General features: G+C 39.1%; 219 protein-coding genes, 4 tRNA genes, 3 rRNA genes, 1 pseudogene and 2 CRISPR repeat arrays (2 of these 229 running past the window's edge). Of the genes and pseudogenes, 61 read left to right on the forward strand and 166 right to left on the reverse strand.

The window, feature by feature from the left end:
- The 14 genes from JG734_RS06220 to pheS form a co-directional block, all read right to left on the reverse strand.
- Window positions 1-436 carry the 5' portion of a DJ-1 family glyoxalase III gene (locus tag JG734_RS06220; protein ID WP_201332435.1) on the reverse strand. It extends 122 nt beyond the left edge of the window, so only the first 436 of its 558 coding nucleotides appear in the window; it begins with the start codon at window positions 434-436; the stop codon falls past the left edge of the window.
- A 30-nt stretch (window positions 437-466) separates the two neighbouring features.
- Window positions 467-1399, reverse strand: coding sequence for an OmpA family protein (locus tag JG734_RS06225; protein ID WP_201332436.1), 933 nt, complete (start codon window positions 1397-1399; stop codon window positions 467-469).
- A gap of 800 nt (window positions 1400-2199) precedes the next feature.
- Entirely contained in the window at window positions 2200-2766 is a 567-nt protein-coding gene (gene efp, locus JG734_RS06230) for an elongation factor P (RefSeq protein ID WP_201332437.1), read from the reverse strand.
- Window positions 2767-2793: 27 nt separating this feature from the next.
- The gene (locus tag JG734_RS06235; protein ID WP_236586816.1) at window positions 2794-2994 is read right to left on the reverse strand and encodes a DUF2905 domain-containing protein; all 201 of its coding nucleotides are present in this window, start codon (window positions 2992-2994) and stop codon (window positions 2794-2796) included.
- Complete coding sequence (locus JG734_RS09490; RefSeq protein WP_201332438.1) at window positions 2994-4697, reverse strand: efflux RND transporter permease subunit; 1704 nt, start codon at window positions 4695-4697, stop codon at window positions 2994-2996. Before JG734_RS09490 ends, JG734_RS06235 begins: the two co-directional genes overlap by 1 nt.
- The gene (locus tag JG734_RS09495; protein ID WP_255531379.1) at window positions 4694-6337 is read right to left on the reverse strand and encodes an efflux RND transporter permease subunit; all 1644 of its coding nucleotides are present in this window, start codon (window positions 6335-6337) and stop codon (window positions 4694-4696) included. Before JG734_RS09495 ends, JG734_RS09490 begins: the two co-directional genes overlap by 4 nt.
- Before the next feature lie 9 nt (window positions 6338-6346).
- The gene (locus JG734_RS06250) at window positions 6347-7138 is read right to left on the reverse strand and encodes an efflux RND transporter periplasmic adaptor subunit (RefSeq protein WP_201332439.1); all 792 of its coding nucleotides are present in this window, start codon (window positions 7136-7138) and stop codon (window positions 6347-6349) included.
- Window positions 7139-8551 carry a TolC family protein gene (locus JG734_RS06255; RefSeq protein WP_201332440.1) on the reverse strand — a complete coding sequence of 471 codons (1413 nt, stop codon included), beginning with the start codon at window positions 8549-8551 and terminating at the stop codon, window positions 7139-7141.
- 95 nt (window positions 8552-8646) lie between these two features.
- On the reverse strand, window positions 8647-10236 hold the full coding sequence (gene serA / locus JG734_RS06260) for a phosphoglycerate dehydrogenase (RefSeq protein ID WP_201332441.1): 1590 nt from the start codon (window positions 10234-10236) through the stop codon (window positions 8647-8649).
- An 8-nt stretch (window positions 10237-10244) separates the two neighbouring features.
- On the reverse strand, window positions 10245-11912 hold the full coding sequence (locus JG734_RS06265) for a 30S ribosomal protein S1 (RefSeq protein ID WP_201332442.1): 1668 nt from the start codon (window positions 11910-11912) through the stop codon (window positions 10245-10247).
- Window positions 11913-11945: 33 nt separating this feature from the next.
- On the reverse strand, window positions 11946-12779 hold the full coding sequence (locus JG734_RS06270; RefSeq protein WP_201332443.1) for a 4-hydroxy-3-methylbut-2-enyl diphosphate reductase: 834 nt from the start codon (window positions 12777-12779) through the stop codon (window positions 11946-11948).
- Window positions 12769-14073: a 3-phosphoshikimate 1-carboxyvinyltransferase gene (gene aroA / locus JG734_RS06275; protein ID WP_201332444.1), complete on the reverse strand. Its 1305-nt coding sequence runs from the start codon at window positions 14071-14073 to the stop codon at window positions 12769-12771. Before aroA ends, JG734_RS06270 begins: the two co-directional genes overlap by 11 nt.
- A complete protein-coding gene (gene pheT, locus JG734_RS06280) occupies window positions 14070-16391 on the reverse strand; it encodes a phenylalanine--tRNA ligase subunit beta (protein ID WP_201332445.1) in 2322 nt (773 codons plus the stop codon). The genes aroA and pheT overlap by 4 nt, the downstream gene beginning before the upstream one ends.
- A complete protein-coding gene (gene pheS / locus JG734_RS06285; protein ID WP_236586817.1) occupies window positions 16388-17380 on the reverse strand; it encodes a phenylalanine--tRNA ligase subunit alpha in 993 nt (330 codons plus the stop codon). Before pheS ends, pheT begins: the two co-directional genes overlap by 4 nt.
- A gap of 76 nt (window positions 17381-17456) precedes the next feature.
- Here pheS and JG734_RS06290 point away from each other — a divergent pair, with 76 nt between their 5' ends.
- Window positions 17457-17816, forward strand: a complete 360-nt coding sequence (locus JG734_RS06290; protein ID WP_201332446.1) for a histidine triad nucleotide-binding protein — start codon at window positions 17457-17459, stop codon at window positions 17814-17816.
- A 7-nt stretch (window positions 17817-17823) separates the two neighbouring features.
- Here JG734_RS06290 and argH read toward each other — a convergent pair whose 3' ends face one another.
- The 13 genes from argH to mqnE all read right to left on the reverse strand — a co-directional run bounded on the left by argH (window position 17824) and on the right by mqnE (window position 32359).
- Window positions 17824-19206 (reverse strand): argininosuccinate lyase, encoded by a 1383-nt coding sequence (argH, locus tag JG734_RS06295; RefSeq protein ID WP_201332447.1) that lies wholly within the window; start codon window positions 19204-19206, stop codon window positions 17824-17826.
- A gap of 122 nt (window positions 19207-19328) precedes the next feature.
- A 5S ribosomal RNA gene (gene rrf, locus JG734_RS06300) occupies window positions 19329-19444 on the reverse strand.
- 138 nt (window positions 19445-19582) lie between these two features.
- Window positions 19583-22489: ribosomal RNA gene (locus tag JG734_RS06305) — 23S ribosomal RNA — on the reverse strand.
- Between the two features lie 352 nt (window positions 22490-22841).
- Window positions 22842-22917, reverse strand: a tRNA-Ala gene (locus JG734_RS06310).
- Window positions 22918-23010: 93 nt separating this feature from the next.
- Window positions 23011-23087, reverse strand: a tRNA-Ile gene (locus JG734_RS06315).
- A 173-nt stretch (window positions 23088-23260) separates the two neighbouring features.
- Window positions 23261-24803: ribosomal RNA gene (locus JG734_RS06320) — 16S ribosomal RNA — on the reverse strand.
- The 16S, 23S and 5S rRNA genes sit together here with 2 tRNA genes alongside, the layout of an rRNA operon.
- A gap of 369 nt (window positions 24804-25172) precedes the next feature.
- Window positions 25173-25781, reverse strand: a complete 609-nt coding sequence (locus tag JG734_RS06325) for a prepilin-type N-terminal cleavage/methylation domain-containing protein (protein ID WP_201332448.1) — start codon at window positions 25779-25781, stop codon at window positions 25173-25175.
- A 44-nt stretch (window positions 25782-25825) separates the two neighbouring features.
- Window positions 25826-27670, reverse strand: coding sequence for a citrate/2-methylcitrate synthase (locus JG734_RS06330; RefSeq protein WP_201332449.1), 1845 nt, complete (start codon window positions 27668-27670; stop codon window positions 25826-25828).
- Window positions 27671-27681: 11 nt separating this feature from the next.
- The gene (locus JG734_RS06335; protein WP_201332450.1) at window positions 27682-29013 is read right to left on the reverse strand and encodes an ATP citrate lyase citrate-binding domain-containing protein; all 1332 of its coding nucleotides are present in this window, start codon (window positions 29011-29013) and stop codon (window positions 27682-27684) included.
- Window positions 29014-29132: 119 nt separating this feature from the next.
- Window positions 29133-30299, reverse strand: a complete 1167-nt coding sequence (locus JG734_RS06340; protein WP_201332451.1) for a glycosyltransferase family 39 protein — start codon at window positions 30297-30299, stop codon at window positions 29133-29135.
- Entirely contained in the window at window positions 30296-30865 is a 570-nt protein-coding gene (locus JG734_RS06345) for an aminodeoxychorismate/anthranilate synthase component II (RefSeq protein WP_201332452.1), read from the reverse strand. Before JG734_RS06345 ends, JG734_RS06340 begins: the two co-directional genes overlap by 4 nt.
- Complete coding sequence (locus tag JG734_RS06350; RefSeq protein ID WP_201332453.1) at window positions 30849-31298, reverse strand: phosphoribosyltransferase; 450 nt, start codon at window positions 31296-31298, stop codon at window positions 30849-30851. The genes JG734_RS06345 and JG734_RS06350 overlap by 17 nt, the downstream gene beginning before the upstream one ends.
- A complete protein-coding gene (gene mqnE, locus JG734_RS06355; protein WP_201332454.1) occupies window positions 31298-32359 on the reverse strand; it encodes an aminofutalosine synthase MqnE in 1062 nt (353 codons plus the stop codon). Before mqnE ends, JG734_RS06350 begins: the two co-directional genes overlap by 1 nt.
- 47 nt (window positions 32360-32406) lie before the next feature.
- On the opposite strand from mqnE, the gene JG734_RS06360 reads away from it, so the two are divergent.
- From JG734_RS06360 to flgL, 5 genes are read left to right on the forward strand one after another with little or no spacing between them, the layout of a single operon-like run.
- Entirely contained in the window at window positions 32407-34926 is a 2520-nt protein-coding gene (locus JG734_RS06360; protein WP_201332455.1) for an HD domain-containing protein, read from the forward strand.
- Window positions 34926-36725 carry a glutamine--fructose-6-phosphate transaminase (isomerizing) gene (gene glmS / locus JG734_RS06365; RefSeq protein WP_201332456.1) on the forward strand — a complete coding sequence of 600 codons (1800 nt, stop codon included), beginning with the start codon at window positions 34926-34928 and terminating at the stop codon, window positions 36723-36725. The genes JG734_RS06360 and glmS overlap by 1 nt, the downstream gene beginning before the upstream one ends.
- Before the next feature lies 1 nt (window position 36726).
- A complete protein-coding gene (locus JG734_RS06370; protein WP_201332457.1) occupies window positions 36727-37083 on the forward strand; it encodes a hypothetical protein in 357 nt (118 codons plus the stop codon).
- A 2-nt stretch (window positions 37084-37085) separates the two neighbouring features.
- On the forward strand, window positions 37086-38477 hold the full coding sequence (gene flgK / locus JG734_RS06375) for a flagellar hook-associated protein FlgK (protein WP_201332458.1): 1392 nt from the start codon (window positions 37086-37088) through the stop codon (window positions 38475-38477).
- 51 nt (window positions 38478-38528) lie between these two features.
- Window positions 38529-39428, forward strand: coding sequence for a flagellar hook-associated protein FlgL (gene flgL, locus JG734_RS06380; RefSeq protein WP_201332459.1), 900 nt, complete (start codon window positions 38529-38531; stop codon window positions 39426-39428).
- Here the strand turns inward: flgL and JG734_RS06385 are convergent.
- The 7 genes from JG734_RS06385 to JG734_RS06415 all read right to left on the reverse strand — a co-directional run bounded on the left by JG734_RS06385 (window position 39425) and on the right by JG734_RS06415 (window position 46007).
- Window positions 39425-39634 carry a hypothetical protein gene (locus JG734_RS06385; protein ID WP_201332460.1) on the reverse strand — a complete coding sequence of 70 codons (210 nt, stop codon included), beginning with the start codon at window positions 39632-39634 and terminating at the stop codon, window positions 39425-39427. The genes flgL and JG734_RS06385 overlap by 4 nt on opposite strands.
- A gap of 17 nt (window positions 39635-39651) precedes the next feature.
- Window positions 39652-40017, reverse strand: a complete 366-nt coding sequence (gene fliS, locus JG734_RS06390) for a flagellar export chaperone FliS (RefSeq protein WP_201332461.1) — start codon at window positions 40015-40017, stop codon at window positions 39652-39654.
- A 9-nt stretch (window positions 40018-40026) separates the two neighbouring features.
- The gene (fliD, locus tag JG734_RS06395) at window positions 40027-41334 is read right to left on the reverse strand and encodes a flagellar filament capping protein FliD (RefSeq protein ID WP_201332462.1); all 1308 of its coding nucleotides are present in this window, start codon (window positions 41332-41334) and stop codon (window positions 40027-40029) included.
- A gap of 2 nt (window positions 41335-41336) precedes the next feature.
- On the reverse strand, window positions 41337-41699 hold the full coding sequence (locus JG734_RS06400) for a flagellar protein FlaG (RefSeq protein WP_201332463.1): 363 nt from the start codon (window positions 41697-41699) through the stop codon (window positions 41337-41339).
- 65 nt (window positions 41700-41764) lie between these two features.
- Window positions 41765-42619, reverse strand: a complete 855-nt coding sequence (locus tag JG734_RS06405; protein ID WP_201332464.1) for a flagellin — start codon at window positions 42617-42619, stop codon at window positions 41765-41767.
- A gap of 47 nt (window positions 42620-42666) precedes the next feature.
- The gene (locus JG734_RS06410; RefSeq protein ID WP_201332465.1) at window positions 42667-44127 is read right to left on the reverse strand and encodes a glycosyltransferase family 2 protein; all 1461 of its coding nucleotides are present in this window, start codon (window positions 44125-44127) and stop codon (window positions 42667-42669) included.
- Complete coding sequence (locus JG734_RS06415; RefSeq protein ID WP_201332466.1) at window positions 44124-46007, reverse strand: glycosyltransferase; 1884 nt, start codon at window positions 46005-46007, stop codon at window positions 44124-44126. The genes JG734_RS06410 and JG734_RS06415 overlap by 4 nt, the downstream gene beginning before the upstream one ends.
- 63 nt (window positions 46008-46070) lie before the next feature.
- Here JG734_RS06415 and JG734_RS06420 point away from each other — a divergent pair, with 63 nt between their 5' ends.
- Genes JG734_RS06420 through JG734_RS06440 form a run of 5 tightly spaced genes read left to right on the forward strand, consistent with a single transcriptional unit; the run spans window position 46071 to window position 50585 of the window.
- On the forward strand, window positions 46071-47270 hold the full coding sequence (locus JG734_RS06420; RefSeq protein WP_201332467.1) for a hypothetical protein: 1200 nt from the start codon (window positions 46071-46073) through the stop codon (window positions 47268-47270).
- An 8-nt stretch (window positions 47271-47278) separates the two neighbouring features.
- Complete coding sequence (locus tag JG734_RS06425; RefSeq protein WP_201332468.1) at window positions 47279-48316, forward strand: flagellar brake protein; 1038 nt, start codon at window positions 47279-47281, stop codon at window positions 48314-48316.
- Complete coding sequence (locus JG734_RS06430; RefSeq protein WP_201332469.1) at window positions 48313-48738, forward strand: hypothetical protein; 426 nt, start codon at window positions 48313-48315, stop codon at window positions 48736-48738. The genes JG734_RS06425 and JG734_RS06430 overlap by 4 nt, the downstream gene beginning before the upstream one ends.
- Window positions 48695-49144 carry a MotE family protein gene (locus tag JG734_RS06435; protein ID WP_201332470.1) on the forward strand — a complete coding sequence of 150 codons (450 nt, stop codon included), beginning with the start codon at window positions 48695-48697 and terminating at the stop codon, window positions 49142-49144. The genes JG734_RS06430 and JG734_RS06435 overlap by 44 nt, the downstream gene beginning before the upstream one ends.
- On the forward strand, window positions 49131-50585 hold the full coding sequence (locus JG734_RS06440; protein WP_201332471.1) for a GGDEF domain-containing protein: 1455 nt from the start codon (window positions 49131-49133) through the stop codon (window positions 50583-50585). The genes JG734_RS06435 and JG734_RS06440 overlap by 14 nt, the downstream gene beginning before the upstream one ends.
- Here the strand turns inward: JG734_RS06440 and flhB are convergent.
- From flhB to fliG, 30 genes are all read right to left on the reverse strand, one after another.
- Window positions 50574-51629: a flagellar biosynthesis protein FlhB gene (flhB, locus tag JG734_RS06445; protein ID WP_201332472.1), complete on the reverse strand. Its 1056-nt coding sequence runs from the start codon at window positions 51627-51629 to the stop codon at window positions 50574-50576. The two genes, JG734_RS06440 and flhB, sit on opposite strands and share 12 nt — an antisense overlap.
- Before the next feature lies 1 nt (window position 51630).
- Entirely contained in the window at window positions 51631-52407 is a 777-nt protein-coding gene (locus tag JG734_RS06450) for a flagellar biosynthetic protein FliR (RefSeq protein ID WP_201332473.1), read from the reverse strand.
- Window positions 52404-52673, reverse strand: a complete 270-nt coding sequence (gene fliQ / locus JG734_RS06455; RefSeq protein WP_201332474.1) for a flagellar biosynthesis protein FliQ — start codon at window positions 52671-52673, stop codon at window positions 52404-52406. The genes JG734_RS06450 and fliQ overlap by 4 nt, the downstream gene beginning before the upstream one ends.
- A complete protein-coding gene (gene fliP / locus JG734_RS06460) occupies window positions 52670-53386 on the reverse strand; it encodes a flagellar type III secretion system pore protein FliP (protein WP_201332475.1) in 717 nt (238 codons plus the stop codon). Before fliP ends, fliQ begins: the two co-directional genes overlap by 4 nt.
- Complete coding sequence (locus JG734_RS06465) at window positions 53379-53633, reverse strand: flagellar biosynthetic protein FliO (protein WP_201332476.1); 255 nt, start codon at window positions 53631-53633, stop codon at window positions 53379-53381. Before JG734_RS06465 ends, fliP begins: the two co-directional genes overlap by 8 nt.
- Window positions 53623-53874: a FliM/FliN family flagellar motor switch protein gene (locus JG734_RS06470; protein ID WP_236586819.1), complete on the reverse strand. Its 252-nt coding sequence runs from the start codon at window positions 53872-53874 to the stop codon at window positions 53623-53625. Before JG734_RS06470 ends, JG734_RS06465 begins: the two co-directional genes overlap by 11 nt.
- A 2-nt stretch (window positions 53875-53876) precedes the next feature.
- Window positions 53877-54389: a flagellar basal body-associated protein FliL gene (gene fliL / locus JG734_RS06475; protein WP_201332477.1), complete on the reverse strand. Its 513-nt coding sequence runs from the start codon at window positions 54387-54389 to the stop codon at window positions 53877-53879.
- 17 nt (window positions 54390-54406) lie between these two features.
- Window positions 54407-55642: a flagellar hook protein FlgE gene (locus JG734_RS06480; protein WP_201332478.1), complete on the reverse strand. Its 1236-nt coding sequence runs from the start codon at window positions 55640-55642 to the stop codon at window positions 54407-54409.
- Window positions 55643-55644: 2 nt separating this feature from the next.
- Window positions 55645-56295: a flagellar hook assembly protein FlgD gene (locus JG734_RS06485; RefSeq protein WP_201332479.1), complete on the reverse strand. Its 651-nt coding sequence runs from the start codon at window positions 56293-56295 to the stop codon at window positions 55645-55647.
- Between the two features lie 81 nt (window positions 56296-56376).
- The gene (locus tag JG734_RS06490; protein ID WP_201332480.1) at window positions 56377-57675 is read right to left on the reverse strand and encodes a FliI/YscN family ATPase; all 1299 of its coding nucleotides are present in this window, start codon (window positions 57673-57675) and stop codon (window positions 56377-56379) included.
- A complete protein-coding gene (locus JG734_RS06495) occupies window positions 57641-58312 on the reverse strand; it encodes a hypothetical protein (protein ID WP_201332481.1) in 672 nt (223 codons plus the stop codon). Before JG734_RS06495 ends, JG734_RS06490 begins: the two co-directional genes overlap by 35 nt.
- A complete protein-coding gene (fliF, locus tag JG734_RS06500) occupies window positions 58309-59940 on the reverse strand; it encodes a flagellar basal-body MS-ring/collar protein FliF (protein ID WP_201332482.1) in 1632 nt (543 codons plus the stop codon). Before fliF ends, JG734_RS06495 begins: the two co-directional genes overlap by 4 nt.
- A gap of 9 nt (window positions 59941-59949) precedes the next feature.
- Window positions 59950-60237 (reverse strand): flagellar hook-basal body complex protein FliE, encoded by a 288-nt coding sequence (fliE, locus tag JG734_RS06505; protein ID WP_201332483.1) that lies wholly within the window; start codon window positions 60235-60237, stop codon window positions 59950-59952.
- 3 nt (window positions 60238-60240) lie between these two features.
- Entirely contained in the window at window positions 60241-60648 is a 408-nt protein-coding gene (gene flgC / locus JG734_RS06510) for a flagellar basal body rod protein FlgC (RefSeq protein ID WP_201332484.1), read from the reverse strand.
- Between the two features lie 2 nt (window positions 60649-60650).
- Complete coding sequence (flgB, locus tag JG734_RS06515; RefSeq protein ID WP_201332485.1) at window positions 60651-61016, reverse strand: flagellar basal body rod protein FlgB; 366 nt, start codon at window positions 61014-61016, stop codon at window positions 60651-60653.
- Window positions 61016-62920, reverse strand: a complete 1905-nt coding sequence (locus JG734_RS06520; RefSeq protein WP_201332486.1) for a tetratricopeptide repeat protein — start codon at window positions 62918-62920, stop codon at window positions 61016-61018. The genes flgB and JG734_RS06520 overlap by 1 nt, the downstream gene beginning before the upstream one ends.
- On the reverse strand, window positions 62907-64613 hold the full coding sequence (locus JG734_RS06525) for a hypothetical protein (RefSeq protein ID WP_201332487.1): 1707 nt from the start codon (window positions 64611-64613) through the stop codon (window positions 62907-62909). Before JG734_RS06525 ends, JG734_RS06520 begins: the two co-directional genes overlap by 14 nt.
- Window positions 64610-65278: a sigma-70 family RNA polymerase sigma factor gene (locus JG734_RS06530; RefSeq protein ID WP_236586820.1), complete on the reverse strand. Its 669-nt coding sequence runs from the start codon at window positions 65276-65278 to the stop codon at window positions 64610-64612. The genes JG734_RS06525 and JG734_RS06530 overlap by 4 nt, the downstream gene beginning before the upstream one ends.
- Window positions 65242-66087 carry a MinD/ParA family protein gene (locus JG734_RS06535; RefSeq protein WP_201332488.1) on the reverse strand — a complete coding sequence of 282 codons (846 nt, stop codon included), beginning with the start codon at window positions 66085-66087 and terminating at the stop codon, window positions 65242-65244. Before JG734_RS06535 ends, JG734_RS06530 begins: the two co-directional genes overlap by 37 nt.
- Window positions 66084-67259 carry a flagellar biosynthesis protein FlhF gene (locus JG734_RS06540; protein WP_201332489.1) on the reverse strand — a complete coding sequence of 392 codons (1176 nt, stop codon included), beginning with the start codon at window positions 67257-67259 and terminating at the stop codon, window positions 66084-66086. Before JG734_RS06540 ends, JG734_RS06535 begins: the two co-directional genes overlap by 4 nt.
- Entirely contained in the window at window positions 67246-69333 is a 2088-nt protein-coding gene (gene flhA / locus JG734_RS06545; RefSeq protein WP_201332490.1) for a flagellar biosynthesis protein FlhA, read from the reverse strand. The genes JG734_RS06540 and flhA overlap by 14 nt, the downstream gene beginning before the upstream one ends.
- Window positions 69330-69611 carry a rod-binding protein gene (locus tag JG734_RS06550; protein WP_201332491.1) on the reverse strand — a complete coding sequence of 94 codons (282 nt, stop codon included), beginning with the start codon at window positions 69609-69611 and terminating at the stop codon, window positions 69330-69332. The genes flhA and JG734_RS06550 overlap by 4 nt, the downstream gene beginning before the upstream one ends.
- A 9-nt stretch (window positions 69612-69620) precedes the next feature.
- Complete coding sequence (locus tag JG734_RS06555) at window positions 69621-70712, reverse strand: flagellar basal body P-ring protein FlgI (RefSeq protein ID WP_201333938.1); 1092 nt, start codon at window positions 70710-70712, stop codon at window positions 69621-69623.
- A gap of 5 nt (window positions 70713-70717) precedes the next feature.
- Entirely contained in the window at window positions 70718-71392 is a 675-nt protein-coding gene (locus JG734_RS06560) for a flagellar basal body L-ring protein FlgH (protein ID WP_236586821.1), read from the reverse strand.
- Complete coding sequence (gene flgA, locus JG734_RS06565) at window positions 71350-72225, reverse strand: flagellar basal body P-ring formation chaperone FlgA (protein ID WP_201332492.1); 876 nt, start codon at window positions 72223-72225, stop codon at window positions 71350-71352. Before flgA ends, JG734_RS06560 begins: the two co-directional genes overlap by 43 nt.
- Window positions 72226-72238: 13 nt before the next feature.
- On the reverse strand, window positions 72239-73039 hold the full coding sequence (flgG, locus tag JG734_RS06570; protein WP_201332493.1) for a flagellar basal-body rod protein FlgG: 801 nt from the start codon (window positions 73037-73039) through the stop codon (window positions 72239-72241).
- A 9-nt stretch (window positions 73040-73048) separates the two neighbouring features.
- Complete coding sequence (locus tag JG734_RS06575) at window positions 73049-73765, reverse strand: flagellar hook-basal body protein (protein ID WP_201332494.1); 717 nt, start codon at window positions 73763-73765, stop codon at window positions 73049-73051.
- An 8-nt stretch (window positions 73766-73773) separates the two neighbouring features.
- Window positions 73774-74250, reverse strand: coding sequence for a flagellar motor switch protein FliN (gene fliN, locus JG734_RS06580; RefSeq protein WP_236586822.1), 477 nt, complete (start codon window positions 74248-74250; stop codon window positions 73774-73776).
- Window positions 74243-75208 carry a flagellar motor switch protein FliM gene (locus tag JG734_RS06585; protein WP_201332495.1) on the reverse strand — a complete coding sequence of 322 codons (966 nt, stop codon included), beginning with the start codon at window positions 75206-75208 and terminating at the stop codon, window positions 74243-74245. The genes fliN and JG734_RS06585 overlap by 8 nt, the downstream gene beginning before the upstream one ends.
- Window positions 75209-75309: 101 nt before the next feature.
- Window positions 75310-76332, reverse strand: coding sequence for a flagellar motor switch protein FliG (gene fliG, locus JG734_RS06590; RefSeq protein ID WP_201332496.1), 1023 nt, complete (start codon window positions 76330-76332; stop codon window positions 75310-75312).
- 101 nt (window positions 76333-76433) lie between these two features.
- Between fliG and JG734_RS06595 the strand changes: the two genes are divergently transcribed.
- The 8 genes and pseudogenes from JG734_RS06595 (at window position 76434) to JG734_RS06625 (ending at window position 83494) form a co-directional block, all read left to right on the forward strand.
- Window positions 76434-76778, forward strand: coding sequence for a hypothetical protein (locus JG734_RS06595; protein ID WP_201332497.1), 345 nt, complete (start codon window positions 76434-76436; stop codon window positions 76776-76778).
- A 3-nt stretch (window positions 76779-76781) separates the two neighbouring features.
- Window positions 76782-78836 (forward strand): chemotaxis protein CheA, encoded by a 2055-nt coding sequence (locus JG734_RS06600; RefSeq protein WP_201332498.1) that lies wholly within the window; start codon window positions 76782-76784, stop codon window positions 78834-78836.
- The gene (locus tag JG734_RS06605) at window positions 78833-79342 is read left to right on the forward strand and encodes a chemotaxis protein CheW (protein ID WP_201332499.1); all 510 of its coding nucleotides are present in this window, start codon (window positions 78833-78835) and stop codon (window positions 79340-79342) included. The genes JG734_RS06600 and JG734_RS06605 overlap by 4 nt, the downstream gene beginning before the upstream one ends.
- Window positions 79343-79351: 9 nt before the next feature.
- Window positions 79352-80311, forward strand: coding sequence for a chemotaxis protein (locus JG734_RS06610; RefSeq protein WP_201332500.1), 960 nt, complete (start codon window positions 79352-79354; stop codon window positions 80309-80311).
- Window positions 80312-80323: 12 nt separating this feature from the next.
- Window positions 80324-80722 (forward strand): chemotaxis response regulator CheY, encoded by a 399-nt coding sequence (locus tag JG734_RS06615; protein WP_201332501.1) that lies wholly within the window; start codon window positions 80324-80326, stop codon window positions 80720-80722.
- A 261-nt stretch (window positions 80723-80983) separates the two neighbouring features.
- Window positions 80984-81493 (forward strand): annotated as a pseudogene (locus tag JG734_RS09535) (methyl-accepting chemotaxis protein); the annotation flags it as partial.
- 129 nt (window positions 81494-81622) lie between these two features.
- Window positions 81623-82039, forward strand: coding sequence for a CZB domain-containing protein (locus JG734_RS09540; RefSeq protein WP_370583636.1), 417 nt, complete (start codon window positions 81623-81625; stop codon window positions 82037-82039).
- Window positions 82040-82048: 9 nt separating this feature from the next.
- Window positions 82049-83494 (forward strand): PAS domain-containing methyl-accepting chemotaxis protein, encoded by a 1446-nt coding sequence (locus JG734_RS06625; RefSeq protein WP_201332503.1) that lies wholly within the window; start codon window positions 82049-82051, stop codon window positions 83492-83494.
- On the opposite strand, the gene JG734_RS06630 is transcribed toward JG734_RS06625, so the two are convergent.
- The 3 genes from JG734_RS06630 to thiC form a co-directional block, all read right to left on the reverse strand.
- Window positions 83487-84296 (reverse strand): ParA family protein, encoded by an 810-nt coding sequence (locus JG734_RS06630; protein WP_201332504.1) that lies wholly within the window; start codon window positions 84294-84296, stop codon window positions 83487-83489. The genes JG734_RS06625 and JG734_RS06630 overlap by 8 nt on opposite strands.
- Before the next feature lie 57 nt (window positions 84297-84353).
- A complete protein-coding gene (locus tag JG734_RS06635) occupies window positions 84354-85520 on the reverse strand; it encodes an Mrp/NBP35 family ATP-binding protein (RefSeq protein WP_201332505.1) in 1167 nt (388 codons plus the stop codon).
- Window positions 85521-85625: 105 nt separating this feature from the next.
- On the reverse strand, window positions 85626-86960 hold the full coding sequence (gene thiC, locus JG734_RS06640) for a phosphomethylpyrimidine synthase ThiC (protein WP_201332506.1): 1335 nt from the start codon (window positions 86958-86960) through the stop codon (window positions 85626-85628).
- Between the two features lie 117 nt (window positions 86961-87077).
- Here thiC and JG734_RS06645 point away from each other — a divergent pair, with 117 nt between their 5' ends.
- From JG734_RS06645 to JG734_RS06665, 5 genes are read left to right on the forward strand one after another with little or no spacing between them, the layout of a single operon-like run.
- Entirely contained in the window at window positions 87078-88199 is a 1122-nt protein-coding gene (locus tag JG734_RS06645) for a bifunctional 2-C-methyl-D-erythritol 4-phosphate cytidylyltransferase/2-C-methyl-D-erythritol 2,4-cyclodiphosphate synthase (protein ID WP_201332507.1), read from the forward strand.
- The gene (locus JG734_RS06650; RefSeq protein ID WP_201332508.1) at window positions 88196-89086 is read left to right on the forward strand and encodes a response regulator; all 891 of its coding nucleotides are present in this window, start codon (window positions 88196-88198) and stop codon (window positions 89084-89086) included. The genes JG734_RS06645 and JG734_RS06650 overlap by 4 nt, the downstream gene beginning before the upstream one ends.
- Entirely contained in the window at window positions 89064-90251 is a 1188-nt protein-coding gene (locus tag JG734_RS06655; protein WP_201332509.1) for a sulfate adenylyltransferase, read from the forward strand. The genes JG734_RS06650 and JG734_RS06655 overlap by 23 nt, the downstream gene beginning before the upstream one ends.
- A gap of 8 nt (window positions 90252-90259) precedes the next feature.
- Entirely contained in the window at window positions 90260-90718 is a 459-nt protein-coding gene (locus JG734_RS06660; RefSeq protein ID WP_201332510.1) for a phosphatidylglycerophosphatase A, read from the forward strand.
- Window positions 90719-90738: 20 nt separating this feature from the next.
- Complete coding sequence (locus JG734_RS06665) at window positions 90739-91356, forward strand: hypothetical protein (protein WP_201332511.1); 618 nt, start codon at window positions 90739-90741, stop codon at window positions 91354-91356.
- A 9-nt stretch (window positions 91357-91365) separates the two neighbouring features.
- On the opposite strand, the gene JG734_RS06670 is transcribed toward JG734_RS06665, so the two are convergent.
- From JG734_RS06670 to JG734_RS06685, 4 genes are read right to left on the reverse strand one after another with little or no spacing between them, the layout of a single operon-like run.
- On the reverse strand, window positions 91366-91830 hold the full coding sequence (locus tag JG734_RS06670) for a hypothetical protein (RefSeq protein ID WP_201332512.1): 465 nt from the start codon (window positions 91828-91830) through the stop codon (window positions 91366-91368).
- 3 nt (window positions 91831-91833) lie between these two features.
- Window positions 91834-92193, reverse strand: a complete 360-nt coding sequence (locus tag JG734_RS06675) for a hypothetical protein (RefSeq protein ID WP_201332513.1) — start codon at window positions 92191-92193, stop codon at window positions 91834-91836.
- Entirely contained in the window at window positions 92190-93254 is a 1065-nt protein-coding gene (locus JG734_RS06680) for a 4Fe-4S dicluster domain-containing protein (RefSeq protein WP_201332514.1), read from the reverse strand. The genes JG734_RS06675 and JG734_RS06680 overlap by 4 nt, the downstream gene beginning before the upstream one ends.
- A complete protein-coding gene (locus tag JG734_RS06685) occupies window positions 93251-93859 on the reverse strand; it encodes a molecular chaperone (protein ID WP_236586823.1) in 609 nt (202 codons plus the stop codon). Before JG734_RS06685 ends, JG734_RS06680 begins: the two co-directional genes overlap by 4 nt.
- 134 nt (window positions 93860-93993) lie before the next feature.
- On the opposite strand from JG734_RS06685, the gene JG734_RS06690 reads away from it, so the two are divergent.
- On the forward strand, window positions 93994-94359 hold the full coding sequence (locus JG734_RS06690) for a c-type cytochrome (protein ID WP_201332515.1): 366 nt from the start codon (window positions 93994-93996) through the stop codon (window positions 94357-94359).
- 28 nt (window positions 94360-94387) lie between these two features.
- On the opposite strand, the gene JG734_RS06695 is transcribed toward JG734_RS06690, so the two are convergent.
- The 4 genes from JG734_RS06695 to JG734_RS06710 all read right to left on the reverse strand — a co-directional run bounded on the left by JG734_RS06695 (window position 94388) and on the right by JG734_RS06710 (window position 100265).
- Window positions 94388-97684, reverse strand: a complete 3297-nt coding sequence (locus JG734_RS06695; protein ID WP_201332516.1) for a molybdopterin-dependent oxidoreductase — start codon at window positions 97682-97684, stop codon at window positions 94388-94390.
- A gap of 10 nt (window positions 97685-97694) precedes the next feature.
- Window positions 97695-98618, reverse strand: coding sequence for an NrfD/PsrC family molybdoenzyme membrane anchor subunit (gene nrfD, locus JG734_RS06700; RefSeq protein ID WP_201332517.1), 924 nt, complete (start codon window positions 98616-98618; stop codon window positions 97695-97697).
- Complete coding sequence (locus JG734_RS06705) at window positions 98618-99262, reverse strand: 4Fe-4S dicluster domain-containing protein (protein ID WP_201332518.1); 645 nt, start codon at window positions 99260-99262, stop codon at window positions 98618-98620. The genes nrfD and JG734_RS06705 overlap by 1 nt, the downstream gene beginning before the upstream one ends.
- Before the next feature lie 256 nt (window positions 99263-99518).
- Window positions 99519-100265, reverse strand: coding sequence for a hypothetical protein (locus JG734_RS06710; protein WP_201332519.1), 747 nt, complete (start codon window positions 100263-100265; stop codon window positions 99519-99521).
- Between the two features lie 88 nt (window positions 100266-100353).
- Between JG734_RS06710 and JG734_RS06715 the strand changes: the two genes are divergently transcribed.
- Window positions 100354-100668: a DUF3817 domain-containing protein gene (locus JG734_RS06715; protein ID WP_201332520.1), complete on the forward strand. Its 315-nt coding sequence runs from the start codon at window positions 100354-100356 to the stop codon at window positions 100666-100668.
- On the opposite strand, the gene JG734_RS06720 is transcribed toward JG734_RS06715, so the two are convergent.
- Genes JG734_RS06720 through JG734_RS06745 form a run of 6 tightly spaced genes read right to left on the reverse strand, consistent with a single transcriptional unit; the run spans window position 100649 to window position 106758 of the window.
- Entirely contained in the window at window positions 100649-101881 is a 1233-nt protein-coding gene (locus tag JG734_RS06720; protein WP_236586824.1) for a spore photoproduct lyase family protein, read from the reverse strand. The genes JG734_RS06715 and JG734_RS06720 overlap by 20 nt on opposite strands.
- Complete coding sequence (gene hisD / locus JG734_RS06725; protein ID WP_201332521.1) at window positions 101882-103174, reverse strand: histidinol dehydrogenase; 1293 nt, start codon at window positions 103172-103174, stop codon at window positions 101882-101884.
- A complete protein-coding gene (locus tag JG734_RS06730) occupies window positions 103171-104079 on the reverse strand; it encodes a 1-aminocyclopropane-1-carboxylate deaminase/D-cysteine desulfhydrase (RefSeq protein ID WP_201332522.1) in 909 nt (302 codons plus the stop codon). Before JG734_RS06730 ends, hisD begins: the two co-directional genes overlap by 4 nt.
- A gap of 17 nt (window positions 104080-104096) precedes the next feature.
- Window positions 104097-105173 carry a class II fructose-bisphosphate aldolase gene (gene fbaA, locus JG734_RS06735; protein ID WP_201332523.1) on the reverse strand — a complete coding sequence of 359 codons (1077 nt, stop codon included), beginning with the start codon at window positions 105171-105173 and terminating at the stop codon, window positions 104097-104099.
- A 17-nt stretch (window positions 105174-105190) separates the two neighbouring features.
- Window positions 105191-106009 (reverse strand): peptidyl-prolyl cis-trans isomerase, encoded by an 819-nt coding sequence (locus JG734_RS06740; RefSeq protein ID WP_201332524.1) that lies wholly within the window; start codon window positions 106007-106009, stop codon window positions 105191-105193.
- Between the two features lie 35 nt (window positions 106010-106044).
- Window positions 106045-106758, reverse strand: coding sequence for a YebC/PmpR family DNA-binding transcriptional regulator (locus JG734_RS06745; protein ID WP_201332525.1), 714 nt, complete (start codon window positions 106756-106758; stop codon window positions 106045-106047).
- Between the two features lie 55 nt (window positions 106759-106813).
- Between JG734_RS06745 and nth the strand changes: the two genes are divergently transcribed.
- Window positions 106814-107464 carry an endonuclease III gene (gene nth, locus JG734_RS06750; RefSeq protein WP_201332526.1) on the forward strand — a complete coding sequence of 217 codons (651 nt, stop codon included), beginning with the start codon at window positions 106814-106816 and terminating at the stop codon, window positions 107462-107464.
- Here nth and JG734_RS06755 read toward each other — a convergent pair.
- The 7 genes from JG734_RS06755 to JG734_RS06785 are packed head-to-tail and all read right to left on the reverse strand — an operon-like array spanning window position 107451 to window position 113142.
- Complete coding sequence (locus JG734_RS06755; protein ID WP_201332527.1) at window positions 107451-107852, reverse strand: hypothetical protein; 402 nt, start codon at window positions 107850-107852, stop codon at window positions 107451-107453. The genes nth and JG734_RS06755 overlap by 14 nt on opposite strands.
- Window positions 107849-109084 (reverse strand): M20/M25/M40 family metallo-hydrolase, encoded by a 1236-nt coding sequence (locus JG734_RS06760; protein WP_201332528.1) that lies wholly within the window; start codon window positions 109082-109084, stop codon window positions 107849-107851. Before JG734_RS06760 ends, JG734_RS06755 begins: the two co-directional genes overlap by 4 nt.
- Window positions 109084-109566, reverse strand: coding sequence for a host attachment protein (locus JG734_RS06765; protein WP_201332529.1), 483 nt, complete (start codon window positions 109564-109566; stop codon window positions 109084-109086). Before JG734_RS06765 ends, JG734_RS06760 begins: the two co-directional genes overlap by 1 nt.
- Window positions 109567-109589: 23 nt before the next feature.
- Window positions 109590-110153 carry a hypothetical protein gene (locus JG734_RS06770; protein WP_201332530.1) on the reverse strand — a complete coding sequence of 188 codons (564 nt, stop codon included), beginning with the start codon at window positions 110151-110153 and terminating at the stop codon, window positions 109590-109592.
- On the reverse strand, window positions 110150-112006 hold the full coding sequence (locus JG734_RS06775; RefSeq protein WP_201332531.1) for a TonB-dependent siderophore receptor: 1857 nt from the start codon (window positions 112004-112006) through the stop codon (window positions 110150-110152). Before JG734_RS06775 ends, JG734_RS06770 begins: the two co-directional genes overlap by 4 nt.
- A 36-nt stretch (window positions 112007-112042) precedes the next feature.
- A complete protein-coding gene (locus tag JG734_RS06780; protein WP_201332532.1) occupies window positions 112043-112534 on the reverse strand; it encodes a cob(I)yrinic acid a,c-diamide adenosyltransferase in 492 nt (163 codons plus the stop codon).
- Window positions 112531-113142: a hypothetical protein gene (locus tag JG734_RS06785; RefSeq protein WP_201332533.1), complete on the reverse strand. Its 612-nt coding sequence runs from the start codon at window positions 113140-113142 to the stop codon at window positions 112531-112533. The genes JG734_RS06780 and JG734_RS06785 overlap by 4 nt, the downstream gene beginning before the upstream one ends.
- A 57-nt stretch (window positions 113143-113199) precedes the next feature.
- On the opposite strand from JG734_RS06785, the gene JG734_RS06790 reads away from it, so the two are divergent.
- Window positions 113200-113889 carry a YaaA family protein gene (locus JG734_RS06790; protein ID WP_201332534.1) on the forward strand — a complete coding sequence of 230 codons (690 nt, stop codon included), beginning with the start codon at window positions 113200-113202 and terminating at the stop codon, window positions 113887-113889.
- Window positions 113890-114051, forward strand: coding sequence for a hypothetical protein (locus tag JG734_RS06795; protein ID WP_201332535.1), 162 nt, complete (start codon window positions 113890-113892; stop codon window positions 114049-114051).
- On the opposite strand, the gene JG734_RS06800 is transcribed toward JG734_RS06795, so the two are convergent.
- From JG734_RS06800 to metH, 3 genes are all read right to left on the reverse strand, one after another.
- Complete coding sequence (locus tag JG734_RS06800; RefSeq protein ID WP_201332536.1) at window positions 114017-114940, reverse strand: A/G-specific adenine glycosylase; 924 nt, start codon at window positions 114938-114940, stop codon at window positions 114017-114019. The genes JG734_RS06795 and JG734_RS06800 overlap by 35 nt on opposite strands.
- A gap of 13 nt (window positions 114941-114953) precedes the next feature.
- A complete protein-coding gene (locus JG734_RS06805) occupies window positions 114954-117065 on the reverse strand; it encodes a serpin family protein (protein ID WP_201332537.1) in 2112 nt (703 codons plus the stop codon).
- 91 nt (window positions 117066-117156) lie between these two features.
- Window positions 117157-120603: a methionine synthase gene (gene metH / locus JG734_RS06810; RefSeq protein WP_201332538.1), complete on the reverse strand. Its 3447-nt coding sequence runs from the start codon at window positions 120601-120603 to the stop codon at window positions 117157-117159.
- Window positions 120604-120660: 57 nt separating this feature from the next.
- On the opposite strand from metH, the gene JG734_RS06815 reads away from it, so the two are divergent.
- On the forward strand, window positions 120661-121116 hold the full coding sequence (locus JG734_RS06815) for a hypothetical protein (RefSeq protein WP_201332539.1): 456 nt from the start codon (window positions 120661-120663) through the stop codon (window positions 121114-121116).
- Here JG734_RS06815 and JG734_RS06820 read toward each other — a convergent pair.
- Genes JG734_RS06820 through JG734_RS06865 form a run of 10 tightly spaced genes read right to left on the reverse strand, consistent with a single transcriptional unit; the run spans window position 121109 to window position 132539 of the window.
- Window positions 121109-121549, reverse strand: a complete 441-nt coding sequence (locus JG734_RS06820; protein WP_201332540.1) for a Sua5/YciO/YrdC/YwlC family protein — start codon at window positions 121547-121549, stop codon at window positions 121109-121111. The genes JG734_RS06815 and JG734_RS06820 overlap by 8 nt on opposite strands.
- On the reverse strand, window positions 121549-124803 hold the full coding sequence (gene carB / locus JG734_RS06825; RefSeq protein ID WP_201332541.1) for a carbamoyl-phosphate synthase large subunit: 3255 nt from the start codon (window positions 124801-124803) through the stop codon (window positions 121549-121551). Before carB ends, JG734_RS06820 begins: the two co-directional genes overlap by 1 nt.
- Window positions 124804-124847: 44 nt before the next feature.
- Window positions 124848-125600 (reverse strand): rod shape-determining protein MreC, encoded by a 753-nt coding sequence (gene mreC / locus JG734_RS06830; protein WP_201332542.1) that lies wholly within the window; start codon window positions 125598-125600, stop codon window positions 124848-124850.
- Window positions 125593-126627, reverse strand: coding sequence for a rod shape-determining protein (locus tag JG734_RS06835; RefSeq protein ID WP_201332543.1), 1035 nt, complete (start codon window positions 126625-126627; stop codon window positions 125593-125595). Before JG734_RS06835 ends, mreC begins: the two co-directional genes overlap by 8 nt.
- Before the next feature lie 9 nt (window positions 126628-126636).
- A complete protein-coding gene (gene clpX, locus JG734_RS06840; RefSeq protein WP_201332544.1) occupies window positions 126637-127872 on the reverse strand; it encodes an ATP-dependent Clp protease ATP-binding subunit ClpX in 1236 nt (411 codons plus the stop codon).
- Window positions 127872-128642, reverse strand: coding sequence for an acyl-ACP--UDP-N-acetylglucosamine O-acyltransferase (gene lpxA / locus JG734_RS06845; protein WP_201332545.1), 771 nt, complete (start codon window positions 128640-128642; stop codon window positions 127872-127874). The genes clpX and lpxA overlap by 1 nt, the downstream gene beginning before the upstream one ends.
- A complete protein-coding gene (gene fabZ / locus JG734_RS06850; RefSeq protein WP_201332546.1) occupies window positions 128642-129088 on the reverse strand; it encodes a 3-hydroxyacyl-ACP dehydratase FabZ in 447 nt (148 codons plus the stop codon). Before fabZ ends, lpxA begins: the two co-directional genes overlap by 1 nt.
- Window positions 129081-130160, reverse strand: a complete 1080-nt coding sequence (locus JG734_RS06855) for an epoxyqueuosine reductase QueH (RefSeq protein WP_201332547.1) — start codon at window positions 130158-130160, stop codon at window positions 129081-129083. The genes fabZ and JG734_RS06855 overlap by 8 nt, the downstream gene beginning before the upstream one ends.
- Entirely contained in the window at window positions 130160-132028 is a 1869-nt protein-coding gene (locus tag JG734_RS06860) for an NAD(+) synthase (RefSeq protein WP_201332548.1), read from the reverse strand. Before JG734_RS06860 ends, JG734_RS06855 begins: the two co-directional genes overlap by 1 nt.
- A gap of 1 nt (window position 132029) precedes the next feature.
- Window positions 132030-132539: a peptidylprolyl isomerase gene (locus tag JG734_RS06865; protein ID WP_201332549.1), complete on the reverse strand. Its 510-nt coding sequence runs from the start codon at window positions 132537-132539 to the stop codon at window positions 132030-132032.
- 101 nt (window positions 132540-132640) lie between these two features.
- Here JG734_RS06865 and JG734_RS06870 point away from each other — a divergent pair, with 101 nt between their 5' ends.
- The 3 genes from JG734_RS06870 to JG734_RS06880 are packed head-to-tail and all read left to right on the forward strand — an operon-like array spanning window position 132641 to window position 136274.
- On the forward strand, window positions 132641-133882 hold the full coding sequence (locus JG734_RS06870; RefSeq protein WP_201332550.1) for an OmpP1/FadL family transporter: 1242 nt from the start codon (window positions 132641-132643) through the stop codon (window positions 133880-133882).
- A gap of 2 nt (window positions 133883-133884) precedes the next feature.
- Window positions 133885-135429, forward strand: a complete 1545-nt coding sequence (locus tag JG734_RS06875) for a fatty acid--CoA ligase (protein ID WP_201332551.1) — start codon at window positions 133885-133887, stop codon at window positions 135427-135429.
- Window positions 135426-136274, forward strand: a complete 849-nt coding sequence (locus JG734_RS06880) for a ketopantoate reductase family protein (protein ID WP_201332552.1) — start codon at window positions 135426-135428, stop codon at window positions 136272-136274. The genes JG734_RS06875 and JG734_RS06880 overlap by 4 nt, the downstream gene beginning before the upstream one ends.
- On the opposite strand, the gene JG734_RS06885 is transcribed toward JG734_RS06880, so the two are convergent.
- The 23 genes from JG734_RS06885 to JG734_RS06995 all read right to left on the reverse strand — a co-directional run bounded on the left by JG734_RS06885 (window position 136238) and on the right by JG734_RS06995 (window position 154037).
- Window positions 136238-137443 carry an EAL and HDOD domain-containing protein gene (locus JG734_RS06885; protein WP_201332553.1) on the reverse strand — a complete coding sequence of 402 codons (1206 nt, stop codon included), beginning with the start codon at window positions 137441-137443 and terminating at the stop codon, window positions 136238-136240. The two genes, JG734_RS06880 and JG734_RS06885, sit on opposite strands and share 37 nt — an antisense overlap.
- On the reverse strand, window positions 137443-139386 hold the full coding sequence (locus JG734_RS06890; protein WP_201332554.1) for a M3 family metallopeptidase: 1944 nt from the start codon (window positions 139384-139386) through the stop codon (window positions 137443-137445). Before JG734_RS06890 ends, JG734_RS06885 begins: the two co-directional genes overlap by 1 nt.
- Window positions 139387-139513: 127 nt before the next feature.
- Window positions 139514-140146: a hypothetical protein gene (locus tag JG734_RS06895; RefSeq protein WP_201332555.1), complete on the reverse strand. Its 633-nt coding sequence runs from the start codon at window positions 140144-140146 to the stop codon at window positions 139514-139516.
- 227 nt (window positions 140147-140373) lie between these two features.
- On the reverse strand, window positions 140374-140691 hold the full coding sequence (locus JG734_RS06900; RefSeq protein WP_201332556.1) for a type II toxin-antitoxin system PemK/MazF family toxin: 318 nt from the start codon (window positions 140689-140691) through the stop codon (window positions 140374-140376).
- A 200-nt stretch (window positions 140692-140891) separates the two neighbouring features.
- Window positions 140892-141452: direct repeats of the CRISPR family, unit length 36 nt; unit sequence GTCTCAATCCCCTTAAAATCGGGTCATGGTTGTAAT.
- Between the two features lie 171 nt (window positions 141453-141623).
- Window positions 141624-141896, reverse strand: coding sequence for a CRISPR-associated endonuclease Cas2 (gene cas2 / locus JG734_RS06905; RefSeq protein WP_201332557.1), 273 nt, complete (start codon window positions 141894-141896; stop codon window positions 141624-141626).
- Window positions 141897-142085: 189 nt separating this feature from the next.
- Window positions 142086-142982: a CRISPR-associated endonuclease Cas1 gene (gene cas1, locus JG734_RS06910; protein ID WP_201332558.1), complete on the reverse strand. Its 897-nt coding sequence runs from the start codon at window positions 142980-142982 to the stop codon at window positions 142086-142088.
- Entirely contained in the window at window positions 142979-143254 is a 276-nt protein-coding gene (gene cas2, locus JG734_RS06915; RefSeq protein WP_201332559.1) for a CRISPR-associated endonuclease Cas2, read from the reverse strand. The genes cas1 (JG734_RS06910) and cas2 (JG734_RS06915) overlap by 4 nt, the downstream gene beginning before the upstream one ends.
- A complete protein-coding gene (locus tag JG734_RS06920) occupies window positions 143244-143627 on the reverse strand; it encodes a hypothetical protein (protein WP_201332560.1) in 384 nt (127 codons plus the stop codon). Before JG734_RS06920 ends, cas2 (JG734_RS06915) begins: the two co-directional genes overlap by 11 nt.
- A gap of 42 nt (window positions 143628-143669) precedes the next feature.
- Entirely contained in the window at window positions 143670-144593 is a 924-nt protein-coding gene (locus JG734_RS06925; protein ID WP_201332561.1) for a WYL domain-containing protein, read from the reverse strand.
- 80 nt (window positions 144594-144673) lie between these two features.
- Complete coding sequence (locus JG734_RS06930) at window positions 144674-145099, reverse strand: hypothetical protein (RefSeq protein WP_201332562.1); 426 nt, start codon at window positions 145097-145099, stop codon at window positions 144674-144676.
- Window positions 145096-145476 carry a CRISPR-associated protein Csx20 gene (gene csx20, locus JG734_RS06935; RefSeq protein ID WP_201332563.1) on the reverse strand — a complete coding sequence of 127 codons (381 nt, stop codon included), beginning with the start codon at window positions 145474-145476 and terminating at the stop codon, window positions 145096-145098. The genes JG734_RS06930 and csx20 overlap by 4 nt, the downstream gene beginning before the upstream one ends.
- Window positions 145473-146696, reverse strand: coding sequence for a TIGR02221 family CRISPR-associated protein (gene csx2 / locus JG734_RS06940; protein WP_201332564.1), 1224 nt, complete (start codon window positions 146694-146696; stop codon window positions 145473-145475). The genes csx20 and csx2 overlap by 4 nt, the downstream gene beginning before the upstream one ends.
- Before the next feature lie 110 nt (window positions 146697-146806).
- The gene (locus JG734_RS06945) at window positions 146807-147175 is read right to left on the reverse strand and encodes a PIN domain-containing protein (RefSeq protein ID WP_201332565.1); all 369 of its coding nucleotides are present in this window, start codon (window positions 147173-147175) and stop codon (window positions 146807-146809) included.
- Entirely contained in the window at window positions 147172-147453 is a 282-nt protein-coding gene (locus JG734_RS06950) for a hypothetical protein (protein WP_201332566.1), read from the reverse strand. Before JG734_RS06950 ends, JG734_RS06945 begins: the two co-directional genes overlap by 4 nt.
- 419 nt (window positions 147454-147872) lie before the next feature.
- Entirely contained in the window at window positions 147873-149006 is a 1134-nt protein-coding gene (gene csm5 / locus JG734_RS06955; protein WP_201332567.1) for a type III-A CRISPR-associated RAMP protein Csm5, read from the reverse strand.
- Entirely contained in the window at window positions 148993-149871 is an 879-nt protein-coding gene (locus JG734_RS06960; RefSeq protein WP_201332568.1) for a hypothetical protein, read from the reverse strand. Before JG734_RS06960 ends, csm5 begins: the two co-directional genes overlap by 14 nt.
- A 2-nt stretch (window positions 149872-149873) precedes the next feature.
- Window positions 149874-150524 (reverse strand): type III-A CRISPR-associated RAMP protein Csm3, encoded by a 651-nt coding sequence (gene csm3, locus JG734_RS06965; protein WP_201332569.1) that lies wholly within the window; start codon window positions 150522-150524, stop codon window positions 149874-149876.
- 1 nt (window position 150525) lies between these two features.
- On the reverse strand, window positions 150526-150864 hold the full coding sequence (csm2, locus tag JG734_RS06970; RefSeq protein WP_201332570.1) for a type III-A CRISPR-associated protein Csm2: 339 nt from the start codon (window positions 150862-150864) through the stop codon (window positions 150526-150528).
- Window positions 150865-150866: 2 nt separating this feature from the next.
- Window positions 150867-151868 (reverse strand): hypothetical protein, encoded by a 1002-nt coding sequence (locus tag JG734_RS06975; RefSeq protein WP_201332571.1) that lies wholly within the window; start codon window positions 151866-151868, stop codon window positions 150867-150869.
- A gap of 103 nt (window positions 151869-151971) precedes the next feature.
- Window positions 151972-152730 carry a hypothetical protein gene (locus tag JG734_RS06980; protein ID WP_370583637.1) on the reverse strand — a complete coding sequence of 253 codons (759 nt, stop codon included), beginning with the start codon at window positions 152728-152730 and terminating at the stop codon, window positions 151972-151974.
- Window positions 152727-153233 carry an HD domain-containing protein gene (locus tag JG734_RS06985; RefSeq protein WP_201332573.1) on the reverse strand — a complete coding sequence of 169 codons (507 nt, stop codon included), beginning with the start codon at window positions 153231-153233 and terminating at the stop codon, window positions 152727-152729. The genes JG734_RS06980 and JG734_RS06985 overlap by 4 nt, the downstream gene beginning before the upstream one ends.
- Window positions 153230-153520 (reverse strand): CRISPR system precrRNA processing endoribonuclease RAMP protein Cas6, encoded by a 291-nt coding sequence (cas6, locus tag JG734_RS06990; protein ID WP_370583638.1) that lies wholly within the window; start codon window positions 153518-153520, stop codon window positions 153230-153232. Before cas6 ends, JG734_RS06985 begins: the two co-directional genes overlap by 4 nt.
- A gap of 1 nt (window position 153521) precedes the next feature.
- Complete coding sequence (locus tag JG734_RS06995) at window positions 153522-154037, reverse strand: hypothetical protein (protein ID WP_201332575.1); 516 nt, start codon at window positions 154035-154037, stop codon at window positions 153522-153524.
- 65 nt (window positions 154038-154102) lie between these two features.
- On the opposite strand from JG734_RS06995, the gene cas2 (JG734_RS07000) reads away from it, so the two are divergent.
- The 3 genes from cas2 (JG734_RS07000) (at window position 154103) to JG734_RS07010 (ending at window position 158239) form a co-directional block, all read left to right on the forward strand.
- Window positions 154103-154375, forward strand: coding sequence for a CRISPR-associated endonuclease Cas2 (gene cas2 / locus JG734_RS07000; RefSeq protein WP_255531381.1), 273 nt, complete (start codon window positions 154103-154105; stop codon window positions 154373-154375).
- On the forward strand, window positions 154356-156491 hold the full coding sequence (gene cas1, locus JG734_RS07005) for a CRISPR-associated endonuclease Cas1 (RefSeq protein WP_201332577.1): 2136 nt from the start codon (window positions 154356-154358) through the stop codon (window positions 156489-156491). The genes cas2 (JG734_RS07000) and cas1 (JG734_RS07005) overlap by 20 nt, the downstream gene beginning before the upstream one ends.
- A 1499-nt stretch (window positions 156492-157990) precedes the next feature.
- On the forward strand, window positions 157991-158239 hold the full coding sequence (locus JG734_RS07010; protein WP_201332578.1) for a hypothetical protein: 249 nt from the start codon (window positions 157991-157993) through the stop codon (window positions 158237-158239).
- A gap of 258 nt (window positions 158240-158497) precedes the next feature.
- Here the strand turns inward: JG734_RS07010 and JG734_RS07015 are convergent, their stop codons facing one another.
- From JG734_RS07015 to ovoA, 4 genes are read right to left on the reverse strand one after another with little or no spacing between them, the layout of a single operon-like run.
- Window positions 158498-159067, reverse strand: coding sequence for a hypothetical protein (locus JG734_RS07015; protein ID WP_201332579.1), 570 nt, complete (start codon window positions 159065-159067; stop codon window positions 158498-158500).
- On the reverse strand, window positions 159057-159422 hold the full coding sequence (locus JG734_RS07020; protein WP_236586826.1) for an HIT family protein: 366 nt from the start codon (window positions 159420-159422) through the stop codon (window positions 159057-159059). The genes JG734_RS07015 and JG734_RS07020 overlap by 11 nt, the downstream gene beginning before the upstream one ends.
- Window positions 159419-160507, reverse strand: coding sequence for a MalY/PatB family protein (locus JG734_RS07025; RefSeq protein WP_201332580.1), 1089 nt, complete (start codon window positions 160505-160507; stop codon window positions 159419-159421). Before JG734_RS07025 ends, JG734_RS07020 begins: the two co-directional genes overlap by 4 nt.
- Window positions 160492-162519, reverse strand: coding sequence for a 5-histidylcysteine sulfoxide synthase (gene ovoA, locus JG734_RS07030; RefSeq protein ID WP_201332581.1), 2028 nt, complete (start codon window positions 162517-162519; stop codon window positions 160492-160494). The genes JG734_RS07025 and ovoA overlap by 16 nt, the downstream gene beginning before the upstream one ends.
- Before the next feature lie 90 nt (window positions 162520-162609).
- On the opposite strand from ovoA, the gene JG734_RS07035 reads away from it, so the two are divergent.
- Together JG734_RS07035 and acs are read left to right on the forward strand one after the other, a co-directional pair.
- A complete protein-coding gene (locus JG734_RS07035; protein ID WP_201332582.1) occupies window positions 162610-163023 on the forward strand; it encodes a thioredoxin family protein in 414 nt (137 codons plus the stop codon).
- 141 nt (window positions 163024-163164) lie between these two features.
- Complete coding sequence (acs, locus tag JG734_RS07040; RefSeq protein WP_370583639.1) at window positions 163165-165054, forward strand: acetate--CoA ligase; 1890 nt, start codon at window positions 163165-163167, stop codon at window positions 165052-165054.
- A gap of 13 nt (window positions 165055-165067) precedes the next feature.
- Here acs and JG734_RS07045 read toward each other — a convergent pair whose 3' ends face one another.
- The 3 genes from JG734_RS07045 to JG734_RS07055 are packed head-to-tail and all read right to left on the reverse strand — an operon-like array spanning window position 165068 to window position 168511.
- Window positions 165068-165334 carry a hypothetical protein gene (locus JG734_RS07045; RefSeq protein ID WP_201332584.1) on the reverse strand — a complete coding sequence of 89 codons (267 nt, stop codon included), beginning with the start codon at window positions 165332-165334 and terminating at the stop codon, window positions 165068-165070.
- Window positions 165335-165592: a tetratricopeptide repeat protein gene (locus tag JG734_RS07050; protein ID WP_201332585.1), complete on the reverse strand. Its 258-nt coding sequence runs from the start codon at window positions 165590-165592 to the stop codon at window positions 165335-165337. It abuts the gene before it with no gap.
- Window positions 165593-168511 (reverse strand): HNH endonuclease, encoded by a 2919-nt coding sequence (locus JG734_RS07055; RefSeq protein WP_201332586.1) that lies wholly within the window; start codon window positions 168509-168511, stop codon window positions 165593-165595.
- A gap of 42 nt (window positions 168512-168553) precedes the next feature.
- Here JG734_RS07055 and pyrF point away from each other — a divergent pair, with 42 nt between their 5' ends.
- The 4 genes from pyrF to JG734_RS07075 all read left to right on the forward strand — a co-directional run bounded on the left by pyrF (window position 168554) and on the right by JG734_RS07075 (window position 171703).
- The gene (gene pyrF / locus JG734_RS07060; protein WP_201332587.1) at window positions 168554-169237 is read left to right on the forward strand and encodes an orotidine-5'-phosphate decarboxylase; all 684 of its coding nucleotides are present in this window, start codon (window positions 168554-168556) and stop codon (window positions 169235-169237) included.
- A gap of 27 nt (window positions 169238-169264) precedes the next feature.
- Window positions 169265-169356 (forward strand) — tRNA-Ser (locus JG734_RS07065).
- An 84-nt stretch (window positions 169357-169440) separates the two neighbouring features.
- Complete coding sequence (locus JG734_RS07070; RefSeq protein ID WP_201332588.1) at window positions 169441-170871, forward strand: hypothetical protein; 1431 nt, start codon at window positions 169441-169443, stop codon at window positions 170869-170871.
- A complete protein-coding gene (locus JG734_RS07075) occupies window positions 170864-171703 on the forward strand; it encodes a hypothetical protein (protein WP_201332589.1) in 840 nt (279 codons plus the stop codon). Before JG734_RS07070 ends, JG734_RS07075 begins: the two co-directional genes overlap by 8 nt.
- Here JG734_RS07075 and JG734_RS07080 read toward each other — a convergent pair whose 3' ends face one another.
- Together JG734_RS07080 and JG734_RS07085 are read right to left on the reverse strand one after the other, a co-directional pair.
- Window positions 171704-173059: a multiheme c-type cytochrome gene (locus JG734_RS07080; protein WP_201332590.1), complete on the reverse strand. Its 1356-nt coding sequence runs from the start codon at window positions 173057-173059 to the stop codon at window positions 171704-171706.
- A gap of 209 nt (window positions 173060-173268) precedes the next feature.
- A complete protein-coding gene (locus JG734_RS07085) occupies window positions 173269-174081 on the reverse strand; it encodes a Sir2 family NAD-dependent protein deacetylase (protein ID WP_201332591.1) in 813 nt (270 codons plus the stop codon).
- 38 nt (window positions 174082-174119) lie between these two features.
- Between JG734_RS07085 and JG734_RS07090 the strand changes: the two genes are divergently transcribed.
- Window positions 174120-174263 carry a hypothetical protein gene (locus JG734_RS07090; RefSeq protein WP_201332592.1) on the forward strand — a complete coding sequence of 48 codons (144 nt, stop codon included), beginning with the start codon at window positions 174120-174122 and terminating at the stop codon, window positions 174261-174263.
- On the opposite strand, the gene pstB is transcribed toward JG734_RS07090, so the two are convergent.
- The 5 genes from pstB to pstS all read right to left on the reverse strand — a co-directional run bounded on the left by pstB (window position 174244) and on the right by pstS (window position 179123).
- The gene (gene pstB, locus JG734_RS07095; RefSeq protein WP_201332593.1) at window positions 174244-175029 is read right to left on the reverse strand and encodes a phosphate ABC transporter ATP-binding protein PstB; all 786 of its coding nucleotides are present in this window, start codon (window positions 175027-175029) and stop codon (window positions 174244-174246) included. The two genes, JG734_RS07090 and pstB, sit on opposite strands and share 20 nt — an antisense overlap.
- Window positions 175030-175857, reverse strand: a complete 828-nt coding sequence (gene pstA, locus JG734_RS07100) for a phosphate ABC transporter permease PstA (RefSeq protein WP_201332594.1) — start codon at window positions 175855-175857, stop codon at window positions 175030-175032. It abuts the gene before it with no gap.
- Window positions 175854-176714, reverse strand: coding sequence for a phosphate ABC transporter permease subunit PstC (gene pstC, locus JG734_RS07105; protein WP_201332595.1), 861 nt, complete (start codon window positions 176712-176714; stop codon window positions 175854-175856). Before pstC ends, pstA begins: the two co-directional genes overlap by 4 nt.
- Window positions 176715-176861: 147 nt before the next feature.
- Window positions 176862-178037 (reverse strand): hypothetical protein, encoded by a 1176-nt coding sequence (locus JG734_RS07110; protein WP_201332596.1) that lies wholly within the window; start codon window positions 178035-178037, stop codon window positions 176862-176864.
- A gap of 69 nt (window positions 178038-178106) precedes the next feature.
- A complete protein-coding gene (gene pstS / locus JG734_RS07115) occupies window positions 178107-179123 on the reverse strand; it encodes a phosphate ABC transporter substrate-binding protein PstS (RefSeq protein ID WP_201332597.1) in 1017 nt (338 codons plus the stop codon).
- Window positions 179124-179258: 135 nt separating this feature from the next.
- Here pstS and JG734_RS07120 point away from each other — a divergent pair, with 135 nt between their 5' ends.
- Window positions 179259-179924, forward strand: a complete 666-nt coding sequence (locus tag JG734_RS07120) for a PhoU domain-containing protein (protein WP_201332598.1) — start codon at window positions 179259-179261, stop codon at window positions 179922-179924.
- 3 nt (window positions 179925-179927) lie between these two features.
- Here the strand turns inward: JG734_RS07120 and JG734_RS07125 are convergent.
- A tRNA-Met gene (locus tag JG734_RS07125) sits at window positions 179928-180004 on the reverse strand.
- Between the two features lie 69 nt (window positions 180005-180073).
- Here JG734_RS07125 and JG734_RS07130 point away from each other — a divergent pair.
- Window positions 180074-181924 carry a 7TM diverse intracellular signaling domain-containing protein gene (locus JG734_RS07130; protein WP_201332599.1) on the forward strand — a complete coding sequence of 617 codons (1851 nt, stop codon included), beginning with the start codon at window positions 180074-180076 and terminating at the stop codon, window positions 181922-181924.
- 43 nt (window positions 181925-181967) lie between these two features.
- Here the strand turns inward: JG734_RS07130 and JG734_RS07135 are convergent, their stop codons facing one another.
- Both JG734_RS07135 and JG734_RS07140 read right to left on the reverse strand, forming a co-directional pair.
- Window positions 181968-182621, reverse strand: a complete 654-nt coding sequence (locus tag JG734_RS07135) for a response regulator transcription factor (RefSeq protein ID WP_201332600.1) — start codon at window positions 182619-182621, stop codon at window positions 181968-181970.
- A gap of 1 nt (window position 182622) precedes the next feature.
- On the reverse strand, window positions 182623-184116 hold the full coding sequence (locus JG734_RS07140) for a hypothetical protein (protein ID WP_201332601.1): 1494 nt from the start codon (window positions 184114-184116) through the stop codon (window positions 182623-182625).
- Between the two features lie 208 nt (window positions 184117-184324).
- On the opposite strand from JG734_RS07140, the gene groES reads away from it, so the two are divergent.
- The gene (gene groES / locus JG734_RS07145; RefSeq protein ID WP_201332602.1) at window positions 184325-184594 is read left to right on the forward strand and encodes a co-chaperone GroES; all 270 of its coding nucleotides are present in this window, start codon (window positions 184325-184327) and stop codon (window positions 184592-184594) included.
- A 14-nt stretch (window positions 184595-184608) separates the two neighbouring features.
- Window positions 184609-186249, forward strand: coding sequence for a chaperonin GroEL (gene groL, locus JG734_RS07150; protein WP_201332603.1), 1641 nt, complete (start codon window positions 184609-184611; stop codon window positions 186247-186249).
- Window positions 186250-186258: 9 nt separating this feature from the next.
- Here groL and JG734_RS07155 read toward each other — a convergent pair whose 3' ends face one another.
- The 19 genes from JG734_RS07155 to JG734_RS07245 are packed head-to-tail and all read right to left on the reverse strand — an operon-like array spanning window position 186259 to window position 203870.
- A complete protein-coding gene (locus JG734_RS07155; protein WP_201332604.1) occupies window positions 186259-187242 on the reverse strand; it encodes a glycerophosphodiester phosphodiesterase in 984 nt (327 codons plus the stop codon).
- On the reverse strand, window positions 187235-187756 hold the full coding sequence (locus tag JG734_RS07160; RefSeq protein ID WP_201332605.1) for a YtfJ family protein: 522 nt from the start codon (window positions 187754-187756) through the stop codon (window positions 187235-187237). Before JG734_RS07160 ends, JG734_RS07155 begins: the two co-directional genes overlap by 8 nt.
- 9 nt (window positions 187757-187765) lie before the next feature.
- The gene (locus tag JG734_RS07165) at window positions 187766-188521 is read right to left on the reverse strand and encodes an energy transducer TonB (protein WP_201332606.1); all 756 of its coding nucleotides are present in this window, start codon (window positions 188519-188521) and stop codon (window positions 187766-187768) included.
- Window positions 188518-188892, reverse strand: coding sequence for a biopolymer transporter ExbD (locus tag JG734_RS07170; protein WP_201332607.1), 375 nt, complete (start codon window positions 188890-188892; stop codon window positions 188518-188520). Before JG734_RS07170 ends, JG734_RS07165 begins: the two co-directional genes overlap by 4 nt.
- On the reverse strand, window positions 188882-189307 hold the full coding sequence (exbB, locus tag JG734_RS07175; protein ID WP_201332608.1) for a TonB-system energizer ExbB: 426 nt from the start codon (window positions 189305-189307) through the stop codon (window positions 188882-188884). The genes JG734_RS07170 and exbB overlap by 11 nt, the downstream gene beginning before the upstream one ends.
- Entirely contained in the window at window positions 189304-190119 is an 816-nt protein-coding gene (locus tag JG734_RS07180; RefSeq protein WP_201332609.1) for a HAMP domain-containing sensor histidine kinase, read from the reverse strand. Before JG734_RS07180 ends, exbB begins: the two co-directional genes overlap by 4 nt.
- Complete coding sequence (locus JG734_RS07185) at window positions 190109-190756, reverse strand: response regulator transcription factor (protein WP_201332610.1); 648 nt, start codon at window positions 190754-190756, stop codon at window positions 190109-190111. The genes JG734_RS07180 and JG734_RS07185 overlap by 11 nt, the downstream gene beginning before the upstream one ends.
- Window positions 190749-191750: a dihydroorotase gene (gene pyrC / locus JG734_RS07190; RefSeq protein ID WP_201332611.1), complete on the reverse strand. Its 1002-nt coding sequence runs from the start codon at window positions 191748-191750 to the stop codon at window positions 190749-190751. The genes JG734_RS07185 and pyrC overlap by 8 nt, the downstream gene beginning before the upstream one ends.
- A complete protein-coding gene (locus JG734_RS07195) occupies window positions 191722-193116 on the reverse strand; it encodes a phosphomannomutase/phosphoglucomutase (RefSeq protein WP_201332612.1) in 1395 nt (464 codons plus the stop codon). The genes pyrC and JG734_RS07195 overlap by 29 nt, the downstream gene beginning before the upstream one ends.
- A gap of 19 nt (window positions 193117-193135) precedes the next feature.
- Window positions 193136-193528 carry a hypothetical protein gene (locus JG734_RS07200; RefSeq protein ID WP_201332613.1) on the reverse strand — a complete coding sequence of 131 codons (393 nt, stop codon included), beginning with the start codon at window positions 193526-193528 and terminating at the stop codon, window positions 193136-193138.
- Window positions 193529-193537: 9 nt separating this feature from the next.
- Window positions 193538-194992 carry a TrkH family potassium uptake protein gene (locus JG734_RS07205; protein WP_201332614.1) on the reverse strand — a complete coding sequence of 485 codons (1455 nt, stop codon included), beginning with the start codon at window positions 194990-194992 and terminating at the stop codon, window positions 193538-193540.
- The gene (locus tag JG734_RS07210) at window positions 194974-196293 is read right to left on the reverse strand and encodes an NAD-binding protein (protein WP_201332615.1); all 1320 of its coding nucleotides are present in this window, start codon (window positions 196291-196293) and stop codon (window positions 194974-194976) included. Before JG734_RS07210 ends, JG734_RS07205 begins: the two co-directional genes overlap by 19 nt.
- Window positions 196294-196329: 36 nt before the next feature.
- Entirely contained in the window at window positions 196330-197412 is a 1083-nt protein-coding gene (locus JG734_RS07215) for an ABC transporter permease (protein WP_201332616.1), read from the reverse strand.
- Window positions 197409-198524, reverse strand: coding sequence for an ABC transporter permease (locus tag JG734_RS07220; RefSeq protein ID WP_201332617.1), 1116 nt, complete (start codon window positions 198522-198524; stop codon window positions 197409-197411). Before JG734_RS07220 ends, JG734_RS07215 begins: the two co-directional genes overlap by 4 nt.
- Entirely contained in the window at window positions 198521-200140 is a 1620-nt protein-coding gene (locus tag JG734_RS07225; protein ID WP_201332618.1) for an ATP-binding cassette domain-containing protein, read from the reverse strand. The genes JG734_RS07220 and JG734_RS07225 overlap by 4 nt, the downstream gene beginning before the upstream one ends.
- On the reverse strand, window positions 200121-201275 hold the full coding sequence (locus JG734_RS07230) for an MFS transporter (RefSeq protein ID WP_236586827.1): 1155 nt from the start codon (window positions 201273-201275) through the stop codon (window positions 200121-200123). Before JG734_RS07230 ends, JG734_RS07225 begins: the two co-directional genes overlap by 20 nt.
- Entirely contained in the window at window positions 201275-202432 is a 1158-nt protein-coding gene (locus tag JG734_RS07235) for an HlyD family secretion protein (RefSeq protein ID WP_201332619.1), read from the reverse strand. Before JG734_RS07235 ends, JG734_RS07230 begins: the two co-directional genes overlap by 1 nt.
- Entirely contained in the window at window positions 202429-203289 is an 861-nt protein-coding gene (locus tag JG734_RS07240) for a patatin-like phospholipase family protein (protein ID WP_201332620.1), read from the reverse strand. Before JG734_RS07240 ends, JG734_RS07235 begins: the two co-directional genes overlap by 4 nt.
- Complete coding sequence (locus JG734_RS07245; protein ID WP_201332621.1) at window positions 203286-203870, reverse strand: TetR/AcrR family transcriptional regulator; 585 nt, start codon at window positions 203868-203870, stop codon at window positions 203286-203288. Before JG734_RS07245 ends, JG734_RS07240 begins: the two co-directional genes overlap by 4 nt.
- A 91-nt stretch (window positions 203871-203961) precedes the next feature.
- Here JG734_RS07245 and JG734_RS07250 point away from each other — a divergent pair, with 91 nt between their 5' ends.
- From JG734_RS07250 to JG734_RS07260, 3 genes are read left to right on the forward strand one after another with little or no spacing between them, the layout of a single operon-like run.
- Window positions 203962-205077 (forward strand): HlyD family secretion protein, encoded by a 1116-nt coding sequence (locus JG734_RS07250; protein WP_201332622.1) that lies wholly within the window; start codon window positions 203962-203964, stop codon window positions 205075-205077.
- 1 nt (window position 205078) lies between these two features.
- Window positions 205079-206635, forward strand: a complete 1557-nt coding sequence (locus tag JG734_RS07255) for a DHA2 family efflux MFS transporter permease subunit (protein ID WP_236586828.1) — start codon at window positions 205079-205081, stop codon at window positions 206633-206635.
- Window positions 206632-207924 (forward strand): TolC family protein, encoded by a 1293-nt coding sequence (locus tag JG734_RS07260; RefSeq protein ID WP_201332623.1) that lies wholly within the window; start codon window positions 206632-206634, stop codon window positions 207922-207924. The genes JG734_RS07255 and JG734_RS07260 overlap by 4 nt, the downstream gene beginning before the upstream one ends.
- Before the next feature lie 19 nt (window positions 207925-207943).
- On the opposite strand, the gene JG734_RS07265 is transcribed toward JG734_RS07260, so the two are convergent.
- Window positions 207944-209170: an ammonium transporter gene (locus JG734_RS07265; RefSeq protein WP_201332624.1), complete on the reverse strand. Its 1227-nt coding sequence runs from the start codon at window positions 209168-209170 to the stop codon at window positions 207944-207946.
- Window positions 209171-209194: 24 nt separating this feature from the next.
- Entirely contained in the window at window positions 209195-209533 is a 339-nt protein-coding gene (locus tag JG734_RS07270; protein WP_201332625.1) for a P-II family nitrogen regulator, read from the reverse strand.
- Between the two features lie 193 nt (window positions 209534-209726).
- Between JG734_RS07270 and JG734_RS07275 the strand changes: the two genes are divergently transcribed.
- The 5 genes from JG734_RS07275 to JG734_RS07295 are packed head-to-tail and all read left to right on the forward strand — an operon-like array spanning window position 209727 to window position 218421.
- A complete protein-coding gene (locus JG734_RS07275; protein WP_201332626.1) occupies window positions 209727-211004 on the forward strand; it encodes a nitrate/nitrite transporter in 1278 nt (425 codons plus the stop codon).
- Window positions 211005-212612 (forward strand): bifunctional protein-serine/threonine kinase/phosphatase, encoded by a 1608-nt coding sequence (locus tag JG734_RS07280; protein WP_201332627.1) that lies wholly within the window; start codon window positions 211005-211007, stop codon window positions 212610-212612.
- A gap of 59 nt (window positions 212613-212671) precedes the next feature.
- Window positions 212672-214231 (forward strand): DmsC/YnfH family molybdoenzyme membrane anchor subunit, encoded by a 1560-nt coding sequence (locus tag JG734_RS07285; protein ID WP_201332628.1) that lies wholly within the window; start codon window positions 212672-212674, stop codon window positions 214229-214231.
- 9 nt (window positions 214232-214240) lie between these two features.
- Window positions 214241-216517 (forward strand): molybdopterin oxidoreductase family protein, encoded by a 2277-nt coding sequence (locus JG734_RS07290; protein WP_201332629.1) that lies wholly within the window; start codon window positions 214241-214243, stop codon window positions 216515-216517.
- Window positions 216514-218421 (forward strand): ferredoxin--nitrite reductase, encoded by a 1908-nt coding sequence (locus tag JG734_RS07295; protein ID WP_201332630.1) that lies wholly within the window; start codon window positions 216514-216516, stop codon window positions 218419-218421. The genes JG734_RS07290 and JG734_RS07295 overlap by 4 nt, the downstream gene beginning before the upstream one ends.
- Here the strand turns inward: JG734_RS07295 and JG734_RS07300 are convergent.
- Window positions 218411-218635 (reverse strand): hypothetical protein, encoded by a 225-nt coding sequence (locus JG734_RS07300; RefSeq protein WP_201332631.1) that lies wholly within the window; start codon window positions 218633-218635, stop codon window positions 218411-218413. The genes JG734_RS07295 and JG734_RS07300 overlap by 11 nt on opposite strands.
- Before the next feature lie 60 nt (window positions 218636-218695).
- Between JG734_RS07300 and gyrA the strand changes: the two genes are divergently transcribed.
- The 5 genes from gyrA to JG734_RS07325 are packed head-to-tail and all read left to right on the forward strand — an operon-like array spanning window position 218696 to window position 224643.
- The gene (gene gyrA / locus JG734_RS07305) at window positions 218696-221158 is read left to right on the forward strand and encodes a DNA topoisomerase (ATP-hydrolyzing) subunit A (RefSeq protein ID WP_201332632.1); all 2463 of its coding nucleotides are present in this window, start codon (window positions 218696-218698) and stop codon (window positions 221156-221158) included.
- Window positions 221145-222173, forward strand: a complete 1029-nt coding sequence (locus tag JG734_RS07310) for an aspartate-semialdehyde dehydrogenase (protein ID WP_201332633.1) — start codon at window positions 221145-221147, stop codon at window positions 222171-222173. Before gyrA ends, JG734_RS07310 begins: the two co-directional genes overlap by 14 nt.
- On the forward strand, window positions 222170-222688 hold the full coding sequence (locus JG734_RS07315) for a YqhA family protein (RefSeq protein WP_201332634.1): 519 nt from the start codon (window positions 222170-222172) through the stop codon (window positions 222686-222688). Before JG734_RS07310 ends, JG734_RS07315 begins: the two co-directional genes overlap by 4 nt.
- Window positions 222689-222697: 9 nt before the next feature.
- Complete coding sequence (hemE, locus tag JG734_RS07320) at window positions 222698-223720, forward strand: uroporphyrinogen decarboxylase (protein ID WP_201332635.1); 1023 nt, start codon at window positions 222698-222700, stop codon at window positions 223718-223720.
- Window positions 223717-224643 (forward strand): radical SAM protein, encoded by a 927-nt coding sequence (locus JG734_RS07325; RefSeq protein WP_201332636.1) that lies wholly within the window; start codon window positions 223717-223719, stop codon window positions 224641-224643. The genes hemE and JG734_RS07325 overlap by 4 nt, the downstream gene beginning before the upstream one ends.
- Window positions 224644-224676: 33 nt before the next feature.
- Window positions 224677-225505: a CRISPR direct-repeat array (repeat unit 36 nt; unit sequence ATTGTAACAGGGTTGGGTTTAGAGGGGTCTTAAAAC).
- A gap of 160 nt (window positions 225506-225665) precedes the next feature.
- On the opposite strand, the gene cas2 (JG734_RS07330) is transcribed toward JG734_RS07325, so the two are convergent.
- From cas2 (JG734_RS07330) to cas9, 3 genes are read right to left on the reverse strand one after another with little or no spacing between them, the layout of a single operon-like run.
- Window positions 225666-225998, reverse strand: a complete 333-nt coding sequence (cas2, locus tag JG734_RS07330; protein WP_201332637.1) for a CRISPR-associated endonuclease Cas2 — start codon at window positions 225996-225998, stop codon at window positions 225666-225668.
- On the reverse strand, window positions 225985-226899 hold the full coding sequence (cas1, locus tag JG734_RS07335) for a type II CRISPR-associated endonuclease Cas1 (RefSeq protein ID WP_201332638.1): 915 nt from the start codon (window positions 226897-226899) through the stop codon (window positions 225985-225987). Before cas1 (JG734_RS07335) ends, cas2 (JG734_RS07330) begins: the two co-directional genes overlap by 14 nt.
- Complete coding sequence (gene cas9 / locus JG734_RS07340; protein ID WP_201332639.1) at window positions 226868-230257, reverse strand: type II CRISPR RNA-guided endonuclease Cas9; 3390 nt, start codon at window positions 230255-230257, stop codon at window positions 226868-226870. The genes cas1 (JG734_RS07335) and cas9 overlap by 32 nt, the downstream gene beginning before the upstream one ends.
- Window positions 230258-230469: 212 nt before the next feature.
- Here cas9 and rho point away from each other — a divergent pair, with 212 nt between their 5' ends.
- Window positions 230470-230686, forward strand: partial view of a transcription termination factor Rho gene (rho, locus tag JG734_RS07345; protein WP_201332640.1) — the start only. It continues 1136 nt past the right edge of the window; the window shows 217 of its 1353 coding nt (coding positions 1-217); its start codon is at window positions 230470-230472; its stop codon lies beyond the right edge, outside the window.

The following is a 230686-nucleotide window of genomic DNA, read 5'->3' on the forward strand; positions in this document are numbered from 1 at the left end:
TCCCATCTATAACTACTTTTTGATCTGGAACATAACCTTTTTTACCAGTTTTTTCTTCAAACCCAGGATAGTTGGTATGTTTTTTACCTTCTAAGACACCAGCCTCTTTCAAAGCCCATGGAGCTGCACAGATTGCTCCAACAAGCTTCCCTTTCTCATTCATTCTCTTAATATACTCTTGCACTAGCTCACTCTTTGCTAAATGCTCAGCACCAGGAAGTCCTCCTGGTAATACCATGAGATCAAAATCTTCAGGATCTACATCTTTGAGCAGGTCATGGACTAAGATTTTTAGACCAGTATTTGCTCCTTCCACCTCATTATCAAAGAGTCCAGCCACTACTACTTTATTGCCAGCGCGACTCAATACATCGATGATCGCCATCGCTTCTATCTCTTCAAAACCATCGGCCAATGGAACGAGAACATTTGCCATAGTTACCTCCTTTTTTAATTTTTGGTCATTTTATTGCTTGACTAATTCTACCCTTCTATTTTTAGCTCGTCCTATTTCTGTCTGATTCGTAGCAACAGGACATAAAGGCCCAACACCATAAGATCGTATTCTTGTTGGGTCTATGTGATATCGGCTAATCAATCTATCTCGTACAGCATCAGCTCTTTTTTGAGACAACTTCATATTATAAGCAAATTTTCCTTGATTGTCTGTATGACCAACAATATAAACCTTTGTTTTTGGATTTTCTTGTAAGAATTTTGCTATCTCTTTGAGAGTTGGCTCTGATTCTGGCTTGATAATGGCTTTGTCAAAATCAAAATATATGCCATAAATTGGAATATGTCCTTGCGCTTGGAGTTTATTGGCTATTGCTTTTGCAGTGACAAGTCCACGCTGCATAGCTCTTTTTTCTACAACTCCAATAGCTACGCCACCTTGTCTGCCCTCATAGCCTTCACCCACATATACCATGATATGTGCTGTCTTATCATTGTTGACTGCTCCAATATAGAAATGATCACTTTCTCTCTCAGAAAGATCCATGAGATCTGGATATCCACTATCAAATCTAGCCTTATCTTTAACAAAAGAGCGCACACCCTTTGTTTGCAAGTTTGCAGTGATTGTATAGCCTCCATTCTGGAGTGCCTCAAGATAGTTCATATATATTTCAAATGCACTTCTCTTTTTTGGAGTACGATATTTTATACGTGTCACTTTCCCCACAATTGGCTCTATCTGACACTTTTTTATATCGTGCAGGAGTTTTGAAGTAGGACAGTGAAGCACTTGTAGCTGATCGAATTCTTTTTGCTCATAGTATGTCATCTTAGAGCCTGGGAAACGTGAAATAAGTGGATGGTCTTTGCCAGGTTCTTTTGCTTGAAGGGGTACAACTGCCAAAAACCCAATCAAGAAAGATAAAAGTATCCTTTGCATACTTACTCCTTGCTACTTTTTTATATTATATAAAAAATTTAATAATAAAAATAGAAAAGAAGAAATTATTTATATTTTAGATTTGCAAAGATGGTCGTCCTGCTCTTCTATCTTCCACTCTCCATCAAGTGCCTTTATAAGGATTGTGCACGACTAAACCCAGTTACCAAATTGAGGTATCCTATATCTTCAATTTTTCGAATCTTTGCTTCGTGGATATTTCTTGTGGCGCTATTGTTCCTCATGATGATGAAGAGGCGTTTTGATAAAGATATATAAAAATGTTCAATATGCCAAAAAGCGGCTCTCAATGCCCTAAAAAAGAGGCATTCAATGACAATAGAAAAAAGTTTCGATACTTTATTGCAATACACAAAAATATACTAGATTCTCAAATGACTTATTGATTAAACTACACCCTCAATTCCAAAAGATCTCTCATTATTGCTCTGCATAGCTTCTTTGTATTAAATCCACACTGAATCATCTCTTCAATATGTTCCCTCTCATTATAAAAAATAGTATATGCCTCTTTTGGTGAGAGCGAAAACTTCATGAACAAACAATCCACTAAACATAGATTATTGCATTTGCCTCTTCAATGAAAATTCCAGATTTGCAGCTTAAATACTCAGAAATTTGCACGACCAATTTCTCTGTCACATCTCCTTCATATTTACTACGCAAATAATATGACAATTTTGGGTTACATTTAAGCTACTGATTGGCTACAAAAAGATTTCAAATGAAGATCTAAAATGGGAGTAGAAAATGGGGAAAAATAACCCAGGAGGATTGGGTTATTTTACTTTTTCGAGGTATTTCCCTTCAACTGTATCAACCTTGATAACATCACCTGTAAGAATATGAAAAGGTACTTGTACGACTGCACCAGTTTCTAGCGTTGCAGGTTTGCGTCCACCTGTAGCAGTATCACCTTTGAATGCCGGTGCTGTTTCGGTCACTTCAAGCTCCACAACTGGAGGAATCTCTACTGAAATCGCTTTGCCATTGTGAAAGAGAATTTTGACATTCATACCATCTTTGAGATATTTGATATTATCATCACCCACTTGATCATGGGTAAGAGTTATCTGATCATAAGTTGTAGTATCCATGAAGTGCATGTTTTCGCCATCATCATAGAGATACTGCATCTCTTTTTCTTCAAGATCGGGCTTTTCAGCCTTATCTCCCGCATGGAAGGTCTTCTCAAGCACTCTTCCATCGATAAGAGATTTGATTTTTGTACGTACATATGCTGCACCTTTACCAGGTTTGACATGCTGATACTCCACAATTCTATACGGTACTCCGCCAAGTTCAATACGTAGCCCCTTTTTGAGGTCATTCATGCTATAAGACATTGTAGCTCCTAGAAAGTTTTTGCAATTTTATCGAAAAAATCTTGAAAAGATGTATAAAAGAAGTGAAAAGAGAATGCTCAAAACGATAGAGGTAGTGATAGGAAAGTAGAATGTGAAGTTCTCTTTTTTAATATAGATATCGCCAGGCAAACGCCCGACGTATGAGATAAAAAGACCAATGACAATAAGAGCAATCCCCATAAATACAAGGATTTTACCAAACTCCACTACTTAAACTCCTCTTCGCTTCTTGTCTTTTCATCTGTAAAGTCCATAGCTTTAGCATTATCCATAAGCACTGGAATAAATATGAGTGAAACAATTACAGCCGCGACAGTACCACCAATAAGTGCAACACCAAGTCCTCCAAATATCGGATCACTTGCAAGGAGTGCTGAGCCAAGAATAATTGCTATAGCTGTCAACATAATAGGACGCGCCCTGGTTGCTGTTGCTATAGCGATTGCACGTCTCTTTGGTATATGTTTTTCTACCATTAAAGCTTTGGCAAAATCAATGAGGAGGATAGAGTTTCTCGAACTGATACCCATCAAAGCGATAAAACCAATGAGCGATGTGGCTGTGAGGAAAAATGTATCTGCTGTCACAAGATCTGCTACCCAGTGTCCCACAATCACACCGATAATTGAGAGGAAACTTCCTGCCATAACAATGTTTGAGAGGGTATAGCTCTTGTAATAGACAACAATGAGAAGATAGATAAGGATCAAAGCCGCAATGAATGCCAAACCAAGATCTCTGAAGGTATCAAGCGTTACCTTCATCTCTCCATCCCATTTCAGATCTATCTTCTCTCCAGTCTTCTTGTCAATAAAGCGCAAATTGAAAAGATAGTCTGTCTTCTGAATCTCATAATCTTTTTTAAACTCCTCCATCATCTTTTCACGCGCATCAAGGAGTGGATAGACTTGTGAGACGAGGTCAGTTTCTGCTATGACATTTGTATAGCGCTTGAGATTTTTATGCATGATAGTTGGCTCGTTTGTCGCCTCTTCAATATCGACCACTTCAATGAGAGGCACCATCATCCCTTTTTGATTCATGAGTTCAAATGAAGCGAGTTTATTCTTGACTGCTTCTAAAGTCTTATCATCAAACCTTCTTGATTCATCACTGAGGCGCAAAAAGAGATCGATCTGGGATGGATAGTTTTCACTGTTTTTCACACCTACTGCCATACCCTCAAAAGCTAGATACAAGATCTTTTGCACCTGCTCTACAGCAAGTCCACTCTTTTGGATTTTATCAATGTTTGGCTTGAGATGGTATTTTTTGTAGATATCATCCTCCATGATATCCACATCTACAAGACCTGGAGTCTTTTTGAAAATCTCTGCTACTTTTTGCGCAAATGCACGTCTTGTCTTCTCATTCGGTGTATATATCTCTGCAACTATTGAAGCGAGTGTAGGAGGTCCAGCAGGCTGCTCGATGAATTTGATAGAAGTGTTTTTCACGAGTGGTTCACACTTCTTTTGTACAACCGGGCGTAGTCGGTGCACCATATTGTAACTGCGCTCATCTCTTTCATGCTTATCAGTGAGGTTCACTACAATCTCAGCAACATTTTCACTATTTTTAAATGCACTCCCCTTCACTAATCCTGCATAGTCAAGTGGTGCACCCATACCAAGATAGCTCTCTATATCAGTGACCTCTTTTTCCTTTTTGAGAACATCTACAACACACTCATTGACCATTTTTGTCTGCTCAATAGAGCTTCCTGTAGGAAGATCTATATAAACACTGAAGGTATTAGCACTCTTTCCTGGCAGCATTTTCACCCAAACAATTTTAGTAGGGATCATCATAATACTTGCTGCCAAGGAGGCAAGAACTAGAACAATTACCAAAATTTTCTTGGATCTATTTTCTAGTATCGCATATATCCACTTCTCAAACTTTTTCACTGTTTACCTCCCTCTCTATCACATTCTGGGGGGATTTTCTCATCTTTTTGGAAATGGTGATGGTGATGATGCATATGCGGTTTTTTGAGCATTTTTTTGGCTAGATATGGTGTGAAAATATAAGCGATCACGAGTGAAGCAAGAAGGGCTACTGGGACATTAAGAGGGATCGGCTTCATAAATTCACCCATCATACCACCAACAAAGAGCATAGGTATCATTGTCATGATGATTGCCACAGTTGCTACGTTAGTCGGTGCACCTATCTCATCTGTTGCTTCGACCAAAATCGTATCCATATCTTTATAGACTGCATCGTGCTCATGGAGATGTCTATGGATATTTTCAATAACAATAATTGCAGCATCCACCAAGAGACCCAATGAGAGCAAAAATGCAAAAAGAGTAATACGGTTGATTGTCTGTCCGCTCAAATATGCTATAAAGAGGGTAACAGACAAAATTGCTGGCACAGTAAATGTTACGATAAGCGCCTCTTTCCATCCAAGGAAAAAGACAAGCATCACTGCAATGATAGCGATAGTGATGAGCAAGTGATCAACAAGCTCATTGACTGCATCATTTGCCCTCTTTCCATAATCGCGTGTGAGCACGAAACCGATGTGGTGCTTTTGCAAATACGGCTTAAGCTCATTTATAAGAGCCTGCACGTCATGAGCAACAAACACAGCATTGGTGCCCTTGAGTTTTGAGACTTCTAAAGTATATTGAGGCTTTGTATGAAGATCCTTTGTCCACACCAAAGCTTTATGAAAATTTTGCACATCGATACCATCTTCAACTTTTGCAATATCTTTGACATAGATAGGTGAGCCCATATAGTTGGCTACCATGATATTTTTCACATCTTCTACACTCTCTATAGCATTTGGAACACCAAAGATGACAATCTTTTTATCTTTTGTTCTGTTTTTAACTTCTGGCACCTCTTTTGCCACTGAACCGATCGCTTGCATAATCTGACCTAGTGAAAGATGGTAACCGCTCAGTTTTTCTAGGTCAACAAAAATATTGAACTGACGTTTATGTGCGCCTTTGAGCTGAGTTTTTGAGACATTTTTGATACGATTGACGCGATATTGAATATCTTTTATGATCTTGAAAAACTTCGCATCACTTATCGTATCATCTTTTTTGTAAAAAGCGTATGTAAGGATCGGAATATCTATATCGATATCAAAAGGTTTAACTAGTGGTTGCATAGCATTTTTGGGAAGAAGATTCATATTTTGCATCACTTTGTCATAGAGCTTGAGGTTGGAGATCTCCCTATTTTGTCCGATGTAATATTGGACATTCACAACTCCTACATTATGCTTTGCAATACCATATATATACTCAACCCCACTAATCTCCCTGATCTTTTCTTCAAGAGGTTTAACAATGACATTTTCTATCTCTTTTGGAGTTGCTCCTGGCATAGGAACGATCACTGTTCCCCCACTAATTGCAATTTGTGGATCCTCTTCACGTGGCATGATCTCAAGTGAGAGATATCCCACAGCCAAAATGAAGATAGCCAAAAGGGCTGTCAAAGGGTTATGCAAAAAAATAAGGGCGAGTTTTCCTGCAATATCTTTAGGCTTATAATTACATCGAATCTCTTGCTCTTTACTCATTGCCCTTCCTTATTTGAATGTAAGCTTCGCATACATTCCAGGAATGATACGTACATTTTTATCTTTTTTGAAAGCAACTTTTACTTTGAATTTGTGTGTCATAGGATTTGCAGCTGGGATAATTGCTACCAATTTTCCTTCGCCCTCATACCCTACTGATGGGATATAGATAGTCACTTTTTGCCCTAATTTAATGTTTTTGAGATTATCTTCAGCAATCTCTGCTACAACTTTAAGATCATCTAAAGATGTAATCACCATACCAGGAAAGCCAGGAATTGTAAGCTGTCCTACTTTGACGTTATTTTGAATAATCACTCCATCATTCGGAGCTTTGATTTTAAGATATTCATACTGATGCAAAACTTCAGCAAGTTTCGTTTTTGCTTGGCGTAGCTGCTTTTTAGCTATCTCATACATATTTTTTGAGTTATTGTACATCAATTGCATCTTTTCAAGCTCAAACTTTGATACCATCCCTTTTTTGAAGAGTCTTTGATGGCGTTCATAGTTCGTTTTGGCAAAGATGTACATATTGTAATTCATTGCTACTGCAAGTCTTGCTTGAGAAATCATAAGCTCTACTTGCGATTTGGCAAGGTCTATCTCTTTTGAATCAATAATATAGAGTACCTGCCCCTTTTTTACCCAGTCTCCCTCATGGGCTAAAACCTTTTTGACAAATCCCATATAGCGAGTACCAAGCATCTTTGTATCATCGCTATATACTGTTCCTGAGAGGCTAAATCCCGCAGCAAAACTCGAAATTGCTAGCAATACAAATATTACCAATCTCTTCATCTACTCTCCTTTATCCATCAAGCTCTCAAGCTCGAATACCTTTTCGTTTCTTTGTGTTTTAGTCTGCAAGAGCTTCAATAGTGCTTGAATCTCCTCAGAATGTTTGATGAGTACATCGCTAATTTTCACAAGTCCCTCTTTATATTTTGCTTGATACATTACATAGATCTTTTTAGCAAGCTCAAACTGCTTCGACTGTGCTTTTATATCATAATCTTTACTTTTAATTTGTGTAAGAAGCTGCTTGATTTTTAAAGCAATTCCTCTCTTTGCCATATTGACTTTTTCGACTGTTTGCATATACTGGATTTTTGCTTTTTGCAAACTTGCCTTATCTTTCCCACCACTAAAGAGATTCCATTTGAGTTGGGCACCAAAAGTGTATGCATCTTTATCAAAAAACTCATTGAATGGTTTGTTATCAGCACTTCCGTACTCCACAAAAGCACCAATTACTGGATAGAATCCACTACGATTGAGTTTGACATTTTGCTTAGTTATCTTTTGCCCAATTTGTGCCCGCTTAAAATCGATAGTATTAAAGACAGCCTTTTGCATATCGATTTTTGGCATTGGAGCTCTCTCTTTGGTATGTTTGATAGAAGCGATATTTTCATTGAGCAAGAAACTGAGGTATTGATATGCTAAATCACGATTGAGCTTTGCTTGATTGAGCATACTGAGCACTTCTGCGCGTTTTGCTTCCACCTCAAGTACATCTGTATCTTTGGCATACCCCTCAGCTTTGAAGTTTTTGATGATATTTTCAAGTTCGTCCATATGATGTTTGAGAATCTGAAGATTTTTGATGTAGTTTTCTACGAGTGTAATATCGTAGAAGGTCTTTTTGGTCTGATAAACCATTTCGTTATAGACCTTTTGAGCTTCAAGATGTTTGAGACGCTCCATATTTTTACTAATTTTGCCATACATTGAGAGCTTAAAACCTGTAAAGAGTGGCACTTGGTATTGAAGTTTTGTCTGGTAGTGGTTTCTCGCTTTTGGGTAGTTGAGTTTTTTTGGCTGGATTTGTAAAATCGAGCCCATATTTTGTGTAAACCCTTGCGGAAGCTGTCCTGGATGTGCATTCATTGCCTCTAGCACCTGCCCCATTGGAGCCAAAAATTCATCAAATCCAAAATCAGCGAAAGATGCTTCACGTGATTGGAGTTTAAAACCAAAGACATTACCAGCATCATTACTGCGCAATGCATTAAAGATAAGATTTAAAGATCCGTAGTTGTAACTCTTGGCTAATTTTGTATCAAAATGCGCCATTCGTTCCTGAAGTTTGGCTATTTTGATTTGAGAATTGTTCTTTTTAAGAAGATCAAGTGCTTGATCGAGTGAAAGTTTGTCGATAGCTGCCAAACTGTATACTGCAAAAAAAGTAAGGAGCAAAAGTCTCTTCATGGAGCCTCCAAGGTTCTGAAAAATTTATAGAGTTGATTATATTAATTTATAACTTAGTGGCTAATTAAGAATATAAGCAGGTTAAAAAAACCTGCTTAGAGAATAGCGTAAGATACAGAGAGGCAAGCTTTGAGATCTGCAAGCTCTTTGAGTACATCCTTGTTCACATCATCATCAACAATAATCACCGCTAAAGCGTGACCATGATCATCGCGTCCAAGACGAAAATCTGCAATATTGATATTGTGTTTAGCTAAGATCATACCAACTTCACCAATGACCCCTGGAACATCAGTGTTTTTGAAAAGTATCATCTTACCTTTTGGCTCAACATCCAAAGCAAAATTATTAATATCGACTATTCTTTGCACACTCTCTTCAAAAATAGTCCCACTAATTTCAATAATATCTCTATCTGTTGTGAGTTTGACTGTTACTTTATTTTTATATCCACTTGATTCTGGGCTCTTTTTGCTCAAGATCTCAATACCGCGCTCTTTTGCAACAAATTCGGCATTGACATAGTTGATCGATTCTCCCAACGACTCTTTGAGCACACCAACAACTGTAAAAGTGATAAGAGATTTAAGATAATCTCCAATTTCACCTTCAGCTATTACTTTAATAGTTTTATATGCACCTTTGTTCACTTGTGCAGCCAAGAAGCCCATCTTTTGCGCAAGCTCAAGATATGGCTTGACAAAAGGTGGCATCTCATCCTCTTTGATTGGAAGGTTGAGTGCATTTGGATAGCTGATACCCCGTGCAGCCTCAAGAGCCTCGGTAGCAGCACCGATTGCAATTTTTTCTTGTGACTCTTCAGTATTTGCGCCAAGGTGTGGAGTAACTGTTACGTTATCTAGTTCTAGAAGTTTATTGTCAGTTGCTGGTTCTTTGGCAAAAACATCAATTCCTGCAAATTTTATTTTACCGCTTTTGAGACCTTCATAGAGAGCATCTTCATTATAGAGCCCTCCTCTTGCACAGTTGATGAGCACCACACCATCTTTCATCTTCGCGATCTCTTCACGATCTATCATATTGATAGTCTCTTTATTTTTTGGCGTGTGTATTGTGATGATATCGCACTTGAGAATCTCATCAAAATCTGTTGTATATTTGACACCGAGATTTGTAGCTTTTTCTGGTGGGATATATGGATCGTATGTTACTACATCCATCTCAAATGCAAGTGCTCTTTTTCCTACACGGCTTCCGATATTCCCAAAACCGATAATTCCAAGTTTTTTGCCTTTGAGCTCATTACCGATCCACGCCTCTCTTTTCCAGATTCTCTCAAGCTTGAGTTGATTGTGTGCATAGGGAAAGGCGCGCATACAAGCAAGCATATGAGCGAAAGTGAGCTCCACAGCTGCAATTGTATTAGCAGTTGGTACATTCATCACTATAATACCTCTTCTGCTGCACTCCTCCATATCCACATTATCTACGCCAACTCCAGCGCGAACAATTGCTTTGAGCTTCTTAGCATGCTCAAGCAGCTCTTTGTCAACAGGTGTTGAGCTGCGTGTAATAATCACATCAGCATCTGCTATTTTTTCAAAAAGTGGCTCGCCTTTTGGAACATCTGCAGCATTAACATACTCGATATCATTCTCTTTTGAGAGCATCTCTTCTGCTTTTTTATGCAGATGGTCACAAACTACTATCTTCTTCTTTTCCATAGCCAACCTTACTTTTCGAGTTTATCTTTGATAATATCACCCAATGTAGTCTTATCTTCTTGATTGATTTCACTGAGTGCCTCTTTCTCTTTCATTCTTTGGAGTTTTCTAATTGACATGCGTAGCTTATTGTTTTTTGTATCAATAAATGAGATTACGCCTTCTAGCTCATTGCCTTTTTGAAGCTCCTCTTTTTTGATTGGTGGAAGATCTTCATTGCGAATGAGGGCATCCACATTTTCATCAAGTGAAACAAAAACACCAAAATCTTTGATATCCTTGACTGTTCCTTTAACAATATCTCCAACTTTATGCTCTTTAGCAAACTTTTCCAAAGGACTTTCTAGAAGGGATTTGCGATTGAGTGAGATCTTCTCATTTTCTCTATCGATATGAGCGATTTTGACTTCGACTCTATCACCTACTTGGAGATGATCTTTTGCTTTTTGGCCCTTCTCCCAGCTAAAATCCTGGTTGTGTAGAAGCCCTTCCACATTACCGATGCGTACAAATGCACCAAAATCTGTCAAAGATGTTACTTCACCCTCAACAACATCACCCTCTTTATAGTTTTTCAAAAACTCTTCAAAAGGTTTTGGAAGGAGCGATTTGAGAGATACACGAAGCTTTCTCTTCTCTGGATCTATTTCGATAACCTCAACATCAAGTTGCTGTCCCTCTTGTACATACTCTTTTGGATGTTTTGGTCTTTTATCCCATGTCATTTCACTAATGTGCAAAAGACCCTCGATATCATTGCCCAAGTCTACAAAAGCTCCATATGGCTCGATATTGCTTATTGTTACGTTGATAACATCACCAGGATCAAGCTCACCTTTGATCTCTTCCCATGGATCTGGCTGTGTTGCTTTGATAGAAAGTGAGAGACGATTTTTTTCTTGATCAAAATCTATCGCCTTGACGTTGACTTTGTCACCTTCTTGGAAATATTTCGCTGGATTGACAGGACCTTTATAGCTGATCTCATTGTAATGTACAAGACCTTCTACGTGAGGAGCTACCTCTACAAACATACCGTAGTTTGTAATTTTTTTGACAGTTCCCTCGACAATTTGACCTTCATTCATGAGTGTTTCAATAATCTGTCTGCGTTTTTGTGCAACTTCTTGAATGAGTTTTTTACGTGAAATTACGATAGAGTCATCGTTTTCACCAACTTTCAAAACTTTTGCAGAGAGTCTTTTGCCAGTTTGTGCGGGTGTTTTAAAGTAGCTTTGAGAGTTTGGTAAGAAAAACTGCACTCCCTCTTCATTCTCAACAATATATCCACCCTTATTCTTCCCTACTACAACACCCTCAATAATCATCTCATCAAGATTTTCTCTATTCTTTTCGATAAACTCTTTGACTTTCTGTTTAGAAATTGCTTTTTTGTGAGAAATTATAGGTCGCTCATTGCGATAGCCACTTATAAGCACCTTAATTGTATCACCCACATTATATTTGAGATTACCCTCAAGATCTTTTATCTCATTGATATTGAGAATTCCCTCTTGCTTCTGTCCTACATCAACGAGTACACGCTCGTCATCTTGTATCTCTACTATTACACCATCAACTACTCTTGATGCGCTCTGTTTGCTCTCATGCTCCTCTAGCATCTTTGCAAAGTCTTCGTTGCTATTTTCGAAACCCATTTCTACCTCTTTTTCCATTATTGTCTGATTCCTTCGGATATAATTGCGTAATTATACTCCAATTTTCTTTATCTTTTCTATAACTTGCTCTATGATCCAATCTGGTGTGGAAGCACCTGCAGTAATACCACACACCTTTTTACCTCTAAACCAAGACGGATCAAGCTCTTCTTCGTTTTCAATGAGATAACTATCTGGGCAATTCTCTTTGCAAATATTATAGAGCTGCTTTGTATTTGATGAGTTTTTGCCACCGATAATTATCATCACATCAGCCTCGCAACTGAGCTCTCTTGCAGCATCTTGATTTTCAAATGTAGCGTTGCAGATCGTATTAAAAACCCGTACCTCTTTTTTGTGTTCCATCAAGAAGTTGACAATTTTTTGATACTCTTCAAATTTGCGTGTAGTCTGTGCTACAGTTGCAACGCGCTCTTTAAGTTTTGGAAGGTGTTGTCGTAGCTCTTCCACACCGAGCACCACGACTGGATCTTTGGCATAGCTCATAACACCTTTGATTTCAGGATGATTAATATCACCAAAGATTACTACACTATACCCCTCATTGCTCATCTGCTCTACGATCTCTTGAGGTTTTGTCACAAATGGACAGGTAGCATCTACAACCTCTACGTGCTTTTGCTTGAGCGTTTGCAGCATATCTTTTGGAATACCGTGAGTTCGTACGATAACTCTGCCATTCTCTTCAATCTCATCAATCTCTTCTACGAGTCCCACATTAAAACTCTTTTTGAGTCTCTCAATCTCATTTTTATTATGAATAAGTGGTCCAAAGGTCACACTATTGGGACTCTCTTCAGCGATTTTTATTGCTCTCTTAACTCCAAAGCAAAATCCATAATTTCTTGCTAATCTAATCTCCAATGTGCACCTCTGTTATTTTTTCTAAGATTTTCGTAAAATTTGGAAAAGATGTAGCAATGCAGTCAATATCGAGTATCTCCATATCAGCTAGCAATCCTGCAATGGCAAAACTCATAGCTATTCTATGGTCACCAAAACTCTCTATCGTAGCACTTTGAAGTTTACCACCCACAATGGCATATCCATCCTCATACTCCTCTACTTCGATGCCACATCTTTGAAGATTGAGCACAACACTTTTTATCCTATCACTCTCTTTTACCCGCAACTCTTTTGCATTTTTGACTACACTTCTCCCCTCAGCCACTGCCATTGCGATGCTTAGAGCCGGCAACTCATCAATAAGCCAAGCAATATGTTCACTCACTTCTACTGCTTGTAGCTTGCTAGCCTCTACAACTATATCACCTATTGGCTCATAGCGATTCTCTTTTTCTATGTACGTAATTTTTGCTCCCATACGCTCTAAAACCTTGAATGCTTCAATACGCGTAGGATTGAGAGTCACATCTGCCAATACCACCTTGCTTCCTGGTACAATTGCAGCTGCAACAGCGAAGAAAAAAGCACTTGATGGATCAGCAGGTATTGTAATTTCAAGTGGCTTAAGAGGAGAATCCATAGGCTCAATGTAGACTCTATATGAAGATCCCTCACTCTTTGTTTGTAAAGCCGCTCCCATACCGCGGAGCATTCTCTCAGTGTGGTCGCGACTCAGCTCTGGCTCACTATATTCACACTCACCTTGAGCACGCAACGCCGCCAAGATCATCGCACTCTTTACTTGAGCTGAAGCGATTTTACTCTCATAGTAAAAAGATTCAAGCTTTTTATTGCCACGAATTGCAAGGGGTGCTTTACTGCCATTTTCGCGTCCATCAATTTTTGCACCAATTTCACGCAGTGGCACTGCCACTCGAGCCATAGGACGATTGCGCAAATACTTATCACCTGTGAGAACAAAAAAGCCATCAATACCAGCCAAAAGACCGCAAAAGAGTCGCATCGCAGTTCCGCTATTGCCACAATCTAACACGTTATCTGGCTCAGTGATATTTTGTGCAGGAGTAATGACAAGAGTATCGCTCTTCTTTTTTATAGTAGCTCCAAGTGCTTGTACAATTCTTAAAGTATTGAGTGTGTCTTCAGCTTGCAAATAGTTTCTCACCACACTTGGTTTGTCACTGAGTAGTGAAAACATCGCTGCTCTGTGTGAGATAGATTTATCAGGGGCTACCTCATCTATGACAATATCAAATGGTTTATCTATGGCTTTGACTACGAGCTTTTTCATCGCAAACTTGCACCTACCTCTTTTTGTAAAATCTCTAAAATATAATCCATAATAGCTTTTATCTCATCTTCACTGAGTGTCTTTTGGTCTGATTGCACTGCAAAACGCACTGTTAGGCTCTTTTTGTTCCCTAAATCTTTGCTTGTATACTCATCTACTGGATAGAAGCGCTTGATCTCTTTTGGCAAACGTCCTACAAGTGAATCTCGAATCTTTTGAAAATCTGTATCTTTATCTATAAGTATACTTAAATCTCGCAATGCAAGCTGATAGACTGAATATTCATTTGCTTGCGGATAGAGGAGATCTAATGCATCAAAATTGAGTTCAGCTATAAAAGTTTCTGGAAGTTCTAGCTCTTTTTGCAATTGTGTGTGAAGTTTATAGACTCTTCCTACAATTTTTTCTTTGAAAATCACTTTTGCACTCTGGTAGGGATGCATCAAGGCATTTGTTGCCTCCATGCGCTCAAGCGTAAAGTCACCCAAAATTTTTCCAAGATCTTTTGTGATATCTTCAAAAGTAACAGCAGAAGGTTTCCCTCTGTTAAAGAGAGCATCATTTTCTCTCAGTCCGCTATAAATCAGTGTAAAATATGTCGATTCGTTGCGATTACTATCAAAGACAGCACCTATCTCAAAAAGTTTTATACTACGGTATCCATTTTTAAGATTTGTGCTTACCTGCTCTAACATATTTGGCACGAGGGATGTACGCAATGTATCCATCTCTTGCGTGATAGGATTGAGGAGGTCTTCCTCTTTTGCAATCACTGGAAGATGAAATTTTTCCAAAGTCTCTTTTTTTGTGAAAAGATAACTCACAGTCTCAAAATACCCGCAAGCAACTGCTCTTTCTCGTAGCTCTTTAGCGCTTCTATGCTTATAGTAGGCCTCATTAATACGATTTTTCTCTTCAAAACAGAGTGGTTTTGCTTCGATTTTATCAATGCCATAGATTCTTACAATCTCTTCTGCAATATCTTGGAGATTAAAGATATCGTGTCTATAGACTGGAGGTTTTACGACCATAGAATCCTCTGTAAAATGGTCTATAGAAAAACCGAGGCGTTTTAAGATTTCCACAATGCTATTTTTATCGATTGCTACACCAATGAGTTTTGTTAGATCATCAAAATCTACTTTGATTGCAGGTCTCTCTATATCTTTTGTAATTTCATGCTTTCCTGAATAGATCGTAGCACTATACTCTTCATTGAGTATCTTTTTAGCATAATCTATACCGATTTGGAGCCTTGGATCACTCCCACGGCTGCTTCTGTAATAAACCCAGTCACTCTTCATCGGATACGAGTGCATAATCTTTGCAATTCTTTGAGGGTCTATGTAACTTGCTTCTAAAATAAAAATCTCTTCATCATAGAATGGTTTAGAGCTATCAAACTGTATCACACCTACTACACTTGCTTCTTCTTTACCCCAAACAGAATCGTACTCACCATCTTTTTTGAGTTTTATTTGTGCATTATTTTCTTCAAAGAAGCGATAGCTATATATTCTAGTAATAATTCCTGTAGAATGTGTAATATAGAAAGCTAGTGTCTCTGCCGCATTTGCAAAATTTTCACCAGCTATAGCAACTCTTAGACGCACTGCAAGAGGATTTGCAAAATCTTTTTTCTCAAATGCTTTATATATAAGGTTTGATTCTATATTTTTTTCAATGTCGAGATTGAGGATGCGTCCAATACCAACTTTTACACCCTCTTGTTCGCTAATCTTTTGTTCCTTAATATTTTTACCAAAAGCTACACCAAATTCTCTAGCTATTCCTAAAATGCTCAGACAATCACCTCTATTAGCAGTGAGTTCTATATCGATTATCTCATCTTGAAAGAATGGGAATTCACGCAGCTCTCTGCCAATTGCTAGTTCACCGATACTGCTATCAAGTATCATTATCCCGTCTTCAAGTTTTGGAAGTCCTAGCTCAGTTGAAGAGCATATCATTCCAAAACTCTCCACCCCTCGAAGCTTTGCAGGTTTTATCTTAAAATTACCCGGGAGCTGGGCACCAATTTTTGCAACCGCTACATACTCTGCATCTACTACATTCTTTGCACCACAGACAATCTGGAGCTTTTCACTACCTACATCCACTATACAAACATTAAGCTTATCAGCTTTGGGATGCTTCTGGCATGAAATAATTTTCCCGACTACTACATTTTTGGGGATATCAATCTTTTTGACTTCAGCAACTTCAAGACCGATGCTGTTAAGTGTTTCTATGAGCTTTTGTGTTGGAATATCACTAATATCTATCCACTCTTGCAACCAATTTCTCGTAACTATCATTTAAACTGCTCCAATAGTCTAAGATCCCCTTCAAAAAGACTTCGCAAATCTCCTATACGATACAAAAGCATTGCAAAACGCTCAACCCCCAACCCAAAAGCATATCCACTCACATTTTCGTATCCCACTGCTTCAAAGACATTTGGATCAACCATACCACACCCAAGTACCTCTAACCATCCAGTATGTGAACAGACTCTACACCCCTCACCTTGACAGAATATACAGCTGATATCTACTTCAGCGCTTGGCTCAGTAAATGGGAAAAAACTTGGTCGAAATCGTACCTTTACATCGCCAAACATATAGTGCAAAAAATCTTGGAGAATGAATTTGAGATTTGCAAAGCTCACTTTTCCAGCTTCATCGACTACAAGCCCCTCTACTTGATGAAACATAGGAGTATGAGTTAAATCAAAATCCCTTCTAAATACTGCTCCAGGACTTATCATGCGAATAGGTGGCTTTTGCTTTTGCATTGTACGGATTTGCACAGGAGAGGTATGAGTTCGTAGCAAAGTACCATCGGCAAAGTAAAAGGTATCTTGCATGTCCCGTGCTGGATGATGCTTTGGCAGATTGAGCGCTTCAAAATTATAAAAATCCTCTTCAATTAATGGTCCAGTCTCAATTGCATAATTAAGAGACAAAAAATATTCAATGATCTGATCGAGTGTTTGCTTTACTGGATGCAGCGCACCCTTGGAAGCTCTATAACCATAGAGACTCACATCGATCTTCTCATTTTTGAGCTGCTCTTCTATGGCTTGCGCTAAAAGCTCATCTTTTCGTGCCTGCAGGAGACCTTGCAGTCTATTTTTAGCAACATTGAGCTCTTTTGCAACTTTTGGTTTCTCTTCGTTTGGTAGATTCTTGAGTTTTTCAAATTCAGCAGCAAAATAGCCCTTCTTTCCAAAGAGCTCAATTCGTACTTTTTCAAGCTCATCGAGTGATGAGACATTTTGAATCTTTTCTTCCCAATTTTGCAATGGGCACCCCATAATAGTAATTTTTGGTTGTATCATAATATAATAATAATTATAAAAACATAAGGGAGGTAAACTGATGTGTATATTTTGTAAAATCGTAGCTGGTGAGATTCCCTCAAACAAGGTACATGAAAATGATGAGTTTTTAGCTTTTCACGATATCAATCCAAAAGCACCGATTCACATTCTTATCATTCCAAAGCAGCATATTGAAAATTTCCAAAGCTGCCCAGGCGAAGTCATGGCTAACATGACTCCATTTATTCAAGAGGTAGCTAAAAAACTCGATCTTGATAAAACCGGTTATCGCCTCATTACCAATAATGGAGAAGATGGAGGACAAGAGGTAATGCATCTGCATTTTCATATGCTAGGAGGTGCAAAACTCTCATGGCCATACCAAGCTATCGAAAAGGTTGCAAAGAAGTATATGTAAAGCCTCTCTAGGCTTTACGTAAAAAATCCTCAAAATAGGCTATCTGCTTTTGCACCTGCTCTTTTGAAGTAGCTCCATAGGAGTTGCGAGCATTCATAGAATTAACAAGATCCAAATACGCTACAATATCCTCTGCAATCCTCTCATCGATAGTTTTAAGCTCCTCAAATGAAAGATCAGAGATATCTTTACCCATCTGCTCAGCAAGGGCTACAGCTTTTCCTGTTATAAAATGGGCTTCGCGAAAAGGCACTCCCACTCTTTCTACAAGATAGTCTGCTAGATCAGTTGCTGTCAAGTGTCCTGTCTTTGCAGCTTTGAGCATGTTTTCTTTATTTATTTGCATCGTTTTGAGAACCTCATTGAGAATAATGAGAGAAATCTTTGCATGTTTGACACTATCAAAGACACCCTCTTTATCCTCTTGCATATCTTTATTGTATGCTAGTGGCAAACCTTTCATAACAGTCAAAAGACTCACGAGATTACCGTAAGCTCTACCTGTCTTTCCTCGTAATAATTCAGGAACATCAGGGTTTTTCTTCTGTGGCATTATTGAGCTGCCAGTCGCATATTCATCACTTATAGTAATAAATTTAAACTCATAGCTACTCCACAATATCAGCTCTTCTGCGAGTCTTGAAATGTGCATCATCATAGTAGCAATATTAAACAATATCTCTAAAGCAAAATCTCTATCGCTTACCGTATCAAGACAGTTAATAGTCGGTGCATCGAATCCCAACTCTTTGGCAGTAAATTCCCTATCGATATTATGTGGTGTTCCAGCAAGTGCAGCACAACCCAATGGTGAATAGTTATTGCGCTTATATGAACTGTGAAATCTTTCAATATCACGTTTAAACATAGACGCATATGCAAGCATATGATACGCAAAACTTATTGGCTGCGCATGCTGTAAATGTGTCATTCCTGGAAGTAAAATGCTATCAGTTTTTTTCGCAATATCTACAAAAGTAGCTATAAGTTCTTTAAGAAGAGTTATAAACTCTTGGTTTTGTTTTTGTACGTAGAGTCTGAAATCAAGTGCAACTTGATCGTTACGACTGCGTGCAGTGTGGAGCTTCTTTCCTGCATCTCCTATAATTTGCGTGAGCCTCTTTTCAATTGCCATATGAATATCTTCATCAGCAATATCCCAGACAAAATCACCAGATTCTATCTCTTCTTTTATTTTATTGAGTCCTTTTATTATCTCTTCTTTTTCCTCTTCGCTCAAAATTCCTTGTTTTGCAAGCATTTTTGCATGTGCAATTGAGCCTTGAATGTCTTGTTCATAGAGCTCTTTATCAAAAGGAAGGCTTGCATTAAATTTATCGAGGAGTTTACTTGCACTCTTTTCAAAACGACCTGACCAAAGTTTTGCCATTATTTACCTTTTTTACTTGCAATTGTAGCATAGAGATAGGAGAGTTGTATATTTTTGCGGTTATTTTGATTTTATTAATAGATGGGTATCTAGGAGGAATATATAGATTATAAAAACCCTTGGCCTGGCGCCGACCTACTTTTCCACACCCGAGGGGTGCAGTATCATCAGCGATGCGGAGCTTAGCTTCTAGGTTCGAAATGGAGCTAGGCGTTTCCTCCGCTCTATAGGCACCAGGACAAGAGAAGTAAATCTTTTTTTAAAGACTTACTTCTCTTGTCTCTTCCTCTTACTTTTAAAGACCACCAACTCATTGTTCATAGATAAAGCGAGTAGCTCAGTAAGGCGGCGGTGCGTCTTTTTTTTGATTAATTAATCTTGTAAGCCAATCGGACTATTAGTACTGGTCAGCTAAACGCATTGCTGCGCTTACACACCCAGCCTATCAAGGTGGTAGTCTTCCACCGTCCTTCAGGGAAGGCTCATCTTGGAGTCGGCTTCCCGCTTAGATGCCTTCAGCGGTTATCCGTTCCGTGCATAGCTACCCGGCGATGCCCCTGGCGGGACAACCGGTACACCAGTGGCACGTCCAACCCGGTCCTCTCGTACTAGGGTCAGCTCTCCTCAGCCTTCCTACGCCCACGGAAGATAGGGACCGAACTGTCTCACGACGTTCTGAACCCAGCTCGCGTACCGCTTTAAATGGCGAACAGCCATACCCTTGGGACCTGCTCCAGCCCCAGGATGCGATGAGCCGACATCGAGGTGCCAAACCTCCCCGTCGATGTGAGCTCTTGGGGGAGATCAGCCTGTTATCCCCGGGGTACCTTTTATCCTTTGAGCGATGGCCCTTCCACTCAGAACCACCGGATCACTAAGACCGACTTTCGTCTCTGCTCGAGTTGTCTCTCTCACAGTCAGGCTGGCTTATGCCTTTATACTCTCCAAGCGATTTCCAACCGCTTTGAGCCAACCTTTGTAAGCCTCCGTTACTCTTTAGGAGGCGACCGCCCCAGTCAAACTACCCGCCAGGCATTGTCCTCCTGGTGGTTAACACCAGCGAGTTAGCCATCAGAATGAGGAAGGGTGGTATCTCAAGGACGGCTCCACCCGAGCTGGCGCCCGGGCTTCGCAGCCTCCCACCTATCCTGCACATCCTCATCCCGATGGCAGTACCAAGCTGTAGTAAAGGTCCACGGGGTCTTTCCGTCTTTCCGCGGGTAGGAGGAATTTTCACCTCCACTACAATTTCACCGGATCCCTGGTCGAGACAGCCCCCATCTCGTTACGCCATTCATGCAGGTCGGTATTTAACCGACAAGGAATTTCGCTACCTTAGGACCGTTATAGTTACGGCCGCCGTTTACCGGGGCTTCGGTTCACGCCTTCGCCCTTACGGGCTAAGCGATCCCCTTAACCTTCCGGCACCGGGCAGGCGTCACACCATATACATCCTCTTACGAGTTAGCATAGTGCTGTGTTTTTGGTAAACAGTCGGATGGAGCGCTTCGCTGCGACCCGCCTCGGCTCCGGCCGCGAGGGCCTTCACCTACTACGGGCACACCTTATACCGAAGATACGGTGCCAGTTTGCAGAGTTCCTTGACCAGGGTTCTTCCGCGCGCCTTAGAATACTCATCTCACCCACCTGTGTCGGTTTACGGTACGGGCTACTTACTACTCAAACGGCTTAGAAGCTTTTCTCGGCTCGACGGCATCACCGGTTCCCCCGCCGCCCCGAAGGGCTTTGGGGGCCTGTCGGGTCTCGGCCTCGCGCTGGGCGGATTTGCCTACCCAGCAGCCTACACCCTTCGAGCCCGTATTCCATCACGGACCCCGGCTAGCCCTAAGCGTCCCTCCATCGCCTTGTAGTAAGTAGGTATCGGAATATTAACCGATTTCCCATCGCCTACCCCTCTCGGACTCGGCTTAGGACCCGACTAACCCTACGTTGACGAGCATCGCGTAGGAAACCTTGGGTTTTCGGCGAAGTGGATTCTCACCACTTTTATCGCTACTCATGCCTGCATGCTCACTTCCAGCCGCTCCACTGCTCCTTACCGGTACAGCTTCAACGCCGACTGGAACGCTCTGCTACCGCGCATACTCCAGTATGCACCTGCGACTTCGGTGTGTGACTTAGCCCCGTTATATTTTCCGCGCAGGGCCGCTAGACCAGTGAGCTGTTACGCTTTCTTTAAAGGATGGCTGCTTCTAAGCCAACCTCCTGGTTGTCTATGCAGCCCCACATCGTTTTCCACTTAGTCACAACTTGGGGACCTTAGTCGGCAGTCTGGGTTGTTCCCCTCTCGACATAGGATTTTATCACCCTACGCCTGACTCCCAGGATACCACACGAGGTATTCGGAGTTTGACAGGGTTTGGTACCCCTGTGTGGGGCCCTAGCCCTATCAGTGCTCTACCCCCTCGTGCTACTTCCTGAGGCTATACCTAAATATATTTCGCAGAGAACCAGCTATCACCGAGTTTGTTTGGCCTTTCACCCCTATCCACAGCTCATCCAAGGAGTTTTCAACCTCCACTGGTTCGGCCCTCCATGGGGTCTTACCCCCACTTCAGCCTGGCCATGGATAGATCACCCGGCTTCGGGTCTGCAGCCAGTGACTTATTCGCCCTCTTCAGACTCGCTTTCGCTACGGCTTCGCGTGCGCTTAACCTCGCCACTGACCACAACTCGCAGGCTCATTATGCAAAAGGCAGTCCGTCACCCTGTTCCGAAGAACATAGGGCTCCGAATGATTGTAGGCATACGGTTTCAGGTTCTATTTCACTCCCCTCACTGGGGTTCTTTTCACCTTTCCCTCACGGTACTTGTGCACTATCGGTGTGATGGTAGTATTTAGCCTTGGAGGGTGGTCCCCCCATCTTCAGTCAGGATAACACGTGTCCCGACCTACTCGCTAGGCCTCTGCCTAGTCCCACCTATACCATTTCGCCTACAGGACTATCACCCTCTATGGTGTGCCTTTCCAGACACTTCGGCTATAGTATAGGCTACACAGAGGCGGGCTACTCCCCGTTCGCTCGCCGCTACTAGGGGAATCTCGGTTGATTTCTTCTCCTCCGGGTACTGAGATGTTTCACTTCCCCGGGTTCGCCCCGGCTTACGCCGGTGACTGGCATCTCTGCCAGCCGGGTTGCCCCATTCGGAAATCCCCGGATCAACGCTTCTTGGCAGCTCCCCGAGGCTTTTCGCAGCCTAGCACGTCCTTCATCGCCTCCATCACCCTAGGCATCCACCGTACGCCCTTTGTAGCTTACACCTACTTCTAAAGCGCACCGCCGCCTTACTCAACTACTCTTGAGTAAGACAGCCTTACTTGTGCTTTATCTATGAACAATGAGTTGTCAAATATCCCTTAGACCTAAAGTCTAAAATAAACCCTAAATCCCTTTAGAGCTTATTTTAAACTTCGTCCTGGTGGAGTCTACCGAGGACCCTTCCGGTGACCTCCCACTGGCGTATACTATGCACTCGCTTCGCTCGCGCATATACGCATCGCCGTGCGGAGCTACAAACGACAAGCAGTTGTCGTTTGCTTTACGCTCCTCCCGTGCAAGGCACGCAGTCGGCAATGTAATCTCTCTTACACTCCCAACTACGTGCTTTTATCCTGGTGGAGTCTACCGGGATCGAACCGGTGACCTCCTGCGTGCAAGGCAGGCGCTCTCCCAGCTGAGCTAAGACCCCATTTCCTGGTTGAGTAGTGAATTGTGCAAACTCTTTTGCGTAGCGTACCTTGTAGTACGTGAGCGAAAGAGTTTGTGCAAGACTCTCTCAATATGGTGGGCCTGAGAGGACTTGAACCTCTGACCTCACCCTTATCAGGGGTGCGCTCTAACCACCTGAGCTACAGGCCCATTATTAAAGCTCGCCCCTGATAAGGGCTCCTTAGCTCTTCTTCTCCACCTTCTCTTTCAAAGAACACCCGATCTCTCACAACTAGACAGAAATGAAGAGTCCCCTCAAGCCAATGAGTGTGAGTCTCATCGGCTTCCATCCAAAGAATTGAATCTTTGGATCATCACTCTAGAAAGGAGGTGATCCAACCGCAGGTTCTCCTACGGTTACCTTGTTACGACTTCACCCCAGTCGCTGAGCCCACCGTCGACGAGGGTCCTCCCTTACGGGTCGGTCCCCCGGCTTCGGGTGAGCTCAACTCCCATGGTGTGACGGGCGGTGAGTACAAGACCCGGGAACGTATTCACCGCGGCATGGCTGATCCGCGATTACTAGCGATTCCGACTTCATGCAGTCGAGTTGCAGACTGCAATCCGAACTGGGACGCGCTTTAGAGATTTGCTCCACCTCGCGGTATCGCCTCTCTCTGTACGCGCCATTGTAGCACGTGTGTCGCCCTGGGCATAAGGGCCATGATGACTTGACGTCATCCTCACCTTCCTCCCGGTTACCCGGGCAGTCTCCTTAGAGTGCCCACCCTAAGTGCTGGCAACTAAGGACGAGGGTTGCGCTCGTTGCGGGACTTAACCCAACATCTCACGACACGAGCTGACGACAGCCGTGCAGCACCTGTCACCGAGCTCCTCCAAAAGGAGGCACCCCTCCATCTCTGGAGGGTTCTCGGGATGTCAAGCCCAGGTAAGGTTCTTCGCGTATCTTCGAATTAAACCACATGCTCCACCGCTTGTGCGGGTCCCCGTCTATTCCTTTGAGTTTTAGCCTTGCGGCCGTACTCCCCAGGCGGGATGCTTAATGCGTTAGCTGCATCACTGCAGTGACTAGCACCACAACGACTAGCATCCATCGTTTAGGGCGTGGACTACCAGGGTATCTAATCCTGTTTGCTCCCCACGCTTTCGCGCCTCAGCGTCAGTACCGTTCCAGCAGATCGCCTTCGCAATGGGTATTCCTGGTGATCTCTACGGATTTTACCCCTACACCACCAATTCCATCTGCCTCTCCCGGACTCTAGCCTAGCAGTTTTGGACGCAGTTCCACGGTTGAGCCGTGGGCTTTCACATCCAACTTACTAAGCCGCCTACGCGCCCTTTACGCCCAGTGATTCCGAGTAACGCTTGCACCCTCCGTATTACCGCGGCTGCTGGCACGGAGTTAGCCGGTGCTTATTCGCAGGGTACCGTCATTATCTTCCCCTGCAAAAGGAGTTTACACCCCGAAGGGCGTCATCCTCCACGCGGCGTTGCTGCGTCAGGGTTGCCCCCATTGCGCAATATTCCCCACTGCTGCCTCCCGTAGGAGTCTGGACCGTGTCTCAGTTCCAGTGTGGCTGATCATCCTCTCAGACCAGCTACCCGTCATCGCCTTGGTAGGCCGTTACCCCACCAACTAGCTGATAGGCCGCAGCCCCATCCCATAGCGCTACATAACGCTTTCCACAACCTGACTTGTGCCAGGAAGGAGTATAGGGTATTAGCAGCCCTTTCGGGCTGTTATCCCCCGCTATGGGGCAGGTTAGCTACGTGTTACTCACCCGTGCGCCGCTTAGCTGACACTCAATTCACCCCGAAGGGATCATTGAGCCGTTCTCGCTCGACTTGCATGTGTTAGGCACGCCGCCAGCGTTCACTCTGAGCCAGGATCAAACTCTCCATAAAAATACTTTTATGAAGTTTTAAAATCCTATTTAAAACTCAAAGGACTCTTCATTCTGTCTAGTTGTCAAAGATCAAATTCCCTAAAGAACTCTCTCGCCCATCTTCCACTCAAGATGAGCCATTTGAACTCTTTTTTCGAGGACTGAAATTATGCCAAATTCATCACTCTTTGTCAAGAGCTCCTCTTGCCCTCTTCTTTTTTTAAAGGCGAGAATTCTATCTCATTTCTCTTTACTTGTCAAGAGGTCTTTTAGTAGATCTCTTTTTAACTCTCATTCCCTAAAAAGATCGCAAAGCCCAAACAGCCTCTCTCCCAAATGAGGATCGTGATTATGCCAAAGTTTGGATGCGTTGTCAAGGGTAGAAAAATCATCCGTTAAAAGAGGAGATATATGTAAATCCAGTCTCTTTTGCAATGGTTACTGTGAAGTTTCCATCATTCGATTGAAATGTAATATTGCAATCACTTTTTAGAATGTCATATTTATTAGAACCAAATGTAGATTTGTAAGGTCTACCTATTTCATCAAAAGCGATATGGCGATTGTTGCTCCAGCAATCACCTGTTGCTGTAATATTATAGATCCCATACTCCTTAGTAAGCAATAGTGCCGGCACTTCTGCTTGAGAACAATCGGATCTACTATAAAGATGTTTTTTCGTAAGAGGATCGAGCGGTGTTTCTGATTTATCAATATTATTTTGATAATTTCTGTTTGATCCTATTAGATAGCACCACTCCCCTGCACTATTATTATGGAAGCGAATAAGCCAGCGTGATTTATACCAATAGTTTACTCTTGGATCAAATCTATCATCAATCATAGCAAGGTGTTGCGTATAGCGTATATGATCGACTATTTGATTAGCAGCAGTAAGGAGCTTGTTTGTTTGGAGTCGTGGTAAAATAACAGCAGCTAAGATTCCTATAACTACTATAACAATGGTAACTTCTAAAAGCGTAAAAGATTTTTTCATTTTATTTCCTATGGCTCTCGGCAAAAGCCGATAAAGCCATAAGATTATTTAATCTCTTCAGCTTTTTGTACGTCATATAAGATATCATCAAATGGATGACGATACATCGGCATGCCAAGACGTTTTTCATCAAGAATATGGCCAATAAATCCAATTGTTCGGCCAAGGATAAAGAATGAGTTGAGTGTACCACTCTCAATAAATTCATCAATCTCTTCTTCAGTGTATCCCAATGCTCTCCACATATCTACCATCAAAATACCGATAGTTCCGTCAACATTGAGAATGAGGTTCTCTTTTTTGCTCGTTGTTAGTTTTTCAACTTCTAGAGCATAATCGAGCAATGACGTACTAGGGAAATGCTCTGCTGCAAATTTTTTGAGTCCCTCAACGCGCTTATCTGGATTACGCACAGATTTGATTCTGTGACCAATACCTGGAATTGGAATGCCCTGTTTTTTCATATAGTTAACAAATTCACTCGGGCTCATATTATTATCGTATGCATATTTGAAGTATTTAGCAGCACCATCAATAGCACCACCAAATCTTGGACCAATTGTCAAAAGACCTGTTACAAGACTCTCTACGACTGATTTTCCAGCTCTTGCAGTTACTTTAGCATTGTGTGCACCACTTACCGCTGGACCATGGTCAGCCACTGTTTTGATAACTGTCTCTATAAAATCAACCGCCCAGCGTGGATAGACCTTTTTGAACCAGAGAAGGCTTACAACATCACCGATAGTTTTACCAGTATCAGGTGTAGCTACACTACTAATTGGGTATCCTGCATATGTAGCCTCTTCGCCTCTATCATCACTGATTGTACAAACAAAGTTTTTCGGTCTTCTCACCTTTCCTTCACGAAGTGCTTTAGCATAATCTTCTGGCATAGGTGGAACTTCTGGCTCTTCAATATCTTTTATAATACCTTTTCCTTTGAGCTCTTCATATACACCTTTGATTACATGTGGAAGGTCATTAAAGCTATCTGGTACGTGGATACCGGCTTCTCTCATTGCCTGATTTTTAGCAACTGCTGTCTCTTCATCTGCATTTGCACTCGCACCTGCGTGACCAAACTGAACGCCGCTACTGAAGTGTTGCGCAATAGTTCCGATACACCATCCAATCACAGGTTTAGTAATTTGACCACTCTTTACTGCTTCAATAACTTTATACTCTTCACGTCCACCAACTTCACCAAGCAGTAGCATATATTTTACATTTGGATCTTTTTCCATGCGTAGGAGGTGATCGATGAATACTGACCCAACAAATCTATCACCACCAATAGCTACACCATCGGCAATACCGTCAGCATTAAGTGCAATGATATTCGAAAGCTCATTGAAAAGTCCACCACTTCTTGTCACCAAGCCACAACTTCCTGGTCTATGGAGTTTACTTTTTACAATATTCTCAATTGTTCCACCGATATTTGCAACTTTGAATGCTCCTGGAGTGATTGCTCCAACAGTTGCTGGACCAATAACCAATACGCCCTTTTCACGAGCCGTTTTATTCATAATTCGTGCAAGGCGCTCAGGAATCCCCTCTGCAGTTATCATAATCGTTTTGAACTGTGGGAAGCGCAAAGCATCCATAGTCACATCATAAGCTGTTCTAAATGATGCGAAGTTCAAGAGAACATCTGCATTTGGATGTGCTACAGCTGCCTCTTCAGTGCTTCTGTAGATTGGAATCATTACTTCATCGGTACCAAAAAAGAACTTGTCAAATTTGTTTGAGCTAGTTGGTGCAACGATTGCTGCTACAGAAGGCTTCTCTCTTTTGATGATATAATCATAATCAAGCATTCTTTGAATAGCACTGCGGTTGTTGTTCCAAAATATTGCCTGTGTATCTCTAGTAAATAGTCCCATTCAATTTCTCCTTATGCTTTTGCTTTATCTTCTTCAAGTGCCATACGAACAATATCAGTGATATGCGTTTCTGGTCCAAATACTTTGATTGGAAGTCCGAGTCTCTCAGCCGCTTCTTTAATATCTTTGAGGCCTTTTTCGTAGTTTGGTCCACCACGTCTCACATAAATTCTTACACCAACATCTTTCATTTTATCTGCATACTTTTCAAAAGCTTGGATAATACCTGTAAATGTCTTTGCAACATCAGTAAAGTTTGCAATTGCACCACCAATGATAAGTATTTTATCTCTTCCTTGAGGATCTTTCTGGCGAGTCATGAGATCAAGGACTGTCTCAGTGTAAAATCTTGTCTCATCTGTAGTTGGTCCACCAGAATATTCACCATAATTTGCCAACTCTGCAACTCCACCCGCAAGATCAGCGATTGTATCAGCATAGACAACTGAAGCGCCACCACCTGCTACCAGTGTCCAGATGCGGCCTTCTGGATTGAGAACTGTAAGTTTGAGTGATGCACCACTCTTTGCATCTGCTTCAGCGATAGCTTTCTCTTCAGGACTCTTTTCTGGCATTCCAAAAGGTGTAGGGAATTCAATATCTCCCCATTTTTCTCTCATCAAAAATCCTGCAGTATCATCAAGTCTTGCAACAAGGTCAAGGAGATATACATTGTCACCAACAATTACTACCGGGTTGATTTCTAGGTAAGCAAAATTGAGATCTCTAAAAAATTTATAAAAATTGACTGCAAAATTTGCATATGTCTCTTTTTTGTCTTCAGGAATATCTGATGGGATATTCTCTTTAATAATCTTTTCAATCTCTTCATCACTTGCATCGATAGGGATTTTAACTTCAACTACCTTATCCCAATTCTCTTCAACTTCCATACCACCATGTGCACTCATGTACAGAACATCATAGTTCTCATCAAGGGTAGTAGCAGCGATATAGTACTCTTCATCTTCAGTATGTGGCGTAAAAGGCTCTACAATAAAATGAGTCAAGTAACCTTTTTGACCGCTAAGAAGTGTAGTCTCTTGGCTTCTCTTTTCATCGATCCATTTTGCAGCATCTTCTAAAGTAACATCGCCTGGTTTGTTTACTTTAAAAAGAACAAGGTTGTTCTTCCCTCTTTTACCAAAAAGCATATCAGGTTTTGCAACCAATGGTTTGTCTTTGAGCCACTCATTTCCAGGCTCCTCAGCCTTTTTCTTGAGTTCTTCTCCGCTAGTTACCAACACAGATTCAAAAGGGTACTTGAGAGGAGCAAAGTATTTATCCCAGTTTTGGGCAAATAGTTTTTTGCCGTCATATTCACGTATCGCTCTTTGAGCCATTGAATCTCCTTCTAATAATTTGTGCTATTCTATCATGGAATGTGCTGAAGATATAAGGAAAGGTAAGGTGATTTTTCTATTTTAATTTTTAATGTTTAATTTTGTTACATCTTATGATTTTAGCTACTATTTTTATTACTTTTAGTAACATATACTTCTCCAAGATTTATGTCATGAAAATAAATAGTTAATCTATTGCCTCTTTGTTTGTTAAGGAGATTTTCTTTGCAGTATTTAATCCCATAAAAGCGTAACTCCCTTTGTAAGCTTGCTTTTTTGGTATCGATGCATTTTATGCCTTCACTTTTTAAGCTTTTTGCAAGGGCTCTGGCAAAGTAATTTTCATACAAAAAGTGTTTACGGACAGGCAAATAAGCAAAGAGATATTCATTAAAGATCAAAGCTATATCGTTGATGAGAAGTGCACCAACTACAATAACAATAGCTATGAGGAGATTTCTTCTATATTTTGGAAGTCTCACGCGCAGTGTCTGCAAAAAGAGTCTTACCATCAAAATTGTGCCTAAAACTGCATAAGGCGCAAAATCCTCCAAAGAGACCTTTTGGCGAAAAGAGAGAAAAAGTGCTATCAAAAAAGATGTACCGCTAATAAACCAGACGATATCTTTTTGCTCCTTGATTAATATCCGATAAATCACATAGAAAAAATATAAAAAAAGAAGTGGCGAAAAGATTGCACTAAAGAGCGCAAAGGTATCGAAAAAGTAGTTTTGCGGTTTACCTCTAAAATCAAATCCATAGAGCAAGTACGAAAGAGTGGCAAATGCAAAATAGGCATATGAGAAGTTTCTATTTTTTTTATATAAATAGTAAAACCCCACAGCAATAAATAGAATCAAAAAACTTTTATGCAAAAAGAGAAGAAAAAATGCAAAACCGAGAGCCCAGAACTCGTTTTTGAAAAAAAGAAGCAAATAGATAAGTATAAAAAAGAGAATAAAAGGCGCATAGGAGATGACTACTCCAGCAGTTAGTACTGCTGGAAGCAAAGAAAAAAGAACCGTAGCAAACAGCGCATCTTTTTCGTTTTGAAGATATTTTTTGCTAATTAAAAAAAAGAGATAGATATTTGCTAGCATCAAAATAGTTGATGGTAAACGGACAGCTATGAGATTGCTTCCAAATAGCTGATAAAAAAAGCGGTATATATAGTGGATCCAGTGGTGTGATTCAAAAAGTATCTTTGTCTCTTCGCTCCCAATTCCTAAGCGAGAAGCATTAAAAAAAAGTACAAGAGCGTAGAAAAAGAGATAGAGATAGATCATAATTGTAAAAAATTATCTAATATTTCATATCCGTATTCGCTCATTATCGATTCAGGGTGAAACTGGACTCCATAGATTGGCTTTCCCTCCACTTCAAGAGCCATAATCTCTTTGTCATCTTTACTTCGTGCAGTCGGCTTGATTGTTGCTGGGAGGTTTTGCGGATTGACCACAAGAGAATGGTAGCGAGTTGCACGAAATTCTGCAGGTAGCTTATCGAATATTTTTGTATCTTGTAAAACTTCTATCTGCGAAGTTTTACCATGCATCATATTTTTTGCTTGAATAATCTCTCCACCAAAAGCCTGGGCAATTGTTTGATGTCCAAGACATATGCCTAGAATTGGCTTTCTATCAGCAAATTTTCTCACTACATCCAGACTCACTCCAGCCTCATTTGGAGTCGCAGGGCCTGGAGAAATGATGATCTTTTCAGGGTTGAGTTTTTCAATTGCAGCAACACTCAGTTCATCATTGCGAATTACCTTGAGATTGGCTCCAAGTTCGAGGCAATACTGCACAATGTTATACGTAAAGCTATCATAGTTATCAATCATGAGTATCATGTAGATCCCTTGCCCAAAAAAAGTCTATCCATTCATCAGCATATTGTACAAAAAAATCTGGTCTATACCTTGCACTCGGTTTATAAAAGAGTGCAGCGCTTTTGTAGATGATGTCTGGAAACTTGCTCTTTAGTTCATCCATTACTTGCTGCAGTGTATCACCACTATCGACAATCTCATCAACGACTAACACCCTCTTGTGACAAGAGAGATCTGGAGTGTTTGCAAGAGTCACACATGCAAGCTTCTTTTGACCCTCATACCCTATTGCATTGATAGTATAGACTGCGCGAATATCAAAATATTCACCTAAAAAATGTCCAAGTGTCAATCCACCTCTACTTATTGCCACAATTGCATCAAAATCCTCATCGATTCTTTTTATAAGACTTTTTACATCTTGCAAAAACTCATCATAGCTGTAATAGCGCATTACCAAACTTTGATCTCATTATAGAGACTATCACGCTCTACTGGGATAAACCCACTATCTTTAATGAATGCAACAAACTCTTCAAGCGGTACACCATTACGGCTTGGCGCACCGGCAGCACTCTGAATTGCTTCTCGCTCTATTGTTCCATCTAAATCGTCTGCACCAAACTCTTGCGCAACGAGAGCGAGATTGAGAGTAGAAGTAGCCCAGTAGGCCTTGATGTGAGGAATGTTGTCAAGCAAAATTCTCGCAATTGCAATGGTTTTGAGATACTCTTGACCTGTGACAAAGTTTTGAACATTGAGATAATTATTCTCTTTTTGATAGATGAGCGGAATGAAGCAGTTAAACCCTCCTGTCTCATCTTGGAGATTACGAAGTCGAAGCATATGATCTATACGATGCTCTCTTTTCTCTACATGACCAAAAAGCATTGTAGCATTGCTTTTACGCCCTCTTTCGTGCCAGAGTCGGTGGATCCGCAGCCACTCCTGGCTTGAGACTTTTCCTTTGCATATATAGTCTCTCACCTCTTCATCAAAGATCTCCGCCCCACCCCCTGGCATACTATCCACACCATTTTCTATCATTTTATCGATTATCTCTTCAAATTTAAGACCATACTCTTTAGCTAGGAAATTCACCTCTGCAGCTGTGAGAGCTTTGATATGGATATGGGGAAACTGCTCTTTGATTTTGCGAAATATTCCCATATACCACACAATCCCTGCCTGGTCATTGTGAGCTGAGACGATATGCACCTCTTTGATACCGCGTTTGCTTGCATCTTCTACAATTGCTAGAATCTCATCATGGCTCATTGTATAAGGATTTGGATTTTTGCGATTTGCACTAAAAGCACAGAATTTGCAGATATCTTTGCAGATATTTGTAGGATTTATGTGGCGGTTGATATTGAAAAAGCTCTTATTCCCATAGAGCTCTTTACGTCTTTTGTCTGCATATTTTGCAAGAGTAAAGAGATCTAAATCATAGAGTCTCACTCCGTCTTCAAAATCAAGCCTCTTGCCAGATTCGAGTTTATCAAGTAGATCCATATTCCCCTCACCTTAATTTTGTATAATTATACAAAAAAAGGAGATGCTTGGATATCAAGCTCCAAATAGAAGAACTCCTCGATACAGGCGCAAGCGATCACGAAATATCAAAAAGAGTCAAATCTACTATACAAGATTATTTTCATCACCTCGAAGAAGTCTTTGATCAAACACAAGGCAAAGATTTTTTGGTCAAACATACTAAATATATTGATAGTCTCATACAGATCATTTTTCGTGTAGCTATTCGCAAACTCTTTGGTATCTATGCTCCACTTTCTAACACTATTCCGATTACATTGGTAGCTCTTGGAAGTTATGGACGTGAACAGCTTGCACCCTATTCAGACATAGACTTGATGATAGTCTATGAGGATGTCAAAGGATTTAATACTAAGGAAATTATAGAAAAGGTTCTCTATATTATCTGGGATACCGGCCTTAAGCTTGGCCATAGGGTCCATAAGATTGGTGAACTCCAAGAGGTAGCTAACAGCGACAATACGATCAAAACTGCCCTCATAGAGTCGCGCTATATAGTGGGAAGTAAATATTTGTGGTTTAAGATCGAAAGTGAACTTGGCAAGATCCGCCACACAAACCAAAAGGAGTTCATCTTCCAAAAGATGCAAGAGGCAGAAAATAGGCGCAAAAAATATCCACTCAATATGCAGCCATATATCAAAGAGGGAGTTGGAGGTCTTAGAGATAGTAATCTTTTATATTGGATAGCAAATGTGCTCTATGGCGTACGCTCACTTAAAGATTTGCAAGGAAAGCTTTTTAGTGAAGAGGAGTACAAAGAGTATAGAGTGGCTTTGGAATGGCTCTTTCGCTTACGCTCTGCTTTGCATTTGGTAGCGAAGAAAAAAGAGGATAGGCTTCTTTTTGAGTATATTCCTGAACTTGTGCAAAAACTTGATGTCAAGGGTGCGACTTCACAAAAGAAACAGCAAAATCTCATGACTAAAACATTTCAAGCGATGCATACTATAGACCAATTTTCTCAAATTTTTACGAAAAAAATGGTAGGAAAATTCCTCTTTAATCCTCAAAATTTTACACTTTTAAAAAATAGAAGAGTAGCTGATGGGGTGTATCTTTGTGATGAGAAGTTCTATGCTTCATTTCAGTGCCGCTCTCACCCTCTCAAAAAGCTCCTAGAAGTTGTGATAAACAACGCATTTAATGCATCTGATCCTAGCTTTGTCTACTATAGTTCAAAGAGCAAAAGTTCCAAAATTCTTTCGCAATCAAATGCGAAGCTTGTAAAAAAACTCTTTTATAAAGAGAAGCTCTATCCTGCTCTCAAACTTCTTCACCAAAGCAAACTCTTGCCTGTCGTCGTGCCGCCAATGAAAAAAGTCATGCATATGCCACAATTTGATGGCTACCATCAGTTTCCTGTGGATCTACACTCCATTGCCTGTGTTGAAGCGCTTGAAAATATCAAAGATCCTTTTTTGCAAGAGCTCTACCAGACTTTAAGCAGTGATGAGAAGGCTATGCTCAAACTCATCACACTCTTGCATGATAGCGGCAAGGGTAGGAGACAAAGACACCACGAAGTAGGAGCAAAACTGCTCAAATCCTATGCGCAAAAACTTGGATTTGCTCAAGAGTTAATAGAAACAGGAGCGATCCTTATCAAGCATCATACAGATATGACAGAGACCGCTTACAATAAAGATATCCATAGCGAAAAGGTGGTTCTCTCTTTTGTAGCGCCTCTGAAAACAAAAAAGCGCCTCGATATGCTCTATCTGCTCACATATGCAGATGTTAACGGTGTAGGAAAAAATGTTTATAGCTCGTACAACGCAAAACTCCTACGCGACCTCTATAATCTCAGCTTAGAGGCTTTAGCAAATGAAAAAATCCTTGATGAAGTGAGCAGAAGACTACGCAAAGAAAATACCCTCAAGCGACACAAAGATTTCCAAGCTCTTCCAAAACTTTTGCAGCGCAAAATTCTCTCCATCGAATCAAATCTCTTTTTTATCCGCCATACGAGTAGCGAAATTATCGACATTGCAAAAAGAGCATATGAGACACAAAAATACTCCTATCATATCTGGAATGATGAGTATCTCAAGATTGAGATAATTCGTCAAGTTCCAATAAACCTTGGATATCTTCTTGGGAAACTCTCCTATCTCGATGTTGCATCCATGGAGGTATTTAAGCTCTTTGATGAACGCAAATATTTTCGTATCGAATTTTTAGAAACAGATGAACAAAATATCGATTATATTCGTCAAGTAATTGAAAACTCCTTTGATATGAGCAAAAAAATAAAGCTATCAAAGCCGATAATAGACCAAAGTGGCATAAAAATCGAGTGTAACCACTCTAAAACTTACGCCATGATGAGCCTAGAAGCCCCCAACCAAAAGGGACTTTTGGCATATGTCTCAAAAATTTTTGATGAGTTTGGTATCGATATTGCTACTGCAAAAATCAATACCATTCGCAATAAAGCGAAAGATCTTTTTTTGATAGAGAAAAATGGAAAGTTTTGTTCTAAAAAAGAAGAGATTTTGGAAAAGTTAGTAGGAGTGAACTAGTGTGCGGAATTGTTGGGTATGTAGGAAGTAATGATATTAAAAACTTTTTACTTGAAGGTCTCAAAGAGCTTGAGTATAGAGGCTACGATAGTGCCGGGATGGCGATTTTGCAAGATGATAGTCTCAAAATCTGCAAAGCGGTAGGAAAACTAGAAAATCTGCAGAAGAAGTGCCAAGATATAAAAGTAGATGGTTTTGGTGTAGGAATAGCACACACAAGATGGGCAACTCATGGTAAACCCACTGAACTCAACGCCCACCCCCATTTTGGCGAATTTAGCTACGTAGTGCATAACGGAATTATAGAAAACTACAAAGAGCTCAAAGAGAGCCTCGATGCAAAGTTTGTAAGCCAAACAGATACTGAAGTGATCGTGCATCTTTTTGAAAAGAACATCGAAGAGCTCAAAGACCCTCTCAAAGCTTTTAAAGCTACAATCGATGCCCTCAAAGGTGCATACGCAATTTTACTCATTACAAAAGCTGCGCCAGACAAGATCTTTTTTGCCAAAGAGGGCTCACCCCTTATAGTAGGAAGAAATGGGGATGAGATCTACTTTGCTTCAAGCGATGCTCCACTCATTGGATATGCAAAAGAGGTGCACTACCTTGAAGATGGAGAGTGGGGAGTAGTACAAAGAGGCGAGGTGCAGCTCTTTTCGCACGATCAAAAAATCGAACCAGAATTTAAGCCTCTTACAATCAATAAAGAGCTAGCACAAAAAGGTGGCTATCGCTTCTTTATGGAAAAAGAGATATATGAGCAAAGTGATGTGATCACTGAGACGATGATGGGTCGCATCACTGAAAATGGTGTTGATTTTGAAGAGATTGACGAAGAGTATCTCAAAGGAATCACCTCTATAAAAATCTGCGCATGTGGAACCAGCTACCATGCAGGACTGAGTGGGGCTTATTTGATTGAAAAACTTGCAAGAGTTCCGGTCACATGTGAAATTGCAAGCGAGTTTCGCTATAAAGACCCCGTACTTCATAAAGATACCCTCTTTATCGTCATTAGCCAAAGTGGTGAGACAGCTGATACGCTTGAAGCTCTCAAGATGGCTAAGAATGCTGGGCTTAAAACTTTGGCAATATGCAATGTAGATAACTCTTCAATCGTACGCCTAGCAGATCGCACTATTCTAACTCGGGCTGGTATCGAAAAAGGTGTAGCAAGCACTAAAGCCTTCACGACACAAGTGATGGTGCTGTGGATGTTTGCTCTATACCTAGCACAAAGTGCAAAAACGCTCGATGAGTCACAACACAAAAAAGAACTAGAAGCGATCATGCATACTCCTCATGCACTCAAAGTAGATGAGAATATGCATGAACGACTCAAGAGACTTTCAAAGCGCTATCTCCATGGACATGGATTTTTCTTTATAGGCAGAGACATATTCTTCCCACTTGCCCTTGAGGGTGCGCTTAAGCTCAAAGAGATCAGCTATCTCCATGCTGAAGGATATCCAGCTGGAGAGATGAAGCATGGACCTATAGCCCTAGCCGATCCTGAGCTCTTTACCATAGCTCTCATGCCAAAAAATCTTCTCTACGACAAAATCAAAAGCAACGTAGAAGAGCTCAGTGCAAGAGATTCGACAATATGTGCTATTAGTTCTTTGGAGTTTGATCTGGCTGATGATTTTGTTCGCATCCATGAGTGGGACCACTTCATGCTTGAGTATTACGAGATGGCAGTTGTATTGCAGCTACTAGCAATGGAGATAGCTATTAGGCTTGGTAATGACGTAGATATGCCAAGGAACCTGGCAAAATCAGTAACGGTGGAGTAATATGAACGCGCAAGAGCTTTTGAATCAGTTTATCGTAGAGTTGAAAAAAGAGAATAGGCTTCTCATCGAAAGTGTTAAGGAAAAAGATGCTTCGAGCAGACTCATGGAAATAGTCCAGCGCAAAGAAGAGCTCTTGCGCCAAATACTCTCACTTGAAAAAGAGGAGGTAGAACCATACCAAGAGGAGCTACAGCTCATTGACGAACTTACAGAGCGCAATAAGAGTCTCGCAGTCAATAATATAGAATTTATCAATGACATCTTTGATGCCATTTATGCAGCCAACTCCCCCACAAAATATACAAAAGATGGTAATATAACTACATCCAAAGAGGGTTTTTTCAATAAGAAGGTGTAGTCATGTCTCTTTTTAACCTACTTAATATCAACAGCCAGTCTCTCAACAGCTTTCAAAAAGGCATAGATCTTGTCAATAAAAATATAAATAATGTTAATAACAAAGACTACTCCAAAGAGAGAGCTGTTTTTATCGAACTTGCAAACTATGGTGTCTCACTTGCTGAAGCGTACCGTATCTTTGATCAGCGCTACTTTGATCGCTACATACATGAAAACCAAAAGTATTCTTTTTACAATGAGGTTGCTTCATCTTTAGGCACTATTGAATCGATTTTTAATGATGTTCAAGGAAGTGGTTTTGCTGAAGAGTTTAACAAATACTACCTTGCAATCAATGATATTATCAACGAACCAGATAATATCCCTGCGCGCAATGCATTTATAGAGAGAGCAAAGGTTTTGATATCAAAATTTCAAAACAGCTACGAATCGCTCGAAAATGAAAAAGACAACCTCCATCTTGCTATGCAAAGTGAAGCTGATACCATCAACAACCTTACCCAAAATCTTGCACTCATTAATAAAAAAATAGCGGGTCAACCAAAAAATCTCATCCCAGAGCAAGAAAAGCTCAACTCACTGCTCAATGAGCGTGATAAACTCATCAAAGAACTCAGCAAACATATCGATGTAAAGGTGCGCTACAATCCAAATCAGACAGCTGATATCTTCAGCGCCAAAGGGCATGCTCTCGTTCTGCATGATAATAGCTATAAACTCAGCATCGATACTACCAACTCAAAAGACCTAGGATATGATCTCAAAACATTTTCAGCCAAAATCTCTATCAATGGACAAGAGTTGACTGGCGATTTCGCTAAGGGTAGACTCAGTGCAAAACTGCAAGTAGAAAAAAGAATTGATGATACTATTACCAAACTCAACAAGCTCTTACACACTTTCGCTACAGAAAATAACAACGTTAATAAAAATGGATATGATCTTGTTGGAAATCAAGGCAAGGATATCTTTGCTTCTTCAGATACTACACAGCAGATAAACCTTGCTAATATCATAGTAGCCATCCAAAACCCTGAAGAGATTGCAGCTGCAAAAGATGCAGGCGACCTCCCAAATGATAATAGTAATATAAAAGATCTCTATGCACTCAAAGACAAACCAATAACCGAACTTGACAATAAAACATTCTATAACTATTATATAAAGATGGTGAGTGATATTGCGAATGAGAAAAATCGCAATGAAGGTCTTGCGCAGGACACTGAGCAACTTGTCAATGCCTTGGATGATAAGTTACAAGAGATTGGTGGAGTCAATCTTGATGAGGAGCTAGTCAATCTTACGCAGTTGCAGCGATCATACCAAGCAGCAGCACGAGTAATCAGTGTAACTGACAAGCTATTAGAAACTGTTATGAATATAATTCGCTAAAATAAATCTGAAACTAACCGATAATAACAAAAACTCTAAAAGAAGGGTATTATGAGAGTAAGTAATAATCAGATTTATCATACATTCTTGAAGTATGATAAAACAAGACAAGCCAATATTGCCCGCTATACTAATCAGATAGCATCTGGCAAGCGCATTCTCAACCCATCTGATGATATCGTAGCTGTCGCAAAATCGCTCAAAGTCAAAGAGACTGCGAACGAAATTGATGGATATTTGCGCAATATCACTACAGTAGAAAATCATCAGATTGCAGCACAGACTTCTCTAACCAACATCTATGATGCAGCGCAGGATGCAAGAGCAGAAATAGTGCGTCTCCTCAATCATGGAGTCCTGGATCAAGAGGATGCAGAGATTGTCGATGATTATCTCCAAGGGCTCAAAAACTATATCATTGACCAAGCAAATACGAAAATTGGAGATACCTATCTCTTTTCTGGTACCAAGAGTGACATAAGGCCCTTTAATCTAGATGGAACATATAATGGTAATGAAACGACACAAACTGTTCCTGTGTCCAAAGGGTATGAAGTAGACAGCACATTCAATGGCAAAGAGGCTCTTGGTGTTGACACACAATCAGGCAAGATAAAAGTAGTGGAGATAATAGACCGTATTCATGACAAAATTCAAGCAGGTACGCTTACTGGTATCGATGACTCATGGCTTGAAGAGTTTGATCAAGGAATGGAAGAGATATCCAAGCATCACTCATTCATCGGTAGTCAACAAAAAAATGTTGAAGACTTCAAACTTCAACATGAAATGTATAAAACTGTGTATAATGATATGATCGCAAAATTTGAAGATGCAGATGTAGCTGAAGCAGTTGCCAAACTTGAACAATCAAAAGTGGCATACGAAGCATCTATGGCAGTCTTCTCACAAAATAAAGATCTCTCTTTACTTAAATACTTCGCAGCTTAAAATCTATACTTTTTGAGGCTCTCTTGTTGCTGGAGAGCCTCAGCTTTTTTCTTTTTCTCTTTTTCAATACAATCGATAATATAGTCAATTTGCTGTAGTATCTTTGGAAGTTTTTGTGTATCTAGAGAGGTAAAGTCAATACTATTTAATTGTTGGAGTTGTTTTTGTGCTTCATCGAGATTGTCATTTTGCAGAGCAATTTGCAAAAGATCGAGGATCTGCTCTATACTTTTGATTGTATCCCCTCCCAGCCTTCTTTGAGATTTGACAAAATCTCTATGAGGTCATCTATAAGTTGTGCATCATTCTTTGTGTGCACTTCAAAGAGACTTCTATCGATAAAATCATACAGTGCATGTAAATTTGTTGCAATTTCGCCACCATTTTTAAAATCAAGCGAACTATCAAGGGCTCTGATAATATCGCTTACTTTTGTAATGTTGCCGATTTTAGATTTGATATCACCATTTTTTATATCCTCTTTTGCTGCTTTCAAGCATACTATTGCTTTCTCGTAGAGCAAAATCACCTGTTGCAATGGTGAAGCAGTCTGCACACTGTTTTTCATATATGCATCAAGAGGGTTCATCTATATCCTTTACTGTTTAGTATCTTTTGGCAAAATTGCACTGAGTCTTGAGCGCACATCATTCATCTGTGCAAGAAGTGAATCAAGATTAATAAACTGTTTTTTTAGTATTTCGCTCTCTTTATCAATTCTTTTGATGATTTGCTCGATACTATCTTCATATTTTTGTATTTTTCTTTGATAGTTTTTCTCTTTTTGCTTGATTGTTCCTTGAGGATCAAAGAGGAAGTCAAGATATGGCTCAAGAGCTATTTTTACTTCATCTATTGTATTTTTCAATGCATCTTTATCGTTTTTTAGAAGGGATGCAAACTCATTGCTACGCAAAGATATGTGCCCATTGGTATGATCTACATCAATGAGTCCTTTTTCCATAAAGGGAGTGAGCTTATTAAAAATTGTTGCATGTATTGAATGCAAAGAATAATCACCACTCAACTCCCCATCTTTTCCACTCTTTTCTTTGATGTAATCCACCAATGAATTATATGCACTAAAGAGATCTTCAATAGCTTGCTTTGGAGCCTCACTATCTTGCTCTATAGCTATTTGAACAGGATCACTGCTCTCTTTTTTGACAGTGATATCTATCCCATCAATAACATTAGAAAAGGTATTTGTTTGTGATGTAACCTGCTGACCATAAATATCGATCACAGCATTTTGGGCGGTTTGTACATGAGAAGCATTATAGCTGCTACCAAGTTGCAGTTGATCGAGAAGATCACCAGTATCACTAAAGTTTATCTGATTGCTCTCTCCAGTGTTAGTTGAAGAGATAATAAGCTTATAACTGCTTCCATTGTAAAAAACAGAAGCATTAGCTTCGTTTGTAGCTTGATTGATTTTGCTTGCAATACTATCAAGAGTATCAGTTGCGGTATAGTCAACAGCAATGTCTTGACCATTGATGCTGAGTGTCAAAGTACCATCTTGCGTAGCTACTGCATCTGTGCGATTGGTCTTGCCAGCTTGCGATAGCCAGATATCATTTGAAGCAAGTTGTGAAACAGTAAAGGAGAGCTTTGTAGGATTTACTTTGCTCTCATTTGTGATACTTACCCCTGCTACATCTTCATTGCTCACATTTACTGTTTTTTGATCAACAATTGATCCATCTTTGATTGCATCAAACTTTTTCTTGAAATCTTCGAGCATATTTGCAAAAGTCTTGAAAGCAGATTCTGCCTTCTTGACTTTTTCCTCTTTTTGCTGGATTACATCGACTTGCTGGAATTTAAGTTGTTGATATTTTTGAAGAATTTGCTGGTAGTCAAACTGTCCACTTAGATTGCTAAGATAGATCTCTCCAGCCATCGCTAAGCCTTCTTCTCAAACAAGAGCCCAGTTATCTCATCGATATACTTAGCAATTTTGAGGACAGATTCTGGTGGTAGCTGACGAATTACTTCTTTTGATTCATTATCTACTATCTTGACCACCTGTATTCCTGTGTCTTTATCTATCTCAACGCGGAGCGAAGAATTGAATAGCTGCATTTTTTGATTGAATTTTTCTATCGTTTTTTTAATTATATCATTTTGTGTTTGAGGATTAAGCTTTTGAAAGAATTCTTCATCACTAAGAGTTTTTTGCTCTTGTGGAGTAAACTCTTTTTGTGCACTGTTGGCTGTGTGCATATCAAGTGCAGCCTGCATAGAACTAATAGCTTTGACGTCCATCATACTCTCCTCGATTCCTTAGCTAAACCCTCTAGCTTAGCTAAGAAATCGATAAGGGATATCCCTTATCGAAGAAGTTGCAAGACAAGTTGAGATTGCTGATTTGCTTGTGCAAGCATAGCGGTACCAGACTGCATAAGAATGTTGTTTTTCGTAAACTCTGCCATCTCTTTAGCAAAGTCTACATTTCTAATGCGTCCCTCTGCATCACTAGTATTAACGCGTGCAGTTTCGTTGTTTGAGATAATCTTTTCAAGCTCAATTTGTGCAGAACCAAAATTTGCAGCTTGATTATCTATTGCTTTGATGAGATTATCAACTGTTTCTATCGATGTATTTGCATTATCTGTGGTAGTTACATCTATTTTATATCCTGTTTTTCCTACTGTCACTGTTGAAGGGCTTGATCCATCAGCACCCGCTTTAGCTGTTGCGGTAGCAGAGGTAATAGTGAGATGTTGATCTTTTCTACCACCATAGTGAATTGTAAACGTATTTGGCGAACTACCAAAAATATTTGTACCATTAAACTCTGTATCAGAAAAGATTTTTCCAATTGCATCTACAAGCTTGTTAATATCTTGCTGCAATGCTTCCCTACTATCACTGTCAGTCGTATTTGCCGCTTGGATCGTTTTTGATTTTACATCATTGAGAATATTATAGACCTCAGTCAAGCTTCCTTGTGCAATCTGTGCAATACTCACTCCATCTTGCGCATTTCTTGTACCTTGATCAAGTGATACAGCGTAAGTTTTGAGCTGATCAGCAATGAAGAGTCCAGCTGCATCATCAGCAGCACGATTGATTCTATGACCTGTTGCAAGTCTTTCAAGATTTTTGTTAACCTGCGCTTCAGTCTTGAGCAAATTCGCATGTGTGAAGTCAGACTGGAAGTTGTAGTTGATTTTGAGTGCCATTTTCTGCCTCCTGATTTTTTTTACACTTCTAGTATCGGAGGCAAAAATTATTTTTTTAGTAAATGACGGATTTTTTCTGACTCTTTTTGATAACCTCCTTCATCTATTGCAACAAGTAGATTTTGTAATCCTGCGCTATTTTTGCACATTTGTACAACATCCATAAAATATCTTATAGCTTCTGAATAGTTTTGCTCATGTATTGCAACTACACCCAATATTTCTTTTGCCTTGCAAGAATGTGGATTGCTATGCAACAAATTCATTGCCATTTTTTTAGCTTTCTCCCACTCTTTTTTTTCTAGATAAATATGTAATTTTTTTATTAAAAATATTTCATTGTGAAATATCTTTATTAACTTATCCAGAAATTTTTCATACTTTTCATTTTTATATTTTTCATAAAGAGACAAAAGAAGCAATCCAAAAAAGAGTGTCTTCTCTTTTTTCCATTTTTGCCAAATTACAGGTATATCCTCATCTGTAAAAAGTTCAAAACAACGATTTTGTGACATTTGGTAAAAATCATTGATTTTATCAATTATAGCGGTGTTTTTCTGGATATGTAAAGTGCCAAGAACTTTAGCAGCTTTTAAAAAATATTTTTTGGCCAATTCTTTTTTCTTTGTTTTATACAACAGCTGAATATAGATAACAATTAAATCAGGTATTTTTTCAAAATAATCTTGAGAATTTTGAAGGAGTTCTAAAGCTTGTTGAAATTTACCACTTTGCATATAAATAAGCGTAATATAATAGAGTCCATAGATTTTCATAAACTCAAGTGAATCCTCCGTAACTTCATCTTTCATAACCAAAAACTTTGCAATAAATTTTTGAGCCTCTTTTGATAAAGAGGGATCAAAATGGGTCAATATTGCATAGGATTGCAAAATATAAAAAAGTCTATCAAATCGCTTATTTTTATCTTTTATTGTTACTATATCATGTAACAGTAGTTCCAAATTTCTCAATGCTTTTTGCTTTTGTACATTCTCATCTTGGTATCCAAAATGATTTACATAAACTGGTAATAAAAGCGACATTTTTGTATTAAGCTGTTCATGAATTTTTCCAGTCCAAAAAATCTCTGATACATTACGATGGATAAAAGCTTGGGTAGAGACAGCCTTCACTACACCATCAAATCCAAAATTTTTAATATGAACTCCTACAACTTTAATCTCTTCTTTATTCTTACTTCTCTCCCAATGGAGTAAAAATTTCTGAAACTTCTCAAACTCTTTGTCTTCGAGCTCGAAGTCCGCATCAAAGTGCCATATCCACTCGCCTTCACATTTACTTATCGCATAATTTCTTGCATCCGCAAAACCGTTCCACTCCTTTTCATACACCTTGCAACCATACTCTTTGGCTATCTCTATACTTCGATCCGTTGATCCGGTATCGACAACTATAATCTCATCAAATTTTCCTTGCAAGCTTTTTAAAAGCCTTGGAAGATTCTCCTCCTCGTTTTTCATAATTAGTGCGGCTGATATTTTCATGACCAGTACTTTTGTATAAATTCATTTTTATTCCCTTCATAGCTATTTGCTATGGTTTGTATTCTCCTCTCTATCGCCTTGGTATCGATACCAAATCTCTTGGCAATTTCTTGGCTTTCAGATTTCAAAGGATTTAAAAGATATGCAGCTCTTGCATAATTTTTTGCTTGCTGGAGATCTTCACTCTTTAGAGCCAACACATAATAAAAAAGCCAAAAATTCTCAAATCCTCTCAATGATACATCATCTATAGTTTCTCGCATAAGAAGTTTTTTGATTTTTTGATATCTTTTAAGCATTTTTTTTAGCTTTTCATTCTCTTTCACATATTCCATTGCGTATGTGGCGATAGCTATGTTGTCACACTGCAAAGCTTGAAAAAATTTCTCTCTTGCAATATCCTCAGATTGGGGAATATGCTCAAATCCATAGTAAAGTGCATTGAGTCCATCAAAATATATTAAAAGACTAGAAGATAGCTTTTGTTTCATCTTCTTTATATCATCAAGATGATAATAGATCTCCTCAAACCCATAGCGATCCAAATTTATCCTCATAGCCAAAGATTCATAACTTCTATCAGCCTTGTGGATCTCTGTTACTCCGGAATTGGTCGCCTCATCGACTCTATACCATACTACAATCTCTTCAAGGTGTTTGAACAGAGCACTCTTCGCTGTTCGTATCCAAAACTCAAAATCCTGGGCTCGATCAAATCTCTCGTCATATCCATCATATTTTTTATATAGCGTTTTTTTTACCATCGATCCTGGATTTGGGATGGCAGATCCTAGGCTCGAAAACAATCTTTGAAGCAACGTAGCTGAATTTTGATAATAATCGTGAGGCTTTAGCAAATGATTTTCTTCACCAAACATTTGAAGATTACCATAAATAATATCAGGCATGGGCTCTACATCATTCAACAAATCGACATATCTTTGCAATATATTTGGCATCAATCTATCATCATCATCAAGCCATAAAATATACTCCCCTCTGGCTTCTTCTATACATTTATTGCGTGTATAGGGTCTTCCTCTATTTTTCTCATTAGCAAAAAAGCGGATTTTTGGACTATGAAATTCCTCAACTATCTCTTGGGTATTTTCTTCCGATCCATCATCCACTACGACAATTTCATACTGTTCATAATTTTGATCCAACACACTTTGCAGTGCTTCACGCAAAAGCTTTTTTCTATTGTATGTCGCAATTGCTATCGTAATCAATGGCTCGTAACTGTTTTTTTTGAAGTAGAGCTTTGCCGTACCCTTTTGTGTCTCGTAATACTCACTTCGTAAATTGTAATCATCACGCAACCATTTTTGAACGATTTTTCGCTCTTCTTCTCTACTGGCGTCATCAAGTAAAATAAGTGTTTTATCACCCATAAACTTGCGCAGCAGTGGAAGAGCCGGATAGCGAGCCAAGGGCTGCGTATCCATTGGGGGACCATCTACTAGTAAAATATCTATAGAAGTATCAATGTGTAGTTGTGAGATATCGTACCACAGCCACTCATCCTCGTCTATCACATAGTATTTCAAAGGAGCGTAAAGAGGCACGACAATATCCAAAAGATTATGCAGTTTGAGTTCGTTTTTCGTTTTTTTTAAATAGTCATAGCTGTGATCGAGTGAGATAATCTTCGAATGGGGAGAATATTTTTTCAGCAGATATGCCATCAAAACGGTAGAGACCCCACTACCACATTCGACTATCAATAACTCTTCATTAGTTTGGATTTTTTTTAATATTTCACGGTATACAATTTTCATAAAATCAGCACTAGCCGCCCATCCACCCAATCGATTGAGTGGGTAGTGAAGATCGATAAATGCTAAGATCTGTTCAAAATCCTCTAGCTGATGCTCCATAATAAAACCTTTATTAATCAAAATCATTTAATTTTAGCTAAAATAAAAACAAAAAGGCTTAATATGACTTTTGATATATGTATAATTAATAAAAACAGTAACAACTCAGATAAAACAATTAAATCTCTTGAAGAAAATAGCGAGTATATCTCACAAATAATAGTTTCAGGTTCAAGTAACAATGAAAATATAAAATCTCTCCAAATAACTTCCAATAATGAAGCCGATCATCGCAATGCTTGTTTAGAAACTGCACAAAGTGAATATATCCTATGGCTAAGTCCCAATATAGAGCTTGAAGATGAGACATTAGAGGAATTTACTGATATTTTAGAAGATGTGGAAGATGTAGACTTTATATATCCCAATGAAGTCTTTATCGACAAAGTTGATGAGCATATAAAAAATTATGAAGATTGGTATGGCAAAGAAGAGCTTCTCCTTCAAAGCCTCTCACTAGAAAATCATCTTCCAAACTGGGCGGTACTCACTAAAAAAAGCACGCTAGAAAAACTTGGAGGATTTGACCCAAGATACAATGATTACTCTTTTTATGCACTCATTTATAAAAATCTCAAAAATCTTACTCTCAAACTCTCTGATCTAAGCTTCGTGAACCATTATATGCATGAATCTTTTATTGATACCTCATATCGCAGTAGACTCGTGCAAGATATTTTGGATCAATACTCTTTGCAAGAGATTTTCCCAAAACTCAATTGGGATAATGAGCCTCTTGCACTCACAACTGCCAATACACTCATAGGTGATACATTGGCAAAATATTACGACTATTTCAACGCTGCATCATTCTATCGCAATGCAATGCTAAGTTTCCACAATCAAGAGACACTCAAAAAACTCATAGATGCTTATATACAGATGGGGCTTTTTGATGAAGCAAGAAAACTTCTTGAGACGCAAGATGTTGTGCAAGAGCTGCAAGAAGAGCTTATAAACCGTATTGATCAGACTGAAAAACTTGTACAAAATATTGAAAAGGCAGTCCAAGAAGGAGAGGCTGCACAGATCTTGACGCTAGCAAATGATATAATATCTTATTATAAGGGTGCACCTATTTATAATGTACTAGGTGTTATCCATACTCTCAAAGGTGATCTAGAAAATGCCTATAATTATTTCTATAAAGCTGCAACGATTAATCCTCTTGACCAAGATATTTTGGCAAATCTTGCCGAAATAGCTAAAAAAATAGGTAAAGAGGAAGAAGTTATAGGACTTTATGAAAGACTCACAAAATAAGGATAGAGATGCAAGAAAATCTCAGCCGTTTCGATACACTTAAACTTGCTACGCAATACTGGCATGGAGATGAGACTACAACAAAACTCATCGTCGTGCTTTTTATTTTGGCTCTTATAATCTTTTTCATAGCTGGCTTTTATATGCAAAAACGCATGCGGGAGCGTAACCTCAAGCGCTACTTCGTGACATTTGCCAAAGAAAAAGAGCTCACAGATGAAGAGATAAAGATTTTGTGGGATTATTCACATAAAATGGAGCGAGACCCTATTTTGGTGCTTGAATTTAAAGCGCCTTTTGAAAAAGTTATCGATATCTATATCAAAGAAAATCCGAATGCAGATGAAAACATCATAAAAGATATGCGCCGCAAGCTCGACTTTGAGGTGCTTAGTCCCCATGTGCCACTTGTAACTACAAAAGATATAGAGATTTTTCAAAATGGGCGCATGATATTTGCTAATAACAAAAGCATTAATGTCGCGCTCTATGACAAAGATGAGAAGTTTATGTATTGGGTAGCAATCGATAATGATGTACCAGCAGATGTACATCCAGGCGAATATGTCAAAATCGTCTTCATTCGCAATGAAGACGGTATTTATACTATAGAAGTACCAATTGCTGAAATTCTAAGAGACAACGGTAAAACTCTCATCAAGCTCCCACATACCTTCGATCTTCATAGAGTACAGCGAAGAGAATCTCCACGGGTAAAAGTCAACAAGCCAGCAAAAATGATCATTGAAGAGACCCCTATTGATGTGACAATTATAGATATAAGTACTGGCGGAGCGAAAATCTGTACTAACGACAAAAATGATGTTCTCAAAAAGATTAAATATGGAGAGGAGGCTATACTGGAATTTAAGCTAGATAATAGATTTTATAGTCTCAAAGCAAAAGTCTTAGAGATTGATAGAAGGCCAAAGAGCACATGCTTGAGATTTTTATTTGATGGTGTTCCAGAAGATATAAAAGATGAGCTATTGGAATTTGTACAAAAAGAGCAACTCAAGCTTGCTCACATAAAAAGGAAACAATGAAAATCAAAAGCCTCAAGCTCGCTATCAAGCAAAAAAAGTTCAAAATGGATGCATTAGGAGCGCAGATCACTGCCCTCCTGCACGAAATAGATGAAAAAGAGCAGCTGCTACAAGCAAACAAAGATAAAAGAGAAAAGATCGCCCATAGTAATGTCACTCGGGTTTTTGATATAGAAAATGCATTGCTCGTGTTAGAAGAGCTAAAAAGAAAAGATGATACAATTTTACAAGAAATTGAAGCATTAGAAGAAAAGATTGTGAATTTGCGCAAAGAGCTTGCACAGCTTCTTGGTGAGAAGCAAGCTCTAGAAAAACTTATATCTAAAATCAATAATGAAAATGCATCGCAGCAAACTGCACAGGAGAATGAATTAGCCAATGAGAACTTTTTACGCAAAAATACTCCTCATATTATCTCTTAGCTCTTTGCTTTTCGCAAATGTCCAAAAAAAAGAGCTGCAAAAAGAGCTCCAACGGCTCGAAAAGCTCCATGCAATTATCAAGGAGAAGCTAGAGCAAAATAGACAAGTTTTGCAAAAGATTCAAGAAGAAAAAGCTGCTCTGCAAAAACTCAAAAAAGAGCTTGAGAATGAAAAAAAAGCTATAAATAACGAACGTTTCAAAAAACTTGCAAAAGATTTTGAGAACATGGATCCAGAATACGCAGGGGAAAAACTCTCTAAAATGCAAGATCCCCATATTGCAGCATATATTCTTTATAATATGAATTCGCGCAAAGCTGGTGAAGCACTCAACTTCGTCGAACCAGAGGCGCTCAATAAAATCACTAAAATTTTGATACACTTGCGCAACAATGACAAAAAATAGTCTTATCAAAAATTTGTTTTTCTTCCTCGTCTATATTACACTCAGCTCCCTTTTGGTCTACTATTTTTATGTAGACAAAAATAACAGGCTCCAAATTTATCTCGCGCAAAAGATCAACCAACTCTACGCTGAGTTTCGCGCCACCAAAAACACCTATGCGAAACTCTCTAGCCTTGCATATGATGAGATCACGAAAAATCCTCAATTTGTCGTATGGCTTGAAAACTATCCACAATACAAAAAGCAAATAGACACTTATATTGCGCCACACTTCTCCCTTCTCAAAAAATATTCCATAGCGCATCTGAGTATTTACGATCCTGCTGGTAATGTTATTGTCAGTATGCATAAAAGAGCCAAAAAGACGAAGAAGAGTATTTTTGAAAGGGATGAGCAAAATAGTGAGCTTATCATAAAGTTCAAGCGCCCTATATATGCCAACAACCGCCTCATCGCCCTTTTTGAGTCAGCTGTATCATACAATACAATTAAACAAGAACTCCAAAGACTCTTTGGAGCAGCATATGCATACATTGTCAAAGATAGCGTGATTGACAAGAGACTCATACATTATGGCAGCTATCTCTTTATCCAAAGCGATCTACATAAGAGATTTTTCTATGAAGAGCAGTCCCACAAATCTACAAACTCAAAGCAAAAGTGGCTCATCCATCAAATTAATAGTCTCATCAAAAACAAAGCAGCACCACTTTTGGATAAGCAACAAAGCTTTGCCACAATTGCGAAGATTGGGGAAAATTACTACGTAGTATCATTCCTTGCGATAAAAGTCAATGATGCCCTAAGCTACCTCATCTCATACAAAAAAGATACAAACATCAAAACATTTGATACAATTTTTTGGCAAAATGTGATCTTAAGTAATATTGTCTTACTCATTGCCCTTCTCTTTATCTACTATTTCATCCATATCAAGCAGAAGTTTGAAACACTTGCAATTACAGATAAACTGACAGGTCTTTACAACCGCAATAAGTTCTATAAAACGGCACAGCAAGAGATCAACCGTGCCACAAGACACCAAAGACCACTCTCACTCATTATATTCGACATCGATAACTTTAAAAAGATCAACGACACCTACGGCCACGATGTAGGGGATTACGTGCTCAAAACCATAGCAAAACTTGTACACAAGAATATTCGCAAATATGATTATGCTTTTCGGTGGGGTGGTGAAGAGTTTATCATCCTCTCACCAGAGACTTCTGCAAAAGAGGCTATGAAACTAGCTGAAAAAATTCGCAATCTTATCGCTCAGTATAGATTTGATAAGGTGGGAAAAGTAACAATTAGTCTGGGGGTAGCTGAATTTGACAAAGAGAGTGATAAGCATATAGATGCAGTGATCAAAAGAGCAGACAGTGCATTGTATCTATCCAAAAAAGATGGAAAAAATCGCACAACTTTAGCCGTTTAGGCCGCGCTTTTTGTAGATTTTCGCAAAGATTTTTGCAATTGCTTGGTAGAGGTTTTCAGGGACATAGTCACCAATCTCACACGATTGATACAAAGCTCTGGCTAGTGGTGGATTTTCCTCGATTGGAATTCCGTGTGCTTTTGCCTCCTCTTTGATACGCAACGCCACAAAATCTACCCCTTTAGCTACGACCTTCGGTGCTTGCATTGCGCCTCTTTTGTATGCAAGAGCTACTGCAAAGTGCTCTGGGTTTGTGATAACTACATCAGCCTTTGCTACTTCAGCCATCATTCTTGTAAGACTCATCTCCCGCATCTTTTTGCGTATTGCAGATTTGATCTGTGGGTTACCCTCATAGAGCTTTTGCTCCTCTTTTATCTCTTGCTTGCTCATTTTGATGCTCTCTTCAAACTCATACTTGCGGAAAAAAAAGTCGATAACTGCCACAGGAATCGAAAGCAGTGCAAATCCCAAAACCATAACAAGGGTATATTTGATTAAAATATAGGAATCACTGTAGAGTGGCGTGGCACTAAAACGAAAAACATCTTCCAAAAGATATGTTACGAGATAGTAAGAAACTGCTGTTGCTACAAGGAGTTTGAGAAGATTTTTGAACAGTTCAAAAAGGACTTTGAGTGAAAAGAGTCGCTTGAGTCCGGAGATGGGATTGATCTTTTCTAGTTTTGGCATAAGAGGCTTCCAAGTGATATGAAAACCAACTTGTACTACATTTGCAGCAACTCCAATCACAAGAAGCGTAAGAAAAATAGGAGCGAGTAAAATTGCCAAATCATACACTATCTCTTTGACTATCAGATAATTATTCTCCGGAATATTTGCAAGAGGATTGCTAAAAAAATGGACAAAGAGCGTATAGAGTTTCTTGAATGCAAAAGGGATATAGAATAAAAAGAGCAAGAAAACCGACACCAAAGAGGCGCTGATGGCTATATCCATGCTTTTAGCCACTTGCCCCTCTTCGCGAGCCTTCTCACGTCTTCGGGGGGTGGCCTTTTCGGTCTTGTCTGGCTCTTTTGCCATATCAGTTTCCTATATGCTTGATAAAATACAGTATATCTGCATTGAGATTTTGCAGATAGCTTACTCCTAAGTATACAATAATAGAAGCTCCAGCAGCGAGCGCTGCAATACCTACAAATATCTGCAAAGGCAAACCAACTATAAAGACATTGATTTGCGGAATGAGTCTATTCACAAGAGCTAAAGCCACATTGATAAGATATAAAATAAGAGCAAAAGGAAACGCAAGCTTGAAAGCTAAAGTAAATATTGTGATGGAGTTTTGTATAACATAGTGCCAAAAACCTGAATGGAGATGCTGCATAGTTAACGGGTAGTGTTCGAAACTGGCAAAAAGCGTAGCTACAAAATACTCATATGCCCCACTTACAAAAAAGATCATATAAAAAAGCATGATAAAAAACTTGCTAAGCACAGAAACCTGTCCATATGTTGGATCGAAGATATTGACGACAGTAATTCCCATAAAATAGCTTATAATTTCTGCAGCATAGCTAAAAGCAGATATGAAAAAGTTTGCAAGAAGCCCAAGTGCAAATCCCACTAACAGCTCTTTAAAGATCAAAAATATAAAATCCCACACTCCAAGATTTTGCAACTGTAGGTGAATATCGAGATTTTGGACAGCAAAAAAAGCCAAAGAGACTACAAGCAAGATTTTAACATTGCGTGGAAGCATAGCAGTATTGATAAATGGAAAAGCCATTAGTACTGCGATAACACGAGTGAAAACAAGAGCAAGCGCAACAGCTTGATCTGGTGTGATAATCGGTGTCATCGAATGAGTGTAACTAATGCATCAAATATTGAGTGAAAATAGTCAATCAAAGTCACATACATCCACGATCCAAAAATGATGAGCGCTGCTACTGTGGCGACAATTTTTGGAATGAATGTGAGCGTCATCTCCTGGATCTGCGTGGCTGCTTGGAATATACTAACTAGCATTCCCACACCAAATGCAACCGCTAAGACAGGTGCACCTACCAAAAGTGCAATTTTGAGCATCTGTTCAGTAAGAGTAATAACCTGATCAAGATTCATTTGTAACTCACTATAAGTGCTTTAATTAACAGTTCCCATCCATCAGATAGTATAAAGAGAATAAGCTTAAATGGAAGTGAAATCATCATCGGCGGTATCATCATCATACCCATCGACATCAATATACTGGCTACTAACATATCGATGACCAAAAAAGGCAAAAAGACCACAAATGTCACTTCGAAGGCTATCTTTATCTCGCTTACCATAAATGCAGGGATAAGAGTCGAGAGTGAAATATCTTCGTAATTTTTGGGCTTTTCTTTGGCAATATCCAAAAAGAGCTTAATATCTTTTTTTTCTGTATTGTTGATCAGGAACTTTTTTAGCGGTTTGACCGCCCTCTCCACTGCTTCCATATCATTAATCTGCTTATTGATATATGGCTGAATAGCTTGGGTATTTATCTGATTGAATACTGGCTGCATGATAAAAAATGTAATGAAGAGTGAGAGTGCTATGATGACCTGATTGGGAGGAGATTGGGGGATACCTAAAGCATGGCGCAAGAGTGATAGAACAATCACAATACGTGTAAAAGAAGTGATAGAGATTAAAATGGCAGGGGCAAGACTAAGTATAGTTATAAGAAATAAGATTTTGAGCGTAACATCAAGATCTTTGAGCTGTTCTAGGGTCTGGTCTAAAACGCCAGTGGCAGCAAAAAGTGGAAAAGGGAGTATGAGTAAAAAAAGAAGAAGTTTTTTAGGCATCTTTCCACTCTTTTATTAGCTTCATCCCTTGTTCATCATGCGCTATGAGCATAGTTGTATCTTTTACTTTTATGAGATAGAGAAACCTATTTTTCCCTAAAACTTTTGTCTCCAAAACCTCAATCTCTTTGCCACCAGATTTGAACTTTGGCTGAAAGTTGGAAACATAATAATAGATCGCATAGAGTATTATAACAAGAAGAGTGAAAGAGGCTAAAAATTTGATAATTTCATAATTATCTAGCAAGATCGATGATCCTCACTCCATATTTTTCATTGGCTATAACCATCTCTCCGATTGCAAAAGGTTTATTGTTGAGTTGCACATCTATATACTCATCGATATTTTTTTCTAATTCAATTACATCGCCCTCTTTTAAAGACAAAATCTCTACGAGAAGCTTTTTGACTCTTCCAATTTCAATATTAAATCGTAGATTTACATCTTTTAAAAAATCGATCTGTGGATTTTGAGGATTTTTCATCATGGTTAAGCCGTTTGTATTACAAAATCTGTAAAGTATATATTTTTTACGCCACCAATTGGAAGTATCGCATTGACTCTTTTTAAAATCTGCTCTTTAAGCTCCTCTATACCTTCTGCAGTTCTGAGCTCTTTTGATGACTTGGTAAAAAGGAGGGTCGTGATGGCATCTTTGACTTGGGGGAGACGTTTTTCTAGCTCAGCTTTGATCTTCTCATCTTGCACATCCAATACTATAGTGACTTTAAGATAGCGATCAGCATCTTTATCTTGGAGGTTGACAATGAAGGTACCTACATCAAATTGCACACCAAGATCTTCAACATTTTTGATCTCTTCGACAACTTTTTCAGCCTTTTTCTCTTTTTGTTTCTCCTCTTTTTGCTTATCGAGAACCAAAAATTTGTAGGCTGCTCCCCCACCTGCTCCAATAATTACAAGAAGCAGAACAAGAATGATGATAAGCTTTTTCTTACCACCTTTCTTCTCCTCTTGCTGCTCATTTGTTTCTTCAGCCATCAGACGCCTTTAAAGTTTTATCGTTTTATATCCATCGTGGTCTGTAAGATCTGATCTGAAGTGGTGATTGTTTTTGCACTTGCTTGATAGGCTCTTTGTGCTGTGATGAGGTTGATAAACTCTTTTGAGATATCGACGTTACTCATCTCAAGCATCCCACTTCTGATCTTACTGATAACACCACCTGGTACTATTATCGGCGTAAATGTTTTTTGATTAGGCAGGTAGAGATTATCCCCTTTTCTAATAAGAATCTCTTTGTCTTTGAATGTGGCAACTCCTAAGCGTGCAATATCTTTGACCTGGCCATTGGTATATGAGCCTTTAACAACACCATCTTCAGAAACAGAGATGTTCATCAAATCACCCTTACCATAGCCATCTTGTTGTGAGTAGAAGATGAAGTCAGAGGCAACTTGACGTATATGATTAAAGTCAATATCAATCTTCATTGGGGAACTTGCTCCAGTTGTTACTGGATATGAAGCACTAAGCGTATTTCCAGATGTCAAGTTTCCATTAGTATCAAATGTTAAACTATTTTTATTATCAGTATTATCGTTATCAATAAATGAATGCACATCCCAGTTATTAGCACTTGTTTTTACAAAATAGAAATAGAGAGTATGCTGATTTCCTAAGCTATCATATACCGGCATTGTGTTGACGTAGTTATAACTAGAAGAATCATTACGTGAAAAAGTAGTATTCGCAGGAACAGGTACACTTGAATCAAGATTTGTAGGCTCTTCAAAAGAGACTTTTGACGTAGTTTTAGGTGCAAGTGAACTTGGAATATTGACATTTCCCAGCGCACCTGCCATATTGCCATGCTCATCAAGAGCCCATCCTTGAAGCTTATATCCTGATTGATTGATGATATCACCATTAGCATCAAGTCTGAAGTTTCCATCGCGTGTGTAGTATACAAGATCAGCTACACTAGGGCTTCTCACCATAAAAAATCCCTCACCATCAAGTGCCATAGAGAGAGGCTCGTTCGTGTTTTTGAATGAACCTTGAGTAAAATCTTTTGAAGTAGAGCCTACATAGACACCTCCACCTATCTCCATATTCTTTGGTGCACCGCCAGAAGAATAGGTAGTCAGTGAGCTTGAAACCAAATCATCGAAATTTACTCGTTCTTGTTTGTATCCAGTGGTGTTAACATTAGCAATATTATCTGAAATGACTGAGAGCCACTGTTTGTTTGAATTAAGTCCTGTATTGCCTGTATAGAATGATTGTAGCATGATTAAACTCCTATTGTAATTATCTTATTGAGCTCTATTGAGCCTTTTGCAAATTTGGCTAAAATATTTGCACTATCTTTTTCAATACCTTCGATAAGAGCAGTTGAAACAACCTTCGCATGTATATTTTGTGAACCATCATGTGCTACTACACTCACTTTATAGTAACCATCTTTAATATCTTCATTTTCAAGAGCAAATTTATAGGATTTGTTTGCTTGGAGATTATGAAAAGTAGCAGAATCAACTATATTATTTTCATCATCATAGATATAGACTGTAGCGTCTGTCGCATCTTTTGGTAATGAAAAAGATACTTCACTCTTGCCATCTTCTACATACGTCATATCACCTTCGTAACTGACTTTCTTACCAATCATATTTGTTGCATTGAGAAAGAGTGCATCTGTTCCGCTCAGTTTATTGACTGAATCTTCGAAGTTTTTCATCACTTCTAATTCGCGTAGTTTTACCGTATTATCGATAAACTTTGAGATATCTTGCGCTTCGAAAGGGTCTTGAAACTGGAATGAAGCAAGTAAAACTTTGAGGAAACCTTCTTGATCGATTTGTGAATTATCGTAAGAAGAGTCGTAAACTTTAATTTCTTTCCCTCCATATGCCTTGAGGGTATCTATGGCACCTGTTTGCATAGTTTTTCCTTGGAGCCTTACATTATGGTATTCACGATTGTAACCGAAAAAAAATTAATTAAACTTTAAAATTAATAAATTTTAATAATTTTCTATCATTTTTATGAGATTTTCTAACTCTTTAAAGCTTTCTGTAAGATTTTTCTTGACATTGATAGGCTGTTTGAGGAAGTTTTCTATATCTTGAATATGGTCTATTGCTCTATCAAGCTGCACAGATGAACCCTTTTTGTAAAGACCCATATGTATCATATCCTCTGCTTCAGTGTAAGATGCTAGAAGTGAGATAAATTTGCTCTGGAGTACTAGCTTTTCTTCATCTACGAGTTGCGGTGTAAGGCGGCTGATACTTTTGAGGACATCAACTGCTGGAAAAATCCTCTTTTGGGCTATTTTTTTCGATAAGACAATATGCCCATCCAAAAAGCCTACAGCTGCATCGGCCACAGGATCAGTTGATACTTCATCACCTTCTACTAATACTGTATAGATTCCTGTAATACTCCCTTTGTTTTGGAATGTTCCAGCTTGTTCGATGATTTTTGGTAGCAGTGAAAAAACTGAAGGTGTATAGCCCTTGGATGTGGGCGGCTCTCCAATAGCTAGCCCAATTTCTCTTTGTGCCATTGCAAGACGAGTAAGAGAGTCAACAAGAAAAAGAACATTTCTGTTTTTATTAGAAAAGTAATTGGCTATTGCTATCGCTACATACACTGCCCGAAGCTTTGCCAAAGGGGTTTGGTCACTTGTAGCTGTTACGACTACAGATTTTTGCAAACCCTCTTGAGTAAGATTGTCTTCTATGAACTCTCTTACCTCTCTCCCCCGCTCTCCAATAAGCGCTATAACATTTACATCTGCTTCGGTATAACGCGATATCATACCAAGAAGCGTACTCTTCCCTACTCCAGCACCTGCAAAGATACCGATTCTTTGCCCTTTTCCTATTGTAAGAAGTGAATTAATTGAGCGTATTCCGATATCAAGCGGCTCACTTATGCGGCCTCTTTGCATAGGATTGATTGGGTTGTTATGGAGATAGTATTTGTTTTCATAGCGCAGATACTCTTTATTAAGAGGATTACCAAATGGATCAATGACAGTACCTAAAAGCTCTTCACCTACTCCTATATTGACCGGCTCAAGTGCTGCTTCGACAAAACTTCCAACCTTGACGCCTCTTGTATCATCATAAGCCATAAGAAGTGTTTTGCCATCTTTAAATCCTACCACTTCTGTCTCAAGACCACTCTCAAGATAGCATGAATCTCCAATGGAGACATTTGGCAAATATGCTTCAATTATAGGTCCGCTTACACCGACAATACGACCCTTTGTGATAAATTTAGGTAAGTTTTTTAATCTCTCTTTTAATTTCATCTTTTATAACGCCAATTTTTTCTTTTATTCTATTCTCTATTTTAAAGTCGTGAAATTCAATAACAAATTCGTTGTCTTTGAGCTCATCATCCTGTTTGATTTCAACATTTTGGAAGCGCTTTTTGATAGGTTTATAAAGCCCTTTTGATACGCTTATGGAAAGTGGCATAAAGTTGTGGAAATCTTCAAGTAGTTTAGCAATAGCACTTTGGACTGTAGGAGTATTTGACTCATCAATAAACAAAAACTCTAAAATCTCCTCGGTACTATCAAGAACAATATCAGAAAATTTCATCAAGAAGTTGTTGTATTTTTCTTCATACTCTTTTTCAAATCCTAGATACTTCTCTTGCAATTGCGCTAATTCTTTCTCTTTTTGCTCTTGCATGCTCTTTTGAAACTCTTGGAGTTTTTGCTCAAACTCTTTTTTGAGACTATTTGATGCATCTTCAAAGCCTTGATCATAACTCTCTTTAGAGACTTTATTGAGCAGCTCTTTATACTCTTGTTCAAGTTGCAAGATCTTCTCTTGATAGTATCTCTCTACCTCTTGTGCGCTTTTATGATCAATGTTTTTATCATCTTTTTTAGGATCTGGTTCATGAAATACTGAAAAGTCATCTAGATCTAATCTCATTTGCCCTCTTCTTTTATCCATTTACTGATGACATCTGCAACGAGTTCTGGACTCTCTTGCGCTATCTCAATAATACGCTGATATGCTGGCTCTTGCTCAATTGAAAATGATTGCTGCTCTTGCTCATGATACTTCGCAGCTGCTTGCGCAGCTCTGTGCATCGCTTCACCATCTTGGCCTTGCAGTTGTGCTAGCTGGGCCTCTTCAAGTGCTGCTCTTTTCGCGCGCTTCGCTTTCATTATCATAAAAATAATAAGCCCAAGGAGAATGAGAGAGAGCAGTGCAATTGCCCCAAGCAAGAGGAGGTTTTTTTGTAAGAAACTACTAGCTCCCATACTCTCTTGCTCCATACTCCCTTGCTCACTCTCAAACGGCACACTCACTACTGTCACCTCATCGCCACGCTTTGGATCATAGCCAATGGCACTTTTGATAAGTTGCTCATATGTTTTGAGCTCCTCTTTGCTGCGAGGTATATATTTTGTAGTGATGCTATTGTTTTTGTCTACTTGTTTAATGTATTTACCATCGATTAATACACCTACACTTATACGCTTGATCTTAAAAATATTCTGTTTTGTTACGATATAGGATTTTGAAACATCATAATTTGTTGTTGTATCTTTTTTACTTTTATCTTGCAAGAGTGATTGATTGTTTGTTTTGATAGTTGCTGGCACATTTGTAGGAGTTCCTGGAGCACCAGCTTGTTGTTTTGCATAACCTTTGTTCTTTTCTTGGATCTTACGCTCACTTATGACAGCTACTTGGTCTGGATTGACGAGTTCATCTTTTTTGTTCACACTTGCTGCTTCTACATCTACACTTGCACGCACTACTACCTTTTGAGGACCTAGTGCGCGAGCAAGCATCGACTGCACGCTCTTTTCTATCTCATGCTTGAGCCTACGCTTGATTTTGACGAGATCTCCTGCCTCTTCATTATCCTTTTGGGCAACAAGATCAGATAAGACTCGGCCTTTATTATCAACGACAGTGACATTTTGAGGTTTGAGTTTTGGCACTGCATGAGAAACTAAGAAAATTATTGCTTTGACCTGCTCTTTGCTCAGATCCTTTCCGGGCCAGAGTGAGACAATCACACTCGCTTTGGCTTCATCCTCTTCTCTAGCAAATATAGAGTCTTGCGGCAAAGCGATATTGACTTTTGCATCTTTTATCGCATCGATCTTTTTAATAGTACGAACCAGCTCACCTTCAATAGCACGGATATAGTTGATATTCTCTTGGAAGTGGGTAGTACCCATTTTGGGCTCATTGAATATCTCAAATCCCACAGTTTTCGATGATGGCAAGCCTTTTGCCGCAAGTTTGAGCCTGATATCATAAATCTTGTCTTTTGGCACAAGTATAATCGATCCGTCACCTTCAATTTTATATGGGATCTTCTCCTCTTGCAAAACAGTGAGAATCTGCCCTGCATCATCGGGACTGAGATGTGAATAGAGTACTCCATAGTTTTGTGAAGCGATATTGCGCATCAAAAGTGCACTAAGAAGCAAAATTATTGCAAGAAGCGCCAACCCCAAAAAGAGATTTTTTAAAAAGTTCTCACTCTTAGCAAAGTTTTTAATTTTTTCTTGAATTTTGTTTAGATCTAGCGCCAACTACTCACCTTATACCTGTATTCTCATGATCTCTTGATAGGCTTCGAGAGCTTTGTTACGCACTTCAGTAAGTAGTCGCAAGGAGATGTCAGATTTTTCTATTGTAGTCATAAGCTCAACCATATTCTCTACATCGCCTTTGAGAATCTGCTCTTGAGCTTTACTAGCAGCTTTCAAGTCACTATTCACATCTGCTATAAATTCACCCAAAATCTCTCCAAAATCGCTTTGGTTCTGCTTTTGCTGAATATTTTGTAAATTATTGGCTGCAACTGCTGAGATATTTTCTATTTTCATCTCTTACACCTTTATTATTTCTAAACTCTTTAAAAGCATATCTTTATGTGTATTAAAAGCGGTAAGATTTGCCTCATAGGTTCGCATAGCAGAGATCATATCTACCATCTCTCGCATTGGATCGATGTTTGGTAGTTTTACATAACCATTTTTATCAGCGAGGGGATTTTGCGGATCAAATTTGAGCTTGTATGGACTTTGATCTTCGATAACTTCTTTGATAGCTACTTTAGAAAGTGGGACTCCATTTTGACTATCAAGAATCTGCTCAAAGACTGGAATCTTTCTTCTATATGGATTTCCGTTGTCATCTACTGCATCGATATTTGCTAAGTTGCTAGAAATTATATCCATGCGGTACTTTTGGACTGAGAGTCCTGTCTGTGCAACCTCTAAGCCTTTAAAAATCATCTTTATCTCCCACTTATTGCAAGTTTGAGTTTTGCAAACTCTTTTTTGAGATTCTCGCCCAAAGCTTTATACATGATAGAACTCTCTGCTAGTTTTGCGAGCTCCTCTTGGATATCGACTCTATTATCATCATATCCACGAATACGACCCTCTTCTATCTCTTTGAAGCTCTTTTGTGGCTCTGATGGATCGATATGGCGTGGATCATCTCTTTTAAGAGCCATGTGGGATGTAAGCTCTTGTTCAAATACGAGATCTTTTGGTTTAAAACCTGGAGTATCTGCATTTGCAATATTACTTTGGATCACTTTGGAGCGCTCAAGGTAGAAACTCGCCATTGATGAAAGATTATCGATTTTATCCCACATTATTCATCCTCTATCTGCTTTTGCAGTTTTGCATCTTCTATAGCTATTTTAGCTAAATTATACCAAGAATTTGAGCAACCATTAACATTTTTCATTAATTCCTGTGCTAAGTCTACTTTTCCAAGTCTCACGTATGAAAGCGCAAGAACACTTGAGAGGAAACAGTCACTATGCATCTGATTTGAAAGTGGCTGCAAAATCTCTATTATTGTTCCATAAAGCTCTTTTTCAATCAGTTTTTGTACAAGATCATGCAAAAACTTCTGTACAACAGGATCTTTGTAATTTTTTATAAAGTCCTCTTTATAATTTACAAAGAGATTCTTATCGATTCTATCTTGCTTAAGCTGCAAAACTGCCTCAAAAATAACGGCATAAAAATCTTTGGCACATCCACTCACAGCTTTTTGCAAAACATCCCTACAATCAAGACTAAGTATGTAGCAGATTTGTGCTTTTGACTTATAATATTTACAATCATGCTTTTGTATATTATCCAATATTTCATAAGATTTTTTATACTCTTTTGCTTCATAGTAAAAATTTGCCAGTTCATAATAAAGATCATCATCTCTATACTTTTGTGTAAGTTTTTGCAGCAAATCTATCGCCTCTTTTTTACTCTTACACTTTTTGAGATTTTGAACAATTTGCAAGAGAGTTGCTTTTGGAAATACATTGATAAAAAAATCTCTATTTGCAGTATAAAGCTGGCAGATATGCTTATCTTTTACAATATATGGCTCCCATAATCTTCTAAAATACTCAATCTGCTCAAATTTTAGGGAGTTTGGGTTGACAAGTGAAAGCTCCCATGCAAGGCGCGTGTAGAGTTTGTCACTACCTATCTCAAATGTCTCGAGTCCAAAATTGGCCAGTGCAAAAATTCCTATATAGTTTGTACGATTTTTCACTAACGTCTCTACAATAAAGCGTAAAGGATCTTGTAAAAATGGATCATCAAGGTATTTTTTGATGTAGTGAGCTAGCTTCTTATCTTGCTTTATGAGGTAGAGAAGTTTAAGCTTGGCAACAGTTGCGAGCTTGCTCTTTGGAAAGGTTTTAATGAGACGGATATAGTAATTTGCACTGCTATGGTAATCTTTTTGTAAAAATTTTATATCTCCAAGTCTAAGAAGCGATTTTTGTATCACCTCTTTGTTGCGTACATAAGTGAGAATGCGGCGAAAGAGTAGCTCACTAAAGCGATAATCGCCATATCTGTATGCACTCTCTGCAACGAGATAGTAGTATTGTGGATTTTCTATGAGATAACTCTCGAACTCTTTGTATGTCTTTTTGAAAAATTGGAGTGCCTTTTTATAATCCTTTTTAGCAAAGTAGTACATTCCTTGTAAGAAGCTAAACTCTTTTTGCTGCTTCGCTGAGAGCTGTTCGATATTTAAAATTACGTAATATTTGGTTGCAAGATCCATCTTGCCTAACCACACTGCACTACGCAAAAGACCCATGAGGATATTGAGTTTTTCACTTTTATCGATACTCTTTTCCAAGGCCATCTTATAGCTTGTGTAGGCTCTTTCAAAAAAACCTAGATTTTCATAAATGAGACCCTTGAGGTAGTAATATTTTGCATCCTTTTTCCCACCTTTTGCCACATAGAGATTGAGATAGTTGACAGCACTCCATAAATACTTCTTATCGCCTATTCGCTTGCCAATATAGAGATAAGTATAGGCAAGCATGAAAAGAGAAGGAAGAAAATACTTCGATTTTGGATATTTGATGATATAGTTGAATTCGTCAAGAGCTTGATAGTATGAACCGACACGAAAATCGTGAAGAGCATTTTTGTAGATTTTGTCTAAGACTTTTGGAGTAACAGTTTGAGCAGTAGCAAAAACTACTGCAAAGAGCAACAACAGATGCTTAAACTTTGACATCAACTCCGCTTCTGCTACTTTGTGTAGATCGAGATTCACTGCTGGTAAAAACTACTCTTTTTTCTCTATCTTTGAGAGCTATGCGATATTTATCAAATCCGCTCTGAGTCATAACCTCATCTATAAACTCTTGCATATGCGCGTCGATATGCATATGCGCACCAGATACAAACTGCATTTGCAATGAATTTTGTTGCATTTGCACATTGATGAGAGTATTTTCAATTTGGAGTTTAATCACTTGACGCTGGAATTGTGGCATGTGATGATTTTGCTCAGGAGCTTCATGCGTGGTTGCTGTAGACTCAGCCATATTATGGGAATTTTCCATAAAATCTGACTGTACATCTGGCTGAGCATTGATCTGTACTGACTGCTCTTTTGTTTGTAAAGTGTTATGTTTATGATCTTGCGCTACAAGATTCTCTTGGTTTGAAACTTTAAGAGGTTTGTCGTTTTCATTTTGTAAAACTTGAGATTTTTCACTTATAAGGATGTTTTTATTGATATTCACAGACTTTTTAATTAAAGATTTTTTCTCTTTTTGGAGATTGGCATTTTGACTGTGCTTTTTCGGATTCTGTACATTATTGAGAACTATTTGTGTAAAATTTTGCTGCAGATTTGTAGGATATCTATCTATACGAGAATTGACATGCTCATGCTGCGGTGCAGCGCTCTTTTGATGAAGCGCCACTTTTTGGTCTATATTTTTAGAAGTTTTTGAGCCATTACTAGCAATTGGACTCCTCTTTTGCTTCTTTGGTTGAAGAGCATCATGAGATACTTTTTGTTGGTTTTGTGTTTCAAAAACTTGAGATTTTTGCATACTATTTTGTAGCACACCGTTTACATTATGAAAATATGCATTTTTATTTTGTAAAGTTTGTGAGACGTTCTTATTCTTTGTAGTCTGGGTAGCAGTATTCTGTTTCAATATATTTTCTAGAGGCACCTCTCCTTGCGTTTGAATTGAAGCAGTAGCTTGGTTCTCTTGGTGATGAACTATCTTTTGCGTTTGTGTATTTTTGCTAACTCCTCTTACCTTATGATCAATTTTATGTATCGGATGTGAATTTGTTTTGTTTATGTTGTGTATTGCATGTTTTGAGAGATTGGTTTGAGCTCTTTTTACGAAATTTTTGTTTATTTTTGCTTTACTGATCTCTTTTTCTTGTATAACGTGGTCTACATTTTTGGTATTGACTTGTAATAGATCTACATCTTCTAATCTTTTTGCTTGAATATTTTTCGATTGCGTATTGTTACTATTTAGCATATTTGCATGATGATGTTGCAATAGATTTTGCACTTTATCTTTTATTTTATTTTCTTGACGCACAGTTTGTAATTTTTGAACAAAAGAAGCTTGTGCACTACTATCTACTATGCTTTCTGACTCAACTGTATCTTCAGAATTATTCTGCGTTTGTAATTGAGTTAAGAAGTTATGTGTAACAGTACCATGAACATTATCTGTATTACTTTTGTGATTTTTCATCTGCACCAAATATGCAGTAAGAGTTTTTTTGTCTTGAAAGAAGAAATTTTGTTTTTGCTCATTATTGTCATTGACAAGATTTTCTAGAAGTTTTTCAAATGCATCTCCACTACTCTTTTTACCAAATAGTAGAGTTTGCTTGAGAGAAGGTGTTGTGCTCTTTTGCAAAAGGAGACTAAGTATATCTTTCACTCTCTAATTCCTGCCAATGACTTTTTGAGTTTATTGATAGCCTGCGTTTTTATCTGTGAAACCCGTGACTGCGAGATTCCTAGAGCTTGGGCTATCTCTTTTGGCTCTTTCTCTTCAAAGAAAAACATCTGCAATGTTTTCTTCTCTTTTTCGCTCAGATCCTCCATAGCTTCAACTAAAAAATCCATCATTTGTGAGCTAATAGCCTGATCTTCAGGTCCAATATCATCACTTATCATAATATCTATCAGCTTAGAAGAACCTTCATCACTGCTCAAAGCCTTATCCATACTAATCATAATCGCTAAATTTGAAAGAGGAACATCTTTGCCTTCCTCTTTCTCTTTTTTGATTTTTTCGCGCATGGAACGAGGCATGATATGCAGACTTCGCAGATAATCCAAAATCTCTCCGCGGATTTTTATGTAGGCATATGTAGAAAACTGCGCTTTTGATTCATCAAATTTATCTATTGCTTTAATAAGCCCGATAATACCGGTATTGACAAGTTCATCAAACTCTATACCCGCATCACGAGGCAGCTTGAAATAGATCTTGGAAGCTACCTTCTTGACTAGTGCAGTGTTATCTAAAATTATCTGCTGTTTCTCTTCTACACTTACCCGCATCAACTTTTTCCCATTAAAGTAAAGAGTTTCTTCCAAAAATTCTCTTCTAAAGGTTCTTGGAGTGAGAGCTCTTGTTGACATATCTTTCGCAAATTTTGTGTATAGCTATCTTTTGGATACTCCATAGTGATAAGTTTTTGCGCTCTGACTGATTGGCGTAAATTGTTCGTAAATGGAAGGGTTCCCAATAACTCTATCTCAATGCCCAAAAACTTTTTGCATGAGACTTTGAGCTTGTTGTAAGTATTCTCTCCCTCTTGCTCACTCCTGCACATATTGACAATGACTTTGAATTTATCATAACCAAAAATATTATAAATCGATTTCATGAGTGCATATGCATCCATCATAGCTGTTGGCTCAGGTGTGGTGATAATATATGATTTATTGGAAGCTCGCAAAAACGCACTCACTTTCTCATCAATACCTGCACCAGTATCTATAATGACGAAATCGTACCTATTAGAGATCTCATTGAGCTGATTGATGATTGACTGGATGGAGATATCATCGAGATCAAAGAGGTCATCTATTCCAGAAAAGCCCATGAGTATATCAAATCCGTATACTTTTGTGATAACATCATCTATCTTTTCACCACTAAAGAGATCTTTGATACCCTTTTTGGCTTTACGATTGAGAAAAAGATGTACATTTGCCATTCCGATATCTGCATCGATAAGGAGTATCTTTTTTTTGAACTCATTTGCCATGAGATAGGAAAAATTGACTGCAAAGTTAGTCTTGCCAACACCCCCTTTGCCACTGGCAATCGCGATAAATTTGCTGTTGCCTGTACTCTTTTGCGCTACAAGATCTCTCAAACCACTTGCTTGATCCATCATAAGCTCTCACCTAATATATAGTTTGCCATACGTTCTGGGGTCAATATACGAATATCTTCTGGCACCTTTTGACCGGTACTAATAAATGAAACGGGAATATCTGTCTTTATAGGGAGATTGAGCAAAATCCCTGGCTTGTATGTCTCATCGATTTTTGTAAAGAAAATATCGCTTATTGGGAAAAATGTTCGATAGCGATTGACTATCTCAATCGCTTCAGAGTTTTTGTAGTTACAGCTAATTACCAATGAAATATCCATAAAATCACTTCCGCTACCCAAAATCTCCTTCATCTCCCCAAGTCTCCAGTAATCATAGTGGCTTCGCCCAACTGTATCGATAAGCACTACATCAATTCCGCTGAGGTTTTGCAGAGTTTTTTTGAGATTTTTTGAATCTGTAATCGCAAAGAATGGAATATTGAGAATATTAGAAAAAGATCTTGCCTGCTGAATTGCTCCTACCTTGAAGGTATCGATGCTAATGACTGCAATTTTGAGCTTTTGATTAAGCACAAGTTCACTTGCGATTTTGAAGAGGTTTGTTGTTTTTCCAACCCCAGTGGGCCCTACAAAAGAGATCACCTTAAAAGCACCCTTTTGAATTTTCAAAGGCCCTTTGAATTTGATCTTTTTCTCTATAGCATTGACAAGAGCCTCTTTGAAAAAGGATGTATTGAGATCAAATTTATTCGCATCAATATCGAGTCCACACGACTCTTTGACAAGCATTTTTGCCACTTTTGGATCTACATCTTTTTTTAGCAGCAATCGTATGAGATCGAGTGCGTCACCGGTAAACTCCTTGAACTCTTGTGCAAAATCGAGCTTGCTATTTTGCGCTGCATGTGCAGGTAGATCTAAAAGAGCAGAATCCCCTTTGACAATAGCATTTTTGAGTGGCTCAATCTTCTTGTCTATCATCTTTTCGATTTTTTCCAAAAACTTATCTATCTCTTCATTTTTTTCTTCTTTTGCCAAAACGTCAAAAAAACCCTCTTCTTGGGTAGGAACTTGGATGAAAAGTGCATATCTTTTCTTGCCAAGAAATGGGATAAAGCCCCGCTCATTCATTACTTCATAGCTAATGATTTTGACATCCTTGCCATACTCTCTCTTCGCTTGCGTAATAAGCTCGTCGAGATTGTTACCTTCGTACTTAACTATTTCCATCTAACTCTACCTTAGCTATCACATTGAGCTTCGTTTTTGGCTCTATCTCGTTATAAGAAAGCACTACAACATTTGGCAAATATGGCTCTAAAAGTTTTCGTATAAACCTGCGTACATTTGATGAAGTCAAAAGCACAGGCTGGCGCTGCTCAATAACAAACTTTTCGATATTTGCATTTATCTGCATGATAAAGTTTTGCAGTTTCGCTGGATCAATTGGCGGCAGATTACCATTGTACTCTTTGATCTTTTCATAAAGATACTCTTCGCTTTTCGCACCAAGTGTAAGAGCATAGAGCACTCCATCCTTTGCATAGATCGAAGTAATGAGCCTTGCAAGACCTTCGCGCACAAATTCAGTCAAGATATCATTATCTGTGGTCTTGGTAATGTTATCTGCCAAAGTCTCAATGATAGTGAGAAGATCTTTGATAGGAATATGCTCTTTGAGAAGATTTTGCAATACCCGATGCAAGGTAGAGTATGGTACTTGCTCTGGTACAAGATCTTTGACGATTGGATACTTTTTCGCAAGCGCATCTACAAGCTCTTTTGTCTCACTTCTGCCCAGAATCTCATATGCATGGGATTTGAGCACCTCTGAGAGGTGTGTGATGATAACTGTTGGCACATCCACCACTGTGAAGCCTAGCATTTTGGCTTTATCTTTTTGCGATTCATCTATCCAGTAGGCTTTGAGTCCAAAGGTTGGCTCAGTAGTCTCAATACCTTCAATTTTGCCTCTGGTGTTTCCTGTATCGATTGCAAGAAGTTTCCCTGGACTTACAACTCCCCTAGCAACTTCGATTCCACGTATGAGTATGCGATACTCACCACTTTCAAGTTCGAGATTGTCTTTGATATGAATGAGTGGGATGATGATTCCCAGCTCTTTACTGAGCTGCTTTCTAAGTGACTTGATTCTCTTAACTATCTCTCCACCCTGGCTATCGTCTACCAATGGAATGAGACCATAGCCAATCTCAAAAGATATAGTCTCTGGCTGGACGACAAAATCCTCCTCTTCCTCTTCAGCGCTTTGATTAATAATCTCTTTTGCTTTCTCTTCTGCTTCAAGTATCTCTCTTTTTTGCAGATCAAGCTGCATCATATAGCCGGTGATCGCAAGCATAGAAGCGAGAATCATAAACGGAACAAAAGGCATACCAGGTACTATCGCCATAATGGCCAATGCCCCTGCAGTCATATACAAAGCTTTAGGATAGGATGTAAGTTGCGAAAAGATCTCTTTGCCAAGATTTTCAGTAGATACCGCACGCGTTACCATTAAACCGGCAGCAGTAGAGGTGATGAGGGACGGTATCTGGCTCACAAGCCCATCACCTACAGTAAGGAGTGTAAAGTTTGCGGTAGCAGTTGCGATATCCATACCGTGCTGGAACATCCCTATCGCAATACCGCCTATGATATTGATAAGGGTAATAATAATCCCAGCCACAGCATCACCACGGATAAATTTACTCGCACCATCCATAGCCCCGTAAAAGTCAGCCTCTTTTGCTATCTCTTCGCGCCTTCTTTTGGCCTCCTCTTCATCGATAAGTCCAGCATTGAGATCAGCATCGATTGCCATCTGTTTCCCTGGCATCGCATCGAGCGTAAATCTGGCCCCCACTTCACTGATGCGCTCTGTACCTTTGGTAATGACTATAAAGTTGATAGTAACCAAAACAATAAAGACTATGATACCTACCACATAGTTACCACCAACTACAAACTGCCCAAAACTCTCAATAAGTTTTCCTGCTGCATCTGGCCCCTCATGTCCGTGCAAGAGAATACGCCTCGTAGTAGCAACATTGAGTGAGAGACGAAAGAGTGTTGCAATGAGCAAAAGTGATGGAAATGCTGAAATTTTAAGAGGATTGTTGATATAGACCGTTGCCATGAGCATGACAAGAGAAAGTGTAATACTGGTAGTGAGTAAAATATCAAGTAAAAATGGTGGTACGGGAAGTACCATAGAGCCAAGGATGGCTAAAATGAGAACAATGATTATAGCATCACTATGCTCATTGATTTTAGAAAATATAGATTCCACTTTTGCCGTCATTTACTCTTCTCTTCATAGATGTTGAGAGCATTTTGAATATACTCTTTGATGCCTAGCTGATCACTATCACTGATAGCTTTAGCTATTTGCATATCAAACATATCCCAATACATCTTTGCTGAAAAATCGTGACCAAAGAGTGTGGAATCTTTTTCCAAACCCTTTCGCACCTCTTTTAATAATATATGCAAAAACTCCTCTTCAAAAGCCTTTGCCGCGTCAGCTTTCGATTTGATTTGCGAAAGAGCGTTGAGATCCCAATATGTATCTATCTTCATTTCCTACCTCTACATTATCACGATCTTAGCATGGAGTTTGCCAGATTTTTTTATTGCTTCGATTATTGCTATTAAGTCTCTGGGGGAGATTCCTAAATCATTAAGTGCTTTTACCAAATCCCGTAAAGTCGGAGATTTGATTGAAAAAATTCTACCATTTTCTTCTTTAATTGAAGTTGTAACATTCTGAGTCACCTTCGTCTTACCCCCACTGAGTGGTGCAGGTTGTGAGACTTTTGGCTCTTTTTTGACTGTGACATAGATATTGCCATGTGAGATATACACAGGTGTATCAAGCTTTATATCACCACTCATGATCACCGTGCCAGTACGCTCGTATATCACAATAGTTGGCTCATTGACGCTTTCGATTGGCAAAGAGAGAATCTGTGAGACAAATTTCACTCTATCAGCCAGTGTAGCTGGAAAATCTACTCGCACAGTAGCTGCATCTATGGCATAAGCAAGCTCTTGTCCAAAAGTTTTATTGATTGACTCTACAATATTTTTAGCGAGTGTAAAAGATGGGTTTTTGAGTGTAAGAGTGATATATTTTTGTGAAGCAAAGCTATATGGGAGATTGCGCTCGATTATCGCACCATTTGGTATGATTGCTGTTGTTGTGAAGTTCTTGCGTATCTTCCCACCACGATTTGATTCACTGTATCCTCCACCAGTTGAGAGAGGCCCTTGGGCAAAAGCATAGAGCTTGTGGTCTGGACCAAAAAGAGGTGTGCGTATAAGCACGCCATTGCCGATATCTTTGGCATCACCTATGCTAGATACCGTTACATCTACAACCATCCCGCTCTTTGCAAACGGAGGCAGTTTTGCAGTGACCATCACAGCTGCAGCATTTTTGGTCTTTACATCTTTAGGATTGATATAAATTCCCATCTTTTTGAGCATATTCGCAATGCTTAAAAGTGTAAACTTTGTGGTAGTGCCATCACCTGTTCCTTGCAAGCCCACCACTATGCCATAGCCAGTGATATAGTTCTCCCTCACTCCCACAACATTTGCTACTTCACCAATTGTAGTCTGTACCGCTTGGAGCCAGCTCAAAAAAAGTGTCAAAAATAGTAGTATTCTCACAATCATCCTCTCTAAAATGGCCATATTTTCATCAATATTTGTGCCAGCCAGCCAGGTCGCTGGGTGGTATTCATAAACCCTTTTCCGTTATACTCTACATACATATCTGCAACTTTTGATGAATCGATCGTATTGTCAGCATTGACATATTGTGGGTTGACAATCCCTGAAATCTTTATATATTGCGTGTCGTTATTGATCGTTACATACTTTTTCCCAACGATATAGAGATTGCCATTTGGATAGACTTTGACCACTCGTGCAGTAATTTTTGCTAAGAGTTTGGCGCTACGATTGGTACCTCCCTGTCCCTTGAAGGTGTTAGTAGAAGATTGCTTGAGGCCAAAGAGAGTCTCTTTCTTTGGCAGTTTTTTATCCATAACAGTAGGTGCTGGAAAAGAGAGATCCATGGAGTTGCTTCTTGTGCTTTTTGTATTGGTAGTTCCTGCACCTTTGATATTTTCATTAACAACAATTGTAATAATATCCCCTACATTATAGGCTTTTGCATCGCTAAAGAGATTATCATAGCCATTATAGAGCGATCCTGGTGCTTTATATTTTGGTTTTTGTATCTGTTCTTGTGCAATAGTCGGTGGCTTTGGTGCTTTATACTCCTTTTGTACACATCCACTAAAGAGCATCAATAGACAAATTGCACTACACCAGGTTTTAAAACCTTGCATTGTATAACCTTATTGGATGAGAGATTTTTGACTTTCACTATTTCACCAATAGCACCATCTTGAAGCGCCAAACCAAGAAGCTCTATTTGGATAGGCCCACGCTCATATATAATCTTGACATTTTTATGCCTTTTGACTGGATAGTCTGGTTTGATCATAGAAGATTTGATGATGCGGCCAGCTTTTATGTTGGTTGCAGCAAGAGATCCCACTACACTTTTTGGCAGTGTGATAGCAGAATTTGTCAGACGCACTCTTTTAGCCTCTACATCTTGCGCAGTTATAGGAGAGCCTCGAGGGATATCGTGCAAAGCCACATATGCCTTGCCATAGCGCTCTATCGTTACGCTCGCTCTTTTTGTAAGCAATTTCTTATTATCGGTGTAAATATCTATATTTAAATAGATATGGCTAAAAGATTGGCTTGAAGGAGTTATTTTTATGCGCCAGTTTTGCACAGGCTTATCAAGAGTGACATGAATACGCTTTATTGTAACATCTTTATAGTGCTGCTTCACATACTCTTCTACCATTCTTACCAATTGCTCTTTTGTAAGGGGTGAGGCAGCAATGATGCTCACAGCATCCCCAACTATATGAACTTTAGCGGGATTGATGAGAGACTCAGCCAAAGTAGACACTACTTCACTTTTACTTATTTTTCCGTCCGCAGTTGCTGTATGGCCTATAGGTAAGTTTGCTAAATACTCTTTTACTCTAATATCATCACTCTCAATGGTAGCGATATCAAAAAGGTGAATATCTTTTTTTACAACTATACTCTCTTTTAATACCACCTTCGTATCACCCATAAGCGATAGAGCTATTAGCATCAATATCCAAATCTTACGACTTGAGATTTGCCACAGTACGGAGCATCTCATCTGCAGTTGTTATTCCTTTTGAATTCATCTCATACGCTCTTTGCGCAACTATCAAATTCACCATCTCTTCTACAATATTGACATTTGAACTTTCCAAAAATCCTTGCGCAAGCTTTCCAAATCCATCAGTATTCGGATCACCCTCAACAGCTTCACCGCTTCCATCAGTCTCTATGAAGAGATTTTGTCCCAAAGCTTTGAGTCCCGAAGGGTTAATAAAGCGATAGAGTTTGATATCTCCAAGCTCTTCAACGGTCTGCTCACCTCCCTCATTGCGTACAGCTGTTACTTTACCATTAGGGCTTATCGAGAGGCTGACAAGGGTTTCAGGAGAGTTGATTTGAATATTTGGAATGAGCTTATACCCTTCTGGTGTGACAAGATACCCTTCAGGGTCAATTTGGAAATTTCCCGCTCTTGTATAGGCTTCACCGCCATCTGGCAGTTCAATTTTGAAAAAGCCCCTCCCCTCTATCGCAACATCGAGATCTCTTTGTGTCGTCTTGATGCTTCCTTGCGAGAAAACCTTGCTTACATCACTTACTCGCACACCCAAGCCTATTTGAATACCTGAAGGGACTCTATTACCATCAGCGCTCACGACACCTGGGTCTTTAACATTTTGATAGATGAGATCTTCAAAATTTGCTCTACTCTCTTTGAAGCCTACGGTATTTACATTTGCAATATTATGTGATACAACATCAAGATTTGTCTGCTGTGCACTCATTCCAGATGCCGAAGTCCAAAGTGCTCTAATCATTTCCTCTCCTTACGCCTTGCCTATTTCATTGGTTTTTTGTGTGAGCTGGTCAAGATTTTTAATAATATTACTGTATATCTCAAATCTTCGCTGTGCTTCTATGAGTGAGGTTATCTCCAGCATTGGATTGACATTGCTTTGCTCAAGATATCCTTGCTCTATTTTGGCATTTGCACTTGTAAGTGCAGTTTTGGCTCTGTAATAAGTATCTCCAACAGGCTCTACATCGCTTGTATCTACAAGACGTAGCTGAGCTACCTCTTCACCATCTTGATATATCTTGCCATCTTTTGCAATTTGGAGATCCTTTTGGGGATCGAGTATGATTGGTTTATTTTGCGTGCTCAACACTGCATTGCCATTGCGATCGATAAGCTCTCCATTTGGAGTCAAAAAGAGGTGCCCACTTCGTGTCAAGAGCTGCGCATTATTGTTTGCAACGACCAAAAATCCTTTACCATCAAGAGCAACATCAAGAGCTCTTTTAGTCTCTTTTAAGGCTCCTTGTTCAAGATCAACGAGTGAGCGCTCAAAGCGTGGAAATACAAAGAGGTGGTTGGCATCACCACTGTTTTCGGTAAGTCTTTGACTCATCTCTTTGATGAGCACTTTCTTAAAACCTTCAGTATTGACATTTGCCAAGTTGTTCGTGGTCTCATCGAGCTTCTCCATAGCCCTAGAGCCTCCAGTTGCTAGTACATACATTGCTTGAAGTTGTAATGCCATTATCTACCTCACATATCCAAAATTTTTAATCTATCTTCAGGGGTGATGATATGCGTAATACGTATACCAAAATTGTTCTTGACAGTATAAAGTTCCCCTTTTGCAATGACTCTGCCGTTGACTTTGAGATCTATTGGCTCATTGATATAGCGATCAAGTTCTATGATGCTGTTTGGATTAAGCTTGAGGATATCCTCTATAGGCATCGTAGTCGATCCAATCTCTACAGTGATTTCAAGTGGAATATCTAAAAGCATTGAGAGCTTGGAGTTTTCGCTCTTTTCGTAGTTGCCAAACTGGTCACTTCCATTATCTGTGCTGTAGCTCTCTTGCGCAAACTGCTGTGCCATGAGCTCATCTGGATTTGTACTCTCTTCATTAGAGACACTTGCCTCCTCGCTCTTCTCTTCATCCTCATTGGCGAGATCACCAAACTGCTGTGCCATCAACTCGTCAGGACTGAGATCTTTTTGCTCTTCACTCATCTTCATCTTCCTTTACCACTTCTTGCTTGAGAAGTGCAGCATATTTGTCACGAACTTTTCCAAGCCTACAGATAAACTTCTCTTTATCTCCTACTATGAGTTTCACAGGATCCTCTTTGCTCACATCGAGCATTAACTCTGAACCTACTTCCCACTCAATGATCTCTTTCATAAAGTAGGTTTTTTTTGCTAGCTCAAGTGCAACAGTCACATCTGTCTCATTCACAAGCTGTGCGAGTTTTTCTTTCCAGACTTCATCAACCTCCCCTGAAAACTCACTATAGATCACATCTTTAATTGGCAAAAACATCCCTTGCGGGAAACAAAAGTATATAGGTGCCTCAAATCCATCGATATCGATGATCGCCTCACTGATAACAACCTTCTCATTCCCGCTTGTAATCTTGGCTAATGCAGGATTGAGCTCTGTGCTCTTCTTCTCGATCTGGATCTGATAGACATTGCTGAAAGTATCTTCGAAAGTCTGCAGTGCCAAATCGATAAAATCTTTTATCACATAGGTCTCAAGCTTTGTAAATTCTCGTCCCTCAACTTTAAAAGGTTTTGCAGGGCCTCCAAACATGACACTAATGATTGTAAAGACCAAGCGGGAATCGACAACGAGCAAAGCTGTATCTTTGAGAGGCTTCATGGTAAAGAGGGTGTAGCTTGATGGCATAGGGATTTTGAACATAAAAGTATTAAAACGGGTGATATAGATGCTCTCTTTGGAGACCATATTGATTTTTGGCATAATTTTGCGGATCTCATCTCTAAACACTTTCACCCAGCGTTCAAAGATCAAATCCAGACCAGGAAGGCCTCCCTTTTTGATCGATTCTAGTTGACTAAAATCGAAAGGCTGGAGATCTGAAGTAGTCTCTTGCTCTTGTGGTGCAGTATCGTCACCAAGGAGAGCGTCGATCTCTTCTTGAGATAAGAACTCTTGTTCAGACATATCCAACCTCTATATTAACATTTGTTCTTATTATAATGTAAAAGCTGCAGATATGCAATGTTTTTTTAAAATTTTTAAAAAATTTTTGCTTATTGTTACTCTTAAAGATACTCCTCTCCGCTGCCGAAATCGATAACTCCCTTGTTGATAAGATTTTTGATCTCTTCTATGACCTTTTTCTGCGCCTTTTCTACATCGCTCTTTTTCACAGGTCCAAGTACTTCCATATCCTCTAAGAACATCTCAGCTGCACGCTTGGACATATTGGAGAGGAATTTATCCAAGATCTCTTGCGGAGCACCTTTGAGAGCAAGCATAAGGTCGTTTTTGTCAACATTTTTGAGGATCTCAATGATCGCGCGATTATCAAGTTTGACAATATCTTCAAATTTAAACATACGCTCTTCTATATTGTCAGCCAAAATCTCATCCTCTTTGCGTACCTCTTCAAGAAGTTCTACTTGCACCTCTTTTGGAAGAGCATTGACTATTTCAGCTGCCACATCAATACCACTAAGGCTCTCCTCGTTACCAGCACCGATGGTAAGAAGCTCCTCTTCAAGTGTTGATGCTACAACTTTGAGCGTTTGTGAAGAGATCTTCTCAATCGATGCAATACGCTTGATAACCTCTTCTCTTACATTTGTCACACCGACTCGTTTTGGGATATACTGCAAAATCTCGGCAGCTTTTGATGGCTTGAGTTGTGAAAGAATGAGGGCAATAACCTGCGGATGTTCATCTTTGATAATATTGGCTACCATTTTCGCATCGAGCTTCTCAAGCTCTTTGAAGATCTCTTTACCCTCTTGCTCATCAAAAGTTTGTTCTAAAAGCTTTTGAAGCATTTCTTCAGGTAAGGCTTTTTTGAGTATGGATCGTAAATGATCTGGAGCAATTTTGAGAGGTGAAATATCTTTGAGATGAGCATACGCATCTTCAAGTACACCTTTGACTATATCTTTGTTGGGCGGTTCAAGTGAGAGGATAGTTTTGATAAGTCTTTCTATCTCATGCTCTTTTAAACTCTTAAAAATCTCTACTGTTACATCTTCAGGCAAAGATGAAACCAAAATCGCTGCTTTTTTTATTCCTGGAATATTTGCTGTTTCATTTTGCGCCATAAATAATTCCCTCAATTTTTAAATTAATCTATTTTATTATTTTGATACGCAAAAATCAACTACAATTTCCGATAATGCTTAAAACCACAAAAGGGTTATCCATGGAGAAGCACGATTTTGAGAACAAAAACCTTGAAATTGCCGCAACACATCTAAGAACAAGCAAAGAGGAGTTAAACCAGTGTGCAAACACTATTTTTGCAACACTCCAAAAACTCGAAAATATTGCGGATGAAAAGACGAAAAATGAGATTCTAGATGCTGTTGCTGCTTTACAGATGCAAGATATTATTACGCAGCGTCTTGATAAAGTTGCCTCTTTTTTGGCAATGATCGATAAAGAGGTAGCACTGCAAAGCGATAGCCAGTTTCTCGATCAGTTTGCCTGGGAAAATGAAGTAGACCAAGATGATGTAGACGCACTTTTTAATGAGTACAAAGGATAATGCATGCATATTAATATCACTGAAGATATGCAAGAGATTCTCGAAGAGTTTATACAGGAGGCTGAAGAGATTTTAGAAAATCTCGACCAAGAGCTCATCGAACTAGAGAACGACCCTACAAACAAAGATCTCCTCAACCAGATCTTTCGAGGAATTCATACACTCAAAGGTGGAGCTGGATTTTTAGGACTCGAGAGTATTATAAACCTTGCCCACGTGATTGAGAGTATCTTTGATAAACTGCGCAATGATCAGATGCAACTCGATTCTAATAAGATGGATATCATCTTGGAGGGGATCGATATACTTAAAAACTCTCTACGTTCACTCCAAGAGACGCATGAGATACCAGACCCTGAAGATATCAGTGATATAATGCAAAAGCTTCACGATCTTTTAGAAGACAAACTTCCCGAAACACAAGAGCAACCAAAAAGAGATGAACAATCAGCAATTGAGCAACAAAATGATGCTTCTGCGCAAGGCAATCATGAAGAAATGCAAAACGAAAGCCCCAAGGAAGAGGATAGCGATTTTGAGATCATATTCAAAGATGATGTAGATCCTGCTGTAGCTGAACTTATCAAAAAGTATCCAAATAAAAATATGAGCCAAATTCTCGATGAGCTTATCCTCCTTCCACCTGAAGAGCGGGATATGGATCTCATTCTCAAGCTCGATGAACTTATCTCCCAAGGTAAAGATATAGATGATTTGGTACTAGAAAAGAGGCCAAAACCGAAAAAAGAAGCTCAAAAAGAAGAGCCTAAGCCTGCTCCCAAGCCGCAAAAAGCTCCTGAACCTGTAGCTGTGCAAAAAGCGGCTCCAAAACCAGCACAGCAACCTGTAAAGAAAAAAGAGGAGACTGAGACGATTCGCATCGATATCGATCGTATCTCCACACTCATGAATCTCGTAGGAGAGCTTGTTCTTGATCGTAACCGTATCGTCAAACTCACTTCACGGTTTCGTACAAACTGCGGTGATCTCGAAGCCATCGAAGAGCTTAATGAAGCGATAGCGGGTATGAGCAGGAGTGTATCTGATCTGCAAGAAGTGGTCATGAAGCTACGCATGCAGCCAGTGAAGCGTATTTTTAGCAAATTCCCGCGCATTGTAAGAGATTTGGCAAAAAAGGTTGGCAAAAAGATCAATCTCGAGCTCGAAGGTGAAGATACAGAGATCGATAGAAGTATACTCAATCAGCTAGAAGACCCACTCATTCACCTTGTGCGCAACTCCATAGATCATGGAATTGAGCCACCCCAGGATCGTGTAGCCAAAGGTAAACCCGAATATGGCACTATAATCCTCTCAGCTTTGCAAGAGGGTGATAGAATTATTGTGAGTATAGAAGATGATGGTCGCGGAATAGACCCAGAGAAGGTCAAACAAAAAGCAATAGAAAAAGGACTCATCAAACCTGAGCAAGCTGAGCAGATGAGTGACAAAGAGGTATTTGAGCTTATCTTTTTGCCTGGATTTAGCACTGCAAGCGAGGTGAGTGATCTGAGTGGTCGTGGTGTTGGTATGGATGTAGTTGCAAATACTATCCATGCCCTCCGCGGCGATATAGAGATCGATAGTAAACTTGGCAAAGGGACAAAAATCACGATGAAATTGCCACTTACTGTAGCAATTATCCGCACACTTATGGTAGGAGTCAATGATCGAATCTTCGCAATACCGCTTTTTAGCGTTGTAGAGATTATAAAATATCGCCCCCAAGATATCAAAGATGTAGGAACATACAAATCCTTGATGCTTAGAGACGATGTCTATCTCTTCTTCCATCTCAATGAACTCTTCGATATCGAGAGCGAAAACGAAAACAAGTTTGTCATCATAATCAATATTGGCGAGAAACATATCGCTATAGCAGTTGATAATCTCTACGGTGAAGAGGAGATTGTCATCAAACCTCTTGGAGATATGCTCAAAGAGGTAAAAGGAATAGCAGGTGCTACTATTACAGGAGATGGGAAAGTGGTACTCATTTTGGATATTAAATCACTCATAGATACAAAGCGTAACGATCTTATAGGAGTCGTTTCATGAAAGATATTGAAGTTTTGGGACTCAGCGAACTTCCTGAAGAGAGTATCAAGGAAGAGAATCGCGTCATTGCATTTTTGCTCAACAATGAGCTTATTGGTATAGATATTAAAAACATCATCAAAATCACTAAAAAGCTAGAAATCACCCCTGTACCAAAAACATCAGAGCATATCTTGGGTGTAATGAATCTGCGGGGAAACATTGTGCCTGTTGTCAATGTCAAGAAAATGCTCAATCTCCCTCATGCAGATGATATCAATGAACAAGATCTCATTCTCATAATTGATTCAGAGATGGGACATGTGGGTCTCGTTATTGATAAAGTTGTAGGTGCAATTACAATTCAAGAAGAGGATATTCAGCCTGCACCTATTAACTCTATCGGTATCGATTCGCAATATATTATTGGTGTAATAGTGACTCATGAAGAGATAGGAAACAAAAATCTCCTTATCCTTCTTGATATTGATAAGCTCTTCTATAATGATGAAGAGAAAGAGGAATAGAGGTTTGCTATGAGAAAAAAAGAGTACTTGCCAAAGATTTTAGAAACTGGAGCAAACGAGCTTGAGGTTATTGACTTTCGTATGTATGAAGAGCTCGAAGATGGCACGATTTACGAGTGGGTGCTTGGTGTAAATGTTGCGAAAGTCAAAGAGGTAATACAAAGACCCAGTAATATTTTTCGCTCACCTGGTATGCCACCAGAAGTTGAAGGACTCGCAAAAATCCGTGAAGAGGTTATCCCTATCGTGAACCTTGCTAAATGGATGAAAATAAAGGTACCGCAGCAAAAAAGCGATAAGTATGTCATAGTGATGGAATTTTTGCGTGAAGTCATAGGAGTTCTTGTTCATGAAGCAAAGAGGATTCGCCGTATAAAATGGGCCGATATCAAAAAACCTCCTGCAAGTATCGATGAAAAGCTTGGCGGCAAAGTAGTAGGAGTTATTGAGATAGAAGATGGACAACTCCTACTGCTTCTTGATTTTGAAGGAATTCTAGATGAGCTTGGAATGATCAAAGTCTTCAACGTAGAAGATAAAGAGGAGTATGCGAAGAGTGAAAAATCTTACAATATCTTAATTTTAGATGATAGTCCAGTTGCACGCAAGATCATACGTAAGATCTTGGAAAAAGATGGACATAAAGTCTATGAGGTAGAGAGTGGAATCGAAGGATTGGAATATCTTGAGAGCTTGGCGCAGCAAGCAGAGCAAGAGGGAGTAGATATAACAGATAAATTGCAGCTAATTATTAGCGATATAGAGATGCCTGGTATGGATGGTCTCACATTTACCAAAAAGGTCAAAGAGCATCCTGTATTTTCTAAAATCCCAATTGTTATCAACACATCACTCTCAGATAAAGCAACAGTAGATAAGACACGCTTTGTCAATGCAGATGCACACCTTGTAAAATTTGACACAAAAGATCTCTTACATATTGTAAGAGAGTATGCGATAAAGAAATAGGAGGAAGATTCAATGGCATTACCCGAGAGAAATATAAAAATTTTGATAGTCGATGATGCACCCATGATCAGACGCATTCTCAAAAACCTCCTCAAAGAGATGGGATTTACAAATCTAGAAGAGGCTGAAGATGGTATGGTTGCACTGCAAAAACTCAGAAGTCAAAAGTTTGACTTTGTCATAACTGACTGGAATATGCCAAACCTCACAGGTATTGAACTTGTTCAAGAGATTCGCAAAGACCCAAATCTCAAACATATACCGATAATGATGGTGACAGCAGAAGCAAAAAAAGAGAATATCATTCTCGCTCTCAAAAGTGGAGTCAATAACTATATTGTCAAACCATTTACGCCAGAAAATGTCAAAAACAAAATAGAAGCAATTTTTAGCGCTAAATCAAAAAAATAGGAGTCAACAATGAGTAAAAAAGAGAACAGTATCCCTTGCGAAGATGCACTCAAAGCTTGCCAAAAAGAAAAGGATGCCCTCATAAAAAAAGATAAAGAGCGCTGGATAATAAGTGGTGAGAAACTTGCCGAAGGTATTTTCAACGCAGCTCTTGTCAAAACCGGCATCTATCGCTTCAAAAACCGTTTTGCAAATTTCAATGAATCTTTTGGCAAGATCACAAAAACAAGTGATGAGAGTCTCAAAATTACAGATACTATTATGCAAAGTATTGCTGAAATTGAAAAAGCACAGAAAGAGACTACCAACGAGATAGATAATGGTGAGACAATTCTCAATAAAACAAACCGTGATATCCTCGATTCAGTCAAGGCGATGGATAACCTCACAAAAACTACAGAGGAGCTCAAACGTAAAATCAGTGGGATCGATCATGTCCTCAATGTTATACTAGAAATTACTGAGCAGACAAACCTCCTCGCTCTCAATGCTGCCATCGAAGCAGCAAGAGCTGGAGAAGTGGGAAGAGGCTTTGCTGTTGTTGCAGATGAAGTGCGTAAACTAGCTGAAAAAACAAGTAAGAGCGCAAGTGAGATACGCGAAGTGACAATTTCAGTAATGGATGAAATGGACAACACCTCAAAAGTTGTCAATAACGCTAAAACTATTGTAGAAGATAGTGCTGAGGGAGCCAGTGGTGTTCTTAAAACTTTCCATAAAATCAAGCAAAATAGTGACAACGTGACAAATCTCATTAAAAGGCAGATCGATCATACAAATAAGCAAAAAGAACATATCTACACATTTAGTCAAGAGATTCAAAAACTCAACGAAGACCTCAAACAAACACAAGAGCTTGCCAATGTCACAGGTTTGAGGATACTCTCTACTATTGATTATATGAAAGAGGGAATCGATAGCTGTGCTGCATATCAAAAAGATGAGGCTGTAACAAAAGTGCTCAATGCAATTGAAGCTCACTCGATCTATATTACAAATGTAGCAAAAGTTGTTGAAGGCTATCAAGATATCACCCTTAAAGATTTTACTTCATGTGACTATGGTAAATGGTTCTACTCTGGTGAAGCTTTTAAAGAGCTTCGTCCTTATGGTGATGAAGTGATAGCAATTTTGGAGGGTACCGAAGATATCCATAAAGATATTCACAATCTGGCCCATGAACTTGTAAGACTCAAGAAAGAAAACAGAATGGATGAAGTTTTTGACAAATTCCATGAGCTCGCAGATACGGCAAGTGAACTTGTCAAAGAGCTTACAAAAATCTATGCAATCATTGCATCAAAAGAGCTTGATTAAAGGCTAACTATGATTTATAAAAGCATCTATAACAAAAGAGGAATAGAGCCCAAAAATAGTGAATCACCTTTTGAGCTTCATGAGCTCTTTTTCTCTATTACTGATCCAAAAGGGATAATACTTACAAGTAATGATGTTTTCCAAAGAGTCTCAAAATTTGATTTTGAAGAGCTTATAAGAAAACCGCACAATGTCATTCGTCATCCAGATATGCCGCGAGCAATATTCAAAGCTTTGTGGGATACTATACAACAGGGTAAACCTTTTATAGGCTATGTGAAGAATATGGCCAAAGATGGATCTTACTACTGGGTTTTAGCCGCAGTCTATCCGGTAATTGACAAAGAGGGCAATATCAAAAGTTATATTTCTTTACGACTCAAACCCTCCTCAAAACTCTTTGAAATAATCCCGCCTCTTTACAAAGAACTCTTAGAGCATGAACTCAAAAACGATATAGATGCAACACTAGAACTACTTGGTAAACGCCTCAAAGAGCTAGGCTTTGAGAGATATGACGATTTTGCAAAGCATGCATTTTTCCAAGAGATCTTGAGTCGTGAAAAGATCTTGGCCAATAAGAGTGTACAAAACTGCCAAGTTGATTTGACTAAGGTGAATGAAGAAAATATAGAATTTATCGATCTTCTTTGTAATCTCCAGACTATCTTCTTCCGCATCAATCGCTACTTCAATGAGATTTTTAGCAAGGTCAATCTCTTCTTGAATCTCAATGATGAGCTCAATAAAAAGAGTAAGTTCATCTATGAACTTGCCGAAGATATCCGCTTGCTCTCTCTCAATGCCTCTATAGAGAGCTACAAAGTCAAGAAAGAGGGAGTGAGTTTCTCAACTCTCTCGCATGAGATGCGCAAAAATGCAGAGCTATGTGAGAGAAAGATCATACAGCTAAGTGAAATCATTGAAGATACCAAAAAAGATATCGAAGATATAGGATTTAATATCCTCACATCCAAACTCATTATTGAGATGATAAATTTTTTCATCAAAGAGATGATTACAAACCTCTCTCATACCAATGTTAGCAATGAGAAGAAAGAGGAGGTAGTCAATAATATCACTAGTCTTTTTAACTTGCTCATATCATATGCACAAAATCTTTCTAAAAATGTCTATGCATCAAAAAGTCAGCTGCGCTCAATGTTTTACAATATCCAAGAGCTCAATGTGCTCATCAACAGACTTGATTTCATTCATATAAACGGTCTTATTGAATCAGCACATACCAAAGAGGAAGGTGGTGGTTTTACTATTATCTTTTCACAAATGCTTAAGCTCATTGAAGCAGCAAAGCAAGAGATTATCAATTTAGAAGTGAGCATTACAAGTGCAAATGAAGAGAACCTCACAGTCAACCTTATCACCGATGTAGCGCAGCAAAAGATCGCAAAACTGCAAAAGCAGTATGCTGATATTTTCCAAAAAGTTAGCTAACTTCTAATACCTCATCAAGCTTGGCAAAAGCCGGCTTGAGCACACGCTCGCTATACTTTTCGCAATCAGTTTTGAGAGATTTTTTGAAGCTAAGGCGCTTTATCTCATCTTTGCTTGCACCTTTGGCAATAGCATCTTTGAGCTCTTTGTCTATATCCATCGGCTCTTTTGCAAACTCCCAAAGTGTAAGCCCAAATGCTCTTGAATACTTGATCGCATCACTATCAGCTAGCACGAGATAGTTGCGATCTTTCTCATCCACATAATTGATGAGGCCCTTGGTATCAAAAAAGCCATACTTATCGCCTAAGAAGATATCAAATTGCGATTCGAGCTCTCTTGTCTCATTCCAACGATTGAGAGCAAAGATAGTCTTGATATCTGGATTTGCATTTTTCATGCGCTGATAGATATTGAGTGCACTGGTAGCATCAAGTTCACCATCCATGAGGGGAATAACAACTGCATCGAGTGCATAGATCATGCCGCTATCTACCAAAGCATCCATGATATAAACTGCTGTCTTATTTGCTCCAATATCCATGACGATATTGTTCTCTAGCAGCAAAATATCTCGCAGCTCTTCACGTAGATCCTGCCCAGCTACGCCGATACGCTCTAGCCAGACAAGTTTACTCTTTTCAAAAGAGATACTATCCTCATTCTCATCGTCAAATTCAAAAAAAGATACAGGATTTTGCGATTTTTGGTAGAGATAGGGAGCAATGAGCTGCATACTGATGGTGCTTTTTCCTACACCACCTTTTGTGTTGATGACAGCTACTTTATAGATTTTTTGCATAATTACCTCGTGGATGCTTTTTGAGGTAATTATACCAAAAGCGAGGAATCTCCCCGCTTAGTGGCTACATCCACATCCGCCCTCGCTGTGACCTCCGCCTTGGTTGTTGCCGCTTGTTGAGCATGCGCTCACTCCTGGAGGAGTTGTAGGCTGGATAGCTTCGTTGCTTGCTCCACCCTCTTCATTCACTTTTTCTATGAAATGCCAGAGCTTATTGGCTGCTTGGTGGTAGCGTTTTGATGTTTCACTCTCAGGATGATAAAAGACCACAGGTTTCCCTTCATCTCCACCCTCTCTAATTGCTGGCTCAATAGGTATTTCACCCAGTACACTTGTTCCATACTCTAGAGCTACATCGTGCGCAGTCCCTTTACCGAAAATATCACTCTCAGTACTACAATTTGGACAGATAAATCCACTCATGTTCTCCACAATTCCAGCGATTGGAATATGGAGTTTTTTGAACATATCAAGGCTGCGTCTGCTATCATCGAGGCTTACCATCTGTGGAGTAGTGACTGTCACACCAGCTGTAACTGGAACGCTTTGTGCGAGTGTCAGCTGTGCATCACCTGTTCCTGGAGGCATATCGATAAAGAGTACATCAAGATCGCTCCACAAAATATCACGCAAGAACTGTTCGATCGCTTTCATAACCATTGCACCACGCCAGATAAGTGACTGCCCCTCTTCCATGAGTACACCCATACTCATCACTTCTACACCATACTTTGTCTCAATAGGTTTAACTTTATTGCCCACAACCTCTGGCTGGACACCAAGAATCCCCATCATACGCGGGATATTTGGTCCATAGATATCGGCATCAAGAATTCCTACCTTTTTGCCCTGCATCGCTGTAGCAATTGCAAGGTTTACTGTAGTAGTTGATTTACCAACACCACCTTTACCACTACTTACCATCACGAAGTTTTTCACTTGTGGCGCAAGGTTTTTACCTCTGCTTGATGTCTCCCTTGGCATTTTTGGCTGATGAATATTGACAACAACCTCTTTTGCACCTTCAAGTTCGAGCTTTTTTGTGATCTCATCACGCAGCTGCTGTGCCACTTCTGGAGCACTTGAAGTGATATCGAGTTCTACAAATACTCTATCACCACTCACTTCTACCGCTTTTACAAAACCAAATGTCACTATATCTTTGGTAAAACCAGGATATGCAACAGTGCTTAAAACCTCTTTTACTTTTGCTTCATTTAGCATAACACTGCTCCTTTAATCATATAATTCGGATAAATTTTATCTTATTTAACTTTAATTGAAATTAATTTTTGAGGTAATTGGGGGAATTTTATTTATGCACAGAGCTTATGCTCCGTGCTCTTCGAGGATTGTTTGGGTGATTTTGTAGCTACAAAATTTTGGTCCACACATAGAGCAAAATTCTGCCTCTTTGAAGACATCTTGCGGGAGCGTCTCATCATGATATTCGCGAGCTTTGTCTGGATCGAGGGCAAGCTCAAACTGCTTATTCCAATCAAAATGATACCTTGCATCACTCATCGCATCATCTACATCTCTCGCACCCTTTCGCCCGCGTGCAATGTCAGCTGCATGCGCAGCAATTTTATATGCAATGATTCCTTCTCGTACATCCTGGGCATTTGGAAGTCCAAGGTGCTCTTTTGGAGTAACGTAGCAGAGCATACTTGCTCCATACCATCCAGCCATTGCTGCGCCTATTGCACTTCCAATATGGTCATATCCAGCTGCAATATCAGTAACAAGTGGTCCAAGGACATAAAATGGCGCTTCATGGCAGTAGTCGCGCTCAATTTTGATATTGCGCTCGATCTGATTCATTGGTACGTGACCTGGCCCTTCAATCATAACTTGCACATCTTTATCCCATGCCTTGAGTGTAAGCTCACCTAGAACTTTGAGCTCTTCAAGCTGTGCATCATCACTCGCATCTGCAAGACATCCAGGACGCAAACTATCTCCAAGTGAGAGACTCACATCATATTGACGACAAATATCTAGAATTTCATCAAAAGCTGTATAGAACGGATTCTCTTTGTGGTAGTGCATCATCCAAGCTGCCATTAAGCTCCCACCCCGTGAAACGATACCCATCTTTCTTTTGGCTACAAGTGGCATGAAGCGGAGCAAAAATCCAGCATGGATAGTGAAGTAACTCACACCTTGTTGTGCCTGACGCTCTATAACTTCTAGCATCTTATCAATTGTAAGATCTTCTATTTTATTATTACAATCGTGTAAAATCTGATAGATCGGAACCGTTCCGATAGGAACTTCGGCATTTTTGATAACCTCTTGTCTGATCGCATCAAGATCACCACCAGTAGAGAGATCCATAATAGTATCAGCGCCATATTTTTGGCACACCTTCACTTTCTCTACCTCGCCTTCTATATCACTAGCTAAAGCACTGCTACCTATATTTGCATTGATTTTACACTTTGCCGCTAGACCAATAGCCATAGGTTTTTGGTGCACATGATTAACATTCGCAGGGATGATCATACGTCCTCGTGCCACTTCTTTACGTACAGTCTCTGGCTCAAGCCCCTCTATATTTGCCACATATTCCATCTCTTCAGTAATAATGCCTTGCTTTGCATAATACATCTGCGTTTTAACAGGATCATTCTTTCTCTTTTCTACCCACTCTTTTCTCATATTCGACTCCTTCAAAGCATATAGCTTGGGGTGGTTTCTCAAAATATTACTTAAAAAAGATAAAAAAAAGCTTTCGTAATGTATAATTTTGTAACATTCAGGGAAAAAGGATAAGTTTTGTCTGATATTACATTGGTGTTACTTAGTGCTGGTGAATCCTCACGCTTTGAACTTCCTTGCAAGAAGCAGTGGCTATGGATAGAGGATGAGCCCCTCTGGCTCTATGTGTTACGCAGATTTACATCTTTTGCCGCATTTACCAAAACAATACTCACAGCACACCCAAAAGAGAAGAACCTCTATGAAAAATATAGCAACGCCATTATAGTCCAAGGTGGCAAAAGTCGCCAAGAGTCTATCCTCAATGCTTTAAAATTTGTAGAGAGTGAATATGTGCTCATCAGTGATATTGCCCGTGTATGCATACAAAAGGATGTAGTCCAAAGAGTGATAGCACACAAAGATGAAGGAGCTTGCATAGTCCCTTATATAAAGCCGGTAGATACAATTGTGTATAGAAATGAAACAATAGACCGCAATGAAGTAAAGCTTATCCAAACCCCTCAGCTCTCACACACAAAGACTCTGCGCCAAGCACTCTCGCAAGGTATAGAGTATACAGATGAAAGTAGCGCCATAAAGGCACTCGGAGGAAAAGTTGTATACATAGAGGGAAGTCCAAAGCATAGAAAGCTCACCAACAAAGAAGATCTAGCGTTCCTTGAGTGCCTCAAACCACCTCTGCAGATACCACGCACTGGATTGGGCTTTGATGTGCATGCCTTTTGCACTGGGCGTCCACTTATGCTTTGCGGCGTTGAAGTGCCTTATGAAAAGGGGCTTCTTGGTCACTCAGATGCTGATGTGGCTCTCCATGCGCTCATTGATGCCCTCATGGGTGCTGCTGGTTTTGGAGATATTGGAGAAATTTTTCCAGATAGTGACGAAAAATATAAAGATATTGACTCCAAGATTTTACTGCAAGAGTGTGTGGAGCTTTTGCAAAAATGCGGATTTGTTATAGAGCACGTAGATCTTACAATTATGGCACAAGCACCAAAACTGCTAGATTTCAAACAAACAATGCAGCAAAATATTGCCACACTCTTGCATATTCCAAAGCACAGAGTCAATATCAAAGCCACTACTACTGAAAAACTGGGCTTTATAGGCCGCAAAGAGGGCATAGCAGCTCAAGCAGTAGCTACACTAAATTACTATGATTGGAGTAGAGCATGAGAGTACTCATAGTTGAAAATGAGATATATCTTGCACAAAGTATTTCCTCAAAACTGAGTGAACAGGGCTTTAGCTGTGAAATTGCAGCCAGTATCCAGGATGCTACACAAGATGGAGAGTATGACATAGTCTTGCTCTCTACCAACATAAACGGGCAGGAGTTTCTCCCTGTTATTGAAAAGTATAAAGATAAAATCATTATCTTGCTTGTTTCATATATCTCACAAGATACCGTTTCAGAACCTTTGCAAAAGGGAGCAAACGACTATATCCTCAAGCCATTCATGATAGAAGAGCTTATTCGCAAGATCAAACACTTCATCGAGCATGAAAAACTGCAGCAAGAAAACCGCGCTTACAAAGAGTATGTACGCCATACATTCAAAGATTTCCAACCGCAAGACATCTCTATAAAAGAGCAGTTTCCACTCTTTATCAAAACAAATTATCAAAAATTTGCTGACTATTACGCTTTTAGTCTCAGTGAACTACTTCAAGAGCCATTTCACTTCTACTCCCTTGCAGACAAAAGAGCGATAAATAGACTAAAAAGTGAAAAAAATTCACAACTTCTCTACATCACAGATTTCCAAACACTTAAAAAGAGTGAAAGAGCGCACTTTTTAGAGATAATTAAAGATAAAAGAGCAATTGTTTCGACTACAGACAACATTGAAGAGGAGATTCCATATAAAATCTTGGAGCTGCGCAGTGACAATAAAGTCTTTGATAGAAATGATATTTTAACGATTGATGAGTATGTCAAATATATCATAATCAATTATCAAAACAAATTTCCTGATACTGTTCTTTCCAAAAAGCTAGGTATTTCGCGCAAGAGTCTGTGGGAAAAAAGGAAAAAGTATGAAATCTTCAAAAAGAAATAGACTTTTTATAGACCGTGAAGCCCTTGCGACTCTCGCTTTGGTCCAAGAGGGTCTTTTGAGTCCAGTCGATAAACTCATGAATTCCAAAGAAGCTAAAGAGGTTGATAGCACCAAAGAGTATAGAGGCAAATCTTTCCCTTTCTCCTTTATCCTTGCTCCCAGCGGTAAAAAGAATCAAGAAATACTCCAATCTCTCAAGCCAGGCGAAATAGTAGATCTTTATGAAAACAATATAAAAGTTGGTGAAGTCGAAACTGAAGAGGTTTTTACAATTGATCCCCTTGAGAGACTTAAAAATATCTACGGAACATCAGATACTTCCCACCCAGGTATTGCTACAACACTTCAAAGACTTGGCAATTATGCAATAAGTGGAAAGTTTCATGTGGAGTTTGGGGATATTAAAAAAGCAAAAGAGCTCGTACAAGCAAAAAAACGTGAACTCAAGGCCAAAAACACAGCTGCGATCATGCTTGCAGCCAAACCTTTACATAGAGCCCATGAGAGACTTATTCGCCTCACCCTAGAAGAGAACGATCTTGTTGTTCTTTTTTTGCTCAAACCCTATGTAAATGAGAAGTTCTCGTACGAGCTGCGTTATCAAACATTGGAATATTTTGTCAAAAACTATCTTCCTAAAAACCGTGTACTTATAGTCCCGCTTGAAAACACCTATATCTTTGCTGGTTTTAATGAACTTATCCTCGATGCAATTGTTGCGCAAAACTTTGGCTGTAACCGCTTGGTAGTTGGGAAAAATCATGCAGGTTTGGGTCTTTACTATGACAAAAACAGCGTAAAGAGTATTTTCGATGACCTCAAAGGTATCTCAATAGATATACAAACAGTGAGCGAATTTGTCTACTGCGATGAGTGCAAGACGCTTGTGAGTACCAACACCTGTCCTCACGGCTCTCACCATCATATTTCATATCATGCTGACTCAATTCTCGAACTCCTCGAGCTTGGGATTTTGCCACCTGCAGTATTGGTGCGTAAAGAGATTAGTGCAATTATTTTAAGTGAACTCTTTCCAAATCGATTTAAAAATCTCGAAAAACTCTTTGCAGACCTCATCCCAAATCCAGGACTCATGGTTAAGCATAACGAGAGAGATTTTTATATAGAACTTATGAAACTTTACCAGACCACTTCACTCACATAAGGATAACGATGCGAAGATGCTTTCTGACAGGCTGCTATAGCGGGCTTTTACCAAAAGCACCTGGCACTTGGGGGACACTCTTTGGCGCATTACTAGCATGGGTGATACTTCTCTTTTTGCCTCAATCTACTCTCTTCTATCTCGTCATTCTCACTACTATCATTGCTATCAAAGAGATCGATAAATTTGAGCAGCAAACAGGCATCCATGATGATCCATCAATCGTTATCGATGAGATTGCAGGTATTTGGCTAGCTATTTCTATCCTCCCATCTACAAATCCGATCTGGATAGCTCTTGCATTTTTCTTCTTTCGCTTTTTTGATATCAAAAAGCCTTCATATATAGGCAAACTCGATAAGTTGCCAGGCGGATTTGGGGTGATGGCAGATGATCTATTGGCTGGAGTATTAGCTGGGCTTTGTGCAGGAGTTATCTATGTAGCTTTTATGCACTATGTTGTATAATTGAAAAAAGGAGGTATATGATGAAAAAACTACTGATCATTTTCCTTAGTTCTCTCGCTCTTTTTGCAAGTAGCTATACAGGCTTTATGAAACTATCAAAGGGCGATTGGGCCAAGTATGAGATCTATACAGATCAGGGTAAATTTGTAATGACAACAAAGTTTTTGGGAACTACAAAATATAAGGGACTCAAAGTCAATATAGTAGAGACGGAAGCCAATGGTGTAGTGACACAATATTGGAGTGCAGTGGGAAATGATAGAGCAATCCAAAAGGTTATCACAAAAACTCCTCAAGGTATCATGTGCATGAGTGAAGAGATGATAGGTGCTATGCATGTAAACAAGGGCTCTGGGTACCACACAACTACTCCAAAAGAGTATAGCCCCCAAAAACCAAATATAAAGTTTACTACATATACTCTCCCAAACGGGAAAAAGATCAAAGTAGCTATATTTAAAAATAGAGAGAGTGAAGTGTGGGTAAGCTCAGAAGTACCTTTCGGCATTGTACTAGCAAAAGAGCATGGAAAAACTGTTATGAAGCTTATTGATTTTGGAAGTGGCGCAAAAGCTGCTATACCTTTGCGCGCTGCTCTTAGCTGCAGTGCTCCAGCATTTCCCCAATTACCAATGTAAATGAGCAGGTCACTCCTGCTCTGCCTCTTCAATATCCTCTTTGATAGCGTTGAGAAGTTTTTTGAATTTTTCGTACTTTTTGATATTTGGCTCAAAAAATTCACAGCTTCTTAGAAATATCTCTTGGAGTTTTTCATAGACGCTTATCTTCTCTTGTGCTGTCATATCCACCGCATCGATGAACGCCTGAAAACTCTCTTTTCCTGTAATTGAGCGCAAAATATCGCGCAGCATCCTCTTGCGCTCACGCACCATCACATCTTCACCCATGCGAAGACCAATCACTTTGATATCGAGCCTGCTAAAGTAGACGCCACACTTCACAGGAGCAAGCATATTTTTTTGGATCGACTCGATGAACCCTTCAGCTTCGGCTTCACTTTCACAAGCTATCTCGCACTGCTCCTCTTTTATCTCTTTGACAGCTTTGAGTGCATCAAAGTCTTTCTTGAGATCATCAAAATTTATATCCATTCTCTACCCTTTTATATTTTGTGTCAGTTCTAGTAGTTTTATATCATCAATCGGAGTTACATAAGAAGAGGTAATGAGCTCAAGAGTATCGTCATGTTTGATACTCATGAGCACCACACCCTCTTGATTGAAATGCTCTGCAGCCATCTTCTGATACTCTGGCATGAAAATGGTCACTTCTACTTTGGATTGAGGAAGGTTATTGATAAAAAATCCAAAATCCTCTTCATTGATGTTGATACCGATCATCATGAGATTGCGATCAGCTATCTCTTTGTTTACTGTACTGATAAACTGTTTCCCAAAGCAGTCTTTTCCTGCTACTGCGATGAGTTTTTTCCCATGAATATCACTTGGATTCATTCGATCCCCCATAAAGATTTTGCCTCTTCCTCTTCGATTTTGCAGCGAGGACAAACCTGCTCGCCACTAAAATAGGTAAATGGATTGCCACAATCGATACAGCGAATCACTTTGAACTTTTTCAAAACCTTCTGCTCAGGTTCAAAGAACTCTTTTGTATCAAAATACTCTGTAATTTGAATACTACCCTTTTCACACACATCATGACACAAGTGACACTTGACACACAAAAGTGGATCAAAATAGATAGTAGAGAATCTCTTATCGCTACTGAGCGCCTGGGTAGGACACACTCTATAGCAAATAGAGCAGTTATCGCAACTTTCATCAACCACTTTATCTGAAGTAAACGAGAGATATTCATTCTCTAAATATTTATACTCTGCAGGTTTTTCCATCCGCTTGAGGATAGTAAAGAGAAGTTTGCGCTTGTTAGGTATATTTTTTTGACGTATTGCTTGAATGTGCGAAGAGCTCAGACCAATTTCTGGATTTTCAAGTGCTTCTATCTCCTCTTTGACCTGTTTATGGAGTGTAGCAGCACCTTTGAGGGTAAATATATTGAAAAACTCACGTCTGTTTGGCTGATCCTCTTTTGTAACGCCAATCTTTTGGGCTTGAATCTCTTTGTCACTGATAGTGCTAAGTACATAATTGGCTTCAGCAATATTTGATTCAATCTGTACAAAACATCGCTCTTTGATATCGCATGTAGCGCAATGTCCAATATCCAAAACAAAATCTTTCACAAGAGCCAAAGATAGAAGATGATCAACACTGAGTGCTGCAAGGCACAAGAAGTTGCTTTTGCATGAAATTACACTCTCGTCACTCTTGATAAAATCGAAGAAAAACTCGGTCACATCAAAATTATTGAGGCTCAGCGCTTCTGTAGGACATACGCCCATACACGCACCACACTCTATACACTCATTTTGATAGATATTGACTGCGCTCTCGGCTACTTTAATAGCCTCAGTAGGACAGATAACTTCACATTTGTTGCATTCGCTCGATTTAGCATAGTAGCGAACACAAGAGGCTGGATTGAGTTGTATCACACCTGCTCCTGCACAAGATACTCATAATCTTCTAGCAAAAACTCTGTAGCTAGTGCTGCTGCATCTTTATAAAAAGGAGTTCTCGCCTGCTCAGCTACATTGATGAGGTACATTGGAGCAAACTGCAACAGATGCTCTTGCAAAAATCTCTTCTGCTCGACTTTGAGCCTAGTCGCTGCCTCTTCATCCCCCTCCTCTTCAGCGCGCTGCTGCGCATCAACTAAAAGCTTCATGAATTCAAGCTCCACGCCGATATGATCAGGACTTACAACTCTTGCTTTTTCATAGTTGACGCGAAAACCATAGTCGTTATAGACTTGCAACACGGGATTTGCTCCACCACTCTCAATCATCCCCTCTTCTGTTGTATAGAAGGTCTCATATGGAATGAGATGCAATACTGCAATATCTGCAAAATCCACATTCAATATTTCATTGATCAGTTTATAGCGACTTCGCTTTTGTCTCTCATCCCACTCAAAGTAGTTTGGAAAGAGCTCTTGGGCATTTGGGAGTTTTTCAAGGAGTGAGAGAGTATGCTCATCCATCTCTGCTATGAAGATTCTTGAAATCAGACCATACATGGCACTTCGCTGCTGGGTCAATACAAATCCTTTTTATAAAGTATTATTTATCTTTATTTTTCTATCATTCAGTTTATGTAATCAAAATTATACTCCACCTCTTTTATTCTAGGCTTAATTATTTTATACTATCTATTATCTTAGGAGGTTTATCGATGAAAAAGTTCATTCTTATTGGAATAATAACTGCATCTTTTCTCTATGCTCAAAACAACCTTGATGGTGCAGCTCTTTTTAGCAAATATGGCTGCTATGGATGCCATGGTGTCAATGCACAGGGTATGGGTGACTATCCTCCACTTGCAGGCAAACCTGAAGCCTACTTAAAAAACAGGCTCCTAGAATATAAAAAAGGAACAATCCACTCCAATAGAGCTGGAACCATGCAGCCATTTGCTCAAAAACTCAGCACTGAAGAGATAGAAGCAATTGCCAAATATCTCTCTACATTATATAAAGATCATGAGAGTAGCGAGAGATATTTTCAAGAGTTTGAAATAGGAGATAGTAGCGGAAGTTAAAATATTGATGCGCCAAAGGCGCATCTGATTAAGCCTCTTCGCGATACATTGGATTTTTATATGCTCGTATTGTAAGAGGTGTTGCTGGTCTTTTGATCCAAGGTGGACGTCTAAACTTCATCTTCTCATTCACTGGACGAGTAAGTTTGTCTCTCCATGCTTGGTAAGTTTTGAAGTTGTTTTCATAGTTGACATAGACATCACCATATTTATCACCAGGTTTTGCTTTTTCGATGATAACTTTTTGATGCCATGCATGGTTACCAGCAATTGGATCTGGATGTACAGGAGCTACAGCATTTTGCCATGCACCTGTAAGCCCATCCCACCAGATATTATCAAGGTCTTTGTTGATATCTTTGAATTGCCAGCTATCTTCTCGCTTGATCATACCTTCTTTTATGCCCTCTTTTGCTCGCATCTTACCGATCTTACCATCCATCTCCATTTTATAAAGAGGTGCACCAAGTCCCATAACACCAAGTTTATGTTCAAATCCTGGGATCTCTACCGCATTTTTGAGCTTCCAACGACCAGCATGGTGAGAACATGCAAGAACACCTGGACGTGTCGCTTCAGTAGGCACTGCCATACCCACGAAATATCCACTCTCTAATCCACTCACAGTATCTACGATACGTACACGGATCTTATCACCGCGCTTGATACCAAGGCGTTTCGCATCACTTGTATGGATCCAGATAGGGTTATGATTTTGACTGATCTCCATCAAATGTTTAGAGTTCACACTTCTTGTATGGATATTGTATGGCAATCTGTAGATTGTATTGAGTGCGAACTCATTTTTCTTCGGATCGATATAGTCATGGTGCACTTGTGTAACAAGATGTACCATCTCTTTGCGCTCTTTTTCGTCTCTTGGATAGATAGGAATAGCATACTCTGGCCATTGATACTCTTTTGCTAGCCAATCAACATAGAAATCAAGTCTCTTATCTGGAGTATGGAATCCATGATATGCTTTTCCGTTTATCTCAATTCCAAACGGCTTTCCATCATGATAGAGCACATCATACTCATCTTTTTCTACTTCGCTTGCGTGAACTTTCTTACCATGAATTGTATAGTATTCACCATCAAATGGAATCTCTTCCTCTTGTGGTTTATACACATCAGTCTCTTCTGTCCATGCACCACGATCTCGCATAAACTCATAGCATGGATATTTGCTGTTTGGATATGCTGCCTTTGCCGCCTTTTTGAGTTTTGGCAAGTTAGCAAATGCTGCATCGTAAAGCTCAGCAATCGTAATAGGTCTGCTAGGATCCTCTTTACTTGCCCAGTACTTTTTGACTCCATATTTACCATCTGGATCAACATAGTGCACCATCAAGTTTGCCCAGAACTCATTCTCTTCCCACACTTCACCAAGGCCAGCTTTGATATGTGCCTCTAGAGTTGCTCTTGCCGGATCTTTTGGCTTCCATCCCATCTTCTCAAGTGCTACGCGAAGAGCTGGCTGACGGAAGGCTGTCCACTGCTCTGGTTTTGTTGGAGCTGATTGCTGGTCATGTCTTTCTCCTGATAGACCTGTTGGCAAGACATAATCACAATACCAGTTTGTCTCACTCCATGTTGGAGAGAGGTTGAATGTAAGCTCAAATTTATCTTCACGCTTCAATGCCTCAATCCATCTAAATCCATCTGGATTGATCCATACAGGATTGTACATACGTGGTACCCATACTGCTATGCGATCAGCGATTTTGAAACCACGCTTATTCCACTTCTCTCTCCACTCATCATCCATGATGAGGTGTGGAAGCAAGAAACTCATCTCATACGTCGAGAGCGGATATTCTGGTGGCCAAGAGTAGTCATTCCATGTATCTACTCTCTCAGGTTGTTTACCAGCTTCTGTTGCTTTGAAAAATTTACCATTGACACTTACTTCATGCCAGTGGTGCCAACTCACTCCACCGATATCACCTTTGAGTGCACCTGTGAGAGCAAGGAGCAAGAAACCACTTCTTGTGTTCATCCATCCACCACGGTGACCGATAGTTCCAGCACGCCAGAGATATGTAGAGATTTTATCTCCTGCATCTTGGATCATCTCCCAAAGTTGATCGAGTTTATACTCTTGACCTTCCAACCTACACTCTTTGACAACAAAGTCAAGGTCATAATGTTTGTACATATCTTTGAGAAGCTCTATGAAACTCTCATAACTCTCATCTTTTGGAAGCTGGCTGATATAGCCCTTGTCCTTGATATATTGGAGATACTCTTTATCTTTCATAAGTTTTTTCCAGTTGACCCAGTTTTTCACAAACTCGTGGTCAACCATATCCTCACCGTTTTTCTTCTTCTCATGAAGAACTCTGTTTGCTAGATAGAGATAGAGCGCAGCTTCTGTTCCAGGCCAAATCGGAAGCCATAAATCAGCCATACCAGCACTGTTTGAAAGGCGTGGGTCGATGACAACAAGTTTAGCTCCTCTCTTTCTCGCATCCGCAATCAAACCTGCACTTTGCTGGAAGTAGTGACCAGCATCTGCAGCATGAGAAGATTGCAAGAAGATGAGACGGCTGTTAGCCCAGTCTGGAGAGTTTCTATCGTCATTTGCCCATTGAATAGATCCTTGACGTGCACCAGCACTACAGATGTTTGTATGCGAATCAAAACCATCAAATCCAAGCGTATGGGGAACTTTACCGCTAAAGCCATTCTCATTTGGACGACCCACATGGTAGATGAACATCTTGCGGCTTACTTCGTCGCCCTTTTCAAGGAGCTCGGCAACTTTTTTGCCGATATCTTTCATCGCTTCATCCCATGTGACACGTACCCACTTACCTTCTCCTCTTTTACTACCTGGAGCTCTCTTGAGTGGGAATGGGATTCTGTCTGGATCATACATCTGTGACCATACAGCATACCCTTTCGCACAGTTGCGTCCGCGACTCCCTGTATGGAGAGGGTTTCCCATATATTTTTTGACAATCATACTTTTTTTGTCTACCCACGCAGTCAAACCACATCCAGCTTCACAGTTACTACATACTGTTGGAACGATAACAAAATCATTTACATAGATACCATCTGGGTTATCTTCGCTTTGTACCCCTTTTCTATTGATACCACCTCTTTTCCAGTCCTCTCCATCAAGTTCTTTGAAATCATCCCACTCTTCAAGTGGTGGATAGAAAGAGAGAGATTTTGGAGTATTTGTAAATTTTGTTGTCTCTTGTGTATTTGCTTGTGCAATAGTCTCAAAGACACCCTTGCTTACAGCCAAACCTGCAACTGCTGCAGCTGCTGTGCCTTTGAGGAAATTTCTTCTGCTTTCGATAAAACTCATGCTTCGCTCCTTAGCTTAGAGGTAGTAGTTGTGGGATTATTAGCCACACATGTTTTGTAATATAGAGCCCAATAATCGCTGAGAGGCTTGCCAAATAGAGCAATGACGCACTTCTACTTTTAAGGCTGAAGTAGACGAGAATCATTGGGATAATAAATGCTATCCATTGACCTGCCCAGAACATTACATGGTATGGACCGTTCTCTTTGACATATGCCAAGATTGCTGCAACCTCTTCAGCTTTCATATGTCCAAAGTAGTATTCACCCATATAGATTGTAAAACTCAAGAATGCACTCGATCCAAGAATAATAGCTAGATCTCTTTTTACTTCATAGCTCCACTCTCCACCAATAATGAGGAAAACTGCGCTACCACAAAGAAGAGCTGCTAAGAGCATTTGTGCAAGTTCAGTTGGAGTTTGCCAAAGTTCTCTTGCAGATGCCTCGCCCATGATAGTGGCAGTATAGAGAGTCACAGGGATTGCTAGTACGACTGCAACTTTAAGAAGTGGATCATAAAGATGCTCTAATTTACAAGGCTTTTTGAGCAGGTATTTTTTGATTGCAATAACTGCCATAATAAAAATAACACCTGTAAACACAGTAGCCATCCATGCACCCACTGTAATTGCGCTCGTCCAGTGAGGGTAGAAGAAGATATGCCACATTCTCAACGGTTGATGCAAATCTAAGAGTGTAAAGAGCAAGAAAATATTGAGGAAAATAAATGAGATAATTGGCATCCAAAGTTTTACTTTATCACCTACCTTATCTCCATAGCGAGCAAGCAAAAATGCTCCAACCAAAACAACACCTGTGCCAATACTTTTTGCCCACATATTGAGCGTAATCATCCATCCCCAAATAACTTCAGGAATTGCTACATCTAGGGTAACAATAGCGTTTGTCGCTGCAACAGTATGCTCTACCATTAGTGACCTCCTATATGGTCTAAGTGAGTAATTTTGTTGAAGAGATTGTATCCCTCTTCACGTTTTGCAGCAAGAGGATTGAGCTGCACTTGACCACCACCAACATAGAAATGTTTTGGATGCGTATTTTTCTCTGGCTTTCTTACCTGTACGCCACCTTTTTTCTGATGTTCCATAATGTAGCGGCTGATATGGCTTGTAGGATCATCAAGATCACCGAAGATGTTCGCCTCTACAGGACATGCTACAACACATGATGGCATCATTTCACTGGCAATTCTGTGCGCACAGTATGTACACTTATCTGCAGTATTTGTCTCAGGATCCATATAAATAGCACCATATGGACACGCCATCATACAGCCTGCACACCCAATGCAGCGCTCTTTATCGATATTAACGATACCGTTTTCAAGATAGTGAAGCGCACTAACCGGACAGATTCTCTCGCACGGTGCATCTTCACAGTGGTTACAGCGCAGCGGTGTATATGTACGCTTTGTCTCTGGATAGACACCCACATCTACATATTTTACACGCAAGCGCCAACTATGAAGTGGAACTTTGTTTTCGACTTTACATGCCACTTCACAACCTTTACACCCCATACATAGGTCAAGGTCAACTAAAAAGCCTAGCTTCATAACTACTCCTTTATAGACTGAGTAAACGGTTCTATAAGCTTAACTTTTGATATACATAAGTCAAGCTAAATACCATAAAAGCGCTATTTCATAGCTATTTATAGTTTAACACTGCAAGCTTAACATTTACTAAAAAGTTCTCTATTTTTTTAAAAATGGTATCAATATTTGTATTTTTTTCATACTTTAACAAACATTTTTCCTCCAAGAGTTCAATCGTTCAAATATATTGATTGTTATCCAAATTATTTTTTAATCAACTTATGATTTTATTTATAAAGTTAAGAGGAGTCACATCGAAGTAGAGGTTGATAGCTTCTATCTTGCCATCTATCTCGTCAGCTGGCTTGTGCGGCTGTGGTGGCAGAGTAAAATCTTTTGGCCAGATTTTAAATGGATTAACCAGAGCCACTACAGGAATCCTGGCCTCTTTGGCTGCCAAAGCCATGAGATAGCTACCAACTTTATGGACAAGTCCAAACTCACCTAAACCATCAGCTCCAAAAATAATAACATCAACCTTTTTGATGAGAAGACCGACAGCTGCATCGATAATGAGTTTTACATCCACCCCGCTATCTTGCAATATATATGCAAGTTCTCTGCCTTCACATTTTGGACGAGACTCTGTGCAAATAATCTCTTTTGGATTTGCTTGGAGCAACGTCTTGCGCACCAGTGAGCTATGCGAGTGGGTTAAAACTCTTTTATCGCGGAGAAGATTTGCAGACTTTTTGATTATCTCTTCATCATATTCTTGAAATTTTCTCCACCATTCATCACACAGTTGAGGTGTAAAGAGTTCTCTGTTCTTATCAATAAATCGACAAAAATTGTAAATCGAAGCCATATAGGGCTGAGCAGCTTTAAGAGGGGGTAAAATTTGAGACAACTCCTCTTTGTTGGCTTTTTTGACAAGTTCGATACTTTCATACGTCAAATATGTTGCCCCATGGATTGAATCGGTTGCAATCTTTTGAATCTCACTATCCCACCAATGCATTATTTTCCTTGAAAAACAGACTAACTAGTAAACTTATTGTAACTTTAAAATTTTTAAGATAGACTTGCACAAATAAATAGGAGAAATTATGTCTGATATAAAGCGCTTTATGATCATGAACAAAATTGAAGGAATATCGTATCTCATCTTGCTGTTTATTGCTATGCCACTTAAATATATTGCTGGCTTTGCAATTACTACGAAAATAGCAGGTATGATACATGGGATTTTGTTTATTCTCTTTTGCTACCAACTCTACAAAATTACTAGCAAATCATTTATCAGTAAGAAAGAATCAATCCTTTTCTTTATTCTTTCACTGATACCATTTGGAAGCTTCTATACAGAGAGGCTTTTCAAAAACCGTTTCGATTATGAGCCAATCAGTGTGAAAGATTTTTGATTTTAGCTAGATAGCTGTACTTCATATCCAACTCAAAGCTCTCATTAGTAGGATACTCATACCCAAACACCTCCCTCCAAAGGGAGTGATCCTCCATGCACATATAAAAAAACACCTTCCCATGCCATGGCTGCAATGATTCATAAGCAAAGTGAAAGAGCTCTCTTTTTATATTCATAGGATAGGAGAGCTTCCCAGCTGCATCAACAAGAGGCATCTGCAATATTTTAGATTTGAAAGTGCGCCTGCGAAGCTTCTTGATAACGGGTTTGATAAATGTGAGCGTTCCAAAAGAGACAAGAGCTACTCTTTGTGGGTCGAAATTTTCAAGAAGCTTTGCAAAAATCTCTCCATACTCTTGCTTCCAATTATCATAATAGATCATTGGATGGAAGTGAAATCCTACGAGCCGCCCTTTATCATGAATCTTCTTGGCCGCTTCCAAGCGCTCTTGGAGAGATGCTGTGAGGCGCTCTTCAGACTGTACGATTGTTTGGGGATTGAGACTCCAGGTAGTTATGATATTTGGCGGATACTCATTTTCTAAAAGGTAGCGGACATTATCACTTTTGGTTTTGAGCTCCAAAATAACGTTGTGATTTTTACGTGCAAATGCTATGAGCGCATCTAGCACTCCACCGCGATTACCCCACATGAGACTATCGCTGCTTTGCCCCGTTCCTATATGGTATATCTCATTGGGATCAAGTTCTATATTGAGAAGTTTCTCCTTGAGATTTGTATTGAACGTAATTGTATCTTCATTATAAAAACTTTGGATTGAGCAGTAGCTACAGTCATATCCGCAACTTTCTACCATATCCAGTGTCCAAAGATTACAGCACCTTGTCTTCGGACTTGCTACCGGACACATACCAAAACCAAGCTTTTTATCAATTTGGGCAAAGCGGATTTTATGGGTATTCTCTTTATCGATCACAAACCCATCATAGCTTTTAGGTCTCCTCTTTATCTCTTCGTACCTCTTTTGTATATTTGAGAGAATCTCTTCTTTGCTCTCACCCTCCCAAAGATTTGCGAGGCTTCCCTCACTCCACATATAAAGATCGATACCTATATCACACAGCTGCTTGAGCTGAGCTGCACTTAGACGCCACTTATAGGCTTGGGTGCGCACAAACTCCTGCTCGCTTTTGGGGAGATTTGCAAAGAGAGTATGTGCAATTTTTTTCTCAAAGTCGTATATCTTCATCTATTTTTTTAAGCGAATCTCTATCGATTTTGCATGGGCTTCCAGTCCCTCGGTATGCGCTAAGATCGCTGCAGCCTCTCCAATATTTTGCATAGCTTGACATGAAAAATTTATAATCGAGCTTTTTTTAAGAAAATTTTCTACACTCAGCGGACTATAAAATCTTGCAGTTCCACCTGTTGGGAGTGTATGATTTGGCCCTGCGATATAATCACCTATGGGCTCAGGAGTGTTTTCGCCCAAGAATATTGCACCAGCATGCTTGATTTTTGGCAAGAGTTCAAAGGGATTTGCAGTCATTATCTCTAGATGTTCTGGAGCGATTTTATTCATAATATCTACAGCTTCACTCATACATTCTGCTACAATAATTGCACCTCTTTCATGGATCGATTTGCTTGCAATATCTTTGCGCTTAAGTTCTTGCAAGAACTGTTCTACCTCTTTATCTACTTTTTGTGCAAGCTCTTGCGAGGTAGTGACCAAAATAGAGCTTGCCATCTCATCATGCTCTGCTTGGCTAAGAAGATCTATCGCAATGTAACGTGGGTCTGCACTCTCATCTGCAATAATTCCAATCTCACTCGGTCCTGCAATCATATCGATATTGACTTCACCATAAACTAGCTTTTTGGCAGTTGCTACAAAGATATTGCCAGGTCCTGTAATAACATCGACTTTTTCAATAGTCTGGGTACCATAAGCAAGTGCTGCAATTGCACTTGCTCCACCTACTTTATATACTTTTTCGATTCCGCATAGATGACAAGCAGCGAGTAAAAGCTCATTTGGCTCATTATCAGGTGTAGGAGTTGTTACTATGATATCTTCCACACCTGCAACAATTGCTGGAATAGCATTCATCAAAAGGCTGCTCGGATATGCAGCTTTACCGCCAGGGATGTAAAGACCCGCCTTTTCAACCGGAGTAACCTTTTGTCCTAGTATCGTACCATTATTCTCAAAATCGATCCAAGATTTTGGTAGTTGTTTCTCGTGATATGCTTTTATGCGATCATATGCCAAATGCAGTGCAGCTCGTAATTTTTCATCAAGATTTTCGTATGCTCTTTGCATCAACTCTGGGGCGATTTTCAAATCTTCACTGCTCTTTGGCTCCCAATTATCAAACTTTGCAATATGGCGAAAAAGCGCTGCATCACCTTCACTTTTGATCTCATCTATTATCGATTTGACAATTGGCGTGACATTTTCGATATCCATATCTGCACGCGAGAGGATATGTGCAAACTCCTTTGCAAAAGAAGCATCTTGTGTATTGAGTATCTTCATAGCTCCCTCTTTTTTTCCTTGATTGTAGCAAACATTTTCTTGTATCTCTCTTCCATTGTAATGTTACCACTCCTTCCACCCTGATGGATGTAAAGAAGCTCTTTTGGAAGGTCATTGCTTTTTTGTAGCGTAGCAAATGCGACAGGATCGTATAAAAGATCAAACTCTATACCACTCTTCTTTGCTTCTTGCCATAATTGATAAAGCTCTGGATAGAGATGTGCAAACCTATAGCGTTTTGGTGGCTCTATGATTTTGGGAATAGCTGAAACATCAGGCTCCATACACTCCATCTGCTCTTGAAGGTATTGCTTTTTGCCTACACATGGGAAAGTTATTACTTGCAAAAAAGAGCCAAGATTTTTGAGAGCTTTTTGCAAGAAAAGAGCAGTTGTCCCTGTGCCAGAAGGCAAAAATATTGGAATATCTTTTTGATTTTTCTTGCTCCAATCTACTATCTCTTTGGCGAGTTGTTCTATTCCATAATATGCCTCTTTGCAGCGCACCCCCTCTGGGATTATAAGTGTATCATCAACTTTTATACTCTCACATAAGAGATTGCGATCTTGCTTAGAGTATGGCCAGGTAGAGATATCTTTGATCTGCATACCTTGCGAGAGTGCAAAGGCAAGATTTCCTTTTGGGCTATCCAGAAGCGCTTCATTGATGCGGGTATAGTAGACAAACTTCCACTCCTTTTGTTTTGCCAAATAGGCTAGCGCTGCCATGGCGTTTGACTGCATAGACCCATAGGAAACAACAGTTGAAATTTTGAGATCATTTTGTAAAAAATAAAAAAGTTTTCGCGCTTTATTGCCGCTAATAAATGGATGGAGGAGATCGTCTCGCTTGACATGCAAAGTGTAATCGAAAAGCGTGATAGTATGGAGTGGAGAGTCAATCAAAGAGCAAAGCCCTTTGATTAGTTAATATTGAGACTGCGAAGATCTTCATAAGCTTTGATGACGCGAGCTTTCATACTTTTCTCACCTTCACGAAGCCATTTTCTAGGATCGTAATATTTTTTGTTTGGCTTATCCTCACCTTCAGGATTGCCGATCTGGCTTTGGAGGTAGTCATGATATTTTTCAATGTATCCTTTGACTCCGCTCCAAAAAGCCCACTGGGTATCGGTATCGATATTCATCTTCACAACACCATAGTCGATCGCTTCATGTATTTTGGAAAGTTCACTTCCGCTTCCACCATGAAATACGAAACTCACAGGCTTCTCTTTGTCTATACCAAATTTTTGGCGGATATACTCTTGGGAATTTTTAAGAATTATTGGCTCTAATTTTACATGCCCAGGTTTATATACACCATGCACGTTTCCAAAGCTTGCTGCGATAGTAAAGTATGGGCTAATGCGAGAGAGTCTCTCATAGGCTTCGGCTACCTCTTCAGGCTGTGTGTAGAGCTTGGCATTATCGATGCCTGTATTATCAACACCATCCTCTTCGCCACCTGTTACACCAAGCTCAATTTCAAGATGCATGCCGAGTGGCGCCATACGACGCAGATACTCTTCACATGTTGCAAGATTTTGCTCAAGGGGCTCTTCTGAGAGATCAAGCATATGAGAGCTAAAGAGAGGTCTGCCATGGAGTTTATAGTACTCTTCCCCAGCTGCAAGGAGTCCATCGATCCAAGGAAGGAGCTTACGCGCTGCATGGTCAGTATGGAGCACTACACTAATACCATAGGCTTCTGCAAGAATATGCACATGTTTTGCAGCAGCAATTGCACCTAAGATTGCTGCTTTTTGTCCTTCATTGTCTAGACCCTTGCCAGCCCAAAAGTGCGCACCACCATTGCTCAGTTGGATTATCACAGGAGAGTTTGCCTCTCTTGCTGCTTCCATAACTGCATTGATGGAGTTAGTACCTACCACATTGATAGCTGGCAATGCAAAACTATGCTCTTTTGCATACTCATAGAGTCGCAAAAGATCATCACCCCACACCACACCCGGTTTCAAAAACTCTCTTACGCCCATAGCAGTCCTTTAGATTCTTAGATGTTCTCTTTGATTGAAGCCGATTTTTTGAGCTTAGCAACCTCTTGCTTGATCATTTTTTGGAATTTTTCCATCTTGAGCTGCGATTTTATGCGATCTTTTACTTTTGCAAACTCCACAGTAGTTTCAGGCTTTTTATCCTCTACATAGATCACATGGTAACCGAACTGCGATTTGACAGGTTTTGTAGTAAATTGACCAGGTTTTAGCGCAAAGGCTGCGTCGCTAAATGGCTTGATCATCTGGCCTTTACTAAAATATCCAAGATCTCCACCTTTTTTGCCGCTAGGTCCCACAGATTTGGTCTTAGCGAGTTCTATAAATTTTGCTTTGAGTTTGCTTTTTGGAGTCTTTTTGAGTTCATTAATAATCTCTTGCGCCTCTTTTTCGCTTCTTACAAGGATATGTCTAGCATGTACAAGTGCAGGTCTTTTGAATTTTTCGATATTCTTTTTGTAGTACGCTTTTGCTTCACTATCACTTACTTTGATTGAATCATACTTTTTCTTCATCCATATTTCAAACGCAAGGTTGCCTTTGAGTTTTTCGAGTGCTTCTTTGTACTCTTTTGATTTTTGAATACCACTTTTGAGCGCTTTTTCTTTGAGAAGTTCTCTCTCGATTGCTTGCTCGACAACTTTTTTCTGGATATTTTTTGGAAGTTGATCGAAACTTCTTCCCGATTGTGCAATAATAGGAGCGACATCTTCGGTCGTAATCTTTTTCCCATTAACTGTTGCTAAAACTTTTCCTGCTAATGCATTTGAGGTTAATAGGCCTAGAGCCACCATACCACTTACTAAATACTTCTTCATTCCTATCCTTTACAATTTTTGATTTAACGCTATTATTATTTCATATTATGGTAAACGTTTTGTACATCATCATTCTCTTCAAGCATATCAATGAGTTTTTCAACTTTTTCAGCTGTTGCATCATCTACATCTATTTCATTGTTTGCTACAAGCCCAACATTGCTTTCTAAAATATTTGCTCCAGCTTTCTCTACTGCCTCAAGCACTTGATTGAATTCACTTGGGTCAGCCTCTATGACAAGTACCTCATCAAACTCTAGAATATCATTTGCACCTGCTTCCAAAGCTGCCTCCATAACAGCCTCTTCATTCTCATCACGCTCTACGCTGATGACGCCTTTTTTGTCAAACATCCAAGCCACACTTCCGCTTGTACCCAAACTTCCGCCACTCTTGCTAAAAGCGTGACGTACAGCTGCAACTGTCCTATTCTTGTTATCTGTAAGGCACTCTACCATTATAGCCACCCCACCTGGTCCATACCCTTCATAAGTTACCTCTTCATATTTGACACCTGGAAGATTACCACTTGCTTTGTCAATCGCTCTTTTGATATTGTCTTGAGGCATGGAGACAGCTTTAGCGCGCTCAATTGCTAAACGCAATGCAGCATTAGTCTCAGGATTTGGACCGCCATCGCGCACTGCAGTCATGATATCCCGTACAGCTTTTGTAAAGACTTTGCCTTTTTTAGCATCCTCTTTTGCTTTGATATGCTTAACTTTGGACCATTTATTGTGTCCTGCCATCAATACTCCTCAATATATTTTGGGTAAAATTATAGCAAAAAGTCAAAGGCAAATTATGGTTAGAAGAAAGCCTGAAGAGATACAAGAAATTAAAAAAAGACTTCTTGAGCACTACCCCCAAGCCCACACAGAGCTCAATTACAAAAATCTCTACCAACTCCTTGTTGCTGTCATGCTATCTGCCCAATGCACTGATAAAAGAGTAAACCTTATAACACCAGATCTTTTTAAGAAATATCCTAATGTCCATGCTCTAGCACAAGCAGATATAGACGAACTCAAAGAACTTATAAAATCATGCTCTTTCTTCAACAACAAAGCTAAAAATCTCATAAAAATGGCACAAATGGTAGAAGAAAAGTACGGTGGCAAAATTCCAGAGGATGAAAAAGAGCTAGTCAAACTTCCAGGAGTCGGACAAAAAACTGCCCATGTTGTCATGATCGAATATTTTGGCAAAAACCTCATGGCAGTCGATACACACGTCTTTCGCGTCGCTCACAGACTGCGCCTGAGTGATGCAAAAACACGAGAGGGGGTCGAAAAGGATTTGGTTCAAGCTTTCAAGACAGACTTAGCAGCAATTCATCAAGCGATGGTACTTTTTGGACGCTATATCTGCACCGCTAAAAATCCAAAATGTGATCAGTGTTTTTTGTATGATCTGTGTGACAGTGAAGATAAGCGCCCTCTTAAAGACTCCTAAGTACCCATTTATTATATTTTTTCTCAAAAGTCGCTATATCACAGCGGCTTTTGATCTCATTTTTCTTAAAATCTCCAAATTTTCTACCCAAAAGTGCCACAAGTCCCAAATCAAACTTGGCAAAATGGGAATTTGGATTCTTCTTGATATACGTAACTAACGCATGGTAATCTGTAAGAAAGCGAAACTGATAACACACTTTTGCTTGCGCTTTTTTACCACTCTTTTTTATCCAGAACACATCGATACTTTGTGGAACGAGTATATCCACAGATGAATATGGAGTATAGTAGTTGATGACCATATCAGCTACTACTCTTTTAGTTAGATCCTTTTGCGCACATCCGTGCAAAAAGAGCAGTATCACAATGAGTAAAAGGCTTCTCATAATATATCTCGCAGCAGGTTTAAAAGTGGAGCAATTGTATCGACTTTGACTCTTTCATGCACAGAATGTGGGTTGATAATGTCTGGACCGATAGATGCTATCTGCATTGATGGGAATTTTTGTGCAAATATCGCGCACTCAAGTCCTGCATGAATCGCTTTGAAAGAGACAGGATGTTTGGTAATTCTTTCATATTCTCTTGCTATCTCTTTTGCCAAAGGTGTGATAGAAGGCTTCCAGGCTGGATATATATCCACTATTTCTCTATCAAAGCCATCAAAAAAGCAGAGAGTCTCTTGAATAATTCTCTCAAGACCCTTATCACTGTTTGCACGGACACTTATCTCAATCCTCAAAAGATTATCAATAAGAGTAGTTTTTGCAAGGTTCACACTTACTTGCGGAATGGCAAACTCTCTTTCCCATGCACGTACACCATGTGCAAATGCACAAAGCAACTTTACAATAGCAAAATCTGCAACTCTTTTTTCTTCTGTTCTTTCAATGAGAAAATATTCACTATTTTGTAAAGACTCTTGTGTACAAATAACTGCTTGCAGATGAACTGGAATTGAGTTACGACGCTCTCCAGCTTCTATAGCAGCTACCTTTGCATCGGTTGCAAAATATGCAAACTCCTTGATAGCACTTGGGATATTTTTGTCAATATCGACCCCACTATGGCCTCCTGGGAAGTTACGAGCAGTAACTCTATAGAAATTACCTTCACACTCTTGCAAATCTACCTCTCTTTGCGCAACAATATCTGCACCACCAGCACATCCTACATATATCTGTCCAAACTCCTCACTATCGAGATTGATCATCTTCGTGGCTTGGAGGCGAAGTTCAAGATTCTTTGCACCAATAAGCCCTATCTCCTCATCATTTGTAAAGAGATATTCAGCCTCTTTGCCTTCTTCCATCAAAGCTAACATCATGGCTACACCTATGCCATTGTCTGCTCCGAGGCTTGAGTTTTTTGCTAAAAGATATCCATCTTTTTCATATATTTCAATGTGCGGGGCCTCACCCACACAAACCATATCATAGTGCGATTGCAAACAGATATCGCGTTTTGAGCGGTAGCAGAGTATGTTGCCAGCCCTATCTACTTCATAGTGGTAACCGCAGCGTGAAGTAAATGTAGTGATAAACTCACGAAGGGCTCCGGTGTTGCCGGAGCAGTGAGGGATCTGTGTAATCTTTTTGAAGAGTTCAAGGATGCGCATTAAAAATGCTTACCCTTTTGTTGAAAAATGTCAGGAAGTTTATTCTTATCAGTCTTTGTCAAATCCTCTTCTACATAGCGAAAGAGTTTTTCTTTGGCTTCTGGCTTGACTCGCTCCCAGACTCTTGCAAAAATTGTTTGTGGAAGAGCAAGAAAATATTTTGGAGGATTAGTCTCAGTAACAATGTTGCTAATATCATTTGCTAGTACTTTTATCACATCTTCTTCCATCTTTTTTTCTAGTTCATGATGCTCACCGGCATTACCGCCCATTTTCCCTGCATCTGCTTTGAAGCGTCCAGCCTCATCTGTAACGATATCTTTGAGTTTCCAGTGAGCTTCTACATAATCGATTGCATTGATTTGATCGAGTTTGATATTTTGTGGTTTGAGTCCAGCTTCTGCTTCTAAATCTCTTGGGTTTGCTTTGTAAACTTTCATTTCTCCCAAGTTTGCAACGATTACGATATCACCAACTTTCATGCACTATCCTTTTTTCTTTTATTCTATCTCTTTTTCTTTGAATTTTTACTAAATGAGCGAATAAAGAGGATAATAATAGCAATTTCTATAAAAAGCAAGAGGAAGTGTAGAGTATAAACCTGCTGCTCTTTGGGTGCTACATATATTTTATAAAAGACAAAACTAGCAACCATACCTGCAAGATAGCCTATCTGTTTGGCAATATCCACTTTTGTAAGAGCCAATGCCTTTTTGACTATAAGCGTTTCAGCCCTCATCAAATATGCCCCAAACATAAAAGTAATTTGGTATCCTGCATAAACAAGAAGTGCTGTCATATATGTATATGGCTTGATGAGAAAGAAAATAATGAGAAGAAGCATAATAAATTCAACCAAAAGGCCTATTTGAAAATAGCGCTTGATATTGAGAAGCACATCATAAAATTTTGCGATGACAAGCATACCAATTGCCAATAAAATACCTCCAAGTGAGTAGATAGAAGGCTCCAAAGGAGTGTAAATAACAAATATGGTACCGACCGAGAGGCCGGTGAAGAGGGAATTGAAAAATTTATAGGAGAGGTAGGTTTTGAGACGTAATCTCAAAAGGTTCCTTTGATACCTATATAGAAGCTTTGTGGCTCGCTCCCATATCCATACACTTCTTGGTATCTTTTATCAAAGAGGTTGTGCACCAATATATAGCCTTTGAAATGTTGTGCAAATTGGTGAGAAAGAGACAAATTGACTACATTGTATTTGCCTGTCTGTTTTGTTTGTGCAGCATCATCATAGCGAGACCCTACATAGTAGCCATTGATGTTGATAGTATGCTCACTACTTGGATACCATGTAAGAGAGTAGTTGTAGCGATGTCTTGCTCTTCTTGGAAGTGGATTTTTGCCTGGATCTTTTGGGCTTAGGTATGTAGCACCAAGCTCTAGATAGAGGCTATTCCCAAGTGCTCTTTTGTAGCTTGCTTCTATTCCTTTGAATTTGCTCGTACCGCCATAGTTTTTATAGTACTCATCACCCCATGTATTACTATCTGGATCGTACCAATTTATGAGATCTTTGACCCTCTCTTCAAAGTATACTAGCTTTGCGCCATATCCTTGCACACCAATATCGTAGCTGGTCGTTTTTTCTGGCTGGAGATTGAAATTGGAAACTCCCCAAGGATTGATCATCTTTATCTGATTTGGCACATTATAGGCTTTGCCAGCATTTGCGAAGAAGGAGAGGTTGGCAAGGTTATACTTTGCACCTATTTTTCCAGTTACTTGATTGTCAAATTTGTCATAACTATCGTAGCGGATATTCTCTTGCAAAATTAACTTATCAAATCTATTGGAATTTGTAAGATAGATATATCTATCATCATAGTCTATCTGCCCACTGGTAGCGGTAGTTTGTGCGAAGCTACTCTTATATCTTTGCAGCCCTGCTCCAAACTGCATAGTACCACCATAGTTGAGAGTATCTCTTAACTCAATATTACCCGTTTTTCCTTCATAGCTGTTTACTCCCCAGGTAGCATCTGGAAATTCACGGTTGGTCGTGGTTGTATCAATATGAAGATCGAGCGTATGATTGTGCAAAGATTTTGTCGCATTTGTATAGAATGCATGGTAGCGATAGATATCGTTGTAGCGAGAATTTGGATCTGGTGCATAGGTGGTAGGATTGTATCCATCAGCTTGATTGTATGCGCTGATTATATTCATACCACTCTCTACTATTAAATTATCATCTTTGTATCCGACTTTTGCTCTTACATTTCTATTGATATAACCATCAGCTTCATAGTCTCGCGGATCTTTGTTATAAGGCGTAATTGCAGAAAATCCGTCAGTTTTATAAAAATCAAAATCTAATCCATAAAAGATTTTATCATGTTTCTTTACAATTGAAAGAGCACTTTGGACTGTATGAAAACTCCCATAATTTACATCTATACTTGTATGCTCTTTGTCATTTGTAATGATATTGACCACACCAGCTGCAGCGTCTGAACCCCAGATACCACTTTGTGCTCCTTTGATAATTTCAACTCTTTTGACATTGTTTAAAAGCAGATGTTCAGATGATGGGCCATTGAAATTTGATGGATCGTTAAATCTCACTCCATCGATAAGAATAAGGAGTTTGTCGTTTGAAAGACCACGAAGATAGATATTGTTAACTTTTCCTACTCCCCCATTTGCAGCCTGGGATGAGCCTGTGATGTAGTGCAGAAGTTGTGGAAGTGTGCGTATACCCTTCTCATCTAGTTCTTGTGCGTCAATTATCTCTATATCATCAGTAACATCCTCTACATCTTCTGCAATCTTTTGTGCACTGACAACAATTTTCTCGATCGACTCAACTCTAGCTGCTTGCGCATTGAGATTTACTACAGAGACTGTAGCAGCGATTGCAGCAAGAGAGAAGTATCTCTTTTTGAATCCTTTTGCCATTTTCTCTCCTTTTATGTATTTGAAGAGGCAATTATACTAAAACTCAAATCCTTTGCGTGCCTGGACTCCCCTGTCAAAATAGTGCTTTATTTTCCTCATCTCTGTCACAAGGTCTGCTTTGTCTATAAGCTTTTGCGTAGCTCCGCGTCCTGTTAAAACAAGTTCACATTTCGCTTGCTCCATAAGAGATAGAAGATCATCTTCACTCAACAATCCAAAATGCATCGCTACTATGATCTCGTCTAATACAATCAAATCATAATTTTTATGCAATGCTTCCTGAGCACGTGCATACTGTCTCTTTGCCATCGCAAGCTGCTCTTTGCTTGGTTTGTCAAAAATGAATTTCCCATCCCACTCTCTGTCTACCTCAATACCCAAAGAGGTGAGGATATCGATCTCACTGGTTTGCATTCCTTTCATAAACTGCATAAAAAGGAGATGTTTTCCCGCTCCTTTTGCTCTTATTGCAAGCCCAATGGCTGCAGTCGTTTTACCCTTACCATCACCTGTATAAATCTGAATCATTGGACCACTTCAATGACAATATCATCATAGTAAGCTTGCGATTTTCCCGAAGATATAACTCCCACGCCGCCTGGTCTTACTTTGAGATGGAAGAGTTTTGCCACTTCACGATTATCTAAAAAAATTGTTGCTTTGTCATTGCAAAAAGCAACTTTGAGCGAATGGGGATGGATATTATTTGGCAGTTTTTTTGATAAGAGGATTTTTGGCTCTTTATTTTTAATCTCTTCTACTATAAGCTTTCTGTTTTTAAAATCGATACTTACTGCATAGTAGTTTTTACGATCTCTTGCTCGAAATATCACTCCTGCATTCTCTTTACTTGAGAGTATAGTCTGACAGCTACCATTTGTAAAATAGTATTGATTCGTAAAGAAGAGATTTTTTTGCTCGAATTTGCTCCCGCGTGGATATTTTACAAAAAGCTGTTTCTTACCGTTTACTTCCCAAATACCGGGAAAGGATTTCCCACTACAACTTACTATCCATCCAACAGGCAATTCACCTTTGGTTACATGTTTAAAATCAACCTTGATAACCTTTTTGGCATGTGTACAATCTGCAAAGAGCATTAGTGTTGCTATAAGCATTCCTAGTATATATCGCATCTCTTACTCCTTCTTTTTTGCTATTATAACTCTTTTGAGATCTATTGAAGGAAAAAAATGCACATTCTCTTTGCTCCAAGCGAAGCCAAAATACAAGGTGGCTATGAATCCAAAATACAATTTTGCTTTGATATAGAGCGTAGGCCAATACTGCAAAAATATGATGATGTTATCAAAAACGGTACACTTGAAGAGAAACTCAAACTTTTTGGTACAAAAGAGCCGGTGGAAGTAGATATATTCAACTCCCCTACCAAAAAAGCCATAGAACGCTATCATGGTGTAGCGTATGAATACTTAGACTACGCCTCTCTCCATCCTTTGCATCAAGAGTTTATCGACAATCATCTCATAATCTTTTCTAATCTCTTTGGACCTTTGTGTGCAAGAGATCTTATTCCTTTCTATAAGCTCAAGCAAGGAGAAGCAGTAGGTGGTATAAAGCCAGAAAAGTTCTATGCACCACTTTGTAAAAATCTTCATCTAGATAGTGAAATATTGGATCTACGGGCAGGATACTATGAGAAATTTTATAAGCCTGCTTTTGCTGTAAAAATGAAATTTATAAAAAACGGCAAAGTAGTAAGCCACTGGGCAAAAGCTTATCGTGGAATGGTTTTGCGTCAAATTGCAATACATAATATTGACAGCTTCAAAAAACTTCGTGATTTTACTTTTGAGGGACTAAGACTCAAAGAGATTATAAGTAAGAAAAATGAAGAGATTTGGGTTATGGAGATAATATAGATGTGTTTGATAATTACACTTTTGTTTTTGGCTCTTGCAGTATGGTCAAGTCTGCATGCAGACTATATCGCAGCTTTGCTCTATGGTGCAATTGCCCTTGTTTTTGGTTTGCTCTTAGTATGGAACATCAAGAAAACATGGAAAGATCACCACAAAATTTGAGAGCCTTTTTGACAAGTGTCGGCAGATGAGCTGTTTTGGCTTCTTCTAGATCCATCCAGACTAGCTCTCCTTCAGCTTCCTCTTTGTAGCAATAAACTGTAATAGCAAACTTGGTGTAATTATGTTTAAATGATCCAAGGAGCAATTCTTTTCTTTTCGCTACAGGTAAGAGGAGCATACCCTTATACATGGAGCCTTTAGAAGGTGTGAGAGCGATTCTTTTATTTCTTACACAAAGGGCATAGTGAAGATCTAGCTTTTCATACTCTCTCTTGCCTTTGCTCCAAAACTTTAACGGATCATTTTTCCCTTCACACTCTTTTTGGAGTGGACATACCTCACAGAGTGGATTTGTAGCACACACAAGACTGCCAAGATCCATGAGAGCTAAGTTGTGCTCTTTAGGAGAGGCTTTATTTAAAAACTCGCTAGCTTTTTGCCATACCTCTTTTTGCGAGCCAGTAAGTGCAAAGAAGCGCCGCAAAACCCGCTCAATATTTACATCCACTACAGCAACAGGCTGGTTATATGCAAATGAAGCGATTGCATGAGCAGTATATTTGCCTATTCCAGGTAGCTTTTGTAACTCCTGTATACTTTGAGGTAAAGTTGCTACAAGATTGGCTACCTTCTTCATTGCAAGTGCTCTGCGATAATATCCAAGCCCGCTCCACTGAGCTAAGAGCTCCTCATCACTTGCCATGCGAAGGCTCTGAAGTGCAGGAAACTTTTGCAAAAACGGCTCATACTTTTGCAAGACTCGCTCTACCTGCGTTTGTTGCAGCATTATTTCGCTTACATAGATCTCATAAGGATCAGAAGTCTTGCGCCATGGTAGTTCATGGCGCCCATACTGTTTGAACCACTCAAGCAGTGTTAACTTGTTCATGATTGCAATACAATTATGGCTTGTTTACAACACCCATAAAAAGAGGTGTTGAAGTTTTATTATGTACTATCATAAATGCAAAAGGTCTATCGCAATAAAAAGTATAAACAGGTGGTACTCCTGCAATCTCTGTGACAACTGTAGCAGTAGCTGCTGCAGCTTCACTTCCCTCTTCTGTCACTTCTATGAAAGTTTTGTGAAAAAAACCTCCAACATAGAGATTGGCATTTGGATCGATAGGTCTGCCAAGCGATGAGAGATCAGCATGTACAGGATCAAAAATATCTTCAATTCCTAAAGCTTGTAAAGCTTCAGTGATATTCTTCGTTCCCCATGTAAGTTTAAATTTTGGTACCTTCAAACGTACATCAATCTCCTCTCTTTTTGCTCTTACAATCTGTTGCATAGAGGTTTTGGACAACTTTTCTAAAAGTTCCTCAATAGCAAAATCTTCATTTGGCAAAAAGAACCACATGCTAAGCTCTTCATTTTTATACGGTAACTCCAGAGCCCGAAATCCCTGCATCTGGCTTACATTAAACTCCCCTTGTGCTTTCATCATATCCGCCTCAACACTCTCACCAAATGGAGCAATATAAAAAGGCTCTTTAGCTGTTTTTGATTTGTTAAACTCTCTTTGCCATTTTCCATAAAAATAGAGAGCATTAACAAGCACCATTCTTGTCTTTGGTTTTACTGAACCTGGTGGTAAAAGGTCTTTGATCTTCTCTTGCGTCTTGTTTGTAACCCACTTATTTATCTCTTTGCGCATCTCTTCACTTTTTTCTAAGAAATTTGCACTATATATGGACGCATCAAAAAGATCTTCTATCAAATAGCGATAACTCTTATAAAGATGAAACTTTTGCTCTACCCATGCAGCATTGGCAGTAGCAAATGTTGCATTATGCACTTGCAGCTTCTTTTGCAATGCTGCATATGAAGCAGCCAGTGCAAAATCTGGAGGATAGCCAAAAGCTCTTGCTATTTGCACCCGACTCTCATTGCTGGCTCCAAAATAGAGCATATTCATGACTCCAGCAATACTCAAAGGGGATATGAAGAGATTTTGCCTGTGATAGAGCTGCTGCGATAGACGTAGACCAAATCGGTAGATAGATGCTGCTAATTTTGAAACATTGGTCTCTTTAACGATTTCACATGCTCCAATATGCAAAAAGCGCGCCTGGGAATCTGCTCGAAGAGCACAGTAGTTGGGATAAGTCTTTTCTCTTGGCTCACAAGGAGTTGTAATACACTCAACCTGTTTGAATCCACACACAGGAGCTTGCAGTTCATCTTCACAAGATACTATCTGCTGTAGCAATACAATATCTTGTGAATTACCATAATCAAAAACCAACTTTTTCGTATCTTTGCTCACCGCAAATGCAGCTATGTAGTAGGCCATATCTGCAGTTCCAAATGCTGGCTTGATGATTTTTACTGGTATCTTGATTACACCATCAAAAAACTGTGGATCTTCAAAAACAATCCGGTTGGATCCGCTCGTTTGGACTATTTTATAAAGAACTAGTTTATAAGTTGAATAATCTAGAAGATAATCAAAACCTGCTTCTTTGGCGTCTTGGAAATTTGTAAAAATCTGATATTGCGGAAGATCTTTATATTTGTGGTTTCGCTTGAAATCTAGATATTTTATAGCTCCTTGAGAAAACTCAATTGCATTTTCTTCAATCTTATAGTTGAAAAAACCCAAATCTGCATAGCGAAAATACTCCCCAGGTTTAACAGGGAGCAGTTTATAGACTCTCTTTTTTTGTGCATTTGCTGAAACAGTAATAAAATCAAACCGTGTATCGCCATCGTTATCAAAATCTCCAATATAGTAAAAGAGCCATACTGCAGGCATATCACATGACCCATCTATCCTCTTCCATCCAAAAACGTTACCACGCGTTGGCGTGACACCAAATAGTTTATAACAGTTTCCTTGTGGTGTCTCATAGACCCAATTGGAAGCACTATTTTGTACCTTTTTTGGAGAGAGCGCATAGTATTTAAATTCTCCAGACAGATCAAATCTTTTGTCTTGCAAATGCAGAGCATTCACTGTAGCAAATAGTGAAGAGAAGATAAATAAAGAGAGCCATAGATATCTCACAATTGATCCTTTGCAAGGGGATATAGATCATTATACCTTACATTTGGAATCAAAAAATGGAGAAGTAGATGGGGAAAAATCCCAAAAAGATTTATACATTAAAATATTTTGCCTCCGGGTGATGCACTACAATTGCACAAGTAGACTGCTCAGGATGGATCTGATATGTCTCACTCAATTCAATGCCAAACTCTTCTGGTTTTAAGAGATTGAAGATATGGCGGTTAAGCTCAAGATCGGGACAAGCCGGATAGCCAGGAGAGTATCTGGCTCCTTGATAACCTACCATTTTTACATCACGCAAATCCGGTTTTTCATTGCGTAAAATCCCAAGCTCTATGCGTATCTGCTTATGAGCAATCTCAGCCAATGCCTCGGCAAGCTCGACACTGAGACCATGTACCAAATGATACTCATGATACTTCCCAGCTTTAAAAAGCTCCCCTTCATACTCGCTAAACTTGCTTCCAGCACTCACACAAGTAAATGCACTCACATCCATTCGGTCACTATGAAAATAGTCTGCGATGCATCTATGAGGCGGTTTAGACTGCCTTGGAAAGGTGAAAATCTCTATCGCATCTCCGATGATATTTTCTATCGGTTCACGATTGGCATCCTCATCTCTTTGCCAACCAAACTCCTCTCCAAATACATAGAGCTCATTATCCACAGCTCTTGCAGGCCAATATCCATAGAGAATGGTAGGCTCAAATATATCTTTTAGTTCACTTCTTAGTCTATTGAATGCTGGAATCACCTTTTCATCCAGCTGCTTTTGATACTCCTCTTTGCTCAGACCTTTTGATTTATAGCCCCAACGCTGTTTAAAAAGAAGCCTTTTGTTGATCCACTCATAGGCGATATCGGGGTCAATCTCAAGTATCTTTCTACCCCAAAATGGTGGGATAGGTACAGGGGCTGGTTTTGGCAAAATGATATTTGCCGGATCGATCTTTATCTCTTCTTTTGGTTTAACCTCAACAATCTCCTCTTCATCCTTGTCACTCCCAAGCTTTGTATCAAAGTTTCCCTCTTCGATTCTACTCATCGCCACTATTCCATCAAAAGCATCACGGCAATAAAAGATAGGTCCATCATAGGCCGGACGACAAAACTCATCCACAAACTTCTTTGTCAGCGCAGCCCCGCCTAAAAGCACAGGCGTATCAATTCCTTTTTGCTTCATCTCTTTGAGATTTTCCAACATCACTTGAGTAGATTTAACCAATAACCCACTCATACCAATTGCTTGGGCATTATGCTCTTTATAGGCTTTGATAAACTCTTCAAGTTCTACTTTAATACCAAGATTGACAACTTTAAAGCCGTTGTTGGTGAGCAAAATATCTACAAGGTTTTTGCCAACATCATGCACATCACCCTTCACTGTTCCCAAAATAAGAGTGGTTTGCAATTGTTTCTCTTTTTTTGGCAAAAACTGATTAAGATAATCTACTGCTGCTTTCATCACCTCTGCACTTTGCAGCACAAAAGGTAGCTGCATCTGCCCGCTGCCAAAAAGATCTCCTACCTCTTTCATAGCTCCGATCAAAATTTCATTGATAATCTTTTCTGGATTAATGCGATCTTTGGCTTTTTCAAGCAGTGGCATCATCCGCTCTTTGTCCCCATCGATAAGAAGCTTGTGGATTTGCTCTTGGAGTGGGAGTTTGCTCAGTTCATCATCACTTGCAGCCTCTTTTTTTTCTGCTTTGCTGAAGTGCTCAATGAAAGCAAAGAGTGGATCGCCATTTTCGCGCCTGTTAAAGAGCAGATCCTCACAAACTTTGCGATCCTCTTCGCTGATTTTGTGGTAAGGGATGAGATTTTTGACATTGACGATCGCCATAGTAAGACCGGCTTCGACACAATGATGCAAAAAGACACTGTTGAGGTACTCCCTTGCATGTTTCTCAAGACCAAAGCTGATATTGGATACTCCTAAAACGGCTCCAACTTCTGGATGACGTTTTCTAAGCTCCCTGATCGCTTCAATAGTTTCAATAGCTGCTGTTTGATACTCCTCATCCCCACTTCCAACGGTAAAGGTTAAAAGATCAAAAACAAGATCACCAGGATTGAGGCCATGGAGATTTACGGCCCTTTCATACATACGCTCAGCAACTGCTAACTTTTTCTCTTTTGTCTTTGCCATTCCCTCTTCATCGATTGCCAACAGTACCAATGCCGCACCATAGCGCTTTGCCAATGAACAGATTTTGTCAAACTTCTCTATCCCATCTTCAAGGTTGGCTGAGTTGATAATCGGACGTCCGCCAATGTGCTTGAGAGCTGTCTCAATAGCTGGAACTTGCGTGGAGTCCGGCATGAGAGGAATCGGGATCTTTTCATTGTAGAGTTTGATGACTTCTTTCATATCTTTTGTCTCATCGCGCCCTGCAAACCCGACACTTACATCAATACCATGGGCTCCACTGCGCACTTGTTGCTGCGCAACACTGAGTGTCCCTTCATAATCGCTTTTTAAAAGAAGCTCTCTAAAAGCTTTACTTCCTGTCGCGTTGCTTCGCTCACCCATCAAAAAGGGAGGAGGATTTTGATGAAGGGTCCTTGATTCAAAGAGGCTTGCAATGCTTCTAGGCTGTTTTCCTTTTGGAGGGAGGGGCTTTTTGCCTTCAACTGCATCAACTAAAGCCTTGATATGTTGCGGTGTAGTTCCACAGCATCCGCCAAGCAGCGCCACACCATCAATGGAAGTAAATTTTGCTTCAAGCTCTGTAAACTCTTTTGGGCCCATAGGATAGTAGGTATAACCGCCTCTGTTTTGTGGTAGCCCAGCATTGGCATGGATACTGATAGGTCTATCCCACACTTCGCTCAGCACCCTTACATGTTTTTCCACCATATCTGGACCGGTTCCGCAATTAAATCCAAGTGAAATTATGTCAAACGGCTCTAAAATAGTAGCAATCGTTGCCGCATCAGTTCCAATAAGCATCGTACCATTTTGCTCAATGGTAACACTTACCATCACTGGAATCTCAGGGGCTGTATCTTGACAAGCATGGATTGCCGCTTTGATCTGCAAAGGATCTTGACAGGTCTCAAGCAAGAAAAGATCTGCACCACCATCTTTAGCTCCCCGTGCAGCTTCACAGTATCCTGCATACATTGCATCATAATCGATATGCCCAAGACTTGGCAGTTTTGTTCCTGGACCCAAAGAGCAAGCAGTAAAACGAGGTTTCTCAGAAGTACTATATTTTTGGCAAATCTCTTTGACCAGCTCACACCCTCTTTTTGTCAAATCATACGCTTCACTAGCCAAATCATACTCTTCCAAAACCCAGGGCATTGAGCCAAATGTATTTGTTTTAATGATGTCGGCACCAACTTTGGCATAGGCTTCATGAATAGATTTTATAATCTCAGGAGCAGTTCTATTTAAAAGCTCATTACACCCCTCTTTGCCTTCCCAAGCTTTTGGTGGTATCTCTTTTGCTTTTGCTTGAAGCTGGGTACCCATCGCGCCATCAATGACTAAAATCCGCTTTTTTAGCAGCTCTTTAATCAATCTGCACCTCTTTAAATTTTTTTGCCATTATACTATTATATTTAAAAGGAGTTTACAATGTTTATCAACCGCTTTCCAAAAATGGCAGCACTGCAAAAGTTTCGCGCAATTGCTCTAGGATTTGATGAAGAGATAGCCGAAGCAATTGGCATCGCAGAAGCTACAAAATATGCAATATTTAAAAACCTCTCTTACAAAAGGCGCAAGGAAAAAGAGCAAGAATTTGTCACTAAAAAGCTTAAAATCACACCAGAAAATCTCGATGAAGAGACATTTGCCATCTTTAAACTTCAAGCGCTCAATGGACTGCCTTTCGTCGGAGAAAAGACATATACTCGTGAAGATTACAAGAGAGCAGTCTTTATGAAATTTGGCAAGGAGACAGGCAAAAAAATTGAAGAGTGGGCTAAAAATATAATAGATTCATGTGATAAAGCGCTCTTAGAAAATGAGCAAAAGTTTTTCAACGAGTGTTGGAAACCACATCGGGATGAGAATCCTTTGGCTATCTAATCTTTTGCATTCTTTTTTTGCCAAGTTTATAAAGTCTTGAGGGTGTGCTCTCATAAAGTCCTCTCCAATCCTCTACAACAATATCAGCCTGCTTCATTGCCCACTCTCTCTCAAATCTCTTACCACTCGCATTAGCACTTGTAGAGTAGCACCAGCCAAACTTTCTTAAAAACTTGTAATGCTCTCCCCAGTTTATAACACGCAAAGCTTTGCCATTTGGATAGATAAATGTAGTTTTTTTTGCTCGCCTCACGAGGTTTTTGTGCTTTTTGGGAACTCTTACAAACTTTTGTAAATTTTTCAATGAAGATACTGCTATAAGAAATGGTTTCGAAGGAGGACGTTTTTTAATTCGTGCTAGTTTTTCACTATCTTGGCTCAAAAAACCAACAGTGGTGTCGGTTTGAGCAAGATAGACTTTTTTTGGATCCATTATTCACTGAGGTAGTCTTGCAGTGCTTTTGGCGTAAGTTCTTTAGCTCTGAGACTCCTAATCGCTTCAGCTGCTACTTTTGCTGCTGAAATAGTTGTAAAGTATGGTATCTGATGGCGCAATACCTGCTCGCGTATCTTTCTTGCATCACTTTTACTTGCTTTATTATCACTTGTATTGATTGCCATTGCAATCTCGCCATTTTTAATCATATCCTCAATATTTGGACGCCCTTCACTAATTTTTAGTACCAATGTACTCTCAATTCCAGCATCCTCTAAAATTTTATGCGTTCCTCGCGTAGCAACAATCTCAAATCCTAAATCTCTATAGAGTTTGGCAATCTCTGGAGCGTAGGGCTTATCATAGTCAGTGAGTGATAAAAAGAGCTTTCCAGCAGTTGCCAGGCGGTTACCTGCTGCAAACTGCGCTTTTGCAAAGCTCTCTCCAAAACCTTCACTAATTCCCATCACTTCTCCCGTACTCTTCATCTCAGGCCCTAGCAGGAGATCTGCCCCTGGAAGTTTATTGAATGGAAATACCGCCTCTTTAACAGCGATATGGTTTTTGAGTTTTGGCTTGAGAATTTCAGTACTAAAATCTACAACACCATACTCATCATAAAATTGTAAAGCCTCTACGAGATCGCCTTTAATCATCACACGCGTTGCCACTTTTGCCATTGGTACACCTGTAGCTTTGCTCACAAATGGCACAGTGCGTGAAGCTCGTGGATTTACTTCAATCAAATAGACCTCATCTTTATAGATTGCATACTGAATATTGAGTAGTCCCTTTACACCAAGTCCTAAAGCAATCTTTTTTGTTTGCTCTTCAACTTCTTGTAAAATCTTCTCATCAATCGTCACAGTTGGCAAAGAGCAGGCACTATCGCCAGAGTGGATCCCAGCCTCTTCAATATGCTGCATAATTCCGCCAATATAGACACGTTTTCCATCACTTATAGCATCTACATCCAGCTCTATTGCGTGATCGAGAAACTTATCTATTAAAACAGGAGATTCATGACTGACACTCACCGCCTCATCCATATACTCTTTGAGCTCATTTTCATTATAGACAATACGCATCGCCCGCCCACCAAGCACGTAGCTTGGCCGCACTAATACAGGATAGCCAATCTCTTCAGCAATTTTCAAAGCATCTTCTTTTGTAAAAGCTGTTCCGTTTGGAGGCTGTTTGAGGCCATTTTTGGCTATAAATTCACTAAATTTCTCCCTATCTTCAGCTAGATCTATCACTTTTGCACTCGTTCCTACAATTTTAGCACCAATTGCAGTAAGAGGCTTAGCAAGTTTAAGTGGAGTCTGCCCCCCAAAATGCACTATCACACCAGTTGGATTCTCTTCTTTGATGACACTGCGCACATGCTCAAAATCGATAGGCTCAAAATAGAGAATATCACTTGTATCATAATCAGTAGAGACTGTTTCAGGGTTACAGTTATACATAATTGATTTTATACCCATATCTTTGAGGGCAAAGGCAGCATGCACACAGCAGTAATCAAACTCAATTCCCTGTCCTATGCGGTTTGGACCACCCCCAATGATGAGTACTTTCTCTTCATTTGACTCTTTTTGTACTTTTGGAAGCTTCGTAATATTTGTTGAGCTATAAAGATAAGGAGTAAGAGCTGGAAACTCTGCTGCACAGGTATCTACTTCATTGTACTCAAGCTCAATTCCCAAAGCGGTGCGCGCACTAAAGACATCGTTTTCAGTAAGCTCTGTGTGCTCTTTTTCATTGATAAGCTTTGCAATCATCTTATCACTAAAGCCATATGTCTTGGCTCTTCGCAAAAGCTCTTCATTTTGTAAGATATCAAGATCTATTTTTGCTTCAAACTGCACTATCTCTTCTATCTGATACAAAAACCAAGGATCGATTTGCGAGAGCTCATAAATCTCTTCTACGCTAAGACCTTCACGAAAACCTTGTGCAATATAGAGGAGGCGCTTCTCATTTGGACGACGAATCTCGTGCTTAATTGTCTCAATATCAGCTTCAATTTTTTCAAATCCAACTAATCCAGTCTCTAGTGAGCAAAGCCCCTTTTGGACTGACTCTTTAAAGGTGCGTCCTATCGCCATTACTTCGCCAACACTTTTCATAGATGTTGTGAGCGTAGAGTCAGCTTGCGGAAACTTTTCAAAAGTAAAGCGAGGAATTTTTGTGACAATATAGTCAATTGTTGGCTCAAAACTTGCAGCAGTCCCTGTAATATCATTTTCAATCTCATCAAGCGTATAGCCCACAGCTAGCAGTGTTGCGACTTTAGCTATCGGATAGCCTGTTGCTTTACTCGCAAGGGCACTAGAACGGCTCACTCTTGGATTCATCTCAATAACAATCATGCGCCCCGTTTTAGGATTCACAGCAAACTGCACATTACTTCCACCAGTATCTACACCAATTTCACGCAAAATTGCAAAAGAGGCATCACGCATGCGCTGATACTCTTTGTCTGTGAGGGTGAGGGCTGGAGCTACAGTGATAGAGTCTCCTGTATGTACTCCCATAGGATCGAGGTTTTCGATGGAGCAGACAATAATACAGTTATCTTCTCTGTCCCTTATTACCTCCATCTCATACTCTTTCCATCCAAGGAGCGACTCTTCAATGAGAATCTCACTGATTGGACTTGCTTCAAGTCCCTTTGCTGCAAGAGTTTTAAATTCATCTATATTATATGCAACACCACTTCCGCCACCAGCTAGTGTATAAGAAGCGCGAATTATAAGAGGAAAACCTATTTCACGGGCAGCTTCCATTGCCTCTTCGAGGCTATAAGCATAGCGGCTTTTTGGCAAATCCATGCCAAGTTTGAGCATAGCCTCTTTAAAAGCCTGCCTATCTTCGCCCTTTTTAATAGCTTCTGGATTTGCTCCAAGGAATTTGATACCTTCAAGCATCCCTTTTTCATACATACTCATTGCTACATTTAAAGCGGTCTGTCCACCCATGGTAGGCAAAATAGCATCAACTTTTTCTTTTTGAATAATTTTATAAATGATATCTTCTGTAATTGGCTCAATATAGGTACGATCTGCAAAACCTGGATCAGTCATAATAGTTGCGGGATTGGAATTTACAAGAACTACACGATAACCCAAAGATTTGAGAGTCTTTACTGCTTGAGTTCCAGAATAGTCAAATTCACATGCTTGGCCGATGACGATGGGACCCGAGCCTATGAGGAGAATCGTGTGGATATCATCTCTTTTTGGCATTATTACCCTTGTGATTTTAGTTTTTGATTTTACCCTAAAGTTCTTTATAACTTCATTAGCCAAAAAAATCTGGGATAGGAGAGATCTGCATATGTACGCACACGAGCTACCTTATAGCTTCCCTCCTGCCACACTTTTATGACTTCACCAACACCTACACCGTAGATAAAAATACCATCAAGGCCACTTGTAATAACCTTGTCACCCACTTTTACTGTGGCATAATTTGGAATATATTTGACATTGATAAACCTATTATCACCACTTCCTACCGCTATCCCACTCACACTATTTGCTACCAATACTCCATAGCTACACTTCTTATTGCCGTTAAGAAGTGCTAACGCTTTGCTGTCTTTGCGCAGAGCCACACCTGCAACATTTTCCCCTTTGAGTAGACCATAGACTTTATTTTTATCTAGATCTGCCTCCAGCCAAAGTGAAGTAAAATCACCAAAACTTACATATGAAAGAGCCTTGGTATACAATAAATGGACACTGTTTGCAGCAAAAGTAATATTGCAGTCTCTTTGAAAATTTTGTAAAGTGCTCAAAAGATTTTTATAAGCTATTTTATATTGAAGAAGCTGACGGTTTTGTTGGATGAGAGTCTCGATTTTTTCTATTTGTTTGAAGTGGTTATTGATCTTTTGCAAGAGGGAATATTCAAGATCAAGATAAATACTTTTTAGTGTATTTGTAAAATTTAATACATAGCCCCTCACTGCCTCATTACCCTTGTATAGACCTACAAGGGCAAGAGTAATGAGGAGAATAAAAATGAGTCTCTTATTCATCAGCCAATTGTTGCAAAATCTCTATCTCTTCTAAAACCTTTCCTGTCCCTGTGGCAACTGCAAGAAGGGGCTCTTCAGCTATAAAGACTGGAATTTTGACAGCTTCAGAGAGATAGCGATCAAGATTGCGTATCAAGGCACCACCACCAGTTAGGACAATACCATTTTCTATAATATCACCTGCAAGCTCTGGAGGAGTCTGTTCAAGCACATCTTTGAGAGCCTCTGCAATAGCTTTAATTGGCTCTTTCATCGCTTCATAGATATCTTCACTGGTTACTGTGATAGAATTGAGCAGTCCACCGACCTGATCACGCCCAGTGATAGTCATTTTCAATGGTTCATCAAGAGGCATGGCTGTACCTACTTCAATTTTAACCTCTTCAGCTACTCTATCACCAATTATTAAGTTATATTTTCGCTTGATATAATCGATAATAGATGCATCTATTTTGTCACCTGCTACGCGAATTGACTTGCTCACTACTAAGCCACCCAAAGATATTACACCAATCTCCGTGGTCCCACCGCCAATATCCACCACAAGACTTCCTTGCGGCTCTTTGACTGGAAGTCCAGCTCCTATTGCAGCAGCCATAGGCTCTTCAATTAGATATACTTCCCTCGCCCCAGCACTCAGGGCCGACTCTTTGACAGCTTTTCTCTCAACTTGCGTCAAACCATAAGGCACACAGATGATAATACGTGGGCGGATGAAGGCCTTACGCTTATGGGCTTTTTCAATAAAGTAGCGTATCATCTTCTCAGTCACATCAAAATCGGCAATAACGCCATCTTTCATAGGGCGAATTGCTTTTATATCGCCAGGCGTTTTTCCTACCATCTCCTTGGCTTCACGTCCGACTGCTAAAATATTTTGACGTCCTAGCTTATCACGCTTGATTGCCACAACAGAGGGCTCATTGATTATAATACCTTCTCCCTTACTAAGAACTAAGGTGTTTGCAGTTCCCAGATCTATTCCCATATCATTTGAAAAAAAACCTATAAGATTATCAAAAATCATGCCCCATCCTTATGCACTTTTTTTCTCTTTTTTGACTAGAAGTGGCTCAGTTTTGTTCTCTACTACATCTTTTGTTATAACTACTTCATAACCTTTATATTCTGGAAGATTGAACATTATATCTACCATAATCTCTTCCATTATACTGCGTAGACCCCTTGCACCGGTTTTGCGTTTTATTGCTAGATCTGCGATAGCTTCAAGTGCCTCTTTTTCAAATGTAAGTTCCACTCCATCAAGGGCAAAAAGCTTCTTATACTGCTTCACAAGAGCATTTTTTGGTTCAGTCAAGATGCGCACCATATCATCACGCGAAAGTTCATTGAGAGTTGCAATCATATGGAGGCGCCCTATGAGCTCAGGTATAAGTCCATAATGCACAAGATCATCAGGCTCTACATAGTTGAGCAAATCACTCTCATCACGTTTAGAGCGTTTTTCTTGTCCAAATCCAAGCACATTGCCACCAAGACGACGTTTGATTATATCTGTGAGACCATCAAATGCTCCACCACAAATAAAGAGAATATTGGAAGTATCGATCTGAATGAACTCTTGATTTGGGTGCTTGCGCCCACCCTTGGCACTGATATTGACCACACTTCCCTCTATCAATTTCAACAGAGCTTGCTGCACACCCTCACCACTTACATCACGCGTAATACTGCGATTTTCTCCGAGGCGCGCTATCTTGTCTATCTCATCGATAAAAACTATCCCTTTTTCTGCTTTTTTCACATCCTCACCGGCTGCATGGTAGAGTCTTGTAAGGATGTTTTCTACATCCTCACCTACATACCCAGCTTCTGTGAGACTCGTGGCATCTGCGATAGCTAACGGCACATCGAGTACTCTCGCCATTGTCTGTGCCATGAGAGTTTTACCGCTTCCTGTAGGACCAATAAAAAGAACATTTGATTTTGCAATCTCCGTATCATCCTCATCAAGCTCGTTTTGTTTAAAGATGCGTTTGTAATGGTTATAGACTGCAACGCTAAAGACTTTCTTAGCCTTCTCCTGTCCTATTACATACTCATCCAAGATCGCTTTGAGCTCTTTTGGAGTTGGAAGATAGTCGAGTTTGAGATCATCTGCACTTCCCTCTTCTTCTACATCACCAAACAAAATCTTATACGCTGATTCTATACAGTTTTTGCAGATATAGACATCTGCATTTTCTGGACCTGCAATAAGTGGGTTTTCTCTACTTTCAAAACTTCCGCAAAAACTACATTTTCTAAGCATTATTCACCTCTAAATGGTATTCCTCTTTTAGTTTCTAGTACAAATTGTGCTAGTTTTCTTATGTGTTCATCTTCGCTTTTTGCTAGCTTTTGGGCAACCTCTTTGAGAGGCTTTCCACTCATAAAGAGCTCTTTATAAGCACTCTTGAGCGTATCTATCGCCTCTCTTCCAAGACGCCTGCGAAGACCAGTGATATTGAGGCCTCGAAGCACTGCTCTATTACCCTCAGCCAAGCAGTATGGAGGGATATCCTGGCTTACTGCACTCGCTCCTGCTATCATAGCATAATCACCTATACGTACAAACTGATGTATTGGAGTCATTCCACCAATAACAACAAAGTCTCCAAGCTCTACATGTCCTGCTAAAGTTGCAGCATTTGCCAAGATACAATTATTGCCAATCTTGCAATCATGTGCTACATGCACATACCCCATCAATAAATTATTATCACCTATTACTGTCTTGCCCCCGCCACCTTCTGTACCAGGGTTGATGAGGGTAAATTCTCGAATGAGATTGTTCTGACCAATAATCAGCTCACTCTCTTCACCTTTGTATTTGAGGTCTTGTGGTATTGAGCCTATAACTGCATTATAAAAAATTTTTGTACCGCGACCTATGAAGGTCTTGCCATCAATGATAGCTCCTTGCATGATGGTGCAATCATCCTCGATAACTGCATTTTTACTCACATATACATTAGCACCAATTGTGACATTGTCACCAATCTTTGCACCCTCTTCGATTATAGCACTTGGATGTATCATCACCTATCCACTATCATTGCTTTGAGTTCGGCTTCTGCTACAAGATTGTCATCTACATAAGCTTTACCATTAAGCACCCATATATTGCCGCGGTGTTTGATCACTTCCAGGTGGTATTCGAGCCTATCACCCGGACGTACGGGACTACGGAATTTGCACTTATCAATACTCATAAAGTAAACCACTTTATTCTTAGCAGCCTCTTGCTCAGACTCACTTGCACTCTTAAATGCCAAAACTCCGCCAGCTTGCGCCATACCTTCAACTATCATTACACCAGGATATATTGGGTGTCCAGGAAAGTGCCCCTCAAATACGGGCTCAGAAATACTTACATTTTTATAGGCTTTTATACTTTTGCCCTCATCTATTTCTGTAACTCTATCTACAAGCAAAAAGGGATATCTGTGAGGTAAAATCTTCTGTATCGCAACCACATCAAGCATTGCTATCCTTTATCTTAAGTTCTTCTTTGACATCTTTATAACTTACTGCATCTATCGCAATAGTAAATCTATCTGGAATTTTATCTAAAACAACTATCGGTGACAAACTATACGCTCCATCGATATCGAAGCGCACCTGCATCTCTAACTCTGGATCGAGCCCCTTAAAATAGAGCTCTTTGAGTGAATTAAACTTTTGGTAGCGGTTAATAAACTCAAGTGTTACTACCCGTATCTCATCTCTATTTGCATAGCCTACACCATCGATGATCTCTTCAATGCGAGCCTTTGCAAAATTGCGACGAAGATGTGAATAGCTCAATATATAGCTAGGCACCACTTCATTATCAATCGATACAAATCCTCGGAGTAATCTATAATTCAAAAATCTCTTGCGCACGATCGTATACTCTAACCCCCCATCTTCTAGTTCCATACGTTTTGTATATAGTGCCAAACGCTCCTCAATTGAAGCTGGCAAAATCTGTTTGGTTATAGGGCAGAGCATCTCATCCATGATCACTTCTTGCTTGGCTCGCTGTTGCGAAAGTCCAAAGAGGCAGCCGCAATAGTCTTGACGATAGAGCTTTTGCTCTTTCGTTACTCTGCTTTGCAATTGTGTCCCACCAAAGGAGCGAAAATCTTCGAAGACAAATTCTGTACCAAGCTCATTATCTACTTTGTTCGCGCTTTCTTTGAGTTGCTCTTGCGATTTGAGAGGGCTTACTAAGAGTGTGGTCGTATAGCGCTTGTGTCCTAACTCTTTAGCCTTTTTGGCAGCCACTTCTAACCTTCTATCGAAGCAAACCCTACAGCGCTCCCCTTTTTCTGGCTCATTTTCTAAGCCTCTCACAGCATTGAGCCACTCCTCATAATCATACTCACCCTCAATCAGGTCTATACCAAGCCTTTTGCAGCTGCGCATCACATCGAGGTAGCGTAAGCGGTACTCGCTATAAGGATGGATATTGGGATCATAAAAAAATCCGACAAGTTTCTCATCAGGATATTTTTCTCGCAGTTTTTCCAAAAAGAAGTGACTATCTACACTGCAGCATATATGCACTAACATTACTCTTCCAACTCCTTAAGCCACATTTGCACCGTTGCATCACTTGGCATACGCCAATCTCCACGAGGACTGAGCGCAATTGTCCCCACCTTTACTCCATCTGGCATAGGATCACGTTTGAACTGATAAACAAAGAAGCGCTTAATAAAAACTCTTAGCCACTTTCTAATAGTTGCTTCATCATATTGCTCTTTAAAAGCTCTTTTGGCCATGAAGAGAATACGTTTTGGAGTTGCACCATACTTGACAAAGTTGTAGAGGAAAAAGTCATGAAGCTCGTATGGTCCGATTATCTCTTCGGTTCTTTGCACCATCTCATCATCTTTTGCAGGCAGAAGCTCTGGAGAGATGGGCTGGTTGATAATCTGATCTAAGGTCTCTTGCAGATCGCTATTTTTGCTTGCAACCCAAGCAATCACATAGCGTACGAGGGTTTTTGGCACACCAGCATTTACATTATACATCGCCATCTGATCTCCATTGTAGGTAGAAAACCCAAGAGCAATCTCGCTCATATCTCCCGTACCAACCACAATCCCGCCCACCATATTTGCTTCATCCATCAATATCTGCGTTCGCTCTCTTGCTTGTGCATTTTCAAAGGTTACATCACTTTGTCCACTGTGCCCAATATTTTCAAGGTGTTTTGCCACGCTCTCTTTGATTGATATCTCTTTAAATGTTACGCCAAGTTTTACTGCAAGAGTTTGTGCAGCATTTTTTGTACCTTTTGTCGTACCAAATCCAGGCATAGAGATAGCAACGATATCTTCCAAAGACTTATCTAAACGCTTACACGCCTCTACGCACACCAAAAGAGCAAGTGTACTATCAAGTCCCCCACTAACTCCAATGACAAGCTTTGTCTCTTTTCCGATATGCAAGATGCGTCTTGCTAGCGCACTAGACTGAATTGCGAATATCTCTTCGCAGCGCTCATCACGCAAACTGCGTGATTTTGGCACAAAGGGGTGTGGATCGAAGGAGCGATTGATAGGTGTCTTTGGAAGTTGAGCAAGTATAACTTTGCGAAAATCCTTTTGCTCAGCATCTTTAAAAGATGTCTCAGCAAGACGAATATGACGAAGCTTTTCTACATCGATATCTGCTTTTGTAATCACGCTATCAAAACTGAAGCGCTCACCCTCAGCCAGGAGAATTCCATTTTCAGCGATAAGCGTACTCCCTCCAAAAAGCAGATCTTGCGAACTCTCTCCTATACCGCTACTTGCATAGACATATCCACACACTCCTCGTGCACTCTGGCTTACTACAAGCTCTTTGCGATAGGCGTGTTTGCCAACTATCTCGTCACTGGCTGAGAGATTAAAAATTATATGCGCACCAGCAGCTGCTTGGTAGAGTGAAGGAGGAGTAACACTCCAAAGATCTTCACAAATCTCAATCCCAAAAACAACTCCATCACTCTCAAATAAAAGATCAACACCAAAAGGAATGTCATCTATATAGCTGCTGATATGTTTGCCACTACTAAACCAGCGCTTCTCATAAAATTCACGATATGCAGGCAGATAACTCTTTGGCACGACTCCACGGATCTTGCCATCTTGCAAGACCACAGCACAGTTATAGAGCCTGTCATTGTGCCACAAAGGTGCCCCAATGATGAGGATGCGATCAAGAGCCACTTTTGCAAGCTCTTTCAACCCCTCCCACACCTTTTTTTTGAGAATTTGTGAATAGAAGAGATCTTGGAGAGTATATCCAGTGATGCTAAGCTCTGGAAAGAGAAAAATTGCTACATCACTATGCTCTTTGACAATAGTAGTGATCTCTTGCACATTTGCTTCAATGTCTCCTAGATGCAGCTTTGGACTAACTGCAGCAACTTTGACAAATCCGAACAAATTAATCCCTTTGCTCTACTACTCTCACCTCTTCCATCACATCACCCTGATCGATCATATCAAGGGTCATGAAAGATGTAGCATCATCTTCAGGAATCTGGCCAAAGACAGTATGTACCCCATCAAGATGTGGACAATCTACAAAGCAGATAAAAAATTGGCTTCCACCTGTATCTTTGCCAGCATGTGCCATGGAGATTGCCCCTCTTTTGTGTTTATGGATATTTTTGTCACACTCACATTTTATAGCCCAGCCTGGACCCCCGCGACCACTTCCTTCAGGGCATCCACCCTGTGCCATAAAGCCTTTGATAACTCTATGAAAATTGAGTCCATCATAAAAGCAGCTATTTGCCAGATGTGCAAAGTTGGCTACTGTATTCGGCACCTCTTCTGGAAAGAGCTTGATCCAGATATCTCCTTTATTTTTTACTTTGATATGCGCCCATTGGTATTTATTTACATCACTTAAATCATACTCTTTAAGTTTTTTGCCAAAGATGTTTATCATTTTCACATTCCCCTTATTATTTAATTTTTGAATATTACATTTTAATATATTTTATCGTAACCTTTGTTACAATCATATAAATTCTGATTAAAGGATAGAAAATGAAGAAAACTCTGCTTCTCTCGCTAGCAACTACTATAACACTCTTTGGCGCTGCATATAAGATCCCAGAGCAATCAGCCAGAAGTATCGCTTTGGCAGGTGCTTATGTAGCTGCTCCAAAAGATGCAGATGCAGCATATTTCAACCCTGCAAATATGAGTTTCATGCATGATGGAAACTTTTTGGAACTAAGTTTCACCGGAGCATATTTGCCAAAAGTCAAATATGATGGTAAGCAGATAATCGCTCCAGGTTTTCCACCGACATATATGGATGCGTTCGCAAAGAGTGAGAGCCAAAAGTATCTCATCCCTCATTTTCACTATGTGAGCCCAAAATTTGGTAAATTTCGCTTTGGTCTTAGTCTCACAACACCAGCTGGATTTGCCAAAAAATGGACGAAGATGCCTCAAACTTGGAGTGCAAGAGAATTTACCCTCCGCACAGCTGAGCTCAATCCAGCAGTGAGCTATCAAGTAAATGAAAACTTTAGCATTGGTGCTGGTGGACGCGTCGTTTTTACTGATGGAGTTTTGCGCTTTACTCCGCCTCATCCAGCTGATCACACAAAATATGTCAACTATGATCTTGATGGTGATATCCAAACACGCTATGGATTTAACCTTGCAGCTTCATATAAGATCAAAGAGCTCACACTCGCAGCAACATACCGTTCAAAAGTTGATCTCAAAGAAAAAGGCACAGCTACAATATATGACTCTTTGCGCAATCAAACTATCACTTCAAAAGGTCGCACAAAAGTTCCTCTCCCAGCAACGCTTGCACTAGCTGCAGCATTAGATATAAGTGAACGTGCCACTGTAGAGGTGGAGTATGAGAGAACCTTTTGGAGTTCATACGATAGACTCATAATCACATTTGACCAGGCAGCACCTTATAATATCGATCTTCCAAAAAATTGGGATGATACCAATACGATCCGCATAGGTCTTACATATAAAAATAGTGATCGTTTAACGACTATGTACGGCTTGGCGTATGACGAGTCACCTGTTCCAGATAAATATCTTGGATATGAACTTCCTGATACTGACGCATTCATCTTTGCACTTGGTGCAATCTATAAAGCAACACAAAATATAGATCTAGGTGTTTCATATCTCTATGACTACAAACTTGGTCGCACACTCTCACTAGGAGATAATAACAATGGAATTGTAGGATCCATTAAAGCTGGAGGAGCGCATCTACTCAATTTATCGCTCAACTTTAGGTTCTAGGCATGTTTGAGTATCGCTACAATACTTTCTATGAAGTACTTAAAGAGCATGCAAAAAAGCGCCCGAAAGCCACTGCCTACTTCGTAAATGATCGCAAAATCAGCTTTGGGCGGATGCTGCTCAAAGTCGATACATTTGCTAGATTTCTAGAGTTTATCGGCGTGCGGCGCGGAGACAAAGTCGGGCTCTACTTGGCTAACTCTGTAGAATTTATCGTAGCCTTCCTTGCAGCACAAAAGCTTGGAGCTGTGCCAGTACCTATCAACAACTTCCTTAAAGAAGAAGAGGTTGCCTATATCCTCAATGATGCTGAAGCAAAACTGCTTGTAGCAAGTGCAGACTTTTCAAAAGAGTTGCAAAATATATTCAGTCGCACGGGAGTACAAAAGATCATCTGGGAGGGTGAATATAATGGACTGGATGAGAATAACATATCATTTAATGAGATTCTTGCCAATCTCGAATCGCATGAAAAAATTACGCAAGATGTCGATATCGATGATACAGCAGTAATCATCTATACATCTGGAACTACTGGGAAGCCAAAAGGTGCAATGCTAAGCTACCGTAATATTTTTTCTAATATTTTGGGCATTGAAAAACTTCTCAAAGTCACATCCAAAGAGCGCTTCATTGTTTACCTACCGATGTTTCACTCTTTTACACTCACTGTTACAGTACTTATGCCTCTCTATTTTGGCTCACCTGTAGTCATTATACGCTCCATTATGCCTTTTTCCAACATTATCAAACAGGTACTACTCAAAAGAGTTACGGTCTTTGTAGGTGTCCCCGATGTCTACAATGCTCTGTCAAAAGCAAAACTCCCCTGGTATTTTCACTGGTTTAATAGAGTCAAATACTATGTGAGTGGTGCAGCAGCTTTACCAGAGGATACCCTCAAGCGCTTTCGTACAAAATTTAAAAAAGGAGTGCTCTTAGAAGGATATGGCCTCAGTGAAGCTAGCCCGGTAGTGGCAGTCAACCTCCCGCACAAACAAAAGCCAAAGTCTGTAGGTCCTGCAATACCTGGTGTAACTGTCAAAATCGTCGATGATGATATGGTCGAACTTCCATCAGAAGAGATTGGTGAAATTATTGTCAAAGGCGATAATGTGATGCAAGGATACTGGAAACGGCCGGAAGCCACAGCTGAGACTATCGTCAATGGCTGGCTTAAAACGGGTGATCTTGGCTATATGGATGATGAGGGATTTATCTATATCGTAGATAGAAAAAAAGATCTCATCATCTCCAAAGGGATCAATATTTACCCTAGAGAAATTGAAGAGATACTTGTCTCTCATCCGCTCATCAAAGCAGCTGCAGTTATCGGCGTCAAGGATGAAAGAAGTGGAGAAGTCCCTGTAGCATATATAGAGCTAGAAGATGGAGCAAGCATCTCAGAATCACATATCAAGAAGTATCTGCGAGAACACCTTGCCAATTATAAAATTCCAAAATCGATATATATAGTGGATGAACTCCCTAAAAATGCAACAGGAAAAGTACTCAAAAGAGTACTCAAGCAAAGGCTTTCGCAATGAATATAGCAGTAGTTGGCGGAGGCGGAGTAGGTGCATACATTGCTGCTAAACTTTCACAAGTATGCGATGTGGATCTCATCAGTGATTCGACCAAAGAGATAGTCATCAAAGAGCAAGGAGAAGTTAAGCGCTACTCCTTGCCAATCTTTTCTCATCCACCAAAAAATAGACACTATGATCTCGTCATAGTCGCTACAAAAAGCAATGTATTAAAAGAGAAACTACAAAAAATTGCTAAAAATATTGATAAAAATAGTATCGTTTTGCCCCTACTCAATGGCATACAACCCTACTATACTCTCAAGCAACTCACCGATGCCCGCGTAATCCATGGCGCTATCTATATCATCTCCAATAGACAAAAAGATAGCACTATTGAAGTTAAAGGCAAGGGGGCAATGGTAGTTTTTGAGGATATCAATGAGACCACGCAAAAATTAAAAAGATACTTTGAAAAAGCTGGCATCAAATCTAAAACACCGCCCAACATCACAAAAGCAATATGGCAAAAGTATCTTTTCATCGCAGCAACTGCAGCTCTGACTACCTACTACAATAAAACATTTGGCCAGATTGCCGCTGAACATCTCGATGAATTTGCAAAACTTTTGCAAGATATCGTTGCAATTGCAAACAAGAAGGGAGTTAATTTAGATCAAACTGATGTAGAGCATGCAATGAAACTTTTGCAAAAGTCTCCTGCACATGCCAAGACCTCTATGCAGCTAGATTTTGAACAAGGCAAAGAGAGCGAACTTGACAATCTCATTGGATTTTTAGCAAGTGAATCAGAAAAGTTTGCCAAAATCTACAATGAATTGGATGCTCGTAGAGCCTCTGTGTAGCAGCTGGCTATCTTTTGCACCTCCATCCCAAACTGTGATACTTCATCTTGCCAACTTGTAAAATCACCCTTCTCTATTTTTTTTGCAATTTGAAGTAATTTTCCATAGGGATTGTCCATTGAGACAATTGCATCTACAATCTCTTTATCGAGGCTTGGAAGCTCTCGTGCAATCTTGGAACCCTCTTGCTCCATGATCTCACCAAAAACTGAGAGAATCCCAACCAAAGATGCTTTATCCATATCAAGACCAAAAGCTGATGCTGCTTGCACCATAAAATGCCCTCTTCCTATAGCTATATCCAACCATGGATTTGTCTCTATGTCATCTCCATCTTGTGAATAGAGCATGAGGAGCAGCCACTTTTTAAAATTGCGAATGCCTAAATATGCGAGAGCTTGAGAAATAGATGATACCTCTTTTTGCAGATTAAAATATGAAGAGTTGAGAAGTTTGAGTATATTGATAGAGAGTTTTGGATCTTCTGCGAGCTTTTTGACAATTACATCAAAATCATCTTCACCAAGAGACCATAGCTCCAAAATAGATCGCTTTTGTGGTAGCATCATTTTTTGTGATGCAATCTCTGGCTTCATAAAATAGTAGCCCTGGAAATACTCAAACCCTAAATCTTTATACTTTTCATACTCCTCTTTTGTCTCCACTTTTTCAGCCAAGAGTTTGAGGCCGAAATTTCTGAGACTCTCTACAATCTGGACCAATTTCTCCTCATCGATCTTCTTTGCTTTGGTATCAAATTTCACAACATCAAAGAGGTAGAAAAATTCCAAGTAGCGATCAAATTCATCCATATTGGCTATAAAATCATCAAGAACGAGCGTATAGCCATCTTTTTTGTATTTTTCTAATCTATCAACAACGTGGAGGATTTCTACAGTCTCTAGTATCTCAATGGCAAAGTTATCTTTTGGGATAAGGTCCACTGCTCCGCTTTTGATGAGCATCTCATCCATATTGACATACCCTTTTTTATCTTGAAGCACCGACTGATAGTCGTTAGATAAAAACCCTGTAAGGAGCGAGCTTGTCATTCTCATGCTTTTTAAGTTATCCTCTTTGCTCTCTCCACGAAAGAGAAGTTCATAAGCTACAAGCTGCTCATTTCTATCTAGAATTGGTTGTCTAGCAAAAACTATCTCTTTTTGCATCATGTGATCCCACATAGTTTTAATAGTGCTTCATTTTGTGGTTCTCTCCCAGCAAATGCTTTGAAGCTCTCAATTGCTGGCCTGCTTCCACCTTTGCAAAGAATCTCTTGGAGATAACTTTGGGCTATCTCATCATTATATATACCATTATCGACAAACATGAAAAATGCATCAGCACTGAGTACCTCTGCCCACTTATAGCTATAGTATCCTGCTGCATAACCACCTGCAAAAATATGGCTAAATCCCCATTGAAATTTGTTGTATGGTGGAGTCGATACTACGCTCACCTCCTCTCGCACCTCATTGAGCACCCTTTGCACATCTACCGGCCACTCCATATGCACAAGCATGTCAAAAAGACCAAATTCAAGCTGGCGCACCATCGCCATGGCACTTTGGAAATTTTTAGCTTCTTTAAGGCGTTTAATCATTTCAGCTGGAAGAGGCTCACCTGTTTTGTAGTGTTTTGCAAAGAGTCTCAGTACCTCCTCTTCATAGGCGAAATTTTCCAAAAATTGGCTTGGAAACTCCACAGCATCCCACTCAACACCAGCGATCCCACTCACTGCCGGCTCTTTTACTTCACTTAGCAGATGATGGAGGGCATGCCCCATCTCATGGAAAAGTGTCACTACATCATCAGGTCGCAATAGACTTGGTGTAGTAGCGGTTGATGGAGCAAAATTTGCTACGATATAAGCAACTGGATAGACGATTTCTCCCTCTTCATCCTCATGGTGCGTCACCCATTCATCCATCCAGGCTCCGCCCCGTTTGCCTTCTCTTGCTTCCAAATCCACATAGAGTCTACCAACAAGTCTCTTTGGCAAGGATATCTCATAGCACTTCACACTCTCATGCCACACAGGAGTATCTATCTCTTTAAACTCTAGCTTAAAGAGCTTATGCAAGAATGCAAAAAGTCCATTGACAGTAGCATCTTTTTCAAAATATGGCTTGTATTCCTCATCATCGATATCATATTTTGCCTTTTTGAGCCTCTCACTCCAATAAGCTATATCAAATGCTTCGAGAGGATAATCAGCCCCCTGTTCTTTTGCAAAAGACTGCAGTGCCTCGAACTCTCTTTTTGCCTGTGGTTTGCTCTTTTGCGCCAAATCTCTCAAAAACGATACTACCTGCTCTGGAGATGCAGCCATTTTGGTCTCAAGACTTAGCTCAGCATAGTTATCAAACCCTAAAAGCCTTGCTTTTTTATGACGAAGTGCCAAAATCTCATCTATAAGCGCTTCATTTTCTGGTGCTCTTGTCACATAGGCTCTATATAATTGTTCTCTTTTTTCTCTATTTGGTCCATATGTCATGTAGGCGATATAGCTTGGCTGCTTGAGGGTAAATCGGTATCCCTCTTCACATTTGGCTGCCTCTTTGAGAGATTCCGGCATCCCCTCTACATCACTCTCATCGACAATCATCTCATATGCATCTGTTGCTTTGAGCAGATTCTGACCAAATGCACTTGTAAGTTCACTCAGCTTAATATTGATATCTTTGAGCTCCTCTTTGGCCTTTTTACCAAGAGCTACTCCGCTTAACTCAAACTCAATGAGCATATCTTCGACAACTTTTCTTTGCGCTGGCTCAAGCTCTTGCTCCAAGATATCTTTGAGCGCTTCATAGATCTTCTCATTTTGCCCTAGCTCAGTATGGTAGCGGCTAAGCTCTGGTAAGAGGGTGTTGTAGACCTCTTCTGTTTTTGGAGAATTTTTGACGTAATTAAGATGCGAAATGGGACTAAAATAAAACCCTAATTTCTCTTCCATCCACTGCAATGGCCGTACGAAATTTTCATAAGTTTTATTACTTTGTGCTAAAAGTTCGTCAATTTTCTTTTTATTATCTTCAATAGTTTGCAGTACAAGCTCTTTTTGTTTGTCAATATTTTCATCAGTTATAGTAAATTCTGGAAATTTAGGCACACTGCCTCCTTAAAATTTTTCTTTCATTTTATCCAAAAATCTTGAAGTTTGAAGCAACATCTATCATGAAAATGAGTGTGACACTGCTCTTCATCCATTCTTTTAAAAACTATGAAAAATGTTATTTTTAAACTTCTAAGATATATTTGACGGGCTTTCCATACAACCGTGCCATATCCCCCTCTTGCTTTATATTCTGTACAAAAGGAAGCAAATTACCATGGATATCAAAAACAAATAGACTCCCATCTCCGTGGCGATAGAGATATCTTCGGATTTTTCCCCAAATCTCAAGCTCTCCTTTATGTTTTTCGTAATGCTCCCGAATGATTTTGTCCACCATGTTTAACACTTCATCCAAAGATCTGCTATAAATCGCCTCTTTGTCGATACGAAGACGGCGCTGACCTTCCAACATTGCCAATGTTCGGCTCGAGCAACAAGGACGAGGCGTATCAATGAGTATGTAGGGCTGTTTCATCTTCAAAAGGGTGAGATCTTTCTCATCGATTCTTGTAAGCTCTTTTTCCAAAGGCTGCAATGGCAAAGAGAGGACTTCGAAAAGTTTTCGTAAAAACTCTTTGCCGCTGTAGTGAAAATCGAAGCTGCTTCTTTTGAGCCAGCTTTCGATATCGGGAGCTTCCAGCAGACTTAGCAGCCGTTTTTTTGCGCGCTTGGGGTTTGGATAACCCATCTTTCGAAACACAATATCCGGATTGTTTTGTGCCAATTTCTCTTTAACATTGTCGATGAGTGTCAAGATTTACCTCCTGTGTAGAGGCAACAAAACAATTGCAGTTAAAAGCGAAGGTTTTATTGTCCTAAGTTTTTAGCTTCTGCCGACGACACATTTTTTTCGGCAGAGCAGATCTATTATAGCATATTTTCTTGGCTACAATTGTGATAGGGGCTCTTTTAATCATAAGCGCTATTTTTAAAATGAAACAATGAACTTCTATGCGAAAAGAAAATCAATTATTACAGATTTTATAAACCCAAAATCATTTTTAAGCCATAATCAACTTTTGCAACCTCTTTTATTGTAAGTGTAGCTATTTTTTCATATATTCTATCTTTTGCAACTACTCGTATTTGCTCTACCATAAAATCGCTTTCTTTTTTGAGAGTATCCCTTTTTGTTATTCTTATATGAAGAGGTTCAACATTATCGATGAGGTTTGTAGTCAAAGCAACAACTATTATAAGATCTAAAATTTTATTTAAATCAGTATCAGAAACAATGGCAGCCGGTCGTACTTTTCCTACTTCAACAGCGCAGCAAATCTTCATTATGCAATAATGCAAGATTTGTGGTTATCTTTAAGATCCCCTTGAAGTAAGCTAACCAAAAATCTTCATTCGCTTTGCTCATTTGATTTTTTTTCAAGGTAAACCAGCCGTTCGTATGTTCGTCACTAAAATTTTTGATTTTAGGACTCACATATACTCACAGCTTTCGCTTCGGGACGCAAGCAAAGCAGTTTGCTTGCTCAAAGCTACACGTTGCCCTCGCTCACTTAAAATCGGGTCATGGTTGTAATTTTCATTGGGATTCGACAAAAAAGACGGCAACGGAGTGCGGTCTCAATCCCCTTAAAATCGGGTCATGGTTGTAATCTTCGTGGCCATTGCAAGCCAAAGCTTGTTACGGCGTCTCAATCCCCTTAAAATCGGGTCATGGTTGTAATGTTCACAATGGTAAAAGAAGGCTTATTTAGAAGAGATGGAAGTCTCAATCCCCTTAAAATCGGGTCATGGTTGTAATAGCTCAACCCGTACAGTGAAAAACACCTTAAAGTCGATGAGTCTCAATCCCCTTAAAATCGGGTCATGGTTGTAATAGCTCAACCCGTACAGTGAAAAACACCTTAAAGTCGATGAGTCTCAATCCCCTTAAAATCGGGTCATGGTTGTAATATATGATCATTGCGTACTGCGCAAAGATTGCGGTCTCAATCCCCTTAAAATCGGGTCATAGTTGTAATATGGTCTATGAAGGAGGTAAATATATGGGGAATGTAAGTGTTCGCGTCTCAATCCCCTTAAAATCGGGTCATGGTTGTAATAGCAACAATAAGTTTTCAAATACCCATAAAACCAATAATCTAGTGTAACAATAGATTTCTTAAAGTTTGCTTTTGTACCCATATTTCGCTTCTACTAAAATATTAAAGCCCCTAAAAATGGCCACTTTAAGTTTCATTTTATACTTAAATGTAACTTTAATAAAATGAGATTTATCGAATAACAAATATTTCATCTAAATCAAAAGCTACTCCCATTGCTATCCCTTTATCTTTGATTTTATAGATTCTCACATCATCCTCTTTCGAATCTATAAGTTCATTTAATCGATCTGCAATGGTATAGATTCTCTCTTTTGTCACACTTTTTGCAATAAATACAGAGTACTGGATCCTTATACACTCCCCTTCCAAATATCTTGCAACTCTTCTTAATCTTTTTGGATCGCTTATATCGTAGCAAACAAGATAATCATTTTTTTGCATAGTTTACTACTCTACCTAATATATATCCATGAACATCGATAAGATAGACTCTAAAAAAATTTGTAAGATAAAATAGATCATGCAAAGAGATAGTAATATTGGTTCCAAGATATAAGGCATAAATCTTTTTAAATGATATAACAAATTCACCATCACTTTTTTTTATAATTATATAACCATCACCAACTTCTATTTTTGCATTTGATTTGATGATGAGTTTTTTTCGATAATATCTCTCATTTTTGCAATTTTCTGTTTGATGAGAGACTCTTCGCTTTCTATGAAAATTTTGAGACTTGGCCATAATTTTTTCCTTCCATTTTGTGTAAGAAAGACTCCATTTTTATTTTTGGTAAAGTCATTAACAATTATATTTTTGTCCAGAAACTGATATGCAACAAACCGATCTATATCTGCTCTAAAAAATTCTAAAATATCTGAACTCAAAGCCATATGATCCCGAAAAGAGGTATGCAAATACCCTATAAGAGGCTCAAAACCATAAAAATGCAACCATGTAGCTATCTCAAAATAAAAGATAGTATAGATATAAGATAGGAGAGCATTTACAGGATCAAGTGGTGGATTTTTGCTCCTTTGTCCTTTTGCTAATATTTTTGGGAAAAGTGAAAAGTAGTGCTTAAAATACTCTTTTGCTAAACTCCCCTCTATACCTAAAAGCATCTCAATACTTTTTGCATTTTTTACATCTTTTAAAATCTTATTTTTTTCAAAACCAAGTTTAAAGTGGTGCAGCGTCTCATACGACTTTTTTATCTTTACTGAAAGTATATATTTTGCAATTTCCACTCTATTTCTTAATGCATGGTATTGAGCCTCTTTGATATGGGCATTTTTGATATATCTCTTTTGTATATGGATAAACTCTTTTGGATTGGTAGTTACAACTAATATTGCAATACTGTTTTTTGCTAATTTAGCAATGTCTTTAAGTGAAATATCCACTTTGCTATAAATAATAAGATAATCTATAGCTTTAAGAGTAATTTTAATTTCATTATCTACTATCAAAATATTGTGCTTGACCTGCAAAGATGAGGACTTATCTATAATTACTCTATTCACAATACTATTGTTCCTTTATCAAAAGGTAACTGCTTTGCCTTTCCGAGCAAAATCGCATTTTTTTCAATTTCAATTATGTTTATTTTGTCTTCATCACTATTCATTCTAAAAAACAGCCTTTTTGCTAGAATTTCGAGCTCTTTTTGAGAAAGATAACTCTCAATCGCACTCTTTTGCCCACCAAAAGCAAAAGAGTAAGCGATTTTTCGTACTCTATAGAGGCGCTTTTTGTCTGCAATATCGTAGCAGATAAGATAAAGCCTACTCTTCATCTGCTTTATTTCTCAAAGATGCAATAAAACTGCAATTTTTTTGTATCGCAGATTGCTGCAGTGCCTCATACTCTCCTTTTAATCTACTTAACTCTTCAGCCTTATCACCACTTGCTAAGAAAAAAAGAGCAGGCCAAAAAACAACTAAACCTACAGTAGTAGCTACTACATCTCGTTTATGAGCTTTATCTTGAGCACCTGCCACTTCAGCAACTTTTGCTGAAACTCTAGCCATTTCATCTTGAAGCTGCTCACAAGAGTAGTGTTGATACTGCAGCGGTGAGACATATGCAGCACTGATATCTTCCGCCTTTTTGGCACATCCAGTAAATAATACTCCCAACACAAGAGATAAAGAAACTATTTTTCTCATAACAACCTCCAGTTTTTTAGGAGATTGTAGTATGTAAAAACGTCAATTATCGTCGCTAAGAAACTTTATGAGGAGATTTTCCAACTCTTTTTGTAAATATTGTGGAGAGATAATTTTCATATGAGGCAGCCATCTTTTAGCTAAAAGAAGTATTTCGTTATCATTATTTATTGCATACTCAATAAGCAATGAACCATCATCATTTTCTTGCACAATCTTTTGAGATTTTAAAAATTTTTTTACCTTGAAATGTCTTGCAACCTCTGCATCAACTTTTACAGTTACAGGAAAAAATGGCTCATTATAACTTGTAAAGAGAGATTGGAAGTTTTTGAAAAAGTAGTCCACCTCTACTGGTGTTTTAAATGTATTTGAGTATTGCATTATTTCTTGAATAAAATTAATTCTTAAAAATTTAAATCCATTATTTATAGGATCTTTGCTCAAAATTGCTAAATACCAGTTATTCTCAGCAAAAACAATTTTAAGAGGTTTTACTTTATTAAAATAATACGTCTCATCAGATTTATAGACTATATCAACATATTTTTTAAAATAGATTGCACTTTTGAGAATTTGCAAATGTTTTGTGGCTATTAACTCTTCAAACGGAGGTTCTTTAAGAAAAAATATTTTATTGTCTTTTTTCATTAAACTATCTGGCGAAAAACCAAGGTATTGCAAAAATGGACTATTTGTTAAAATCAAAATATCTATAAATTTTTCATACTCTTCAAAATATCTTTTTGTGGGCAAAAGAGCTTCTAAATCCAGCTTTTGTGGGAGTGCATAGCAGCCTTTTGCAGTGGGGATAAATGTGATTTGAAAAAACTCTTCAATCTCAGTTTTTAGCCTCTGCACATTGCGCACAGAAGTTTGGAGGATTTGTGATAGATTTTTGGTACAAAATTTTTTATGTTTTTGGATATAGATCAAAAACGCTAGAAGTTTTTTGCTTTTAGTCACACCTACTCCATCATGTAAGTCATCTCAACAGCCATTTTGTTATCAAAAGTTTAAAATCATACAATTAATCTTCTATTTGTCTATATTACAAACTGCTTAGCTTCTTCTTTACTCATTGTAATTACAAACTCTTTCTCTTTTCCCGTTTGCGTCTTTTGAAGAGTCTTTAACATATTTTTATCTTGAAAAAATGATAATCTATATCTTGTATTTTGATCTTTTTGAATCATTCCCAATATTCCCATCAGTTCACTTCTTGTAAAGTTCTTTCTCAAAAGTGCCAAGCCTGTTTCGACTCTTTTTCCATCGATTTCAAAAATGATCTTTACAGGCTGCTCACTTCTTATAAACTCTATATAACCCCAGCCAGCTAATATTGCCAAAGCAACAGCACTCGCTGTATCCAAGATCCCAAATATTTCCCACAAATAAGAATCAAAAAGCTTTGCAATGATTCCACTAATGATTATAATTATAAATATAATAAAAGGAATATATCGCTTCACTCATATCTCCTAAATCTCACGAATTGAAACTCAGAGTATTTTGCAACTTTACCATCGATGTTTCTTTCTTTTACAATACGTTTCGTGGTAGCATAAACTGGCACTACTCCCAGCTTTTTAGCTTCATTTACAAGAATGCAACAAAGTCCAAAATCTCCTTGAATGAGAGCAAAATCTCCCTTTTTGGTATTCTCTTGCAAAAAATCGACTAGAGGCTTCGCATAATTTCTCAGACTTCCAAGATCAGGCGGCACATTAGAAAAAAGCGTTTGAAGATCTGGCGGAAGATAGACAAACTCTTCTATTCCTATCTCTTTTGCGGCTTTAATCTGCTCAGGTATCAGTTTGTGGGAAAAAAAGAGAAGTAATTTTTTCATTTGTGATACTTTCTCTTTTTTTCCAGTTCATTTAAAAGAAATAGCTTTAAATTACTTTTATCTCTAATAGGAGCTTCTTGTAAAACTTTATTTGCTTGATTGATGTAATTTTGAAGGTGTTCAATGCTTTTCTTTAGACTTTTTTTACCACCTTTTTCTCCAATGAATGCGTGATTGGCCAAATTCCTCAAATCTTTAATTTGTTCAACAAGCTTGATAAACTCTTTTTTAAAAAAATGCTGTTGATATTTCAATATGTATCCTATTGATGCATCAATATCTCGGATTTTATAACCTTGTGCCAATAAATTAAGTTCTTCAATAATGTAATAATGAAGCGTTTCACGTAAAATAGTAAGAGCCTGAGCATATCTGTTTTTATGAAACAAAACATTGGAGATGGTGAGATAGAGTTGCCACTTTGGTAAATTGAAATCAAAGTTTTTAGTTTCTTTTTTCAATTCATCGATTATAAATGAAAACGATTTTATATCATTAGGAACATTTCCGATTTTTTCTAGTTTCTCTTCAATTTCCTTAATTGTTTCTAAATAGATATCAGCAGCGGCAAAACCTACGCTTTTTGTATAGATATCAAATTTATTCGCCAATGTACTGATTGGATGATATTCTTCATCTCCTTTATGTTCTCTTACTTTTTTAGAAATCAATTGAGCTATTTCTCTTCCATCGCCATATTTTTTGAAAATATTTGCAGACTCTATCCATTGATTCAGTTCGATAAATGGAAGCATATTGACAATAGGTGTTATATCTCCTTCTTTGGCTTCAAATATACCGTAATACACTCCTTTTATTTCAGTATTTTTGAAATTTTTAAAAAATTGCAATATAGTAGATATAAAAAGAGGCAAGGAGCGAAATCCATGAGTAATATCGAAATATATCTCACTATTATCAACATCTAAACTTATTAAAACTTCAAATACTTTCCAAAACTCTTCACTATTTTTTCCAAACGGGATAATTACCTTTTCATAGTCTCTTATATATTCATCAGCTAAATTCCACAAGGATTCTACAGTTCCTACAATAAAAATTTTATCAGGATTATATAATCTCCTTAAAGCATCACCGACCAATTTACTTTGAATTATCTTGTCTTCTATTTTATAGGATGTCAAACTATAATCATATTTTTTGTTTTCTTTTTGATATAGCCCTTTCCCCAATAAACTAATAAGAATTTTGTCTTTCATTTTTCTACCTTAAATGTCTTATTTACATTGTCAGTCTATTTATATCTTCCTACATTTTTATACTAGTTCCAATAGATGAAATCAAAATTTTCGCCATTATTCAAACTACCTTATTTTTTCACCACACATTTTTGCAGTTTTTTATCAAATGTTTTAATCATATAATCTTGTGACATTGAGCAAAGTAATGCATCCACAAAATCTAAATTCTTTATTGTATATAATCTAAGGGCATCTATAATGTAATACTTCTTTGGTAAAAGAGTGATATTTGGATATTCAAAAAGTAACTGCAACGAATTGACGATCTCTTTTTTATCAATACTATATACCCCTTTTAAAACATAGACTACTTCAGCTACCACTTCACCTAAAATTAGTATCTCTTGATTTTCGATAATATCCTTCACCTCTTCAAACATTTTTGTATCATCTTGCAGCAAATAACGCAAAATAATATTAGTATCAATTACTATCATTTATCCACTTTTTGATATTTTTTTATAACATACTCTTGCCAAGCACTCTCTTCTTTTTTTCTTAAAGCTGGATTTGCATACTTTTTCAACATCCCTGCCGCTCTATTTTTTTTAATTTGTACTATTTTTTTTTCGATTTCATTTACCAAATCTGCATATTTCGCTTGAATATAAAATCCTTTTACTACATTTTTTTTCTTATCGATAATCTCGATAATTTCATACTCATCCAATTTGTGTAAATTCCTTTGAATTTCAGAAATAGATAATCGATGCATAACTTTCCTTCTCATATATGTTTTCATATATTATAGCAAACTATTTCAAATGGTCATCAATTTTTTCCAAAACTATTTTATTGTCTTTTTCGTTCCAATAAACTCTTCTGCTATCATCTCCATCAAATGGATAAAACCCATGAGAATATTTTTTTGAAATTTCTCCCTGTAATGAATGATGCCTAAGAGATTTTAGATTTTTACCGGTCACTCTATATTTTTCTAAATCATCTATTGATTTATTTAATTGATAAAGCTCCCTTGAATTTAAAGTTTTTACATCTTTTACAAACTCTTTTGACTATTTAATTTTTTGGAAACGAGTTGTACCAGATGTATTTGATAATATTCATTTTTATCTTTTTCACCTTTAGCATATGCCTCCCTGTTCCAAGAAGCATAATCAAAACCCTCGATATCTATTTTCCTTGGTCTATCACTTCACACAATACCCAACCAAATGGTAATAAATTTTGATTGCTTCTTTCGCTAACTCCAAACATCCAAGTTGTAGTTTCTTGATCGAGTGTTTCCCATTTATTTGGTTTTCTTCTTGGTCCTCCGCCACTAACTTTTACTCTTATTTTTCTCATACCATCTATAGTTACCGCTCTTGCTTGGGAGTATTTGCCAACTCTAATTAAAAATTGATTCTCTTTTGGTTTGAAATTTTTATATTTTTCATAAAAAGCATCGCTATAGTATTCGTTTGTAAAGTCATCTACTTTTTTACCTTTAAAAGTTGCATACGGTTTAAACATTTGTTCAAATATTGGTAGATAGTGCTCATTACAAGCTTTTTGTATCTCTTTAATATCTACTTCTTTATCTAAATCATAAAAATCTTTTATAGTCAAATCTGTTTCAAAAATGCTTTGCTGTTTTTCATTTGAAAAGATTGTTTCAAGTTTAATAGTTGGTCCTTGGTCATCTTCTTCAAATCTCTCTTTATTTAGGGCATATCCTATAATAGAATATGCTTTTAAAGGAATAGCATCTGCAATACTTAATTCTTTAAAAAGATTTTGAGATGGATTGCTATTTTTAAACCATTTCTCCCATTTTTTTTTATCTTTTTTATAAATATACTCTTGATAAGCAGTTGAAATAGAACCCTTTAGAGAACTTCCGGGTATGTATACATTGTTTGGTCTATTGTTGAATCTAATAGTTTTTTCTATCTCAAATCTATTAAAAACTTTTCGAGGATCTATTCTTCTTCCACCCTCGTTTTGATCAGCTCTTCCTATTTTCTTTTCATAATCTTTTGCAAAGCTCTTGGTTACTTGAACTTTTTTAATATATGCTTTTTTTGCATACTCTTTTCTTGATTTTATAAATTTATGAAGCTCAAAAAGTGATTCATATCCACTTTTTGATACTACTTTTTTAAATTGCTCTTTATCTTGCTGTGGTAAATTTTTGTAAAATTTAATTTCATCAAACTCATAAAGATATCCATCATCAATTATAAAATTTGTAGGTTCGTATACTTCGCCTGTTCCTATATGTATAGGTGTTAGAGCAGTTAATTTAAGTCTATACTTCTTCATTTTTTACTCCGATCGGAATTGTAATAGCATAACCTTGATGAACTATATCTTCGAAAGTGGAAATTTTTTTTATAGCTTTACCCATATATTTTTTTGTTGTCTCTTTCTCAAACTCAATCACAGCCGCAGTATCAGCTAAAATAAGCGGTTTTTTAAATGGATTTGTTCTTGCTCTGTCTCCTCCAAGTTTTCCAAATCGGTTAAAAATTTCATAAAAAATATTTTTTGCCTCTTGTCCTGTTATATATGCTGGAGAGAGTGTCATAAAATATTTAGATTGAAAATCAAAATTTACTGTTTCAAAACTCTCTACTGTAAATCTTCCTTTGCCAATAGTTGCATCTTTTCCAAATCCAACTGCTCCGATTTCATTTAAAATTATCTCTAAATCTTTGGCAAAACTTTTATCAGTTAAAAAATATAGATCAAGCCTATTATAAGAAATCTCCTGAACCCCATATGGAGCAAATGCACCACTGTCAGTGGTAAATTTTAGATAATTGATAGAGTTTCTAACTACATCTACCAACTCTTTACTACTATCTTTAATTGCATTTTCGTATTGTGCATTTTGTAAATCTTTTAGAGTTACCCAAACCTTTTTTCTATTCTCTTTTTTCTTTTCCATATCTTCGCCAAGCATAAATGAAGGCAGTTTTGGCTTTGGCAAAAAACCGCTTTGAAAACCATCTGAACATATTAAAAAAGGATTTTTATCATAATTTTCAAGTAGTTTTTTTAGTCTATTTTCATCACGGTATGCTATGTGCCAACATATTTGACCAAAAAGTGTATCACCTTTAAGAGGTGTAGCAAAATTAGTTAACGGTTTAATAGTCGCTTTATAGAGTAAATATTTATCCATAACTATTCCTTAATAAACTTTACTCTACCATATCCTCTACTTCCATTCCCTCCAAGATAATCATCTTCTATAAGTTTTAATGCAGTCTCTACAATATTGATAAACTCTTCTTTATCATCTGTTGGTAATACTTTAATTCTTATATCATAATTAAATTCAACCCCCGCAACAACCCTTTCTGTTTGTCTTGGATGTTTAGCAGTTCCTGTTGCTCTATCTATTACATTTTCATACTTAGCTTCGGTAAGTTTTATCTCATCTTTATCAGTTTTTTGCTCAAACTCTTCTGTTAAAAAGCAATCACCTACACTTATTCTTGTAATCCCTATTTTTCCATCTTCATCATCTTTATCGCCAAAAAGTTTAAGAAGGTTTATTGCATTTTTCCTATCTTCTTCGCTTTGAAACTTAGGATCGTTTAAATATTTAGAACTAAAAGGTTCTCCATTACTTATACCAACTAATCCAAAGTGCCACTCTAAAAGACTTCTCATCTTCCCTTTTAGTGAACTACCGGGAATGTAAGGTCTATCTGTATTGACATCTTTTATAACACCATTATCAATACCACCAATTTTCATAACATCATCACCGCCACCAATATGAAGTCCTGTAACTACTTTTATTTTTCCTTTAAGTTTAACTATTTCCATTTTACTCTCCTTTATAAAATCCGATTACTGCTTCGAAAAAAAGTTTGAATGTATTAAATTTCTCTTTTGTATCTATCTGCTTTATACAACTTTCAATCATCTCTTGAAATTCTCTGCTTGCTACTCTTCTATTTACCGCATAGGCAACTTTGGAATTTAGCATCTTAATAAATGGCAATACATCATCAAAATCCTCTTTTTTTATTTTCTCTTCCAGCTCAAGCACTTTGTCATAAAAGTTTCTAACTTGCGTTTTTTTTGTTCTTTTTATTTTTTCTGCCCACTCTTTAGCCGTTTCGTTTAATAACTCTTTATCTTCTTTTAAATTTAACACAATCATAACTAACTCCTTCTTTGTTTGTATATAAATTTACTTAAAACAATTTTTGTCTCACTTGGATATTTTTCTATCATTTCATCGATAGTTGCTAAAAAATCTTTTTCTAACTCTTTGGATAATTTATTTTCCAAATTTCTTCTATAAGAATAAGCTAATTTAGATTTCCAGATGGTAGATTTAACATCACCATCTTGTTTAACTTTTTTGCTCATTTCACAAAACTCTAACAATCTATATAAAAATGCCGTAGGAATGCCATCTTTTAGTGAGTTTTCCATATCTTGTAAAGTATCATATAAACCTAAATCATCAAGATAGTCACTCCATTTAACTCTCTCTTTGAATATAGTAAGAGCATCTTTACCTTCAAGCTCTTTAGAATATTCTAAAAATTCTTCAGCAATATGAGCTATAAACTTAACAGGTTTATTTGGTTTTGTCATAGATAAACCAACACTAAAGCTAAGAGGAGAACCTTTTGCAAACTTCATAAATTTTTCTCTTACTTCAGTACTTAAATCCAATACTTCATCCCATGCACCAAGAATAAACAAATCATCTCCTCCGGCAAAAACAGTATAGGTGTTGGGATATCTATTTTCCATCAGATACGGAACATAGACGCTAAAAAAGTAATCTACCATTCTTGAAAAAAAGTTGTACTTTGCAAAAGATTCTGTTACACCACTATGGCGAATAAATTGTCCCATATTATCTACATCACCCTTAAGTGCCATAAGGGCTTCTACACCAAATTCTCTTTTTTTATTGGTAATCCCGTCTTTGACACTCAATGAAGCCAGATTCTCAAATGTTAAAATATCTGGTATCTCTTCATTTTGACTTTCAAGAAATTCGATCTCTTGCTTACTTAAATTTTTTTTCAAAGCAACATAAGAGCTTATCTCCCACTTTGCAAAACCGCTAAAATCATCACTTTTAGAAATATCAAAAATTGCAACTGTATTTTTAAGACTTTTTGGATCATTATCTACAAATTTCAAATAAAAATTATTAAATATATTGATGGAAGTTTCATCTTTTGTAATAATGAGATATTTTTTCTTGGTAAGCTCTTTACCAATATCTATAAATCTTTGACAACTTTTACATACTCTTTTTTTTTAAAATATTATTTTCTTTACCTACTCTATGTTTACAGATAAAACATTGATTTTCATTTGTAATGTTTTTATCCCACTTTAAATCATAATCTTTTTTTAAAAGATCAAATTTTTTTAGCTTTGTTTTTTCAACTTCAATTCCCAAATCTTTTCTTAATCTATTTTGGTATCTTCCTTTTTCTATAAAATCAAAAAGTCCACACTCTACAAACGATATGCCTACACCTGTTTGACCAAAAAATTCTTTAGCAAAAAATTCATTGAGTCTTGATTGAATATTTATAAGCTCATTTTTTATTTCATTACTATTTGGTGCAAGAATTTCAAATTTTCCTGCACTATCATTAATAATTGATAATTTGCTAAGTTGTAACTCTTCTACTACATATAAAGCAATTACTTTTGTCAAGATTTGCACATATGCAGACTTTCCACGCAACACTTTTGTAGCAGCTTTTGCCTCTACTTCGTTAAAAATAAAGTCTTGAATACCAAAAAAATCTCCATTTATTAAAATAAATTCATTTTCTTCTTTATAAGATTTGGTTTTTCTGTAGTAATTGATAATATTTTCTCTTTTTTCTAAATCGAGTTTACTTATAGCAGCGGCAAAAACAGCTGTTGTTTTTAAGTGGTCATAAAGAGGAATATTTGCCTTTGTTACAGGAAAATCCCTATTTTTAAAAGATGTCGCAGATGGTATAAATGTGGTATATTTTTTTAGCAGATATTCTAAACCTATAAAATCTGTTGTTTGATTACCATTAGTTTTTGTAGAGTTTTTAAATCTTTTTCAAAATATTCCCAAAGCTCTATATACTCATTTTTATCGCTTTTCTCTTCAGCATAAAAAATAGAATGGGGAGAGAGCTTATCTATTTTATACTCTTTTGTTTCATCAAAAAGCCCTTTGAGTCTTTGTTTTTTAAAATCTTTAAACTCAACACTTTTATTGTAATTTTCAAAAGTCTCTCGTTCAAATCCACTTGCCATTCTATCTGCAGCCGCTATTATCCATGAATTTTCATCCGAGTTTTCATTTACAATATGGTGTTCATAAGCATACTGATGATAGTTTTGCAAATCATTAAAATAATCTTGCAAAATCTGAGCCGTATACGCACTATGTTTATATCCATAATTTTTACTTTTAAAAGGCTCTCTTAATGGTATCTCTGCCCTCTGCCCAAACTTCCCAATATCATGCAACAGTCCCGCAAGTGCCATCAAGTCAATATCTCTCATCGCAAATCCTCTACTTCAATTTTCCCAAGCCCAAAGCTTCCAAGTTTGCCAACCCCTACGATCTCACCATATTTTAAAAGTTCATACGTTTGTTTATCAAGCCCATCAACAACTATTTCTCCCACTATGCCTCCAACTTTCATTTTTGTTTTTTGTCTATTTGAATATCTTGAAAAATCCATAAATTTTAAATCTTTTTTTACAACTTTTGGAAACTTTTCAATTTTTTCATCAATTCCATCAAAAAAAAGCCTCTTCTTATAAATTGAAACTAAAATATCCTTTATATCAAGGTCGCAAAAATTTTCCCTCCCTCTTTATCCTGAGAGGCGTTACAAATCTTATCTTTACTTTTGGACAAAATTCGTCGCATTTAAAATTTTTTGGCTCTGTTTTTAGATTCTTAAACTCATTTTCAAACACAACCTCACCACCTAGATAAATCTTTTCTATCTCATACTTTTTTCTATTTACCCCAAGTCCTTTTTGTGTTAGCATCCTATAAAGAGCACTTAATACATACGGATACTTTTGGCACGCTTCATTAAAAAGATACAAGGAAAAATCAAGTTTTTTTGGCTTTAGTGTAAAATCGAACCTAAACTTGTGAAATCTATTTTTCTCTTCATAAAACTCATAATAGATACAGTTATCTTTTGCAAAGCAAGTTGAACATTCAAAAGAGGGATTTATGCAGACTACATCTTTGAGATTCACTCCAAAAGCACCACGTAGCATGGAGCCTATAAAGGGAGGTAATTGTGAAAAATTTCTTGCTAACACATTTATTTTAAAATATTTCAAAAAATTACCTTTAAATTTACAATTAATTTATTTTACATTCAAAAAATTTACAATAAACTTAAATTATGGAAGTTTTCATCATGTATGATATAAGCTGTGACAAAAAAAGAAATAGAGTAGAAAAGCTCCTTTCTTCTTATGGGTACAGAGTAAACTATTCAGTATTTGAGATTTCAATTTCAAAAGCCAAATACAAAAAACTCATACAAAATCTCAAAGATCTTACTTCAAAAAAAGATAATGTAAGAGTCTATATCCTCACAAAAGAAGTTATTAAAAAATCTTTTAGATTACATTCTCATGAAGGAATATTTAATAATGAAGAGTTATATTTTTAGTAAAAAATTTGAAGATATTTTTACAGCTGAACGTATCGCATACGAACTTAAAAAAGCAAACATTGAACATATCAAAGGTGATCTCTTTGATTTTGCTCCCCATAAGAGTTTTACAATACCAAAAAACTCAGGTGATTTTCGCCAAATCTCCATACCAGATCAAAAAGCCAAAGTCATTCAAAAAATTCTTCATGATGAGCTCTCTTCAGTTTTAAAATTTAGTGATAGAAACTATGCTTATCAAAAGAACAAATCTCCTTTCAAAGCGATCAATAGAGTAAAACACATTATCAAAAATTACGATTTTATTCTCAAAGTCGACATCAAAGATTTCTTTGACTCTATCAATCACGAAAAACTCCTTGCAAAACTAAAAAATATTGTCAAAGATCCAAAAATAATCTATCTCATAGCGCTCTTTCTCAAGAATGGCTCTCTTTTCCATAACAAATGGATAGATAAAACTGAAGGTGTCTATCAAGGTGATGTCCTAAGCCCTCTATTGTCAAATATCTATATGCATAGTTTTGATATTAGCTGTGAAAAAGAAGGTATAGAATTTGTCCGTTTTGCAGATGATATGATATTTTTTGCTTCAACTTATAGCGAAGCAAGATCAATACTTAACAAAATCAAACAAAAACTCGCCCGAGAAGATCTTTCACTCCATCCTGACAAACTCTATATTACACACAAAAACAAGCCTTTTGAATATTTAGGGATAAAATTTGATATACCAAACAATCTATTCTCTATTGAAAATGAAAGATTAATGAACAAAATCTCTACAATTTCCAAAGAGACCAAAAATCTCAATCTAGACCAAACCATCCAGAAACTCAATGAACATATTCAAAGCTTTCTCAACTATTATGCAAAGATAATCAACAATTACGAGCAGCTGCAACTCCTTCAACAAAGAGTAGATGAGATCGTTATCTCTAAAATAGTTCAAGCCAAATTGACCAAGACTATCACACGCAAAAAAGATTTTTTACATAAATTGTCATCGCTTCTAGCCTATACGCAAACAGACCCTGTATTCCTTGTTAGAAAAGCATATGAAGAGATTAAATTGAAAAATCCAAAATTAGCAGCCCAAAAAACAGTAGAGAGAAAAAAGCAAAATTTTTATAAAAATCATCTCAAAACAACAGAGCTTATCATATCAACTCCAGGCACATATCTCTCCTTTTCTCAAGGAAAGATAAAAATCAAAACCCACAATCAAGCTATCAAAAAGATTCCATTCAAAAAAGTCCAAAGAATCATAATTCTCACAACAAGAAGTTCAATCTCCACATATCTGATAAAAAAATGTGCAGAAGAAAAAATTGATATAGATTTTATTTCAGAGAATGTACCATACGCCCTGCTTACATATCACAAAACAATAGCCAAAGAGCTCCATCTCAAACAACTCAAGCTCACCCTTTCACCAAAAGGATTGCATTATACCCAAAACCTCTACTATGCAAAAGCAAAAAACCAACGCAATCTTTTAAAATACTTCAATCTCAGAAGAAAAGATGAAAAATTACAACATTATATAGACAAAATCTCTACTCTCATACCTAAAATAAAAAATGCAAAAGATACTAAAAACTTAATGGGTCTAGAAGCACAAATTAGCCAACTCTACTGGAATGGATTTAAAGTTATTACCCACTTATCACAATTCCAGCGAACCCACAAAAACTCCATTGACCCCATCAACCAAGCCCTTAACTATGGCTATGCCATACTTTATAATAGAATTCAATCAGCTCTTATAAAAGAGGGCTTGAATATCTACTACTCGTTTTTACACGCCACAGATTATCGCAAACCAACATTAGTCTTTGATATGATAGAGCCTTTTCGTCAGCCAATTGTCGATCGTGAAATCATCTCCATTCTTACCAAAAATCAAACCATAAAACAAAAAAATGGCAAACTCACTCCGGATTCAGTCAAACTCATTACCCAAAATATCCAAGAGCGCCTCGCATCTTTTACCAAAACAAAATATGGCAAAACTACCTATTTAAATCTTATCCATTTTGAAATGAACGCACTCAAAAAAGCTATCGAAAATGAAGATCCACATCACACATTTTTTATAGCAAAATATTAAAAACGATGTTAGAACTTTTTATTTAAAATTGGTTTCAGTCTAAAACTAAAAACTCCCATTTCATGGAGTTATTATTTTTTCTTATAGTTCTAACTTCAGAGATTTTTAAAATTCTAAAAAGGAGATATTAGAACTTTTAGCTCTTTTTAAGTTTGGGAAGTACCATTTTACGGTCTTCTTTTTTTGCAAAGTTCTAACATCGCATTTTTAACACATAATTTTTTTCGATGTTAGAACTTTTTTGAAGTCAAAAATCCCCTATTGAAGGGAATTTAAGTTAAAATTAAGCACTTTTTGCATATGATATTTGCATAGATGTTAGAACTTTTTTGGATATTTGAAAACTCGGTTGTTTTTAAGAAGAAGTCTTACTTATAAGTCTCATTGTATGGATTATTTACCTATTGGACCCGATCTTAAGGGGATTGAGACATTAACTTCTATTGTAGGTGATGGAAAAAATATATAGTTGGGATTTACCTATTGGACCCGATCTGAAGGGGATTGAGACCTTTAAGATAAAGCTCTCTTTTTTCTGCATTGCTCATTGTCGCATTTACCTATTGGACCCGATCTGAAGGGGATTGAGACACTCTTCTATCTATATCAATCATCTTAACCTCCTTAAAATTTAAAAATTTACCTATTGGACCCGATCTTAAGGGGATTTCGGTAACCAGGCGTAGGCTATGCTCGTTTCACTCGCATAAACGCCTCGCCGTGCGAGCCTAAAAAAGCCAAGCAGTTGGCTTTTTCTTCACGGCTCTCCCCTATTGGACCCGATTTGAAGTGAGCGAGGGCAAAACGCAGTTTTAGGACAACAACTGCTTGTTGTCCGTACCTGAGCGAAATCTGCGAGTATATGTGAGTCCTAAAATCAAGGATTTTAGTGACAAACATACAAGCAGATGGTTTACTTTGAAATAAATGAAGTTGAGCGAAGCGAAACAAGTTTATGGTTAAATTGCAAGCCAAAGGCTTGAGAAAGCAAACTGCTTTGCTTTCGTCACGAAGCGAAAGTCGTGAGTATATGCGAAGCCAAAATTCAAGGAATTTTGTGTCTGAGCATATGAGCGGCTCGTTTACCTTGAAGCAAACGAAGTTGTGCGAAGCGAAACAAGTTTGCGGTTACTGCTTTATTTTAAAAATTTCAATAACCAGGCGTAGGCTGTATTGAAGAAATAACCGCAAATCTTGCATTATTGCATAATGAAGATTTGCTTTAAGGTAACCTGTCAGTTTATATGTTCATCACTTCATTGCAAGCAATGAAGGATTCACATACATAAACTGCCGTCGCAAAAGCACGCAAAACAAGCAGTTGTTTTGCTAAGCAAGGCTTGCTTTTGCTCCCCTATTAGACCCGATTAATAAGTTTGTGGTTAAGATAGATCCTTCGCTTGTGCTCAGGATGACGAGACTTCTATTTTTAAAATATATTTTATAGACAATTTATGACGCTTTAAAGATGTATCCTTTCAAAAAAGAAAGGATACAAAATGCAAGAATTTCTCTATCTGTTGGGGGGGGGTGCCAGCGCTTTTGTGGCAATATTTGTCTGGAGAACTTTTTTCTTCGTGAGTGCCATTGTGATGGCTTATGCCTTTATCAATAAAAGTTTAGATATAGGTGATGCGATCATGATGGTTTTGGGATATGCTTTGGTGGGTTTCGCGTGTATAATCATTGGAGGCTTGGCTATAATGTGGGCAGAAAAAATGAAGGGTGGAGACCATTTTAGTCATTGAGAATTTTGGGTATATATTTTGGGTATATATATGGCCTTCCATACTCCTTTGGATCTATGTGGCGATTATGTTCTCTTGACATGCTCCCCATGTAATTGGGGGGGGGGATCAGGTAATAACAGCATATAATATAGGCTATAAACACCTGGCATAGGTTATGCAAACACGCTTGCATATATGCCCATATTGGATCTTTTAAAAAGTAGTCAGCTACCCCACGCCTAAAGGCGGGGGAGTAGCTGATCCAAATATTCATTGCTAACGATTTTTAAAATCCACTCTACATCCAAATTCACTATCAAGTAAAAGATTCACTTTTTTCATTTTTTTATCAAACCCTCGGATTTTGACCTCGATTTGCCCTTTTTGTAGTAGCTCTTTTGCCTGCTTTTTGGTTAAAGCTTTTCCGCCAAATCGCTTAATAGCATCTTTGAAAATAGCAAACTCGCACCCCTCCTCCCACCTGCTGCATCCAAAACTGAGAGGATACTCCACTACATCTACCCCGCACACTGGGCAACTCCCAAGTGATTTTGCTGCAACTCCTGCTTCAAAGTCAACTTGCGCTAAATACTTCCCATCCTTTTGCACAAGCTCTACCCAATAAAGACGCTCAACCCCACTACTCATTCTAAAAGAGAGTTGGGCTGAATCCTTCAATAGTGCTCGCATCTCTTTGGGAGTGATAGTTGGGTGTCCAAGATGAGATAGGGAGCTTTTGCCGATGCTAAAGTCACACCCTTTTACAAATCCAGCACACCCATAAAAGCTTCCTCTATCTACAACAGCCTTACCGCACTTTGGACACTTTCCCACTTTAGATTGCATCAAGTTTTGCTCTTACTCTTTTGACAAACTCTGCCATCGAAGGCAACTGCACATTACCTTCTCGCTGCTCCTTGCCCCAGAGAGGCTCAGGGAAAAAACTGTCATTTTTAAATCTAGCTTGTATGTGCCAGTGTACCTGGGGTACATAGTTGCCAAAGGAGGCAATATTAATCTTATCTGGTTTAAAATATTCAATCATCTCTTTTTCGATAATTTCCAGAGCTTTGTAAATTATCTCTTTTGTCGTTTTATCGCATTCACTCATCTCTTTACACTTCCTTTTTGCAAAGATTTTGAGCCACGGAATTTCACAAGGCTCTATTTCTATATAAATATAAGTATTTTCATAAATCATCCAAACTCCTTGTTGATAGCCTCCACAGCTTTAGCTATGATTTCTCGCTTTGTAGCTACATTCATGCGCATAAAACCACTTCCCTCTTTGCCAAACTCTATGCCGCTATTGAACCCTACTTTTGCTCCATGTATCATTTTGCTGCGCAGCTCTTTGTCGCTAAGTCCAAATTCTCTAAAATTGAGCCACAAAAGATAGGTTCCCTCTGGGATTTTTCTTTTTATTTTTGGTGTAAGATTTGCATCCACATACTCAATATTGCTACGCAGATACTCCTTGAGGACTTCAAGCCACTCATGCTCTTTATAAGCAGCAGTAATTGCCAAAATTCCAAGAGAATTGAGGGATAGATAGCTACTATATAGAGCTTTTATAAACTCTTCTCGCAAAATTTCATCTGGAATAATTGCATAGGCAGCCTGGAGCCCAGCGAGATTGAAACTTTTGCTCACTGCATAGAGTCCTATGGTTTTAGGATGAATAGAAGCTGTTGGGATGTGCTTTTTCCATGTGATATCTGCATGTATCTCATCACTTATGATCACTTGTTCACCCATAATTTTGCTTAGCTTTTCTAGCTCCTCACGACTCCAGACTCTGCCTACAGGATTGTGGGGAGAGCAAAAGAGAAGCGCATCAAAACTTTTGTTTTGCAAATCATCAAAATCGATCTCTCCATTTTGCAATGGATTTGTGACAAGTTCTTTACCATTTTTGGTCACAATGGAGAAAAAGGGAGGATAGATGGGAGGCTGGATAGCTACCCTTTTATAGGGTTTGATAGCCTGAGCGATAGCAGCAAGAACTCCAGGGACCGGGACAATCCACTTACGTTCTACTTTCCAATCAAAACGCCTCTTATGCCAAGAGATTATGCTCTCATAAAACTCATCTGCTACTATGTCATATCCCAAGTCGCCGCGATTAATGCGCTGCTTGAGGGCTTCTACTACTCCATCAGGCGCCGCAATATCCATATCAGCTACCCAAAGAGCGAGCAGATCGTCTCTACCAAATCGCTTCTTCAATCCATCCCACTTCTGGCTTCCGGGACGAGGAAGCACAAATCTTAGCATTTTTTCCATACACTCACATCTGCTATGGTATGCTGGAATTTTCTTGCAGTCTCACGAATGACAAAAGGCTGATCAAAGCGATCAAGCAGCTCAAACTCTGGCTCCAAAATCTCTCGCAGCACTTCAAAACTCTCTTTTTCTCCTCCAAGCCAAGCATCTTTTGGAGTATAGGCCTCATCCCATGTATATGGACTTGCTATCATCAAAACACCACTTTTATTGATCCGCTCTTTGATATCTTCTAAAAACTTCTTCGGATCATAAAGTCTATCGATAAGATTGAGCGCCATGACAAGATCATAACCTGTGTAGAGAGGCCTAAGATTGCAAGCATCTGCTTGATAGAAGTGACAACACTGAGCAAGATTTGGTGCGATAAACGACTCAAGCGTTACGCTCTTTTCCTCCACTCTTTCACCCTCTATAGCAATTGCATAGTCAAAGCTTCCTTTCTCTTTAAGCTCATTTGCCACCATGATAAATCTGGCACTAAAATCAAGCCCCCATACCTCATCGAAGTATTTTGCTAGTTCAAACGTTCCTCGCCCAACAGCACAGCCAATATCGAGGGCTTTATTGAAGTTTGTCGTATATTTGGCCGCTCTTTTAGCCAAAGTTGCCGGAAAATTTGGAACGCCGAAATACTCACTCCCATAGTGAAACTCACAGTATTGCGCTATCTCTTTGTCACTTTCATAAAAACGCTGCTGCATCTCATCCTCCTCTCCTATGATATAGCGAAATCCTGCATGCTGGAAAAAGTGGCGGCGAAAGGCATAGCGGCTGAGAGGATTTGCTTCATTGCCGCAAGAGATAAATGAACCACTTTTGATGATATTATGCCGATTATCAAATGTGGGGACACTAAAGTCATCGTAAACTGGATGGACTTTAAAGCCTTCAAAAGGATGGATAGGAGTCTGGGTCCATTGCCAGACATTGCCTATCACATCATAAAACTCTCCATGCTTAAATCTCTCTATGCTACAAGAGCTAAAGAAGTGGCGTAGCTCAATATTGGCATCATCTATCTGGCTTTGCGCATAGAGTCTGTGCCATTTGGCTTCTGTTGAGAGTGTGATATCTTTGCCAAGCTTTTGTGTAAGATAGTTGCAAAAGGCTTTGGCTTCGTGGTAGTTTACATCCACTGGCCAATCAAGTGGCAGAGGAAGCTCTTTATTGATTGCGCGGTATATCCATTCTCCATTTATTTTACGCCAAAATGTTGGGTGTTTTGCATCTTTGTAGCTGCGCCATTGCCACCCCTCCTCTTCCCAAAACTCCTCCCTCTCATATCCGCCATTTTCTACAAATTCCAAAAACTCACCATTACTCACAAGATATTTGCTCGCATAGAAGTCTTTGACAAGCACCTTTTCACTTCCAAACTCATTGTCCCAACCATAAAAAAGAGGATTTTCTTTGCTTCTACCAAGTTCAACCAAGCCACCTGCTACTTTGATAAGCTCATTTTTTGGAAAAGTGGTAGTTGAGAACTCTTCGCAAACTGGTACGATAAAATCATCCTCTTTGAGATATTTGAGATCCAATTGACGAAAAAGAACACTAGAAGTTTCTAGGTGAATAAGCTCATGCTCAATCCCCATCAAAATAATCCACCATGGACTCTCCCAACCAATCGGCTTATCAAGAGATAATCTATCAATAAGATCCAAAACTATCTGTTTTACTTCCTGACGGTACTCTCTTACCTCCCTAACTTGTGGCCAATCGTAATGACTGCTATCAAGATCATCCCAGCTCATCTCATCTACACCGATTGCAAAGATCGACTCGTACTCCTCATTGACACGCTTATCTATAAGTTTTGCAAGGCGGAGTTTATTGATATAAAATACTGCAGTATGTCCATAGTAAAAGATCAGAGGATGACGCAGAGGCTCTGGCTGCTGATAAAAAGCTACATCATTTTTCAAAAGATCAAATAGTTTCTCATAGGTCTTATAACTCCATAAAAAATAGGAGCGGATCTGCTCTTTGGTAATATTTTCTAGCTGCACATTTCCTCTTTTTTTCTTTTAATTGTAACATAGCAGGTTTTCATTAAGGCTACCTATATTACAATGGATAAAAATTTCAAAAGGAGTATAATGAAAAAAGTTTTCCTTATAGTTACAATTGCACTTTCACTCTTTGCCCAGATCACTTGGCAAAACGATTTTGAAAAAGCATACAAAGAGTCTTTAGAAAGCGGCAAGCCCCTTTTTGTGTTTATAGAGCGGCGCTATCCTCCATGTAAATGGTGCGAGAGAATGCAGCGAACCACTTTAGCCGATCAAAATATCAGTAACTATATCAATAACAACTTCATTCCCGTCAAACTTGAAAAATCAACAAGCTCGTATCCATCGGAGCTCTATCCACGCTATGTTCCTACGATATATGTTATCAAAGGGGAATACGTTATAAAAAAGATTATAGGATATTGGAATAAAAATGATTTTTGGAGTGATCTAAGAGACGTAGAGAGATTACTTAATAGCAAAAGTAAAAGAAACAAGTAATTAAGATAAATTGAGTCCTAATTAAGCTTGTTTGGATACTATTTTTGCATAGCATACCTACAATTGAAAGGATGAAAGATGGAAAAAGTACCTGTTTTTGACCCGACTCCTAGAATAAAAGAGCGTGCTCGCATTAATTCTATGGATCAGTATTGGCAAATGGTAAAAGAGGCTGAGAGTGATTATGAAGGATTTTGGGACAGACTGGCAAAAGAGAAGATTAATTGGCGAGAGTCTTATACAAAAGTACTGGATGAGAGTGATGCGCCGTTTTATAAATGGTTCGTAGGTGGTAAGCTCAATGTCACTGAGCAGTGTATCGATAGACACTTAGAAAACAGAAAAAACAAAGCTGCAATTATTTGGGAAGGTGAGCCGGGGGACAAAAGAGTTATCACCTATCTTGATCTTTACTATGAAGTGAACAAGTTTGCAAATCTTCTCAAAAACAAGTTTGGTATCAAAAAAGGTGATCGCGTTGTTATCTATATGCCAATGATTCCAGAAGCTGCTTTTGCAATGCTAGCGTGTGCGAGAATCGGAGCGATTCACTCAGTAGTTTTTGGTGGATTTAGCACCGAAGCCTTGCGCGATCGTATTGCTGATGCACAAGCAAAACTCGTCATCACTGCTGATGGAGCATATAGACGCGGTAAACCATATCTTCTCAAACCTGTTGTAGATGTGGCACTCTCAAAAGATTGTGAGAGTGTAGAAGCAGTATTGGTAGTAAGAAGAAACAACGAAGAGATCAAGTGGCATGAGGGAAGAGACTATGACTACTTTGAGCTAGTCAAAGATATGCCTACTCGTTGTGAGCCTGAAATCATGGACAGTGAAGATCCACTCTTCTTGCTCTATACTTCAGGCAGTACCGGCAAGCCAAAAGGTGTGCAGCATTCACAAGCTGGATATATTCTGTGGGCACAACTGACAATGGAGTGGGTATTTGATATCAAGGATACTGATACTTACTGGTGTACTGCTGATATCGGCTGGATTACAGGGCATACATATATTGTTTATGGACCATTAGCTGCAGGTGGTACAACCCTCATGTACGAAGGAACTCCCACATATCCAGATGCTGGTAGATGGTGGAGAATGATTGAAGAGCACAAAGTCAACCAGTTCTATACAGCACCGACTGCTATTCGCCTCTTGCACAAACTTGGACCAGACGAGCCAGACAAATATGATCTTAGCAGCCTCTATATCCTCGGAACTGTAGGTGAACCTATCAACCCGGATGCTTGGATGTGGTACTTTGAAAAAGTGGGTGGCGGACAGTGCCCAATTGTGGATACCTGGTGGCAGACTGAAACAGGAGGCCACATGATTAGTCCACTTCCAGGTGCAACTCCAATCAAACCAGGCTCAGCCACCTTCCCACTTCCAGGAATCTTTGCTGAGATCATCGATAAAGATGGCAATAAAATGCCTCCAAATGAAAAAGGGTATCTCTGTATCACCAAGCCTTGGCCAAGTATGATTAGAACTATCTGGGGAGATCCAGATAGATTTGTCAAAAGCTACTTTGGCACATGTAAAAAAGATGGAAAGCCAGTCTATTTCAGTGGGGATGGTGCGATTTATGATGAAGATGGCTACATCTGGATCACAGGACGTATGGATGATGTGATTAATGTCAGCGGTCACCGCCTAGGCACTGCAGAGATCGAAGCAGCTATCGGCCACCATCCAAGAGTTGCAGAGTGCGCAGTTGTGGGAAAACCGCATGAAGTGAAGGGAGAGAGTGTCTTCGCATTTGTAGTGCTCAAAGACGATGAAGGCATGGCAGATGAGATGGAACTCATCAAAGAGATCAATGAAGTAATCACAAAAGATATCGGGCCACTTGCAAAATGCGACGAGATAGCATTTGTACCGGGCTTGCCAAAAACAAGAAGCGGGAAGATCATGCGAAGAATCCTCAGAGCCATCGCAAAAGGTGAAGAGATCAAACAAGATACTTCAACACTCGAAGATCCAAGTGTTGTAGAAAAGATTATCCAAATCGTACAAAAGTAAGAGGCCTAGCCTCTTACAGACCACATCCTCTGCTTCCACAACCTCCACTAGTTATGTGAAACTCCTCCTCATAGCCGCAAAATTCACACCTATAAATTACATTTGTAGTACCACTACACCCCATACTTTTACTGCGCTTGATGGTTATGCTTTCACGATCACACTCAGGACAAAAGCCCCTTTGTATTTTGCTCAGCTTCTTGCCCTTTTGCTGCAAAAAGAGAATATATGCCAAAGTCCCTAAAGCTACAACAATAACGAGAACTACAAAGGTATACATCTACTCTCTTGCAAAGACGCTTGAGGTGGAGCAGATTGTTTGGAGCATATATTTTGCATCGAGATTTCCTCGCCTATTGGCTCTTTTCCACCACTCTATAGCTTTTTCCTGAGACTTTTCTACGCCCCACCCTTCATAATACATCATACCTATATAGTACATCGCCTCTGCATCGCCCTCTTTTGCCAAAGCTTTGAAAAGCGGCAACGCCTCTTCAAATTTATCTGCTTCAAAGAGCTCTATAGCCTTATTTAGCATCTACCCTCCTTTTTCTGTGTAATGGAGTTTCAATCCCTCTTCACTCATGATAAATCCGTTAATAATGATCTTACCGTCATGCACCATCTTGTGATGTTTTGCACAAAGAGGAATGAGATTGTATTTGTGATTTGCTTTGAAGTGGTCTATAAATCCCTCTTTTGCTCTCATTTGCGGTGCGATATGATGTACCTCTTCGACTGGCGCATTGCATATTGCACACTTTGTTAAGTATACCTTTTTATTATAACGGCTACGTCTTCTCTCTTTGAGTAGTTCTACCTCACTCTTTTGTCCAGTCAACTCTTTGCGTATCACATAAGCATACTCTAAAAACTTTTTATCCATATGGAGAGCTTTTGCAAACTCAAGTCCATACATGGTGCTTCCACTTCCAACTTGCAACTTCCTATCATAGATGAGCCTATCTTTTTCTTCATCATAATAAACTCCAAGATGCAAAAAAACGATATTTGGAAGCTCTTTGATATCTTTGATAGAAGAGAGCTGGTGCAGATGTGTAGCAAAGACAAAGTAACTGCCGATTTCACTGAGTCTCTTTATCGCAGCACTCACGATTGAGAGAGCCGAATAGGTCTCCGTCCCATGGCTTATCTCATCACCAAGAACAAGTGAGTTTGCCGTAGCGCGATTGAAGATGTTTTTGAGTTCTAGCATCTCTATAGCAAATGTAGAGAGACCTTTGTAGAGATTATCTTTTGAGACAATTCTCGTAAAAATTTTATCTATAAGTCCAAAGCGCATCTTCGCCGCTGGCACAAAAAAACCAGCCTGCGCCATTACTACTGCAATCCCGATACTCTTCATAAGCGAGCTTTTGCCGCTAGAGTTGATACCATAGAGCAGTACTCCTCGCACCTCTTTGCCACCACTTGCTTCGATGGTTACATGCTCATGCTCACTTTGAACACTCCCTAGCAGCAAATCATTAGGAATATAGATACCATTCTCTTCGCGCGATTCTATAATGGGGTGGCGCAGAGCAATAAACTCTAGCTGTTGCTCATCTACAATCTCTGGTCTTGCATAGTTATAAATCTTGGCCACCTTAGCACCACTGATAGCAAAATCAAGCTCTCCAATATACTCTATCAATTTTTCAAGCAATGCGCTAAACTGCAGCTCCAGTTCTTCTAATGTCTCCATGTAGCTCTTTTTTACTAGAGCTACCAAGCGCGATTGCAAAGCAATATACTCTTGAGAGAGATCTTCTATGTAACTATTTGTAAGTTTGACACTGTTTTTGAGGCGCTTAATCTGAAAATCTTTGAAAAAGTGGTGCTCTCCATCTACTGTTACAAAACTTTGTACTAGTTTTTCTTCGATAAGTTTATAGCGATTTTTTGTAAGATTGATAAAAAATCCCTCACTCTCTAGCCAACCCAAAGAGACGAAAGATTCGTCTTTGTCAAAAAAACCTTGAATATGCCCTACAAACTGCTCTAGTTTTGCAAGAATCTGTGCAATCTCCTCTTCAATTTTATCTATGAAGAGATTGACTCCTTCATTGAAAATATTTCCTTCAATCTGATCGCGACGATACCTAGCGCTTTGCTCAAGATCAAAAATACGCTCAAGGGATGTGCGAAAAGTGTGAATATCTTCAAAATTAAAATGAGCAATATCTACTTTGCTCCCCTCCAATTCCTTATAAATCTTCTCAATAGCATACAATGAGGTGTGCAAATAGTTTATCTCAAATGGGTGGAGCTTTTTGAGTTTTATACGACGCAAAATGCGCTCGATATCATAGACTTGCTTCAAGAGGCGCTCAAACTTTTCGTAACTATCCAAAAACAGCTCTGTTAAATCATAGCGCCTTTGCAGCTCTTTTTGATCTTGGATTGGATTGAGAAGTCTCTCTTTTAAAAGCCTCTTGCCAAGGGGTGTGGATGTTTGGTCGAGGAGTTTGAGAAGTGTCATCTCCTCTGGATCACGTGAGATAATATTGAGCTGCTCAAGAGCGTTATTGCCTAGATAGACATAGCGTTTATTCCCTAAAAACTGCGGCCGCATCAGTTTTTGCACCAAAGATGGGTCGTGATCAATTATAAAATCGATCAAAAGCACTAGTGCCTCACTCGCATATGGAAAGCGCTCTAGATCGAGATACTCAATGGGTGAAAGAATTGAGTGAATTGCGTAGATGGATGCAAAGAGTTCGTTTTGGTAGTCAATTTTGGCTCTAGAAGTATTGGTATTATATGTGTAGTGTTCAAGCTCTAGGTAGCTTTGTACAAACTCTCTGTCTACATCACCATCGTATGTGAGGATAATTTCACTCGTCTGGTAAGTCTGCAAAAGTGTAAAGAGTTCATCAAGTGCAAAAGTTTTATCATCTTTGGTTGAATAGAGCTGATTGACAAAACATTTGCCTGTAGTCACATCTACCGCTGCATACCCAGCATAGTAGCTTCCTTTATTGGAACCCACAATGATAGAAGCGATGAAATTCTCCGTAGGCTCAGCCTGATAGTCAAAATTGGTACCGGGAGATATGATATTAGCGATATAGCGCTTGACATTTGGTGGCTCACCCTTTTGGCGCACTAAGACTACAGTATATTTCTTGCTCTGTACAAGGCGGCTTAGATAGCGTTCAAGTGCAAAGTTTGGCACTCCTGCCATCAATGGATTGGCGATGGAATTTTCTATGATAGCTTTGTTTTTGCGAGTGAGTTGGATATTGAGAAACTCTGCTATCTCTTTGGCTTTGCCGATTTTGAGCTCATCATTATTGACTTCATATACCTCAAAAAAAGAGCCTATCTCCATCAAAACTACGGTATTTTGTCCATACTTTTGTTCAAAATAGCGCTGCAATTCAAAGTAGATTTCTGTGAGGAGTCGCTTTTTATCATTGAGAAGCTCATACAGATGCGATAGCTCTTTTTCCAACCAAACCCTTTTTTTGTATAATTTTAGCAAAAAAGGCGTAAAATGGAACTTTGTGTAGCACTCGATCTCCCCTCGCGCGAGCAAAATCTCTCTTTAGCAAAAGAGCTCAAAGATTTCCCTGTCTGGCTCAAAGTTGGTCTGCGCAGCTATATACGAGACGGAAAAGAGTTTATACAAGATCTCAAATCCATTAACACGAAGTTTAAGATTTTTGCAGACCTCAAGCTCTACGATATCCCAAACACTATGGCAGATGCAGCTGAGGAACTTACAAAAATTGGTATTGAGATGTTCAATATCCATGCAAGTGCTGGAAGAGAGGCTATGCAAACTGTTATGCATCGACTTGAACAGTTTTCCAAAAGGCCTCTTGTACTAGCTGTAACCGTTCTCACATCCTTTAATGAAGAGCAGTTTCGATCTATCTATAATGCTTCAATTGATGAAAAAGCTACACAATTTGCCAAAGATGCTTATGAAGCTGGGCTCGATGGTGTTGTTTGCAGTGTGTTTGAGAGCAAAAGGATCAAGCAGATAATATCTTCTGATTTCATCACCCTCACACCAGGCATTCGCCCCTTTGGAGAAGACGCAGGAGATCAAAAACGTGTAGCAGGCATTGAGATGGCAAAAGCTAATGAAAGTGATATCATCGTCGTTGGGCGCCCAATATACAAAGCCAAAAACCCCAAAGAGGTGGTAGAAAAAATATTGACAAAACTGTGATTTTTTTCTATAATGCCAACTCCACAAGGACAGGTGGGTGAGCTGGCTGAAACCACCTCCCTGCTAAGGAGGCGTACCCATTGCGGGTACCGAGGGTTCGAATCCCTCCCTGTCCGCCACGACTTCTCCATTTTTCTTCAAAATTATTCAGCATTTATGCAATTTTTGTTATACTCTTATAATCAAAAACGAGGAGTTTTTCTATGCATTTTATTAAAAAATCATTTGCAATTGCATTATCTTTATTTGCCACATCTCTTTTTGCAGCAAACTATCCCTCAAGTCCGATAAGCAATATAGAAAACACAATTGTCTCTCAACATAGTGGTATCTATACAATTACTGGCTATTTTGCTCCATATAAATTTAGCAATGATGCAAAATCAAATTGGACTTATACAGCCGCTCCTGATGGCCCTACTTTCCAACTTCTTGGTGATACAAGCGAAGAAAACATTAAAAAATACGGAATTTTTGGATGGAAGCCTGTCAATGTAAAACCAAATCCACCAATGTTTTATATGATACATTATGGCAATGGAAAATTTGACTGGTTACTCTTTCAAAAAGATCAAAACAACAACTGCACCAACATTTATAAACTTGTGGGGCAAAACCCTAACACAAAAGCATTTAATTATGATATTGATGGTGATGGCAAAATTGACAAACTAAGCAACCTAGGATGTACAATATCTGGTAATAAAGTAAGATTCTATAAAATCAATAATTATGTTGATGCAAATGGAGCAAGCAGTTCGAGTAGTTCTAGCTATGCAAATAATGAACAGCTCTCATTCCCAGCGTATGCCAAAAAAGCTGAACCTACACAAGAAAATGCCCAAAAAGTCGCAGCTATTATAGCAATGAATCCAGATGATACTCTCAACTTTTTTGCACTCAATAGTGTTGCAGATGATGAGATATCAAACATGAAAATGCTCAAACAATCAAATACAATTCTTACAAAAAGTATTATCAAATATACAATTATGAATCAAATACTTAACGAAGTAGTAAATGAGACTGAGCAGTGTGAAGAGGGGGGAACTGTATCATATAATGGTGTTGGTTCTGAAGCGAGTGGAGGAGACGTCACCATTGCGTACAATAATTGCCAAGAATATGGTGTAACTCTCAATGGAAAGATACATGCTGAGATTAAAGACCTTGATCCAAATGCACAAGAGTTCAAAACTACAAATATTTCATTCTTGTCAGACTTTTCTATAAGAACACAACATCCAACTATCACTATTACATATAAAGCTGGCAGCTATATCAACACAAGAATAAACAGTTTTGATGCATACTATATACCAAACGATATGACTATTACCACCTCATATATAGCGAGTCTCAACAGTCAAAAATTTGGTCTTCAAAACTGCATTATGAATCTAAAATATCTTAACTATTCTGGAAACCTAGATTTTTCAATGTTGCAAGGGAGAATATATGTAGATACAGATCTCTCAAAATATGTGGACCTTGATACACGTTTCCATCCTCCTGTCCATTTTGTATATGAAAACGGTATACTCACTAGTGGTGAAGGGCATTTTCTCATGAACAACAAAAAACTCACAATAAAAGCCACTGGTGATGGTGGCTATACAACATTAATTGAATAAATTATCTCTTTTCCCTCTTTTTCCGGCAGTTCTAGCTGCTGGTAATCTCACCTTTGGTCTACATTTTGATCATGAAATCTCATACTATTTCGTTGAAGATAAACAAAGACACCTTAAATCTAAACTTGAATTTCCAAAAAATGTAACAAGTCTAGCGATACGATATGATCAAACTATACAAAATTTTTCTTACTCTTTTGGTACTAATATTGTATTAGATTCAAAAACACAAAAAGGCAAAGACTTTGATTGGCAAGATAACAGACTCGCTGTATTTTCAAGTTCCTTCAATAAAATCACAAAATATCGTCATTACCACTTTGATCTTGCATACAAAGTCAATAATCATGCAGCACTGTTTGGAAGAGTAAAATATAAAAAAATATTACAAGAGTGGCACAATACCACTCAAACGAACTATTTTAAAAACAGTTTTATAAAAGTTGATGGAAAGAGTCTTGCATTTGAAGAAAAGCGATATCAATATCACTTAGGAGTCAAATACCATGAAAATGTAGCAAACAATATAACTTTCTCTCTCACTCCCTCTCTTGTATTTGCCCAGGTCAAAACAAAAGATTACCACATTTTGAGAAATTTTTACGTAACGCAGCACCCAAAATGTTTTGGTTATAGCTTACAGGGAGGATTACAATATCGCATAACAAAAAAATCTGCTATGCTACTTTTTACTTCATATACTTATATGCAAGATAAAAATACTCCTATGCACTACTTTTCCGATTTTTCGAAGAAGCTGTTTTTGCGCCTCCCCTCCTCTTACACCAATAAATCCCTCAATTTTGGATTTTCCTATTCAATTTCTTTCTAGCTACTTATACGCTGCGCTCTTTTGCAATAGAAAGTGGCTGAGTACCTCTTGATTTGGCCACGACTCCATACCCCACTCTTTGAGATCTTTTTGCAACTCATCCAGACTCTTATCCTGATGGCAAGCATAGCATGCATTGGTCTTGGGTGGCATATGAAAGAGCTTCGTTTCTGCAGGAGGAACAAAACGAAACATATGGCTACGCACTGTCAAAGGCGATTTGCCCGTATGGCGTCCCGTTTTTGGCATGTGACACTCAATACAGAGTGATCCTTTTGAGTCAACTTTATGATGGGTGTGAGCTTCGAGGCTCTTTTGATGTGGGCCTATAATGCTTCCAAAACTGTGACACTTCATACAAGCTGCATTGCCCTCCGGCTTTTGGGCAACATTCGTAAGCCTATGTGGATTGTGGCAATTGATGCATGTTATGCCGTGTTGATACATAGCATCTCTTACATACTCATTTCCTTGTGTTCTATTTTTCTTAGCCTGTCCTGTTGGCCAAAACTCTTTGGTCTCATGCCCATAGATAAATGGTGCTACAAGTTTATACTTTATGAGAGGACGGCCAGGCTCATAGCCAAAAGGATAATCCTTTGCCTCCATCCACAGCTCTTTGATATCCATCTTTTCAAGTCTCTTGTCTCTATTGCGCATATGGCACTGCAAACAGACTTCTGTCGCTCTGATAGGATCGTAGCTTGTTGCTTTGTAGATAGGATTGGCCTTTGGGTCTTTGCTATGTGAACTTCCAGGACCATGGCAACTCTCACACGCAATTGCAGGCTCAACCCGCTTCTCTCTACTCATATATCCGGTAAAGTGGCATCCATCACAGGTATTTGATGTAGGAAACTGCTTATTATCATGGGGATATGCATCATGATACCAGTATTTATATGGCTTGAAATGCTGCCATTTTTTGGTTTGGGTATTCCACTGATAGTTTCCCAGGCGAAAATCTGGCTTGCCATTGATAGTAGCTGGTATCATATAGCGCTGCTTAAACTTACTTCCGATTGTGTATTTGATATCACTAAGATTGAAATCTGCATCTGCCGGCAGCTTGCTAAAATCTGCAACTATTACTTTTGGGTTCTTCTTAGCATCTTGAATCATTTTACTATGCATTGAGTGTATCCAGTCATTATACTGCTCTTTGTGGCACTCTCTACATTTACCAGAACCTACATATTCTGCCCCTTTTTGCGCAGCTGGTTGCAAGTCTGCCTCTAATCCGATATGTGGTTTTGTAAGCTGTACATAATAGGATGCAATTTTTGGCTTGAGCATTTGCCAACCTAAGAATATAACTATGATAACAACAACGAGACTAAGGAGTACCTTCTTCACTTATATCCTTTTTTCTTTAGTCTCACACATTTTTGCTAAATTTTTCATAACTTCTTTGCAAAAAATGTCACTATCATCACTTTTGTTGTAGAGTCTGCAGTATATTCTTCTATATAATAGAACAATCTGTTCTATTTCATTGATGGTAATATCACTCTTGCGCGAATTTTTATGGAGAATTTTTGCCAATTGCAAGGGATTCGTGATCATTACGACTTTTGATAGCAAGTGTATATCATATCTAGAGCCTCTTTACCTCCATATGCTAGAGGGACATCACTTTCATCTGGCTCTCTAGGATTTATGCGAATGAGTGTAGCGCCGAAGTCCTTAGCAATTTCCTCATCCATCATCCTCACCGTTGGCACTGCTTTGCCAGCTCCAATTTCCACGATAACCAATTTTCCATCAATGTGATGAAGAAATTGTGCAAAGCGTGATTCTTGCTCTCTTGCTCTTGTATCTACCCAGTTCCAATCCCCAAACATCAATATATTTGGCCGTGCTATTGCGCTACAGTTGATACATCGTGGGAGCGGCTCTAATGCCTTGAAATTCTCCTCATCGATCTCCACTTCCACACCATTTGCACTCCAAATTACTTCACTGCATGGCTGCGTACACTGCATGAAATGGATCGATCCATGTATTTCATAGATTTTATCTTCAGCAAAACCGGCTTTTTGAAACTGTCCATCTACATTGGAAGTAAAGACGAAATAATCCTTTTTATCTTGTGCAATTTTGAGAAGTTTTGCAAAACCTTCATGGGGTTGCGTTTTTCGATAAAGATTGAGTCTATGACCATAAAAAGCCCAGGCAAGGTGAGGATCATCTTCAAACCAGCGAGGATTTGCAAGCTCTTCAAATCGTAATCCCAACCTTTTTGCCGCGGGATATGCCCTCCAAAAACCCTCAGAGCCCCTAAAGTCTGGCAGACCACTATCAACACCCATTCCAGCCCCTGCACTGATAAGAAGGTAATCAGCTTCTTTGATGGCATTTGCTGCTTCTTGTATCATCTGCACACCTTTTGCTACTATAATAAAAAGGATACCATATGCAAAGAAAAGATGTTATTACAGCAATTATTATTTTTCTAGGACTCTCAGCTGCAGTAATGATAGGTAAATGGATTGCCTATAAGAGTGCAGGGGTGACACCCCATGAAGTGTACAAAAAGCTTAACCAAACTTCCCAGTAATGTACTCTTCTGAGAGTTTAGCTTTTGGATTGATAAAAAACTCTTCTGTAATACCTAATTCGATTAGTTCACCCATATACATAAATGCTGTATAGTCGCTCACTCTTGCGGCTTGCTGCATATTGTGTGTCACAATAACTATAGTCATCTGCTCTTTGAGCTCAATGACAAGTTCTTCAATTGCTTGGGTACTAATAGGGTCAAGTGCACTTGTTGGCTCATCAAAAAGTAAGACTTTTGGTTTCACAGCAACTGCACGGGCGATACAAAGACGCTGCTGCTGCCCGCCTGAGAGTGCATTTGCATCATCTTTGAGACGGTCTTTCACCTCATTCCAAAGTGCTGCACCCTTTAGCGCCTCTTCAACTCTATCCTTGAGTTCCGTTTTGTTTTTAATCCCTTGAAGTCGCAGTCCATATGCAACATTATCGAAAATACTCATAGGAAAAGGGGTTGGTTTTTGAAATATCATTCCAATTTTGACACGAAGCGCTATAAGGTCGATCTTTTTATCAAGAATATTGCGCCCCTCAAAGATTATCTCTCCCTCATAGCGATTTCCTGGATAGAGATCATGAATACGGTTGAGACTTCTAAGGAGTGTCGACTTCCCACAACCACTTGGACCTATCATAGCTGTAACTCTGTTTTTGGCTATTGGGAGGTTGATATTTTTAAGTGCTGGCTTATCGCTTCCATTGTAGTAGAAGCTAAAATTTTTGATATCAATTTCACGCGGTTCTTTGACTTCACACAGTATTGCCATCTATTTCACCTTCTTTCTAATGATCAATCGTCCTACTATATTTACAAAGAGCACAAAAGCACCTAATATAAACGCAGCTGCCCAACCAAGATCGATCCAGTCTTCATACGGACTTGTAGCAAAATTGAACATTGTCACAGTGAGTGAACTCATTGCCTCATTGAGATTGGTTGTAAAGAAGTTATTGTTAAAAGATGTAAAGAGTAGTGGTGCAGTCTCACCGGCAATACGGGCAACAGAAAGCAAAATACCAGTAATCATCCCTACCTTTGCTCCACGGTAAACTACCTGCATGATAACTTTGTATTTTGGAGCGCCCAAGGCATAAGCTGCTTCTCGAAGCTGGCGTGAAACGAGAGAGAGCATATCATCAGTAGTGCGCAGTACTATTGGTATCATCATTATCGCTAATGCCACAGCACCTGCCCATCCATTGAAATGTCCCACAGGCTCAACTAAAATTGCATAGACAAACGCACCTATGACAATTGATGGTGCACTCATCATGATGTCACTGATATCACGTAAAAAGTTTGAAAATTTGGAGTTACCACCATATTCACTCAAGAATGTACCAGCTAAAATTCCCAAAGGAATACCTATAAGAGAGGCTACACTCACGAGAATGAGTTGTCCTACCAACGCATTACGCAACCCTCCATGCATTCCCGGAGGTGCTGTATCTTTGACAAAAATATCCCAGCTCATAGCACTCATACCCTTGCTCACAAGGGTCCAAAGAATCCAAAACAAAAAAAGAAGTCCCAAAAGAGCTGCAAGTGTTGAGAGAACCATAATTATAATATTGATGATCTTTCTTTGTCTCATTTAGCAGCCCTTACTTTTCTAAGAAAATAGAATTTTGCCAAAGCTATGACCACAAAACTAATGACAAATAAAATGAGGGCTAAATAGAAGAGACTTGAGTAGTAGAGATCACTATCAGCTTCTGTGAATTCATTGGCCAGTGTCACTGGAATACTTGTAGCTGGATCTGTAAGGTGTTTTGGAATCTTGTGGGCATTTCCCATAACAAATGTTACTGCCATTGTCTCACCTATAGCTCGTCCCAATGCAAGGATAATAGATCCAATAATCCCAGCTTTTGCAAAAGGAATGACAACATCTTTGACCACATCCCATTTAGTCGCACCTAATGCATAGGCAGACTCTTTGAGAACATCAGGGGTGGTATTCATACTGTCTCTTGTAATGGCAGCCATAAAGGGTAAGATCATGATAGCTAACACAAATCCAGCAGTCAAAAGTCCTAGCCCATTACCCCCAAACCAATCACGCACATAGGGAGCAAAGAAAAAGAGCCCCCACATTCCATAAATGATTGAAGGGATGGCTGCAAGTAGTTCGATCGCTGTACCAATAGGACCTTTTAGAATATTTGGAGAGATTTCAGTCAAAAATATTGCTACACCTATTGCAATAGGTGTAGCCAAAAGCATAGCAATTGCTGTAGACATTATAGAGCCATAAATTGCAGGAAGCCCTCCAAAGATATCCATATTTGGAGCCCATTTTGTATTGACTAAAAACTTCAAACCAAAAGCTTGAATCGCAGGAAGGGCTTCTTTGAAGAGGATTGCAAAGATTGCTATGAGGGCTATGAGTATTGATATGGCAGATATGAGCGCAAGATTTTTAAACAGCCAATCAAGAGCTTTACTCATGAAGATTTCTCCATTATTTTATTACGTGATTATACAAGAAAATGCTTGCATTTTGATTACAAATGAGGATCAGATTTTGGAGTAGGCAAGGGATCAAAAGAGTAAGAATGAAACTTGCCTACCACAAAATCGGTAAGAGGTTTCCTCTTACCATTTAACCTCTGCAGTGAGAAGATATTCCATCTTATCGTTATTTACATCAGGTTGATTGTCTGTATACTTATCAACATTTGCAATAAACTTTACGTTTTTGTTGTAAGTGTATGCAACACCGGCGATGAGGTTTTTCTTCGTATAGTCAAGGTTGCTAGTAGGAGTAACCTTCCAGTGATCATAACGGGCCAATATGCTCCATTTTGGTACTGGTCTAAGCTCTCCATTAACACTCCATCCCTTTCCATCGTGAGGACCGCCATCATTGTCATCTTTCATCCAGTGACCAGCAATGAGAAACATTGGATTATTGTATGCAGCATGGAATCCGGTCATAGTATCTTTACCATAACCGTTATCTGTTCCGGTGAGATATCTTCCATAAAATGAGAAATTGAGCCACTCATCACTTGTAGCATGAACGTGTTTGCGGCCAGTACCAAATGCTTCATAAGTAAATCTCCAATCGATACTTTGACCTGTTCCTCTTTTGATACTATGGTAACCTCCATTATTAACTAAAGCAATTTGACTAGTGAAATAGTTAGTTTTAGTAACAAAATTTGCACCTAGAGAAGCAGAGTCAATAACGCGTGCAGCATTATGGGTTTCAACAAATGTCTCAGAAATAGATCTATAGAGCCAGCCATGGTGTTCTTCATAATCGATCCAAGCTCTATGCACCTGACCAAATTCTACACCAGTATATGGCAAAATATTATCAAGATATATATATGCATATTTGAGCCTTGTTATCCAGTCGCCATTATTGAGCTGACGGGTATCAAGAGTCAGTCTTACATAGTCATGTTTATCCCAGAACGCTTGTACTTGGAAGTAATTTCTCCTTGTCTCAAAAGCACTTCTATCATCTCTTGCTTCATCATCATAGTCTGTATAATGGTATCCAAGATAGTGTAAGCCATTGATTTTGAGTTTTGGGACTTTACTAAAAACAGTTGTAGCCTTAATCTCTTTTTTCATATTTTCTTGAATCTCTTGCGTGGTCTTATAGACTTCATCTTTTGAAATAAATTCACCCAAAGAGACTCTATTTGGACCCGGTTTAGTATAAATTGCGCCAGTATCTTTATCCTGATAAAGAGTGATAGTGCCAGCCACTGCAGATGTTGCTACAAGTGCAGCTAAACTCAATGCAATTTTTTTCATTGCAACCCTTTTTGATAATTGAAGATTATTGCCGCAAGGGATTTGATATCCCTTGCATTTTTGAGATGGTTATTTGCTCTTTGGAGCGATTCCGTGTATTTTCCAATATTCGCGGATCATATCTTTTGTAGTTGCAGGAAGTGGAATATAGCCTAGTTTTTTTGCTGCAGCATCTCCATTTTTGAATGCCCAGTCAAAAAAGGCTGTAATTTCTTTATCTTTTTCTTGCTTTTCACGTGGGAGAAGAATAAAAGTTCCTGCTACAATCGGATAACTATTATCTCCTGGTTGCAATGCCAATACTTGATAGAAGTGGTTTTTGGGGCTCCATTTTGCATGTGCAGCTGCTGCTTTGAAGTTCTCTTCTACAGGTTTTACCCATTTGCCACTCTTTGTCTGAATAGTTGCAGCAGTGAAGTTATTTTGAAGCTTGTATGCATACTCGACATATCCAATGCTGTAAGGAGTCTGCTTGAGGATATTGCTCACTCCCTCATTTCCTTTACCGCCAATGCCCACTGGCCAATCCACTGCTTTTCCTACTCCTACATTGTTTGCCCACTCATCACTTACTGCACTGAGAAAATATGTGAAATTAAAAGTAGTACCACTACCATCGCTTCTATGAACTACTACGATTTTTTTGTGGGGGAGTTTAAGGCCTGGATTATCTTCAGCGATAGCTTTATCATCCCAAAATTTGATCTTGCCAAGATAGATATTTGCTATATCTTTGTTTTCAAGTTTGAGCTCCATATCGCCAATGCCTGGAAGATTGTATGCTACAACGATGCTTCCGATAACTGCAGGAAATTGATAGAGTCTTTTTTTGTCCAATTTTCTTGGCTTGAGAGGCTTGTCACTTGCACCAAAATCTACAATTCTTGCACTTACTTGTTTGATTCCGCCACCACTACCAATTGACTGATAGTTGATCTCTACACCTGTAGCTTTGTGGTAATCATATGCCCATTGATAGTATAAAGGTGCAGGGAATGTTGCACCAGCACCACTAATTTTTGTAGCATTTGCACCACTCACAAGCACCATTGCTGCTACTGATGTGAAAGCAATCTTCTTAAGCATTCAGTCTCCTTTTGAATTGTTTTATTGAAATATTAAAACAATTAGATTACAAATTGGTTACAATTATGCAATCAATTTGTAATCGTTTTTGATTATAATGCATAAAAATTGTCAAATATACTCGAAGGATAAAGCATGCTCAAAAGTTATGAGGAAAAACTTAACGCCATCCAAAATATGGTAAAAGATGCTTCACAAAAAGTTGTCAATGCGCACAAGATTGCCCTTGATTCTTTTACCAATAAAGATATAGATGAGTTCCGATCTGTGCTAGATCTTGTCAAATCACTCGATGATGAGGCAAGAGCAATAGACAATGAAATTGTAAAAGTCATAGCACTCTATGGACCTGAAGCAAGTCAGCTGCGAGAACTCATCGCATATATTAAACTTACGAATGAAATTGTACGTATTGGTGATTATGCAAAGACATACGCGAAAAACATCTCTCGCCATATCCAAAATGAGATAGAGTTTAGTGCTCTTGATGATTATATAATTCAGCTTCATGAAACGGCGATTGAGGCGTTGGAGTATGCTCTGAGTATGTTAGATGCAAATGTTGAAGAAGTAGATGACCTCTATCATAAAGCACTCGTTGAAGAGAGTAAAACAGATGAGATTTTCAAACTCTTTGAAAAAGAGCTCCTAGCCGATCTGTGTAAAGAGCGTGAAAAGATCTCTGACTACCTCAATGTCTTATCTACTTGTCGCAAACTAGAAAGAACTGGAGATAGAGCTGTAGAGATTGCAAAACTGCTACTCTTTGCCAAAAAAGGTGGAAAATTAGAAAATTTCTAGAAGTGGTAGCTGGGGACGGACTTGAACCGTCGACCTCCGGCTTATGAGACCAGCGCTCTCACCAGCTGAGCTACCCAGCCAAAGCGAGTGAAATTATACTTCAAATCATCTTGCTTGTCAATATTTGTATCTTTTGATAGACTAATGCAATGAGACTCTTATGGCTTTTTCTCTTCACTTCGCTGCTCTTTGCACAGAGTACTATACATATCGATCAAAATTTTTCTACCAATATCACTCCCTCTACATACTATTTTCTCGATCAATTTGGAAAACTCACCGAGTTCGATGTACGAAAAAATGATAAACTATTCAAAAAAATAGGCAAAAAGAAACTTATTCTTGGATACCATGATAGTGCCAATCTCTGGCTCAAGCTCAAAATCAAAAACGATACAAACCAAACACTTCAAAAAGTTCTTGAATATGACTATCCTATTCAAGAAAAAATTTGGTTCTATGCAGATGGCAGGACATTTTTGGGAGGATATCTTTTTAAACCATCTGTATCGCGCTATATCACACATCCTCTCTTTTTGACCTTCAAACCGTATGAGACCAAAGAGATACTCATCAAGGCAAGAGATGAAAATGTAGGGCTCATAGCAAAACTCAATCTTCTTAACTTCCAAGATTTTCTCGACAAAAATGAAAAAGCAAAAGTAATAAATATGCTCTTTTTTGGAAGCATTTTCTCGCTCCTTCTTTACAATCTTTTTTTGCTCTTTCTCACACGCAATATCAGCTATCTATTTTATATAGGTATGATGGGAAGCTTTTTTGTCTTAGAACTGTTTGAGGGGGGCTTTTTCTCTATATATACTCCTTGGGTCTACTTTTCACAAAATGTTATCTATACGCTCCTGTTGCTTATGGCCCTCTCGATCATAATGTTTACACTCTATTTTCTTGAGATACCAAAAAATTTTCCCAAAATCTATAGATTTATTCAATTTTTAGCTGTTGTATTAATAATTGTTTATATCTTAAACATCACACAAATCCTGCCGACTATCTTTCAACGACTCCTCTATATGTCTCTCTTTTTAGTAATCATTATACTTGGAATATATGCTTATAAGAGGGGTGTAACCCAGGCTAAATACTACCTTGCTGGATGGATGTTGCTCTTTTTCAATACTGTTCTTTTAGGACTCAACCAGGCAGGAATTGTGGCTTGGATAGACTATTTTCCTTATATTGGCAAAATTGCGATCTTTGCTGAAGCGATACTTTTTTCTATGGCTCTCTCAGCTCTTATCAATACCTACAAAGAGGAAAAAGAGCGTGCTGTACAAGCACTCCTTGAGCAGACTGAAAACTACGCCAAAAGAATGGAAGAGTATGCTGATAAAAAAACGAGACAGCTTCATAAAAGTGTCAAAGAAAAGGAGACACTGCTAAAAGAGTTGCACCATAGAGTCAAAAACAATCTCCAAATCATCATATCGCTCTTGCGTCTCCAAAGTGATACAGTAGATGATACAAGAGCAAAGCAGGTACTTTCTGAAGCAGAAAATCGCATTAAGGCTCTGAGCACTATCCATGAAATGCTCTACAAAAATAGATCTTTTCAGTATATAGATATAGCAAGCTATTTTGATTTCTTAACACAAGAGATAGTTGAATCTCTCTCTCATGACAAGAAAATTACTTACTCTATCCAGAGTAATACAGCTCTCTCAATGGAAAAAGCGATATATTGCGGTCTTATTCTCAATGAGCTTGTAACAAATGCAATCAAGTATGCTTTTGAAGATGAGGGTCATATTACAATAAAGTTTATCAAAGAGGGTGAGTGCTATAACTTTGTAGTTGCAGATAATGGAAAAGGTATAGATAGTAAAACAGCAAAAAAATCTCTTGGATTAGAACTCGTGGAGACACTAATAAAAAATCAATTAAAAGGGGAGATTCATATAGATTCCAAAAATGGAACCAAATTTAGTTTAATTTTCTGTGAATCTCCCCCTTCCCCGAAAATAGCAACGAAGCAATAAAATTATACTTTTTAAGTGTTGCAAAAGTGTTGCAATCTCGAAATTAGTCCAAAATCACTCCAATTCCTGTAATTGTACGTATACATTCTTTGGAAATCTTTTGTCTTAACCTATGAATAAGACTTCGTCTCGTCGATTCACTTATCGGCTCATCAGGCCAAAGAGTATATTCAATAGTTGGAAACTGTACCACTCTTCCTCTATTTTTGAGCAAAAGATCTAGCAAGCTCTTCTCTTTCCCTGTGAGAATAATCTCTTTGTTATCACGAATAATCATGTTTTTTCGAGGATCATACAAAATATTTCCACAAATATTGATAACCTCTTGCTCCCCTTTCTTATGCTTTGTGGCCATCTTGACTGCTGCATAGAGTTCGGCTCTGCGAAAGGGTTTGATCAAATAGGCGTGGGGCTCACACTCTAGCGCTCCACTCATACTCTTCTCATCTGAGTAAGCAGTCAAGAATATCACAGGGATACCAAGCTCTTTAAACTCTTTGCACCCTTCTATCCCGCTTTTAGGACCAGCGAGATAGATATCGAGCAAGACTACATCAGGACTACATTTTTTTGCTATCTCTATAGCCTCTTCTACACTATCACTTATATAGCAGCTCTCTATTCCATATTGTCGCAGCGTAGATTTGATTTCTAATGCAACAAGACTCTCATCTTCAACTATTAAAACTTTTTTCATTTTAAAATAGATTGTTTAGCAAACCTTTCGCACCTGCTGGAATTTTTGACTTCACTTTATCTCCAAGCCTCTTATTTAGTTCTTTCTTCACGCGACCTTTAATTAACTCTTTTGCATCGAGGCTAATTTTTGGATTTTGAATATTCCCATGGATTTTAACAAAAACTGGCCTTTTTTGAATCTCAATGCGGAGTTTCGCATCGACAATCTTTTTATCCAGATCCACCAAAGCCCTCTTTGCACTTATGTGAGTGAGCCTACTCTCCATATCAAGATCAGAGAGAATTCTCTTTTTATTGATAGTACTATCGATGGTAGTAAGTTTATACACTTCGCGTGTGATATCAAAATTTGCCATTTGCGAGAGCAAAAAACTCATCTTGTTTGGCAAAATATGTCCATCATGTGCTTGTGCATGGAGTGATCCTTGCTGTGTGAGAATATTATAGTCTAGCTGAGCATCAACACGTGAATCAAAAATTTTAGGGTAATAAAGCATATGGGTCAAAGCCACTGTTTGTATTTTTGCTATATTTGCAGTAAGTTTATTGTTGAGAAGCTTGATATGCACATCACCACCTAGTGTTTTACTATGCGCTGCAACATAGAGATTTTTATCTTTTTTGATTTTACCTGTAATGGTGATCTTGCCTCGCATCTTTTGATGCGTAAGAAAGTAGAGTTTACCAAGATCTGGTACATAGAGTGTATATGGTGCCTCTAAAGTTCCTGTTTTAATATTAAAAAGTGCACTATTTGTTGCAATATTGGCTACATTTGTAGTGACTCTAGCTTTGCTTTTAATGCGATTATTTGCAAGATTGCTGTGCTGCATAGCTTTAAAAGTAATCGCAACATTCTCCAGGCCAAACTGCTCTTTGAGCACTTTGGGATCTGTTTTTCCCTGGGTTATAGTCGAATCAATTTTTCCATGGAGTTTTTCAAAATTATCGATAACGATCTTTGTATCGATTTTGGCATCTGCAATATGTGGCTGATAGAGCATATACAAAATCTTAGCAAGATCTGCATGGGCGACGTTTGCTTTGAGGAGTTTTGGCTCAAAATCTTTAAGTGTTAGATTATACGTTGTAGCAGATCCTACTACTTTTGCTGTACCGTTTACAAGAAGTTTCTCTTTATTACCTGCTACATCACCTATTGTATAGAGTGATCCGCGAAGCTTTTGCCCAGTAATTGGCTCAATATCAGCCAAATTTTTCACATCTATAATATAGTGAATATTCATACTGCGTGCAAATGGATCAAACTCTCCTTGAGCTTTGATAATGCTGCTTTTTCCAAGTTTGAGTGTTACATGCATAGGAACTATCTGAAAATCTGTAAGAGTTGCTTTGACTGGCAGGCGTTTATTGAGCTCTTTTTCGATATATGGCTTAAGAATGCCATTTCCACTTTTTGTAAAAATCAACCAATAGCCTCCGCCAAGCACTACTACTATAATTGCTAAGAGTAACAACAGAAATTTTTTCATTATAAATCCTTTCTATCAAAAAATAATAAGCTTCTAGAATTAATTATACACTAAATGACTAATAGAACCATAAAATTATTTAATTTAGTCAGCTAGACTAAAATTTAATGATATGCATAGTTTATTTTAAGTTATATTTAAGTTTATTAAGTGTAAAATTTTGGCACTAGAAAACAGTGAGTGACAAATCACATAAAAGGAGGCAGCAATGAATTTCCAACCACTTGGAAACAGAGTTTTGGTAGAAAGAGTAGATGAACCTGAAAAAACACCATCTGGTATTATTATCCCAGACAATGCAAAAGAAAAACCGCTTGAGGGAAATGTTTTGGCAATCGGTCCAGAAGTAGAAGAAGAGGGTCACATTAAAGTAGGTGATAGAGTTGTTTTTGCAAAATACAGCGGAACTGAAATTACACTTGAAGGCAAAGAGTATCTCATTCTACAAACTGATGATATTCTTGGAATTTTGAAATAAGAAGGGGGTGAAAAATGGCAGCAAAAGAGATTCATTTTAGCGATATAGCAAGAGGAGAACTTTTCGAAGGTGTTAAAAAACTAGCAGACGCTGTAAAAGTTACTATGGGTCCAAGAGGACGCAATGTTTTGATCCAAAAATCTTTTGGAAGTCCAAGCATCACTAAAGATGGTGTAAGTGTTGCAAAAGAGATAGAACTACCAAACACTGTTGAAAATATGGGTGCACAACTTGTAAAAGAGGTTGCAAGCAAAACTGCTGATGAAGCAGGTGATGGAACAACAACTGCAACAGTACTTGCATACAATATTTTCAAAGAAGGACTTAGAAACATTACAGCCGGTGCAAACCCAATTGAAGTAAAACGTGGTATGGACAAAGCTGCTGAAGCAATTGTGGCTGAACTTAAAAAAATCGCAAAAGAGGTAAAAGATAAAAAAGAGATTGCTCAAGTTGCAACAATCTCTGCAAACAACGATCCAAAAATCGGTGAGCTAATCGCAGAAGCGATGGAAAAAGTTGGAAAAGATGGCGTAATTACAGTAGAAGAAGGTAAATCACTTCAAGATGAGCTTGAAGTCGTTGAGGGTATGCAATTTGATAGAGGATACCTCAGCCCATACTTTGTAACTGATACCGAAAAGATGGAAGCTGTGCTTGAAAATGCATATATCTTGCTCTATGATAAAAAAATCAGCAATATGAAAGATCTGCTTCCAATCCTTGAAAAAGTTGTACAAACTGGCAACAGACCACTTCTCATTGTAGCTGAAGATGTAGAGGGTGAAGCACTTGCAACACTTGTTGTAAACAAACTACGAGGAACACTCAATGTATGTGCTGTAAAAGCGCCTGGATTTGGTGATAGAAGAAAAGCAATGCTTCAAGATATTGCAATCTTAACTGGTGGTCAAGTAATCAGCGAAGAAGTTGGTAGAACTCTTGAGAGTGCAACACTAGAAGATCTTGGACAAGCTGATAGAATCGTAGTAGATAAAGAAAATACTACAATCGTTGGCGGAAAAGGCGACAAAGCAGCAGTTGAAGCAAGAATCAAAGAGATCAAAGCACAAATCGAGCAAACAACAAGCGAATATGACAAAGAAAAACTTCAAGAGCGACTTGCAAAACTTGCAGGTGGTGTAGCAGTTATCAAGGTCGGTGCTGCAACTGAAACAGAAATGAAAGAGAAAAAAGACCGCGTTGATGACGCATTGGCAGCTACTAAAGCAGCTGTTGAAGAAGGTATCGTTATCGGTGGTGGTACAGCACTTGTTCGAGCAGCGAACAAAGTCAATCTCGATCTATGCGGCGATGAGAAAATCGGTGCTGAAATCATTCTAAGAGCTATCAAAGCACCTCTCAAACAAATCGCTGAAAACGCAGGATTTGATCCAGGTGTTGTAGCAAACAATGTTGAAAATGCTGAAAATGAAAACACTGGTTTCAATGCTGCAACTGGTGAATATGTAGATATGTTTGAAGCTGGAATTGTAGACCCAGCAAAAGTTGAAAGAGTCGCATTGCAAAATGCAGTGTCAGTCGCTAGCTTGCTTCTAACAACAGAAGCGACTGTAAGCGAAATAAAAGAAGATAAACCAGCTGCTGCTCCTGCAATGCCAGATATGGGTGGAATGGGCGGAATGGGATTCTAATCCCTTCCCTCACCCAAACTTTTTGAGTATCTCATCTACCTTTGACCTCTTGATTTTTTGCACCATCACTACTTCATTTGTTTGCTTTTCTTCTTTGTACTCATCAAATATATAGAAGTTATTGTTGTAATTCTCTTTGATAGTATGATAGGTATTGTCTTTGCGTGGATCTCTCTCGATGAGATAGTGATCTTTACCAAGAATTACTTTGCGCAATAATATATCATCTACCTCTTCGATGAGAAACTCTATTTTTTCTTTTTCTATAATACCACCTTCTTGAAGTTTTTTGCGCAGTTTCAAAAGCATTTTGGGATAGTCACTAGCAACGAAATCCGCGCCTCTTTCATACATGGCAAGTGCTAGATCCTCTTCATTGACAGTCCAAACTCCCACTTTGAGATGAATATGGTGTGCAAATTTATTAGCTTTGGCTGTAGCTATACGGTAGTGGGGCAATACAAGAGCACATCCAAGCTGCTTGGCCTCGGGAATTTTCCCTGGAGGGTAGCTATAAACTAAACCTGTAGCAATTGTGCTATCAAGGCGCTTTACTTCGCTCATAACCTCTTCATAAAAGCTTATGATACACACATTTTGTTGCATCTGCTGCTCTTGCACAAGCTCTACTACCTTTTGGCAAATTTCAGGCTCTTTGATCTCCAAAAACATAGCGATTTTACCTCTTGCGACTTCAAGTGCTTCAACGAGAGTTGCTACAGGTTCGCTATCTTCGATAAGGATATTCTCTTTGATATATGAAAACTCTAGCTCTTTTGCCTCTTTTGCTATCCCTGCCACTCTATCAAAATCACTATCGTGTAAAAGTATCAACTCCCCATCTTTGGTGCTGCGAATATCCACTTCTACAATATCAGCTTTGATGCGAATAGCATGCTTGATGCCCTTGATTGTGTTTTCGGGAGCCTCCAATCCTCCACCCCTGTGGGCTATGACACCAAATGGCTTAGTATGCAGAGCCTTTTTAATCATTTGCGATCCTTTCTTGGAGAATTTTTAGCGCATCTTGCTGCTGTTTTGGAGTCAGTTTCCCAGTGTGGGCAAAGAGGACTTTGAGGTCTTTATCAAGAATGAGGATATTCATAGCATTATCTGCCATATGCCACTCTTTGACAAAATTTTTGTGAAAATCTTTGACATAGAGGGTACGGGGGAATTGCTGTTGCTTCTTTCGAAGGATTGAAGAGAGTACAAAGTTTGGTATCCATGTAGCTGCCATATTGATAACAACTACAGAGTTGAAACGCTCTTTGGGAAAGTGCAACTGTTTTACTTTTTCAAAAAACTGCGCATTTTGATCCTTTTTATCCGGATCTACATAGACAAAGAGAGTCACTTTACCTCTGAGGGTCTTGGTATCAAATGGCTTCTTTGTCCCCACACAGTAGCCTTGCTTACCTTGAAGGATCACATGCTGAGGCATTTGGCCTATTTCAATAGCATACAAAGAAGCTACCATGCAAACCAAAAAAAGAAACTTTTTCATCCAATCTCCTTATTTGAGTCTATACTCTATCGGTACTTCGATAACAACGCTTTTATGTGGTTTTGGAAACTCCTGTGCTGCACGCTTTATTGTACTCATTGCAGCTTTGTCTAATATTTTATACCCACTCGATTGTACCACATGCAAAGCCTCAATTTTGCCATTAGGTAAAAGAGTAAAGGCAACCTTGACAACTCCTTGGCGATGGAGCTTGCGTGCCATACGCGGATAGTAGCGATTATGCAGTATTGCTATGCGGATCTGATCGATGTAGCTGTGAAGATACTGCTTTGCATACGAAACTGTTTTATGAGGAGTTTGGGGATGCGGTGAAGTTTGAGCGTGTGGTAGAGTCTGGGTCTGTACAGTTTTCTCTTCTGGTTTAGGAGGAGCTTCGATGCTCTTTTGTTGCTTTACTTCTTTTGATTGAGCTACCCTTTTTGCAATGTTTCTCTTTCTTCTCGCTTTATGCACAATCCTTTTTTTCTTGTGCGCAACCTCTCTTTTAGCTTTTCTAATTACTCTTTTTGGTACCACTTTCTTTGGTTTTCGCAGAGGCTTTTTGATAATTTTCTTCTGAGGTTCTTTTGGCTGCTTTGGAGTTTGTACTTTTTTGACCTTTTTTGCAATTTTTGGCTGGATAAGCTTTATATCAGCTATATTGATAGCACGTTGTTGTTGCATATGAATTGGAAAGTGAATGGAAGAGAAGAGAAAGAAAAGGAAAGTATAGAGAAAGAGTGTAATAAAAAATGCCCGTTTCATTTGACCGTTTCGACAGCTATATTTTCAAATCCTTCCCTCTTGAGTAGATCGAGTACCTGGATGAAAGTGAGAAATTTGCTATTTTTGTCACTGCGAATAATCACATTACTCTTTTTATTTATCTGTTTGAATCTCTTGGCCAGCTCCTCAAGGGAAATCTTTTTACTATCAAGATAGATATTGCCATTTTTGTCGATAGAAATTGCAATTTTTTTCAGTGGAAGCTCTTTTGTAGAGCTAGCTTGGGGAAGATCCAAAGGGATCACACCTTTAGCGATAAATGTAGCTGTGGTAAGGACAATAACGAGTAAAACCAGCATAATATCAATAAATGGGATGACATTTATCTGATCGAATTTTTTAAGCTTCATGTACTATATCCCAACGAGCTAGCAATACTTCAGCTTTGCGTGTGAGATAGTTATACATCATAGTAGCAGGAATTGCTACTACTAATCCCATGGCTGTAGCTTTAAGTGCAAGAGCTAGACCAATCATGATCTGCTGGGTATTTGCGATGCCGTGCTGGCCCATAGTATAGAATGTAAGCATGATGCCCAGCACTGTTCCTAGCAGTCCGATATAGGGAGCCGATGAAGCGATTGTAGCAATGAGTGAGAGGTAGTTCGTCACAGCAATTTCAAGCTCCTCTTTTTTTGCATATCTATTTACATCTACACTACGATAAAAGAGAAGTCTTTCAATAAAAAACCATACACTCACAAAACTCATGAATCCTAAAAAACCTAAAATTCCATAATCAATAAACTCTTTTAAATGGTTCATCTTGCAACCTTTGCTAAATTTAGACAGATTTTAGTTCCATGTGATTTTTTTGACTCAATTCTCACCTCTATTCCCTCTTCGTCACAAAATCTCTTCACAATAGCCAAACCTATCCCATATCCTTTTTGATGGGGACTGCTACTATAATAGCGCTCAAAAATTGCACAAATCTCTTCCTCATTCATGCCAACACCACTATCAGCTATACAGAGTCTGCAATCTTGCAACGATATAGCAATCTGCTGTTTTGGTTCAGTAAATTTCACACCATTTGCAAGTATATTATCAATTACTTTTGCAAAACCATAGCGAGGCAGTTTTACCTCGCAACTATGTAAATCGAGTATAACATCTCTTTCTTTGAGTAAATCTTTAAAGAGTTCTAGCCTCTCTTGCACAAGCTCTTTAGCATCAAATATGACATACTCTTTTTTGATAGAGCCTTTGATAAAGTGCTCAAGATCTTTGTAAAGGCGCTGCAACTGCTTAGTAGCAAGCTTAATACGCTCGATCTTTTTGCTATCGCAGTTTTTGAGTAGCTGCAAATTTGCATCGATTGTAGCCACGGGAATATTGAGCTCATGAAGGGTATCACTTACAAAATCTTCTAGCTCCTTGTTGCGCTCTTCCAAAGAAGCTGCAGCAAAGTGCGCAAAAAAAAGCCCTAAAATAAAAGAGAGCCCCATACTTATACCAAGAGCTATCCACAGTGGAGCATGGATCGATTTGTATACAAAATATCCACAAAACAATGCAACTGCTTGCACTATTACAAAGAGGAGCGCAAATGCTATTTTGTCACTAGGCTTCAAGCCTGTATCCTACCCCACGAATATTACTGATTCTCTCTTTGCCAAAAATATTTTTGAGTCTGGCAATATAGACGCGCAAAGCCCCATCGCTTGGATCTGCATCACTCCAAAGCTCTTCAAAAATCTCTTCTTTACTCACAACTTTTCCCCTTCTTTGCCATAAAAGTTCCAGAAGTTTTGCCTCCTTGCTTTGAAGTATATAAGTTTCATCACCTTTTTGCAGTGTCAAAGATTCAAGGTCACATGTCACATCACCTATCTGAAATTTTTGACTTTTGCCAGCTCGGCGCATAACTGCCTCAATACGCAACAATAACTCTTCCAAATCCACAGGTTTTGTCAAAAAATCGTCTGCACCTTCCCTGAAGCTTTGTTTGAGTGCATCTTGTTTACTTGTAAGAAAAATTGTAGGTGTATTAATGTTATTTTTGCGAAAAGATTCTAAAATGGCTACACCATCTCCATCTGGAAGCTTAATATCAAGTAAAAAAAGGTCATACTCTCTTTGATAACTCTCCTGCATTGCAGCCTCAAATGAGCGCACCCAGACTACTTCATAACCGCTTTGAATCAAAAACTCTTCTATAGTCTCTCCAAAGAGTATATCATCCTCCACATACAAGATAGACCTATGCATCCACTCTCCAAGTCAACTCTTTGCCCGCAAACATCGGTACTACATCATTATAGCTTTGTGGAACTGTAAAAGGCTCTTTAATGAGCCGCACCTCTTTTTGCGGAGGAGTGATAGCGTAAATTTTTTGTGCATTATCACTCACAAATTTTTGTAAATTCTCAAGCACTCCTGCTGCTTCAAAAAGCTGTGCCAAAGCAGGCAGGGCAATTGGTGCCGTAAACACTCCGGCTGCACAGCCGGGAGCCTCCTTTTTGTCTCTTGGATGTGGAGCACTATCACTCCCAAACATCACCTTCTCATGTGCCATAAAAGCTACTTTGCGCAAAGCCATACGATCTTCTGGTCTCTTAGCTATTGGTTTACAGAATAGATGTGGCTGTAAAAGTCCTCCAGCTACATCATCAAGAGTAATATAGAGATGGTGGAGTGTGATAGTAGCATAGAGATTTTCATAACGCATCAATGCATCTACTGCATCTTTTGTAGTGATATGTTCCATGATAATCGTAAGATCTGGAAATCTTTTGGCAATGCGCTCATAAATAGGTATAAATTCGGCTTCTCTATCCATCACAAAGCCATTGGTCTCTCCGTGAACACATAGAGGAATGCCAAGCTCACTCATAGCTTCAAGTGTTGGTGCGAGTGCATCTACACTAAAATTATCTACGCCATCTTCACTATTTGTAGTAATTCCTGCAGGGTAGAGTTTAATAGCAAGGATATCATCTTTGACCTGCTCCAAAAACTCATAGTCATACTCTGGTCTAAAAAAGAGAGTCATATATGGCTTAAATACCTCATCATCGATTGCCTCTAGGATACGCTCTTTATATTCTTGCACCATCTGTTTGGTCGTAATCGGTGGAATGAGATTTGGCATTACAAGAGCACCAGCAAAACTAGCGGCACTTAAGGGAGCAACAGTTTTGAGCATCTGGTTATCACGCAGATGCAGATGCATATCAAGTGGAGATTGGAGCGTTAATTGCATGAGCTACCTTTTTGAGAAGTTCTATTGTTTTTTGTTGATAAAGTTTTGCAAGTTCTGGGCTTTTGGCTTCAAATCGTGTCACAAGTACAGGGGTAGTATTGGATGCTCTCACAAGTGCCCAACCCTCATCAAACATAATTCTTACACCATCTACATCTATAATATCCTGCATTTTAGGAAAATCTGTTGGCGGAGCTATAAGGGCTTCTTTAAGTTTCTCTATAATGGCAAACTTTGTCTCTTCGCTGGTATGGATCTTAATTTCTGGTGTATTATAGACCTTTGGAAGTGAGGCTACTTCTGCATCAAGATCAACTCCCCTATATACAAGCTCAAGTACTCTTAGCATTGCATATATTGCATCATCATATCCATAGTAGCGATCGTTAAAAAAGAGATGTCCGCTCACTTCTGCTGCGAAATCAGCACTGGTCTGAGCAATTTTGACTTTGAGATTGCTATGGCCTGTTTTATACATAATCGCTTTGCCAATTTTATTTATCTCATCATACATTACCTGTGAGCATTTTACTTCACCTATGACTGTTGGATTTTGCATTGTTTTCGCAAAAACAATCGCTAGTTCATCTCCTTTGAAATTGTGCTGCTGCGTTAGCACTGCAATACGGTCTGCATCCCCATCAAAAGCAAAGCCAAGAGATATATTTTTTTGTTTCATTATTTGCTCTAAATCTCGGAGATTTTCTTCCTCACTTGGGTCTGGATGGTGATTGGGAAATCTACCGTCTGGCTCACAATAGAGCCCCTCATACATAATACCAAGATTTTGCAAAATTGGTTCAACCACAATACCGGCTACACCATTACCACAATCGATAGCAATTTTTTGTCCAAAATTTTGTAAATGCGCAAAATTTTCCAGCATATATGCGATATAGCGCTCTTTCGCATTAATAGGATAAAAGTCTTCTCTGTCTGGGATAACAATATTACTGCCAAGTACTTCTTCACCTAGTGTATAAATATCACTTCCAAAAAAAGGTTTTTTATCTACTGTGATTTTGAAACCATTATATTCAGGTGGATTATGAGAACCCGTAATCATCACCGAAGCACTGGGCGTTACCTTTTGGTCATTTATCATAAATGTTTGATAATTGCTAAAATAGTTAACGCCTGTAGGCACCATTCCCATGCCAAGCACTCTCTTCCCTGCTGCATTGATACCACTGGTTAGCCACCCAAAAAGTGTCGGTGAATGAGCCCGTGCGTCATAGCCGACCGCAATATACTCTCCAGGTACCTTTTTAGCCAAAAAATACCCTATTTTTTTTGTCATTGCTTCATCAAGCTCTTTGGCAAAAATTCCTCGAATATCATATTCACGGAAAACAGTCTTAGCCATATCTTCCCTTCTATTTTATTTATACTTGAGTTTGTAAAAAAGATTTAAAAAGTTTTTTGCAACATTTCCCACTAGGATTGCGAACACTACATGCACAAAATCGAGCTTTCTTCTTCTCATATTCTTCAAAATGTATCTCATCGGCTTGGGCAATAGTATAGCCAAAGCAAAAGCATATAGTCGCATCCAAATCGGCTGATTTGTAAGCGGTTTTGCGAATAAGATCGTCATTGCTAAAGGTCTGCAAACCGCTAAAATAGACCACATCACATGCATGGTTTTTACAAAAATAGTAAGTTTTTTCTCTCTCAAGTTTTGCAATATCCTTGAGATTATGTAAAAGATTTTCAAATTTGAGCTTTTTCCCTTCGCCTTTACATTTTGGGCAGTGCTCTGGTATAAAAAATTCCATCACAATCCTTTAAAATTTCTTCCAAAACTCTCGCGAAAAGAGAATAATAAAAGTATAAAACTCTAGCCTTCCTATAATCATAAAAAATGCTAACAACACTTTATCAAAATCGCTAAAGATTGTGAAATTATCTGCCGGTCCCACATGACCAAAACCTGGACCAATATTGCCAATTACTGCGATTGCTGCACTCATAGCAGTAAGATAGTCATACCCTTTAGCAAAGAGATAGAATGAGCAAAGCAAAGTAGTAAGAAAATAGATAAAGAAAAAGCCACTGACACTTCCAAGAACTTTGCTACGGACTCTTTGCCCATCGATATAAACACCTATGACTGCGTTGGGATGGAGGATCTGCTTGATTTGTGCACCAAGGTTTTTGAGAAGTACCACATAGCGTATCACTTTGACACCACCTGCCGTACTTCCGGCATTGGCTCCGATGAACATAGGAATGAAAATAATAGCTATTGCCACACTCGACCACTGCCCATAATCTGTGGAAGCAAAACCTGTGGTAGTAATGATAGATGAAATAGTAAAAAAGGAGTGAGTGACGGCATGGAAGAGATTATCATGACCTATGAATATATGCGTAAGGCTCAAAGCAACTGAGAGAAATACAAATATTACTGTATACCAGACAACCTCCTCGCTCCTATACCCGCTAAAATCTTTGGAAAATGCTTTGAGGTGAGCAATGAAGTTAATACCACTTAAAAACATAAAAACTGTTGTAATCCATAAAATAAAGCTATTATTTTGCCAAAAACCTAGGCTTGCATTTTTAGTAGAAAAACCGCCCGTAGATATTGTGGAGAATGCATGATTGATCGCATCAAAAAGATTCATGCCTCCTAGATAGAGCAAAAGCGTATCTGCAACTGTTAAAGCTACATAAACTGCCCAGAGTCTCTTGGCTGTATCTTTGATTTTAGGTGTAAGCTTTTCTAGAGTTACTCCTGTCGATTCAGCTTTAAAGAGTGTAAGAGATCCTGTAGGATTTATAATTGTAAGAAGTCCAACTCCCAAAACTATTATCCCCATACCTCCCAGCCAGTGATAGAGACTGCGCAGCATTAAAGTAGTATGGGAGAGTGATTCTATATCGTTATAGATAGTAGCCCCTGTAGTAGTAAATCCACTAATCGCTTCAAAAAAAGCCTGAGCAGGGGTAATATGGGACGTAAGATAAAGTCCTATTCCACCTCCAACTCCAAGAAGTATCCATACCAGATTAACTGCAAAGATACCCTCTTTTATACTCATCTGGGCTGGGTGCTTCCAAAGCAACGAAAAAATCAGATAATGAAAAAGGAAAAATAATAGATTGAAAATAAGATAGGCTTTAATCGATTCATGATAGATAAGTCCAGTAATAGAAGGAATTGCTAAAAAGAGTGAGAGTACAAGCCCAATAGTTGAGAGAAATTTTGTAATATTTTTTAGAGAGTGTAAATCCACTTTTTAATCCTCTCCTCTAGATAAGATTTTGAAAATACTGCTATTACATCCAAAGCTTTGAGAGTGGTTTTTTGCTCCAAAGGCTTGATTTCGCCATCACGGATAATGTAAAACCGTGCATCATCAAGAGCAAGAGGCTTGATCTTTTGATCAATAAGGTGAGAGTTTGGAAAGATTTTGCGCATAAAAATCGTTCCTCTTCCGCCACAATAGTGACGCTCGGATATTACTAGGCTTGATGCAATCTTTTCTAAAATAGAATAGTAGGCACTCATTTTAGGCCCTCGTACTGCAACGATGCCAAGCTTGTGCATCAAAGAGTAAAACTCCATATCGTTATTGACAGCTACGCTCTTTTTGACGCCATACTCTTTTGCCTCGAGGCAGCGTATGATATTGTCTTCATCATCGCTACTGGTTGAGATTATCATATCAGCACTTTTGACATTCTCCTCTTCAAAAATAGCGTGCTCAATGTAGCGGCTGTTAATGACAGTCGCCCTATTTTGCAACACTTCTGAAGCACGCTTGCATAACTCTGGATCAGTCTCAATGATTTTGAGCTCCACCTTCTCTTCCAAAAAGGCCTTTGCAATCTCTAGTCCCAAAAGCTCAGCTCCAAAAATCGCTATCTTTTTTATCTGCTTTGGAGCATGGCGATTGAGCCCATTGCACAACTCTTTGATGCGCTCTTTATCCCCAAAAAGGTACAAAAGATCATTTTGCTCAATTTTTTCATTCTTTGCTGGGATGAGAAACTTTTTGTTGCGTTCAATCCCCACGACAATCGTATCTTTTGTACAAAGCTCTTCCATAGTGGTATATTGCGGCTCGTCTACAACCACTGAAACGAGGGTAAATGGAGTAAAAATGAAATTTTTAACATTATTTGCCTTTGGATAATTAAGCAAAAGTTTGATTGAGCTTGCAGCTGCGATAAAAGGAAAAACTGCTTCATGTATTCCTATCTTTTTGGCAATGGAGCTCTTCGCAAAGAATGGGTTGCGCAGACGTATGATTTTCTTTTTGACATTGATCGCATCATCTGCAATGAGTGTGGAGATGAGATTGGCTTCGTCATTATCTGTTACAGCGATAAATATATCATACTCTCGCTCCATAAGCGATTTGTAGGTATCTGGATCTTCAATGTTGCCAAAAAGAGGCATCACATCGATAGATTCAGTAAGCCTTGAGAGAGCATCTTGATTTTTATCTATTATAATGATGTTGTGCTTGATTGAGAGAGTTTGTGCTAACTTAAACCCTACTCTCCCTGCTCCAGCAATTATAATATCCATCTTTGCCTTCTTTCATGCAAGATAAGTAAATAATAGCTAAAAAAGCTTTCCAATTTTTTTAAATCCATAGTAGTAAAGTAAAATACCCAAGAGCATTACACCAGCAAAGTATGGCCACAGATCTACAAATGAAGTGCCGCGAAAAAATATACTCTCCGCTCCTTCAATATAATAGCGAAGAGGTGAGAAGAGTGAGAGCTTTTGCAAAATTGGATGCATTGCATAAATAGGTGTCCAAGCACCACTCAAAAATATTATTGGCATCATTATGAGAATAGCAAGTTGAGCTACTTGCATAATGTCTCTTGCTACTGCAGCTATGAAAAGCCCAATACCAGCACTGCTAAGAATATAGAAAAAACTAAGAAGCACAAAAGCCCAAAAAGAGCCATTCATTGGAGTATCAAATGCCCAAAGAATTACAAATCCAACAGAAATAATCGTTCCTATCAGATTGATAACCACTTGTGAGAGACTCTTTGCTAAAATTATTATCTTTGCATCCACAGGCATCAAGAGCATGAGATCCCATGTACCATCCTCTTTCTCTTTCACAAAAACCATCGCTGTGAGAATGACACTTAGGAGCGTAATCACTGAGAGAAGCTCAGCTAGAGATATGAACATATGCGTGTCCGCATTTTGATTGAAAAGTTTATGGGTTTTAAGCTCAACTGGTAGATGCAGTTTTTGAAATTCCAAAATGATATTTTGCAAGTAACTAAGCGTTATGAAGCTTTGCGCTGCAGCAGTAGAGTCTAAAAGCACATTGATGGTTGCTTTTTTACCTTGAGCATAGTTTTTGGCAAATTCTCTATCAAAAATAATGCCTACCATAATATCTTTGTTAAATATTGCTTTGCGAAGATTTCGCTCATTTAAAAATGCTTTTGGTTTTTTAAACTCTGGCGTATGAAAATGTGAAAGGATCTTTTGGCTTACTCCACCACCGGTATAGTCTACATAACCAATCGTTACATTTCTTGGTTTTACCGCTATGCCAGCCCCAGCAATATAGACATCGAGAGTAAAAAAATAAAGCACAGCCAAAACCAATAGCGGAATTCGCAAAAAAGTGAGTATCTCTTTGATAAAAGTGACTATAAAGGAGCGTATCATCGCATCTCCTTTTTTAGTAGCAGTGTACCGACCAAAAAGTAGAGGAGAAAAAATCCTACAAGTATTGCTAGATAGAGTATATTTTTTTGCGATGCAAAGCCTTGCCCAATGAGAAATGTATCATAAATGATATGGTTGTAGTACATCACGGGAAAGAGATGTGCTTCGATATAAGACTCCCCTTTCATCGATGAAATCGGCATCAAGATACCAGAGTACAAAAATCCAGGAATTACCGTCACAATAACAGTAAGTACTACCGCAACAATCTGGCGCTTTGTAATGATAGAGATGAGAAGCCCTATTGAGAGACTTATGAGCACATAGAGTTCGCTTGCTACCCAATAGAGGAAGAAACTTCCTCGAAAGGGGACTTCAAAGATATAAAGTGCTAAGATAAAAAGCAAAAATATAGTAACAGAGTGCAAAAGAAATACGGGTATCAATTTTGCAGCCAAAAACTCAGACTTTGAAAGTGGCGATGCGTAAAAATTAAAAATAGTGCCTTTCTCTTTCTCTTTGACAATCAAAAGAGTCGAAAGCAGCGCAGGAGCTATCAGAAGTACCAAACCGATAAGACCTGGAACTATCGCATCCTCATCACGCATTGCCTGGTTAAAGAGTGTGCGCTGGTTGATTGCAATTTTTGGCTTGAGACCCATCTTCGCTCCGATATCTTGGGCAGCTTTGAGTATAGTTCCTTCTATATAACTTTGAATGGTTAGCGCTCGCATGGGAAAAGAGCCATCCACAAAAATTCCCATCTCACTTTTTTGCCCATGGAGCAGGCGCTTTTCAAAGGAGCTTGGGATGATAACGATTGCATCGATTTTTGCCTGCTTCATGAGGCGCAGGGCCTTTTGCTCACTCACTTGAGAGAGTGTTGGAGCAAAATATTTGGAGTGCTCAAATTTTCCTATCAGCTCAGCTGAGAGCTTGCTCGCATCATTATCGATAAGTAGCACTCTTGCATGCGTCACTTCAAGCCGTATCCCATATCCAAAGAGAAGGAGTATCATTGTTGGTACAAGATAGACCAGATAGATAAGTTTTGTACGAACAAGTTCTATAAACTCTTTGCGCATGTAGGCATAGATTGTGCGAAATCTCATTGATTTGCCTTATAATAATAAAGAAATATATCCTCAAAACTTTTAGCTTCAGGATGCTTTTTGTATAGATTTTCAACTCTATCATCAACGATCTTTTTCCCACGCTTAAGCACTACGACTCTATCGCAAAACTCCGCTTCACTCATATAGTGTGTGGTGATAAGAATCGAAATGCCCCACTTTTGTTTTAGCTGCTTCAAAAGTTCCCAAAACTGCGCTCTTGCAATGGCATCTACACCACTTGTTGGCTCATCCAAAAAGAGCACCACAGGCTCATGCAAAAGCGCAGCTGCTACCGAAAAACGCTGATTGACTCCTAGAGGCAAAGAGGTTGGAAAATCATCCATAAACTTCTCAAATCCTAACTCATGGGCATAGCGCTCTATGCGCTCAAGCGCTTCAAGAGGAGGAATTTGGTGCATATTGGCAAAGTAGATGAGATTTTCTCGCACTGTGAGATCTTTATACAGAGCAAAGCGCTGGGATACATAGCCAATTTTTGCCTTGAGATCTTGTCTATCTTGCCCACTTTTAATAGGTTTTCCTAAAAGATAGAGCTCACCTTCATCTATTGGGTAAAGCCCCAAAAGCATCTTGATAAATGTTGTCTTGCCAGCACCATTTGCTCCAAGCAGTCCCAAAATCTCACCACGCCTGAGCACCATATCTATATGATCATCTGCCACGAAATCACCAAAACGCTTCGTAAGACCTCGTGCCTCCATGACCACTTCTGGAAGCTCAATGGCAACTTTACGCTCGGCAATCTCAATCTTTGGAGGGATTTTGTTGTGCTGTAAGGCGCTTACAAAGAATATATCTTCGAGGGTTGCTTCTTTATGCTTTGCTGGCAAGGGTTGAAGCGAATAGGTCTTCCCATGGATTGTAAAGCACTCTTGGCACTCTGTTGGCTCGTAGACATACTCTTTAATTGAATCCACTAACTCCTCTGCCTTGCCACTTGCAATGATGCTACCCTCTTCAAAAAGCAATACCTTATCCATCTTTTGTGCCTCTTGCATATAGGCTGTGCTTACTAGTGCAATGGTCCCCTCTTCTTTGCGAATATTATCGAGAATTTCCCAAAGCTCAAGACGGCTGAGGGGATCGACTCCCGTCGTTGGCTCATCAAGCAGTAGCAGTTTTGGCCGATGCAAGAGAGTGCAAATAAGTGAGAGTTTTTGACGCATCCCACCACTCAAATTTCCAGCAAGTCTATCTGTAAACTCTGCCAATCCTGCCATTTCAAGAAGTCGCTGACGATAAGCGTAAAATTTCTCATCCTTTTTTAGGCTCCTAATATCCGTGAAAAAATCGAGATGCTCGCCGACACTCAGTGTATCATAGAGCACAAGTCCCAGGCCTTGCGGCATGAGGCCTATATCTTTTTTGATTTTTTCAGCCTCTTTGGGTGAATGGTATGTCACATCACCAAAGCGCACTTCCCCTTCAAAAGGTATCACTCCAGCAATTGCATGCATAAGCGAACTTTTGCCAGCTCCATCTGCTCCAATGAAGCCTACAATCTCTCCTCTTTGTGCTTCAAGGCTAGCATGAGCGATACCTACGCGCTTTTTGTAGCGAACTGTAACATTCTTAACCTCTAAGAGCGCCATAATTTTTCCCTACAAAGAGCAGTAACAGTGCAGTAGTTCCAATAAGTGAGAAAACAAGAGCGGCATGCATACCAAAATGCTCCCAAAGTAGTCCACACACATAAGCACCAAGCGCTCCAAAGAGAGCGACTCCTGCATAAAATACCCCATAGACTGAACCTTTATTATCACTTTGCATGGCTATATAGGCTCTTGTGGCATTAAGAGTTGCTACGGTAAAGAGTCCAAAAAAGGCAAAAGCTATCCACGTAAGCAATGGCCTTTGCAAAAAGAGCAGCACAAGTGAAATAATCCCACTGATAAAGCCAAAAGCCATGATCTTGAGCGCTCCCACATTATCAATAAAAGCTCCCAAAAGATAGCTGGTAAGCGTTTGGGTACCTGTAGAGATAGCAAACAGCAGAGGAATGATCATCACAGCAACCCCTACACTCTTTGCTTGCAATGTCAAAAAAGCATCACTCCACATGAAAAAGATAAAGAGAAAATAAAAAAGAAGCATCCTAATAACACGCTTATCTTTTGCAGTGATGCGAAACTTCTGGGATTTTGGCTTTTTGGGCACATCTTTGACAAAAAATATCACTAAAATAAGACCTATGAGTCCGGGAATTATGGTAAAGAAAAAAATGGAGCGAAAAACCTCCCCACTCTCTCCAAGTTTCCACAGAAGAAAAAAGGCAAGAAGCGTTCCTGTAAACTCCCCTGCGATATCAAGTGTCTTATGAAAACCAAAAGTTTTACCGATACTCTTTTTCTTACTAAAACTTGCTATCAAAACATCTTTTGGCGCACTACGCAACGCCTTGCCAAGACGCTCTGCTCCCCTCAAAGCTGCAACACTTTTGTAGCTATGTGAAAACCCTATGAGAGGTTTACTCAAAGCTGAGAGCGCATATCCACTCACAACCAAAGGCTTGACAATTCCATAGCGATCGCTAATGAAACCAGAGAGTAGACGCAGAGCATACGAGACAAAGGTAGCAATAGCTACAATAATTCCAAGCTTATCGACCCCTTCGTGAAGCACCACTACCACAAAAATCGGCAAAATTGGATTGATCATAGCTGTAGCCATATCCGTAAAGAAGCTTACAAAGCCCAATATGACTACATTGCGGTCAATTTCCTTCATCAAAGCTCCGGAATCTCATCGAGTGATTTTGGAAGTCCTTTTCCATCAAGAGATATGACTCCGATTGCTGGAAGTCCGAGTTTTAGCAAAGGATCTGGCTTGAGAGGCTTGAGATGTACTGCATAGACCCTTTGGATCCTGTCACTCCTTACAGCTACCTCTTTGGGAGTAAATTCTGCTTTTTGCGCTATGCGTACCACCTCAGCCGCAATTGGTCTATTGGGATAGGCATCCAAAAATATCACTGCCTTATCGTGTAGCTTGATTTTGCCGTTGGAGAGCGTATCGACATATATTTTGAGATAGAGTGTTTTTGGATCGATGAGCGTTGCTATTGGCATACCAGCACCCAATACTTCGCCACTATTTGCAATTTTTTCCACCACATATCCATCCAGGGGACTTTTGAGAGTAAGCTCTGCGATGATAGCTTCGATCTGTCCTTTTTGTGCTTTGAGAGCTTCGATCCCTTTTTTGAGCCCTGCAACCGCCTCACGTAAAGCATCGAGACTCTTTTGAGCAGCCTTTGCATCCACTACATCGCTTCTAGCGATAGCGATGGCTTGGAGAAGTTGTGCTTTTTTTGCTTTGAGTGCTTGCAGCTTGTTTCTATCTGTTTTGTATTTAAGTGTAATCTCTTCCAATTTGTGTCTTTGGATCAGCCTTTTTTTATAGAGATCTTTGATACGCAGATAGTCTTTCTGATCTTGTGCTGCGACCTCCTTTTGCGAAGCTATAGCGCTTTGGAGCTCTTGGAGCTGCTTCTCTTTTGCTCGAAAAGCTAATATGGCTTTTTTAAGAAGCTCGGGAATCTTCGTCTCATTGATTCTAAGCTCAATCTCTTTGACTTTGAGCTCTTTTTGCTTTGCTTCTATCTGCTTTTGAAGAGCCTCTTTTTGCTTTTGAAACTCTTTGCTCTCTAAAACAGCTATTACATCACCTTTTTTGATTGCATCTCCATCATCGAAGAATATCCTTGCCACTCTCCCAGGATATTTAGTATTGAGATTGACAAGATCGCCATCAAATCTCCCAACCCCTTCGATTAAGTTTGGTGGCAACTCTTTTGGGTGGAGTTTGATATAAATAAGCAGTGCAGCTACTATAAAAAGAGCTAAAGCAAAAAAGCCAACCCAATATTTTTGGACTATTTTCATACTAGATCCTTTAATACTTCTTGAGTCTTTTGTCGTCCAATCTCAATGATCTCATAAGCTTTATGAAAATCAAGTGTTCCAGCGATGCTTTTTGGTATCTCAATCAATACATCTGGAGGATAGCCGCCAATGCGGTAGTTTGAAAGGGTTCTTTGCATAGAATCAATGGTCATATCGATAATATCAAAAAGATGATACTCATCTTGTTTATCTTCAAAAATTTTTCTCGCCTTTTCTACCATATCATTTGCAATTACCTCAAGCTTCGACTCTTTTTGTATTACCTCATTCGGTATTTTAACCTTTGGCGGTTCTCCTTCTCCAAGCAACGATACTGCTATAGTTAAATCACTAGGAGATGCCATAGTAGGGGCTACTGGCAACGGATTCAAAATACCTCCATCTACTAAAAGCATTCCCTCTTTTTCAATAGGCGTAAAAAAGGAAGGAATAGCAATAGAAGCGCGGATAGCTTCCAAGAGATCACCTTCTTGGAACCATACCTCCCTATTGCGCTTAAGATCAGTAGCAACAGCTGTATAATTGATAGAAAGATCTTCTATTTTGACATCTCCCATAATCTGCCTAAGTTTTCTCATCACACGATCTCCGCCCACAAGACCGCGCTTATCAAAGGAAAAATCTAAAAGCTTCATCACATCAAATGCATCAAGCCCCAAAACCCACTCTTTATATTCATCCAATTTTCCAGCAGCCCAAAGACCTCCAATGAGAGCACCCATAGAAGCACCACTAATAGCAGTAATCTCAAAATGCTTCGCAAGCTCCTCTATAGCGCCAATATGGGCATATCCTCGCGCTCCCCCGCTACCAAGTACTAAAGCGATCTTTTTCATTGTTGCACACCTTGCAAAAAGAGCTCCACAACTTTTGTTGGGCGCAGATCCTCACCATGGATGAGCCAATACTCTACATAACCGTTAGTAAAAGAGTTAAAGAGATATGCGAGCTTCAAAAAGTTCTCCTCTTTCAAAGGCTTATGCACATGCATCTTCGCAAACCACGATGCAACCATTTTATGAATTGGCTCAATAAGAGCATATTGTCTCTTTTCCATTTTGAGAAAATAGAACGGATCACCCATCAATGGATCTTCAATCGCTCTTCTTTTTTGTTGAAATACCTCAAATTTCAACCTCACATAAATTTGTAGACACTGTAGAGGATCTTCGATATTTTTTGTGTGCTCTTTGAGCAATGCATGAAACTTCTTTATCTGATACTCAACGTAAGCTAAAAAGAGATCCTCTTTAGAAGCAAAAATCTTATACAATGCCCCCACTGATATTCCAAGATATTTGGCAATATCTTGCATTTTGAGCTGTGCAAATCCCTCTTTTTCGATCAAATTGGAGATCTCTTCAAGAAATATCTTGCGTTTTGTTGCTTGGACTTTAAGCTTTAGTATCTCTTTCATCAATGCCTCTTCATTTGCAATCATTATATCTCAGCCATTCTTAATGAAAAATTATATATCATTTTTGTGAATCTCATTCACAAGGGTAGCAATGAGCAAAAAGATCGGCTCAATTATAATCATTTTACTTCTAATCTTTTTTGGATGGCTTGGATTTGATTATCTGCACTATAGAAAAGTCAATGCTGTCAGTGACGCAGCATTTATCAAAAGTGATGATCTAGCACTGCTTAGTTTCAAAGTTGGTGGCAAAGTGATTGCAATGAATAAAAATGAGCACCAAAAGATCAAAAAAGGTGAAGTGCTAGCGCAAATTGATCCTACCGACTTTCTGAAAGCAAAAGAGAAATTAATGCATAAAAAAGAGGCACTTGAAAAAAAGATAGAGGCTTTGCAGCTTAAGCGCGTAAGAGTGCAAAAAAACCTTACTCTCCAAAGCCTGATAGCAGATCAAGAGATAGAGGCTCTTGGTAAAGAGATAGCAGCAAAAAATGCACAATGCGAGGCTTTGGGGGCAAAACTGGAAAAAATTGCAAAAGATGAGCAGCGTTTCAAAGTCCTCTTGCAAAAAAGACTTATAGCAAGAGAAAAATATGAGACTATCCATACGCAAAGAGTTGCACTCCAAAAAGAGCTCAAAGCGATGCAAAAAGCTATAGAAGCACTGCACATCAAGCAGCAAGAGCTAGGCAACAGAGCAAAAATTGCAAAAAACCAAAAAAATTCTATCAAAGAGCTTGCTAAACAGATCGCATCACTCACAAAAGAGAAAGCCGCCCTGGCTAGCACAATCGATGAACTCAATCTCAAAATCTCCTACACAAAGCTCTTTGCTCCATTTGATGGAGTTATTGCCAAGAAGTTTTTTGATGCTCCAAAAGTGATCAAAAAAGGTAGTCCTGTCTATGCTATTACAGATCCTATGAAGCTTTACTGCGAAGTGCTGCTTTCAGAAAAAAAGATGCACGGAGTTAAACCCGGCAATAGCGTAAAAATAGAAGTAGATGCAGTGCCGGATAAAACATATAATGGTGTTGTTGAATCGATTGCTCCTACATCTGCAGCCACTTTTAGCTTGGTGCCTCGCGATATAGCAAGCGGCGAGTTCACGAAGCTCGACCAGCGCTTCAAAGTACGCATAAAGCTTGATAATATCGAAGGACTTCGTGCAGGTATGGGTGCAACTGTGGCAATAGAGAGGAGATAGCATGGCGATGCCGGCTGAAGATGTCATCTTGGATGAAGGAAAAAAACCGTGGTATATAACTCCTGCTGAGCGTGCTATATACTCTGTCATTGTAATGGTTGGTGCTTTTATGGCAATCTTAGATACGACTGTTGTAGATGTCATAGTTCCCAAACTTACCGGACCACTTGCTACCGATCTGTATGGTGTGCAATGGATCATCACAAGCTACATGATAGCTGCTGCGATTGGCTTGCTCATTACTGAGTGGCTTATCAAAAATTTTGGCTCAAAAAAGATCTTTTTGGCAGGAGTGGCTCTCTTTACAGCTGCTTCCTTTGCATGCGGCATCTCCAATGCACTCGAAGAGATGATCCTCTTTCGCGTATTACAAGGCATTGGCGAAGCCTTTATTATGGTTACAAGCCATATCATGATTTTTAGCTACTTTCCTCCCCACCAAAAGGGTTTGGCTATGGGAATATTTGCACTTGGTGTAAGCTTTGCTCCATCTTTGGGTCCTACTATTGGTGGATATCTCACTGAGTTTTATAACTGGCGTATGGTATTTTTCATCAATGTACCCGTAGGTATTTTGCTTCTTGTAGCCGGATTAATCTTTTTGCCAAGAGAGCGTCTCTTTGAAAAGCTACGCTTCAATTTTACTAGTTTTATACTCCTTAGTTTTGCTACAGTTTCGCTCCTTGTCATGCTCTCAAAAGGGCAGCAGTATGGCTGGCTTCACAGCTCCTTTATCATTGTTCTCCTCTTGTGTGCCATCATTGGATTTTTGCTCTACGCACTTGTAGAACTCAACTCCCAATTTAAGCTCATCGATTTTTCACTGTTTAAAAATCCCGACTTTTTCAATGGAATGATGATCTACTTTTTTATCCTTGGCTTTTCTATGTATCAATACTTCTACCTCCTACCCATTTACTATGAGCGCATTAAGATGCTCCCTACTCTGGGTGCCGGTATAGCCGTCTTTGCATTTGCAGTCTTTATAGGAATCTTCTCACCCATTGCAGGCATCCTTGCAGATAAAATCGGAGCCAAAAAGGCTGTAGCCCTTGCAGCCTTTGTCTATGTGATTACTTCTGTGCTTTTGCTGCCAAAACTCAATTACTACACCCCCATGCATCAAGCAATGCTTTTAACTATTCCTTTTGGTATAGGTATGGGACTCTTCTTTGCTCCTGTGACAGTAATGGTGATGCAAAGCGCACCACCCCATAAAGGCGAACTAGCAATTGTTCTCATGGACTACTTTCGCTTTGTAGGTGGAAGTTTTGGCACGGCTCTTGCTACCAATAATATGGAATATTTTAAAAATATGCACTTTTTACGCATGAATGAGCTGCAAAACTATGAATATATTGGTTATTTCTTGCATAAACTCCAAAACCTCTTAGGTATCAGCTGGGAGCAGATCAAGATCATTTTTGGCAGCTACGAAGAGTTTATGAGTTTTAACTACGGCTTTTACAACACCTTCATGCATGCTGGATATTGGGGAGTTTTTGGTACGATATTTGTACTTTTGCTCTTTTTGATAAAACCAAAGGAGAACCTATGAGAAAATTATTAGCTATATTGTCACTTTTTTTGCCGCTTGTTGCCCAAGACTATATTCAAATAATCCATAAAGTAAACAATTCCCTCCTTTTACAGCAAGCTGGCAAACTCACTGAGGCTTCCAAAAAAATGGTACAAGCTGCCCAAGGCAAAAATCTCCCCACTCTCGATGTTTCACTCCAAGTAATCCATCTCAAAGATACACCTACTATGTATCTGCATATGCCACGCACCCCTGTCATGGCTCTCCCCATGGGCAAACAGGAGCAGTGGCAAGGAGAGCTGCGGCTAACCTATCCTCTCTTTAGTGGTTTTGCCATTACAGCTGCTACGCAAAAAGCGAAGCTAGAGTATGAAAAGGCAAAACTCAAAAAAGATGATCTCAAAAGAAATCTCTATATGCAAACTACGATGCTCTATAGCTCCATCTATGCACTCAAGCAAAAGCTCCAGGCTCTCCAAAGGGCAAAAAAAGCGATAGATCTCGCATATAAAAAAGCACAAGGCTTTTACAACAAAGGATTGCTAGCTCCAAGCGAACTCTACAATATCCAAGCAAAAAAGTATAAAATTGCAGCGGATATCACGCAGACAAAGGGGCAAATTACTGCACTTTTCAATAATCTCTCATATCTTCTCAATATAAAAATTTCTACTACCGATGAGCTTACATCACTACCCATGCCACAAAAATCACAGATCCTCCAAAGTGCCCTCCAGCAAAGAGAGGATCTATTAGCTTTATATAAGAGCTTAGGCATTGACCAAGAGGATATTATCCTTGCAAAAAGCACATATTATCCCAAAATCGCACTCTTCGCTGCGCTTAAAAAGCATGGCGATAGCATGGCTCTTAATGGCGATGGGTTTACCAATGCTGACCAAAGCTATGTAGGAGCAGCAGTACAGTGGAATCTCTTTTCTGGTTTTAGTGATAAGCAAAGAGTAGAGGCAGCTAAGATGAAAAAAGCAGCAACAACTTTGCAAATAGCAGAGTACAAGCAAAGAATCACAACGAATATCGAAAATGCTTTTGTCAAGCTCACAGCACTCAAGCAAAAACTCAAAAGCGCAACATCGCAAGTCAAAGCGCAGCTAGAGTACTATAAACTCACTCAAGGAAGATTTGACAATCAATTAGCAAGTGCAGATGAACTCAGTCGCTCAATTGCTGATCTTGCAGCGGCAAGAGCGCAAAAGGCTGCAATTGAAGCACAAATTTTCAATCAAGTAGCCTATATCTATCTTCTTGGTGGACTCAAAAATTTTGAAAAAATAGCTCTTCGTTGATAAGAGGCAAAACCTCTTATCAATACTCTTTGATATACGCTTTTTCTCCATGGAGTGCTTCATCAAGCCCCTCTATCTCATCATCACGGCTTACACGAAGTCCAATCATTTTATCTACAATTTTAAATATTATATAACTCAAAACTACAGTGTATATGCCAACGACAAGCAGAGCCAGGAACTCTTTACCCAAAAGTCCTACTCCACCCCCATACAATAGTCCGTTTACGCCACCAATATTCTCTTTGGCAAAGATACCTAGCAAGATAGCTCCTAGCATCCCGCCAACACCATGCACACCAAAAACATCGAGACTATCGTCATATTTGAATCTATTCTTGAGATATACCACCGCCCAAAAACAGACAATAGCAGCTACTACCCCAATTACAAGACCGCCAAAAATATCTACAAATCCAGAAGCTGGAGTGATTGTAGCAAGTCCTGCAATGATACCGGTAAAAAGACCAAGACTTGTAGGCTTTTTAAACTTGATCCACTCAAGTATCATCCATACAAGCCCCCCTACAATCGCTGCTAGAGTGGTAACAAATGCTGCACTTACAGCTTGTGCATTCAGAGCTAGTGCGCTTCCACCGTTAAATCCAAACCATCCAAACCACAAAAGCCCTGTTCCTATAGCAACAAGTGGCAAAGAGGAGGGAAGCATAAAAGGCTCTTTGCGTTTTCCAAGCATAATAGCACCTACAAGTGCAGCAAGTCCACTGGTCTCATGCAACACTATCCCACCTGCAAAATCAAGAACTCCCATATTTCCAAGCCAGCCACCACCCCAGATCCAGTGAGCTACCGGGAAATAGACGATCGTTGACCAAAGGAAAGAAATTAAAATCCACGCACCAAACTTCATTCTCTCCACAAATGCTCCAGCCATAAGTGCTGTGGCAATTGCTGCAAAGGTCATCTGAAAAAATATAAAGAGATAGTGGTAGAGATTTGGTGCAGAAGGTGCTGTATCAGATGGTTTGATACTATGGAGGAAAAAATACCTCAAATCTCCTATTATGCCTTGGACATCTCCTCCAAATGTGAGCGAGTATCCATAGGCTATCCAGACCAAACTCACTATCCCAAAAGCCACCATCACCATCATGATGGTATTGAGAATGCTTTTGACTTTTGTAAGCCCACCATAAAAGAGTGCAAGTGCCGGCACACTCATAAGAAGTACAAAAGCAGTAGAAACAAGTATCCAGACATTGTCAGCAATTACAATTTTCTCCATTTTGTATCCTTAAAAAATATTTAATTATATTGCCTCTTCGTCTTCTTCACCTGTGCGGATACGGATAACTTTTTCGATATCACTCACAAAAACTTTCCCATCTCCAATTTTCCCTGTACGCGCACTTTTGACAATCGCTTCAATTACTTGTTCGGCCTCATCAGCAGTAACAACAACTTCAATTTTGACCTTTGGCAAGAAATCAACCACATATTCCGCCCCCCTATAGAGCTCAGTATGACCTTGTTGGCGTCCATACCCTTTGACTTCAGTCACTGTCATACCAGTAATACCAATCTCACTCAATGCCTCTTTCACATCATCAAGCTTAAAAGGCTTAATTACAGCTTCAATTTTTTTCATATCCTCTCCTCATCTGTTTTGCTCTATTTTAAAGGAAAAACTCTTTGATATCAATAAGTTTATTTACTGAAATGTAGTCTTTTGTGTATTTATCATAGAATGTTCTCTCGTTAAATTCATTTTGATCATTTTTTATACAATTTATATCTATTAACTTTTGTACAATTTCTTATATCCCATCAAAGGAAACAAGATGAAACTTGATGAACTCAAAACTGCAGGTCATCTTCCAACACTCATCGCAGCCTTTTTGTACTTTGATTTTAGCTTCATGGTGTGGACGATGCTAGGTCCACTTGCAACGGAGATCGCTTCTTCTTTAGCCAAACATGGTTATATAGTTGATGCCAACCAAAAGGCAACGATGCTTGCTATCCCGATACTTGGCGGAGCGATACTGAGAATTGTACTTGGATTTTTGGTTGATAACATTGGAGCTAAAAAGACAGCGATTATCGCTCAGTTCATCGTCATCGCTTCACTTTTTTATGCATTTTTACGGGGCGAATCGATCACCTATACTGAGCTTTTGATGGTGGCTGTAGGACTTGGATTTGCAGGAGCCAGCTTTGCGGTGGCACTTCCTCAGGCCGGACAGTGGTATCCACCACGTCTGCAAGGCGTTGTTTTGGGACTAGCGGGGGCTGGAAATATAGGCGTGGTGATTGACTACATCTTTGCACCAAAGATCGCTGAGATTTGGGGATGGCCTGCGGTCTTTTTGGTTGGCGGCATTTTATCCACAATTATCCTTGTTACCTATATCATTATGGCAAAGGATGCACCGCCCGAGGTGTATACACCAAGAAAGAAAAAGCTCAGTGACTACATCAAACTTTTGCAAGACAAGGACACTTGGTGGTTTAGCCTCTTTTATGCAGTAAGTTTTGGTGGATTTGTAGGGTTTGCCAACTATATGAAAGTCTATTTGATGGATGTCTATAAAGATGAGATGGCACAAATTGGATTGCAGCTTTTGAATGAGCCAAATGTGCAGGTGATTGCAGGCTATTTCGGGGCTCTTTGTATCTTTGCCGGAGCAATGCTGAGACCTGTTGGCGGGGCAATTGCAGATAAGATGGGTGGCGTAAAATCACTCTATATTTTTTATGGAGCAGTCGCTCTTTTGGCACTTTTGAATGCAACCGTAGTGCACAATTTTTATATGGCTATTGTTGTGCTTTTTCTTATTATGGCAAGTCTTGGCATGGCAAACGGTGCCGTTTTTCAGCTTGTGCCACAAAGATTTGGCAAAGATATGGGTATAATGACCGGAATTGTTGGGTGTGCCGGAGGACTTGGCGGAACGGCGCTTGTGAAGACGCTTGGATGGAGTAAAGCGGCTTTTAACAATTACAGCACAGGCTTTTTTATCTTTGCTGTAATCGCCGCTATGGCTATAATTGGGCTTAGTATGGTAAAAACGAGATGGAGAACGACCTGGGGAGTCCATGCAGGAGGAAGAATATAGATGAGTTATAGACTCAGCGCCTTTGGTCTTGCCAAAGGCAAAGAGCTTCAAAGCGATGATGCTTACGGCGTAAAAAGATGTGATGATATTGTCATAGGGGTGCTTTGCGATGGAGTGGGTAGCGCCCTTGGAGGCAGAGATGCCGCACAAAGAGTAGTAAACTACATGCTCAACAATTTCAAACAGCGACCAAGAAGCTGGAGCATTGAAAAATCGCTGGAGATTTTTATCAAAAATATCAATGCTATCTTATACCAAGAGTCTTTGGCCCAATTTGAGCGTTCAGAGCTTTTAACCACGCTTAGTATTGTCATTATTCAGGGCAATCGTCTCTATGGAGCCAATGTAGGAGACAGCCCTATTTTTTTGCTTCGAGATGGCATGTTGCAAAAACTCTCTTTTGATCACGTTGAAGAGAACTCCCATATTCTTTTGCAGGCTCTTGGAATGGAAAAAGAGGTAGAACCATACTTTTTTGAAAATTTTATTCATCCAAAAGATAGGATATTGCTTTGCAGTGATGGAGTTACGGCAGTTTTAGATGAAAATGAATTGCAAACAAGAAGTAGATTTGATGCTGCGTCTATTATTATTAAGTATGCTAGCAAAAAGGTAGACGATAATCTCCCCGATGATACAAGTGTAGTTGTCATTGAGATCAATGAGCTGGATAAAAAAAGCACTCTAAAGCAATTGAATCTCCCTATTCCAAAAAGCCTTCAAAAAGATAAAATCATTGATGGATATAGACTTATCAAACCTTTGAATGAGAGAACTTGGCTTGTTGAAAACAAAGGCAAAAAATATGTTATGAAATTTGCTGCAGCAACTGATAATCAAGAACAGCTCGATCTATTCATACAAGAAGCATGGAATGCCACGAGACTCAATGCCGGTTTTTTCCCAAAGGCCGTTATTCCAAAAAAAAGAAGCTATCGATACTATATCATGGAATATATAGAGGGTGAGACACTGACCAAACGGATCAAAAAACGCCCTTTACATGTAGATGAAGCGATCGATCTTGGCAAATTTTTGCTCAAAAGCACCCAGTATCTTCTCAAATACAACCTCGTTCATGGAGATATCAAACCTGAAAATATCATCATTAAGCAAAGAAAAGAAAAAGCGACCTTCAAACTGGTCGATTTTGGCTCAATTGTTGAGATCTTTTCCATAGCCAATCGCGCCGGTACTCCAAGCTTTTTGGCTCCCGAACGTTTCAGGGGTGAGGCGATCAGTGAATCGAGTGAAATTTTCGCAATAGGAGTAACGCTCTATCTGTCTCTAACTAAGCACTATCCATACGGTGAGATAGAGCCATTTCAAAAACCAACTTTTAAAAAACCAAAACCAGTAACCCATTTTAATAAAAAAGTACCTCTTTGGTTAGAGTCAGTTATTATGCGAGCGATTGAACGGGATAAAAAGAGACGCTATAAACACTACAGCGAAATGATGTATGAGCTTGAAAATCCCAAAAAAGTCAAACCCTATTTTGATCCATCTGCATCACTTATAGAGAGAGAACCAGTAAAAGTTTACAAAGCTGCATTCATTATCTCTTTTTTCATCAACTGCATTCTCCTCTTTTTATTGCTCAAATAATATACAACTTTTTTGAATATTTTTCCATAAAATAGCTTAAAGCAATTGAAGGAGCACAGATGAGTGCAGTTGAGAGCTTTATCAACTATAAAGCCACTACCGGTATGCAGTGTGGGAGCTACTCCATCGATCTGCCGCCACTCAAAGAGAATGAGCAGTATCGCTTCCATTTTGATGCAACCAAATGTATCGGATGCCACTGCTGTGAAGTGGCGTGCAATGAACAAAACAACAATCCAGCCGAAGTTAAATGGAGAAGAGTCGGAGAGGTTGAGGGAGGAGAATTTCCAAATGTATTGCAGATGTTTTTATCGATGAGCTGCAACCACTGCATCGATCCGGCATGTCTCAAAGGCTGTCCTACAAACAGTTATATAAAAATAGACAACGGTATCGTTATACACGATGATGAAGCCTGCATCGGATGCCAATACTGCACCTGGAACTGTCCCTATGATGTCCCCGTTTTTGATACGAAGCGCCATATCGTCACAAAGTGCCATATGTGCTATGAGCGTATTGAAGTCAACCAGACACCGTCTTGCGTGCAAGCCTGCCCTGAAGGAGCCATCGAGATAGAGGTTGTCAATATCGATGAATGGTTAGACGGAAAAATCGATCAAGAAGCAAATGCACCGGGGCTTATTGATGCAAGAGTAACCGGATCTACCACAAGATTTACTCTTCCTGAAAATTTGCCTGAAAAGCTTGAGCCTATGGACAAAGATCTCATCAAACCAGCCAACAAAGAGTGGCCGCTTGTCTTTATGACGGTCTTTACCCAAATCAGTCTCATTGGATTTGGAGCCATTTTTTTAGGTGATCTTGGAAGTAAATTCACCGCTTTACCAAGCCCAAGTTTTACAATGGCTTTTGTTGTTTTTATGCTTAGTGCCATAGGTCTGCCTCTATCGGCTCTGCATCTTGGGCGCCCTTTCAAGGCATTAAGTGCAATGAAAAATATCAAAACCTCATGGCTTAGCAAAGAAGCCGCAGCCCTTGGCGTTTTTGCAGAAGGTATTGGTATTGTTGCGCTGCTTTATTACTTTCATATCGATGGATTTTTTCGCCTTTTTCTTGAAGCACTCATCCTTGGTATAGGAATCTATGGGATATATGCCCAATCGATGATCTATAGGATTCCGGCCAAACCAACCTGGAATACTGTTTTGACAACCTATACCTTTTTTACAACAGGCTACATTGCAACAACTCTTTTAGCTCTTATGGCAATTATTCAAGGATGGAGTGAAGTAGCCAATATTTTGCTTGTCTTTACAATTTTGCTTGGAGCCATGCACCTATATCTCTTCTTGGAATCACAAAAATTGTATGAAAAAAACAACTACCAGATCCAAAAAGCAAAAAAGCTTCTACAAAGCAGTTTTGCAAATCTGTACAGATTTAGAAAAGCCTCTTTGCCAATAGCAGCGCTTCTTTTGCCGCTTCTATCCATAATTGCACTCAATGCAGGTTCAATCGGTTTTGCCTTTTTGTTTGTGTTATCGGCAGTTCTTTTGGGATTTGCAAGCGAAATAGTGGGGAGACTCCTTTTTTATACAACGGCCATCAAAACAGGCATGCCGGGCAACTTTTTTGCTGGTGCTCAGAGACCATAAGGAGAGGAAATGATACAAAAAATAAAAGACTTTTTAGGATTTGATGTAAAACAAGCTGAAAATACAATGGTAGATGATCGGGTTTTTGGTAAGGTGCCAAAAGCGAAAAAGCCTGATTTTTGGGTGAGATCGACCTGCGGATATTGTGGGGTTGGATGCGGACTTTATATTGGTGTGAAAGATAAAAAAGCCGTCTTTACCAAAGGAAATCCTATGCACCCAGTCAATATCGGCACTCTTTGTCCAAAGGGGATGAGTGAGCATCAGATGCTCTATGCACAAAATAGAGTTTTATATCCAAAAATCAAAAAAGGTGGACGCCTCGAAAATGTTGGCTGGAATGAAGCTTTCAGTGAAGCAGCAAAGCGTATCAAAACAATACAGTCAACCTATGGTAAAAACAGTTTTGCAGTCATTTCAACCGGACAGCTTTTAACTGAAGAGTTTTACGCTCTTGGCAAGTTTGTGCAACTTGGACTTGATACTAGAAATTACGATGGGAACACGACACTTTGCATGGCAAGTGCGGTAAGCGGATACAAGCAAAGCTTTAGAAGCGATGGGCCGGTTGCAAGTTACGCAGATATTGCAAAAGCAGAAGTTGTCTTTGTCGTTGGAGCAAATTTGGCGGACAATCACCCAATTATCGTCCATCATTTGATGAAAAACAGAAACAATAAAACAGTTGTGGTCATTGATCCAAGACGCAGCAAAACAAGCCAGCTTGCTGATATTTATCTGCCAATCAAACCAAGAACAGATCTGGCACTTTTTAATGGCTTAGCCTACATCATATGGGAGCAGGGATGGTTTGATGAGAAGTTTATCACATCAAGAACTAATGGCTGGAGAGAATTTGTCAAACATATCCAATCATACAAGCCGGCTGAAGTTGCTCACCTTACAGGTATTGATACAAAGACGCTGTATCGATTGGCACAGCTTTTTGCAAACAATAAAAGCCTTATTTGCTGGACGATGGGTATCAACCAATCAGCACAAGGCACCGATACAGTCAGTGCGATCAATAATTTAGCTCTTATGACAGGCAATATCGGCAAAGAGGGAACGGGAGCTTTTAGCATAACCGGTCAGTGCAACGCCATGGGAACAAGAGAGTTTGGATTTACCTCATCGATTCCTGGATATAGAAAGTTTGAAAGTCATCAAGATAGAAAAGAGTTTGCAAAACTCATCGATGTGCCAGTTGAGTGGATACCAGACTCCAGAGGCTACAAATATGCCGAAATTATTGAAGCGATAGAAAAAGAGGAGATCAAAGGACTTTGGGTTGTTTGCACCAATCCGCTTGTAAGTTTTCCAAATCAAAAGCGATTACGCAAAGCTTTGAAAAAACTGGATTTCTTGCTTGTGCAAGATGCATTTATGAGTGATACCGCACAAATTGCAGATATTGTCTTTGCGGCGGCTACATGGGGAGAAAAGGAAGGATGCTATACCAATAGTGAGCGACGCTGTAATAAAGCCAACAAAGCAGTTGAGCCTCCAGCTATGAGTAAAAGCGATTTTGAGATTGTTTTGGAGTTTAGCAAATACTTTCAAAGGCATGATAGACTCTTTGGCGGATGGAAAGAGCCAAAAGATGCCTTTGAAGAGATAAGAAAGATTAGTAGAGGCAGACTTTGTGATTATAGTGGCATGAACTATGAAAAGATCGAATCCCTTGGAGGGATCCAGTGGCCTTGCAATGAACAGTATCCCAATGGCTGTAAACGTCTTTATGGTGAAGATATGAAGTTTATGCACAAAGATGGCAAGGCACGATTTATCTGTGCCGAGTTTAAGCCACTGGAAGAGACGCCAAACAAAGAGTTTCCATTTATTCTCAATACCGGTCGAACTGTGGAGCATTTTCATACCAGAACCAAAACAGGCCAAATCAAGATATTAAATGATTTGGCACCCCAGGCCTGGATCGATATCAATCCAAAAGATGCAAAAAAGCTTGGAGTCAAAAACTACGATAAAGTCTGGCTCACAAGTCCTAGAGGCAAAATAGAAAATCTAATCGTTCGAGTAACCCAGCTTGTCGCCCCTGGAACGGTATTTGTGCCATTTCACTATAACACGCAGCTTATCAATACGCTGACTCAATCCCTTTTTGATCCGATCAGTGGTGAGCCAAACTACAAACAAACCGCTGTGCAGATTCACTCAAAGAAGTGTCCAGGAGGTATTACGCCAACTGTAAAAATAGCAGGAGAACTTGAGCTTGATAGGAAAGAAACCAAGCAAAAAGTAACTGTAAAAGAGGAGCAGCGATGATAGAAAAGCTACAAAAAATATATGAGCAACGAAGCAAAAAAATAAACAAAGTAGAAAAAGTCAAAGCCTCGATGTCACCAAAAGAGGCTTATGAGAGACTTTTGAAAGCAAGTCGAAAGGGATATGATTCGCTTACAAAAGAGGAGAAGTCAGTCTTTTTAAAATATTTTGGACTCTTTGACAAAAACGAATTCACTCCAAAGCAGTTTATGCTAAGAGTGCGCATTCCTTGCGGAAGACTTACTCCAAACCAAGCAAAAGTTTTAGGTGAAGTGGCAAAAGAGTTTGGCAAAGACTATATCGATCTTACAACCAGGATGCAAGTAGAGCTTCGCCATATTGACATTGAAGATGTGCCGGCAATTTTTGCAAAGCTCAAAAGCGTTGGTATCACAACCTATCAAACAGGTATCGATAATCTTAGAAATATTGTAACCGATCCTTTGGATGGCTTAGCCTTTGATAACTTTTTTGAAAGTTTCCCTATATTAGAGCAGATGCAAGAGCTTTTTTTGAAAAAAGAGGAGTGGATCGGCTCACTTCCAAGAAAGTTCAACACCTCCATCACCTCTTCCATCACGAATCGATGTAACGCATACGGACACGATGCCTGTTTTGTACTGGCCATAAAAGATGGCATCTATGGATACAATGTTTATCTAGGTGGAAAAGTCGGCAAAATAGCCAAAAATGCCAATATTTTTTTACAAGCCGATGAGGTAGTTCCATTTTATGAAAACCTCATTAAGCTTTATCAAACCTATGGATTTCGGGACAACAGAAACAAAAACAGGCTCTACTTTTTGATAGAGGCTATTGGAATGGATGCTTTTCGAGCAGCTTTAGAGGAATTTAGTCAAAAGGAGTTTACAACAGCTGGAGAGACACTGTGTAAGATGGAGCATTTTGATAACAACCAGGGAAGCGTACAGCTCAAAAATGGCTCTTTTGCTCTGCATGCAATTGTTCCTGGTGGTATATTCAGTGGAACTGATATGATGGAAGCCGCTACCATAGCACAAGAAAATGGTGGAGAGATTCGACTCAGTGTTGAACAAAATCTCTACATTACCAATATCACCGACCGATCATCCATGCTTTCAAAGCCATTTTTTCAAAAATATAAAAATATCCACTCACCCTATTTCAACAATCTTGTAGCCTGTGCAGGAAAAAATGAGTGTAGCTTTGGTGTCATTCCCAATAAACCGGATGCTATTGCGATGGCAGATTTTTTAACAAAAGAGGTTCCCTTGCAAAACTCTAAAATACGCATGTATTGGAGCGGATGTGTAAAGGGTTGCGGACTACATGAGTGGGGTGATATCGGCTTTGTCGGGGCAAAAGCAAAAGAGAATGGTGCAATTATTCATGGAGTGGATATTTTACTTGGAGGCAGTCTCGCTAAAGGCGAAGGTGCACAAACTATCCTAAAAGCGATTCCCCTTCGCTATGCAAAAAATTTGATCAAACAGCTTATGATTGAATACAAAAACCACAAAAAGCCCGGTGAGCACTTTGAAAAGTACTTTGAAAGAGCGCTACAACCATTTTCAAAAGGAGCTATCGGCTTTTTGATGCTGTTTAACGCTCTGCTTGAGAAAGAGGAATTGGAGTATCGATTTAGCTTAGGTAATCATAAACCAATAGGACGGTTTGAACCATTGGAAATCTTTGATTTTGGTCTTGAGATATATAAAAATCTTACAGCTGACAAGGCCTATCTCGATGTTCATAATTTCCAACCTGTGGGAAGCAAAGTGCCATTACATCCATGCAAAATCAATCAAAATATTCCAAAAGAACTAGGCGATATTGTGTATAAGATGGTAATATCAAAGCTATCTGAGCGCTATCAAGTCTTTAGTGAAATCTCTCAAGATATCACACCACTTATACCTTGAACTCTTGCTCTATATCTTTGGCTAGTGTGATGCCCTTGAGGGTCAGACTCTCCTCAGTGATAAACTCCTCTTGCCTTAGCTCTTTTAAGAGTTTCTTGCCCTCTTTGAGGGTAAAGAGGTGGGAGTTTTCTAGCATCAAAAGAATATCTTTGAAGCTCTCGTCTTGCTTCTTTTTTGCAAGGGCTAAGAGCAGAACCTTTTTATTGATATCCATATTAATTCCTTGATAAGACTAAAAAAGCTATAATATCTAAAAATTTTACATGGGGAAAATATGGCGGATCTTTTTGAAAAAAATCAAGATATCCAAGAGATCGATATAGAAGAGACTGTCAAGAGCAGTTATCTCGATTACTCTATGAGTGTCATCATCGGACGTGCTCTCCCCGATGCCAGAGATGGTCTCAAACCTGTCCACAGACGTATCCTCTATGCAATGAACGAGCTTGGACTCACAAGTCGCGCTGCGTATAAAAAAAGTGCAAGAATCGTAGGGGATGTTATAGGTAAATACCATCCACACGGCGATAGTGCAGTCTATGAAGCGCTCGTACGTATGGCGCAGCCATTTTCTATGCGTCTGCCTCTTGTAGATGGACAGGGAAACTTCGGCTCAATAGATGGCGACAGTCCAGCTGCAATGCGTTATACAGAGGCACGTATGACAAGCGTGGCTGAAGAACTCTTACGCGATATAGACAAAGATACAGTCGATTTTGTACCAAACTATGATGATACACTGAGTGAACCTGATGTCCTTCCTACCCGCATCCCAAACCTCTTGCTCAATGGTTCAAGTGGTATCGCCGTGGGTATGGCAACCAATATCCCTCCACACCGTCTTGATGAACTTATAGATGCTCTTGTAACACTTATAGACAATCCGCAAGCACAACTTGAAGAAGTGATGGAATATATCCAAGGACCAGATTTTCCGACTGGTGGAATTATTTTTGGAAAGCAAGGTATTTATAATGCTTACAAGACAGGTCGCGGCCGTATAAAGGTGCGTGCAAAAACACATATTGAAAAACTCAAATCTCGTGAAGCTATCATTATAGATGAGATTCCTTACCAGGTCAACAAGTCCCGTCTTATCGAACAGATAGCACAACTTGTCAGAGAAAAACATATAGAAGGTATCAGTGAAATACGAGATGAGAGCGACAGAGAAGGTATTCGCGTAGTAATCGAGCTCAAAAAAGATGTAATGAGTGATATTGTTCTTAATAATCTCTATAAATCTACACAAATGGAAGTTACTTTTGGTATTATTCTCCTCGCCATCGTCAATAAAGAGCCAAAAGTTTTCACTCTTCTTGAGCTTTTGCACCTTTTCCTCAACCATCGCCGTACAGTTGTTATTCGTCGTACAATTTATGAACTTGAAAAAGCAAAAGCACGAGCCCATATTCTTGAAGGTCTCCTCAAAGCCCTTGATCATATCGATGAGGTTATAGCAACAATCAAGGCAAGTAAGGATACACCAACAGCTCGCACAAACCTTATGGAGAGATTTGAACTTACTGAAGTACAAGCAAACGCAATACTTGATATGAAACTCCAACGTCTAACTGGACTTGAGAGAGAAAAATTGGAAAATGAGTATAAAGAACTTATGGAGAAAATTGCATATCTCCAAAGTATCCTTCGCAGCGAAGCAAAACTCAATGAAATTATCAAAGAGGAACTTCTTGAGGTTAAAAATAAATTTAGTTCTCCTCGCCTCACTGAAATAGTTGAAGACTATGATGAGATCGATATAGAAGATCTTATTCCAAATGAACCTATGGTTGTTACCATTACACATAGAGGATATATTAAGCGCGTTCCACTTAAACAGTATGAAAAACAAAAAAGAGGTGGCAAGGGCAAAACTGCAGTCACTACATATGAAGATGATTTTATTGAAGACTTCTTCATCTCCAATACTCATGATACACTTATGTTCATTACTGATCGTGGACAGCTCTACTGGCTCAAAGTATACAAAATACCTGAAGCTGGACGCACCGCAAAAGGTAAAGCTGTAGTCAATCTCTTACAGCTTGAACCTGATGAAAAAATCAAAGCAATTATTCCTACAACAGATTTCAGTGAAGACAAATCTCTTGCTTTCTTTACAAAAAACGGTATTGTTAAGCGTACAAACCTCGCTGAATTCAAAAATATACGCACCAGAGGAGTTCGTGCGATTACACTCGATGAAAATGATGAGCTCATTACCGCCAAAATTGTCAAGCCAGAAATAAAATGGCTCTTTATCATTACCAAAAAGGGAATGTGTATCCGCTTTCCGGTTGATAATGTGAGAGAGATGGGAAGAACTGCCCGAGGTGTAACAGGAATACGCTTCAAACAAGAAGGTGATTTTGTCGTAGGGGCTGAAACAATCAAGGACGAGCACCAAGAACTTCTCACTGTTAGCGAAAAAGGTATAGGCAAACGCACAGAAGCAATCGAATATCGTGAGCAGACCCGTGGCGGTAAAGGTGTAATAGCAATGAAACTGACACCAAAAACTGGCGATGTGGTAGGAGTCGTAACAGTTGAAGAAAATAAAGATCTCATGGTACTTACAAGTAAAGGCAAAATGATTCGTGTGGATATGGAAAGTATTCGTAAAGCAGGAAGAAATACAAGTGGTGTTATGATTGTTCGTCTAGAAAAAGGTGATAAAGTAATAAGCATTGCCAAATGTCCAAAAGAGGAGGAAGAAGAAATTGAAGAGATATAATGTTGCCGTAGTTGGAGCTACAGGAGCTGTCGGCGAAGAAATGCTCCGTGTCATGGAAGAGGTGGATTTCCCGGTAGCAAAGCTAGTACCGCTTGCCAGCAGACGTAGTGCCGGAAACAGTGTTGAATTCAAAGGCAAAGAATATACGGTCAAAGAGCTTACCGAGGATATCTTTGAAAAAGAGGATATTGAGATAGCCCTTTTTAGTGCAGGAGGAAGTGTATCAGCACACTATGCACCCTATGCAGCAGAAGCCGGTGCAGTTGTTATAGATAATACGAGTCACTTTCGTATGGACCCTGAGGTACCTTTAGTAGTTCCCGAAGTGAATCCAGAAGATATAGTAGCATGGAAAACAAAAGGAATCATTGCCAATCCAAACTGCTCGACCATCCAGATGGTACAAGCTCTCAAACCGCTCGATGATGCATTTGGAGTAAAAAGAGTCGATGTAGCTACATACCAAGCTACCAGCGGCGCAGGCAAAAGCGCTATGGATGAGTTGGTCAATCAGATGAAAGATTTTTTCAATTTCAAACTTGATGAGAGTGAGAAGAAGAAGTTCCCTCACCAAATTGCTCTCAATGTCATCCCGCAAATCGATAAATTTCTCGATAATGGCTATACAAAAGAAGAGATGAAGATGGTCAACGAGACCAAAAAGATTATGCACAAAAATATAGAAGTCTCAGCCACATGTGTGCGCGTACCAGTACTGCGCGGTCATAGTGAGGCAGTAACTGTATGGTTTGAAAAAGATATTACTCCAGAAGCTGCCAGAGAGGCTCTTTATAATGGCAAAAATATTGTTGTAATGGATGAACCACAAAAGAGCGTCTACCCTATGCCAATTACTGTGGTAGAAAAAAATGAGACATTTGTAGGTAGAATTCGCAAAGATATCTATCGCGATAATGTACTTCATATGTGGGTAGTAGCTGATAACCTCAGAGTAGGTGCAGCGACAAACGCAGTGAGAATTGCGCTCAAATGGATTGAGATGGAGGGGGAATGAGATTTTTAGAAAATCTTTTTGAAGGGACTTTATGGCAAGGTCGCCTCTTTATTGTCCTCGCAGTTATCTTTGGGATGATTGGGGCAATCGTTCTTTTTATCGTAGCAAGTATAGACATCTATAATGTAGCAAAGTTTACTTACCAAAGTATTGTGAGTCACCACCATCCAGAGCACTTCCATGAAAAGATCGTGGGAGATATAATCGGAGCGGTAGACCTCTATCTCATTGCTGTGGTGATGCTGCTCTTTAGCTTTGGTCTCTACGAGCTCTTCATCTCCAAAATCGATATTGCAGAGCGCAGCGAAAGCTCTAAAATCTTGGAGATACACAATCTCGATCAGCTCAAAGATAAGCTTGCAAAAGTGATCATCATGGTCTTGATGGTAAGCTTTTTCAAAAGAGTTATCAATATGAACTATCAAGGACCTTTGGAGATGCTCTATTTTGCTTCTTCCATCTTAGCCTTAGCAGTGGCTCTGTATTTCATGCACAAAGACGCAGATAAACATTAAGGACATTTCATGGTATTTATAGATGCATGTTTTCGCAAAAAAACTCCCTACACTCCCATCTGGATGATGCGTCAGGCGGGACGCTATCTCCCTCAATATATGGAAGTGCGCAATAAAGCTGGAGACTTCTTGACTCTATGCAAAAACCCCGCAATGGCTGCTGAAGTAACTCTCCAGCCGGTAGAGATTTTAGATGTAGATGCTGCAATTTTGTTTAGCGATATCTTGGTCATTCCTTTAGAGATGGGAATGGATCTGCGCTTTGAAAAGGGAGAGGGTCCTGTTTTTAGTAATCCAGTACGTACTATGGAAGATCTCGAGCGTCTTTATGACTATCCAGAAGAGCGCCTCACTTATGTCTATGAAACAATCAAAATCGTACGCAAAAAACTTCCAAAAGAGAAGGCTCTTATCGGTTTTAGTGGCGCTCCTTGGACATTGGCAACATACATGGTAGAAGGTAGAGGCTCCAAGACCTATGCAACAATCAAAAAACTTATTTATACTGACCCGGCATTTATGCATGCTTTGATGGTAAAAGTTACCGAAGCAATCAAAGCCTATCTTGTCAAGCAGATAGAATCTGGAGTCAATGCAGTGCAGATTTTTGATAGCTGGGCAAGTGCACTAGAAAAAGAGAAGTATTTTGAATTTGGCTGGGACTATCTGGTAGATATTGCCCAGTTTCTCAAAGAACGTTATCCTCATATCCCTGTCATTCTTTTTCCAAAAGGAATAGCTGGATATTTAGATGATATATATGGAAAATTTGATGTTTTCGGAGTCGATTGGAGCACACCAATTGATCTAGCAAAAGCCAAACTAGGCGAAAAATATGTTCTCCAGGGAAATATGGAACCAACAAGACTCTACTCTAAAGAAGCTACAAAAGAGGGAGTAGAAAAAATCATCGAAATTATGGGAGCCAAACCTGGACATATCTTCAACCTCGGGCACGGTATGTTTCCAGACCTCCCTGTAGAAAATGCCAAATATTTAGTAGAGCTTGTTCACGATTTGACACGCCGATGAGTATAATTTTTGGTCCAATAAATTCCAGGAGATTTGGACTCTCTCTTGGAATTGACCTCTCTCCAGCGCAAAAATCATGCAATTTTGACTGCCTCTATTGCGAACTTGAACCTGCAAAACCCATAGATGCAATACAAAATCCACCAAGTGTGAAAGAAGTCATCCAAGAGACCCAAAAAGCTTTGCAGGAGTTTCGTGAAGTGGATGTTATCACAGTGACAGCAAACGGAGAGCCTACACTATACCCCTATCTTGATGAGCTTGTAGACGAACTAAACAGAATCAAAGAGGATAAAAAACTCCTCATTCTCTCCAATGCCAGTCGTATTCATGAACTAGCTATCCAGCAAACTCTTACAAAATTTGATATCGTCAAACTCTCTTTAGATAGTGTCGATCAACGCACCTTTAAGCGCCTCGATCGCCCTTTAAAAGGGATTGAAGTCCAAGATATTATTCATGGAATGGTATATTTTCGCAATATCTATGATGGTTTTCTTGTGATAGAGATCTTAGTTGTACAGGGTATTAATGATAAACCACAAGAGTTTGTAGCACTCAATGAAGTCTTGCAACAGATCAAGCCAGATCGTATCGATATTGGTACCATAGACCGTCCTCCAGCATACAAAGTAGCACCTGTAAGCTATGAAAAGCTCTATGAACTCTCAAAACATATCAAAAATCTTCCAGTTACTATCGTCTCAAGAAAAAAAGAGCATAGCTATCAACTGCATCTTAGCAAAGATGAGCTTATTGATCTCCTTACACATAGACCATTAACACAAGAAGATATAGATACACTTTTTGATGAAGAAACTATCAAACTTGTTAGAAAACTTCTCAAAGATAAAGCTATTACAAAGCGCAATGTTGGCAATGTAACTTTCTTTGATGCAACAGTCCATACAATTTCAAAATAGTATTTCTAAGTCGACTGATAAATAATATTTTATTACATTTATAGGTTGGGTTTAGAGGGGTCTTAAAACCCTTACATATAGTTATCGCCGCAGTCTCGCATTGTAACAGGGTTGGGTTTAGAGGGGTCTTAAAACATAAGTAAATTCAATCAATTCATACTCCTTATTGTAACAGGGTTGGGTTTAGAGGGGTCTTAAAACTACGCAAGCCCCAATACCAATATCCCTATGAATTGTAACAGGGTTGGGTTTAGAGGGGTCTTAAAACGGTCTATGCAGTCCTATGACGATATCTGCAATTGTAACAGGGTTGGGTTTAGAGGGGTCTTAAAACCATATAGTCTTTGCTCACACTCACACCATAATTGTAACAGGGTTGGGTTTAGAGGGGTCTTAAAACGATAGAGACTTTTCCACCAATTTGCATCATATTGTAACAGGGTTGGGTTTAGAGGGGTCTTAAAACTAGGTTCAAGTCCATATGCTCGAAGTTTTAATTGTAACAGGGTTGGGTTTAGAGGGGTCTTAAAACTAGTCTCGCTAACTCTTCCTTGAGAAGAGTATTGTAACAGGGTTGGGTTTAGAGGGGTCTTAAAACGAAGATGATGAAGTGGAGTTTGTAAAGTTCATTGTAACAGGGTTGGGTTTAGAGGGGTCTTAAAACAGGAGAAAGCGAGATTTTATGCAAATAGAAATTGTAACAGGGTTGGGTTTAGAGGGGTCTTAAAACAAAAATGGAATGTCTATTCCGAGAAGTTTTATTGTAACAGGGTTGGGTTTAGAGGGGTCTTAAAACAATCTATCGTCCCACTAACAACAGATTTGAATTGTAACAGGGTTGGGTTTAGAGGGGTCTTAAAACTATTAAATTTTCATTAATTTAAAGAATGTTTTAAATATTGTCAAATTATATTTTTTTTGTTATACTTTAACTGGGTTGGGTTTAGACAGGGGTCTTAAAATCGAGAACTGTTACTACAGTTCCATTGTAGGGCCCGTTTGCGGACGGGCCTCTGGATGATTTAAAAATCAAAAAGTAATTGTTGTACAATCTCTTCTTGTGAGGATTGCTCGCCAACAACTATTTCCATTTTTCCAAATTGTGCATCTGTCATTAAAAACATTCTAACATTTCCTTTTTTTATATTAATCTTTAGAAAATCTTTTAATCGTTTCTTTCCATAGTTAGCAGATTGCAACGAATTAAAAACTTTTCCATAGACTGAATATTGCAACCGTATATACCCTTCTTTATCAAGATAATTAAAAAGCCATCTATATCGCTTACGATCTTTTTTGGATGTTGTTGGGAGGTCGAACATTACTATGAGCCACATTATCTTAAAAGCACTCACTCAGAGCCTCAAAATCTATGGTAGGAAAATTAATAAACTCGATTTTTCTATTTAATATCGCAGCTTTGAATCTTTGTATATACCGCACCGACGTTGTTCTCATTGTAGAAAGTCCTCCCTCAAAAATTATATATTCCTTATCGAAAATTGTAACGATATCTCTTTTTAATGCAGGGGCTAAATAATCATCTTTGTAATTTTGCAAAAGAAGATAGATAGCAATATCAACTAAAGGACGAAATGGCTCCATAAGATCATCACTCAGATTAAACGCATTGTAACGATTATCATGCCAAAGACCTAATGCAGGAATAAATCCTGCTGCACTAAGATCACGCGTAATAAGACTTCGCAGTATGGCATATGCGTAGTTAAGAGCCTGATTGCGCACATCGAGAGAATTAGCCTCCCGTTTAAGGTCATTAAAAAGCTTTTTCCAATAGATCCGCGCACTCTTAGCCTCAGTCCTATAAGGGTCGCCTGGTCGAATTTGCTTCGCATATTTTTCAAGTTTTTGATCTTCTTTTGCAAAGTAACTAAGGACAGCCGACTGATTGAGGATCTTGACCCGAATGATCTCCTGCCAGAAACGGTCACACAAATCATCGGGAAGGGAAAGCTGGGCCTTGAGGGTCTCTGTGGCCAATGAGCTCTGATGGTAGGGATGGAGAATGGCTGTAGGCATATAGTATTCATCGCAAAAGAGTGCAGCCACTTTGTGCTTGCTCAGTGCTGCAAGCACCTTGGCGCTGAGAGTGAATCTGTCTCCTTCGAATATAATACTGTCAATATCAGAAAGAGAAAGCTTCACCCTCATAGTCTCATCTTCTATGACGAGATTACCATTTTTAATTCTAAGCTTGCAAGGCTTAGTGATGCGGATAGTCTTCCAGGCTGCCATAGCCTGACTCCTCTTTAAACCATTCTACGGCACCTTCGGGCAGGTCACCAAAGACTTCATAGCTCTTGACATGTCCGTCGAGATCGAGATGGGCTTTGATAATTCCTGTGGCACTGCCGATACCTATTTGTTTGATCTGACTTCCTGTAGTAAATTTCGATGGTTGGGCTTTCGGGTTGGCTGGGAAACGAGGATTAAATAATGCAATATTTTTTCTATTTTCCACATAACTGCGCAAACAACCATAATGTATCAAACCTTTTTGATTGAAAATGAACAGCATTTCATTGAGATAACAGAGCAATCCCGATTTATCTTTTCGAAGTTCTCGGGCATTATTGACATCCATACGGCGGATGATGAGTTTGCCTTTGGAACCCTTTGAGATATGGATACCCAGCATATTTTTATCGGTCTCTACCAGCCCTCGTTCAATCTCCATTGCATTGAGCTTATCATAAACAAAACGCATTTTTCGCACCTGCTTGCCACCCACTTCGATAGGGGAAGCAATCAGATCTTTGAGCGTTCGCTGAAACTCCTCATCTATCTCTTTGTCGTTTTTGGCATCCATGAGCTGGTAACGGGCAAGAGTCTGAGCAATCTTAGCCGCCCGTTCCTCTACGACACGATAGCTCTCATCATTTGTATTGCCAATTCTGTGTAGCCAAAGCTTTTGGCGGATCTCCTTATCATAACGTTTCATAAACTCCTCTGCCGTGAGCTTATGACGATCTTTGATGACATTGAGGCCGTCAAAAGCCTCAAGAATATTCTTGCGAAGTGTAGGTACTTCGTGGCGAGCAGAATAAACAGTCTCTTTATGGGAAGAGGCGGAGAGGGGTTTCTTGTCCACCCAATATGAGACGCTGCGGATCGTACCGAACATGTCTTTGTAAAAGAGGCTCTCCTCCCCTTTGGACATGAAACGGCAAAATGCCTCGTCGATGTAGTCGGCGAGGGTGAGTCCTTCGATGTGAGGAGTGTATTTTTTCCAAAGCTCCTTGAGCTCTGCTTCGCTTTTGCCGTAATTCTCACGCAACATCCGATGCAGGCGGTTCTGCCAACCGCGAGTGAGGGTCGAGAGGATGAGGGCATCTTCGGCGTGGTGGAAATTGGTCTCTCGGCTTTTGGATTTGATCCCGAGGAGGGAGCGGGTCTTGCTGGTGACCTTGCCGGGGATCATTCGAACCCCTATGCCGTTCTTTCTCAGCTTAGGATCCGGAAAGGGATAGTAGCGTTTGAGGACCTGGGCAACTAATGCTTCAAGATAACTGGTTGCGCGGATCCCCTTGCTATGGGTATTTTCGGTGTAAATTTCGTCAAGAGATTGAGCTAAAAGATTTTTGCGTTTTTTCCAATCGATCAATCCCTTTTCAAAGAGCATTTCAACTCGTTTGCTATATTCTGCATCTCCAGCAAGCCAATCACCAGGGAGCCGATTGCCTTTGGCCGTATTGCTACTTTTGAGTGCAACGATGGTATTGTAGTCAGTGTTTAGACCACCCAGGCTTTGTGGAACGATATGTTCGATGTCAGCACTACCGTCAAGGAGCTGGGATATGTTGATGACCTTTCCACTATAAAGATCAAGTCCTTTTTGGCTCTCCCAAAGTTGAATCTTTCTTGCCAATCGCTTGTCTATTAAAGGAAACTCTTTTTTGTATCTATTTATGATCTCATCAATAGCTTTTTCCCGTTCATTCATAGCCTTATAGATCTTATTACGAATCTGTTGCGGGAGGGCATCTCTGGTAGTCTCTAAAATAATCTCATCAAAGGGTCCATAACGCCAACTCAAATCAGCGATAAGCCCCAATGCCCAAGAAGCAAGGGATTTGATAGCATGGTTGTTGATGACATTTTCTTCTTTTTCAAAGAGATTGCCCTCTCCCAAATGGAGATGTCGCAGGGATTTAGGGAAATGGGAATAATCTTCATGATCCTCAAATCCAAGAATCCTCTGGATCTCTTTTTCATCATGCCCTTGGAGAAAAAGGGGCAGTGCTTCGAGGATATATCGATGGGAGAGTTCACGAGTCCCAGATTTTTTGTTTTTGAAAAGTTCTAGCAGCTCCCTATTGTCTGTATCGATCCCTTTCCCGTCTATCAAGACTCGTAACCGATCAAGAGCCTCCTGTGGGGTTTTGGAACGCTGGAGAATCTCGGCCAGTTCTCTGAATATCTGCAAGGCATCCGGATGTTTCTGGATACTGGCAAAAAGTTCTTTAAATTTGTGTATATCTGCAAGAAAGAAAAAGGGGACGAAGGTTCGGGGCTCTTTTTTGCCTTTGACAATACGCTCATCTTCCAAACTGAAAATTTTTTGCTCGGGGGAGAGTCCGAGGATTTTACGCAGATCCTTATGGGTGATCTTTTTGAGACTTTTCCCTTGAGCTATTTTCTTTTCTACCCACTCAATAACCTTTTCCCGGTCCTCCTGTGTCACTTCATAGCCGTCAATGTTCAAATCGGCAAGTTTTTTGTATAGGCGATAGAGATCATAGAGATAGCTGTATGCTGGGGCAGCGGGCTCCTCCTTATAAAAGGTACATCTGCCAAAAAGGGATTCGTCAATTGTAGGCATCTCCTGGTCAGTTATGCAAGCTTTTAGCTCATCGATAAGTTCGGAAATCTGTTCTTTGGTCAAATCAAAAGCTCCAAATTCTGCCTGGCGAAGCAGGATTTTTTCAATCTCCTCTTCAATATCCTCCCGCCGTATCATCTTTTCATAGTCCTCATGGTTGCGGTAGGAACGAAGGTCGCCTGCCTCTACTGCCCGGTGGATCGTCTGGGCGATGGTCTCTCCGCCATATTTTTTACGCAGCTCCTCCAGATGGCGCAGAGCGTTATAAACCTGGCGCCGCTCATCAGCTTTTTTCTTCGACTCATTCTCAAAATCAATGAGGCCAAGTTCTAGTTCCAATTCATAGAGCAAGTCCTCTGTGGCAATCGATTTGTAGCCTCTATGTTTGGCCATATGGGCAAAAATAGCAAAGAGCTCTTGAGAGGTTAATGGCCGCTGCCATACGTCGATAGCACGGAGCTGCCATCGGTTTTTGATAGGATTGTTTTTGGAGTCGTTGATCTTCATTGCCTCCGAATAATCAAGAATTCCATAACGTTCCATAGTTTGTGCCACACAACGGATGCGCTTTTTGCGCTTTTCTATGAGGCGACGCATACTTTTGTATTTTGACCGGATAGTTTGGGGAGATTCGCCACTTTGTTCATCATAAGGAGTATTGCGCATAACAACTGAATTGTCCAAACATGTATATGAATTTGCTCCAGACTCTTCTAAAATAGCATAACCAAAAGATGTAATTCCTAAATCAACCGCAAGAATTTTTCTCATAATTTCACCTAATTAAAGATTATAATTTAGTTTGTATAGATTAATTTTATTTAATTAAATTTAAAATAATCTTTATCAAGTATTAGTTATTTAAAAATTAGTCTTATATACTGCTTGACTAAATGGCTCTATTTGTTTAAAATTGCAAAAAGCTTTTCTCTTGCGACTGCTAATCATCTGCAAAGAAAAAATCACAACTGAAGAAGGACATGATGAGCGAAAAAGCTACTCAAAACGAAAATATAGAAGATTCCTCCCAAAACAACGAAAGCAAAAACAGCGACCAACGCAAACATATCCCGGTAGATGGCTACACTATCGAAGAGCTTCGCACAAAAACAATAGATGAACTTCTCAATATTGCTCAAGAGCTCGGTATCGAAAACCCGCAAGAGCTCAAACGTCAAGACTTGATGTTTGAGATTCTCA

The organism is Nitratiruptor sp. YY09-18 (assembly GCF_016593235.1).
Lineage (GTDB): Bacteria > Campylobacterota > Campylobacteria > Campylobacterales > Nitratiruptoraceae > Nitratiruptor.

Bases quoted from the DNA above. Each gene is read 5' to 3' on its own strand.
- JG734_RS07280 (WP_201332627.1), top strand. From the start codon at position 211,005: ATGAGTTATAGACTCAGCGCCTTTGGTCTTGCCAAAGGCAAAGAGCTT.
- flgL (WP_201332459.1), top strand. From the start codon at position 38,529: ATGAGAGTAAGTAATAATCAGATTTATCATACATTCTTGAAGTATGAT.
- JG734_RS06815 (WP_201332539.1), top strand. From the start codon at position 120,661: ATGTTTATCAACCGCTTTCCAAAAATGGCAGCACTGCAAAAGTTTCGC.
- JG734_RS07085 (WP_201332591.1), bottom strand. From the start codon at position 174,081: ATGATACAAGAAGCAGCAAATGCCATCAAAGAAGCTGATTACCTTCTT.
- JG734_RS06335 (WP_201332450.1), bottom strand. From the start codon at position 29,013: ATGGCTCAAAGAGCGATACGTGAATATGACGGCAAAAAACTATTTGCC.
- JG734_RS07325 (WP_201332636.1), top strand. From the start codon at position 223,717: ATGAGTATAATTTTTGGTCCAATAAATTCCAGGAGATTTGGACTCTCT.
- JG734_RS07315 (WP_201332634.1), top strand. From the start codon at position 222,170: ATGAGATTTTTAGAAAATCTTTTTGAAGGGACTTTATGGCAAGGTCGC.
- JG734_RS06600 (WP_201332498.1), top strand. From the start codon at position 76,782: ATGCATATTAATATCACTGAAGATATGCAAGAGATTCTCGAAGAGTTT.
- JG734_RS07130 (WP_201332599.1), top strand. From the start codon at position 180,074: ATGAGACTCTTATGGCTTTTTCTCTTCACTTCGCTGCTCTTTGCACAG.
- JG734_RS07020 (WP_236586826.1), bottom strand. From the start codon at position 159,422: ATGATTTATGAAAATACTTATATTTATATAGAAATAGAGCCTTGTGAA.
- JG734_RS07300 (WP_201332631.1), bottom strand. From the start codon at position 218,635: ATGGATATCAATAAAAAGGTTCTGCTCTTAGCCCTTGCAAAAAAGAAG.
- fliD (WP_201332462.1), bottom strand. From the start codon at position 41,334: ATGGCTGGAGAGATCTATCTTAGCAATCTAAGTGGACAGTTTGACTAC.
- JG734_RS07245 (WP_201332621.1), bottom strand. From the start codon at position 203,870: ATGAAAGAGATACTAAAGCTTAAAGTCCAAGCAACAAAACGCAAGATA.
- JG734_RS06290 (WP_201332446.1), top strand. From the start codon at position 17,457: ATGTGTATATTTTGTAAAATCGTAGCTGGTGAGATTCCCTCAAACAAG.
- JG734_RS07285 (WP_201332628.1), top strand. From the start codon at position 212,672: ATGAGTGCAGTTGAGAGCTTTATCAACTATAAAGCCACTACCGGTATG.
- efp (WP_201332437.1), bottom strand. From the start codon at position 2,766: ATGTCTTATAGCATGAATGACCTCAAAAAGGGGCTACGTATTGAACTT.
- JG734_RS06470 (WP_236586819.1), bottom strand. From the start codon at position 53,874: ATGATGAAAAATCCTCAAAATCCACAGATCGATTTTTTAAAAGATGTA.
- JG734_RS06250 (WP_201332439.1), bottom strand. From the start codon at position 7,138: ATGAAGAGATTGGTAATATTTGTATTGCTAGCAATTTCGAGTTTTGCT.
- JG734_RS09540 (WP_370583636.1), top strand. From the start codon at position 81,623: ATGAAAGAGGGAATCGATAGCTGTGCTGCATATCAAAAAGATGAGGCT.
- JG734_RS06480 (WP_201332478.1), bottom strand. From the start codon at position 55,642: ATGCTACAATCATTCTATACAGGCAATACAGGACTTAATTCAAACAAA.
- JG734_RS06450 (WP_201332473.1), bottom strand. From the start codon at position 52,407: ATGACACCGATTATCACACCAGATCAAGCTGTTGCGCTTGCTCTTGTT.
- flgG (WP_201332493.1), bottom strand. From the start codon at position 73,039: ATGATTAGAGCACTTTGGACTTCGGCATCTGGAATGAGTGCACAGCAG.
- JG734_RS06920 (WP_201332560.1), bottom strand. From the start codon at position 143,627: ATGAGAAAAATAGTTTCTTTATCTCTTGTGTTGGGAGTATTATTTACT.
- JG734_RS06835 (WP_201332543.1), bottom strand. From the start codon at position 126,627: ATGATTTTTGATAATCTTATAGGTTTTTTTTCAAATGATATGGGAATA.
- JG734_RS06785 (WP_201332533.1), bottom strand. From the start codon at position 113,142: ATGCGATATATACTAGGAATGCTTATAGCAACACTAATGCTCTTTGCA.
- JG734_RS06610 (WP_201332500.1), top strand. From the start codon at position 79,352: ATGAGAAAAAAAGAGTACTTGCCAAAGATTTTAGAAACTGGAGCAAAC.
- JG734_RS06430 (WP_201332469.1), top strand. From the start codon at position 48,313: ATGAAAATCAAAAGCCTCAAGCTCGCTATCAAGCAAAAAAAGTTCAAA.
- groES (WP_201332602.1), top strand. From the start codon at position 184,325: ATGAATTTCCAACCACTTGGAAACAGAGTTTTGGTAGAAAGAGTAGAT.
- JG734_RS07165 (WP_201332606.1), bottom strand. From the start codon at position 188,521: ATGAAACGGGCATTTTTTATTACACTCTTTCTCTATACTTTCCTTTTC.
- JG734_RS06800 (WP_201332536.1), bottom strand. From the start codon at position 114,940: ATGAACAAGTTAACACTGCTTGAGTGGTTCAAACAGTATGGGCGCCAT.
- JG734_RS06485 (WP_201332479.1), bottom strand. From the start codon at position 56,295: ATGCAAACAGGTGCCATAGATACCCTCAAGGCATATGGAGGGAAAGAA.
- JG734_RS07140 (WP_201332601.1), bottom strand. From the start codon at position 184,116: ATGAAAAAATTTCTGTTGTTACTCTTAGCAATTATAGTAGTAGTGCTT.
- JG734_RS06255 (WP_201332440.1), bottom strand. From the start codon at position 8,551: ATGAAGAGACTTTTGCTCCTTACTTTTTTTGCAGTATACAGTTTGGCA.
- JG734_RS06325 (WP_201332448.1), bottom strand. From the start codon at position 25,781: ATGAAAAAATCTTTTACGCTTTTAGAAGTTACCATTGTTATAGTAGTT.
- csm3 (WP_201332569.1), bottom strand. From the start codon at position 150,524: ATGGAAATAGTTAAACTTAAAGGAAAAATAAAAGTAGTTACAGGACTT.
- JG734_RS06675 (WP_201332513.1), bottom strand. From the start codon at position 92,193: ATGAATCCAAGTGATATTCATGGGAAAAAACTCATCGCAGTAGCAGGA.
- fliG (WP_201332496.1), bottom strand. From the start codon at position 76,332: ATGGCGCAAAATGAAACAGCAAATATTCCAGGAATAAAAAAAGCAGCG.
- JG734_RS06605 (WP_201332499.1), top strand. From the start codon at position 78,833: ATGAAAGATATTGAAGTTTTGGGACTCAGCGAACTTCCTGAAGAGAGT.
- JG734_RS07210 (WP_201332615.1), bottom strand. From the start codon at position 196,293: ATGGATATTATAATTGCTGGAGCAGGGAGAGTAGGGTTTAAGTTAGCA.
- JG734_RS06690 (WP_201332515.1), top strand. From the start codon at position 93,994: ATGAAAAAGTTCATTCTTATTGGAATAATAACTGCATCTTTTCTCTAT.
- JG734_RS06585 (WP_201332495.1), bottom strand. From the start codon at position 75,208: ATGTCTGAACAAGAGTTCTTATCTCAAGAAGAGATCGACGCTCTCCTT.
- JG734_RS06615 (WP_201332501.1), top strand. From the start codon at position 80,324: ATGGCATTACCCGAGAGAAATATAAAAATTTTGATAGTCGATGATGCA.
- JG734_RS06330 (WP_201332449.1), bottom strand. From the start codon at position 27,670: ATGGGACTATTTACTAGAGATACACAGGCAATATTTTGGAACAACAAC.
- fbaA (WP_201332523.1), bottom strand. From the start codon at position 105,173: ATGGGCGTAAGAGAGTTTTTGAAACCGGGTGTGGTGTGGGGTGATGAT.
- JG734_RS06400 (WP_201332463.1), bottom strand. From the start codon at position 41,699: ATGGACGTCAAAGCTATTAGTTCTATGCAGGCTGCACTTGATATGCAC.
- JG734_RS06520 (WP_201332486.1), bottom strand. From the start codon at position 62,920: ATGTCAAAGTTTAAGCATCTGTTGTTGCTCTTTGCAGTAGTTTTTGCT.
- cas2 (WP_201332557.1), bottom strand. From the start codon at position 141,896: ATGCAAAAAAATGATTATCTTGTTTGCTACGATATAAGCGATCCAAAA.
- clpX (WP_201332544.1), bottom strand. From the start codon at position 127,872: ATGCTTAGAAAATGTAGTTTTTGCGGAAGTTTTGAAAGTAGAGAAAAC.
- JG734_RS06420 (WP_201332467.1), top strand. From the start codon at position 46,071: ATGACTTTTGATATATGTATAATTAATAAAAACAGTAACAACTCAGAT.
- JG734_RS06625 (WP_201332503.1), top strand. From the start codon at position 82,049: ATGATTTATAAAAGCATCTATAACAAAAGAGGAATAGAGCCCAAAAAT.
- serA (WP_201332441.1), bottom strand. From the start codon at position 10,236: ATGGAAAAGAAGAAGATAGTAGTTTGTGACCATCTGCATAAAAAAGCA.
- JG734_RS06650 (WP_201332508.1), top strand. From the start codon at position 88,196: ATGAGAGTACTCATAGTTGAAAATGAGATATATCTTGCACAAAGTATT.
- argH (WP_201332447.1), bottom strand. From the start codon at position 19,206: ATGGCAAAACTTTGGTCAGGTCGTTTTGAAAAGAGTGCAAGTAAACTC.
- JG734_RS06370 (WP_201332457.1), top strand. From the start codon at position 36,727: ATGAACGCGCAAGAGCTTTTGAATCAGTTTATCGTAGAGTTGAAAAAA.
- JG734_RS07295 (WP_201332630.1), top strand. From the start codon at position 216,514: ATGATAGAAAAGCTACAAAAAATATATGAGCAACGAAGCAAAAAAATA.
- cas1 (WP_201332638.1), bottom strand. From the start codon at position 226,899: ATGGCAGCCTGGAAGACTATCCGCATCACTAAGCCTTGCAAGCTTAGA.
- lpxA (WP_201332545.1), bottom strand. From the start codon at position 128,642: ATGATACATCCAAGTGCTATAATCGAAGAGGGTGCAAAGATTGGTGAC.
- JG734_RS07275 (WP_201332626.1), top strand. From the start codon at position 209,727: ATGAAACTTGATGAACTCAAAACTGCAGGTCATCTTCCAACACTCATC.
- JG734_RS06880 (WP_201332552.1), top strand. From the start codon at position 135,426: ATGAATATAGCAGTAGTTGGCGGAGGCGGAGTAGGTGCATACATTGCT.
- JG734_RS07255 (WP_236586828.1), top strand. From the start codon at position 205,079: ATGGCGATGCCGGCTGAAGATGTCATCTTGGATGAAGGAAAAAAACCG.
- JG734_RS06985 (WP_201332573.1), bottom strand. From the start codon at position 153,233: ATGAGAGATATTGACTTGATGGCACTTGCGGGACTGTTGCATGATATT.
- cas2 (WP_201332559.1), bottom strand. From the start codon at position 143,254: ATGAAGAGTAGGCTTTATCTTATCTGCTACGATATTGCAGACAAAAAG.
- fliE (WP_201332483.1), bottom strand. From the start codon at position 60,237: ATGAAAATAGAAAATATCTCAGCAGTTGCAGCCAATAATTTACAAAAT.
- JG734_RS07025 (WP_201332580.1), bottom strand. From the start codon at position 160,507: ATGGAAAAAATGCTAAGATTTGTGCTTCCTCGTCCCGGAAGCCAGAAG.
- JG734_RS07220 (WP_201332617.1), bottom strand. From the start codon at position 198,524: ATGAGATTTCGCACAATCTATGCCTACATGCGCAAAGAGTTTATAGAA.
- JG734_RS06655 (WP_201332509.1), top strand. From the start codon at position 89,064: ATGAAATCTTCAAAAAGAAATAGACTTTTTATAGACCGTGAAGCCCTT.
- JG734_RS06705 (WP_201332518.1), bottom strand. From the start codon at position 99,262: ATGAAGCTAGGCTTTTTAGTTGACCTTGACCTATGTATGGGGTGTAAA.
- JG734_RS07195 (WP_201332612.1), bottom strand. From the start codon at position 193,116: ATGGCTAAGACTGTTTTCCGTGAATATGATATTCGAGGAATTTTTGCC.
- exbB (WP_201332608.1), bottom strand. From the start codon at position 189,307: ATGAACCATTTAAAAGAGTTTATTGATTATGGAATTTTAGGTTTTTTA.
- JG734_RS06780 (WP_201332532.1), bottom strand. From the start codon at position 112,534: ATGATTCAGATTTATACAGGTGATGGTAAGGGTAAAACGACTGCAGCC.
- thiC (WP_201332506.1), bottom strand. From the start codon at position 86,960: ATGAGAAAAGAGTGGGTAGAAAAGAGAAAGAATGATCCTGTTAAAACG.
- carB (WP_201332541.1), bottom strand. From the start codon at position 124,803: ATGCCAAAAAGAGATGATATCCACACGATTCTCCTCATAGGCTCGGGT.
- JG734_RS06960 (WP_201332568.1), bottom strand. From the start codon at position 149,871: ATGGATAAATATTTACTCTATAAAGCGACTATTAAACCGTTAACTAAT.
- JG734_RS06820 (WP_201332540.1), bottom strand. From the start codon at position 121,549: ATGGATCCAAAAAAAGTCTATCTTGCTCAAACCGACACCACTGTTGGT.
- flgK (WP_201332458.1), top strand. From the start codon at position 37,086: ATGTCTCTTTTTAACCTACTTAATATCAACAGCCAGTCTCTCAACAGC.
- fliP (WP_201332475.1), bottom strand. From the start codon at position 53,386: ATGCCTAAAAAACTTCTTCTTTTTTTACTCATACTCCCTTTTCCACTT.
- JG734_RS06660 (WP_201332510.1), top strand. From the start codon at position 90,260: ATGCGAAGATGCTTTCTGACAGGCTGCTATAGCGGGCTTTTACCAAAA.
- JG734_RS07120 (WP_201332598.1), top strand. From the start codon at position 179,259: ATGCTCAAAAGTTATGAGGAAAAACTTAACGCCATCCAAAATATGGTA.
- mqnE (WP_201332454.1), bottom strand. From the start codon at position 32,359: ATGGATCTACTTGATAAACTCGAATCTGGCAAGAGGCTTGATTTTGAA.
- JG734_RS07135 (WP_201332600.1), bottom strand. From the start codon at position 182,621: ATGAAAAAAGTTTTAATAGTTGAAGATGAGAGTCTTGTTGCATTAGAA.
- JG734_RS07200 (WP_201332613.1), bottom strand. From the start codon at position 193,528: ATGGAATTTTTTATACCAGAGCACTGCCCAAAATGTAAAGGCGAAGGG.
- JG734_RS06435 (WP_201332470.1), top strand. From the start codon at position 48,695: ATGAGAACTTTTTACGCAAAAATACTCCTCATATTATCTCTTAGCTCT.
- JG734_RS07160 (WP_201332605.1), bottom strand. From the start codon at position 187,756: ATGAAAAAGTTTCTTTTTTTGGTTTGCATGGTAGCTTCTTTGTATGCT.
- hemE (WP_201332635.1), top strand. From the start codon at position 222,698: ATGGTATTTATAGATGCATGTTTTCGCAAAAAAACTCCCTACACTCCC.
- JG734_RS06760 (WP_201332528.1), bottom strand. From the start codon at position 109,084: ATGCGCATCCTTGAACTCTTCAAAAAGATTACACAGATCCCTCACTGC.
- JG734_RS07225 (WP_201332618.1), bottom strand. From the start codon at position 200,140: ATGGCGCTCTTAGAGGTTAAGAATGTTACAGTTCGCTACAAAAAGCGC.
- JG734_RS06345 (WP_201332452.1), bottom strand. From the start codon at position 30,865: ATGATACTCATGATTGATAACTATGATAGCTTTACGTATAACATTGTG.
- gyrA (WP_201332632.1), top strand. From the start codon at position 218,696: ATGGCGGATCTTTTTGAAAAAAATCAAGATATCCAAGAGATCGATATA.
- JG734_RS07215 (WP_201332616.1), bottom strand. From the start codon at position 197,412: ATGATACGCTCCTTTATAGTCACTTTTATCAAAGAGATACTCACTTTT.
- JG734_RS07010 (WP_201332578.1), top strand. From the start codon at position 157,991: ATGCAAGAATTTCTCTATCTGTTGGGGGGGGGTGCCAGCGCTTTTGTG.
- pstC (WP_201332595.1), bottom strand. From the start codon at position 176,714: ATGAGTAAAGCTCTTGATTGGCTGTTTAAAAATCTTGCGCTCATATCT.
- JG734_RS07230 (WP_236586827.1), bottom strand. From the start codon at position 201,275: ATGAAGGAAATTGACCGCAATGTAGTCATATTGGGCTTTGTAAGCTTC.
- JG734_RS06595 (WP_201332497.1), top strand. From the start codon at position 76,434: ATGGAGAAGCACGATTTTGAGAACAAAAACCTTGAAATTGCCGCAACA.
- JG734_RS07235 (WP_201332619.1), bottom strand. From the start codon at position 202,432: ATGAAAATAGTCCAAAAATATTGGGTTGGCTTTTTTGCTTTAGCTCTT.
- JG734_RS06945 (WP_201332565.1), bottom strand. From the start codon at position 147,175: ATGATAGTAATTGATACTAATATTATTTTGCGTTATTTGCTGCAAGAT.
- JG734_RS06755 (WP_201332527.1), bottom strand. From the start codon at position 107,852: ATGAGAAGCCTTTTACTCATTGTGATACTGCTCTTTTTGCACGGATGT.
- JG734_RS07270 (WP_201332625.1), bottom strand. From the start codon at position 209,533: ATGAAAAAAATTGAAGCTGTAATTAAGCCTTTTAAGCTTGATGATGTG.
- JG734_RS07050 (WP_201332585.1), bottom strand. From the start codon at position 165,592: ATGCTAAATAAGGCTATAGAGCTCTTTGAAGCAGATAAATTTGAAGAG.
- pstB (WP_201332593.1), bottom strand. From the start codon at position 175,029: ATGGCAATACTGTGTGAAGTCAAAGAACCGCGTGAAATTGATATCAAA.
- JG734_RS06410 (WP_201332465.1), bottom strand. From the start codon at position 44,127: ATGAAAATATCAGCCGCACTAATTATGAAAAACGAGGAGGAGAATCTT.
- JG734_RS06795 (WP_201332535.1), top strand. From the start codon at position 113,890: ATGTGTTTGATAATTACACTTTTGTTTTTGGCTCTTGCAGTATGGTCA.
- flgC (WP_201332484.1), bottom strand. From the start codon at position 60,648: ATGATTTTTAAAGGCTTAGAGGTTGCACAGACAGGACTCTCAGTCCAA.
- JG734_RS06695 (WP_201332516.1), bottom strand. From the start codon at position 97,684: ATGAGTTTTATCGAAAGCAGAAGAAATTTCCTCAAAGGCACAGCAGCT.
- cas1 (WP_201332577.1), top strand. From the start codon at position 154,356: ATGAAGAGTTATATTTTTAGTAAAAAATTTGAAGATATTTTTACAGCT.
- JG734_RS06710 (WP_201332519.1), bottom strand. From the start codon at position 100,265: ATGCATTGGTGGGATAGTGAGATTCAAAAGATTGCAACCGATTCAATC.
- JG734_RS07035 (WP_201332582.1), top strand. From the start codon at position 162,610: ATGAAAAAAGTTTTCCTTATAGTTACAATTGCACTTTCACTCTTTGCC.
- JG734_RS06665 (WP_201332511.1), top strand. From the start codon at position 90,739: ATGAAAAAACTACTGATCATTTTCCTTAGTTCTCTCGCTCTTTTTGCA.
- csm2 (WP_201332570.1), bottom strand. From the start codon at position 150,864: ATGATTGTGTTAAATTTAAAAGAAGATAAAGAGTTATTAAACGAAACG.
- aroA (WP_201332444.1), bottom strand. From the start codon at position 14,073: ATGAAAAAGCTCGTAGTCAAAGCCATAGATAAACCATTTGATATTGTC.
- JG734_RS06560 (WP_236586821.1), bottom strand. From the start codon at position 71,392: ATGCAAGGTTTTAAAACCTGGTGTAGTGCAATTTGTCTATTGATGCTC.
- JG734_RS07185 (WP_201332610.1), bottom strand. From the start codon at position 190,756: ATGCATAGGTCTATCTTGTATGTGGAGGATGATATACTCTTTGGAGAG.
- hisD (WP_201332521.1), bottom strand. From the start codon at position 103,174: ATGAAGATACTCAATACACAAGATGCTTCTTTTGCAAAGGAGTTTGCA.
- flhB (WP_201332472.1), bottom strand. From the start codon at position 51,629: ATGGCAAAAGAGCCAGACAAGACCGAAAAGGCCACCCCCCGAAGACGT.
- JG734_RS06225 (WP_201332436.1), bottom strand. From the start codon at position 1,399: ATGCAAAGGATACTTTTATCTTTCTTGATTGGGTTTTTGGCAGTTGTA.
- JG734_RS06745 (WP_201332525.1), bottom strand. From the start codon at position 106,758: ATGGCAGGACACAATAAATGGTCCAAAGTTAAGCATATCAAAGCAAAA.
- cas9 (WP_201332639.1), bottom strand. From the start codon at position 230,257: ATGAGAAAAATTCTTGCGGTTGATTTAGGAATTACATCTTTTGGTTAT.
- fliL (WP_201332477.1), bottom strand. From the start codon at position 54,389: ATGGCTGAAGAAACAAATGAGCAGCAAGAGGAGAAGAAAGGTGGTAAG.
- JG734_RS06540 (WP_201332489.1), bottom strand. From the start codon at position 67,259: ATGGAAATAGTTAAGTACGAAGGTAACAATCTCGACGAGCTTATTACG.
- JG734_RS07290 (WP_201332629.1), top strand. From the start codon at position 214,241: ATGATACAAAAAATAAAAGACTTTTTAGGATTTGATGTAAAACAAGCT.
- csx20 (WP_201332563.1), bottom strand. From the start codon at position 145,476: ATGAAAAAATTACTTCTCTTTTTTTCCCACAAACTGATACCTGAGCAG.
- JG734_RS06405 (WP_201332464.1), bottom strand. From the start codon at position 42,619: ATGGCACTCAAAATCAACTACAACTTCCAGTCTGACTTCACACATGCG.
- JG734_RS07045 (WP_201332584.1), bottom strand. From the start codon at position 165,334: ATGTATACCTTTGTAGTTCTCGTTATTGTTGTAGCTTTAGGGACTTTG.
- JG734_RS06790 (WP_201332534.1), top strand. From the start codon at position 113,200: ATGCACATTCTCTTTGCTCCAAGCGAAGCCAAAATACAAGGTGGCTAT.
- JG734_RS07015 (WP_201332579.1), bottom strand. From the start codon at position 159,067: ATGCAATCTAAAGTGGGAAAGTGTCCAAAGTGCGGTAAGGCTGTTGTA.
- JG734_RS06490 (WP_201332480.1), bottom strand. From the start codon at position 57,675: ATGAAATTAAAAGAGAGATTAAAAAACTTACCTAAATTTATCACAAAG.
- pstA (WP_201332594.1), bottom strand. From the start codon at position 175,857: ATGAGACAAAGAAAGATCATCAATATTATAATTATGGTTCTCTCAACA.
- JG734_RS09495 (WP_255531379.1), bottom strand. From the start codon at position 6,337: ATGAGTAAAGAGCAAGAGATTCGATGTAATTATAAGCCTAAAGATATT.
- pyrF (WP_201332587.1), top strand. From the start codon at position 168,554: ATGGAACTTTGTGTAGCACTCGATCTCCCCTCGCGCGAGCAAAATCTC.
- flgA (WP_201332492.1), bottom strand. From the start codon at position 72,225: ATGCTAATAGCTCTATCGCTTATGGGTGATACGAAGGTGGTATTAAAA.
- JG734_RS06555 (WP_201333938.1), bottom strand. From the start codon at position 70,712: ATGATTGTGAGAATACTACTATTTTTGACACTTTTTTTGAGCTGGCTC.
- JG734_RS07155 (WP_201332604.1), bottom strand. From the start codon at position 187,242: ATGATTAAAAAGGCTCTGCATACTAAGCCATTTGGTGTCATAGCCCAC.
- JG734_RS06715 (WP_201332520.1), top strand. From the start codon at position 100,354: ATGTCTGATATAAAGCGCTTTATGATCATGAACAAAATTGAAGGAATA.
- JG734_RS06415 (WP_201332466.1), bottom strand. From the start codon at position 46,007: ATGGAGCATCAGCTAGAGGATTTTGAACAGATCTTAGCATTTATCGAT.
- JG734_RS07070 (WP_201332588.1), top strand. From the start codon at position 169,441: ATGCATTTTATTAAAAAATCATTTGCAATTGCATTATCTTTATTTGCC.
- JG734_RS06425 (WP_201332468.1), top strand. From the start codon at position 47,279: ATGCAAGAAAATCTCAGCCGTTTCGATACACTTAAACTTGCTACGCAA.
- flgB (WP_201332485.1), bottom strand. From the start codon at position 61,016: ATGTGGGATAAAATCGATAATCTTTCATCAATGGCGAGTTTCTACCTT.
- JG734_RS06950 (WP_201332566.1), bottom strand. From the start codon at position 147,453: ATGCATCGATTATCTATTTCTGAAATTCAAAGGAATTTACACAAATTG.
- JG734_RS06885 (WP_201332553.1), bottom strand. From the start codon at position 137,443: ATGCAAAAAGAGATAGTTTTTGCTAGACAACCAATTCTAGATAGAAAT.
- JG734_RS06350 (WP_201332453.1), bottom strand. From the start codon at position 31,298: ATGCGCTATTACAGCTATGATGAGTTTTTGCAAGATGTAAAAAGTCTT.
- nth (WP_201332526.1), top strand. From the start codon at position 106,814: ATGGTTAGAAGAAAGCCTGAAGAGATACAAGAAATTAAAAAAAGACTT.
- JG734_RS07260 (WP_201332623.1), top strand. From the start codon at position 206,632: ATGAGAAAATTATTAGCTATATTGTCACTTTTTTTGCCGCTTGTTGCC.
- JG734_RS07170 (WP_201332607.1), bottom strand. From the start codon at position 188,892: ATGAAGCTTAAAAAATTCGATCAGATAAATGTCATCCCATTTATTGAT.
- JG734_RS06635 (WP_201332505.1), bottom strand. From the start codon at position 85,520: ATGCTAAATGAAGCAAAAGTAAAAGAGGTTTTAAGCACTGTTGCATAT.
- JG734_RS07265 (WP_201332624.1), bottom strand. From the start codon at position 209,170: ATGGAGAAAATTGTAATTGCTGACAATGTCTGGATACTTGTTTCTACT.
- fliQ (WP_201332474.1), bottom strand. From the start codon at position 52,673: ATGAATCTTGATCAGGTTATTACTCTTACTGAACAGATGCTCAAAATT.
- JG734_RS06855 (WP_201332547.1), bottom strand. From the start codon at position 130,160: ATGTTAGTGCATATATGCTGCAGTGTAGATAGTCACTTCTTTTTGGAA.
- pheT (WP_201332445.1), bottom strand. From the start codon at position 16,391: ATGATAGTTACGAGAAATTGGTTGCAAGAGTGGATAGATATTAGTGAT.
- csx2 (WP_201332564.1), bottom strand. From the start codon at position 146,696: ATGAAAGACAAAATTCTTATTAGTTTATTGGGGAAAGGGCTATATCAA.
- fliS (WP_201332461.1), bottom strand. From the start codon at position 40,017: ATGAACCCTCTTGATGCATATATGAAAAACAGTGTGCAGACTGCTTCA.
- cas2 (WP_255531381.1), top strand. From the start codon at position 154,103: ATGGAAGTTTTCATCATGTATGATATAAGCTGTGACAAAAAAAGAAAT.
- pyrC (WP_201332611.1), bottom strand. From the start codon at position 191,750: ATGCAATTAACGCTCCAATCTCCACTTGATATGCATCTGCATCTGCGT.
- JG734_RS07240 (WP_201332620.1), bottom strand. From the start codon at position 203,289: ATGAAAAAGATCGCTTTAGTACTTGGTAGCGGGGGAGCGCGAGGATAT.
- flhA (WP_201332490.1), bottom strand. From the start codon at position 69,333: ATGACGGCAAAAGTGGAATCTATATTTTCTAAAATCAATGAGCATAGT.
- JG734_RS06875 (WP_201332551.1), top strand. From the start codon at position 133,885: ATGTTTGAGTATCGCTACAATACTTTCTATGAAGTACTTAAAGAGCAT.
- JG734_RS06740 (WP_201332524.1), bottom strand. From the start codon at position 106,009: ATGAAGAAGTATTTAGTAAGTGGTATGGTGGCTCTAGGCCTATTAACC.
- nrfD (WP_201332517.1), bottom strand. From the start codon at position 98,618: ATGGTAGAGCATACTGTTGCAGCGACAAACGCTATTGTTACCCTAGAT.
- JG734_RS06440 (WP_201332471.1), top strand. From the start codon at position 49,131: ATGACAAAAAATAGTCTTATCAAAAATTTGTTTTTCTTCCTCGTCTAT.
- JG734_RS07090 (WP_201332592.1), top strand. From the start codon at position 174,120: ATGCAAAGAAAAGATGTTATTACAGCAATTATTATTTTTCTAGGACTC.
- JG734_RS06340 (WP_201332451.1), bottom strand. From the start codon at position 30,299: ATGATCTATCTCTATCTCTTTTTCTACGCTCTTGTACTTTTTTTTAAT.
- JG734_RS07110 (WP_201332596.1), bottom strand. From the start codon at position 178,037: ATGAAAAAAATTGCATTGAGTTTAGCTGCACTTGTAGCAACATCTGCA.
- pstS (WP_201332597.1), bottom strand. From the start codon at position 179,123: ATGCTTAAGAAGATTGCTTTCACATCAGTAGCAGCAATGGTGCTTGTG.
- JG734_RS06765 (WP_201332529.1), bottom strand. From the start codon at position 109,566: ATGAAAGTTGGTGATATCGTAATCGTTGCAAACTTGGGAGAAATGAAA.
- JG734_RS06865 (WP_201332549.1), bottom strand. From the start codon at position 132,539: ATGATAAACATCTTTGGCAAAAAACTTAAAGAGTATGATTTAAGTGAT.
- JG734_RS06550 (WP_201332491.1), bottom strand. From the start codon at position 69,611: ATGAAGATAGATACATATTGGGATCTCAACGCTCTTTCGCAAATCAAA.
- csm5 (WP_201332567.1), bottom strand. From the start codon at position 149,006: ATGAAGAAGTATAGACTTAAATTAACTGCTCTAACACCTATACATATA.
- JG734_RS06265 (WP_201332442.1), bottom strand. From the start codon at position 11,912: ATGGAAAAAGAGGTAGAAATGGGTTTCGAAAATAGCAACGAAGACTTT.
- mreC (WP_201332542.1), bottom strand. From the start codon at position 125,600: ATGAATAAGAGACTCATTTTTATTCTCCTCATTACTCTTGCCCTTGTA.
- JG734_RS06535 (WP_201332488.1), bottom strand. From the start codon at position 66,087: ATGATGGATCAAGCAAGTGGTTTGAGAGATCTTGTAGCGCAAAAGAGT.
- fliN (WP_236586822.1), bottom strand. From the start codon at position 74,250: ATGAGTGAAGAGCAAAAAGATCTCAGTCCTGACGAGTTGATGGCACAG.
- acs (WP_370583639.1), top strand. From the start codon at position 163,165: ATGGATCAGTATTGGCAAATGGTAAAAGAGGCTGAGAGTGATTATGAA.
- JG734_RS06495 (WP_201332481.1), bottom strand. From the start codon at position 58,312: ATGAGATTAGATCTAGATGACTTTTCAGTATTTCATGAACCAGATCCT.
- JG734_RS06630 (WP_201332504.1), bottom strand. From the start codon at position 84,296: ATGCAAAAAATCTATAAAGTAGCTGTCATCAACACAAAAGGTGGTGTA.
- fabZ (WP_201332546.1), bottom strand. From the start codon at position 129,088: ATGCTTGATGTGGTTGCGATACAGAAGATTTTACCTCACAGATATCCC.
- groL (WP_201332603.1), top strand. From the start codon at position 184,609: ATGGCAGCAAAAGAGATTCATTTTAGCGATATAGCAAGAGGAGAACTT.
- JG734_RS06720 (WP_236586824.1), bottom strand. From the start codon at position 101,881: ATGAAGATATACGACTTTGAGAAAAAAATTGCACATACTCTCTTTGCA.
- JG734_RS06775 (WP_201332531.1), bottom strand. From the start codon at position 112,006: ATGGCAAAAGGATTCAAAAAGAGATACTTCTCTCTTGCTGCAATCGCT.
- JG734_RS07250 (WP_201332622.1), top strand. From the start codon at position 203,962: ATGAGCAAAAAGATCGGCTCAATTATAATCATTTTACTTCTAATCTTT.
- JG734_RS06575 (WP_201332494.1), bottom strand. From the start codon at position 73,765: ATGGCATTACAACTTCAAGCAATGTATGTACTAGCAACTGGAGGCTCT.
- JG734_RS06870 (WP_201332550.1), top strand. From the start codon at position 132,641: ATGAAGAAAACTCTGCTTCTCTCGCTAGCAACTACTATAACACTCTTT.
- JG734_RS06670 (WP_201332512.1), bottom strand. From the start codon at position 91,830: ATGGATATAAATTTTGATGATCTCAAGAAAGACTTTGATGCACTCAAA.